A 222,931-nucleotide genomic window follows, 5' to 3' on the forward strand; every position below is an offset into this window, starting at 1 on the left:
CTCATCAGCTCGGAGAGCTCCTTGGTGGTCGGTGTCCGGCCCAGCCGGCTGCGCAGTTCCTCGTTGGCGCGGGCGAGCTGGACGCGGGCTTCCTGGAGCCGGCGCGGGACGTGCACGGCCCAGGAGGTGTCGCGGAAGAACCGCTTGATCTCACCGACGATGTAGGGGACGGCGAAGGAGGTGAACTCGACCTCGCGGGTCAGCTCGAACCGGTCGATGGCCTTGATGAGACCGATCATGCCGACCTGGACGATGTCCTCCATCTGCTCCGGCCCGCGGCTGCGGAAGCGGCCGGCCGCGTAACGGACCAGGGACATGTTCATCTCGATCAGCGTGTTGCGCGCGTACTGGTACTCGGGCGTGCCCTCCTCCACCACCGCCAACTGGTCGAAGAACAGCTTCGACAACTCCCGCGCGTCCTTCGGCGCGACCTTGGAAGGGTCCTCGATCACCGGAACTTCCACCGTCCGCCCAGCGGCCTGCACGGTCGTCGCCATCGTCTGCCCCTCCCAGTCGGCCGGCGTTGTCTTCGCCGGTCCATCGTTCCGCAAGCACGCGCCTACCCCGGTTACCGAACAGCATGCCTGGAACTTTGTCTGCGCCGCTCTGCCGGGGCCGCAACCGTCCCGCACCGGCCGGATCCGTCGCCGGAACCGCACCCGAGCGCGGTCAACGCTCCCTTCCGCGGCCGTGCGGTGCGGAGCGTGCCCGGGCTGCGGCCGTGCGGTGCCGACCGTGGCGGTGCCGCGGCCGTGCGGTACGGACCGAGCAACCCCTCGCAGGCCCCCCTGTGGCACGATTCATCCGCAGCCACACCGTTGGGGGACACCATGCGCACTCGCGCCTCGATCATCACCGTCGCAGCGCTCCTCGCGCTCACCGCCTGTTCCTCCGGCGAGGACGACAGCGCGTCCGCCAGCGACTCCGGTCCGGCCGACGCCGAACAGACCGTCGCCGTGCCCGACGCGCACGAGGGCGACGACCTGGAGGCAGCGGCGGCCGTCTACACCTCGGCCTACTTCGCGGCCGACACCGACACCGCGTACGGCATGCTCTCCGCACGCTGCCGCAAGAAGATCGGTGCGGAGGCCTACGCCGCCGTCGTCCAGCGGGCGAAGGCCGACCACGGGCCGGACCACCCGGCGATCGACGTGCGGGCCGAGGTGTCCGGCAAGCTCGGCCGCGTCAGCTACAAGGTCCAGGGACTGCCCGAGTTCGATCAGCGGGCGCAGCCGTGGACGCTGGAGGGCGGCGGGTGGAAGTACGACGCCTGCTGACTTCCCCGCGGGAGCCCGCTGGAGCATGGCGGGCCGCCCGTCGCTGGACGTCCGGGAACAGCACGGTCGGCCCCTCCCGCCGCGCAGCGCGCGGACCCGTTGCCGTCTTCAGGAGCCGCGGGGGGCTCGTACCGGGTGGCGATGGCCGTGTACCGGGCCCAGGTCACAGCACGGCCTTCGGCGCACGCGCTGAGATGACCGAATCCGGTGGCCTCGCGTGCGAGCGGGCGGTGGCGAGACGGTCGGCACGAGCGGGCGGTGGCGAGACGGTCGGCACGAGCGGGCGTGGCCGCCCGTACCTCCCCGCCACCTGATCGCACCGCCGGATGTCCTGTTCCTGTTCCCGGCCTGTGTCACAGGCCCGCGAGCGGGGACGGGCCGCCGGGCGGGGGCGCAGCCCAATCCGCAACCACTCGCGCGACAGCGTCGCGGTGATCCGACAGGAAGAAGTGGCCGCCGGAGAAGGATTCCCACCGGAACTCCGCCGAGGTGTGCGTCTTCCAGGCCGCGGCCGCCTCCGGTGACACCCGCGGGTCCTGCTCCCCGGTGAGGCACAACAGGGGTGCGTCCAGCACCGCTTCGCCGGTCGGACGGTAGCGTGCGACCGCAGCGTAGTCGTTGCGTAGCGCGGGCAGGAACAGCTCCATGACTTCCGGTTGGCGCACGAACTCAGCCTGGGTGCCACCGAGTCGGAGCAGATCGTCCAAGATCTCCTCGTCCGTGGTGGCCTGCGGGTGGCAGCGGGGCACCGATGGGGCGGCCCGACCGGAGACGACCAGACGGCACGGCGCCACGGGCTCCTCGACCGCCAGCCGCAGCGCCGCCTCGAAGGCCACGCTCGCTCCCATGCTGTGGCCGAACAGCACCAGGGGTACCGGAGTGGCCGCGAACTTCCGCAGGCTGGCCACCAGATGATCGGCGAGGCTCTCGACAGTGGGCACGAGGGGCTCGTCCAGGCGCTCCTGTCGTCCGGGGTACTGGACGGCGGAGAGGTCGAATCCGGCAGGGAAATGCCGGATGAAGGGCGCGAAGAAGGTGGCGGCACCACCGGCATGCGGACAGAACACCACATGAGCGGCGGGCCGTCCGACCCGACGCAATTCCCGAATCCAACGGTCCCGACCCGTCATCCACGCTCCCCCTCGCTCATCGCCGGCCCTCCCCCATACTTCCACCGCCGCTGCGGTCGGTGCGGCGCATCAGCGGGGGCCTCCGCGTGGGCGAGCCGCAGTGGCTTCTTCACCTTCTAGTCGTCGTCTGTGGTGGTGTTCCGGCTCTTCCCGGAGCCGCGCAGCAGTTCCCCCGCGGCAAGCGTCCCGGCCGCCACGACACGGGTCCAGCGGGGGCCGCCGCGCTCCGCCCACACCACGCAGACACACGCGCCGACGACGAGCACCAAGACGCCGAGCAGCAGCACAACAGCCATGTTCCCACCCCTGATTCATCCTACGGACTGGTGATCGTCTCAGGATGAGAAAGGATCTCCCAAGCGGGGACCGGCAAGGGCTCCGCCCCGTCAGCACGCCGACGGTCCGTCGCCTGGCCGAGGCCCGCCCTCGCCGGGCAACGCGGACGCCGTTCGCGGGCCTCGGCCGCCGCCGATGAGCGGGCCCCGGAACCTCACACCGCGGCGTCCAAACGTGCGCGCTGCTCGGCGGTCAGCTCCAGTGACACTCCCGCGACCGCCTCGTCCAGTTGCCGGACGGTGCTGACGCCGACGATCGGTGTGGCGGCCGGGCTCCCTCCGGTCAGCCACGCCAGCACCACCCGGTTGGTGCTGTCCCCGGCACGACGAGCGCGTCTGGTGCGCTGGGCCCGTGAGGTGAACGGATATGTGATGGAGGACGACTACGACGCCGAGTTCCGCTACGACCGTCACCCCGTGGCCGTCATGCAGGGCATGGACCCCAACCGGGTCTTCCTCCTCGGCTCGGTCAGCAAGACGCTGTCGCCCCCCTCGGCCTGGGCTGGCTGGCCGCGCCGACCGCGCTGACCGCGGCGCTGCGGACGGCCAACCTCGTCGCCGCCGCACCGCCGGTGCTGGACCAACTCGCGCTCGCCACCTTCATCGACCGCGGCTGGTACGACGCCCATCTGCGCGCGGCCCGCCGTCGCTTCCGTGCCCGCCGAGACCTCCTGATCCGTACACTCGCCGCCCAGGTGCCGCAGGGCCGTGTCGCCGGGACCGCCGCCGGGCTCCACATCCTGCTGCACCTGCCGGACGGCACCGACACGCACGGGACGGTGCGGGCCGCGGCCACCGCCGGGCTTCGCCTGGCGGACCTCGACGACTACCGCCCGCACCGGTCGGCGGAACGCGCACTCGTCCTCGGATACGGCAACATCGGCGACACGGACATTCCCCCGGCCGTCGCGCTCCTGCGGGACGTCTTGTACGCACCGACGACCTCGCCTCCGACGCCCACGTCGCAACCGATCGCCGACCATCACTGACGTCGGGCCCCACGGGGCCGCAGGCGGGTTCACCGCGTGGACGTACGGCTCGGTGGCGTCGGTGACGCCCACGTCCTAGATCGTCCCGGCCGGGGGGGAGGCGTCGCGGCAGGCGGCGCCGCAGCGCCACCGACGGCACGGGCGCCCTAGTCCCCGTCCGTCCGGGCCGGAGCGTGGTGCGTCCCTGGCCCGGCGAGGTTGTCCGGCCGGATCGCGCGGCGCTGCCGCAGGGCTGCCGCGAGCAGGGTGATCACGATGCCGGCGAGCGCCCAGCCCGACAGCACCAGGAGCGAGGCCGTCATGTCGTTGCTGTCGAAGTAGGCGATCGAGCGGGCCGACCAGGTGCCCGCACCCGGTGGAAGGGCCGGGCCGACGGCATGCCAGAACGGCGGCAGCATCGGCAACGGGAAGGCGCCGCCGGCGCTCGGGTTGCCCAGGATCACGACGAGCAGGATCGCCAGGCCGATGCCCACGACGCCGAAGAGGCCCTGGAGGGCGAGCGTCGCCGCGCCTACCGCGAAGGTGATCAGCGCGCCGAGCCACCACAGCGCCACCACGCCGCCGGGCAGGGCGTCCAGGATCGGCCCGACGATGACCGCGCCGCCGAGCCCGCCGACGATCGAGACCAGCGCCATCGTGCCCAACCGGATCGCCCCGCGGGTCGGATCGGCCGGGCGGGCGCCGGCGCTGATGGCCAGGATGGAGGCGCACAGGTAGCCGCCGACGCACCAGCCGATGACCAGATAGAACGAGGACAGGCCGTTGAAGTCGTGGGAGGAGACCGGGACCACGTCGACCGTGCGCACGGTGCGTCCCCGGGACTTCGCCACGGTGGTGGCGAGCGTGTCCAGTGCACCGGCGAGGGCCCTGCCCCCACCGGAGGCGACCAGCAAGACGTCCCTGGCGCCGGCCGGGTTCTCCACGAGAGCGCCGTCGACGTCCCGGTTCCTGATGGCCTTCCGGGCCGTCGCCTCGTCGGACACCACGCGCGCATCCAGCGGCGAGCCCGGCAGCCTGTCGAGGCGGGCGACCGTCTGCTCGGCCGCCGCGGCCTGCGAGGCCACGACCCCGAAGGGCACGTCCCTGAGCCTGGGGTCGTGCAGCGCCCCCACGTAGGAGGCGATGAACAGCAGTTGGAGGGCGAATACGCCGATCACCAGTAGCGTGGCCCGTGCGGTTACCGCGTCCCTCACCTCGGACAGGGTGCTCTGTGTCATGGGGCCAACGGTCCGTGGCGGCCGGCGTTCACGCAGGCGGGACACGTCCGAACGGCGGCAGTACCGGTGTCCTCCGCTTCGGTCCACGGCGGCACGTGCAGGCCTGGGACGAGGGCTCGCCGGCCGGCGCGGGAGGACGTCATCGACCCGCACGTCCCCGTGCTCCTCCAGCGTCAGCGCCGCGTGCCGCGGTGCGCGTCCATGGTCCGGTGGGGTCCACCGGCACCGCCGCGCCGACGGTCACCTCCGCGCACCGGCCCACGGCTCACACCGCCCCGGTCAGCGGACGACGTCGAAGACGTTCTTCTGCAAACCGTTGGGGTAGGCGTCGTGCTCGACGAGCTTGAGCTTCTGGGTGTCCTTGTCCGTGGCGCTGAACAGGCGCTTGCCCGCGCCGAGGAGGAGCGGGAAGACGAGCAGGTGGTAGCGGTCGATCAGGCCGGCGTCCGAAAGGCTCTGGTTCAGGGTGGCGCTGCCGTGGACGATGATCGGGCCGCCCTCGGTCTCCTTCAGCGCGGCCACGTCGTCGAGGGAGCGCAGGATCGTGGTCTCGCCCCAGTTCGTGACCAGGTCGTCTTCGGTGAGGGTGGTGGAGACGACGTACTTCGGCATCACCTTGTATTCGGCGAAGTCCGCCATGTCCGGCCAGACCGGGCTGAACGCCTCGTAGCTGGTCCGGCCCAACAACATCGCGGTGGCCTCCCTCTGCTCACGACCCTTGATGTCGAAGGCCTCGGGGAGGAACTCCATGTCCTTGAAGGTCCATCCGGAGTTCCGGTAGCCGGGCTCGCCGCCCGGGGCCTCCACCACGCCGTCGAGGGAGATGAAAGCGGTGCTGATCAGGGTACGCATGTCAGGTCCTTGGTATCTCGTGTCCGGTGCTCAGCAGTTGGCGTGGTGAGCTCGTGTTCGCGGCTGTCGCGCACCCACCATGATGTCCGACTGCGGAACACCGGGAAACTCATCGGCCCTCGCCCCTGTTTGATCCAGGGCGGGCGGAAACCGGTTCGGGACCTGCGCCGAGAGGCGGGCGGTCGACCGTGCGAGGCCACAGGCACAGCCACCCCGGTGCCGTATCGGCCGTGGGACGGCGCGGGCGCCGGGGAGTCCTCGTCACCGACCGGGGCATCACGGGGCCGTTGCCGGCGCCTGGGGTGTGGCTGACGGTCGAGTCCGGTGACCGCGTACCCACGTGCTGGAGGAACGGCGCCCCCACGGCCCCCGCTGATCGAGACGACACGGCGGCACCGTCGCCCTTCCTCGACCCGGGGGCGGTGCTCAGCCGCTGCTGCCGTAACCATGCTCGTACATACGTTTGATCACCATCGACGGGGCAACCCGTACCCGTACGAATCCGCCTCGGCGCTGTCGTCCGCACACGCGCCTTCCGGCAGTCAGCGGGAGAGAGGGGGCGGTAGACACGTGTCCGGCGAGGGGATGGGTGATGACGGTAGCGGAGCGGCAAGGTGGCGGCGGAGGTTCCAGTGGGCTCTACGACGTCCTGGAGCTCATCCTCGACCGGGGATTGGTGATCGACGCGTTCGTGCGCGTCTCTCTGGTGGGCATCGAGATACTCAAGATCGATATCCGCATCGTGGTCGCCAGCGTCGACACGTACCTGCGCTTCGCCGAGGCGTGCAACCGCCTCGATCTCGAGGCCGGGCCGCGTAAGCCGGCGGGTCTCCCCGAGCTTCCCGGAAAGATGATGGAGTCCGGTGCCCGGGGCAAGACCAAGGGGGTTCTGTCCGGCGCCGCGGAGACGGTCGCCGAGGCCTTCCAGCAGGCCCGCGGCCAGGGCCGAAGCCAGGGCGGGCGGTCCGGCGTGCGCCGGAGCGCGGACTGAGCGACGAGCGACAGAGCCGAAGCGGGCCTCCTTCGCGCCCGCGGTCCGGTACGCGAGGCGCCGCACGACCGACCCGCCCTCCGCTGCGCCGTCCCGGCGCTGAGACCGCTCACATGGCACTCCCACATGACTCCCGATCCACGCCTGCCGGCGTGGATCCGGCATGTCGCTCACGGTGGGCTCACCAGGCTGCCCGCAAGGCGCCTACGGATCACTCGCGGGGGCGACGCCGCAGATCGGGCAGGGATGTCTCGCCCGGTTGCGGCAAGATGTATGGGCGACCAGTCAGGAGGTTGTCGTGGCCCATGGGTTCGCTTTGGGAGAGGTCCTGGCGGCTGCTGAGGACGCCGCGCCGATGGATTCCGTCGATGTTGTCGCACGCAACGTGCAGAAGCGCTTCGGAGCGGTCTCCGTCTCCTTCCTGTTCCTGGACTTCGTCGGCCAGCAACTCGTGCGGCTCACCGCTGCCGACGACGCCGAAACGGGCGGAACCAGCCCCGTCCGTATCCCTGTGCAGGGCAGCGTCTATCAAATGGTCCTCCACGAGCAGCAACTGCACCAGGAGCGCGACGCCGAGGGCCGCCAGCGGGTCATCGCGCCGGTCACCAACCGCGGCGACTGCATCGGTGTTCTGGAGATGACGCTCCCCCACACCGACGGGGAGGTGCTCCGACACGTCGCGGAGGCGGCCCACGCTCTGGCATACATCATCGTCACCGACCGGCGCTTCACCGACGCCTACCAGTGGGGTCAGCGCACCGCTCCCCTGACACTCGCCGCCGAGATCCAGCATCAGCTGCTTCCGTCCGCGTCCTGCTGCGAAGCACCCCAATTCACCATCGCCTGCGCGCTCGTACCCGCGGACGACATCGGTGGGGACACCTACGACTACAGCCTGGACCGCGACACCCTGCACCTGTCGCTGACCGACGCCATGGGTCACGACGTCGACTCCGCGCTGCTGGCCACCCTCCTGCTCGGCGCCCTGCGCGGCGCCCGCCGGGCGGGGTGCAACGTCGGCGACCAGGCGCGTCAGGCCCACCAGGCAATTCTGTCGCACGGCCGCGGTGCCATGGCGACCGGACAAGTGCTCTGCGTCGACCTCGCGCAAGCGCGCGTCGAACTGATCAACGCCGGTCACCCCTGGCCTCTGCGCCTGCGCGACGGCGCCGTGGAGGAGATCCCCCTGTCCATCAATCTGCCGTTCGGAGTCCCCTCCCCCATCCCCTACCGCGTCCAGGAACTCGACCTGCGCCCCGGCGACCGGCTCGTCCTGCTCACCGACGGCATGCTGGACCGGGAAGCGGCCGCAGTCGACCTGCCCGCGCTGCTTCGCCAGACCCGCCACCTTCATCCCAGACAGACGGTCCAAGTACTGACGGAGGCGGTCAAGGACGCTTGCCACGGCCGTCCTCGGGACGACGCCAGCGTCATCTGCCTGGACTGGTACGGCGAGACCGGCGCTCCCTGACGCCGCACGCGACCGGCGCATCACACCGTGCGCCCCACACGCTTCACCGGCAGGCTGGCCGTATGGACGGCAAACAGCCCATCGTGATCTATCCGCCCGCCGAAGACGGCGGCAGACGTGTCCGGGTCAACGAGCGGTTCGTCGGGCTGGCGTACGGAATGCTGGACGTCATCGAGTTCCTGCGTCTCGCCGGCCTGGAGGACGTGGACGACGTCTGGGTGCGGCGGTCGGAGCTGGTCGAATGGCGCGGTGGCGGCCCTGAGGCATGGGCGCACTGACGGACCGGCAAACCGGTGGGCGCACGGACAGAGCAGCGCGGCGCTGATTCGGGATCTGGTGCCGACCAGTCCTCGAACGGCTCAGGCGGCGCCCGCGCGGTGAGCGCGGGCGCCGCCCGGAGCGACGTCGACGGCGAGGAAAGCGAAAGAACTCGTTTTCGGAGAAGGAATGAGAAGGAAGCCCCTTCATGGCCTCGCCGTGGGCAACGCTAGCACTCAGGCGGGGATCAAGTCGCGCAGGTTTTCGAGCGTGATGATCCGGGAGTCCGGGTGCAGGCCCTCGGGGCGCTCGAGGCCGATGTACATCACGGGCTCGTCCGGGACCGGCCCGCCGTCCCACCGGTCCACGGCCGTGGTGTCGTCGGACATCAGATCGACCAGGTACCGCACCGTCAGCTGCTCACGCTCCACGATGGCGCGTACGACCGTGGACACCGACATCTGGTTCTCCTCGACCCGGTTGGCCGACGACAGGCCCCTCAGGTACAGGTGCAGCCACTTCGCGCGCCACCGGCCGTCGTCCTCGCGCCGGAACACCAGCGGCAGTGCCACCCGGCCCACTCCGCGCAGCTCCGACTTCATCCGCACCGTGCGCGGCTCGAACGGCCTGCCCTTCTGCCCACCGTCGCGCAGCATGAAACCGAAGAACGACTCCTCGACCTCCTCGAAGCCCTCGCCGGCGTAGATGTTGACCTGCGGGACGATGAAGGTGCTGCGTACCAGGTCGAGGGACAGGTCGATGAATTCCGACGCCCCGTCGGGTGCCTCGGTGACATCGCCCGAGTGCGTGCCTCCGACGGCCTTGAGCGATGTGTAGGAGAGCCAGGTGTCGGTGCTGTAGTCGGTGTGGAGCAGCAGCGCGGAGAGGTCGTAGTCGGTCCGCGCCTCGGTCTGCTTCCAGTACACGAAGAACCGCAGCTGGTCGCCGTCGACGTCCGAGACCGAACCTCGCGGCAGCACGCCGAGGCCGGCCGCGGTCGCCCTGCCGCTGAGCGGGAGCGCCACGTCGAGGGCGTCGGGGCCGAGCAGCAGCCGTCCCGGTGTCGGGAGTCTGCGGCGCAGCTCGGCGTCGAGGGCGGTGGTCAGACGAGCGCGGTCGGCGGCGGGAACGGGCGGCCGGACGTCGGGGGTGACCCAGCCGCGGCCCCGGCGGTTGACGAAGATCCGGAGTTCGCCGGTCTCCCGCTCCCGGTTCTGGAAGTGCTCGCGGACCGAGAGCACGACCCGGCCGGCGACCTCGGGAGCGACCCGTACGGCGGCGGCGACCACCGCGTCCCGCTCCTCCTGGTCGGCGGCGATACGCAGCAGGAGGTCCAGGGCACGGAACAGCTTGCCGGGGGCGGACTCCAGCAGCCGCACCGCGCCGAGGACGTCATGCTCGTCGAGCAGCTTCTCGAGGCGGCTGTCGAAGGACCGCGCCTCCTTCTCGCCCCGCGCCACGGCGAACACCTCGGCGGCGTACGGCCAGCGCGGGTACTCGTGCGGGTGGAGACGCTCGCCGAGCCGCTTGAAGGGTTCGCGGTGCGCGTGCACGTCGGCCAGCTTGGCGGGGTTCGCCGCGACCACGGCGTCGAGGCCCGCGAGCAGCGCCCGGCGGGCCGGTCGCGACAGGGCCCGAAACCGGGTGGGCTCCTGGAGCGTCACGTCGCCGCCCGACAGCGCGCAGGCCAGCCGCAGCACATCGGTGACGGTGTCCAGCAGGAGGTCGGCGCCGGTGGCGAGACGGGCCTCGTTGACCACCGCCCGGTTCTCCCGGACCGGGATCGACTCGGGCTGGGGGCCCCGCGCGCACCGCTCGGCGAGGGTCCTGAGGTCACGCAGGTGGTCCTCGCCCAGCGGCGTCGTACTGCCCGCCAACGCCAGGTAGAGGTCCGTCAGCTCCTCGTCCAGGTCCCGCCCGAGGTGCAGGACGGTCACCCTGTCGCCCGCGGCGGCGATCAGTTCGTCCTGCGCCGCGAGCATCTCCTCGTACGTGTGCTGGTAGCGGCCGTACGTGGGGAGGCTGAGCAGGTCCAGCACCCCGTTCGCCAGCTGTGTCAGCACGTTCTCACGCGACGTGTCGTCGTGGAGCGCCTGCTCCACACACCGCATCCAGAACTCCTCGGTGTCCGGCACGTTCGCCGGAAAGTCGATGAAGTACGAGTTGTGCCGGACGTGGTCGCCCACCATCTCGCTCACCGTGCGCAACGTCCGCTTGGCCGTGTGCACGACCGCGGACTCGGACAGCCCCGACAGTCGCTCCAGCAGCTCCGCCGAGAGCTTGAAGCCCACGGATGCCAGCGCCGCGTCGAACTGCCGTGCGGCGGCGGCTCCTTCCCCGGCGGAGCCCTTGGGGGAGGAGACACGGTGGGTGTGCCGGAGGACGAGCGATTCGAGACTGTGCGCCATCCGGGGATGATCGCAGACGTGTACGAGACGACGCACAGGAGTTTTTCGAGGCTCGCGGGCACGAGGCACCCGCGAGTCACGGACGACTCTTTCGCGTCGGCGACGTTGTCCCCGGACGGCTCCGAGGGCTCTCGGTGCCCCCTTTTCGCCGCACCGGGCCGGGTCGCCGCTGGGTCTCGCCCTGCTGGACGAGCCCGCCTCCGGCTACTGCTGCGGCTCCGGGGCGTGTCAGAACTCGCCTTGCCGCGCGAACCGGAGGGAGAGGGTGCGCAGCACGTCAGCGGTCGAGGTGTCGGGGTGCCCCTCGTCGTGCACCTCACCAAGGTGCACGAAGGCGTAGGAGAAACAGTTGGCCAGCGTCACGATGGCCGGTCCGAGCGCTCCCGTGATGATCTCCAGGGCCTGCTGCGGGCCGGCGTCCTCCGGGAGGCTGATCTGCGGCAACGTCTCCGCGAGAAGGGCGGAGATGGCACCGGTGAGGGCGACGTCGGCGTCCGGGTGCTCGCGAACCTGCCGCTTCATCTCCATGGCCTCGGTGAGGATGCCGATGACTCGCTGCATGATCTCGGATTGCTGCATGCAGGGAGCCTACGAGTGGCGGACCCGACGGGTGCGACGAATCGAGAGGTCCTGCCGTTCCGCCGTCCGGGGCGACGGGCGGGAGACGAGTCGCGGGATCGACGGGGGCCGGGCCCGGCGCCGCGCCGCACGCTGCCGATGTCGGTGGCCCGGGACCCGCGCGCGAGCCGGGCGGACGACGAGCCGTCCCGGCCCGGTGTCCCGTTGATCAGCACGCTCGCAGGTCTGCCGTGACGACCCCGTGCGCCTGGGCCGCCCCGAGTGCAGTGCGGCTCCAGTTCGACCCCCGTGGCCCCTCCTCGCCCTCAGCCTCGGACAGCAGAGCTTCGCAGCCGGAGGCGGAGCGCGCGGCGGTTACGGCGTGACCGGGTCGACGAGGTGCGGTCCGTCGTTGCGCACGTCGTTGACGGCCGACGAGACGGGCCGGACGTCGAGGTGTCCGTCCGCGGGCCGCCCGAGCAGGGCGCGCAGGTCGTCGGGGTCCTGGTGGGCGGGGTCGAGCCAGGCGTCGTAGTGGTCCTCGGTGAGGGCGAGCGGCATCCGGGGGTGGACGCGACCGGCCGCGTCCTTGGCGTCGGTGGTGATGACGGTGCAGGTCATCAGCCAGGCGGCGGGGTCGTCGTCCCGCTTCACCTCCGGGTCGCGCCAGTACTCGTACAGGCCTGCGAGGGCCATGACCCGGCCGTCCTCGGGGTGGATGAAGTACGGCTGCTTGCGGGTCCTGCCCGTGTCCTCGGCCTTGATCTGCTGCCACTCGTAGAAGCCGTCCGCGGGGAGCAGGCAGCGGCGCCGGGTGAACGCGCGGCGGAAGGCAGGCTTCTCATGCAGGGTCTCCACCCTGGCATTGATCATCCGGGCGCCGGTCCGCACGTCCTTGGCCCACGACGGCACCAGGCCCCAGCGCAGCGGCCGCAGTTCCCGCCTCGCTTGCTCGGCGTCGTCCTCGCCGCGCGGGGCGCGTTCGAGGACTGCCCACACGTCGTCGGTCGGAGCGACGTTCCAGCTCGGGGCGAGCGGCTCCTCGACACATAGGTCGTCGACGCGGAACTGCCGGACGAGGTCCTCAGGACCGCGGGTGGAAGCGTAGCGACCGCACATGTAGTCCACTGTCCCACCGGGCCGCTTCTTTCGGTTGCCGATGAGGGCGCGTACGGTGCCGGTAGCCGCGCGGCGGCCGGGCGGTCCGTTTTCGGGGACCGCCGCCGGCGGGCTGCCGGGTCCGGGCGGAAGGCGTGGCCGTATGCGTCGGGGACCGGGGCCGGGAACGGCTTCGTCACGGAGACGGCGGCTGAAGGCGCGTCGCTCGAGACCCACCCGCCGGACGGGGGCGTGCGGTGGTCGACCTGGACGGTCGTAGATGCGCGGGCACGCGAAAAGGGCCGGCGCCCGGAGGCACCGGCCCTTCTCTGTCACGTCAGCGACGGCAGGCTCGGCCTGCGTGTGTGCTTACAGGGGGCGGACGCGCGAAGCCTGCGGGCCCTTGGGACCCTGCACGATGTCGAACTCGACCTGCTGGTTCTCCTCCAGGCTACGGAAGCCGGAGCTGTCGATCTCCGAGTAGTGCACGAAGACGTCCGGGCCGCCGTCGGCCTGGGCGATGAAGCCGAAGCCCTTCTCGGCGTTGAACCACTTGACGGTTCCCTGAGTCATTGCTGCTCCTTACAGGGGCTGGGTTGGGCCACTCGCACCGTGCGAGTACCCGGCCGGTTAACGACGCGGCTGCTCCAGCACAACCTGGAAAACAAGCTTCGCGCCCGCAACAACGTTCTCTGCGAGCATGCGACTGGCACAAACACACAAGTAAAACTGCGACCGGCTGCTACAACCAGGCTACCGCCGGAATCATTCCCGCTCTCCCGCACCGCTCCATCGGAGTGATCTTCGGGCGGGCTCGGCGACGGGACTCGGAGGGGGCTCAGACGGTGAGGACGAGCTTGCCGCGAGTGTGCCCCCTCTCCCAGTGCCGGATCGCGTCGGGGGCCTCGGCCAGGGGGTACGTCCGGTCGATCACCGGAGTGACCTGGCCGGCCGCGAGGTAGTCGGCCAGGGGCTGAAGCACGTCGTGCGTGGGCTCCTTGACGAAGGGCGCGCGCAGGTTCTGGCGCACGAACGGGGACAGGGCCAGTGCCCCGAGGGCGCGGTGCAGGCCGCCGAGCCACCGTCCCCCTCCTTCGCCCCCGACGATGACGAGAGTGCCCCGCGGGGTGAGGGCGCGCCGGAGGTGGGACAGGGGCCGGTTGCCGGCGGTGTCCAGGATGAGGTCGTAGCGGCGGCTGTCGGCGGCGAAGTCGCCCTGGGTGTAGTCGATGACGTGGTCCGCCCCGAGCGAGCGCACCAGGTCGACCTTGTCGGTGCCGCAGACGCCGGTGACCCGCGCTTCGAACACCTTGGCCAGCTGTACGGCGTACGTGCCCACGCCTCCGCCCGCCCCTATGACGAGGACCTCCTGCCCCCGCCGGACCCGCCCCTGCTCCCGCAGCGAGTGCAGGGCGGTGAAGGCGGAGATCGGCACGGCGGCGGCCTGCTCGAAGGTGATGTTCGACGGCTTCGCCGCCAGTCTGTCCTCGCGGGTGCACGCGTACTGCGCGAAGGAGCCCTCACAGGTGCCGAAGACCTCGTCGCCGGGGCGGAACCGGGTCACGTTCCGCCCGACCGACTCGACGCTGCCGGCGACGTCCCAGCCGCGCACCCGGAGCTTGGGTCTGCGGAGCCCGAAGCCCATGACACGTATCGGGTACGGCAGACCGGTCATCAGGTGCCACACGCTCGGATCCACCCCTGCCGCACGCACCCGGACGAGCACGTCGTCGTCACCGGCCACCGGCTTGTCGACGTCCCTCAGTTCCAGCACCTCGGCCGGGCCGTACACGTCCTGGACCATCGCCTTCATGTGGTGTCTCCTTCTTCTTCGTCCACGTATTGGAAGACCTTGTCGAGCGAGACGCCGAACACGCGGGCGATCTGGAAGGCCATCTCCAAGGAGGGCGAGTAGCGGCCCTTCTCGATGGCGATGACGGTCTGACGCGTCACGCCGATCCGGTCGGCCAGTTCCGCCTGGGTCATCTCTCCCTGCGCGAACCGCAGGGCCCGGATCGAGTTGGTGACTCTCGTCGGCTCCCTCACCAAGGCTGGAATCCCCAGCGGTAGGCGGCGATCTTCGCCGCGCATCCGAGGATCGCCGACAGGGTGAAGCCGGCGTAGATCACATTGGCGATCCAGAAGTGGTCGACCCCGGCCAGCGCCATGACCAGCGCGGCCACCCCGCCGATGACGACGAACGACTGGCCGATGTACTCACCGAACCGGTGGATCTCCCGGTCGCGCTGGTCCCTCCTGTTCGCACCCTTGGGCGCACCCAGGGAGACGAGAATGCTCAGCACGATCGACGCCCCGACCGAGACGCCCACCGACCACAGCAACGGCGACGCGTACGCCACCTCGGCCACCGGGGTGGCGGCGACCCGTCCCACCACGACGGCGAGGTAGGCCGCGTACGTACCGACAGCGAGGACCCCGATGATCCACGCGCGTTTCTCTTCATGTGTCACCCGAGGAATGTAAAGCAGAGCAGACATGGAGTAAAGGATTTTTGACACATCCGGCCGGGCTGGTCCATCGGGTCGCCTACGGCGCGCTCAAGCACATTGACGAGAGGGCCGGTGACGACCGGAGCGCGAGGAGGGGGCAGGCGGCTCGGATCAGCAATCGGCCCCGGCCGCCGGTGGGCGGACGGGGCGGGGGCACAGGCGGCGGCAGGGCGGAGGCTGCGACCGTCGGGACGTCGCCGAGCAGATGACGACCGACGCGTCCCCTGCGACCTACCGGACGTCGACGACGGTCGCGGATGCCGACGCCCGAGCCGCTCGATCCGTGACGTCAACGCGATCCGTGACGTCGGCCGGCCCCGCGGGCCTGCGCTCCGTAGCAGCTCACTCGGCGTCCACGGCTCGACGCGGTGGCACGGCCTCGCGCGAAGTGGCGTCCGTCGTACTCGGGCACCGCCGAGGAACCCCTGGCTGTCCCGTCACTCCTGCTGTCCCCGCCCGGTGAGCATGTCACGCAGGCGGTCCACCATGCCGGTGCCGGGAGCGAGGAGTCTGTTCGCGGGCGGAGTGTCCGGCGCGGACGGGTGCGGACGGGTGGGAGCGTGCTTCTTCGCCGATCGGACCTTCTCGCCCAGGTCGTCCAGGGCGGAGGCCGAGCAGACCTCGGCCAGCATCGGGAAGAGCCGGTTCTCCTCGCCGCTGACGTGAGCCGTGACGGAGTCCCTCAGCTGTGTGATCAGCGTGTCGAAGCGTTCGTCGCCGGGCCGGCAGCCTTCGAGGTCCTTGAGCATGCGCTCGACCTCGGCGTGCTCGGCGACCTCCTCGTCGGCGAGATCGTCCCCGTCGTCGACGTACCGGCGCACCGTCGGGTACAGGTACTCCTCCTCGGCCACCGAGTGGCGGACCAGTTCCATGGTGAGCCGGTCCGCCAGTTCACGGCGCTGCGGGTCGTCCGCCGGCAGTGCTTCGATCTGCGCGAAGAGGGCGTCCACCTCGCGGTGGTCCGCGGTCAGTTCCTGGATGACGTTTCCGCCGTGTGCCATGGGTTCTCCGCTTCCTTGTCGTGCTGAGCCGGGTGCCGTCCGGCCGTCGTCGGCGCGCGTGCGTCGGCGGGTCGGTCCGCGCCGTCCTGCGGCAACGCGGGAACGGCCGCTCCCTCCCCGAGCGCCGCGGCTGCTCGGCACCCAGGACCTATGCCTCCCCCGCAGGCACCGGCTACCTCACGATGCTCCGCCCCTTCACTCCGGCGGCCGACAGGATCGTTCGCGGCCGCTGGCCGCGGGACTCACGCGGTGGCCTCGGACCGAGCGCGCCGGCGATGCGTCACCTCGGCGCAGCGGCCGCGGGGTGAGTCGGCAGGCTCGGTCGGGGGAAGGATGTCCGGGTGTCCGATCACTCCGCCCGGCCGTTGGCGTGCGACAGCCGGGGCAGTCTGCTGGTCTCCTTCGCGCGGGGGGAGGAGGGGGTGATTCCTGGCGATGCGCCGATGCCCATGGCTCTGACCGCTCTGTGGCACCGGAACCACGTCGTCATGGTCCATGATCGCTACCGGGACAGCTGGGAGTTGCCCGGAGGCATGCTCGAACCGGGTGAGAGCCCTCGGCGGGCGGCCGTCCGGGAACTGTTCGAGGAGAGCGGTCAAGAGGCCGACGGCCCGCTGGTGTTCGTGGGCCGTGCGCGTTTCCTGGTAGCGCCTGACCAGCGTGCCGAATACGGTGCCCTGTTCACCGGCCGCACACGTGAGCGCCGTGGATTCGAGGCCGACCACGAGATCAGCGAGGCTCGCTGGTGGGATCTCGAGACGCCGCTGCCCGGCCGCGTGTCCGGCATCGACGTCTACCTCGCCCGGCTCACCCGCGGCATGGTCCCGGACTGAGCGTCCGCCTCTTCGGTCCGGCTCACGGTGCAGTGCCGCACTTCCACACGGTCAGGTCCTGCGCGAGGCAGATCCTGCGCGAGGACCGCCCACGAGATCCGCTCGCCCCAGGCCGCGACCGCGAGTCGGGAGACTCGGCGGACACCTGGTTTCGTGCGAGGGGCGCGGAACCGCGGCGGAAGGTGCACCGAGGGCTCCGTTCGTACGGGTGTGGACCGGGGACGGCTCGGGTAACCGGGCACCCATGTTCAAGCATCGACGAGTGCGCGTCACCTGTGTCCTGATGGTCAGCTGGGCCGTCCTGGCCGTCGTGGAAAGGCAGTCGGAGCAGAACACGTGGTCGACATCGCTCCTGCACGCGCTTGTCTGGGCGCTCGCCGTGTCCGGTACCTGGTGGTTCGCCGAAATGACGCAGTTGGGGCCGCGGACGTCCGCGGTTCGACCCCCGTCCGTGACGACGGACCCTTCTCCGCAGCCCCCCGTTCCGGAGACGAACCGACGGCCGCTCACGACCGCGCTTGCCCACGGCCCCCGTTCGGAGCGGCCCACCGCGGGAAGGGCAGCGGACGACCGCCCGGCTGCCCGCGAGGCACGCACCACCGGACACCCGACGAAGGACCACGACGCACGGTAGCCGGACCGGCGGGCGGCGCGCCCACGAGTGGGCGCCGCCACTCGGCATGAAAGCGCCCGTTCGGGTCACCCGGTGACGGGGCGACAGATCGCCGCCCACCGCCATCAGGGAGACGCCATGCCGGTCAGGGCCAGCAACGCGCTCACCATCGCCGCAGCGGCACTCGCCGGAAGCGGAGTCACCGTCACCGCCGCCCTCTGGTGGTCACACCGTTCGAAGGCGGGCCGCGACGGGCTCCTCCTCCGGACCCCCGCACCGGGCGATCCCCGCCCCACGTCACCCGAGGACGTGCTGCACCGGCACTGGAGCACTCTGCAACCGCTGGACCTGACCCCTTAGTTGTCCACGGCAGGCGGCGCGACGGTTCCTCCCAGGCCGGCTCCCGTGGCCCACCCCGCCGGGGTGCGCCACGGGCACACGCGGAGCACACACGGCTCGGAGCAGCACGCCCGGAGCCGCGTCCCGCAGGGCACGTTCGGGAAGGGCTTCCCCCGCGGGGAGTGCGGGCGGAAAACGGGCGGCGGGTCGGCCCCGTCACGGACGGCGGTCCTCGGCTCCGGCGTGGCAGCGGCACCCGCTCCCGGCGGCCCGCGGACTCCTTGCGACCGAGTCTCACGACCCTGCCGGGCCGCGCCCTCCGGCACGGCGGACGACGTCGGCCCACCCTCGGGGGTGAATCGGCCCGGAAAGGACGTGGGCGGAGCGTTCCCGGGTATTCGCGCCACGGACCGGGCCGGTCCGGCCGTGCGGTCAGGGCGGTTCAGGCGGTGAGAGCGGTTCTTCGGCCGGCGGGAAGGACGTGTCGTGAGCATGGGCGCACAGGGGACGGGCGGCGGTCAGCGGTTCCACCGCAACTCGGTCCGCATGCCGGCCGAGCGGCGTTCCGTACCCCGGCAGGGTGCGCCCAGCACCGTCCCGGCAGTCCGCCTCCGGCGGCTGCCGCGTTCGTGGGGACCCGCTCTGCGGCGTACACCGGCGTCGATGTGGCGTGACGACGTGTCCGACTACGCGGCCGCACTCACCTACTACTCCATTCTGGCCGTGCTGCCCTCCCTCCTGGTCGCCGTCATCGCCTTCAGCCTGGTCAGTCCCGCCACCGCGGGGGACTTCATCGCCCACGTGACCGCCTACGCTCCGGGGCAGTCCGGAGGGGAACTCGAGGACGTCATGGTCCGGATGGTGCGCCGCAACTCCGCGGCCTGGGTGCTGTTGGGCGCCTGCACGGCGAGCGCCCTGTGGTCCGCCTCCAGCTACCTGGCCGTGTTCCGCCGGGCCCTGCACCGCATGCATCAAGTCGCCGACTGTCGCTCTCCCCTGCGCAAGGCCCCCCGCATCGTGCTCACCGCCCTGGCCCTGCTCGGTCTGCTCCTCGTCAGTTCGCTGCTCCTGCTGGTGACCGGACCGGTCGCCGAGACCGTCGGCGGCCTTCTGGAACTCGGCGACATGGCCGCCTGGGCCTGGACCCTCCTGCGCTGGCCCCTGCTGCTGTGCCTGGTCGCGCTCCTGGTCGTCATCGTCTTTCACACGGGTCCGGCACCGGCGCGTCGGCGCAGGCACAGCTTGCCCGGTGGTGTTCTCGCGGCGGGCCTGTGGCTCACCGTCTCCGCGGGTTTCGCGCTCTACGTCTCGGCTCTGAGCACCTACAGCAGGCTGTACGGCTCCCTCGCCGGCATCGTCGTCTTCCTCATCTGGCTCTGGCTGTCGAACCTCGCCCTGCTCGCCGGGGCCCAGTTCACGGCCGAGCTGAGCAGGGAGTCGTCACCCCGTCGGTGAGGACCGGCGCCGCCACGTTCCCGGGTCCGATGCCGGCGGGCCCGACGCCACCGACAGCGGCCCCGCTCTCGCCATGGTCGCCCGGACGCCACGGTCGAGGGCGTAACGGCCCGGTGAAGTGGACGGGCACGCCCGAGGCGGGGACGCTCATGTCCCGCCGGGGCAGCAGGCCGGCGATCCGGGATCCGGTCAGGCCGATGCCGAATCCTCCGACTGCCCGGGTGAGACGTCCACTCGGCGTGCGCCCCCCCGATCGTCGCCCGACGTGTCGCGGGGTGAGGGACCGCCCGGCACTGCGGCCCGTGGATCGCCCGACCCGGCCGCGCCGCACGCGAGGGGTTCGATGCCGGTCCACGCGCCGCACCACGGTGACACCGGACTTCGGAGTGATCACGGGCGTTCTTCGCCCGGTGCCGCCCACGCGCCTCCCGTCAGTCGCGGTCGGGGTGCAATGCGGTTCGTGCCGGAGCGGCCGATGTCCAGGTCCAGGAACGAGGTCAGGGGGGTGCCGCTGTTCCAGAAGCCGAGCAGATTCACGTCGATGAGGATCAGGTGGTGCCGGGCGGCGAAGTCGCGGGCCGGCCGGGTGAACACGCAGGTGGCGACGAACACGGGGACGTCGGCCCGGTGTTCGGCCCGTGCGGTGCCGTTGAAGGTCTGGAGGTCACGGCTGCCGACCGTGCGGTGCTTGGCATAGCGCTTGCACTGGATGACGATACGGCGGCCGTCGGGCAGTCGGCCCGTCACATCCGCTCCGAGGTCGCCCGCCCCTCCGACGCGTCGGACGTCGGTGCAGCCGTCCCGACGGCACAACTCGGCGACGTACTCCTCGAACCGACGGTCGTCCATCGCCCACACCTCGTCGAGCGACCGGCGGGCCTGCTTCCGGGCCTCCGCGGCGAGCCTGGCCTTCTCCGCCCGTGCCTCGCGCCACCCGGCACGCACCAGGCCCGTGACGACGGCCGCGACCACGATGACGGACAACGCCAACAGCGACACAGCGCCCATACGTCGAGTCCCCTCCCCTGTTCTCCGGCAGAGCCGTCTTGTTGCTGCCCCCGCGGGAGCGGCTCCACCCGGCGTCGGGGGCGTGAGATCAAGCCGACCGGTGTGTCCCGGCGCCGCGTCCGGCACCGGGACGGCCGAACCGCTCGCCTACTGGGCGTAGGTCTCGAACTCCGCGACCTTCGGGGTACCGGTCGAACCGGCGATCTCGAAGGTGATCTTGCTCAGTGAGGTCCGCGGGAAAGTGATGGTGCCCGCGCCGCTGCCGGAGGTCAGGACGGCGCCGGTGTCACCGTTGACCACCCTCCAGGCCCCGATGACAGTCGCCGATCCCGCCGCTTCCCTGATGGTGATCCTGGACACGGACGTGGCGGAGCCCCACTTGATGGAGATGGCACCGGTGGAACCGGCCGGCGACCAGTACGTGCTCATGTCACCGTCTCGTACGTTGCCGTAGCTCGTGCCACTCGCCTTGCCGGAACCGTCCGATCCCGCGCCGATGCTCAGATTGGTACCGCTGGGCTGGGTGGGTCCCGAGGTGGGGGTGGGAGTGGGCGTGGCGGACGTGGGCGGGGTGGTCGGGGTCGACGTGGGTGACTGCACGGCACAGCTGCCGTTCGACACCTGGAGACCCTTGCCGGCCCCGGCCGTGCGGCTCACGACGTCCGGCACGCACGCCGCGGCGTCGAGCGCGTAGACGTAGGGGATGGCGACAGTGGTGTTGGACTGCGGGTTCGGTCCTGCGGGGTGGTTGTCGGTGCCGGGACTCGACCAGGTCACGTTGTCGAAGACGTTCCCGCCCACGTGCCAGTAGCCGGCCTCGTCCGTGTAGAACGTGCCCAGGACGTCCTTGGAGTCCTCGAAGTAGTTGTTGTCCACCTTGGCGCGCGCCCCGGCGCGTGAGTTGATGCCGGACTCGTTCAGGCTCACGTAGTGGTTGTTGTAGATGTGGGCCGTCCCGCCGCGCAGCAGGGGCGTTCGGGAGTCGATGTTCTGGTAGAGGTTGTGGTGGTAGGTGATGTACCCGTTCGAGCGGTCGCTCTCGCTGGAGCCGACCAGACCGCCGCGGCCGGAGTTGCGCAGGATGCTGTACGACAGCGTCACGAACTGGGTGTTGTCCTTCATGTCGAAGAGGCCGTCGTAGCCTTCCGACTCCCCACCCGACGCCTCCAGGGTCGTGTGATCGACCCAGACGTTGCGGACACCGCTCTCCATGCCGATGGCGTCGCCGCCGTTGGAGGTGGGCGAGCCCGACTTCTTCACGTTCTTGATGGTCACGTTCTGGACGATGATGTTGCTGGCCTCACGGATGTGGATGCCCAGCTGGTCGAAGACCGCTCCGCCGCCGACGCCGACGATCGTGACGTTGCTGACCTGCTTCAGCTCGATCACCCCGGCGGCGGTGTTGCAGCTGTTGCCCGACACCTTGGCGGTGTTGGCGTGGTTGATGGTCCCTTCGACCTCGATGGTGATCGGGGTGCTGCTGCTGGCTCTGCCGCACAGCGCCGCGTGGATCGCGGTTCCCGTGGTGGCCCGCACCGTCTGACCGCCGGCTCCGCCGGTCGTACCGCCGTTCTGGGTCGCGTAACCGGTCGCGGAACCGGTCGCCGCGGAGGCCTCGGGCATCGACAGCACGACACCGACCCCGGCCGCGAGGGCCATCGCGGCCGATGCGGCGCAGAGCCGTAGGGCGACTTTTCTTTGCATCGATGTCTCCTGAGTCTTCGGTTCTACCTGTCCTCACATTGCTGTCGCACACGGAAGGTCTTGTCGGTGAACCATCAATTACGAGGGAAAACGCGCGCCCTCCCACCGACGACACGTCAATCTCACGGAGTCGCTCGGTCCGGCTCGCCGACGAGATCGCGCAAGAGGCGGTAGCCACCGCGACAGCCGGCTTCCCAAGGGAATCGACTCCGGGAAAGCGCTTTCCGCCGGCGACGATAGGGGGCCTGTGGCGGCGTGGCAAGGGCCTGGGCAGGCTGGGCCACGGAGAGGGGAACAAGACGCGCGCCCGCGTCACGCCGGCACCCACCGCGCCACGCCGATGACCGGGAATTCCCGGTCGCGCGATGCCACATTGCAGACGCGAACATTCCCCTAGCGCGTCGGACCCTTCCGGCCACAGCGACGCTCTCCAGGGGGCATCGACGCCGACGTCATCCCTCATTCCCCTATGTGAACGACAGTGATGTATGTGATCAACTTGAGGGACCGGTCAGCGCCACGTCCAGGTCGCCGAGGGATTCCCTGACCTCCGACGGCGGGGCCGCCGAAGGTTCGCCGCCACCCTCGCGGCAGGAACGGCCGTGGCCGGCGGTCATGACGGCACCAGGAACGCCGCACCGCCGCTGGTGTCCCCGAACGGCGACAAAAGTGATGTCGAGCGCGGACCTAGAGCGTGTCTCTTTGCTCGGCTGGTCAGTTGATCGGTGTGTCCGTCCGGTTAGTGATCACTGATGCGATGTGGGGCCGGATCGAGCCGCTGATGCCGGCCGATCCGGTCCGCGGACGGCGGTGGGCCGATCACCGCCGCACCTTGGAGGCCATCGCGTGGAAGTACCGCACCTGCTCGCCCTGGCGGGACCTGCCGAAAGAACTCGGCTCATTCCAGACCGCTCACAAACGCCTGATCAGGTGGGCCGTGGACGGCACCTGGGAACGCATCCTTGCCGCGCTCCTGGCAGCGGCCGCCGCTGATGCCGACATCGGCTGGACCGTCTCGGTGGACTCCACTGTCTGCCGGGCCCACCAGCACGCCGCCGGAGCCAGGAAAAAAGGGGCTCCAGGCCAGGCCGAACCCGTTGACCACGCGCTGGGACGCTCGCGCGGCGGCGAGCACGAAGGTCCATCTCGCCAGCGACGGCCATGCGCGGCCCTTGGCCCTTCGCGTCACCGCAGGCCAGGCGGGCGACGCTCCGGCCTTCGAGATGGTCATGGCCGCCATCCGTGTTCCGCGAAGCGGACCCGGACGGCCGAGAACTCGCCCGGACATCGTCCTGGCGGACCGCGCGTACTCATCCCGAGCGATCCGGAGTCACCTCCGCCGACGCGGAATCCGCGCGACGTCATCCCCCAGCCGTCCGACCAGGTCGGCCACCGGCTGCGGCGAGGCAGCGCGGGCGGTCGCCCGCCGACTTTCGACGCGGCGTCGTACAAGCAGCGCAACGCGGTCGAACGATGCATCAACCGCCTCGAGCAGTGGCGCGGCCTGGCCATGCGAACCGACAAACTGGCCGTCGCCTACCAGGCCGCCCTCCACGTCGCCGCCATCCTCATATGGGCACGACGGTGACCAAGGACGGAGGCAGTCTAGGAATTGGGGGGCTTAGGAACGACTTCGCGCAGGCGGTCGAGGAGAACGCGGGCCGCGGGGCTCGAAGGGCCGCCGACCTGCCAGGCGAGCGCGATGCGGGCACGCATCTCGGGCCGGACGATCCGCAGGGTGCGAAGGTGTCCGTCGAGGGGGGACTCGTTCTCACCGGCAGGTAGCACGGCGATGCCGAGGCCCCGCGCGGCAAGCTGCGAGAGCACGTGTGGGGCTGCCGCCTCGAAGGCGACCCGGGGCCGGAATCCTGCCTGTGCACAGCCGCGTTCGAGCGCCGTGCGCACCCCGGTGCCGCGCGGCAGGCAGATCAGCGGCCGATCCCGCAGCTCGGCGAGCGGGACGCTCGTACCGTCGACGCGGTCGAGAACGGGATCGCTTGGCGCGACAGCGGCGACCAGCGGGACATCGATCACCGTCTGGAAGGCCGCTCCGGGCGGGGGCGCCTCCTCTGCCGTTCCGAGGACGGCGATGTCGAGCTCGCCGGCCAGGAGCGCGGCCTGCATCCGCTCCGTGGTGTCCTCGGTGAGAGTCACCTCCACCGAGGGGTGGGCGTCGTGGAAGTCCGCGAGTAGAGCGGCGATGTCGAAGGCGTGGCCAGTGGCGCCGGAGACCAGTCCGAGCGTGACCCGGCCGCGCAGCAGCCCCGTGTACGCGTCGACCGTCTGCCGCACCGACTCCGCCGCGGCCAGTGCGGCCCGGGCGTACGGCAGGACCGCCCGGCCCACCTCGGTCGGTGTCACCGACCGGGCGGAGCGGTCGAGCAGGGGCTGCCCCAGCTCCTTCTCTAGCTGGCGGATCTGGGCGCTGAGGCCGGGCTGGGCCAGATGCAGCCGGGCGGCGGCTCTTGTGAAACCGCCCTCCTCGACGACACAGACGAAGTAGCGCAGCTGGCGGAGTTCCATAAGCAGCGATTCTAGATTGCAGCAGAACTATTTACTGGCGTTATCTATCTGCCGGCCTCAGGCTTGATCACATGGGGAATCCAACAGCCCGCATGGGGAAGAGTGTCGAGGTCAGGGCGGCGATCGCGGCGGAGCGCCGAGAACTGGCCGACCTGTTCGACACATTGAAAACCGATCAGTGGAACGAGCAGAGTCTCTGCGCGGGATGGCGCGTTCGCGAAGTGGCGGCGCACATGTCGATGGGGTTCCGCCTCTCCTTGCCCACGATGCTCGGTGAACTGGTCAAGGCACGCGGGAACCTTCACCGCATGACCGATCAGGTCGCGCGCAGGGATTCGGCCGCCCACTCCACCACCGCGCTCGCCGCCTTCCTGCGGGACAACGCCCACCATCCCTGGACACCACCGGTCGGCGGGCTCACGGCGGCGCTCGGCCACGACGTGGTGCACGGGCTGGACATCACCGTCGCCCTCGGCCTCCACCGGCGCGTCCCCGAGAGCCGGCTGCGCATCCTCCTCGATGACATCCGGCCCAGCGGCCTGAAGTTCTTCGGTGCCGACCTTGACGGAGTGCAACTGTGCGCCGACGACCTCGACTGGTCGTACGGCTCTGGCCCACCCGTCTTCGGCGCCGCCCAGGATCTCCTGCTGTTGGCCTACGGTCGCAGGCTTCCGGACGGCCGGCTACGAGGAGAACCGAGCAATCGTTTCACGCGATCCGCCGAGGAGGCATGACCCAGATGGGCACCCGCTTCCTCCTGGGTCTGTCCCTGTTCTCCACCGGTCTGCTTGCCGGAGCCTTCGGCTACGGCGCCGCCAACCTGGTCCCCACATTCAACTCCGTGCCGATCGACATGAGACTCGACTTCCACACCGAGCTGATGAAGATGAACGGGATCACCGTGCAGGGGGCGATGGCGGTCTCGGCCCTCAGCGCCCTCACCCTGGCCGCCCTGACACGCGGACGAGCCCGAGTCCTCGCAGCCACCGCAGGGCTCCTGACTGTCGCGTCCTTCCTGATCACTCGGTTCGGGAATGTCCCGATCAACGGCCGCATCAAGCAGTGGGCCGCCACCGCGCCGCCAGCCGACCATGCGGAGATCCTGAGCCGCTGGGAACTGTTCAACGATGCCCGTACCTGCACTGCCGCAGCTGCGTTCGCCATCCTGATCTCTGTTGCCCTGCGCCAGGCAGGCGAGCGACCGAGCACCACTGAACCCACCGCCGTCATCTCGACAGGGCGATGCGTCGGCCCTGGCGAACCCGTATGAGGGCCCGATCCGTGCCACACCACATCGGTCACCGATCACCGGGTGCGGCTGATCCACTGGCAATCCGTCAAGGAGACACGGCCTAGGATGGGGCGAACTGATCCGTCCGCCCGTACGTCGAGTCCGCCACCGTCAGCCGTCATCCATCACCCGTCGAACGGCAAGCCGGCTCGGTGTGGAGGCCGCGCCCTCATCCTGGGCCTCGGCAGGCCGCGTACGCGATCGCTCCGCGCCGAACGGTGAGGGCGTGTCCGTCGGGGTCAGCCGTTCGGCGAGTGCCGCCGCGAACCATGCGTGAGGCAGGACGAACTGGCGTCGGCCGCCCGCACGCGCGGCCCGCCGTCGGAGGGCATGCGCCCGATCACGGGAGCCACCGGCCAGCCGTACGACCTGCACGTGCCCGAGGTGTCGTGCTCGGGGCTGATCAGCTCACCGCTCGCCCGTGTGTGCGGACCGGCAGCCGAAGCGGGCGGCCGCGAAGGCTCCCCGAGGGTGCCGTCGCAGGAGGGGCGGAACCGCGCACGACTGCGGGCAGGGCCTCTTGGACGGTCTCGCCCTGCCCGCAGCCTGCACGGCTGGAAGCCGTAGAACTGGTCCGACGCCGGTCAACGCACCAGAGGCACCGTGGTGGGGGGGGCCGACCGACGGCCGGTCACCACTGTTGGCGCACTCCCCATCTCCGCACCGCGCCAGGAGAGTTCGCCCTGCCGTCCTCCCCTGAAACGGACCCGTGCGTCCGTCCCCCGCCCCCCGGCTGAGGACGGAATCACTACGTCGCACCGGTCGCTCCGTTCGAGCGGCGGCAACGCGGTGCGGTTCAAGGTCGCCAGTTCGGAGTTTCCGCTCCGTAGTATCACTACGACAAAGCGCCGTTCATGTCGTGGGTCGGCGGCCCTCGGCCTGTCGGGTCCTATCAAGGAGCGTGAGAGTCATGTCCGAGACGACGACACAGACGAACGGGGTGACCAGCCAGTATCTGGCACAGGTCGCCGGTGACCTTGAGCGCAACCTGAAGGAGCACGACCGCATCGCCGGTGAGATCACCGCGCTCCAGGAGCAGTTGGCAGTCCTGGAGAAGGACCGTGCGGTGCTGCTGAGCGTGCAGCAGGCCCTCGGTGTCGAGTCCGCGCCCGCCGCACCCGCGGTCGGAGACGCCGCGACGGTGCCCGCTCCGCGCAAGAAGTCCTCGGCCGGTGCCTCCCGCCGACCGAAGGCCAAGAAGTCCGAAGCGGTGGCTGCACAGGCGACGACCACGAAGGCCGCCCACAAGAAGACGGCATCCCGCAAGGGTGCCCCGAAGGCGGATCAGCCTTCGCTCGTCTCCCTGGTCCGCGAGCACCTCGCCGGCCAGCGCGAACCGCGCTCCGCGGCCGAGGTCGCCCAGTCACTGGCTCAACAGCACCCCGACCGCGGCATCAAGACGACGGTCGTGCGCACCGCCCTGGAAGGGCTGGTGGCCAAGAACCACGCCCAGCGCACCAAGCAGGGCTCGTCCGTCTTCTACACCTCCCCCGACGCACCCGCCCCCGCCACGGGCGAGGAAGAACCTTCACAGGAGGGTCAGTCCGCGTAACGCGGGACCGACGGCTCCCACACTCGTCCAGTCCACGAGGTCGCCGTGGTCGTCGCGCGGCGACCTCGACCTCCTGTGTCCACGGGGGCGGTTGGACGCCGACGGGCGCGGCGCCGCCCTGATCCACTTCCCCCCTCATCCCGTTCGAGGCGCCCGGCGTTCCCGGCGAGGCGGTCGCCTCGACGGGCCACCTGTCACGTTTCAAGGGCCGCCTACGTGCAAGGCCAGTTGCCAGCCCCTCAGGCCTGATGCGGTGGCGCGGCAGGCCCAAGACGCGCAGAGGGATCCAGGTTCACCCGTTGTCGAACTCGACTGTTCAGCCTCTCGACCCACGCGTGCCGCGACGCGGGTGAAGCCACGTGTGCCCGCTCTCGCGCCGACCGGCGCCGGCACCGCCGGCTCCCGACCGGTCGCGAGTCCGGTGCGCCCCTGAAGGGGCCGGTCCGCGGAGGGGCATTCCCGAGCGGCCGTAGTGGAAGGACCCCACATGGTCGCTGTGCTGTGCGTTGAGCATGTGGATGAGGAGTGCGCCGAGGGCGATCATTCCCAGGATCACGACCAGGGTCACGAACGTTTCCACGGTATTCACCTCCCTGCGGGCTGGAGCGGCGCCGCGACGGGGCCGACCGGGGTGGGCGGACCTGCCGCCGCCATCAGCGCGCTCGCGGTCGAAGCGCGCCGGGGATCGCACGCGGCGGCCATCAGCCACGCGGCCGTGTCGGGATCGGTCCGCGGCGGGATCACCAGCAGGTTCCAGCGGCCCAGACGGTACGAGAGCAACAGCAACTCGTGCGGGTCCTGCTCGGCCCGGAACCAGCCCACGTGCACCATGTGCCCGGCCACGGGGACCTTGCGCGGAAGGACCGGCCAGTGGGTGGGGTTCACCGTGACCCTGGTGATCCGTCCCCACAGCGGATCGAGTACGGCTGTCAGGTCGGGGAGTTCAGCCTCGAGGTCGCGGGAGCGGGGCCACCAGGCGCCGTCCAGCAGCGCGGGCCGCTGACCCGCGGGAACCAGCGACAGCCGCGGAGGCGACGGGGTCCGGTTCTGAGGCTTCGGCGAGAGGGAGATGGTCGCGGTCATGACGCGCACCCTGTCCCCGGGCCGGTGACGACCGGCCCGGCCTGTTCGATCGCCGAAAACGACACGGGCATGGCGGCCGGTGCGCGAAATACCTTCGGTAGCTTCCAGCCTACTCCTCGCGCCGGAGCGTCCGCCCTGTCCGTCCCGCGAGGCAGCTCTCCGGCGGCGTCGAGCCGGGGCCGCGCTCCCGGCCGGATCCACGGACGCCGGGACCCGGCAGGGACGTAAGCTTGTGCTCGGCACGGACACGGTGGGGGCGTACATGCTGGTGGAGAAGGCACGGAGTTGGGGGTCGGCCCTCGATTCGGTCGTGGTGTACGCGCAGGGCGCGGTCTGTCGCCGCCTGGCCCGGGGCAGCGTGCCGCCGGACGGGCGCGTGCGGGTATCGGGGCTGCCCCGCTCGCTGGACCCGGCATCCCTGCGGGCGCGAGTCCTCGGTGCCCCCGGCGTGCGGGTCGTCGAGGCCCGTGTCGAGGTCGACGCCGAACCGCCGGGTGCCGACGTCCCCGACGCCCTGCGGCGTGAGGTGGAGCGGCTGAGCGACGAGTACGCGGCGGCACAGGGGCGCCGGGACCGGCAGCTGGGTCTGATCCGGGAGGTCGCGGCCCTGCACCCGGTACCGCCGGCCCGCAAGCGCGACGACCCGCACCGCCGCACCCCGGTCGACGCCTGGCTGGAACTCGCCGACTTCGTCGAACGGCGGCTGACCCGCCTGCACGACCGCCTCGCCGAACTGGACGAGGCGCTGCGCCTTGTCGCGCACGACCTCGCCGTCGCCACCGACAGACTCGCCCGCGCCTCGACCGATGTGCCCGCGGCGCACGTCGAGACCACGGTCTCCGCCGTCCTCACCCTCGTCGGTGGCACCGGTGACGCGGAGATCGAACTCGAGCTGGAGTACGGGGTACCGGGCGCGGTCTGGGTGCCGGCCTACCGTCTCAGCCACCGTCAGGGCGACGACAGCGGCCGGCTGGTGCTGCGCGCCTCGGTCGCCCAGCGCACCGGCGAGGACTGGACGGGCGTACGCGTCGCCCTGTCCACGGCCGATCTGCGGCGCCGTACCGATCTGCCGAGGCTCCGCTCGATCCGGATCGGACGCCGCCAGCCCGCTCCCGCCCCCTCCGGCTGGCGCGAGCCCCCGGCAGGGCTCGCCGACCTGTTCGCCGGGTACGACGCGCCGGGTCCGCGCCCCGCCGCCACCGAACCCCCGGCTGTCGGGGCCGGCTCCGCCTCCACGCCTCCTCCTTTCACGACTCCCCCGTCTCCCCCGTCTCCCCCGTCCTACGGTGGGCCACCTCCCCTGCCCGCGGCACCCGGCGGTGCGCCCGCCGCGGCTCAGGTGCCCTTCGGTGGCGCGACGCCCCACGTCGCGCAGCCGGCCAGGTCGCGCCCCGGCGGCGCGCCGCGTACCGCCGGCAGAGCCTTCTCGGGCCCCGCGGCCAAGGCACCCGCGGCTGCGGACCAGTCCGCCGCACCACCGCCGCCTCCCACCCCGGCGGTCGGTCCGCCGCAGCCGAGCGGCGCCGAACTCGACTACGCGGCCCTTAGGTTGTGCGGTCCCGACGAGCAGGGCGCGCGCCGCGGCCGGCTGTTCCCCGACTCCTCCTTCGACCCGGTGGCGGCCGAGTACCGGCGCCGCGCCGAGGCGGTGGCCGCGCTGCCGCTCCCCGGACACGCCGTGCGGCCCCGCGAGTCGGCGGGTTCCTTCGACCACCGCTTCGACGCCGCCGCCCGCGCCGACATCCCCTCGGACGGCACCTGGCACACCGTCACCGTCGCCGAGATCCCGGTCGGCCTGCGCACCGAGTACCTCTGCGTGCCGTCCGTGGAGCCGACCGTGTACGCCACGCTGGTGCTCTCCAACGCCACCGACCAGGCGCTGCTGGCCGGCCCGGTGGAGGTCACCGTCGACGACGACTTCCTGCTGACCGCCGCACTGCCCACCCTCGCGCCCGGCGGTGTGCGCCGGGTGGGGCTCGGACCGGCCGAGGGCATCCGGGTGACCCGCCGCACGAACCTGCGCGAGTCGACGTCGGGCCTGCGCAACAACGTCACCGTGCTCGACCACCACGTACATGTCGAGCTGGCCAACCAGCTCGCGAGGCCCGTCACCGTCGAGGTCCGCGAGCCGGTGCCGGTGACCTCCGATCCGGACGTACGGATCGAGGAACGGGCGGACTGGAAGGCACCCGAAGACGGTGCCGGGTCCGATCACCACGCCCCGGGCACCCGTGTCTGGCGGGTGGCCCTGCCCGCGGGCGGCACCACCGCCCTCGACGGCGGCTACGAGATCCGCATCCCGGCCGGCAAGGCCCTGGTCGGCGGCAACCGCAGGAGCTGACACACCCCATGCCCACGGCCCCGAAGCCGATCGCCCTCCCGGTCACCGCCGTCACCTGCCTGGAGGACCGCGCCCACGTCGAACGCGCCGCCGTGCTCGACCTGCAACCCGGCGTCCAGCGGCTGCGGCTCGGTCCGGTCAGTGCGCTGGCCGTCGACCGGACCCTCCATGCCGAGCTGACCGCCGGTCACCCCGCGACCGTGCTCGACGCGCGGATCGTCCGCGAGTGGACGCCGCGCGGGCCGCTGCCGTCCGCCGACGAGGACTCCGCCCTCCGCCGGCAGGTGCACGCCCTCGAAGCCGAACGGCTGGCCGTGGAGCAGCGGCGCGACCGGCTGCGGTCCCGCGTCGACCTGCTCGGCCGCCTCGCGGCCGACCTGCTGCGGGAGATCGGCGAAGGTGCCGGCTCAGGGGAGAGCGAAGGGCCCCGTTGGGCCCGGGAACTCGACCGGGTGGACGTCGAACGCGACGAGCACGGCGAACAACTCCGCGCCGCGGAAGCCCGGCTGACCGCGCTCACCGGCGAACTCGGGGAAGCCAAGCGGGCCATGGACCTCGCGGAGACGGAACCCGCCGAACTGGTCGGGCACATCGAACTGACCGTGCAGGCAGCCGTCGCCGGCCCGGTGGGGCTGCGCCTGAGCCACCTCACTCCGTGCGCGCTGTGGCGGCCCGCCTACCGTGCCGTGCTCGACGGTGACTCCCTGACGCTGGAGACCGACGCCATGGTCTGGCAGCGCACCGGCGAGGACTGGTCCGGCGTACGGCTGACGCTGTCGACGGCCCGGTCCGCGCTGGCCGCCGAACCACCGCGCCTGCGGGAGGACCGGCTGACACTCAAGGACCGCAGCGCGGCGGAGCGCCGCACGGTCGACGTCGAACTACGCGAGCAGGAGATCGGAGACCTCGGCCCGGCCCCCGTGCTCGGCCTGCCGGGGGTCGCCGACGGCGGCGAGACACGGGTGCTCGACGCGCCCGTCCCGGTGTCGGTGCCCGCGGACGGTCACGCCCACCGCGTGCCCCTCTCCGCCTTCAGCACCGCCGCGCGGAGCGAGTACGGCTGCGCACCCGAGCTGTCGCCCCTGGTCACCCGGGTGGCACGGTTCGAGAACCGGTCCGGTCACGCCCTCCTCGCCGGACCCGTCGACCTGGTCCGCGGCAGTGGATTCACCGGCCGCGGCACCCTGGACTTCACCGCCCCCGGCGCCCCCGTCGAGCTGGCCTTCGGCAGCTGCGACGACTACCGGGTGGTGCGGCACGCCGAGGAGTCGCACGCCTCCCCCGGCCTGACCCAGCGGACCGTGACCACCCACACGGTCCGGCTGCACCTCTCCCGGTTCTCCGCCCCCGCGGAACAGGACGTCGAAACGGTCACCGTGCGGGAGCGCATCCCCGTCTCCGAGGTCTCGGCGGTGGAGGTACGCCTGCGCGGGGAAGCCTGTTCCCCGGCGCCCGACTCGGTCGACGCGGAGGGCATCGCCCGCTGGGACGTCGTCCTGCCTCCCGGCGGCCGCCGCACGGTCACCCTGGTCTACGAGGTGTCGGCGAGCGCGAAGGTGGCCGGGCTGTGAGTTGAGGTCGCGCGCATCACGGACCAGCCGGAAGAGGGACGTCCCTCACCTGTGCCCGACCGCCGGCGCCCATTCCTCCGTCCGCGTCCCGACCCTCGGTGGGTCTTCGGTGCACCTCCGTCCCTCGGACCACGCTGTCCGCGTACCGGCGGCCGACGGGTCACTTCTCCTCCCGGGCCGGCGCTGCCTGTGCGGTCGTCCGGGACCCCCGCGCGTCGCGCAGTCGGTCGTCGCACCACCGCCTGGCCGTCTCGGCGACATGTTCCAGGGCACCGGGCTCCTCGAACAGGTGTGTAGCCTCCGGAACGACGTGCAGGGCATGCGGACACCGCATCCGCCGGGCCGCTTCCTGGTTCAGCGCCAGCACGTGGTGGTCCCGCCCGCCGACCAGGAGCAGCACGGGGACCGTCACCTGCTCCAGGACGTCGCCCGCGAGGTCGGGCCGCCCGCCGCGCGACACCACGGTCAGCACGCGGTCCGGCCGTTCGGCGGCGGCCACCAGCGCGGCGGCGGCACCCGTACTGGCGCCGAACAGGGCGATCGGGAGGCCGCGGGTGTCGGGCTGCGTATCCAGCCAGTCGATCGCCGCCAAGAGTCGCCGGCCCAGAAGCGCGATGTCGAAACGGTGCTCGGCGCTCAACGCGTCATGCCGCTCCTCCCGTTCGCCGAGCAGATCCATCAGCAGCGTGCCCATTCCGGCGGTACGCAGTTTGGCGGCCACCATCCGGTTGCGCGTACTGTGCCGGGAACTGCCGCTGCCGTGCGCGAAGACCACCACGGCCCGCGCCGGTGCCGGCACGACCAGGTCACCGGAGAGCGTGACCTCACCGGCGGGCACCAGAACCATGTCGGAGATCATCGGTATCAGCCTCTTCCCCATCGGCCGATCGTGCGGATCGCTACGACCCGGATGTCCCCCACCGCGTACCCACCCTGTCGGCGCGAACCCCCTCGGTGTGTGGCTCGCCCCGGGGCGTTCTCCACATGGCGTCGGCCGCCCGCAGGCGGGCCCGGCGGCGTGCTGCGGTGCGATCGCACGGCGGAGGGTCGCCCCGATACGGGGTGCACCGGGGCCGTCCCGACAACACGGCCGGGGTTGCCCCTCTGAAGGGCGTGACAGGCGTCGCCGGGGGCGGGACCTTCGAGACACAGCCCTAGCGATCGGGGCTGTCCTGGTAGCGGAGCAGGACGCCGACGCCGTCGCTCGAGGGGATCCGGTCCGGCGGCGGCACGACCAGCTCGGCCCCGGTGCGATGGGCGGCGTACAGGACTGCCGCGTCGGCCGGTACCGCGTGGGAAGAGGTCGCACCGAACGCCTCCGGGTCCGCGGCGGACAGCGCGATCCGTGACGGCGCCTCGCCGAGCCAGACACGCTCGGGCAGCCGCGCCCGCCGGGTGAGCAGCAGCGAGCCGGCCTGTCCCCGTCGCAGGGCCGATACGGCCGCGGCGATGCCGTCCGAGGCGTGGGGGTGCCGGGTGCGTTGGGCCAGGAAGTCCTCCAGTTGACCGGGTACGGGTACCCAGCGCGTACGGATCGGCGCCGTTTGGGTGTCGTCCGAGGGGAAACCCCGGACAGGACGGACGACGGCCACGAACAGCCCCGGACGCGCGGAGAGAGCGGTCGGTCGACGCCCGCAGCCGGGTCGGGGCCGTACCGCCGCTCGGACCGGCGCGAGGCCGGGGTGACCGCGGTCGTCCTCGGAGGTCTCGGAGGCGGGCGCCGTCCGCGGCCTCGCCGCCGGCTCGGGTGCCGCCGCCGAGTCCCTTTCCGGCGGCCCCGCCGCCGCGTGCGCCCGAACCCGGAGGTGTGGCGGCTGAGCGTCGGGGAACGGACGCGGACGGACCGGAGCCCCGGAAGGCAGGTGACACGTCATGCGATTCCCGGACCGTCGCCGGGCCGGACAGGAACTCGCCGCCCGGCTGGTCGCGTGGTCGGACGAGGGTGATCTGGTCGATCCCCTCGTTCTGGCTCTCCCTCGCGGAGGCGTCCCGGTGGCCGCCGAGGTCGCCCGAGCCCTGGGGGCACCGCTCGACGTCCTCGTGGCCCGGAAGATAGGTGTCCCCGGGCATCGGGAGACCGGCATCGGCGCGATCGTCGGTGACGATCCGCCCCTGTTCGACCGGCGCGCGATGCGGGTGCTCGGTCTGAGCGAGGACCGGCTCGGCCCGGACGTGGCCCGCGAGCGGACCGAACTGCACCGCCGGGAACGGCAGTACCGCGGAGGCCGGTGCGCGCCGCACATCGAGGGCAGGACCGTGATCGTCGTCGACGACGGGCTCGCCACCGGCGCCACCGCGCGTGCCGCCCTGCGCCACCTACGGCGACGGGGACCCGCGCGGCTGATCCTCGCCGTGCCGGTCGGGGCACCCGAGTCGGCGGCGGAGATGCGCTCCGAGGCCGACGACGTCGTCTGCCTCCGTCAGCCACCGGACTTCCGGGCGGTCGGCCTGTGGTACGTCGACTTCGACCAGGTCGGTGACGAGGAGGTCGTCCGGACCCTGCGCGAGCACAGCGCCGCCGCGGACAGTGGCTGAGGGAGCAAGCCCTGGTGCCGGGGCCCGGAACACGGAACGGACGCGATAAGGAACCGTCGCACCCATGTGAAAGGGGCCCGGCATCGGCCGGGCCCCTTCCTTTTGTAGCGGGGACAGGATTTGAACCTGCGACCTCTGGGTTATGAGCCCAGCGAGCTACCGAGCTGCTCCACCCCGCGTCGGTTCCGCCACTCTACACGGCGATCCGGGCGGGCTGGAAACAGGGGGTCAGCCGCGGACGATGTTCTCCGCCTGGGGGCCCTTCTGTCCCTGGGTCACGTCGAAGGTGACCGCCTCTCCCTCAACCAGCTCACGGTAGCCGTTGCCGGAGATGTTGGAGTAGTGCGCGAAGACATCGGGGCCGCCGCCGTCCTGGGCGATGAATCCGAAGCCCTTTTCGGCGTTGAACCACTTCACGGTGCCGCTGGCCATACTGCTGTGTCCTTCGTTCTCGCCGGCGGGCGCCGGCTGGAATGGGTGCGGGTGCCGTCCATGATCACGGGCGGCGTCCCAGACCCGTTCTACCCCACGAAGGGCCTCGCAATCCGCACTCGGCGCTCAAAAATTTTCCATCGTGACCTGTTCTCCACCGATGGGGGTACGGTCACTTCTCGTGCTCGTCTCACTGCTGTGCGTTTCTGTCAGTCGCCGCCGCCGCCCCCGCAGGACGAACCGCCGCCGCACGACGAGCCTCCCCCGCACGACCAGCCGCCGCCACACGCGTGCCCACCCCCGTCACCGCCCCCGGAGCGGCCCCGCGGCCCGTTGCGCCGCCGGCCACCGCGTGACCCCGCGACGAGAATCACGACGAGCACGATCCCTACGATCACGACATGTCCCACTGCTCTCGACCCCCGTGGTCGTCCGACCGGAACCTGTACGAGGGCCATGCCCCGGAACGGCGGTGGGCCAAGCGTGTCTTGAGGAACTCCAGAGCTTCGGCCGTCCACCACGTCCGGCGACGGATCAGTCCACGGTCAGTACGGCGCCGGACGCCGCCTCCGGGCGGGTGAGCACGGCGCCGAAGTTGCCCTCGACCGCTGCCTTCTCGGCCGCGTTCGGGTACGGGTTCGTGCACGCGACGCCTGCGCTGGAACCCGACATCAGGCTGGTGCAGGGGCCGGGCTTGCGGTCCGGCAGGCCGAGGATGTGGCCGAGTTCGTGCGCCGATATCCGGACCGTGTCATAACCCTGGTCGACGGCCTGCCGTCCGATGCAGACCGTGCCGTTGCCGAGCGAGGTGGTCAGGGCGCGGGGCCAGCCGTTGTCGGCGAGAACGCGGATGTTGGCGCGCTGTCCGGCGGCGGCCGGGCGCAGTTCGACGTTGTCCACGCTCGCGTTCCAGATCGCCGCGCCCCGGTCGACGGCGGCCCTGAACTCCGCTGACGCGCCGGCGTCGTAGGTGACGACGCGGGCCGCGAGCGGTTGACCGGCGGGGGCGCCCGCCTGGGCGTGGGCCGGGCCGCCGAAGACGGTGAGTGCCGCCGTGAGGGCGGCGGCGAAGGCGGGGACGCGGGTGCGTGAGTGCATGATCGACCTCCTGTGGGGGAAGGTAAGCGTGCTCATGTCACGTACTGCTGGAACCTCTGCCCATGTCCCGAGACCGCCAATCCGTCAATCGGTGCCGCGCCGCTTGAACCGTACCGGCCGTACGCGCGTACGGAGGACGGGAGCCTGCTCCCGCGTCATGACACGTCGTCCCGCGGCCGGACCGCACACACTCAAGGAGCACCGATGACCACTCCGCGCCTCAGCGACCGGCTGGCGACGCGTCAGCCCCTCGTACTGGGCCTGTTCCGCATGGTTCTGGGCCTGTTGTTCGCCAGCGAGGGCGCCGCCACGGTCTTCGGGGTGCTGGGACGCAAGGCCAGTCCGGCGGGTGACTGGCCCTTCTGGTACGCCGGAGTGATCGAGCTGACCTGTGGCGTACTCGTCCTCCTCGGAGTTGCGACACGCAGTGCCGCCTTCCTCAGCTCGGGCGTGATGGCGTTCGCCTACTTCACCGAGCACCAGCAGGACGGCCTCTTCCCCATACAGAACGGCGGACTCTCCCCCGCGCTGTTCTGCTGGGGCTTCCTCCTCCTGGTCTTCTCAGGTCCTGGCGCCCTGTCCCTGGCCGGTCTGATCGGAGGGAAGGCTGAGCCGAGGCCCGCTGGTCACGGAGTGACCGAGCCGTCCCGCTGACGCCCGCCCGGCCACGCGAGGCCGCCCCGAAATCGTTTCGTGCCCGGTGAGCGCGCCCCCTATTGTGGCGCGGTGACGACGACTCAGATGATCATTCTCAACGGTGGTTCCAGCTCGGGGAAGTCCGGGATCGTCCGGTGCCTCCAGGCCGTACTGCCTGACCCGTGGCTCACCTTCGGCGTCGATTCCTTCGTCGACGCGCTGCCGGCGAAGCTCCGGGCGTGCGACGGAGGACTCGAGATCGCGGCGGACGGCCGCGTGAGCGTCGGGGCGGGGTTCCTGGCGCTGGAGCAGGCCTGGACCGAGGGCATCGTGGCGATGGCCCGCGCCGGCGCCCGGATCGTCGTCGACGAGGTCTTCCTCGGCGGGGCGGCGTCCCAGCAGCGGTGGCAGAAGGCTCTGGGGGACGTGGCGGTGCTGTGGGTCGGCGTCAGGTGTGAGAGCGCGGTCGCCGCGGGCCGCGAGACGGCGCGTGGGGACCGCGTCCGGGGAATGGCCGCGTCGCAGGCGGACGCGGTCCACCGTGGGGTGACCTACGACCTGGAGGTGGACACCACGCACACCGAGTCCCTCACGTGTGCGCGCGCCATCGCCGCCCACGTCGGCTGACCGACGGAGCGGCCCCGACCCCTGCTCGTCCGGACGGGGAGGCGCAGGGGCCGGGGGCCGGGCGGGGTGGGGCACTGGCCGGGACGTCGGCGCGGTGGCCCGGCGTCACTTGGTGAGGGGCGCCAGCTTCGGGTCGGTGGCGTAGGACTCGGCCGCGTTGTCCTTCGTCACGATGACGGGCGGCAGGAGGTAGGCCGGGACGACCTTGGCGCCGTTGTCGTACGACTTGCTGTCGTTGATCGTCGGCTTGTCGCCCTTCCGCAGGGACTTGACCATGTTGACGGTCTCGGCGACGAGCTTGCGGGTGTCCTTGTTGATGGTGGAGTACTGCTCACCGGCCATGATCGACTTCACGGACTCGACCTCGGAGTCCTGACCGGTGACGACGGGAATCGGCTTGCCCGCCCCCTTGACCGAGGTGAGGATCGCGCGGGCGAGGGTGTCGTTCGGTGACAGGACGCCGTCGAGCTTCTTGCCGCCGCCGTACGTCGAGGTCAGGAGCGAGTCCATGCGCTGTTGGGCGATCTCGGCCTTCCAGCCCTGGATCGCCGTCTGCTTGATGCCCGTCTGCCCGGACCCGACAACGATGTCGCCCTTGTCGATCAGAGGCTTGAGCACATCCATCGCACCGTCGAAGAAGACCTTGGAGTTGTTGTCGTCCGGCGAGCCTGAGAACAACTCGACCGTCCACGGGCCCTTCGGCTTCTTCGCCTTCATGCCGTCGACGAGGGCCTGCCCCTGGAGCCGGCCGACCTTGAAGTTGTCGAACGCGATGTAGTAGTCGACGTCGGGGGTGTTGGTGATGAGGCGGTCGTAGGCGAGGACCGTGGCGCCCGCCTGCTTGGCCTGCGCCACCTGGGTGGCGAGCTGCGAGGCGTCGGTCGCCCCGATGACGATCACCTTCGCGCCCTTGGTGACCATGGAGGAGATCTGTGCCTGCTGGTCGGCGACGGTGGTCGAGGCGCCCGCGTACTGTACGTCGGCCTTGAAGCCCGCCTCCTTCAGACCGCTGGTGAACAGGTCGCCGGCGAGGACCCAGTTCTCCGAGGTCTTGGCGGGCAGGGCGACGCCGACGAGCGCGTCCTGCGCGAAGCCCTTGCCGTCGGCGCTGTCACTGCCGGTGGAACCCTCGCGTTCGTTGGAGCATGCCGTGCCCAGGGTGAGCAGTGCGGCGGCGCCGACCGCGGCGATGCCTCGGGTGATGAGTCTGCGCATGGTGGATCGAACCCTTCGTGCGGTGTCGCGTGTTGCGGGAGAGTGGTGCGCCCGTCCGCTGGAGCGTGGTGGGCCTGTTCGCGGGAGCGCGGTGCGCCTCGTGGCGGCGAAGTGGTGCGCCTCGGCGGTGCGGGCGGCGGTCCGGCCGTGGGACCGCGGGCCGGGCCGTGGGGTCAGCCGGCGACCGACGCCTTGCCCGAGTCGGAGGCCGGTGCCGACGGTTCGACCGGTGTGGCCGGTTCGTCGCGGCGGAACGGGCGCATCAGCCCTCCGATGACCGAGAAGCGCCCCTGGCTCTTGTTGTAGACGTCGAAGGCGACGGCCAGGAGGAGGACCAGCCCCTTGATGATCTGGACCATGTCGGAGCCAACCCCCTCGAGTTGCAGGCCGTTGTTGAGCAGCGCCATGACCAGGCCGCCGACGATGGAGCCGCTGACGGTGCCCAGGCCGCCGGAGACCGCCGCGCCGCCGATGAACACGGCAGCGATGGCGTCCAGTTCCCAGCTCAGGCCGTCCTGGGGCCCGGAGGCGGCGGACCGGGCCACGAAGATCATGCCGGCCAGCGCCGCCAGTACGGACATGTTCAGCATGACCAGGAAGTTGACCCGCTTGAGTTTCACACCGGACAACTCGGCCGCCCGGGCGTTGCCGCCGACGGCGTAGATGTGCCGACCGCCGATGGTGTTGCGGGTGTAGTAGGAGTACGCGAGCACCAGGGCGATCAGGATGATCCCGGAGATCGGCAGACTGGTGCCGATCCGGCCGCCGGCGAAACGCAGCGTCGCGAAGACGATGACACCGATCATCACGGCCAGGCGCACCGCCGTGATCCAGACCGGCGCCAGGTCGGCGTTCATCTCGCGCCGGGTCTGGCGCGCCCTCCACTCGCGCCACACGACACCCGCGCAGGCCGCCGCGCCGAGCAGCAGGGTCAGGTTGTTGTAGCCGGTGTCGGGTCCCACCTCGGGCAGGAAGCCGGCGCCGATCTCGCGGAAGCCCTCGGGCACCGGCACCGTGTCGGCGTTGCCGATGTACTGGTTGCCGCCGCGGAACAGCAGCATGCCGGCGAGGGTCACGATGAACGCCGGTACGCCGATGTAGGCGACCCAGAAGCCCTGCCAGGCGCCGATCGCCACGCCGACGAGCAGGCCGAGCGCGATGCCCAGTGGCCAGGAAAGGGAGTACTCCTGCATCGCCTTGGCGACGACGATGCCGGTGAAGGCCGCGACCGAGCCGACCGACAGGTCGATGTGCCCGGCGACGATCACCATCAGCATGCCGATGGCGAGGATGAGGATGTAGGAGTACTGGCTGACGACCGCGATGAGGTTGCCGGAGGTGAGGGTGAGACCCCCGGTCCAGATCTGGAACAGGGCGATGATGGCCACCAGGGTGGAGATCATGCCGAACTGGCGGGCGTTGGAGGTCGAACCTCCGAAGAGATTCTTCTGTAGGTCTTTTGTGCGGCTCATGAGGTGGCGCTCTTCTTGGTAGCGGTCATCTGCTTCATCAAAAGTTCCGGATCGGCGTCGCGGCGCTGCACCTCGCCGGTGATGGTGCCTTCGAACACGGTGTAGACGCGGTCGCACAGTCCGATGAGTTCGGGCAGTTCGGAGGAGATCACGATGACGCCCTTGCCCTGGGCGACCAGCCGCTGGACGATCCCGTAGATCTCGTACTTGGCACCCACGTCGATGCCACGCGTCGGCTCGTCGAGAATCAGCAGGTCGGGGTCGGTGAACATCCACTTCGCCAGGACGACCTTCTGCTGGTTGCCGCCGGAGAGCTTCACGACGCCCTCGTCCACGCCGGGGGTCTTGATCCTCAGGCTCTGCCGGTACTCCTCGGCGATCCGGTGTTCGCGGACCGGGTCGATGACCGTGCGCCGGGCGATCTTCGACAGCTTGGCGGCGACCATCGACGTCTTGATGTCGTCCAGGAGGTTCAGGCCGATCGACTTGCGGTCCTCACTGACGTAGGCGAGGCCGTGCCGGATGGCGTCCGACACCGACTTCAGCTGGATCTCCCGCCCGTCCTTGAAGACCCTGCCGGACAGGTAGGTGCCGTAGGAGCGGCCGAACAGGCTCATCGCCAGTTCGGTGCGGCCCGCGCCCATGAGCCCGGCGAAGCCGACGATCTCGCCGCGCCGGACGTGGAAGGTCGAGCCCTTGCACACCAGCCGTTCGTCCGAACTGGGGTGCCGTACCGTCCAGTCGCGGACCTCGAAGAAGACCTCGCCGATGTCGGGCGTCCGGTCGGGGAAGCGGCTGTCGAGTTCCCGGCCGACCATGCCGCGCACGATGCGGTCCTCGTCGACGCCGTCGGCCTTGACGTCGAGGCTCTCGATGGTGCGGCCGTCGCGCAGGATGGTGATGGTGTCGGCGACCGCCTCGATCTCGTTCAGCTTGTGCGAGATGATGATCGAGGTGACGCCCCGCTCCCGGAAGCCGCGCAGCAGGTCGAGCAGATGCCGGGAATCGGCCTCGTTGAGGGCCGCGGTCGGCTCGTCGAGGATGAGCAGCTGCACGTCCTTGGCGAACGCCTTGGCGATCTCGACGAGTTGCTGCTTGCCCACGCCGATGTCCTTGATCAGCGTGTCGGGGTCCTCCTGGAGACCGACCCGCGCCATCAGTTCCAGGGCCCGGCGCCGGGCGGCCTTCCAGTCGATGGCGCCGCGCCGACGTGGTTCGTTGCCGAGGAAGATGTTCTCGGTGATCGACATGCCGGGAACCAGGGCCAGTTCCTGGTGAATGATCACGATGCCGGCCCGTTCGCTGGCCCGGATGTCGTGGAAGCGGACCTGATCCCCCCGGTAGACGATCTCACCGGTGTAGCTGCCGTGCGGGTGCACCCCGCTCAGCACCTTCATCAAGGTGGACTTGCCGGCACCGTTCTCGCCGCAGATCGCGTGGATCTCGCCTTCCCGCACGGCCAGAGTGACGTCGGCGAGCGCCTTGACGCCCGGGAAGGTCTTGGTGATGGACCGCATCTCCAGCAAGGTCGGGGCGGCGCTCATGAGCACCGCCCCGCACCGCGGCGGGCGCATCGGCCGCTCGGATCCGCGCCGTCGGGCATGCGGCATTTCGTGGACATCAACTTGCCTCCGATGGCAGCGCGCTGTGCCGTCGTGTCCGGGGTGTCGTCTGCGGCCGGACACTAAATCCATTTGTTTTACTAAGTCAATGGGCCGGTGAGGATATGTTTGTCGGGGGCAATCAGAGAGGACCGCGCGTGCGGCAGGCAGGAACGAACCTTCCCAAGGTCGGGCGATACAACCGGGCCGTGGTCCTGGACCAGATCCAGCTCGCCGACGGCATCAGCCGGGTCGAGATCGCCCAGCACACCGGCCTCACACCGCAGAGCGTCTCCGGCATCGTGCGCCGGCTGCTCGACGAGGGCATCGTGCGGGAGGACGGCGCCAGCCGCGTGTCCAGCGGGGGCAAGCCCCGCACCACCCTGCGCCTCAACGCGGACGCGGGCAGCGCGGTCGGACTCCACTTCGACCCGGTCGAACTCAGCTGCACCGTGGTCGATCTGCTCGGCCGGCCCCTGGTCGTCAGGAAGCGGCCCCTCGACCCGGGCGCCGACCCCGCGGTGGTCGTGCAGGCCATGACCGAACTGGTCGCCGAGGTGCTGGCGGAGGCCGGGGTCGCGCGCGACAAGGTCCTCGGACTGGGCCTCGCCACCCCGGGACCGATGGACCTGAAGCACGGGACGATCGTCGGCGCCCCCCAGCTCGCCCACTGGACGCGGGTGCCGGTGCAAAGGATGCTGAGTGAGGCCACCGGCCTGCCGGTGACCCTCGACAACGACGCCACCGCGGCCGCCGTCGGCGAACGCTGGTCGGGGGCCGGCAAGGGCGTGGCGGACTTCGCCTACTTCTTCTTCGGCACCGGAGTCGGCGGCGGCCTGGTCCTGAACCACCAGGTCTACAGGGGCGGTTCACTGAACGCAGGCGAGTTCGGCCACTCCTCCGTGCTGCCCGACGGACCGGAGTGCTACTGCGGCAACCGGGGCTGTCTGGAGAGACTCGTCAACCCCTCGGCGGTCGTCGCCGAGGTACATCGCCGGCTCGCCGCCCCGGCCGCGGACAGTGTGCTGTCGCAACCGTTCTCGGAGGATCCCGCCTCGGTAGACCACGCCGCGATCCGGATCGCCGCCGCCGCGGGCGACCCGGTCGCCGCCGCGGTCATCGACGAGAGCGCGCACCATGTCGCCTCGGTCGCGGTCGACATCGCGAACTTCATCGACGTCGATCTCATCGTCCTCGGTGGTCACGGCATCCAGCACGTGGAGTCGCGATACGTCGATGTCGTCGCCGCCGTGCTGGCCCGTCGCCCGCTGTCGCGCCACGTCCGGGTCGTCGCGGTCGAGGCATCGCCGCTCGGCACCGACGCCGCGGTGGTGGGCAGCGCCGCGCTCGTTCTGCACGCCACCTACTCACCGCAGTTGTCGGCGCTGCTCGCGGACTGATCGCCGTTCGCCCGGCACGGAAGCGGGGTCCGTGAGGGCAGTTCAGGCGCGGACCAGCTCCAGCGCCTCGCGCAGGTTGTGCTCGGCTATGGCCGCCATGGCCGCCCGGTCGGGGAAGTCGCCGTCCAGCAGGCGTAGCGGACCCGCCGTCAACGAGATTCGCTGGGCGAGTGTGTAGAGCCCGAGCCGGGTCTCGTCCAGGCCCTCCGCCTCCAACGGACGGTAGGCGTCGTGCAGGCGGATCCTCAGGAAGGCGTGCTCCCACTCGACGTCGAAGTACATCGTGCCCTCGATGTCGATCAGCACGGGGTTCCCGTACTCGTCCACGAGCACGTGGTCGGGGCCCAGTTCGCCGTGGACGGCGGCGTGTTCGGCGCGTGGCCGCACCGCTTCCGCCAGGTCCAGCAGACAGCGCGCCAACCGGTCACGGGCAGCCGCGATCCGCGGGTCGCGCGACGCGGCCTCGGCGAGGTCGCGCAGGGCGCGGTCCAGGACGACCGCCTGACAGGACGACCCGCGGGAGGTTCCTCCTCCGTCGACCACGGCCACCTTGCCGTAGGCGGGCGCCCGATGGCGTCGCATCGCCTCCAGCGCCTCCCCCAGCCGCGCCATGACGGGGGCGGCCGCGCGTGGGTCCCGGGCGAGCAGTTCCTCCAGGTTCTCGCCCGGGAGGTCCTCGACGATCGCCAGGTCGGCCGGGCCGTGGGCGCCGTCGCGGTCGACGAGACGGATCGCCGGGACGCGGACGCCGAGAGCGGCCAGCCGCGCGTGCGCCGCCTCGAACAGGTCGAGACCGAGGCCGGGTGAGAACGGGTCGGTGAGGTCGTCGTCGCCCCGGGTCGCCGGCCAGTGGTTCTCAGCGGGGTCCCACAGGTAGGCGATCGCCGTCGTCGCGTCGTCCATCACGAGTCGGTACACGCCCTTCCTGCTGCCGCCCGCGACCCGTACCGCTCGCTCCAGTCGCCGCCCGCCGCCCGCCGCGGCCCGCGCCGCGCTTGCCAACCGCTCACGCGAAGCCGCCCCGGCCACCACGTTCCGCACCGTCCCTCCACCACGCCGACTCGGGAACCCTACGCGGGTGCCGACTCGGGGACGACCGGTTTCTCACCTGCTCAGGACCGCGGTATCCGCCGGTCTCCGTCGTGAAGCACGGCTCGGCGGACGGACGGTTTCCCTGGCCGGATCAGCCGGCCCGGACCGGCCGTGTTGCACGGTCGCAGTGGTGGGGCGACCTCTACACTGCGATCACTTTCGTGCAAAAGATGGCTATTTGTCACCATTCTCGCGGATTCCGGTCTTCCACCGTCTGTCCGCTGCCCGAGGAGGCACCCCGTGACCATCCTGCCCCGACGCGGCGTACTGCGGAGCCTGCCGCTCGCCGCCGGAGCGGTTCTGACCGCTTCCCCGACGAGCGCTCGCGCGGTGTCGCGCCGGGAGGACGAGCACGCCTTTCCCCAACCGGAGACGCGCAGGACCCCCACGTGGACGAACCGCCTGACCACACAGCTGACGGTGGGGTTCGGCGAACAGGTGATCCCCGGGATCGGCACCGTCCTCACCCGCACCTACGAAGGGGCGCTCCCCGGACCCACCTTGCGGGTGCGCCCCGGGGACGACCTCGAGATCACCCACATCAACGCGCTGCCGCCCGACGCCACCGGGCCGCACGGAGACGTCAACGTCCCCCACCGCTTCAACACCTTCAACCTGCACACCCACGGCATGCACGTCGACCCGACGGGCGAGGCGGACAACGTCTTCCGCGCCTTCGAGCCCGCGGAGGTCGCCGGAGGCACCACGAGTCACCGCAGCAGGGTCACCGTCCCGGCCGGGCATCCGGCCGGGACCTTCTGGTACCACCCCCACCATCACGGATCCACCGCCACCCAGGTGCTCAACGGCATGGCCGGCGTGATCGTCGTGGAGGGCGACGTCGACGAGGTCCCGGAGATCGCCGCCGCCCGGGACGTCGTCGTCTGCGTCAACGAACTGCGCCTGGACGGTGGGCGGGTGCCGGATCTGACGTCGGAGGGCGCTTTCGAGGGCCTCGCCCCCACCTTCCTCGTCAACGGCGCGAAGAACCCCGTCCTCACCATCGCTCCGGGAGAGGTCCAGCGGTGGAGGATCGTCCACGCCGGAGCGCTCACCCCGCTCTCGCTGCGGCTGGACGGGCACACGATGCACAGGATCGCCCGGGACGGCATCACCTTCATGGCCCCCGTCGCTTCCTCCACGGTGGCGCTGCCCATGGGCGGGCGGGCGGACGTGCTGGTCCGCGGCGGCGAACCCGGCACGTACGAACTGATCACGGACGGTGTCGACAGGCCTCTGATGACACTGGTCGTCACCGGCCCCGCCCGCGACATGTCACTGCCGGCCGCCCTGCCCGGACGGCCCACCAGCCTGCCCGAGCCCACCCGCACCCGACATGTGGCCTTCCGCAGTCACAGCAACGTGTTCGCCGGCGACTTCCCCAACGCCTACCGCATCCTCGGCGACGGAGAGACACCGCACGCCGACGCTGCGGCGGGGCCACGGGACCCCGCCTGGGGCCGGTTCGCCCCCGGTCACGTCAACCACCGCATCAGGCTGGGCGAAGTGGAGGAATGGACCGTCGCGAACGACTCGCACAGCCATCCCCATCACCCCCTCCACCTGCACACCAACCACTTCCTGGTCACGGCCGTCAACGGTCGAGCCCTCGCGACCCCCGTGTGGCACGACACCGTCGGCATCCCGCCCCGCGGCACGATCACCTTCCGGCTGCGCGCCGAGGACTTCGTGGGCCGCTCGATGCTGCACTGCCACCAGGTCCAGCACGAGGACCAGGGCATGATGCAGATCATCGAGTACGTTCGCTGAGTCCGGCCGTCGGCGGGGCGGTACCTCCTCGTCGCCGTCGACGGTGGTGGAGTCGGCGAGATCCTGTCACCAAGCTGTGAAGAACCCGAGAGACGCTGGAACAGCACTCCGGCACACCGCTTCTCATCGGGGGAACCACACCATGAGCACCGAACGCAGAGCCGCCGTCGTCCTCGCCGCCCTGTCCGCACTGGCACTGACCGCCTGCGGGCCCACCGGGGACGACGCTGCGGGCGACACCGGAACCACGCCGGCCACGAGTCCGTCCGCGAAGCCGTCAGAGGCACCGACGAAGGCACCGACTGGGTCGGCGTCACCCGCCGCAAGCTCGTCCGACGGCAAAGGCGAGCCCTCGGCCGACCACGACGTCTTCCCGTGCAGCACGTACGACGTCACGTTCACCGCGAGTCTCGCCGAACCGACCACCAGCAGCTACCTGCTGAAGGTCACCAACAAGAGCACCAAGGCATGCAGGGCGCTGGGCCACCCGGTCGTGACCTTCGGTGAGCTGGACGGCCAGGCCGCGGAGCGGGGCGAGGCTCCCGGCATCGAGGACGCGCTCAGGCTCGAGCCGGGCGAGTCGGCCTACGCCGGGCTCATGGGTGGCGCCGACGACGGCGAGGGCAGCACGGTCGGTTCGATCGCGATGACCATGAACACCGAGTCCGACCTCGAACAGACCCCCCTCAGCGCCTCGACCCCCGGTCTCCACGTCTCGCCCGACACGAACTCCGTGACGCCGTGGATGAACAACGTGGAGGACGCGCTCAGCCTGTAACCGGGCCACACGCGCCCCGGTCGCGCGGTGGAACCTCGGGCGCGTGACCCTGCTGGGCGACAGCGCCCACGCGATGGTGCCGTTCCAGGCCAGGTGCGGCCCAGGCGATTGCGGACGCGCTCGTGTCCGGCGACGGTCTCGCGGGTGCGACGCGGGCGGACGTGCCCGAGGCGTTCGACCGGTACGTGGCCCGGCGGGGGTCGGGAGCCCCCCGCGCGTGCAGGCCGGTTCCGCACGGGCCGGTGAGGAATACCACCTCCCCGACGGGCCGAGGCCCCGGGGCGCAACGCCCGCCTGGCGTCGTGCGCCGCCGAGAACAGGTTCGGTACGCATGCGGCGGTCCGGGCGGCCGACATCCTCACCGAGGAGGCGCCCCCCATGACTGGTCCCCCGGACGGTGCAACCATTCCGCCCGGTGGACTGTCTCACCTGATAACAGTCACACGCACCTCTAGGGGGACATCATGGTGCGAACCAGAACCATTTGGGTCGTCGCCGCTCTCATGACCGCCACGCTCGGCGCGGCCGCGGTCCCGGCTCAGGCCGCCCCGGTCGCCGCCACGCGCGCGGCCGACGCCTGCCCCACCGGCTGGGGCAGCCTCGACAAGGCGTACAGCGCCGGCACGCAGACGCCGGTGCGCAACGCCCGCACCGGCCAGCACGACTGCTACGACCGGCTCGTCATCGACGTCCCGGGCGCGACCGCCGGTGGCCTCGGCTACTCGGTCCGCTACGTCGACCGGCTGTACCAGGACGGCTCCGGCCGCTACATCCCGGTCGGCGGCGGGGCGATCCTGGAGGTACGGGTGAGCGCGCCCGCCTACGACCCCGACACCGGCGCCCCGACCTATCCCGCGCCCATCGCCCAACCGCTGCCGGGCGTGAACCTCACCGGCTACCGGACCTTCCGCGACACGCGGTACGCCGGCAGTTTCGAGGGCGAGACGCAGGTCGGGCTCGGGGTCCGTGCGCGGCTGCCCTTCCGGGTGCAGCGCCTCGACGGCCACCTCGTGATCGACGTCGCCCACAGCTGGACCGCCGCCCGCTGACGCCGGCCCGCTCCACCGCCCCGGTGCCCAGGCCCACGGGGGCCGACGGCACCGGGGCACGCGCGGTCGGCTCAGACCCGGCGGGCCGGGGCCCCGACCTCCTCGTACAGCCGGTCCGACGTGGCGATCAGTTCCGTGCGCTCCCGCGCCGAACCCACCATCGGCGGGGACCCCTTCAGCGCCACCTGCGCGCTCTCCGGCAGGAACCGGACCGTCAGCAGCCCGACGACGCCCGCCGCGACCAGGTAGTAGGCGGGCATCAGGTCGTTGCCCGTGACCTCGATGAGTGCCTCCGTGACGAGCGGGGTGGTGCCGCCGAACGCGGCGACGGCGAAGTTGAAGCCGATGCCCATGGCGCCGTAGCGCACGGCCGTCGGGAAGAGGGCGGGCAGGGTGGCGGCGCTCGGCGCGGCGAAGCCGGCCAGGAGGGTGGACAGGATCAGCACGCCGAGGACGGGCGGCCAGATCCCGTCCGCCTTGATCAGCAGGAAGGACGGGACGGCCAGCAGGACCATCGCGGCGGCCGCGACGCCGTACACCGGGCGGCGGCCGACGCGGTCGCTGAGCCTGCCGATGAAGGTGATCAGCAGGACGATCCACACCATGCCCACCAGTACCAGGAGGTCCGCCGAGCCGCTCGAACGGTTCAGCGTCTCCGTCTGATAGGTCGGCAGGAATCCCGTGACCATGTAGTTGGTGACGTTGTAGAGGAGCACGAGTCCGGCGCAGATCAGCAGCGCCCGCCAGTGGTCGCCGATGATGGTGCGGAACTCGCCGCCCGCCGACTCCTTGGTCTGCGTGTGCTCGTGTTCCTCGAGTTGCTGCTGGAAGGCCGGCGACTCCTCCAGCTTGAGCCGGATGTAGAGACCGATGACGCCCAGCGGTCCGGCGATCAGGAACGGGACGCGCCAGCCCCAGTCGAGCATCTGGGCGTCGGTCAGGGCGAGATTCAGGCCGGTGACCAGGGCGGATCCGAGGGCGTATCCGACGAAGGTGCCGAAGTCGAGCCAACTGGAGAGGAAGCCGCGGCGCCGGTCGGGTGAGTACTCGGCGACGAAGGTGGTCGCGCCGCCGTACTCTCCGCCGGTGGAGAAGCCCTGCACCATGCGGGCCAGCAGGAGCAGGACCGGGGCGGCCATGCCGATGGTGGCGTAGCTGGGGATGAGGCCGATCGAGAAGGTGCCGACCGCCATCATGATCATGGTGGCGGCGAGGACCTTCTGCCGTCCGATCCGGTCGCCGAGCGGGCCGAAGACCAGTCCGCCGAGCGGGCGCACCACGAAGGCGGCGGCGAACGTCGCGAAGGAGGAGATCAGCTGGGCGCCGGGGGACGCTCCGGGGAAGAACACCTTGCCGAGGGTGGCGGCGAGGTAGCTGTAGACACCGAAGTCGAACCACTCCATGCAGTTGCCGAGCGCGGACGCGCCGACCGCGCGGCGCAGCAACGGGCCTTCCACGACCTGTACGTCGTCCTCGCGGAAGGCCCGCTCGTTGCGCCTGATCCTGCGGACCAGGTCCGTACGGACCTGGACGGGCAGGTCGGCCGCAGTGCCGCGCGGAGCCGGGGAGCCTTGGGACAGTATGTCGGCCACGTAGCCAGGCACCTTTCCTCGATCACACCATCTGCAACATATGCGCTGTCTGCCCCCTACAGACACAGTGGCGCACTATGTGCTGCTGCCCGAGCCCGCGGATGTCACACCCGCGGATCCCCATTGCTGTCTCCGCTCCCGTCCGGACCTCTGGCCGACCGGCCGCGGGCGGGCCGGTCGGGTCCCAGCCGGATCCCCTCGTCGCCCCCTCGCGTGCGGAGGAGTGTTCGCGAAGACATGGGAACACCGCGAAGGGGCATCCGAATCAGCGCGAGACACGCACACCGACAGACCGCGGCCCGTCCCACCCGTTCGGTCCGCTACAACGCCAACCGGGAGTATCCAATGACGAGTTACGGCAGCCCCTCTGCCGCGTCCGCCGGGTCGCGCACCAACGGCCTGGCGATCGCGAGCCTCTGCTGCGGCGTGATCGGCCTGTTCGTCCTGAACATCGTTCTGGGCCCGCTCGCCATCGTCTTCGGCGCCATCGCCCTGCGCCAGGCCGCCGCCAGGAACGGCGCCGGAATGGCCAAGGCCGGTCTCATCCTGGGCATCGTCGACGTGGTGCTCTGGATCGTCCTGCTCGCCGTCGCGGCCAACGGCGGCTTCGGCTGGTACGTCGGCGGCTGACGGGGCCCGCCACGTCCTCGGGGGCGGGTGCGCCGCACCGGCCGGATCACGGCGGCTCGGTCCGGGATCACACAGCCGTGGCGCCCGGCAGCGCGTACTCGTCCCTGCGGCCGCACATCCCGAAGCCCTCGAGCCGGGTCGGCGCGGCCTCGTACGCGGTCGCGCCGCCGAGATACGTCGGCTCTCCCGCCGCCAGCGCATCGAGCTGGACGCCGGTGCGTTCGGCAGCGGCCAGCGCACCCGCCCGCCACAACTCGCGCCACATGGGCACCCTCTCGCGTACCAGAGCGGCGGCGGCCCGCTGGAACGCCAGGAACGGCTCGCCGTCCCCGGCGACGAGAGCATTCCGCAGGCCCAGGTACCCCTCGACCGCGAGATCCCGGCGTCGGCGCGCGGCGGCGGCCACCTCCGGGCCCTGGCCGGGCGGGAGCGCCGCGGCGGCCGCGTACCTCCGCGGGTCGGCCAGCACTTCGGTCGGGAAGGTGAAGACGGCGTCCCCGGCCTCGGGCAGGCCGCTGTTCTGCATCAGCACCGTGACACGCAGACCGCCGCCCTGCACCATCCGGTGCACGGTGCCCGGCGTGAACCAGGCCACCGATCCCGGCCGCAGGGAGATGTTCCGGTGTCCGTCGGGGCTCAGGGTCTGCACCGCTCCCCGGCCAGCGGTCACCACGTACGCCTCCGTGCACACCAGGTGCAGATGGGGACTGCCGCCGCACACGCCGTCGGCCGCCTCCCAGTCGTAGGCCGTCAGGTGGGAGAGACCGACGGCGCCGGGCAGCGGGCCCGGCAGTGCGCAGTCCGACTCGCTCACCATGACCCACCCCTCGCCAGAAAGCGCTTACCCATCAGCCTTGAGCCTAGGTCAGTGGCCAGGCCGGGACAAGGCCGGCCGCCCGTCCGGGACCGAGGCCGGATGCCTCGCGTGCGTCGGCCGGCGAAGACGCGATGCCCTCGCCGGTCGACGGGGAAGGGTCGCTCAACCGGTGGCGCAGGCCGTGCCGTTGAGGGTGAAAGCGGTCGGTGCCGCGTTGGTGGTGCCCTTGGTGCCGATGAAACCGACGGTCACCGTTCCTCCGGCCGGGATCGTCGCGGTGTAGGGCGCAGCGGCCACGCTCACCGCGCTCCCGCTCTGGGTGGGGGTGCCACCCCACATGTGGGACACCGTCTGGCCGTCCGGGAAGGTGAAGGCGAGAGTCCAGCCCTTGACCGGTGCGGAGCCGGTGTTGCGGAGCGTGATCTCGCCCTGGAACCCGCCGGGCCACTGCCCCGCCACGCGGTAGCCGGCCGAGCACGCGGCGCCCGGGGTGCCGCCGTCCTCGTCGGTGGTGACGTCCACCGTGGCCGACCGCGCCGAGCGGTTGCCGGCCGCGTCACGGGCGTAGACCGCGAAGGTGTACGCCGTGTCCGGCGCCAGGTCCGTCAGCGTCGCGGTGTTCGCCGTGGACGCCGCGGCCTTCGTCTCGGTGGCGCCGCTGATCCGCACGACGTCGTATCCGCTCACGCCGACGTTGTCCGTGGCCGCGCCCCAGGTGAGCGTCGCTGAGGTGGCCGAGACGACGGAGGCCACCGGGGTGCCGGGGGTGGTCGGCGCCTGGGTGTCGGCCGGGTTGCCGCCCCCGAACACGGTGGCTTCCCGGGCGGTCTGGGCGATGCCGTCGACGCCGTTGAAGATGCGCTGCCCCCAGGAGCTGAGGCGGGTCGGATCGAAGTCGATCGCGAGGTCGAGCACCGGGTCGGTGTTACCGCTCCAGGACCAGGCCAGATAGCCGAGGTCGAGCCGTTCGGCGGTGGCCATCATGGTGTCCTCGTCTGGGTCGCCCCACTGGTCGGCGGGTCCGCCGAACTCGCCGATGAGGACGGGGAGTTTCGCGCTGACGAAGGCGTTGAGGTAGTCGGTGATCTCCGCCGCGGTGTCGAAGACGCTGTACATGTGGATGGAGAAGATCAGGTTGCCGCTGGGGTCGGCGTCGTAGACGGTCCGGGCGTTGGCGCGCATGACGCCCTGCCAGTCCTGACCCCAGTTGGGGGCGTCGACCATGATCGTGTGCTGGAGACCGGCGTTGCGCAGCTTCTTCACGGCGGCGATCGTCGGCTCCGTCCAGCCCTCCGGCGCGGTGTTGCCCCAGGGCTCGTTGCCGATGTTGACGATGACGTAGTCCTCCTGGCCGGCCAGGACGTCCTTCAGGCCGATCCAGTAGTCCGCGGCGTGGTCGAGAGTGCCGGCGGCCGCCTCCTCGCCGTAGCCGGTGGTGTCGTGCACCTCCAGGACGCAGATGAGGCGGTTGGCCTTGCACCGGTCGATGACGGAGGCCACGTCCGCTGGGGTGTTCCTGGCCCAGCGGTGGCCGTCGGAGAGGACGACGCGGACGGTGTTGGCGCCGAGCGCCTTGACGTCGGCGAGGGACTGCGTCTCGCCGGGGTACCAGGTGTGGGCGTGGTTGACCCCCCGCATGACGAAGTCGTTGCCGTTGCCCTCCAGCAGACGGCCGTCGCTGATGTGCAGGCCGGTGGCGAGGGCACGGGGGGACTCGGCGGCCTCCGCGCCGCCCGGGGCCAGGAAGCCCAGGAGGACCGCGAGTGCGAGCAGAGCGGCCAGGACGGGCAGACGCGTGGGGGCGGGCGAATCGGCGGAGGCGGGCGAACCTGCGGGGGCGGGCAGATACCTCGTTCGGGTCGTACTGCGTGCTCTTCTCACTACGACTCCAGGAGTGAGCGCCAGAAACTCAGGCATCGGGAGGATGGGATGGGAGCGCTCCCATGAAGCCACTGCGACAAGTACACGTCAAGCCATCGCACAGAGACCGGCGGCCGCTCGGCCGCTCCACCGCCTCGACGGGGTGGCCGATGGCCCGGTTCGGCCGCGCGAGGGTCCGTGCACCTCGATCGGCTCGACCGGGGGCCGCCACCGGGTGAAGTGACGGGCCACTTCACCCTGACAGGAGGGGCGACAGCGGCGTGGCCACGGTCGCCGTCGCCGGTCACACCAACCTGATCGACGAGCCAGCCGGAGCGGTGCGCACGGGCCGACGCGAGCTGCCGGCCGGCCTGCGCGGCACCGCACTCGTGGGGCATTCCTCGCCGACCCGCGGCGCTGACACCCTTTCGCCGCGGAAGTCCTGGCTGCCGATGCCGGCTGTCGGGTCGGCTGTCGAGTGTCCTTTCGCCGTCCGGTCCCCGCGGTCAGGGGGTGCGGGCCGCCGGGCGACCAATGACGGATCTCGGAGTACGGTCCGTGCCCGGTGGGCCGGGACGAGGCATACATGCGTGCGGTGGGCCGGGCACGGGGCGCTGCAACGGGAACCTCGCCCGCGAATTCGTTGGACAGCGTGGCGCCGTTCACCTGGAATGAGCGGCATGTCTGCTGTGAAGATGCGCCCCGACGAGGTCGACGTGGACTCGGCGCTGGTACGGCGGCTCGTCGCCGGGCAGTTCCCGCGGTGGGCGGCGCTGCCCGTGGAGCGGCTGGCGTCCTCCGGGACGGAAAATGCGATGTTCCGGCTGGGCGCCGACAAGGTGGTCCGGCTGCCCCGGTATCCGGGGGCGGTGGAGAGTGTGGCGCACGAGCGGCGCTGGCTGGAGCGGTGGGGACCGCTGCTGTCCGTCGCCGCGCCGGTGCCGCTGGAGCAGGGCGCTCCCGGCGAGGGGTTCCCCTGGCCGTGGTCCGTGTACCGGTGGCTGGACGGCCGTAATCCCGTTGCCGGACGTCTGGAGCGGCCCGAGGCACTGGCCGCGGACCTGGGGGCGTTCGTCACCGGGCTGCGCCGCATCGACGCGCGGGGCGGGCCGCAGGGCCACCGAGGTGTGCCGCTGGCGGAGCGGGACGCCCCGACCCGCTCCGCCGTCGCCCAGTTGGGGGGCCGGATCGATACCGCCGCGGTCACCGCTCTGTGGGAGGAGGCGCTGCGGGCGCCGGTCCGTACGGCGCCGCCCGCGTGGGCACACGGCGATCTGTCTCCGGGGAACGTGCTGGTCGCGGACGGCCGGCTGGCGGCGGTGATCGACTTCGGCAGTGTGGGCGTCGGGGACCCCGCCGTCGACCTGATCGTGGCCTGGAACCTGCTGCCCGCGCCGGCCCGCGTCACCCTCCGGGAGACGGTGGGCGCGGACGACGCCGAGTGGGCACGCGGCCGCGGCTGGGCGTTGTCGATCTCACTGATCCAGCTGCCGTACTACTGGGAGACCAATCCGCCGCTGGCGGAGAACTCGCGGCATGTGATCAAGGAGATCCTGGCAGAGGCCGCAGGATGACGGAGGCCGCAGACCGCCGACCGCAAGCCACGGTCGTGCACACGGCAAGGTGGCGGAGGCGGGGGTCACAGACCACGGTCGCCCGGATGGCAGGCCAGGGCGCCGGGACCGCAAACCGCAAGCCGCGGAGACGGCGGCCGACGGACACCAAGACCGCAGGATGACGGCGGCCGGCGCAGCACAGCGCCGGGCGCTGGGGCCGACATCGACTGGCCCCCGGCGCCGGGTTGCGGAGGGCCTCAGCCGCGCCGCACGCGCCTACTCCCCCTCGTAGGCCTTCCGCAGGGCGGCGATGTCGAGCTTGCCCATGGAGAGCATGGCCTTGGTGGCACGGCCGGCCTTCTCCTGGTCCGGGGAGGTGAGCATCTGGATCATCTCGGTGGGCACGACCTGCCACGAGACGCCGTACTTGTCCTTGAGCCACCCGCAGGGACCCGGCCGGCCGCCGCCCTCGAGGAGCTTGTTCCAGTAGTGGTCGACCTCCTCCTGGTCGGCGCAGTCGATCTGGAAGGAGATGGCCTCGTTGAACGTGAACTGCGGGCCGCCGTTGAGGCCGACGAACTTCTGGCCGTTGGCCGTGAACTCCACGGTGATCACGGAGCCGGCGGGGCCCGGCCCGGCCTCGGTGTAGCGGGCGACGGTGCCGACGCTGGAGTTCTTGAAGATCGACGCGTAGTGGTGGGCGGCTTCCTCCGCCTGGCCGTCGAACCAGAGACACGTGGTGAATCCGTCGGTGGTCATGAGTTCCTCCGGGAGCGCGAGAGTACGCGGAACGCGGTCATCAGGGTGGACCGGTCCGGCGCCCGGAACTCATCGCTCGACGGCGTCCGGATTCCGGGTCGGGCAAGACATGGCCGGAGGAGGCCGTGGTCCGGAGCGGCCGGCCCTCTGCTGTCGGCGAATCTGCCCAGGGCAGGGAATTCCGCCGCAGGGGCGGTCGCGGCCCGAGAGTGGGTGGCGCGGCGGACGACACCGCCGTACTCCCCCTCGACAAGGAGCGTCCATGTCCCGATTCGCCGTCGGCCCCGCGCCGGCCCTGCTGCCACGGGCAGAGGAGGGCGACACCCCTCCCAGCCGCTTCGACGACCAGCTCGCGGCCCAACTGCTGAACCAGCGCATCGTGTTGCTCGGCACCCAGGTCGACGAGGTGTCCGCGAACCGGGTCTGCGCGCAGCTGTTGATCCTGTCGGCCGAGGACCCGCGCACCGACATCAGCCTGTACATCAACAGCCCCGGCGGCTCGGTCCACGCGGGCCTGGCCATCTACGACACGATGCGGCTCATCCCGAACGACGTCTCGACGCTGGCGATGGGATTCGCGGCCAGCATGGGGCAGTTCCTGCTGAGCGTCGGTACGGCGGGCAAGCGGTACGCGCTGCCCAACGCACGCGTCATGATGCACCAGCCGTCGGCCGGCATCGGCGGCACCACCGCGGACATCGAGATCCAGGCGGAGAACCTGGAGTTCACCAAGCGGACCATCGAGCGGATCACCGCCGAGCACACCGGTCAGAGCCCGGAGACCATCTCCAGGGACGGTGACCGCGATCGCTGGTTCACGGCCGAGGAGGCCAGGGACTACGGCATCGTCGACCGGGTCGTGGAGTCGCTGGCCGACGTCCGCCCGGTCGCCTCGAAGCGACGGATGGGGCTGTGACATGGGGACGTACACGATTCCGAACGTGGTCGAGCGGACCCCGCAGGGCGAGCGGTCCTACGACGTCTACAGCCGGCTGTTGGCCGAGCGGATCATCTTCCTCGGCACCGAGATCGACGACGACGTCGCCAACGTCGTCATCGCGCAACTCCTCCATCTGGAGTCGTCGGCGCCGGAGAACGAGATCGCGATCTACATCAACTCCCCTGGCGGATCCTTCACTTCGCTGATGGCGATCTACGACACGATGACGTTCGTCCAGGCACCCATCGCGACGTTCTGCGTCGGTCAGGCGGCCTCCACCGCGGCCGTACTGCTGGCGGGCGGAGACCCCGGGCGGCGGTTCGTGCTGGAGCACGCGCGCGTGCTGCTCGGGCAGCCGGCCAGTGGCGGGCGGCAGGGCACGGTGTCGGACCTGGCGCTCCAGGCCAAGGAGATGGTCCGCATCCGCGCCCAGGTCGAGGAGGTGCTGGCCCGGCACACGCACCACGACGTCACGACCCTGCGCGTGGACATGGACCGCGACAAGGTGTTCCCCGCGCACGAAGCGGTGGCGTACGGCCTGGCCGACGAGGTACTGAGCCGGCGCCCCGTTCGGGTGTGAGACGCCGGCCCCGACGTGTCGTCAGGCGGCCAGGCAGAGGCCGTTGCGCGAGGACGTGGTCGCCGTGCGGCTCGGGTGCGAGGTCCGGCTGGTCAGCCGGACCAGCTCGCCCTGGGCGCGGGTCAGCAGGTCGCCGAGGCTCAGGCCGAGCGCGCGGGCGGCGGCCGCGAGGACCTCCGAGGAGGCCTCCTTACGGCCGCGCTCCACCTCCGACAGATACGGCATGGAGATGCGTGCGGCCTCGGCGACGTCCTTCAACGTGCGCTCCTGGGCCTGGCGTTCGCGGCGTAGTACGTCGCCGACCAGGTCGCGCCAGAGCGGCTCTCTGGGGGTGGGCGGCCGGTCGGTGGGGCGGGCGGTTCCCGGGCGCTCCGCCGAGGGGCGCAGCGGGATCACACGGGCGTGGTTCGGCGCTTGGTTGCTCACCTTCCCAGCCTAGGAGCACCGGCCGCCGCGGGACGGGCCCCGGCGTTCCGCCCTCAGGGAAATCGCGGCGGTCCAACGGGGCGCGTACGGAGACGCACGGCCTCGCACCGAGATTCACGGGCCGGCACGGAGAAGAGGAGGACTGCTGCTGGAGGGTGGCTCCCCTGGGCTGTCGCGTCATGGATCGCGCGCGTCATGGATCCGGCGGGCGCGAAGGGACACGGCGGTCACGCGAATCACGGCGCGCCGCACGGCGGGCGTCCGTCGTCCGATGCCCTCCAGCATGCCGCCGAGCCGCCCCGGCACGTCGTCCCGACACCAGCGTCCGCTCCCGCAGTCTCCCGCTCTCCGCCACCCGCCCGTCGACGCCGTGCTCGTCCGCCGCTCCCCCGGGCGCGTGCCGCGAAGGCGGCGCTCGGGGGACCGGCCGGGAGAAACCGTGCACCACCGGCCATGGAGGCGACCGACCGACGCCGCAGGCACGTCCGCCGCCGTCGCGGGACGGTGGGACGGGATTCGTCCCTCCTTCCCCGCCCCTGGCACGGCACGCGGGAGCGCCACCAGCGCCGTCCGCACACACCGACGCGGCCGGATGTGCGAACCGATCACGGCCGAATGCGCGACGGGACGCGCCGGATAGAATTCGCCGGTGCTCGGATGGGCATGTGTTCGCCGACTCGGGGTATCCGCCCCCCGAGTGGGTTCGCCGTACTCGGGGGCCTCACCGACCGGATACAGAGGATGTCGAACCGTGACTTTCGTGGGAGAGGTAATGCACACCGCCGTGATCGGGTCGCAGGCACAGGTCGTCGAGGACACCGCCGGGACCAGCACGGGTGGCACACCGCTGCCAGGAGTCGCGGATCCCCGTCGCGTGGCCCCGCGCGACGCGCGTGAGCTGTCGCGTCAGTTCTTCCGGCGGCTGGCGGAGCTGGAGGAGGGCACGCACGAGTACCAGTACGCGCGCAACACCCTCATCGAGATGAACATGTCGTTGGTGCGGTTCGCAGCCGGACGGTTCCGGGGCCGCGGCGACGACATGGAAGACGTCGTCCAGACGGGGATGATCGGCCTGATCAAGGCCATCGACCGGTTCGAGATCTCGCGCGAGGTCGAGTTCACCTCGTTCGCCCTTCCCTACATCGTGGGCGAGATCAAGCGTTTCTTCCGTGACACCACCTGGGCGGTGCACGTGCCCCGGCGGCTCCAGGAACTGCGGGTGGAGCTGGCCAAGGCGCGTGACGAACTCGCCAGCCGCCTCGACCGGGAGCCGACCGTCGCCGAGCTGGCCACGCTGATGAACCTCTCGGAGCGCGAGGTGGTCGAGGCGCAGATCGCGTCCAACGGCTACAACTCCTCCTCCCTGGACGCCGCCCTCACCGGCGACGGCCCCGAGGGCGGCGAGGCGGTGCTGGCCGACTTCATCGGCGTGGAGGAGGAGGGCCTGCGACTGGTCGAGGACTTCCACTCACTGGCCCCGCTGATGGCGGAGCTGAGTGAGCGCGACCGACAGATCCTGCACATGCGGTTCGTCGAGGAAGCCACCCAGGCGGAGATCGGGGAGCGGCTCGGCTGCTCCCAGATGCATGTCTCACGCCTCATCAAGCGGATCATCGTGCGGTTGCGCGAGGGGATGCTGGGCGAACTCGGCTGCGCCTGAGAGCACCCAGTCGTGGAGCGCGATGCCGTGGGGCCGGCCGGCCCCACGGTTCAGCCGGCGGCGACCGCGAGGACGGCGCGGACGCGCTTGCCGACCGGAATGCGATCAGCTGTGACCTCCGCGGCGACGGCGTGCACGATCTCCAGCCCGTGCCGGCCGATGCGCCGGGGATCCTTGGGGAACCGCCGGGGCAGCGCGTCGCTGCTGTCGTAGACGGCGACCGTCACCGCCGTGTCCGTGCCCTCGAGCTCCAGGATGTACGGGCCGTTGCTGTGCCGGTCGGCATTGGTGACCAGCTCGCTCACGACCAGCATCACGTCGTCGCTGAAGCGGTCGTCCATGCCCGCGCACCACTCGGTCCTCAGTTGCTGGACGAACTGGGCGGCGAAGTCGCGGGCCTCGGCGATGCAGCCGGGTTCACCGGTGTAGTGCGCCGCTCGACGGAGCGGTTCCACGGGGACGTCGAAACCGGTCGGTATCACTGCCCCGTCCAGGTGCTTGATCATGCGGTTCTCTCTCGGAGGCCGGACTGGCCGGACGCTGCTGCACGGGTGCTCGTACCCCGAAGTGCGCCACTCAGTCCCCCGCCTTTCCGCCCGGCCCTCACGGCACGGGTGAACGGCTCGACGACCCCGCGGCGGGCGGAGGCGGCAGGGAATCGGCCGGGGACGTGGTGTCGCCCGCCCCGGAGGACGTGGGGTCGTCCGTCCGCGGTTCGCTCGGCGGTTCCGGCGGCGGCGACTCCTCCGAACCGGGGGGCGGTGAGGGGTTGCTCGATTCCGGCGGACCGGGGCTCCGGGAGTCCGGGGGCGGGGCGGACGGCGAGGTGGGCGTGGTGACGGGGGCGGACGGCTTCGGCGGGTTCACCGGGGGCTTGGCGGGCCGGTCCTCGGCGCCGGTGTCGCCGCGGTGGCGGGCGAACCAGCGGTCGTCGCCGGGGTCGTAGAGGACGAAGACCTCGATCACGGTCGTCGACGGGGTGACCACGACGACGTTCGAGGGGTGGTACGACGGCCAGAAGTCGCCGGTGCGCCTCGGGGTGGTCCGCTGCGGCACGGGCGGGGTGAGCGGGTTGCCGCAGGCGCAGCGCACGCGGGGCACGCCGCGGGCGTCGACGAGGACGGCGGTGCCGGACTGGAGGACGGCCTGGTAGGGGGTGGCGGCGCCGTCACGGTAGCCGTGGTTGGTGACGCGGGTGTCCATGCGCAGCTGCACGGGGGTGAGGGAGCGCAGGTAGGCGGGGACCTCGGCGGGGTCGACGCCGGGGACGGACGCGAAGGCCCGGTTCTTGTCGGGGGCCGCCCCGAGCGCCTCGACCTGCTTCTCCACGTCGCAGGCGGCGACGTCGCGGGTGCCGCCGTACAGTCCGGGAGCGCCGCCGTCGACGCCCCGTACGGCGTTGGCGGGCGCGGAGGTGGTCGCCGGGGCCGTGGTGGTGGGCGGGGGCGAGCTGTTCGTGGCCGTGGATCGGGTGAAGGGGTCCGGGCCTGTCCTGCCCGCGGCCTGGAGGAAGACCTCGCCGTCCCCGCCGGAACCGCCGCCGCCCGAGCCGCCACCGTCGGAGCGCGTCGTCAGGACGATCGCGACGGCGACCGCGACGACGAGGGCAGTGGTGAGCAGCGCGATACGGGGCGCGGATTTCCACCACGGCCGTCCGGGGCCGGGTGCGTCGCCGGACGAGGTCGAGCCGCCCGAGGGTCCACCGGGAGGCGGGGCGGGCGGGCCGGAGGGCGGCTGCGAGGGGCCGGACAGTGGCCCGGAGGGCGGGCCGGCGGGACGGCCGGAGGAGGGCGGTTCGACACTCACGAGCACTCCCGACGTGGGTCTCCGCGGCGCCCCCGCGTACCGGTTCACGCCGCTTGGTCCACAACAACCTCATTGTGCGCTCTTGTCATGGTTCGTCCGCAAGTGGACGCGGACGGACCTCCCGGCAGGCGTACCGGCCGCGCGCTGCCTAGCGTGGCAAGAGTGATCCCGAACCTCCCCCCCGGCCAGGCCTCGCCCCGTCACGGGTGGGTGCAGGCGGTCGCCGCGGCGCTGGCCCCACTGATCACCATGGGGATCGTGGCGGCGCTGGGACTGTGGTGGGCCGGCGCCGCAAGACTGCCCGACGGGGCGTACCCGAGGGTGGTCGCGGCGACCGTCGTCACGGCTGTCGGGGGTTCCGTCGAACTCTCCGGGGACGCCGGGGGGATCGTCGACACACAGGCAGGTCTCACGGTGATTCCGCTTTCCGTGGCGCTCGCCGGTGCCCTGGTGACGGCCGCCCGGTTCCTCCGGCCGCTGCGCCACCGGGCGGTCGCCTCCGCGACCGAACTGCTCGGCTGGGCGGCCCGGATCGCCGTGGTGTGGCTCCTCGCCCTGCTGGCCCTCGCCTTCGCCGCCCGCCAGACGTTCGCGGTGTCTCTGGGCGACGACACGCTGGAGGACCTCGGTGCGGTGTTCGGCGCGACCCCGAAGGCCGGTTTCACCACGGACGTGCCGCTCACGCTGCTTTTCGGACTGCTGTGGCTGGCCGGTGCGCTGGCACTGGCGCTGCTCGTCTCCCGGGGGGCTCCGCTTCCGCCTCGGCTGCTGCGCTTCCAGGAGTCGGTGCGGCCCGCGGCGTACGCGATGGTCGTGCTGCTTCTCGCGTGTGTCGCGCTGGGTGTCGCCGTCGCGCTCGTGACCGCCGCGACGCGCGGCCACGCCGCGGAGACCCTCGCGGTGGTGCTGCTCGGCCTGCCCAATCTGGTGTGGCTCGCGTTCACCGTCGGGTTGGGTGCCACCTGGGAGGGCCGGGTGGAGGGACCGTTCGGGCTGCCGATGCCGCACGTGCTGGACGAGGTGCTGCGCGGCTCGGACACCGCCACGCTGAACCTGCGGACGCTCACCGAGCAGGACGGCCGGGTGTGGTGGCTCGTCGCCGTGGACGTGGTGTTGCTGCTGGCGGCGGCCTTCGTCATGGCGGCCCGCGCCCCGGCCCGGACGCCGGCCTGGCGGCATGCCCTGCACATGGCGGTGGCGCTGATGCTGACAGTGCTGATGATCTGCCTCGTCGGCCGGGTCTCCGCGCACTACGGCCTGACGCTGTTCGGCATCAACGACCTCGGCGGCACGGATCTCGGCGGCGACCTGTTCCTGCGTCCCGAGGTGTGGACGGCCCTGGGTCTCGCCGCGCTGTGGGGACTGGTCACCGGATCGCTGGGTGGCCTGTTGGCACGGCGGACGGCCGGTCGGGGCAGGGTGGGCGCCGGCCGAGGGTAGGCGGCGTCAGGTTCGGCCGCCCGCCGACAGGGATCGGGCTCGCGGACCTCGATGCCACCCCGGACCCGCGCGCCTGTGCGGGCAGCCTCCGGGCGGACCACCCGCATCACGCCCGCCCCCGCCGACCACACCTGAGCAAGAGCCCACGAGGTGCGCGGGCCCACCGGCCGCGGGGCCGCACCGCGCCCCCGACCGGCGCCCCGGCCCCGCGCCGGGCCCGTCGCGGGCGGAATCGCGTCAGGCCCGCCCGCCTCCCGGTTCGACGACCGGCGCCGCCCAGCGGGGCGGCGGTTTCGGCCCGTCGTCCCTCCCCGGCGCCGCCACCCTGCGGTCCACCTCCGTCGGCGGGTGTCGCCGGGGCGGACCGCCCAGCAGTGCCGCCCTCAGGGCGGCGACGAACGTGAGGCAGGTGGCGTGGCGGTCGTCGGGGGCCTTGGCGAGGGCGTGCGCGAAGACCTCGTCTACGGCGGGCGGCAGGTCGGGGCGGGCCGCGGTGAGCGGGGGCGGCTCGTCGTACTGGTGGGCCCACAGCAGGGCCATGTCGTCGTCGCGGCGGAACGGCGGGTGGCCCGCGAGCGTCTCGTGGACGACACAGGCCAGGCCGTACACGTCGCAGCGGCCGTCGACCGGGCGGCCGGAGATCTGCTCGGGGGCGACGTAGTCGAGGGTGCCGACGAACTGGCCGACGGTGGTGAAGCCGGTGAGGGACAGCGACTTCTTCGTCAGGCCGAAGTCGGTGAGGTAGACGTGCTCCGGGTGGTCGCTGTCGGTGCCTCGGTCGACGAGGATGTTGCCGGGCTTGACGTCACGGTGGACCAGGCCGTGCTCGTGGGCTGCGTCGAGGGCGGAGGCGACCTGCGCGGCGATCCGGGCGGCGGTGGCCGCCGGCAGCGGTCCGCGGCGGTCGAGGAGGTGGCGCAGGTCGCTCCCGGCGACGTACCGCATGGCGATGTAGAGGAGGCCGTCGGTCTCGTCGGCCTCGAAGACCGGCACGATGTGCGGGTGGTCGATCGCGGCGGCGACCCTTGACTCGTGGGTGAAACGCTTGCGGAAGGTGTCGTTGCGGGCCAGTTCGGGCGCGAGCAGTTTGAGCGCGACGGTCCGATCCAGGCGCAGGTCGCGGGCGCGGTAGACGACGGCCATGCCGCCGCGCCCGATCTCCCGCTCGATGCGGTAGCCCGCCACCTGCCGGCCGATCAGGTCGGAGGGCCGGCCGGAGAAGAGGCTCGTCTCGCGACTCACCGGGGCTCACCGTCGGGTGTCACGACCCGGGTCGGCGCGTGGCCGGCGTCCGGGCCCTCGTCCTGGGCAGCGGCGGGCGGGTCGTCGGCGGCGTAGGTGCTCAGCCGGGTGCCGTCGCCGTACATCCAGCGGGAGCGGGCGGGGTCGTAGAGCCAGACGGACTCGCCGTCGACCACCACGCCGATCCGCAGGCCCTGGGTACGGCGGCGGAAGGTCTCGCCGTCGAGCCCGCCGGCGGCGAGTTCCTCGACGGCGGCCCGGTAGCGTGCGAGGGCCTGCTCGGTACGGCCGAGCAGCGGACGCGGATCGGCCGTGGCGGTGAGGGGATCGTCGGGCAGGGGAGGGTCCTGGGGCACGGCGACGAGGTAGCGGCCGTCCACCCAGGCCGACCAGCCGTTGGAGCACAACACGTGTCCCCAGTCGCCGCGCCGCTCGACGAGCCGGACGGGCAGCAGCGCGTCGAGGGGGACGGTGGGCCGGGCCGGGTCGGGAGCCTCCCAGGCGGGCATGCCCTGCTGGGGGACGACGTGCGTGGGCCGGAAGCCGGGGGTCGCCATCGCGGGCCTACTTCCGCATCACTACGGGTTCGTGCCGGCGCAGCAGGCGGGCGACGACGAATCCGAAGACGGCCGAGAGCACGACGAGCATGCCCACGTCGAGCAGCCACACGGCCGCCGAGTGCGCGAACAGCGGGTCGCCGGTGAGGTCGCCGGGCACGATCCGGGCCAGGTCGAGGGTGCCGGCCATCGCGCCGAACGCCCAGCGGGAGGGAATCAGCCAGGCGAACTGTTCCAGGCCCGGCACGCCGTCCAGCGACAGCAGGGCGCCGCAGAAGACGACCTGGACGATGGCGAGGAGCACCAGCAGCGGCATCGTCACCTCCTCCTTGCGCACGAGCGCGGAGACCACCAGGCCGAGCATCATCGCGGTGAAGGCGAGCAGGGCGACCGCGAGGGTGATCTCGACCAGCGGGGGCATCAGCACACCCTTGCCGCCGGGGGCGTTCAGATCGACGCCGAGCAGGGCGACGAGCGTCAGGACGACCGCCTGTACGACGGTGATCGCGCCCAGGACCACGACCTTCGACATCAGGTACGCCGATCTGGACAGGCCGACGGCGCGTTCGCGCTGGTATATCACGCGTTCCTTGACGAGTTCGCGTACGGCGTTGGCGGCGCCGGTGAGGACGCCGCCGACGCACAGGATCAGCAGCGCGTTCATCGCCGTGTCCCGGGTGAGCTGACTGCCGGCGAGGGCGCGGGCCATGGCCCCCATCACGAAGGGCAGGGCGATCATGATGATCAGGAAGGTGCGGTCGGCGCTCAGTGCGGCCGTGTAGCGGCGGACCAGGGTGCCCAGCTGGGCACCACGGCTGCGCGGACGCGGCGGCGCCGGTACGACGACCGGGTCGGAGCGGGGCAGCAGGGGCTGGGCACTGGCGTCGGCGACGTAGCGGCGGTGGAGGGGCGAGGCGGCGTACTCACCGGCCCAGTCGCGGTCCCGGTCCCGTTCGAAGGCCTCGAAGGCCTCGGGCCAGTTGGCGAACCCGAAGAAGGCGAGGGCGTCGTCGGGTGGGCCGTAGTACGCGATCCGGCCGCCGGGCGCGAGGACGAGGAGACGGTCGCACACGTCGAGGCTGAGGACGCTGTGGGTGACGACGACGACCGTGCGGCCGTCGTCGGCGAGGCCGCGCAGCATGTGCATGACCGAGCGGTCCATGCCGGGGTCGAGGCCGGAGGTCGGCTCGTCCAGGAAGAGCAGGGACGGCTTGGTCAGCAGCTCCAGGGCGACGCTGACGCGTTTGCGCTGGCCGCCGGAGAGGCTGTGCACGTGCTGGTCGGCGCGCTGTTCGAGGCCCAGCTCGCGGATGACCTCCTCGACGCGCGCCCTGCGTTCGGCCTTGGCGGTGTCCTGCGGGAAGCGCAGTTCGGCCGCGTAGGTGAGCGCGCTGCGGACGGTGAGCTGGGCGTGCAGGATGTCGTCCTGCGGGACCAGGCCGACGCGCTGGCGCAGTTCGGCGTAGTCGCGGTAGAGGTCGCGGCCGTCGTAGACGACGGTGCCGTGGTCGGCGGGGCGCTGTCCGGTGAGGGCGCCGAGGAGGGTGGACTTGCCGGCGCCACTGGGCCCGACGACCGCGAGCAGGCATTTCTCCCCGACCGGAAAGGACACGTGGTCGAGGAGGACCTTGCGGCCGCGGTCGACGGCGACGGTGAGGTCCTGTACGTCGAGGGTGACCTCACCGGTGTCGACGTACTCCTGGAGTTCGTCGCCGACCAGGCAGAACGCCGAGTGGCCGATGCCGACGACGTCGCCGGGGCCGAGGGGGGCGGCCGTGACGGGCAGGCCGTTGAGGTAGGTGCCGTTGTGGCTGCCGAGGTCGGCGATCTCGTAGGTGCCGTCCGGCAGGGCGCGCAGTTCGGCGTGATGACGGGAGACCACGAGGTCGTCGAGGACCAGGTCGTTGTCGGCGGCGCGGCCGATGCGGACGGTACGGGTGGGCAGGGGGCGGACGGTGGTGGGACGCCGGAACGTTCCGGTCAGGCTGGGGTTGGCCACCGCGGAGGGGCCTCGCGGTGCGGGCGGCGGGCGGCCGGTCAGGACGGCGCACGGGCCGTCGTCCGGGCTGCCGAAGCGGATGACGGTGCCGGGGCCGATCCACCGCTCGTGGACGCGGCGGCCGTCGGCGTAGGTGCCGTTGGTGCTGTGCTCGTCGGCGAGGGTCCAGTGGTCGCCCTCGGGCCGCAGTACCGCGTGGTGCCAGGAGACGCGGGCGTCGTCGAGGACGATGTCGCTGAGCGGGTCGCGGCCGACGTGGTAGTCGTGACTCGGGACCATCACCGTGGCGCCCGTCTCGGTCTCGAGCACGAGTTCGGGTGCGGTGGACGTGATCGACGGCTCCGCCATGACCGAATTCTATCGATTCGTACCCTTGTGTGCCGTCCGGGGAATCCGGCAGGGCGCCGGTCGCGCGTCGAGTGCTCCTCCGTGGGGCCCGCCCCCCGGATCACCCGCGTGACGCCCTCGACGGACCACACCGGCACCGCCACGATCAGCCGACCGGCATCACGAGCGGCGGGATGGTCCGCTGCATGCGCAGGGCGTCGACGGACTCGGCGAGCAGCTCGTACTCGGTGGTCTCGTCGCTGACGGCGATCCGCACCAGCCGCCCGCCCGCGAGTTCCTCGGCGACCATTTCCTGCCGGCCGGCGTCGGCACACCAGGACCGCAGCAGACGGGGGACGTCCGGCACCGTGTCGGCGACCGGGACGAGGGCGCTGGGCGGGATGCGCGCGCTCTCCGGCTGCGGGTCGAGCCGCTCGGCGATCCAGGACGCGCGGTCCCTCAGCCACCACAGGGCGAGCGCCAGCGTCGGGGCCCGGTAGGTGCCGAGCGGTACGCCGATGCGGCGGCCGTCGCACACTCCGTACGCGGTGACATGGCACAGGAATTCGTCGTGCACGCCCTTCTCCCCCGTCGCTCGCTGCCGGTGCGGGCCTCGCTTTCCGTGCGGCTCCTGTGGGGTGAACTGCCCCTGACGTTTGAGTATGTTGACTACTGAAACACTGTCACCATGCTTTTTTGGCCAGTCTCTTGGCATATTCCCCGCCGTTCATGGCCGAAATGCGGCGGGCATCGTGGACGACGTCATTACCAGAGGGGTAATCGACCGGCCGACCGGGCGCGGGCAAGGTGGTCACACCGGGTCGGCGACGACCGAATCCGGGTCCTGACCAGGATCGACACCCATGGAGGGCTGATTTCCCATGTCCGCTCGGACCGACCGCTATCAGAACGCCGTCACCCGTTACCTCGAGGCCTGGAACGCCCGCGAGTCCGAGACCCTGGCGAAGGCCGTAGCCGCCGCCTGGGCCCCGGGGGGCACCTACACCGACCCGCTCGCCGACGTCCGCGGGCCCGAGGGCATCACCGCCGTGATCGCGGCCGCGCAGGCGCGGTTTCCCGGCTTCGCCTTCCGGCTCACCGGCACCGTGGACGGGCACCATGCCACGGCTCGCTTCTCCTGGGAACTCGTGAGCGAGTCGGACGGGTCGGCGCCGGTGGCCGGGTCCGACGTGATCACGCTGGACACCGACGACCGCATCGTCTCCGTCCTCGGATTCCTCGACCGGGCTCCCGGCGGGGCGTGACCGATGAATTCCTCCGCTCGCGGCGGTCTGCCCGAAGGAGAGACCGGAAGATCACCGTGAGTGGAGGACACCGTGACCGACGACGGAAAAGTGGAAGCGGAATTCACCGCCGTCCTGCACAAGAGCCCCGCCGAGGGCGGCTGGACCTACGTGATATGGCCGGAGTCCGTCGACTCCTTCGGCACCCGCGGGCTGGTCAAGATCCGCGGAACCGTCGACGGACATCCGTTCCGCAGTTCGTTCATGGCCCTCGGGGACGGCACCCACAAACTCCCCCTGAAGGCCGAGGTGCGCAAGGCCATCGGGAAAGGGGAAGGTGACGTCGTCACCGTCCGCCTGACGGAACGGCTCAGCCGTTGATCACAGCGTCGATGCGGGCCAGCTCGTCCGCTTCGAAGTCCAGGTTGTCCAGGGCGCCGACGCTGTCCTCGATCTGCCGGGCGCTGCTCGCGCCGACCAGGGCCGAGGTGACCCGGCCGCCGCGCAGCACCCAGGCCAGGGCGAGCTGGGCCAGGGACTGACCGCGGGACCTGGCGATGTCGTCGAGGGCACGCAGCCTGCCCACCAGCTCGCCGGTGAGCGCGTCGGAGTTCAGGAAGGGGCTGTCGCTCGCGGCCCGGGAGTCCTCCGGGATGCCGTCGAGGTAGCGGGCGGTGAGCACGCCCTGCTCCAGCGGGGAGAAGACGATGGAGCCGACCTGCAGCTCGTCCAGCGCGTCCAGCAGCCCCTCGCTCTCGGGGCGGCGGTCGAGCATCGAGTAACGCGGCTGGTGGATGAGCAGCGGGGTGCCCAGCTCGCCCAGGATGCGGGCTGCCTCCCGGGTCTGCTCGGCCGAGTAGTTGGAGACGCCGACGTACAGCGCCTTGCCCTGCTGGACAGCGGAGTGCAGGGCGCCCATCGTCTCCTCCAGCGGAGTCTCCGGATCGGGGCGGTGCGAGTAGAAGATGTCGACGTAGTCCAGGCCCGTCCGCCGCAGGCTCTGGTCCAGCGAGGACAGCACGTACTTGCGCGAGCCCCACTCGCCGTACGGGCCCGGCCACATCAGGTAGCCGGCCTTCGTGGAGATCACCAGCTCGTCGCGGTACGGAGCGAAGTCGGCCTTGAGGAACCCGCCCAGCGCGGACTCGGCGGCGCCGGGCGGCGGGCCGTAGTTGTTCGCCAGGTCGAAGTGGGTGATGCCGAGGTCGAAGGCGCGGCGCAGGATGGCCCGCTGGGTCTCCACGGGACGGTCGGGCCCGAAGTTGTGCCACAGTCCGAGCGAGAGCGCGGGGAGCTTGAGGCCGCTGCGTCCGGTGCGCCGGTAGGGCATGTGCGCGTAGCGGTCGGGGTGTGCGGTGTACAACGCGACTCCAGGAGGGGTTGGCTCGGAAGATCGGTCCAGGCGACCGTGGATCGGTTCGCGGGACCGTCATCCACTCTCACCCCACCTGCCGGTAGTGGTCCAACAGAAGAATCCGATGGAATTCAGCGGATAGGCTTCTCAATCATGGAACTGCGCCACCTCCAGCACTTCGTCGCGGTCGCCGAGGACCAGCACTTCACCCGTGCCGCCGAACGCCTGATGGTCTCCCAGTCGGGGCTGTCGGCGTCCATCCGGGCACTCGAGCGGGAGCTGCGGGCGCCGCTGTTCGTGCGCACCACCCGCCGGGTGACGCTGACCGAGGCCGGCCGGGCCCTGCTGGCGGAGGCGGAACGGATCCTTACGCAGGTCCGCGCCGCGCACGAGGCGGTGGCGGCCGTGCAGGGCGTGGTGCGCGGCACGCTCTCGGTGGGCACCGAGCAGTGCATCGCCGGGGTGCGCGTGGCGGGGCTGCTGGCCGCGTTCCGGCGGCGCCACCCGGACGTGGAGATCCGGCTGCGGCAGTCCGGCTCGGGCACGCTCGCCGAGGAGGTGGCCGCCGGACGACTGGACCTGGCCTTCGCCTACCGCACCCAGGCCGACAGCGACCAGCTGCGCTCCGCGTCACTCACCGGCGAGCCGATGTACGTCCTGTGCCATCCCGACCACCGGCTCACCGGCGCCGCCGCCGCGCTCACCCCGGCCGACGTCGCCGACGAGGTGTTCGTCGACTTCCACCCCGACTGGGGCCCGCGCCGCGCGACCGACGCGGCGTTCACGGCGGCCGGGGTCCGCCGTACGGTCGCGCTGGAGGTCAACGACGTGCACAGCCTGCTGGACCTGGTGGACGAGAACCTCGGCATCGCGGTCGTACCGCGCCACTTCCGGCACAAGCGGGAGGCGCTCACCGCGCTGCCGCTCAAGGGGGCGGGTGAGGTGGTGTACGAGACCGTCGCCCTGCTGCCGCCCGCCCGCGCGACCAGCCCCGCGGCACGCGCGCTGATGGCGCTGCTGGAGACGGAGCCTGGCGGGTAGGGGTCCGGCGAAGAGGCGGCGCCGGGGCGGCGGGTGCGCGATGGTGGACGTATGCATGCGAAGGACATTCTCATCGACGGCTTCGGCCGCATCCGGGAAGAGGTCCACGCCGCCGCCGACGGCCTGGATCCCGACGACCTCAACGCGCGGCCGACCGCCGAGACGAACTCGGTCGCCTGGCTGCTCTGGCACCTCACCCGCGTCCAGGACGACCACGTGGCCGACGCCTTCGGGCTCGACCAGGTCTGGCTGTCACAGGACTGGGAGAAACGGTTCGGCCTGGATCTGCCGCGCCGGGACACCGGGTACGGGCACAGCTCCGCCAAGGTGGCCGAGGTGCGGGTCACCGACGGCGACCTGCTGACCGGGTACCACGACGCCGTCCACGCGCAGACCCTCCAGGTGCTGCGCGGGGTGACCGCGGCGGACCTGGACCGCGTCGTGGACGAGCGGTGGGACCCGCCGGTCACGCTCGGTGTACGCCTGGTCAGCGTCCTGTCCGACGATCTCCAGCACGTCGGACAGGCCGCCTATGTGCGCGGGCTGCTTCAGAGCGCGGCCGCGTAGCCCGGCAGGACGACGTCCTCGATGAGGGCGCTGCGCTCGTCGAACGGGATGAACGCGCTCTTGAGGGCGTTGACGGTGACCGTGCGCAGGTCCTCGACCGTCCAGCCCGCCTCCTCGACCAGCAGCGACATCTCGCGGGTCATCGTCGTGCCCGAGACCAGACGGTTGTCGGTGTTGAGGGTGACGCGGAAGCCGAGGTCCTTCAGCGCGGTGATCGGGTGCTCCGCGATGGAGGAGGCGGCGCCGGTCTGGAGGTTGGACGTCGGGCACATCTCCAGCGCGATGCGCCGGTCGCGCACCCAGCCCGCCAGGCGGCCGAGCTTGCCGTCGACGATGTCGTCGGTGATGCGCACACCGTGGCCGATGCGCTGGGCTCCGCAGACCTGGAGTGCCTGGTGGATGCTGGGCAGCCCGTGGGCCTCGCCGGCGTGGATGGTGAAGGGGACGTTCTCGCGGCGCAGGTGCTCGAAGGCGTCCAGGTGGTCCGCGGGCGGGAAGCCGTCCTCGGCGCCGGCGATGTCGAAGCCGACCACGCCGGCGTCCCGGAAGGCGACCGCGAGGTCGGCGGTGGCGCGGGTGCGGTCGAACATGCGCATGCCGCACAGCAGGGTGCCGACGCGTACGGGCGTGCCGGCGGCGGCCGTCCTGGCCATGCCGGCCGCCAGGCCCTCCTGGACGGCCTCGACGACCTCGGGCAGGGTCAGCCCGCCGGCGAGCATCAGCTCGGGCGCGTAGCGCACCTCGGCGTAGACGACGCCGTCCGCGGCCAGGTCGAGGACGTACTCCTCCGCCGTGCGCAGCAGGCCCTCGCGGGTCTGCATGACGGCGAGAGTGTGTTCGAAGGTCGCTATGTAGCGGACCAGGTCGCCGGAGTTGGCGGCCTCGAAGTACCAGGCGCCCAGCTCGTCCGGGTCGGTGGTCGGCAGGGTGTGGCCCACCGCTCCCGCCAGTTCTACGACGGTGGCGGGGCGCAGACCGCCGTCGAGGTGGTCGTGCAGGACGGCCTTGGGGAGCCGACGGAGGGTGGCGGTGTCTACGCGCGTAGCGGTCATGGTGGGTCTTTCCTCGGGCGGGACGGTGGGGCGGCGTGCGGGAGGGCCGGGAACGGCGGGTGGGCCGGGAACGGCGGGAACTCGGCGAGTGGGCCGGCAGGGTCAGACGGCGGGCTGGAGCAGGTCCCAGCGGTTCCCGTACAGGTCCCGGAAGACGGCGACGGAGCCGTACGGCTCGTGGCGGGGCTCCTCCAGGAAGGTCACGCCGGCGGCACTCATCCGGGCGTGGTCGCCCGCGAAGTCGTCGGTGTGCAGGAAGAACCCGACCCGACCGCCGGTCTGGTCGCCGACCCGGGAGCGCTGGGCGTCGTCCTTGGCCCTGGCCAGCAGCAGGCCCGTGCCGTCCTGGTGGTCGCCCGGCCGCACGACGACCCAGCGGGAGCCGTCGGGACGCGCCTCGTCCTCGACGAGACGGAAGCCGACGGCCTCGGTGTAGAAGCGGATCGACTCGTCGTAGTCGTCGACGACGAGGGTCACCAGGGCGATGCGACTCATCGGGACCTTTCGGGAGGGCTGATTAGCGGGAGAGGTTATACGTAAAACCTGGTGGGCGCCAGTCGCTTCCGGAGGGACCCGGTCCGCGGGCGGCGGGCCAGGGGTTCCTGAGGTCTTTTCGTCTGGGCCGGGCCGGGCCGGATCGGGGGGCGGGGCTGGAGCTTGTGTCGGGCGGCGCCTTCCACGCCTCGCGGGCCGTGGGGCGAGCATCCCGAGGCGGGGCAGAAGGCGGGCCAGGAACCCTGGCGACCGGCCACCGCGGTGTCCGGCCTGATCCGAGCGGGAGGCCCGGCCTGGGAACTCGCGCCCGATGTGCGGCCGGGACCATGGACGGGCGCGGATCTCCAGGCGCGCCGTTGGCACCCTCGGCAGGGATGTCACCGAGCCGCTTCGCGGTCGCCGACGACGCGAGCTGGACGTCCTCGACCGGCTGGAAGCTCGAGGTCTGGGTGGCCGCGGCCGGACCGCAGGGGTGCCCCGTGTCGCGTCGCGCTGTGGTTCGTCCCGGCGCGGGGAGGGTCGGTGGCTGCCGACGCGGCTTCCCCGTCCCGTCGGCCGGGACCGCCGCCGCCCGGCCGGCATTCGGGGGCACGGGGGGGACGGGGGCGCCGACCGTCCGGCCGGCGTTCGGTGACACGCGGGACGTCGTGCTGATCGACGGGGACGCGACGACGTACGGGGGAGGTGAGGTGCCGGGCCGGGGCCGCTGAGGCGTTCGCGCACAAGACGGGTGGGATCCCGCCAGGGGTGAACGCGTACGTGTTCTTCCGGGTCCGGTCCGGCCGCGTGCGATACGGGCCTGGCGGGGACGGGAGCGGCGCGAGCGGCAGGTGAGGCGCGAGGGAGCGCGGGCCGCCCGACCGTACCGGCACCTTCCGCCCGGTGTGGCGCCAGCCCGCCTTGCGGTGGGCCGCCCGCCCGCCCGGTGTGGCGTCAGCCCGCCTTGCGGTGGGCGACGTTCAGACGCTCCAGCTCCTGGGCCGTCAGCCGCAGGCTCCCCGCCGCCACGTTCTCCGCGAGGTGCTCGGGGTCACCGGTGCCGGGGATGGCCAGGACGTGCGGCCCCTGGGCCAGCGTCCACGCCAGACGAATCTGCGCCGGGCTCACGTCGTGGGCGCGGGCCGCCGCCAGGACCGCTTCGTCGTGGTCGGTCGTGGCGCCGCGCGGGCCGCTGTCGCCGGCGATCGCGTAGAACGGGACGAAGGCGATGCCCTGTTCACCGCAGAGGCGCAACAGGTCCTCGGCGTCCGGCAGTCGGTCGCCGAGGCCGTAGCGGTTCTGGACGCTGACCACCGGCGCGATGGCCTGCGCCTCGGCGAGGTGGCGGGACTCGACGCCGGAGACGCCGAGGTGGCGGACGAGACCGGCCTGGCGCAGCTCGGCGAGGGCACCGAAGTGCTCGGCGATCGACTCCTGGTTCATCCGCCGCAGGTAGACGAGGTCGAGGTGGTCGCGGCCGAGCTGGCGCAGGTTCTCCTCGACGTGGCCGCGGAGGTCCTCCGGGCGGGCCGAGGTGCCCCACTCCCCCGACCAGTCGCGGAAGGGGCCGACCTTGGTGGCGATGAGCAGGTCGTCCGGGTAGGGGGCGAGCGCGGTGTTGACGAGTTCGTTGGCGCAGCGAAGGGCGGAGAAGTAGAAGGCGGCGGTGTCGATGTGGTTGACGCCGAGGTCGACCGCCTTGCGCAGGACGGCGATCGACCGGTCACGGTCGCTCGGGCTGCCCAGGTGAAAGGCGGCGTCGCCGGTCAGCCGCATCGTGCCGAAGCCGATGCGGCCGACGGTCGTGTCGCCCAGTGTCCAGGTGCCCGCGGCGTCCGCCGTGATCCTTTCCGAGGTCATCGGCGGAGCCTCGCACACGCCGTCCGGGTCAGCAATAGAGATTGCCGCCCGGGGAGACGCCGAGGATCTGCGCGAACTGCTGGTACTTGGTCACCCGGCTCTGCACCTGTGCCGGGTTCTTCCCGTCGCACTCCAGGGATCCGTTGATGGAGCGGATGGTCTGGCCGAAGCCGGCGCCGTTGACCATGGCGTTGTGGGGGGTCATGGTGCCTGGGCCGTTCTGGGTGTTCCAGTACCACAGGGCCGTCTTCCAGGCCACGGCCGCGTCGTTCTGCACCAGCCAGGGGTTGTTGAGGAGGTCGATGCCCAGCGCGTCGCCCGCGGCCTTGTAGTTGAAGTTCCAGCTGAGCTGGATGGGGCCGCGCCCGTAGTAGGCCGCCTGGCCCGCCGGGCAGCCGTACGGCTGGCTCCAGTCGCAGTAGTGCGGATAGTTGGCGGTGTTCTGCTCGACGACGTGCACCAGTCCGCCGGTCTCGTGGCTCACGTTGGCGAGGAACGCGGCCGCCTCCTGCTTCTTGGTGGTGTCGCTGCCGGTGTTGGCGAAGCCGGGGTAGGCACTGAGGGCGGCGGTCAGCCCGCTGTAGCTGTAGAAGGAGTTCCGGCCCGGGAACATCTGGTTGAACTGCGCCTCGGTGACCACGAAGCTGCCGACGGGCGTCCCCGAGCCGGTGTCGCAGGCGTACGGCTCCCAGTACCAGGTGCTGATGACGGGGTCGTAGCCCGGGTTGTCGTGCTCGGCGACATACGCCCTGCCGTCGGTGTAGCGGACGATGTCGCCGGTGCGGTAGGCCTTGCCGGCCACCCAGTCGGGGTAGCTCGAACAGGCGGCGGCGGACGCGCTCGTGGCCGGCAGGAGCACCGGTACGGCGCTGGAGAGGACGAGTGCGGTCACGACCGCGGAGATACGGCGCCTCGACACGGAATCAACTCCTTCGCGAAGCACGGCCGTCCCCGGCACAGGGCAGGGCGGAGCAGGGCCTTGTGCGCGTACCGGTGGGGCCGGTCGCGGATCGGGGGCGGCCGTGGTGGGGGGTGTGGAGGCACACTCAACCGCTTTGGTCTGTACCAGTCAAGGGTGTAGACCAGTCAACCCGACCGGGCGGCGGGCCGGCGGAGCTTCCCGGCCGCCGCCGGCCCTCCCGTGACGAGGAGCACCATCCCGTACCCCGACTCAGCTCAGCGGCTTCTCCAGCACCGCCTTGCGGTGACTGAAGGTCTCCATCGAGTACCGGCCGTGGTAGTTGCCCATGCCGCTCTCCCCCACTCCGCCGAACGGCAGGTCCGAGACGGTGAGATGGGCGAGCGGCAGACCATGGCCGAGGCCGCCGGAGGACGTCTCGGCGGCGATGCGGGCGCGGGTCTCCTCGGACTCGGAGAAGACGTACAGCGCGAGGGGCTTGTCGCGGTCGTTGACGAACGCGATCGCCTCGTCGAGGTCGTCGGCGGTCACGATCGGCAGGATCGGGCCGAAGATCTCCTCCCGCATGACGGGTGAGGCGGGGTCGACGTCGGCGAGGACGGTCGGCGCGATGTACTTGTCCGTGCGGTCGCTCTTGCCTCCGACCACGACGCGGCCGGAACCGAGCAGGCCGGTGAGGCGGTCGAAGTGGCGCTCGTTGATGATCCGGCCGTACTCGACGGAGGTTTGCGGGTCCGTGCCGTGGACCTTCTCGACGGCCCGGGCGAGGAGGGGCTCGAGGGCGGCGGCGGTCACGGGGTCGGTGAGGACGTAGTCGGGGGCGACGCAGGTCTGGCCGGCATTGAGGAACTTGCCGCGGACCAGCCGGTCGGCGACCACCGTGAGGTCGGCGTCGCGGTCGACGAACGCCGGTGACTTGCCGCCGAGTTCCAGGGTGACGGGGGTGAGGTGCTCGGCGGCGGCACGCATCACGATACGGCCGACGGTGCCGTTGCCGGTGTAGAAGATGTGGTCGAAGCGTTCGGCCAGCAGGGCCGTGGTGTGCGGGACGCCGCCCTCGACGACGGCGACCGCGTCGGTGTCGAGATACGCGGGCAGCAGTCGGGCCAGCGCCGCGGAGGTCGCCGGGGCCAGCTCGCTGGGCTTGACGACGACGGCGTTGCCCGCCGCGAGGGCGCCGACGAGCGGGGCGAGCAGCAGTTGGGCCGGGTAGTTCCAGGGGGCGATGACGAGGACGACGCCGAGTGGGTCGTACTGGGTCCAGGCACGGGCATCGGCGCCCAGGTGTGCGGGGACCGGCGCGGGCTCGGGGCGCAGCCAGTCGTCGAGGCGGCCGAGGGTGTGGTCGATCTCGCGGACCGTGAAGTCGATCTCGGCGCGGTAGGACTCCGTGGCGCTCTTGCCCAGGTCGGCGTGGAGGGCGGCGGCCAGGTCGGCGCCGCGTTCCGTGAGCATCTCGCGAAGGCGCCGCAGCTGTCCGGTGCGCCAGGCGGCGGGCTTGGTGCGGCCGGTGCGGAAGGTGGCGCGCAGCCGGGCGACGACGTCGGCGGGCTGCACGGGGGTGGCGGTGGTCACGGTGCCTCGCTGGTGGTGCGCGGGCTTCTCAGCCCTGGTGCGGGGGGCGAGCGGTCAGCTCGGTGTATATACCAACCTTTCAGGTGCCAAAATACATTCCCGGTTCGCTCGGTCCCCTGCCGGGCTGCGCGGCGACCCACGTGTCGACTCGTCCGGCGTCTTGCCGAGACGGGCCACAGGGCCCGCGGCAGTTCCGCGTCGCCGTCGACGAGCCGGGCGTGTGCACGGCCCGCCGACCGCGGGGCGTGTGCAGGGCCCGCCGACCGCGGGGCGTGTGCACGGCCCGCCGACCGCGCCGCCGCCCGTGGTCTCGCCCGCGCGGGGTGAGGTGGGCGAGGATGCGGCACGGGTCGAGAGGGCAGACGCGACGGTGGACGGGTTCTGGTGTCAGGCGGGGCACACCTCGACGCCCTCGTCGTCCAGCGGCATGCGGAGTCAACCGGCGAACGGCACCTGCGCCGGCGTCCTCGTCTCCCCCACCGGATGCGTCCACAGTCCGTCCGCGGCCAGGCGCGGCAGCACCCCCTCCCCGAACCAATAGGCCTCTTCCAGGTGCGGATACCCGGACAGGACGAACTCCTCGATGCCCAGCGCCGCGTACTCCTTGATCCGGTCGGCGACCTCGGCATGGCTTCCCACCAGCGCGGTCCCCGCACCGCCCCGGACCAGCCCGATCCCGGCCCACAGATTGGGGTGGACCTCCAGGCCGTTCCGATCGCCTCCGTGCAGCGCGAGCATCCGCCGCTGCCCCTCGGACTCACTGCGCGCCAGCCCCGCCTGCACGGCCCTCACGGTGGCGGGGTCGAAGCCGGCGAGCAGCCGGTCGGCCTCCGCCCACGCCGCCGCGGAGGCGTCCCGCGTGATCACATGCAGCCGGATGCCGAAGCGCACGGTCCGTCCCTGCCGGGCCGCGAGCCCGCGGATCCAGGCGATCTTCTCCGCGACCCGGGCGGGGGGCTCGCCCCAGGTGAGGTACACGTCGACGTGCCGGGCGGCGATCTCCCCGGCGATCGGGGACGAGCCTCCGAAGTACACCTCCGGGACGGGGTCCGGCACCCGCGCCAGCCGGGCGTCCTCGACGCGGAGATGCCCGCCCTTCAGGTCGACGGCCTTCCCCTCCCACAGCTCCCTGACGATCTGGAGGAATTCGCCGGTACGGCGGTAGCGGTCGTCCTTGTCGAGGAAGTCGCCGTAGGCGCGCTGCTCGTGGCTCTCGCCGCCGGTGACGACGTTCAGCAACAGGCGTCCGCCGGTGTGCCGTTGGAAGGTCGAGGCCATCTGCGCGGCGAGCGTGGGCGAGACGAAGCCGGGCCGGAACGCGACCAGGAACTTCAGCCGCTCGGTGTGCTGGCTGACCATGGCGGTGGTCAGCCACGCGTCCTCGCACCAGGCGCCGGTCGGCGTGAGCGCTCCCTCGAAGCCGAGGTCCTCGGCGGCGCGGGCGATCTGGCTGAGATACCCGACCGTGGGAGGCCGGTCCCGTCCGGAGGCGGTGGCGGGGGTGCCGTGGCCGCCGCCGACGACATGGCGGCTGTCGCCGTTGGTGGGCAGGAACCAGTGGAAGGTGAGGGACACGTGGGGTCTCCGATCAGCGATGTCCGTCGGGAGCGGCTCGGGGTGGTCGTTCGGATCGGGCCGGGTCGGGCGGTCGGCGTGCCGGGGGTGCCTCCGCCTCTCGGGCGGCCGGGAGGGTGCAGGGCGAAGCGGGAAGCAGGGTGTCGCGCCGACGACCGCCGACGACGCGGCGCGGCGGCGGGCCCGCGAGCCCGGCGGGGCCCCGAAGCAGAGTCCCTAGAGAAGGCCGTGGCGGGGTGGGCGGGTGCCGTTGAGCACGTACCGGCCGATGTGCTGGACCTTCCAGCGGACGGGGTCGTGCAGGGTGTGGGTGCGGGCGTCGCGCCAGTGCCGGTGCAGGTTGAGGGCGTTCAGGGCCGAGCGGGTGCCGGACACCTCGAACAGGGCATCCGCCACCTCCACGGCGGTCTGCGCCGCGTGCACCTTCGCCACGGCCACGGCGACGGACGCCTCGGCGGCCGTGTCGTCGGTGAGGCCGGTACCCGCCGTATCGACCGCGCGGGCGGCCTCCCGCAGCAGGGCCTCCGACGCCCTCACTCCTACGGCGAGTTCACCGAAGCGCTGGATCAGCAGCGGATCCTCGGCGGCCGTCCCGACACCGCTCTCGAACCATGGCCGGCTCTTCGTCCGCACGAACTCGGCCGCCTCGGCGAGCGCGCCCGCCGCGATGCCGGCGTCGATCGCGGCGTGCAGCAACTGGGCAATGGCCCCGTGGAGTTGCGGCCCCTCGAAGGTGAGGTGGTGGGGCAGGACGCGGTCGCCCGGCACAGGCACACCGTCGAGACGGACGGTGCCGCTGGCCGTCGTACGCTGGCCCATGCCGTCCCAGTCGTCGACGACGGTGACGCCCGGGGCGCCGGCGGGGACGTACGCGACATACAGCCTGTCGTCGTCCCCGCGGGCCAGGACGGGGATCCAGTCGGCGAAGAGGGCACCCGTGGAGTAGTGCTTCACGCCGGTGAGCGTGTACGAGCCGTCGGGCCGCGGAGTCAGGCGGGTGCGGATGTCCTGGACGTGCCGGGTGCCGGCCTCGGACTGGGCGTTGCCGAAGCGGCGACCGGCGAGCAGTTCGGCGAAGAAGAACTTCCGCTGCTCCTGCGTTCCCTGGCGGCGGATCACGTTGACGTACACGAAGTGGCTCTGCGGGATCTGCGCCAGGCTGCCGTCGGCGCTGCCGAGCAGCCGGAACACCTCCGTGAGGGTCTGTGCGCTCACGTCCGCGCCCCCGTGGTCGGCGGGGACGGTCACGGCCAGCAGACCTGAGGCGGAGAGACGGTCCAACTCGGCCCGAGGGAGGAGCCGTTCGGCGTCCCGCTGGGCCGCTCCGACGCGGAACTCGTCGGCCAGGTCGGCGGCGACGGCGAGCGCCTCGGCGTCGTCGGCGATCACATGGGCGGTCACGGTGACCTCAGCTCGCCGCGGCCAGGTACGGCGTGCGGCCGAGGGCGGCGGAGAACTGGTCGACGACCTGGCCGAGCGCCGCGGCGGCGGCGGGGGCGACGCTCAGCGTGCCGTCCTCGTGGGCGGTGATGTCCTGGTCGAGGGTGAACCATCCCTGCACGATGTGGGTCGCGCCCATGGAGCTCAGCACGGGCCGCAGGGCGTAGTCGATGGCGAGGACGTGCGCGGCGGAGCCGCCGGTGGCCAGGGGCAGCACGGTCTTGCCGGACAGCGCGTACTGCGGCAGCAGGTCGAGGAGCGCCTTGAGGACACCGGAGTACGACGCCTTGTAGACGGGCGTGCCCACGACGACGCCGTCGGCACGCGCGAACAGCTCGGTCGCCTCGACGATCGCGGGGTGGCGGAAGTCGGCGCCGAGGAGGGCCTCGGCCGGGACGGTACGGACGTCGAGCGGGACGACCTCGTGCCCCTGGGCGATCAGGCGCTGGTCGAGGTGGCGCAGCAGCCGGCCGGTGCGGGAGGTGGCGGAGGGGCTGCCGGAGACGGACAGGACGGTGGCCATGGGCCCTCTTTCGGGAGAAGGGCGGGGGCGCCCCGGTGCGGGAGGCGCCCCCGAGCGGTCAGGAGTACCAGGTGGGTTCGGGCAGTTCGCCCTCGAGGACCCAGCGCCCGACCTCACGTCGCTTGTAGGCGACGGGGTCGTGGAGGGTGTGGGTGCGGACGTTGCGCCAGAAGCGGTCGAGGCCTTCGGCGGTGGCGGTGGAGCGGGCTCCCGTCACCTCGAAGATGCGGTTGGTGATCTCCAGGGCGACGTCGGTGGCGCGTGCCTTGACCGCGGCCACCCGTACCTCGAAGTCGCCGCGGGTCCGGGCGGTGACCGCGTCGGGATCGTCGTGCAGTTTCTGTCCCTCGGCGGCGACGGCGTCGGCGAGGGCCTCGACGGCCCAGAGCTTGGCGGTGAGGTCGCCGTAGATGTCGATGACGTAGGGCTCGTCGACCGCCCGCTCGTGGCCGCCGTGCAGCCAGGAGCGGGACTTGGTGCGGGTGTAGGTGGCGGCCGTCTCCAGGGCGCCGCCCGCGATACCGAGGTAGAAGTTGACGAACACCAGTTGGATGGTGGGAACGTTGAGGGTGTTGTAGACGCGCGGCTGGAACACCTTGTCGACGTAGCCGGCGGCCGAGGACCAGGGGGTGCGGACTCCGTCGAGGGTGACGCTGCCGCTCTCGGTGAGGCGCTGGCCGATGTTGTCCCAGTCGTCGTGGAAGGTCAGGCCCTCGCTGTCGGACGGCACGATGGCGAAGACGTGCCGGCCGGTCCCGTCGAGGACTCCCTCCAGGACGGTGACGTCGGAGACCCTGCTGCCGGTGGAGAAGGACTTCCGGCCGGTGAAGACGAGGTCGTCGCCGTCCTCGGTGACGGTCACGTCCTTGTCGCGCGGGTTGACGGCCCCGCCGAAGAACCAGCGGTTGCGGGCGGCCTCGGCCTCCACGTGCTCCCACTGTTCACGGGTGCCGACGAGGCGGGCGGCCCAGTTCCACAGGTAGTGGTAGCCGAGGAGTTGTCCGATGGAGCCGTCGGCCTTGGCGATCTCGCGGACGACGCGGTAGGCGGTGGGCCACCGCTCGCCCCCACCGCCGTGCTCGGCGGGGCCGAGCAGGGTGACAAGGCCGGCGTCCTTGAGGAGTTGGACCTCCGCGTGCGGGGCGGCGCCGGCGCGGTCGCGTTCGGCGGCGTCGGTGGCGAGGACGGCCGCCACCTCGGCGGCGCGGGCGATCCACTCGTCGGCGGTGGCCGGGGCGGGGCGGGTCTGCCAGTCGGTGGGCGTGGCGGTGCTCATGCTCGGTGACCTCTTTCGCGGTGCGGTACGCAGGGACGTGGGCGTGGTCAGGCGTGGGCGGGCGTGGCGGCGTCGTCGGGGAGTTCGGCCTCCAGTTCGCGTACGAGAGGCAGCACGCGCCTGCCGAAGTACTCGACCTCCTCGTGGTAGTGGAGGAAGCCGAGGAGGAGCAGGTCGACGCCGAGCCTGCGGTAGGCGACGATGCGTTCGGCGATCTGCTCGGGTGTGCCGACGAGGCCGGTGCGGAACCCGTCGTTGTACTGGACCAGATCCTCGAAGGCGGAGTCCTGCCACATGCCCTTGCCGTCGGTGGTGGACTGCCCGGCCTGGCGGACGGCGGAGCCGAAGCCCTCGACCGCCTCGATGTCGGCCTTGGCGACGATCTCGCGGAGGGTGTCGCGGGCCTCCGCCTCGGTGTCACGGGCGATGAGGAAGCCGTTGAGACCGAACTTCGGTGCCGTGCGGCCCGCTTCGGCCGCCGACCGACGGACGTCGGCGAGCTGCTCGGTCACCCCTTCGAAGTCCTTGCCGTTGGAGAAGTACCAGTCGGAGACCCGGCCGGCCATGGCGCGGGCGGCGGTGGAGTTGCCGCCCTGGAAGATCTCCGGATGAGGGCGTTCGGGTGTGTTGAGGGGCTTGGGTTTGAGGGAGAAGTCGCGCAACCGGTAGAAGTCACCGGCGAGTTCGGTGTGGTCCTGGGTCCAGATCTGGCGCAGGGCGCGGATGAACTCCTCGGAGCGGCGGTACCGTTCGTCGTGCTCCAGCCAGGGCTCACCCAGGGCGGTGAACTCGCCCTTGAACCAGCCCGAGACGACGTTGACGGCGAAGCGGCCCTTCGAGAGGTGGTCGGCGGTGGCGCCCAACTTGGCCAGGACGCCGGGATGCCACAGGCCCGGGTGGACGGCGGCAATGACCTTCAGGCGCTGGGTGGCGAGCAGCAGGGCGAGGCTGAAGCTGGTCGACTCGTGCTGGTACTCGGCGCCGTAGCTGGCCATGTAGCGGACCTGGCTGAGGGCGTACTCGAAGCCGTTGTTCTCGGCCAGGACGGCGAGTTCACGATTGTAGTCGTATCCCCAGTCGGTGCGTTGTTCGATCGTGCTGGTGACAAGTCCGCCACTGACGTTGGGGACCCAATAGGCGAATTTCACGGGCGCTGCGGGCATGCGGAACTCCTGGTGCGCGGAATCTCTTTCGGGGCGTGCCGAATTCACGCGCCTCGACAAGGCGTGGTGAGTTCAGGCGGTGCTGCGAGGACACGGCGAACACCCGCGGTCAGGGCGGGTGGCGCGGTGGAAGAGAGGTGCGGCGGTTCGGATGATCAGGCCGCGGCGCGACAGGAGGCGCTGGAGACACGCGCGAGGTCGACATGGCGTCGCCGCGTGAGGTCCAGTCGCATCTTCATGCCGTCGATCGTGGCAGTCGCCGGTCTCGGCAGTCAAGGAGAACCCGACCGGTCTCGTATCCCGGACCATTGCATTTCACGAAGGCGTGACAGGGAAACCCTTGAACCGGCCGGCAATACGCCCGCATTCTTCCGGGGTGCGGACAGAACAGCTGGAATACATAGCGGCGGTCACCCGGCTCGGTTCGCTGCGCCGGGCCGCCGAGGAACTGCGCCTGTCCCAGCCCGCCCTGAGCGAGACGGTGCGCAACCTGGAGCGCGAGCTGGGGGTGGAACTGCTGGAGCGCAAACGGTCGGGGGCCACGATGAGTGCCGCGGGGCGTGAGCTGCTGCCCCACATCGTCGAGGTGCTGGACGCCGTGGACCGGCTGCGCGCCGCGGCGGGCGAGCAGCACCGGATCAGCCGCATGGTGCGGGTGGGCACGGTCAACACGGCGACCGTGCCCCTGCTCATCCCCGCCGTGCGCGACTTCCGCGCGGCGCATCCGGTCACCCAGGTGGAGGTGGTGGCCGCCCAGCAGACGGACATCCACCGGACGCTGCTGGAGGGTGGGTTCGATCTGGGGCTGGTCAACCACCTGGACGGCGACGACATGCCCGCCGACTTCGAGTCCACCGAACTCCTGCGCGGGCGGCCGGTGGTGTGTGTCCGACCCGACAGTCCGTTGGCCTCGCTGCCGTCGGTGACGGTCGAGGACCTGCTGGGCGTGCCGCTGATCGGGATGCGCTCCGGCTATGTGATGCACCGCTATGTGCACCGGCTCCTCGACGGGCGCGGCCCCGCCTTCGCGTACTCCACCGACGGCGCGGAGATGGGCAAGCTGATGGTCGCCGAGGGACTCGGGGCCACCGTCCTTCCCGACTTCAGTGTCGCCGGGGACCCGCTGGAGCGGCGCGGCACGATCACGTATCGGCCGATCGGCGGTGAGAGAACGCGGGTGCTGCTGATGCTGCGGCGGCGACGCGCGGACTCCGTGCCCCGGGCGGCGCGGGACCTGCACGAGGCGTTCGTGCGGACCGCGCGGAGGCTGGTCACGGCCGACGCCCGTCCGTAGGGTGCGGTCGGCCCGGCGGTGTCAGTCCTCGTCACCCGCCGGGATGACGACGAGGAAGGCGTCCGACTTCAGGTCCATCACCACGGTCGCGGGCTCCCCCTCGGCCCGCCGCCTGGCCGCGAACTCCTCCGCCGGCCACGATCCACGCGGAGCCCCCGCAGGAAAACGCTCCAACACCTTCGCGCCCATAACGGCAGACACCTCCTGGTTCGACACGAATACGTCCGTGTCCTACGCCTGCCCGCTCCCGACGCAAACATGTTCACGGCGCATCCGACCGGGTGACGCTCCGACGGTCCCGGCCGAGCCGTCCCGGCCACCAGGCGAGCGCGCCCAGGTCCCGAACCAGGGCGGGGACCAGCAGCGAGCGCACCACGAGTGTGTCGAGCAGGACACCGAAAGCGACGATGAAGGCGATCTGCGCCAGGAAGGCCAGCGGGATCACACCGAGCGCGGCGAAGGTGGCGGCCAGCACCACCCCGGCCGAGGTGATGACGCCGCCGGTGCTGACCAGGCCTCGCAGCACCCCCTCACGCACCCCGTGCCGCAGGGACTCCTCGCGCACCCGGGACATGAGGAAGATGTTGTAGTCGACGCCGAGCGCCACCAGGAAGACGAAGCCGTACAGCGGAACGGAGGGATCGGTGCCGGTGAAGCCGAACACATGCCGGAAGGCGAGGCTCGAGACGCCCAGAGTGGCGAGGAAGTTCAGCCCCACCGTGGCCACCAGCAGGACGGGCGTCAGCAGTGAGCGCAGCAGCACCGTCAGGATGAGGAAGATGATGGCGAGGACCACCGGCACGATCAGGGCGCGGTCACGTTCGGCGGTGCGCAGGGTGTCGTACTGCTGGGCCGTGTATCCGCCCACGAGGGCGTTCGCGCCGGGTACGGCGTGGAGCGCGGCCCGCAGTCGCGCCACGGTGTCCTTGGCCGCGTCGCTGTCGGCGGCCGCACGCAGGGTCACGTCCACGCGGGCGCGGCCGTCGACGACGAGTGCGGGGCCGCCGGGCGCTCCGGACGCACTGACCGCGGCGGCCGAGGCCACGCCTTCGGTCCGGCGGGACGTCTCGACCACGTCGGTCAGTCGGCCGGCGGCGGTGATGACCACCACGGGGTTGCCCACGCCGCCGGGGAAGTGCCTGGCGAGCGTCTGCTGGGCGGCCACGGAGGGTGCGTCGTCGACGAAGGTCTCGTCGAGCGGAACCCCCTTGGAGGTGAGGGTGGGCGCGAACGCCGCGCAGACCAGCAGTGCGGCCAGCGACACCGCCCAGACCGTGCGGGGTGTCCGGTCGACCAGGTTCGCGACCCGGTGCCACAGTCGCCCTCCGGCGCCCCGCCCGTCGGAGGGCCGGGGCTTGGCGGGCCAGTACGCCACACGGCCGAGGAGGACCAGGACGGCGGGGAGGAAGGTCAGCGTGCTCACGACGGCGGCGACGATACCGATGGCGCCGACGGGGCCGAGGGCCCGGTTGTTGGTGAGGTCGCTGAGCAACAGGGCGAGCAGTCCCGCGGCGACGGTCGCGGCACTGGCCACCACGGTGCTCCAGGACCGGTGCAGCGCTGCCCGCATGGCCGCGAACCGGTCCGTGCGCAAGGCGAGTTCCTCGCGGTAACGGGCGGTCAGGAGCAGGGCGTAATCGGTGGCGGCGCCGATGACCAGGATGGAGAGGATGCCCTGGACCTGGCCGTCCACACGCACCATGTCGTGATCGGCGAGCACGTACACGACGGCGCAGGCCAGACCGAGGGCGAGCACCGCACCGACGATGATCACCAGGGGGAGCAGCACGCTGCGGTAGACGAGCAGCAGGATCACGAGGACCGCGATCAGCGCCACGGCGAGCAGCAGGCCGTCGATGCCGGCGAAGGCGTCCGAGAGGTCCGCCTGGGTCGCGGCCGGCCCGCCCAGTCGGACGGTGGTGCCGGGAACCCGTTCAGCCGCTTCACGGATCCGCTCCAGGGCCGGGGCCAGGTCCTCGCCGAGGTCCGGGCGCAGCGGCACCACACCCTCCACCGCCCTGCCGTCCTCGGAGAGCAGTGCGGGCGAGACCCGGCCCACGACTCCCGGTGCGTCGGCGAGGGAGGCGAGCGCCCGCCCCGCGGCTTCTCGCCGGTCCGCCATTCCGGCGTCGCGGGTCGACGTCCACACCACGATCGCGGGCAGTGTCTCGTCCTGGCGGAAGGCTCGCTGGGCGGAGACGACCTCGGTCGATTCGGCGCTGCGCGGCAGGAAGGCGGCCTGGTCGTTGGTGGCGACTTCGCCGAGACGCCCGGCGAAGGGGCCGAGGACACCGCCCAGGACGAGCCATACGGCGACGAGCAGGACCGGCACGAGCCGTCGGGCGCGTCGAAAGGTGGTGGACATCGTTCTCCTGCTGCGAAGGCCGGATATCTTGAATGACGACAATCTTGATGATCGAGCGATCGAAGGAGATCCTAGACCGCGTGCGTGCGTTCGTCCGCACCGGTGGGGGCGGCGGATCGCGGGACGGCAACCGGTCTCAGCGGTCGAGGGTGGCGATCTCCGACAGTTCCTCGTTCATCACCGTCAGGAAGCGCTGCACCACAGACAGTTCGTCCTCGGTGAAACGGGACCGGGCGGCCCGCGTGGCATCGGCCAGGGGCCGGAAGTAGGTGCGCGCCGCGGACCGGGCGTCGGACACGTAGTGCAGGTGGACGACCCTGCGATCGGCGCTCTCGCGGACCCGCCGGACATGACCGGCGCGCTCCAGCCGGTCGACGCAGGCGGTGACGGCACCGGAGGTGAGTCCGAGGTGCTCGCGCAACCGCTTCGGAGTCATGGGTTCCTCGGCGTCGAGTATGGCCGCCAGAGCGTGGACGTCCGTGGCATGCAGACCGTGGTCGCCCGCGAACCCGTGCACCAGCCGGTTGATCTCGCCGTTCATCCGCCGCAGCCGGACGGCGAAGGCGTACAGGTCGGTCGCCCGCGCGACCGCGTCGGTGTCGCGCTCGTGCTGCTTCCGGTCGTTCCCCATGGCCACGCGGTCAGCGTAGCCGCTGCTCGCGATCACCCGATCGCGCGGCCACACACCGTCGCCGCATCCGTCGCCCACCGCCGTGGGGAAGCCATAGTCAGGGGACCGTCGACACGGAGGAACCAGAACTCATGACCGCACACAGTCGCGGCCGGGAATCGCTCCGCTGCCTGGTCACCGGCGCCACGGGCTACATCGGCGGCCGACTCGTCCCGGAACTGCTGGCCGCGGGCCACCGGGTGCGCTGCCTGGCCCGCTCCCCCGAACGCCTGCGCGACCACCCGTGGGCCGGGGAGGCGGAGGTGGTGCGCGGGGACGTCATGGACGGCGCGTCGGTCGCCGAGGCGATGCGGGACGTCGACGTCGCCTACTACCTCGTGCACGCGCTGGGCACGGGCCCGGACTTCGAGGAGACCGACCGGCGGGCGGCACGGATCTTCGGCGAGCGGGCCCGCGCCGCCGGGGTGCGCCGCATCGTCTACCTGGGGGGTCTCACCCCGGCCGGTGTCCCCGAGCGGGACCTGTCGCCGCACCTGCGCTCGCGCGCCGAGGTGGGCCACATCCTGCTGGACTCCGGCGTGCCGGCCACGGTGCTGCGGGCGGCCGTGGTCATCGGCTCCGGCTCGGCCTCCTTCGAGATGCTGCGTTACCTCACCGAACGCCTGCCCGTCATGGTCACGCCCAGCTGGGTGCACACCCGGATCCAGCCCGTCGCCGTCCGCGACGTGCTGCGCGCCCTGGTCGGCAGCGCCCGTATGCCCGAGGACGTCAACCGAACCTTCGACATCGGCGGGCCAGAGGTGCTGACGTACCGCGACATGATGATCCGCTACGCCGCGGTGGCGGGTCTGCGCCGCCGGCTCATCATCCCGGTGCCCGTACTCACCCCTGGTCTCTCCAGCCACTGGGTGGGACTCGTGACGCCGGTGCCCGCCTCCATCGCGCGACCGCTCACGGAGTCGCTGCGCCACGAGGTGGTGTGCCGGGAACACGACATCGCCCGGTACGTGCCCGGACATCCGATGGGCTTCGACGAGGCGGTACGGCTGGCGCTGCGGCGTGTCCGGGACGCCGAGGTCGTCACCCGATGGTCCTCCGCCTCCCTGCCCGGCGTTCCCAGCGACCCGCTGCCGACCGATCCCGACTGGGCGGGCGGCAGCCTGTACACCGACTCCAGGGAAGTGACCGTGCACGCCTCCCGAGAAGCCCTGTGGCGGGTGATCGAGGGCGTCGGCGGCGACAACGGCTGGTATTCCTTCCCGCTGGCCTGGGCGGTGCGCGGATGGCTGGACCGGCTGGTCGGCGGGGTGGGACTGCGGCGCGGTCGGCGGGACTCGGCACGTCTGCGGGTCGGCGACTCCCTGGACTTCTGGCGGGTCGAGGAGATCGAACCCGGCCGCCTGCTCCGGCTGCGGGCGGAGATGCGGCTGCCCGGTCGGGCCTGGCTGGAGATGTTCGCGGAGACGGACGAGCAGGGCCGTACCCGCTACCGCCAGCGCGCCGTGTTCCATCCGCACGGGCTGCTCGGCCAGGCCTACTGGTGGGGTGTCTCCCCCTTCCACGCGGTCGTGTTCGGCGGGATGGCCCGCAACATCGCCCGGACCGCGGCGGCCCGGGCGCCGGCGACGACGGCCGGTGTCTGATCCCGCGTCCGTCGGGCCACAGGCCGCAAAGGCACACCCGGCGGCCCTCCTCACCCCTCCGGAGTCACTTGCATGAACGTTTCGGTCGTCCTGTTCACCGCCGATCTGCGGCTGCACGACCATCCGCCGCTGCGGGCGGCGCTGGCCGGCGCCCGCGAGGTGGTCCCGCTGTTCGTACGGGACCGGGCCGTGGACGCCGCCGGGTTCGCGGCGCCGAACCGGCTGGCCTTCCTCTCCGACTGCCTGCGCGACCTGGACGCGGGGCTGCGCGAGCGGGGCGGGCGGCTCGTGGTCCGCTCCGGTGCGGTGGTCGAGGAGGTGTGCCGGGTCGCCGCCGAGGCGGGTGCCCGCGAGGTCCGGGTGGCGGCCGACGTCAGCCGATTCGCGCGGCGTCGCGAGGAGCGGCTGCGGCACGCCCTGGAGGCGCAGGGTGTACGCCTGCACGTGCACGACGCCGTCACGGCCGCCGTCGCGCCCGGCGCGGTGGCCCCGGCCGGATCGGACCACTTCGCCGTCTTCACGCCGTACTTCCGCCGTTGGTCGCGGGAGCGGCTGCGGGAGGTCGTCGACGCACCCGACGTCGTCCGGGTCCCGGAGAGCGTCGGGTCGGAGCGACTGCCGGCGTACACGGGCGTGTCGCAGGGGCTGGCGGCTGGGGGTGAGCGGGAGGGCCGCGCACGGCTCACGGCCTGGCTGCGCCACGGGATCTCGGCCTACGCGGACCGGCACGACGACCTGCCCGGCGACGCCACCTCCCGCCTCTCGCCCCATCTCCACTTCGGCACCCTCTCCCCCGTCGAACTCGTGCACCGCGCCCGTACGGCGGGCGGCGCGGGGGGCGAGGCGTTCGTACGGCAGCTCGCCTGGCGCGAATTCCACCGGCAGGTGCTGGCGGCCCGCCCGGACACGGGGGTCGCCGACTACCGGCCCCGGCACGACCGCTGGCGCACCGAGCGGACCGCCCGCGAGGACATCGAGGCGTGGCGGGAGGGCCGTACCGGCTATCCGATCGTGGACGCGGCGATGCGCCAGCTGCGCCACGAGGGCTGGATGCACAACCGGGGCCGGCTGCTGACCGCGAGTTTCCTCACCAAGACGCTGTACGTCGACTGGCGGATCGGCGCCCGGCACTTCCTGGACCTGCTGGTCGACGGGGACCTGGCCAACAACCAGCTCAACTGGCAGTGGGTCGCGGGCACCGGCACCGACAGCCGCCCCAACCGGGTCCTCAACCCGGTCACGCAGGCGCGGCGGTTCGACCCGGCGGGGGTGTACGTGCGCCGCTGGGTTCCGGAGTTGGCGGGGATCGAGGGGGCGGCGGTGCACCAGCCGTGGAGACTGCGCGGGCCGGGCCGGGCTGGGGTCGGCTATCCGGAGCCGGTGGTCGAACTGTCCGAGGGCCTGGCCCGCTTCCGGCAGGCGCGCGGGCTGGGCTGAGGCGCGGTCAGTTCTGGTGCACCTGCACCAGGGTGGGGCGTTTGGCCGTACGGCCGTCGCCGGAGGAGCGGCCGCGCAGCCGCCGTAGGGCCCCGCCCCGGTGACGCACGACCTGATCCTCGGCAGCTGATCGGCTTGCCGGTGCTCGGGTTCACCGACTCCGCCCGTACGAGCGGTCTGAGCCGGGCCCGGTGCGCGCTCGGCATCCGGCTGGTCGTCGCCCCGCGGGCCGCCGGTGACAGCCGGACGCCGGCGTCACCGTCGACAGCGTCATCGGGGCGCCGGCACCGATCCCCGGACTCGTGTGCGGCGGCACGGCGGCGAAGACCGCGCCCACGGCGTGCCACCGCTGCCCGAGGGTCTGTCCGGACCACTTCCTGCGACCGGTCGGGTCCAGCAGCCGTCGCCGCGTGTCGTCGGCCGGGGCAAAGTCGTCCACCGCGGAGTCGCTCCGTGATCGCACACCCCGCTCGCGCAGTCGCGCACCCGCCCGTCAACGGCGGTCGGGCACCCTCACGGCGAACCTCGGGGGCAACAGGCCCGAGACCACCTCCGGCGGCCAGACACCGTACCCCGGCAGCGGCCGCTCGGGCGCGCCTCCCGGCGGCCCGGTCTCCGTGGGCGTACCGGCGGAGACGGACGGTGGGGTCGGTTCCGGGATCCGCTCGACGAACGGCGGGAGGTCCTGGGCACACCGCGCGCCGCGCGGCGGGAGCACGCCGGTGAGGAAGTAGCGCACCACGTGCCGCCCGACGCAGGCGCTGGGGTTGTCCAGCGCGGTGTGCCCGTACCCGTCGAGCGTCAGCAGGCGCGCACTGCCCAGCTCCGCGGCCATCGCCCGGCCCGCCCGGTACGGCGTCGAGGGGTCGTACGTCGGGTTGACCACCAGTACCGGGTGGGCGGTCGTCCGGTTCCACGGACCGGTGTACGGCCGCGCCGCACGGGCCGGCCACGCGGCGCAGGGTTCGTTGGCCCAGGCCCACCAGCTGCCCATCGCCCCGGCCTCCGCCACCGCCCGCCGTTCCAGCTCGGGATAGCGGTCGGGCGAGCGCGGGTTGGGACTCTCCGCGCACGTGACCGCGATCGACTGCTCGAAGCCCGGATACCGCGCCGGTTCGGTCACCGCGCCGCCGGGATCCACGGGCGCCCGGCCGTCCCACAGCCCCTGGAGCGTGTCCGCGATCCCGGCCCAGCCGGGGTGCACGGTATAGAGGCCGCCACGCACCTCGCTCACCGTCCGCGCGTACGTCCACGCCCCGACCGGCCGCTTCGCCAGGCGCCGCAGCAGCGAGTGGTACTTGTCGCGGGTGGCCGCCGGACTGCCCGCCGAGAAGACGCACCCGGTCACGGGGGCCCTGCCGCAGTGGTCGAGGAACTGCTCCAGCGTCCCGGCCGAGCCCAGGTGGGAGCCGAGCCGCAGGAAGGTGTTCAGTTCGGGCTCACCGGTCGCGCCCCGGTTCACCCACGCCTGCGGGTCCACGTTCCCGTCGGCCACCAGCCGCCCGACCCGCTCGGGGAACAGGTTCGCGTAGGTCGCGCCGAGCAGCGTCCCGTAGGAGATGCCCCAGTAGTCCAGGCGCTCCTCCCCTGTCGCGCGGCGCAGCAGGTCCAGGTCACGAGCGGTGTCGGCGGTGGAGATGTGGCGCAGCAGTTCCGGGTCGCGTCGCTCGCAGCGCTGGGCGAGGTCGGCGTAGGCGGCGGTGAAGGCGCGTTGTTCCCGGTCCCCCACCGGGAACGGCGGCACCTCCTCGTACCAGGCGGCGGCCTCCCCCGCGGTGCCGAAGCAGCGGACGGCCGTGCTCTCGCCGACGCCTCGCGGGTCCCAGCTGACGATGTCGTAGCGGTCGCGCAGTTCGCGGGGGAACTTCTCGTACAGTTCCGGCAGCGCGACGGTGCCGGGGCCTCCCGGACCGCCGGGGTTGAAGAACAGCGTGCCGGCCCGCTCGGCCGGTCCGGCGGCACGGTGCCGGATCACGGCCAGCTCGATGGTGCGGTGTCCGGGGCGGGTGTGGTCGAGCGGCACGTTCGCCACCGCGCACTCGAAGTCGGCCTGCGTCTCGCCCTCGCAGGGCTTCCACCGCAGTACGACGGCGCCGTCCCCACCCGGGCCGCCCGCGGACGCCGGGCCGGCCGCCCCGAGCAGCATGACCAACGCCCCGGCCGCCACGCCGGCGACCCCTCTGAGCGGCATCCGTATGACGATCCGTGGCATGGGTGGGCCCTTCCCTCGCGGCTGACGGGAGCCGGGCCCTGCGACAGCGGCCCCGCAGCCATACCACCGGCGACCGGGCACGCGGGCAACCGACACGCGTCCGAACGGGCGGCACGACACCGCGCCACGGACGTCGCACGCGTGGGCGGGTCAGCGGCAACCGCCCTCGGCGGCGGGTCCCCGTCCGTCTCGGACGGGCCCGCGCGGCAGGTCCTGCCCTGCCGCGCGGCCGGGGAGTGGGCGTCGGCTCGACCACGTCCACCTCCCAGGTTCCTGGCCGGGGTCGTGCACCCGCCGTGCACCCGCCGCCGGGGTCCCTGGCCGGAGCCGTGCGTCCGGGCCTCGCCCTGGTGGGCGTGACAGCAGGTGGCGTCGTCCTCCACGCCGGTCGCCGGCCCTCCTCGCCCGCGCGGACCCGGCGACCGGCGTGGACCGCCTCGGTGCTGATCATGTCGACGCACGAGGGGATTCCTGCGGGGCGACCCGTGCGTCGCGCCCTCGATCAGGACGAGACCCAGCGGGGCTCGGCCACGGCGAGTCGGCAAGGCTGTCGTGGAGTTCGGCGGGGGACGGGAGTCAGGAGCCGCCGGAGGAGATCGGGGCGTTGATGCCGATCCGGAGGGGGGCCGGGGTCGCGCAGCAGCCGTCGCCCTCGGTGCCCGGCACGGTGCCGGGCTCGTCGAACAGGCCCGCGCCGCCGCACACCCCGGTCTCCGGCAGGGTCAGCTCGACCCGCTCGGCGCCCTCCTGGTCACCGGCGAGGGCCGCGGCGATCGAGCGGACCTGCTCGGAGCCGGTCATCGCGAGGAAGGTCGGGGCGCGGCCGTAGGACTTCATGCCGGCCAGGTAGAAGTCCTGCTCCGGGTGGGACAGTTCCTTCACGCCGTGCGGGTGGACGGTGCCGCAGGAGTGGACGTTCGGGTCGATGAGCGGGGCGAGGGCGGTGGGGGCCTGGAGGCGTTCGTCCAGGCCTAGGCGGATCTCGGAGAGGAAGGACAGGTCGGGGCGGAAGCCGGTCAGGACGATCAGCTCGTCGACCGGGTCGAGGCGGCGGCCGTCCTCCGCGACGAGGACGAGCCGGTCGCCGTCCCGCTCGACGGCCCGCGTACGGAAGCCGGTCGCGGCGGAGGCGTGTCCGTCCGCCACGGCCGCTTCGGCGCGCAGGCCGAGAGCGCCGCGCGCCGGGAGCCGGTCCGCCTCGCCGCCGCCGTACGTACCGGCACCGATCCCGCGCCGCAGGATCCACACGGCGTGCGTGCCGGCCTCTTCCTTCGCCAGGCCGGCGAGGTGTGCGAGGGCGGTGAAGGCGGAGGCCCCGGAGCCGACGACCGCCGTGCGCCTGCCGGCGTAACGCGCCCGTACCGCTGCGTCGTGGAGGTCCGGTACGCGGTAGGAGACGCGGTCGCCGGCCGTCTTCTCGCCGAGGGCGGGCAGGCCGTCCGCGCCGAGCGGGCCGGGCGTCGACCAGGTGCCGGAGGCGTCGACCACGGCACGGGCGGTGAGGCGCTCCTCGTGTCCGCCGGTGGTGCGCACGTGCACGGTGAAGGGCTGCTGCTCGCGCTCGGCGTCGACGATGCGGTCCCGTCCGGCGCGGGCGACACCGGTGACCGTGGTGCCGTAGCGGACTCGGTCGGCGAGGACGTCGGCGAGGGGCTGGAGGTAGTGATCGGCCCAGTCTCCGCCCGAGGGGTAGGACGCCCCGTCGGGGCGTACCCACCCGGCCGCGGCGAGCAGCTTCTCGGCGGCCGGGTCGACGACCTCCGCCCACGGCGAGAACAGGCGCACGTGCGCCCACTCCCGCACGGCCGTGCCGGCGGCCGGTCCGGCCTCAAAAACCAGCGGTTCCAGGCCGCGTTCGACCAGATGGGCGGCTGCGGCCAGCCCGATCGGGCCGGCTCCGACGACCACGACGGGCAGCTGGGCGTTGGTGGGCGCGGTCACGGGATTCCCCTTTGTTTCGACAACCGTCGATCTCTTGCACCGCAAGCGTCCCACCTGTTTCGACGCGCGTCAACATAGATGGACATCGAATCAAGCCACGGGATTGCCCCACGCGTCCGACACCCTGGGACCACTGGTTCGACATGTGTCAACATAGACGCATGTCGCATGTCAAGGCGCTGCCGCTCCTGGAGCCCGAACTCCCCGACACCGTCGTGCCCTGCTGCCCGCCGCTCACCGAGCGAGCGCTCACCGCCGACGAGGCCGCGACCACCGCCCGGATGTTCAAGGCGCTCGGCGATCCGGTGCGCCTGCGGCTGTTCTCCCTCGTGGCCTCGCACGAAGGCGGTGAGGCCTGCGTCTGCGACATCTCCGACGTCGGCGTCTCGCAGCCCACCGTGTCCCACCACCTCAAGAAGCTCAAGGAGGCGGGGTTGCTCACCTCCGAGCGCCGGGGGACCTGGGTCTACTACCGGGTGGAGCCCTCGGTGGTCGCGGCCATGGGGCAGATGCTCGGCGCCCTGGGCTGAGGGCACCGAGCGGGGCGGGGTCAGGCACGAAGACGAGCGCGATGCCGCGTCACCTCGCGCCAGGGCCCCGGAGCCGGGCACCCGCCGGCGTCCGGGACGCAGGGAGCACCCGCCGGTGGCATTCAGGACACAGGGCGGGCACCCCCGTCGGACGAAAGACGGGCTACGGCACGAACACGTACGGCGTCGTGGTGGTCAGGGGCGCGAAGCCGAGGCGTTCGAGGATGGGCCGGCTCTGGTCGGAGGCGTCGACCTGGAGATAGGGAAAGCCGCGGTCGGCGGCGATGCGGGCCCGGTGGGCGACGAGGGCCCGGTAGATGCCGCGTCCTCGCCAGGCCTCGGAGGTGCCGCCGCCCCACAGACCGGCGAACCGGGTGCCGGGGATCAGCTCCATGCGCGCCGAACTGACCGGTTCGTCACCCGCGAGGACGACAAGGGCGACGACATGGTCCGGATCGGTGGCGAGACGGTCGCGCATCAGGTCCCGCAGCCAGGCGGCGTCCTTGCCGAACGCCTTCTCGTTCGCCTCGACCATGAGGTCGACGCCCGCCATGTCGGTGACCGGCGATGCGGAGCCCCTCGGGGAGTTCGGCGCCGACGAGCTGCTCGCCGGTCTCGCCGATCATCAGGGTCTCCTCCGGCTCGGGCACGAACCCGGCCCGGACGAGCCGGTGTGCGAGGTCGGCGGGCCGGTCGTGACCGTAGAGCTTCCACTCGAAGTCCAGGCCTGGCCCGCCGAAGTAGGCGATCTGCTCGGCGATCGCCTCGTCGGCGTCCGGGGCGGCGGTCAGGTCGGACCACACGACGCCGTTCCAGCCGCCCGCGGCGCCCACGTGGCGGACCACCCGGCCGACTCGTTCGACGCGTGCGCCGGGACTCTCGGGGAGCGCGCCTTCGCGCATGTCCCGGTCGTACAGGGCGAGTACCGCGGCGTTGTCCATGGGCACACTCCAGCACCGCGCCCCGACAAGATCAACGGAAATACCGGCGGGCGGCGTCGTCACCCGGGCCCGCGGCCGCCGGCCTGGCACTGAGCCGGTCACGGTCGCGGGGCGGGCACTCGACGCGGGACGGCCGCGGTCGATGTGCTCCAGGAGCGGGGCGGCGCTCTCGGGGGTCGGATGCCCGGCGGACAGGCCGATCTGCTCGCGCCCGGCGGTTCCGCGGGGCCGCGCTGAGCCGAAACGGCCGTCGGCCCACTGGATCGGGGACCTGCGGCCGCCGTGCGGCAGCGCCGATCAGCGCTCCGGGCCGGGACCGGCGGTAGCGGTGGAGCGCAGAGTGCCGTCACCGTCCGCCAGGAGAGCCTGCCCCGCGGCGGGCGCACGCGGGTCGGGCGCGGGCGCCGCCCGCGTCCGGAGGCGGGTCCCGCGGAGCCCGCCTATCGTGGGCCGGGGCGCCGGTCCCCGGTCCGCAGCAGGGCGTCCTGGGAGGCATTGATGCTGGCCAAGCTGTCGACGCGACCCACACTGCGACGCGGCGCGCTCGCCGCGGCCGCCGCGCTGACCGTGCTGGGGGCGGGGCTCCCGACGACCGCGGACACGGACACGGACGGTGACCGTCCCCCCGACCTCTCCCGGTTCCACGACCAGAAGATCAAGTGGGGCAGGTGCACGGGCGAGGGCATGCCCGACGACCTCCAGTGCGCCAAGGTGACCGTCCCCGTCGACTACGCCCACCCCGAGGGCGCCACCCTCGAGCTGGCACTCGCCCGCTACCGCGCCACCGGCGACAGGCGCGGCTCCGTGCTGCTCAACTTCGGCGGTCCCGGCGGCCCGGGTGTCCCGGAACTCGCCTATGGCGGCAAGGAGTTCATGGACCTCACCGACGGCTACGACGTGGTGAGCTTCGACCCGCGGGGCGTCGGCCGCTCCTCCCCGGTCAGCTGCGGGGACGCCGAGGACGACGCGTACGCGGCCGTCGACGACGACCCGGACGACCTCGACGACCCGCGGGCGCTGCTGGCCCAGCTGAAGAAGGCCGCCGCCGCGTGCGCCAAGCACTCCGGGCCTGTCCTGCCGCACATCGGGACGGTGGACGCGGCGCGGGACGTGGACGTGATCCGCGCGGCCCTCGGCGACAGGAAGCTCAACTACCTGGGCTTCTCGTACGGCACCCGGCTCGGCGCGGTGTACGCCGCGCAGTTCCCCGGCCGGGTGGGCCGGCTGGTCCTGGACGGCGTGGACACGCTCACCGAGCCGCTCGCCGAGCAGGGCATCGCGGGCGCCCGTGGTCAGCAGGTGGCACTGGACGACTTCGTGGACTGGTGCGTGAAGGACATCGCCTGCCCGTTCGGGCAGGACGCGCGCAAGGCCCGCGAGGACGTGAGGCGGCTCGTGCGTTCCCTGGACGAGGACCCGGTGCCGACGGACTTCGGCGCGGCGTTCACGGGGCAGGACCTGGTCGGGGCCATCGGCCAGGGGCTGTACAGCAAGCAGTTGTGGCCGTCCCTGGAGCGGGCGCTCGCCCAGCTCGTCGAGAACGGGGACACCAGCGGCGTGATGGCGTTCGCCACCGGCGGTCTGTCCCTGCCGATGCGCGATCCGGGGGGCGGTGATCCGAGCGGGGGGCTGGTCGACGAGGAGGAGATCCCGCTGGACAACCTGCCGGCGGCCCTGATGGCGATCAACTGCGCCGACGATCCCGACCGCCCCACCGCGGAGCAGATCACCACCGACCTGAAGCGGCTGCGCTCCGCATACGAGGCGGCGTCGCCGGTCTTCGGGCAGTACCGGCTCACCCAGGTCCTGATGTGCTACGGCCGCCCCAAGGGCACGGACTACATACGCGACGAGGTGAAGGATCTCGACACGCCGAAGATGCTGCTCGTCGGCACCCGCGGGGACCCGGCGACGCCGTACCACTGGACGGTGAAGACGGCGGAACGGCTCGGGTCGTCGGCCGTGGTGCTCGACAACCGCAGCGCGGGCCACACGGGGTACGGCTCGTCGAAGTGCGTGCACCGCAAGGTCGACGACTTCCTTCTGTACGGTTCCCTCCCGCCGAGCGGCAGCTCCTGCGGGGCCGACGAGGACGACTGAGTGGGCCGCCTGCTGCCACTGCTGCTCGTCGCCGTCGGCGCGGCCGGGGCGGCACTCGCCGCGTGCGCCGGTTCGGCGCGGTGGTGGTTCGCGGCCGCGCCGCTGCTGCTGCTCGCCGGCGTGGGTGTCCGCGATCTCGTGCAGCGCCGCGACGCGCTGCTGCGGGCGTATCCCCTCACCGGACGGCTGCCGTACGTGCCCCGGCGCGGCGCCGGCCAGGGGGCGGGCACCGTGCGCGAGTTCCTGGTGTCGTCCCTCGGCCCGGTGGAGCCGGCCGAGGAGGCGCCGGCGGTGCGGGTGGGCGGGCCCGACTGCCGGCTGCCGTACGACATGGCGTTGTTGAACGTGTCCGCGATGAGCTTCGGGGCGCTGTCGCCCCGCGCGGTGCTCGCCCTCGGCCGGGGCGCCGGGCTGGGCGGGTTCGCGCAGGACACCGGCGAGGGCGGGCTGTCCGAGCACCATCTGCGCGGCGGCGGTGACCTGATCTGGGAGATCGGGACGGGCTACTTCGGCTGCCGGACCGACGAGGGTGGTTTCGACGCGCGGGAGTTCGCGGACAAGGCGGCGCTGCCCGAGGTGCGGTGTGTGTCGCTGAAGCTGTCGCAGGGGGCCTCGCCGGGCGGCGGCGCGCTGCTGCCGGGCGGAAAGGTGAGCGCCTCGGTCGCACGGGAGCGGAGGGTGCCGGTGGGTGAGCCGGTGGTGTCGCCGCCGGGGCACCGGGAGTTCGCCACGCCACGGGAACTGGTGCTGTTCCTGGCGCGGCTGCGGGAGCTGGCGGGCGGCAAGCCGACCGGGATCAAGCTGTGCGTGGGCTCACGCCGGGAGTTCCTCGCGGTGTGCCGGGCGATGGTGGCGGAGGGGGTCGCGCCGGACTTCGTGGTGGTGGACGGGGCGGAGGGCGGCTCGGGCGCGGCGCCGCCGTACGCCGGTGAGGTCGGGCTGCCGCTCACCGAGGGGGTGATCACCGTGCACAACGCGCTGGTCGGCGTGGGGCTGCGGGACCGGGTGCGGATCGGGGCGAGCGGCCGGGTGGCCACCGGCGCGGACATCGTCCGGCGGCTCGCCCAGGGCGCCGACTACACCAACGCGGCCCGCGCGATGATGCGTGCCGTGGGCTGTGTGGGGGCCGGCCGCTGCCACACGAACACGTGTCCGGTCGGTGTCGCGACCCAGGACCCGCTGCGGATGCGCGCCCTGGACGTGGGCGACAAGGCCCGGCGGGTGCACCGCTACCAGCGGGAGACGGTTCGCGACGCCGTGCGGATCATGGCCGCGATGGGCGTCCGGGAGCCGGCCGGCCTCACACCCGCGCACCTGGTGCGGCGGACCGGCGCGGGTACGACCCGGTCGTACGCGGAGCTGTACGAGTGGCTGGAGCCGGGCGCGCTGCTGTCCGGGCCGCCCGAGGGCTGGGCGGCGGACTGGAAGGCGGCGGACCCGGACGGTTTCAGCTAGCGGTGTGCGGCTGCGGCGACGGGGCGGTCACGAAGGCGTCGATGGCCGCCGTCAGCTCGGCCGGCTTCTCCACGGGCAGTTCGTGGCCGGCGTCGAGGATGCGGACGGTGGCGTCGGGATAGGCCTTCGCCATGCGCAGCATCTGCTTCACCGGGAGCTGGATGTCGTGGTATCCGTGGACCATCAGGGTCGGCGTGCGGATCTCCCCGACCCGGTCCAGGACGTCGAACGCCCGCATGGCGCCGTACAGCGTCATGACCACCTCGCGCGGGGTCTCAGCGGAGGACCTGACGTAGGCGCGGATCTCCTCGCGCGGGTAGCCGGGCGCGAAGGCGCGCTGGATGTTCGTGGCGACGAACAGCTTGTACGGGACGAGGGTGGAGGCGGCCATCAGCAGGCCTCTGCCCCGGTTGTACGCCATCCGGCCGATGGAGTTCACCAGCACCATGCGCTCGACGCGCTCGGGGTGGGAGAGGGCGATGGTCTGCGAGATCATCCCTCCCATCGAGTGGCCGACCAGCACGAACCGCTCGACCTCCAGGTGGTCGAGGAGGGCGAGGACGTCGTCCGCCAGCGCCTGGACCGTCTTCACCCCCGCCCCGGCGCTGTCGCCGTGCCCGCGCAGGTCCAGCCGGATCACCCGGCGCGTCCTCGAGAAGTGCGCCGCCTGGTGGTCCCAGCGGTGCCGGTTCGCCGTCCAGCCGTGGACGAACACCAGAGGCACCCCGCCGTCGCGCGGCCCCTCGTCGTCGTACGTCAGCGCCGCGCCGGCGACTTCGAGCTGCGGCATGGGTGCCTCCCGTGAACGACTCGTTACTGACGCGTACGGTAACCGGCCGACGGGGTCGGCGTCACCGCCGTCCGCCCAGGAGATCGAAGATGCGGCCGAACTCGTCGAGGGCGGCGGCCGGGTCGAGGAACGTGTCCAGGTGGCCGTAGCCCGGTATCGCGGTGCACCGGGCGTCGAGCAGGGGCTGACGACAGGGGGCGAGGAGCTCGTGGCAGAACTTCTGCGAGTCGAGCCACAGGCCGTTCTCGCTGCCGGCGAGCGGCAGGACGTGAGACGGCTCCGGTGGCCCCGTGGTGCCGACGACCGTGGTGGTGACCGTCGGCGGACCGGGTTCCACGGCCGCTGTGGGCGCGGTCCGCGATCGGCCTGTGCACGCGAACGGCGCCGGAAGGCAGTGACGTGCCGTCGAACGGCTCCCACAGGCAGTCACGCCGTTCGGCGTCGTTCTGCCCCAAATGCCCTCTCTCCGAATCAGCCCTATCGTGCTCGTATGGAGCACGCACTGAGCCCCGCGACCCTCTCCGAGCTGCGCCGCCCGCGCCCCTATCCCGCGGTGTCCGTGCTGACGCCGACGCATCGCCGTCAACCCGACAACAGCCAGGACCGGGTCCGGCTGCGCAACGTCGTGGCCGAGGCCAGGAAGCGACTGGAGGCCGATCCGGCGGTCACCCGGGAGCGGCGCGCGGACGTGACGGAACAGCTCGACCGGGCCCTCGCGGAGGTGGATCTGACGTACACCGAGGACGGCCTGGTGATCTTCGCCGCCCCGGGTGAACACCAGGTGTGGTCGCTGGCCCGCCCGGTCCCGGAGCGCGTCGTCCTCTCGGACACCTTCCTCACCCGCAACCTCGTCTCGGCCCGGGCCGCCGAGCGGCCGTTCTGGGTACTGTCGGTCTCCGCCGACCGGGTTACCCTGTGGAGCGGCGGCGCCGACCGGGTGGCCGAGGAGCACTCCCACGGGTTTCCGCTGATCCGAAGCCGGGAGAACTTCGACGCCGAGCGCATGGAACGCACCGGCGACCTGCCGAGCACGTTCCGCGACGAGGGCACCCGCCGCTTCCTGCGCGACGCCGACACCGCCATGGGCAGGCTGCTGCGCGAGGCCCCGCGGCCGCTGTACGTCACCGGCGAGACGGCGGCGCTCTCCCTCCTGGACGAGATCGCGGGGGTCACCCGGGACGCCGTGCACGTGCCGCACGGCGGCCTCACCCACTCCACCCCGGACACGGTGTGGCAGGCGGTACGCCCGCTGCACGAGGCCGAGGGCCGCCGGGGCACCGCCGCCGTGGCCCGCGAGCTGGACTCGGCCCGAGGCCGGCACGCCTTCGCCGCCGGGGTCGACGAGTTGTGGCAGAACGCCCGCGAGGGCCGTGTCCGCCTCCTCGCCGTGGAGGAGAACTACCGCGTCACGGTCCGCGACGACGGCGCCCACCTGATCCCGGCCGAGAGCACCGACCTCGACTCCCGCGACGACATCGTGGACGAGATCGTCGAACAGTGCCTGGAGACCGGCGCCGAGGTCCGCTTCGTCCCCGACGGCACCCTGACCGACGCCGACGGCATCGCGGGCGTACTGCGCTACTGAACCGCCTCACCCGGTCGGCGTACGCTACGCGTGATCGTCGGCCGGAGGGAGCGAGTCCGTGGGTGAGCCGCTGGGCGTGGCCGTGCTGGGGGCCGGGCACATGGGCGCCGATCACGTACGCCGCCTCGACCGGGTGGTGAGCGGGGCCAGGGTCGCCGCCGTGGCCGATCCGGACGCCGACCGTGCGAAGGAGGCCGTCGCCGGTGTCGAGGGAGCCTCGGCACACACCTCGGTCGAGGCCGCGCTGGACGCGCCCGGCGTGGCGGCCGTCCTGATCGCCTCGCCGGGGCCCGCGCACGAGGAGGCCCTGCTCGCGGCCTTCGCCCGCGGCCTTCCGGTGCTGTGCGAGAAGCCCATGGTGCCGGACTCCGCCGGGGCGCTGCGGGTGCTGGAGGCGGAGGCCCGGCTCGGCCGGCGGTTCGCCCAGATCGGGTTCATGCGGCGCTACGACGCGGAGTACCGCAGGCTCAAGGCTCTGCTGGACGACGGGCGGCTCGGCCGGCCCCTCATGCTGCACTGCACCCACCGCAACGTCTCCTCACCGCCCGGCTTCACCAGCGCCATGCTGATCGACAGCTCGGTGTCGCACGAGATCGACGCGTCCCGCTGGCTGCTCGGCCAGGAGCTGACCGCCGTCACGGTGCTGCGGCCACGCTCCTCGTCCGTCGCCCCGCGGGGCCTGTCCGACCCCCAGTTCGTCCTCTTCGAGACCGACGGTGGCGCCCTGGTCGACGTGGAGGTCTTCGTCAACTGCGGCTTCGGCTACCAGGTGCGCTGCGAGGCGGTGTGCGAGGCGGGCAGCGCGCGCATCGGCGACGACCACGGTCCCCTGGTGAGCGCAGGTGGCTCGGTCGGCACGGAGGTGCCCCAGGACTACCTCGTCCGGTTCGCCGACGCCTACGACCGCCAGGTGCAGGCCTGGGTCGACGCCACTCGGCGGGGCCGGGTCACCGGGCCGACCGCCTGGGACGGCTACGCGGCCTCCGTCGTCGCCGAGGCCGGGGTGCGATCGCTGGAGGGCGGCACGCGCGTGACCGTCGACCTCGCTCCGCGTCCGGCCCTGTACGGCTGATGCCGGGCCGGGCTCACACGTTGCCGAGCAGCGCGTGCAGGCTTTCGTCGACCGCCGTACCGACGTCCTCCTGACCCGCGGCGATCACGGCGTAGCTGCGCAGCAGGAAGCGGCGCAGCGCGGCCGTGTCGAACTGGAGCAGGGCCAGCCCGAACGGCGAGTGGAACTCCACGACGGTACGGGACCGTCCGCACGGCCAGATCTGCACGTCCCCGGTGCCGGCCGGCCCGTCCAGCCCCTCCGCCAGCAGCGCGCGGCCGAACGTCCAGGTGACCGCCTCGCCCTGGAGGGAGACCTCCGGCGGGAAGTCCAGGTGCACGGCGAGGGGGTCGGCGGAGAGGTAGCGGAGCGTCGCGGGGACGGGCAGTTCCCGCTCCTCGGCGGTGATGAGCCGGGCGCGGGCGGGCTGTTCGACGGTGACGCGGGCGAGATCCATGGGTGGTCTCCGCAGCGGTGAGAGGTCGGCCGTTTTCGGTGTGGTGCTTGTAGGACCTCGAAGAGGCCGTTCGCATTACGCGAATGCCCTGCGAATTATTGTGACCTGCGTCACGGAGGGTCGGGCCGATCGCCGATCCTCCACCGCCCACGGAACACACGACCGTCGAACACCTGGTTGATCACCACGATGCACCCTCGCGAGTCCCTCAACCCGCGTACCTCTTCTACGACTTTCCGTCGCGAGGACGTACGCCATCGATACCCCCTGAGCTGCGCGAGAGGACCGTGGCATATGCCGGACGCATCACCGGATCGTGTGTTGCCGAATCACTTACGGCGCCCCGCGGGCTGTGCCACAGTCGTAACGGCCCGTTCCTCAGTCCGGCCGTCCCGTCCCCGCATCGGAGTGCGCCATGCCGTCCCCCCTCTCCGCGGACCGCCCCGCCCGGCCGCCAGGTCACGGCCAGGTCGACGCGCTGATCACGCAGACCCGGCGGCTCAAGGGCGAGGTGGACGCCGTGCGACGGGACGCGCAGGACGACACCACGGACCCGCGGGGGCGCTGGCAGCGCGCACTGTGCGACCTGGCGCTGCACCAACTCGACGACCTCGACGCGCACCTGGCCCAACTGCGGGACGGCCCAGCCCCGCCACCCCCGCAGGCGTCGCTGCTCAGCCGCGTCGGCAGCGCGGAGTGGAACCTGCTGACGGACGAGGCCGTATGGTCCCCGGAGCTGCACGGCATCGTCGGCCGCGACCCGGCCGCTCCGCCGCTCACCCTCGACGAACTCCCGTCCCTCGTCCACGACGAGGACCGCCCGCGCCTCACCGCCATGGTGACCGACTGCCTCGTCGACGCGAAGCCCATCGACGGCGAGTTCCGGATCGTCCGGCCGGACGGTGCGGTCCGAACCGTGCACATGATGGGCGAGCCCGTGCTCGACGCCGGCGGCAGCACCACCTCGATGTGGGCCGTGGTGCGGGACGTCAGCGAACTGCGCCGCAGCCAGCGCGCGGTGCACGCGACCCGTGACTCGCTGCACGTCCGACGGTACCCGGCACAGGCCGGGCACCGGCCGACGGCCGCGCCGCGGGACACCACGCCACCGCCCCGGCACGGCTCACTGCGGCTCCCACGCGCCCCCGGCACACTCGACCTCGCCGCCCGGCACCTGCCCGCCGCCACGAGTTCACCGATCGGCGGCACCTGGTACGACACCTTCGAACTTCCCTGCGAAGACACGCTGTTGAGCGTCGGCGGACTCACCGGACCCGGCTCGGACATCACCTCCACCCTGGCGACGACGCTCGGCGCCCTGCGCGGCATGGCGATGTCCGGTGCCGGCCCGGCCCAACTTCTCACCTGGCTCGACCACTTACTCGGCGCCGACGACGCGCCCCCTCTGTGCTCCACCGTCTGCTGCCGCTACCGGCCCGCCACCCACACCCTGGCGTGGGCGCAGGCCGGACACCCCGCCCCGCTGCTGTTCCGAGGCGGGACGGGGCGTCGGCTGGAGGCACCGGACGGCGTCCTCCTCGGCACCACCCCGGGTACCGCCCATGGGCAGGCCGAGGCGGTGCTGGAGGTGGGCGACCTGCTCCTGCTGCACACCGACGGGCTGGTCCCCGCCGGCGGCGCGGACACCACGGACCGACTCCTGGACCTGGCCCCGCGCCTCGCCGGGCCGGGCACCGCACAGGACTGCGTGCGGCTGATCACGGAGGAGTTCGGCAGCGGCGACCGCGAGGCCGACGCCTGCGTGCTCGTCGCCCGGATCCCCTGACCGACGGACCGATGACCGTGACCTCGTCTAAGCCGGGGCGGTGTTGCCCCTGCCCCCCTTCGGCTTCGGCAGCGCCTGCCGGATCTCCTCACGCAGCTCGCTGATGCGCGGGTAGTCGGCGTACTCCGCGGTGAGCCGGTACATCTCACGCAGCCTGTCCCAGGTGCGGCGGGAGGAGTTCGACCCCATCGACATCAGAGCCAGCCGCGCGTACCGGTCGGCCTGTTCGGGGTCGTCCGCGATGAAGCAGGCCGAGGCCATGGACAGATGGTCGAAGATCTTCGACCGCTCCCGTCCGTCGACCCGCAGGGCGAGGGCCTTCTCCGCGTAGTACTGGGCGTGCACGGCCGCCCCCGGCTCGAACTCGGCGAGCGTGCGATAGGCAAGGGCCTGCATGCCGTACAGGTCCTCGTCCTTGAACGTCTGCATCCAGGACGGCGTCTGCGCGTCGATCCGGCCGGACACGAACAGGTCCTCCGCCTGCCCGAGCGTGCGGCGCATGGCCTGCCCCTTGCCCATCGACGCCTGAGCCCAGGCCTCGATGGTGTGGAACATGGCCCGCGTGCGCGGCAGCACCGCGTCGCCGGAGCCGGACTGGGCGAGCTTCATCAGGTCCAGGGCCTCGTCGGGCCGGCCGAGGTGCACCATCTGGCGGGCCGCCCTGGACAGGGCCTCCCCCGCCCGGGGCCGGTCGCCGCCCTCCCGTGCGGCATGGGCGGCGATCACGAAGTACTTCTGGGCCGTGGGTTCCAGACCGACGTCGTGCGACATCCAGCCCGCGAGGACGGCGAGGTTGGCGGCGACGCCCCACAGGCGCCGCTGGAGGTGGGCCGGGTGTCGGTAGGCGAGCATGCCGCCCACCTCGTTGAGCTGGCCCACCACGGCCTTGCGCTGGAGCCCGCCGCCACGAGCGGCGTCCCAGGCCCGGAACACCTCCACCGAGCGCTCCAGTTCGTCGACCTCCTCCGTGCCGATGGGGGCGGCCTCGTAACGGTCGAACCCGGCGGAGTCGGCGTGCAGGAGAGGATGGTCGACGACCGGAGCGTCGACGGAGAGGGTGGGGTCGGTGTGCAGCCAGTCGTACATGGCACTGCTGAGTGCTGATCCCGCGGCGAGCGCGGCACCCGCGCCCACCAAGCCGCGTCGGTTGAGCATGAGGTCCATTCCCGTGAATTCGGTGAGGACCGCGGCAGTCCGTTCGGGCGCCCACGGCACGCCGTCGGGATGCTGCGCACTCCCGTCGCGTGGCCGTTTCCCCGCACGCCCGTGCCGGACCAGACCGAGGTCCTCAATGGTCACGACACGGCCGAGACGCTCGGTGAACAGAGCCGCCAGCACCCGCGGCACGGGATCGCGCGGGATCTCTCCCATGTCGATCCACCGCCGCACCCGGGAGGTGTCGGTCGACAGCTGGGGGTGGCCCATGGCCGCCGCCTGCCGGTTGACCAGCCTCGCGAGTTCCCCCTTGGACCAGCCGGCCAGGCCGAACAGGTCCGCCAGACGGGTGTTGGGTTGTCCGCTCACGTAAGCCCCCAGGTTCTCGGCTGAGTTGACAGTAGCCCCGTGCAAGTTGCCGGGCGACTATTCGCCAGGGTTCGCCAGGGTGCGCCAGATGGTGTGCCACGGGGCCACGGGTGTCAGGTAGGAATGCGCCACCCCGCCCCGGTCGCCGAGGGACATTCCCCAGGGTGCACCCGGGAGGCCGGGCCGGGCAGCGCATGACGTCGCAGGCACACGAAGGGATCTGTTTCGCCCATGTACGCAGCATCGTCCTCCGTGTCCGCCCCGCCCCGGTCGCTGCACTCCCGCCCGGGCGGCGGCGGCCCCTACCTCGACCCCGCCCGGCCGGCACCCGGCGTGCCCGGCGCGGGCCGCGGCGCCCGGCGCCCCGCCGGGATCGCCACCCAGCCCGTCAGCGGCAGGCTCGACCTGTCCGGCCCTCAGGGCGCCCAACTACGCACGGCGATCGCGTCGGTGCACCGGATCTGCCCGGAGTTCGCCCCGGTGCAGGTACTGCGCCGCAGCGGCCGCTCCGTGCTCCTGGTCGGTACGACGGGACGCAGCACGGCCGTCGCCAAGTGTTTACTGGACCACTCCCCCGCCTGGGCCGAGCGGATCCGGCACGAAATAGCGGCGTACCGCACGTTCGTCCGGCACCGCCCCCCTGTGCGGGCGCCGAGGCTGATCGCGGCGGACCCGGACAACTGCACCCTCGTCATCGAACGGATGCCGGGACGCGCGGCGGCCCTCCAACGGCATCCCACACAGGCTCCGCCCCGCGCCGACATCCGGGCGGCGCTCGGCGCGATCTGCCGGCTCAACACCTGGCGGCCACCGGCCGGCACCTTCGACGCCCCGCTGGACTACGCGGCCCGCATCTCCCGCTACCACGAGCTGGGGCTGCTCACCGACCGGGACCTGGGGGACCTCCAGAAACTGGTGCACGGCATCGCGGCGACCGCGGGCCGACAGGGCATGGGCCAGTTCTGCCACGGCGACGCCCTCCTGTCCAACATGCTCCTGTCCCCGGCCGGTCCCGTGCTGGTGGACTGGGAGCACGCGGGCTGGTACCTGCCGGGCTACGACCTGGCGACGCTGTGGGCGGTCCTGGGTGAGGCCCCCGTGGCGCGCCGTCAGATCAGCCAGATCGCCCAGTCGGGGGGCCCGGCCTCGCGCGACGCCTTCCTGGTCAACCTGATGCTGGTGCTGACCCGGGAGATCCGTACCTACGAGACGGCCGTGCAGCGTTCGATGCACGACACGGCCCCCACGGCCCCGATGGCGGCCCACCCGGGTGCCGCACCGTCCGGCGAGGAGCAGCGCCTGCTGCTGCGGCGACTGCACGACGACTGCCAGATGGCCCGCCGGGCCGTTCGGGCAGCGGTCGGCACTCGCTGATCGGCACTCGCCGAGGAGGGAGGGTCCGTGGTGCGCCAGAGCGGCGGCGCACCGCGGACCTTCGTACGTCCGGGCCGTCACACGGGCGGCAAGCGGGTCATTGGTGTACGCCAGTGACGCCCCGCAGGCGGCGCAGCCATCCGCCACGAAACTCACCCGACCCCTGCTGACGTGGGAAATCCCGTCAGCATGGGCATGATTGACGGATCGTCGGCGAGCCGGTACCACTGAGCCACGTCCGGCCCCGCACGCCCCGCCCGCTCGTCCCAGGAGGCCGCATTGCGAGGATCCGTCACCCGCCCCAGAACCGCGCGCACCCTCGGCGCCGCCCGCACCCGCAGAGCCGCCGGCGCGGTGGCCTCGGCGGCCCTGATGTTCCCGCTGCTCGCCGCGTCCCCGGAGGCGGCGGATCGGTCCACGACCGGGCTACAGCGGGCGTTCGCCGCCGCGGCCGCCGAGTACGACGTGCCACAGAGCGTGCTGCTGGGCGTCTCCTACCTCCAGTCCCGCTGGGACGCGCACGGCGGTGCGCCGAGCGTGGCCGGCGGCTACGGCCCGATGCACCTGACGGACGCCCGCACCGCCCTCGCCACCGCCCCGCACCACAGCGAGGGCACGGAGGATCCGCGCGGCGACGACGCCCGCGCCACTCTGCGTCCCGAGACGCCGCTCCCGGCCGACACCGAGATCCCGGCCCGGCTGAAGACCCTTCCCGAGGCAGCGGAGCTGACCGGCCTGAGCCCCGAGGCGCTGCGCACCGACCCGGCCGCCAACGTGGCCGGCGGTGCCGCCCTGCTGGCCGCCGCGCAGCGCGATCTGGGCGAGCCGCTCACCGCCGATCCGGCGGACTGGTACGGCGCGGTGGCACGCTTCTCCGGCGCAGACGACACCGCTACGGCCGCCGTGTACGCGAACGACGTGTACGACGTGATCCGCACCGGCGAGAAGCGCACCACCGACGCCGGGCAGGTGGTGGCGCTGGCCGCGCGGCCGAGTCTGGCGCCGGACACGGCTCAGCTGCGGCGGGCCGGCCTGCGCACGGCGTCCGCGGCCAGGACCGAGTGTCCGGGGTCCGTCTCCTGCGAGTGGATCCCGGCGCCTTACGAGCAGTTCGGTGACAACGACTACGGCAACCACGACCTGGGCGACCGCCCCGCGTCGCAGTCGATCGAGTACATCGTCGTGCACGACACCGAGGGCGGCTGGGAGGGGGTCCTGGACCTGGTCCAGGACCCCACGTACGTGTCCTGGCAGTATTCGCTGCGTTCCACCGACGGGCACATCGCCCAGCATGTGAAGGCGAGGGACGTGGCCTGGCACGCGGGCAACTGGTACGTCAACGCCAAGTCGATCGGCCTGGAGCACGAGGGCTTCCTCGCCTTCCCGGACTCCTGGTACACGGAGGCCATGTACCGGTCGTCGGCGCGCCTGGTGGGGTACCTGGCGGAGAAGTACGACATCCCGCTGGACCGGCAGCACATCCTGGGGCACGACACGGTGCCCGGCCCGACCACGTCGACCGTGCCGGGCATGCACACCGACCCGGGTCCGTACTGGGACTGGCGGCACTACTTCGAGCTGCTGGGCCGCCCTTTCAAGGCGACGGCCCGCAAGAACTCCGGGCTGGTGACGATCCTGCCGGACTACAACGCCAACCAGCCGCTCTACACGGGCTGCACGGCCAAGGGTGAGCCGTGCGCGGCGCACGGGTCCGGGGCGGTGCGGCTGTACTCCGACCATGACGAGAACTCGGCCCTGATCAAGGACGTCGGCCTGGGCACGATCCCGACGACGGGCGTGAACGACATCTCCTCACGGGTGTCCACCGGCCAGCAGTACGCGGTCGCCGACCGCTTCGGCGACTGGACGGCGATCTGGTACCTGGGCCAGAAGGCCTGGTTCAGGAACCCCGCGGCGCAGCCGACGGCCGTGCCCGCGAACGGGCTGGTGGTGACCCCGAAGGAGGGTGTGGACAGCGCGCCGGTCTACGGACGTGCCTACCCGGAGGCGTCGGCGTACCCGGCGGGCGTGCCCGTCCAGTCGGTGTCGCCGCTGCCGTACCGGCTGCCGGCGGGACAGAAGTACGTGGTCGGTGACAAGGTGCCGGGCGAGTACTACTACGCGGTCACCTTCACCACCGACTCGCACCAGGTGGTCGTCGGCAAGGACCTGTACTACGAGATCCAGTACGGCCACCGGGTGGCGTTCGTCCGGGCCGCGGACGTACGGCTGTCGACGCCTCGGACGCCGGTGCGGTAGGTCCGTTTCAGCCCTGCTGGAAAAGCTCCGCCGGGAGCGGCTTCAGCAGGGCGTACAGGTCGTCGGTGATGGGACGGTCCCAGGCGGCGATGGTCACCAGGACATTGTCGCTGCGGTCGAACTGCACGCAGGAGATGCGGCTCTCGGAGAGCTTGAGACGGCGCACGATCAGGAGGTTGTCGCCCTGCATCACCGGCATGTCCTCGGTCCCGACCACGGTCACCTCCTCGTCGTTCTCCAGCGCGAGCAGCAGCTGGGCCACCTCGAAGGGGACCTCGCCCTCGGCGACCTCGCGGGCCGGCGAGCCTTCGGGGAGGTTGCCGATGATCATCGCGGGGCCGCGGCCGCCGAAGAGGTCGTAGCGCAGGAAGACGCCCTGGCAGGTGCCGTCGGGGGCGGGCAGCAGGCCGGCGCCGAGGTTGCCGGGCCAGTCACCCGGGTCCATGGCCAGGACGTCGAAGTCGGGCCCGGCGGGCGTGGCACTGCGGCGGCGGAGGAACGACATGGGGCCATGGTACGTGTACGGGGGCCGTCGGCGTCGTGCGGGCGGCCGCCTGTTCCGGGTGTTCGCGGGCTTTCGTCAGGGGGACGGCCGGGCCGCCCGGAAGGACACCTGCTCCGGCGGTCCCACGCGGAGCGTCCCCCCTCCACGGCCCTCGGATTCCGTCCCGCCGCGGGGCGTCCCAGGGCTACGAGGCCTGCTTGCGGCGTTCGTGGTGGAGGGTTACTCGGGCACGGTTGCCGCAGGCCGGCCTGCACCACTCCTGGCGCGGGTGGTCCTTGAGGAAGTAGCGGACGCAGCGCGGGGCATGGCAGGCGCGCAGGCGCTGCCGGTCGGGGCCGGTCAGGAAGGCGATCGAAGGCGATCGCGGCCTGTGCGAGCGCCGCGGTGAGGTTGTGGACGGAAGGTGTGCACGCTGCCGCTGATCCGGCGGGTCGCCGTGGTCCGCCGCCGGCCGCAGGCGTACACCGGGATCGGCGCCCTCGGCCCAGTGCAGGACGGGGACGGTGGGCCGACGGGCGGCGGCCTCGTTGAGGCGGTCCAGGGCATCGGGCACGGGCAGCGGCCGAACCGCGTCGGCGGGGCTCGGCGCGCCGAAGCGTACGGCGTGCGCGAACAGGGCGCGGACGGCGGCGCGCAGGTCGCGGACGGCGGCGAGGGCGGTGGCGTCGGCGGCGTAGCCGGGGCTGACCGGAGGGACGTCGGCGTGGGCGCGGAGCCAGGTGGTGAGTGCCGCGGGGTCGGTAAGGTCGTCGGCGACCCCGCCGTGACCGTCGTGCCGGAGGGTCAGTGCGAGGTCGAGGGCGACGCGGGTGTCACCGGCAGACGCCTCCTGCATGCGGCTGATGACAGGGACGACGGCAACCGTCGGCGGGTACGCGGCTCATTCCTCGGCGGCCGCCGGTGGCACCACCGCGACCGGACTCGCCGCGTGCAGCAGCACGGCGTGGGTGACGGAGCCCAGCATGCGGGCGGGGGCCAGCAGACGTCGGCGGTGGCGGCCCACGACGACCAGGTCGGCGTCGCGGGAGGCGGCCACGAGCCGGCCGGCCGCGTCGCCGGGGGCCGGGTACGTCTCCACGCGTACTTCGGGGTGGCGCTCCCGGTGCTGGGCGAGGAAGCCGTCGGCGAGAGTGCGCGTCCCGTGTTCGACGGCGCGCCGGTCGGTGTCCGGCGGAAGGAGTTCGCCGGGGGCGGCGGTCCAGGTCCGCACGGGCCAGGGGTAGGCGGCGACCACCTGGAGGCGGGCGTCGCGCAGGGCTGCCTCGGTGAAGGCGAGGGCGAGCGTGGCGTCGTCGGGGCTGTCCACGTTGAGGCCCACGACGACCCGCGGGCCGGGCTCGGACGGCGGGCCCTCGACCTCGCGGCCGGGCCGGGGGACGATCACGACGGGGCACTCGGCGTCCCGTGCCGCGGTCATGCCGTTGGACCCGAGCAGCAGGCCGGCGAAGCCGCCCCGGCCCCGGGACCCGAGCACCAGCAGTTCGGCCTCGGCCCCCAGTTCGGGCAGTAGCGCGCCCGGCGCCCCGTCGAGGCCGACGTACTCGACGTCCGGGCCGGACGCGGCCCCCTCCAGGCGGGCGCGGGCCTCGGTGAGGACGGGGTCCTCGTCCGGGGGCGGGGGCATGATCATGGGCGCGCCGGGCTGCGTCCACGCGGCGTAGTGGCGTACGTGGCACACACGCAGCGCGGACCCGCGTCCGCGTGCGGCGTCCGCGGCCCAGTCGAGGGCCCGCAGGCTGTCCTCGGAACCGTCGACCGCCACGGCGACCGGCAGCGTGCTCATGGCTCTCACCTCCGGGATACGACCTGCGACCTGCTGGGGCCAGCCTGGCTCAGGCACGGACCCCGGCCGGCCCTCATCGGTCGCGTGTCCGGAAAATGACATCGCCGGTTCGGCCCGCCGCGGCGGCTCGTCACGGCGGTGGGCCGGGCCTGGCGGGGGCCTCAGGTCAGGTCGAACTCCCCCTCACGTGCCCCCGACACGAACTCGCCCCATTCGGCGGGCGTGAAGATCAGGGAAGGACTCTCGGGGCGGCCGCTGTTGCGCATCGCGACGAATCCCTCGACGAAGGCGATCTGGACATCCCCCCGACCCCGGCTGCTGGACCGCCACTCGGCGTTGCTGAGGTCCAGCTCCGGCTTGTCCCAGCTCGTGAGCGGCTGCTGCTGGATGGTGCTCTCGGCCACGTCCGTGCTCCTCCCGGTTCGTCGTCCGCGGCCAGCCTAGCGATCGGTTCCGGGCGCCGACAGGGCACGTGAGGGGGACCTTTCAGGAGTGCGGCGGTGTCGTTCCCACGAGCCACATGGAGAAGAACTGCGAGCCGCCCCCATAGGCGTGTCCGAGGACCCTGCGGGCGCCGTCCACCTGGTGTTCCCCCGCCTGTCCGCGGACCTGGAGGGCCGCCTCCGCGAAGCGGATCATGCCGGAGGCGCCGATGGGATTGGTGGACAGCACGCCGCCCGACATGTTGACGGGCAGGTCCCCGTCCAGTTCGGTGGCTCCCGCCTCGGTGAGCTTCCAGCCCTCGCCCTCGGCGGCGAAGCCGAGGTTCTCCAGCCACATGGGCTCGTACCAGGAGAACGGCACGTACATCTCGACGGCGTCGATGTCCCGGCGCGGGTCGGAGATCCCGGCCTGCCGGTAGACGTCGGCGGCGCAGTCCTTCCCGGCCTGCGGGGAGACGGCGTCCTTCCCGGCGAACAGGGTGGGCTCGCTGCGCATGGCACCGCCGTGCATCCAGGCGGGCGGGCGGGGTGAACGGGCCGCCCCCGCGCGGTCGGTGAGGATCATGGCACAGGCGCCGTCGGAGGACGGGCAGGTCTCGGAGTAGCGGATCGGGTCCCACAGCATGGGCGAGGCCTGGACCTTCTCGAGGGTGATGTCGTGCTCGTGGAGGTGGGCGTAGGGGTTCTTCAGGGCGTTGCGGCGGTCCTTGTACGCGACGAGGGAACCGATGCCGTCGGGCGCGCCGCTGCGGCGGATGTACGCGCGTACGTGCGGCGCGAAGAACCCGCCCGCCCCGGCCAGCAGGGGCTGCTGGAAGGGGATCGGCAGGGACAGGCCCCACATGGCGTTGGACTCGGACTGTTTCTCGAAGGCGAGCGTCAGTACGGTGCCGTGGACGCGCGCCGCCACCAGGTTGGCCGCCACCAGCGCCGTCGATCCGCCGACCGAGCCCGCCGTGTGCACGCGCAGTACGGGCTTGCCGACCGCGCCGAGGGCGTCGGCGAGGTACAGCTCCGGCATCATGACGCCCTCGAAGAAGTCGGGCGCCTTGCCGATGACGACGGCGTCGATGTCGGTCCAGGTCAACTCGGCGTCGTCGAGGGCGCGTCGGGCCGCCTCGCGTACCAGGCCGGCGATCGAGACGTCCCGCCGGGCGGCGACGTGCTTGGTCTGGCCGACTCCGACGACGGCCACGGGTTCCTTGCTCATCGCGGATCCCCTTCGAGTACGGCGACCAGGTTCTGTTGCAGGCACGGGCCGGAGGTGGCGTGGGCGAGGGCGCGGTCGGACTCGCCGCGGTGGACGCGGGCGGCGGCCTCGCCGATGCGGAGGAGTCCGGCGGCCATGACCGGGTTGGCGGCGAGGGCGCCGCCGGAGGGGTTGACGCGCACGTCGTCGCCGAGCTTCAGCGCCTTGCGCAGCACGACCTCCTGGGAGGTGAAGGGGGCGTGCAGCTCGGCGGTGTCGACGGGCCGTTCGAAGGCGCCGGCCCGTTCGGCGGCCAGGCGCGCGGAGGGGGAGTCGGTGAGGTCGCGCACGCCCAGGGAGTGGGCCTCGACGCGGTGGTCGACGCCCCGGATCCAGGCGGGGCGCGCACACAGTTCGCGGGCCCGGTCACCCGCGGCGAGGATCACGGCGGCGGCTCCGTCGCCGACGGGCGGGCAGTCGCCGGTGCGCAGCGGCCGTACGAGGTGGTCGCCGGGCGGTACGGGGCCGCGGAGCTGGGCGTGCGGGTTGGCGGCGGCGTCGGACCGGCTGCGGGCGGCGATGGCGGCGAGACGGGTCTCGTCGGTGTCGCCCGCGTCGATGAGGGCCTGGGCCTGGAGGGCGGCGAGGGCGACGGAGTCCGGCCAGAGGGGAGCCACGTAGTACGGGTCGAGCTGGCGGGTGAGGACGTCGCGGACCGGGCCCGGCGAGGACTTGCCGTAGGCGTAGACGAGCGCGGTGTCCGCGTCGCCGGTGAGCAGTTTGGTCCAGGCCTCGTACAGCGCCCAGGCGCCGTCCATCTCGACGTGGGACTCGGAGATCGGCGGCCAGGCGCCGACGCCGTCCAGGGCGAGGGTGAAGGAGAAGGCACGGCCGGCCAGGTAGTCGCTGGAGCCGGAGCAGGTGAAGCCGATGTCGGCGGTCCTCAGGCCGGTGCGGTCGAGGACCTCGTGCAGGACGGGCATCAGCATCTCGACCTCGGACATGTCGTCGGAGGTGCGACGGTGGTCGGTCTGGGCGAAGGCGACGACGGCGATGTCCCGGAATCCCGCGGATGCGTGGCGCGTCACAGCAGCTCCTTGTAGGTGTCGTAGTCCGCGTCGGGTTCGCCGGTCGGTCGGTAGTGGTCGGGGTAGCGGGCGCCTTCGGTCCAGACGGGCTCGACGCGCAGGCCCATGCGCACCTGGTCGTAGGGGATGCCGCCGATCCGGCCGTGCAGGGCCAGGTCGGCGCCGTCGAGGGCGATGTGGCCGTAGACGTAGGGGACTTCGATGTCGAGGTTCTTCGCCTTGATGTTGACGATGCAGAAGGTGGTGACGGTGCCGCGGGGGCCCACCTCGACCTGCTCGGCGGTGGGGACGCCGCAGGTGGGGCAGGCACCGCGCGGCGGGACGTACACCTTGCGGCAGGACGGACAGCGTTCACCGACCGTGCGCCGGTCGGAGAGCGCGGCGATGTAGGCGGACTGGGCGCGTCCCGGGGAGTAGGTGTAGTCGAGGCGGGCGGGGGCGACGATGCCGGTGACCTGGTCCTCGAACACGCCGGTGTGGCCGTCGGGCCGGACCGGTGGGCCGGCGTGGGGCTCGAAGCAGGCGATGTCGGTGATGGCGCCGGTGCGCTCGGCCGCCCAGCGGACGCGGACACGCAGGCCGGTGTGGACGGCCTCGGGACCGGGGGCGTCCAGGGCGTGCAGGAGGGCGGTGTCGGCGCCGTCGAGGCGGACGAGGACCCAGGCGAAGGGTGACGTGAGGGGCTGGCCGCGGCGGGGGTCGTGGTTCCAGGCCCAGGTGGTGACCGTGCCGGTGGGTGCTACTTCGACGAGGTGGCGGATCTCCTCGGCGGTGACCGGGTCGTACTCGACGGGCGGGACGAGGGTGCGGCCGTCGGTGGTGCGCACGCCGAGGACCACGCGTTCGCGCAGGCCGGTCAGGAAGGCGCTCTGGACAGGGCCGAGGGAGCGGGTGAAGGGGAACTCGACGACGAGGGGGGCTTTGAGGACTTCGGGCATCGGGGCTGCCTCCTTGGGGATTCGGCGTGCGGGGGTCGAGCGACGTCGACACGACGGCGGCCCCGCGAGGGGCGCCTGTGGCGGCGCGACCGGCCCGCGGCGGCCCGCGGTCTCAGGAAGGGCGACCGGCCACCCGCGCGCCCGGCGGAGCGCCAGGGCGTGTTTCGAGAGTGCCGTCCGTCCGGCGGACGGACGACGCCGCTGTCGAAACGCGCCCTGGGGCGTGTCTGACGATGCGCGTCGGATCAGTGCGTGGCGCCCGGTGCCGGTGCGTCGCCAAGGCGCAGGATCGTCCGCGTGGAGGATGTACCCGCGTGATCCGACGACGTGGGGAAGTGCCGTGCCGGGCGTCGTGCACCCGGCGGGATCGTCAGACACGTTCTAGGCGCGTCGGTAGCTCGGCGTGCGCTTCTCGGCGAAGGCGCGGGTCCCCTCCTCGGCGTCGGCGGTGGCGAAGACCGGCCAGCCACGGGCCAGTTCGGCGGCGAGGCCGTCCGGTTCGGTCATCAGGGCCGTCTCGTACACCGACGCCTTCACGGCCTCGACGGCCAACGGGCCACAGGCGTTGACGCGTTCGGCGATCTCCAGGGCCTTGCCCAGGGCCGTGCCGTCGGTGACCACATGGCCGATCAGTCCGATCGCGGCGGCCTCGCGCGCGGTGTAAGGCCGTCCGGTGAGCAGCATCTCCAGGGCGTGCGTGTGCGGGATCTGGCGCGGCAGGCGGACGGTGGAGCCGCCGATCGGGAACAGTCCGCGGCGCACCTCGAAGAGGCCGAAGGTGGCCGACTCGCCCGCGACACGGATGTCGGTGCCCTGGAGCATCTCGGTGCCGCCGGCGACGCAGTACCCCTCGACGGCGGCGATCACGGGTTTTCGGGGTCGGTGGTGGCGCAGCATCGCCTTCCAGTGCAGGTCGGGATCGGCCTTGAGCCGGTCACGGTGCCGCTCGCCCGCCATGCCGTCGCCGGCGAGCGCCTTGAGGTCCATGCCGGAGCAGAAGGAGCCGCCCGTGCCGGTGAACACGATGGAGCGGACCGAGTCGTCCTCGTCGGCCTCGATCCACCCGTCGTAGAGGCCGACGAGCATGGCCGGTGAGAGCGCGTTCTTGGCCTCCGGCCTGTTGAGGGTGAGCACCAGTGTGGCGCCTTCGCGCTGCACGGTGAGGTGTTCCGTACCGCCCACGGCCGTCTCCCGTCTGCCTGACACGTCCAGAACGAGAACAGGTTGCAGGAGTGGTGACGGCACTTCAAGGGTTTTCTGACAGACAGTCAGATTTCTTGGTGGCGGCCCTTCCCACTCGAGGCGGCCTTTGCTCTGATGACCGGCGACCGTCAGCAGAGCCAGGCCCGGTGCGAGGTCAGGAGGAGCGGTGGAGTACAACCTTGCCGACCTGTTCGAGTCGGTCGTCGACGTGGTACCGGACCGTGAGGCCTTGGTGTACGTCGACCGTCCGGGGACGGGCGCGGAACGCCGGCTGACGTACGCCGAGCTGGACGCGGCGGCCAACCGGATCGGCCATCACCTCCTCGACAGCGGCGTCCGTCCCGGCGAGCATCTCGGACTGCACCTCTACAACGGCGTCGAGTACCTCCAGACGGTGCTCGGCTGCCTCAAGGCGCGGATCGTGCCGGTCAACGTCAACTACCGCTACGTCGAGGAGGAGCTGGTCCACCTCTACCGGGACGCGGATCTCGTCGCGCTCGTCTTCGACGCGGAGTTCACGCAGCGGGTGGCTCGGGCTCTGCCGCAGGTGTCCGGGCTGCGGCACGCGATCCGGGTGGGTACCGGCCCGAACGCCTCCCTCCGCGCTGTTCCCTTCGCGGACGCCGAGGCGGGCGGTTCCCCGGAGCGTGGGTTCCCGGCGCGCTCGGGGGACGACCAGTTCATCATCTACACGGGCGGGACCACCGGACTGCCCAAGGGTGTGATGTGGCGGCAGGAGGATCTCTTCTTCGCGGGTCTGGGCGGCGGGGCGCCGACCGGGGAACCGGTGAGGAAGCCGGAGGAACTGGCCGAACGGGTCGCGGCCGGCGGGTCGGGGATCACCTTCTTCCCCACTCCCCCGCTGATGCACGGCACCTCCACGCTGACGGCGTTCGTCGGCTTCCACTTCGGTCAACGCGTGGTGGTCCACCGCAAGTTCGTTCCCGAGGAGGTGCTGCGGACGGTGGCGAGGGAGAGGGTCACGAGTATCTCCCTGGTGGGCGACGCCATGCTCCGGCCGCTCATCGACGCGCTCCGGGGCCCGATGAAGGGCACGGACTGCTCGTCGGTGTTCAGCGTCTCCTCGTCCGGGGCGATCATGTCGGACACGGTCCGCGCGCAGTTCCGGGCGCTCCTGCCGAACGCGGTGCTGCTGAACAACTTCGGCTCCTCGGAGTCCGGGTTCAACGGCACGGCGACGGACGACTCGGGGCTCGAGCGCGGCTTCCGCGTGCGCGTCAACTCCCGTACACGGGTGCTCGATCCGGTCACACGCGAGCCGGTCGCGGCCGGTGAGGTGGGCCGGGTCGCCCAGCGCGGCCATGTCCCCCTCGGCTACTACAACGACCCGGTGAAGACCGCCGAGACCTTCTTCGAGAAGGACGGCGAGCGCTGGGTACTGCTCGGCGACATGGCCACGGTCGACGAGGAGGGGGTGGTGATCGTGCTGGGCCGGGGCTCGCAGTGCATCAACACCGGTGGCGAGAAGGTCTACCCCGAGGAGGTCGAGCAGGCCCTCAAGGCGCATCCGGACGTGTACGACGCCCTGGTGGCGGGCGTGCCGGACGCGACCTGGGGTCACCATGTGGCCGCGGTGGTCCAGTTGCGCACGGGGGCGCCGCGGCCCTCACTGGAGGACATCCAGACCCACTGCCGGACCCGCCTCGCCGGTTACAAGATCCCGCGCCAACTGGTGGTCACCGAGTCCGTCCGCCGTTCGCCGAGCGGCAAGGCGGACTACCGGTGGGCTCGGGAGGTGGCGGTGGCGGCGGACGGCTGAGCCGGACGTGCGGCCCCTACCCGGCCGTCGGCCGGGGGGACCCGGTGCCGGCCAGGAAGGCCTCGGTGCGGGTGGTGAACCACTTCGGGTCGTCCAGCCACGGGTAGTGGGCGGCACCCGGCTGCACGGCGAACTCGGCGTGCGGGAAGGCGTCGGCGACGAGCCGGGCCAGCTCCGGGCGGGGGCCGCCGTCCACTTCGCCGGCGAGCACCAGCACCGGGGCGTCGACGTGGGCGAGGGCGGCCCGCAGGGCGGGCGGGTCGTAGGCGGCGGGGTCGTGGAACCGGCCTGCCGCGTCGTCGTCGGTCTGCTCGTCGGCGGCGGCCGCGTGGGCGCGGGCGGTGTCGTCCCAGCGGCCGTAGAAGAAGGCGTCGACGGCCGTGAGGTCGACGTCGTCCTCGCTCGCGCCGGTCAGCCATGCCTCGAACGCGGGGAAGGCGGACGCGAACCAGGGCTCGCTCTCGCGCGGGCGTGCCGCCGCGAGCCGTTCCTCGGGGGTGGCAGGCCGGCCCAGGGCCCAGGGGATGGCCGTCACGAGGACGAGCCGGGCCACGTGCCGGGGGTGGCGGGCCGCGTAGAGCATGGCGAGACTGCCGCCCGCCGAGTGCGCCAGGAGATCCAGCCGATCGAGGCCCAGGTGGACGCGGAGCGCCTCCACATCCTCGACCTGCCGGTCGCAGCGGTACGTCGCCGGGTCCGCCGGCGCCGAGGAGTCGCCGGTGCCGCGCAGGTCGAGCAGGATCAGGCGGCGGTGGGCGGTGAGGCCACCGAGGTCGCCCAGGTACTCCGAGGCCCGCATCGGCCCCCCGGGCAGGACGACGAGGGGCTCACCCTCGCCCCGGACGTGGTAGGCGAGGGCGGTTCCGTCGGGTGCGGTGAAGATCGGCATGCGCAGATCCTCGTGCCCGGCCGGTCCGGGGCGCAACGCCGTCACAAGGTCGGCCTCACCTCCGCGAGCCAGGTCCGCGATGCGGTCCGGAAAGTGCGACCCGCCCCCTTGCCTCCCCGCCGTACGTCTGGATCAATGATCCGTGGGGAATCGACCGAATGATCGGTCGTCCGGATCGGCGCGGTCGGCGAGGGAGGCGTCCGGGGTGGATGCGAGGGATCTGCGGGACGAGGGCGAACGGCTCGACCCGGACGCGCTGCGAGCGCTGCAACTGGACCGGCTGCGGAGCTCGTTGCGGCACGCTTACGCCCATGTGCCGTACTACCGGGAGTCGTTCGACAAGGCGGGCGTCCATCCCGACGACTGCCGGGACCTCGCCGACCTCTCCCGGTTCCCCTTCACCACCAAGGCGGACCTGCGCGAGAACTACCCCTACGGCATGTTCGCCGTGCCGCGCGATCGGATCCGCCGGATCCACGCGTCCAGCGGCACCACCGGCCGTCCGACCGTCGTCGGGTACACGGAGAACGACCTCTCCCTGTGGGCGGACATGGTGGCCCGCTCCATCCGGGCGGCGGGCGGGCGCCCCGGCGACACGGTCCATGTCGCCTACGGGTACGGCTTGTTCACCGGCGGACTCGGCGCCCATCACGGCGCCGAACGGCTCGGCTGCACGGTCGTCCCCGCATCCGGCGGCATGACCACCCGTCAGGTCCAGCTGATCCAGGACCTCGAGCCGGCCATCATCATGGTGACCCCGTCCTACATGCTCACCCTGCTCGACGAGTTCGAGCGGCAGGGTGTCGATCCGCGCGGCACCTCCCTGCGGGTGGGGATCTTCGGCGCCGAGCCGTGGACGGAGGAGATGCGCCGGGAGATCGAGGAACGGTTCGCCATCGACGCGGTCGACATCTACGGTCTGTCGGAGGTGATCGGCCCCGGAGTGGCCCAGGAGTGCGTGGAGACCAAGGACGGGCTGCACATCTGGGAGGACCACTTCTACCCGGAGATCGTCGACCCGCTCACGGGCGAGGTCCTGGCCGAGGGCGAGGAGGGTGAGCTGGTGTTCACGTCCCTCACCAAGGAGGCGATGCCCGTGATCCGGTACCGGACGCGGGACCTGACCCGGTTGCTGCCGGGCACGGCGCGGGTGTTCCGGCGGATGCGGAAGGTGACCGGGCGCAGCGACGACATGGTCGTCCTGCGCGGGGTGAACCTCTTTCCCACCCAGGTCGAGGAGATCGTGCTGCGCACGCCGGGGGTCGCCCCGCACTTCCAGCTGCGGCTGACCCGCGAGGGTCGTCTCGACGCCCTCACGGTCCGCGCGGAGGCCCGTCCCGACGCCACGCCCGAGGACCGTGACGCGGCCGCGCGCTCGATCGCGGCGGCCGTGAAGGACGGTGTCGGCGTCACGGTCGCCGTCGAGGTCGTGGACCCGGAGTCGCTGGAACGGTCGGTGGGGAAGACCCGCAGGATCGTGGACCTGCGCCCGCGCGGGTAGGGGGAGAGGCCGAGGCCCGGTGACGCGCGCTACCCGCCGGAGAAGCGGTCCCGCAGCTCCCGTTTGAGGATCTTCCCACTGGCGTTGCCGCGGTGACGGCCTCGATCCACTTCTCGTCGGGCAGGCCGATCACGGCGGCCTCGGCGACGGCCTCGTGCGTGTAGAGGGCGTCCTCGATCTGGCGCGAAGCGATCAGCACACCACCGGAGTTGATGACGTCCTTCACCCGGTCGACGATGGTGAAGTAGCCGTGGGCGTCACGCACGGCGAGGTCGCCGGAGTGGAACCACCCCTCGCGGAAGGCCTCGGCGGTCTCCTCGGGCTTGTCCCAGTAGCCCTCGCACAACTGCGGGGAGCGGTAGACGATCTCGCCGGGTGTCCCGTCGGGCACGTCATCGCCGTTCTCGTCGACCACGCGCGCGTCGACGAACAGGACGGGGCGCCCGCAGGAATCCATCCGGCCCTTGTGCTCGTCGGGGGCGAGGACGGTGGCGAGAGGACCGATCTCGCTCTGCCCGAAGCAGTTGTAGAAGGCGAGCTTCGGCAGGCGCTCACGCAGCCTTTCCAGGACGGGGACCGGCATGATCGACGCCCCGTAGTACGCCTTGCGCAGTCCGCCGAGGTCCCGGGTCTCGAAGTCGGGACGGTTGGCCAGGCCGATCCACACGGTGGGCGGGGCGAAGAGGCTGTCGACGCGGTCCGCCTCGATCAGGTCGAACAACCGGTCGCCGTCGGGTGCGTCGAGGATGACGTTGGTGGCGCCCACGGCGAGGTACGGCAGCAGGAACACGTGCATCTGTGCCGAGTGGTAGAGGGGCAGCGCGTGCGCGGGGCGGTCGCCGGCGCTCAGGTCGAGGGCGGTGATCGCGCTGAGGTACTCGTGGACCAGGGCGCGGTGGGTCATCATCGCGCCCTTCGGCAGGGCCGTCGTGCCGGAGGTGTACAGCAGCTGGACCAGGTCCTCGCCGCGCGGTTCGGGGCCGTCGTACGCGGCGGCCGGCAGGGCGAGGAGCGAGTCGTCGGCGTCGCGCAGCGGCAACGTCCGTACGCCGTCGGGGAGCCGGCCCGCGAGGTCGGGGTCGGCGAGGACCAGGGTGCTGCCCGACTGGCCGACGAGGTACGCGAGGTCGTCGCCGGTGAGGTTCTGGTTGACGGGGACGTGCACCAGACCGGCGCGGGCGCAGGCGAGGAACGCGATGAGGTAGGCGTCGGAGTTGTGTCCGTAGGCGCCTACCCGGTCGCCCGCGGCGAGGCCCTGGCCGAGCAGGGCGCTCGCCGCGCGGGAGACGGCCTCGTCGAGTTCCTCGTAGGTCCAGGTGCGGTCGCGGTACTCCACCGCGACGCGTGCCGGGGTGCGTCGGGCACTGCGGCGCAGCACCCCGTCGACGGTGCTGCCGTGTCCGGGCGTCATGGCACATGATCCTGTGCGGGCCGCCGGGGCAGGTCAAGTCGCCGGGCGCCCCGGCCGGGTCGGGCCGGTGCCCCCGCCGGCCCGGAAGCAGCCGCGAAGGGGGAGTCCGGCCTGATCCCGTTCGACCCGCTCGACCTGGTGGACACTCCGCGCAGTCTCGGCACGGAGGCGCCGCCCTTCGCCACCGCCCTCGCGGACGCGGTCGCAAGGCTGTGCGCGCATCCCGCTGGGACCGCCGCTCGGCGAGCACCGGTTCGCCGTCCGGGGCGCCGAACGCATCCCCGTGCCGGGCGGCACCGAGTCCCCCCGCGTCTGGCAAGGTCGAGCCCGTGGGATACCGCGCGGTGATCCTCGTCGCCGGTGTCCTCACACGGGCCGGGTGCGGCCCTCCCAGTGCGGCTCCCGCAGCCGCCGTTTGTACAGCTTGCCGTTGGGGTCGCGGGGCATCTCGGCGATGAAGTCGATGCTCCGGGGGCGTTTGTAGCCGGCCAGGCGGTCGGCGCAGTGGGCGAGGAGGTCGGCGGCGAGTCCGGGGCCGGGCACGTGGCCGGGGGCCGGTTCGACGACGGCCCTGACCTCCTCGCCCCAGTCGTCGTGCGGGATGCCGAAGGCCGCGGCGTCGGCGACGGCGGGGTGCGCGAGCAGAACGGACTCGATCTCGGCGGGGTAGATGTTGACGCCGCCGGCGATGATCAGGTCGATCTTGCGATCGCGCAGGAACAGGTAGCCGTCCTCGTCGAGGCAGCCGAGGTCGCCGACGGTGAAGAAGTCGCCGATGCGGTTCTTGCGGGTCTTCTCCTCGTCCTTGTGGTAGCTGAAGCCGCCGGTGCTCATCTTCATGTAGACGGTGCCGAGTTCACCGGGCGGCAGCCGGTTGCCCTCGTCGTCGAAGACGGCGAGTTCGCTGATGGGCCAGGCCCTGCCGACCGTGCCGGGCTTCTTCAGCCAGTCCTCGGCCGTCGCGAAGGCGCCGCCGCCCTCGCTGGCCGCGTAGTACTCCTCCACGCAGTCGCCCCACCACTCGATCATCGCCCGCTTCACATGGTCCGGGCAGGGCGCGGCGCCGTGGATCGCGTGCCGCATGGAGGAGACGTCGTAGCGCGCCTTCACGTCGTCGGGGAGGGAGAGGAGGCGGTGGAACTGGGTGGGGACCATGTGGGTGTGGGTGCACCGGTGTTCGTCGATGAGCCGGAGCATCTCCCGCGGGGTCCACTTGTCCATCAGGACCAGCCGGTGGCCGATGTGCAGGGACGCGCCCGCGAACTGGAGCACGGCCGTGTGGTACAGCGGCGAGCAGACGAGGTGCACGTTGCCGTCGAAGGGCCTGATCCCGAAGATGCCGAGGAACCCGCCGAGGTACGCCTCCTCGGGCGGCCTGCCGGGCAGCGGACGCCGGATGCCGCGCGGGCGCCCCGTCGTACCGGACGTGTAGTTCATGACCCAGCCGAGGGTGCGGTCGGCGGGTGCCGACCCCGGTTGTCCGTCGAGGAGTTCGGCGTACGGTCGGAATCCGGCGACCTCACCGACGGCGTACCGGTGGGTGGCGGGGAGGGCGGCCTCGTCGGCGGCCCGGCGGGCCTGGTCGGCGAAGCGCTCGTGGGCGAGGAGGACTTTCGCGCCGGAGTCGGAGACGATCCAGGCGATCTCGGGCCCGACGAGGTGGTGGTTGACGGGGACGAGGTAGAACCCGGCCTGGCTGGCGGCCAGGTAGGCGGTGAAGAACTCGGGCGAGTTGGGCAGGACGACGGCGAAGACGTCGCCGCGCTCCATCCCGGCCGCGCGCAGCCCGTGGACGAGGCGGTTGGCGGCGGCGTGCAGGCGTCCCGCGGTCCACTCCTCGCCGTCCGGCGCGACCATCACGGTACGGCCGGGGTCTTCGGTGGCCTGGGCCCAGAAACCGGTGGGCGGTGTGCTCGTCACCGGCCGTTCCTTCCTGCGATGCGGTTGACGCGGTCGACGGTCCGCTCGAAGCCGCGGGTGAGGTCGTCGAAGACGGCCCGGACGCTGCGGACCTCGTTCATCCGGCCGACGATCTGCCCGACGGGCGTGCCGAGCAGCGCGTCGACCTCGTACTTCTGGATCCGTGAGACGGCCTCGGCGACGAGCAGCCCCTGGAGCGGCATCGGGAGCGTGCCGGGACCGTCCGGGGCGTCCCAGGCGTCGGTCCATTCGCTACGGAGTTGCCGCGCGGGTTTTCCGGTCAGGGCGCGGGAGCGGACGGTGTCGCCGGAGCCGGCCGCGAGGAGTTTGCGGGTCAGGGCGGAGGAGTGCAGGTCGGCCTCGGCGGTGGTCAGCCAGAGGGAGCCGAGCCACACGCCCTGGGCGCCGAGGGCGAGCGCGGCGGCTATCTGCCGTCCGCTGCCGATACCGCCGGCCGCCAGCACCGGCATCGGGGCGACGGCGTCCACGACCTCGGGGGTGAGCACCATGGAGGCGATCTCGCCCGTGTGACCGCCGGCCTCGTAGCCCTGGGCGACGACGATGTCGATGCCCGCGTCCCGGTGCTTCAGCGCGTGCCGGGCGCTGCCCGCGAGCGCGGCGACCGGCACCCCCCGTTCATGGGCGCGGGCCACCACGTCGGGGGGCGGGGAGCCGAGGGCGTTGGCCAGCAGCCGGATCGGGTAGTCGAAGGCGACGTCGAGCTGACCGCGGGCGACCTGCTCCATCCAGCCGGTGACGCGCCAGCCCGACGCCTCGCCCTCGGCCAGTTCGGGCACGCCGTGCTTGGCGAGGGTGTCCCGCACGAACCGGCGGTGTCCCTCGGGGATCATCGCCTCGACGTCGGCCTCGCTCAGGGTTCGGCCGTCCGGGGCCTCGGCCTTCTTCGCGGGCATGACGACGTCCAGGCCGTACGGCTTGCCGTCGACGTGCGCCTCGATCCAGTCGAGGTCGCGCCGGAGATCGTCGGGGGCGGTGTAGCGGACCGCGCCGAGCACGCCGAAGCCGCCGGCGCGGCTGATGGCCGCGGCCACCGCGGGGAACGGTGTGAAGCCGAAGACGGCGTGCTCGACTCCCAGTTGGTTGCTCAGCTCCGTCTGCATGGGCGCAGGATGCCGCAGCGGTCCGGCCGACGGAAGACCTTTCCTGATACTCCGTCAGATTCTCTTCCCGCCGCGCCTCGGCGGGCGACGTCCATCCGCCGGTTGCCATGACGGACAGCTGCCGCCGCGTCTCCTCCGACGGCGAGCCGGGGGGCGGCCGCGCAGATGACGACCCGCCGGCCCCGCCCGGTGGTGTCGATCCTGAAGTCGGCGCAGGGGCCTCATCCGGTGAGGTCCTCCAGCACCGCCATCGCCGCGTTGTGCCCCGGCACCCCGCTGACCCCTCCCCCGCGCACCGCGCCGGCGCCGCACAGCAGCACATTGGCGTGCCGGGTCTCGACTCCCCAGCGGCCGACGCCGTCCTGGGCGTAGGGCCAGGCCAGGTCCCGGTGGAAGATGTTGCCGCCCGGCAGTCCGAGGTCGCGCTCCAGATCCAGCGGGGTCCTCGCCTCGATGCAGGGGCGGCCGTCGGCGTCGGTGGCCAGGCAGTCGGCCAGGGGCTCGGCGAGGTGCGCGTCCAGTTGGGCGAGGGTGGCCTTGAGCAGATCCGCGCGCGCGGCGTCGTTGTCCCGTTCGAAGAGCCGGGCGGGGGTGTGCAGGCCGAAGAGGGTGAGTGTCTGGTAGCCCCGCTCGACCAGGTCCGGACCGAGGATCGTCGGGTCGGTCAGGGAGTGGCAGTAGATCTCCGACGGCGGCGCGGTGGGCAGGTCGCCGGCCGCGGCCTCGGCGTGGGCGGTGGCCAGTTGGGCGTAGCCCTCGGCGATGTGGAAGGTGCCGGCGAAGGCCTCACGCGGATCGACGCAGGTGTCGCGCAGCCGGGGGAGCCGTTCGAGCAGCATGTTCACCTTGAGCTGGGCGCCTTCGGCGGGCGCCGGCGGGGTGTCGCCGGTGAGGGCGGCGAGTTGCTGCGGGGAGGCGTTGACGAGGACGTGCCGGGCGGCGGCAGTGCCGTCGTCGTCGGCGGTGCGGTAGACGACCTCGGCCCTGCGGCCGTCGGTGTCGATGCGCACGGCCTCGTGCCCGGTGGCGAGGACGGCGCCCGCACTCCTGGCGGCGTCGGCCAGCGCGTCGGTGAGGGCCCCCATCCCGCCGACGGGCACGTTCCAGGCGCCGGTGCCGCCGCCGATCACGTGGTAGAGGAAGCAGCGGTTCTGCTTGAGGGAGGCGTCGTGGGCGTCGGCGAACGTGCCGATCAGCGCGTCCGTCAGGACGACGCCCCGCACCAGGTCGTCCGCGAAGTGCTCCTCGACGGCGACGCCCAAGGGCTCGTCGAAGAGCATCCGCCAGGTTTCCTCGTCGTCCACCCGGCGGCGCAGCTCCTCGCGGCCGGGCAGCGGTTCGGTGAGCGTCGGGAAGACCCGCTCGGCCAGGCGCCCCGTCATGGCGTAGAAGCGCTGCCAGGCGGCGTACTCCCGCTCACCGCCGGTCAGCCGCGCGAACGCCTCCCGGGTGCGGGCCTCGCCGCCGCCCACGAGCAGCCCGGTCGCCCGCCCGTCGCGCTCCACGGGCGTGTACGAGGAGATGGTGCGCCCCTGGACCCGGAAGTCCAGACCCAGATCACGCACGATCTTCGCCGGCAGCAGGCTGACCAGGTACGAGTAACGCGACAGCCGGGCGTCCACACCGGCGAACGGCCGCGTGGAGACGGCGGCCCCCCCGGTGTGGTCCAGCCGCTCCAGCACGAGCACGGACCGGCCGGCCCGTGCCAGATAGCCGGCGGCGACCAGCCCGTTGTGGCCACCGCCGACGATGACGACGTCGTAGGCACGACGTCCGGGGTCTCCCTCGTGTGCAGGCATGGTTCTTCGTAACACGGGTCGATCAAGGCGGACCAGGGGTGTGCGGCGGATGACGCACGCACCCCCTCCGCGGCGGCACCCGTCGAGCGGACCCGGACGACCCGGCCCCCGGTGAGTCGCCCGTCACGGCGACTCCCGCGGCCGACGGGCCCCGTCGGCCGCGCCCCTCCGGTCCACGGACGGCGGCGCGGACCCGGTCCGAGATGTCGTGGTCGGGCGTCCGCTCCAGGCCCTCGGTCTCCCCCGCCGTGCGGAGCATGGTCGCCGTGCGCCGGAGGGTGTAGACGTCGATGTGGCTGAGGAAGCCGCCGGGGCGCAACCTGTGAAGGCGGCCACGACTCCCCTGCATCCCGCTGCCGAGCATCACGGCGTGCGACAACCGGCGTGGGTGGTCACGGTGGGCTAACGCCGCACTCGGGGCATCCCCAGGCCGATCCAGGAAATGATCTCGCGTTGGATCTCGTTGTTGCCGCCGCCGAAGGTGAAGATCACGGCGGAACGGTAGCCGCGCTCGAGTTCACCGTGCAGGACAGCGCCGGCCGAGCCCTCCTGGAGTGCTCCAGGGGCGGCGACGACCTCCATCAGCCAGGCGTAGGCGTCCCGGCGGGCCTCGGAGCCGTAGACCTTGACGGCGGAGGCGTCCTGGGGCGTCAGCGTGCCGTTCTGAAGTGCGGCCACCATCCGCCAGTTGAGGAGTTTGAGGGCGTCGAGTCTGACGTGGGTGCGGGCGAGGAGGCGGCGGACCCAGGGCAGGTCGACGACGCGGCGACCGTCGGCGAGCTTGGTGCCGGTCGCCCAGCGCTGGACGTCGTGCAGGGCGCGGATGGCCATGGTGCCGTGCGCGGCGAGTGTCACGCGCTCGTGATTGAGCTGGTTGGTGATCAGCCGCCAGCCCTGGTTCTCGGCGCCGACCCGGTGGGAGACGGGGACCCGTACGTTCTCGTAGTAGCTGGCGGTGGTGTCGTGCGAGGCGAGCGTGCGGATCAGCGTGCAGGAGTAGCCGGGGGCGGAGGTCGGCACGAGGAGCATCGTGATGCCCTTGTGGGGCGGGGCGCCGGGGTCGGTGCGCACCGCGAGCCATACCCAGTCGGCGGTGTCGCCGTTGGTCGTCCAGATCTTCTGGCCGTCGACGACGTAGTGGTCCCCGTCCCGCACCGCGCGCGTCTTCAGCGCGGCGAGGTCGGTGCCCGCGTCGGGTTCGCTGTAACCGATGGCGAAGTCGATCTCCCCGGCGAGGATCCTGGGCAGGAAGTACGCCTTCTGCTCGTCCGTGCCGTAGCGCATGATCGTCGGGCCGACGGTGTTGAGCGCCATCAGCGGCAGGGGCACGCCGGCCTGGGCGGCCTCGTCGAAGAAGACGAACTGCTCGGTCGGCGTCAGTCCGCGTCCGCCGTACTCCTCGGGCCAGCCCACGCCCAGCCAGCCGTCCGTGCCCAGCCGGCGGATGGTCTCGCGGTAGAAACGCTTCGCGGCGACCGGGTCGGCGTGCCGGGCGTAGGCGTTGTCCGGTACCAGTTGGGCGAAGTACGCGCGCAGTTCGGCGCGCAGCCGCAGCTGCTCGGGCGTGTGGTCGAGGTGCACGGCGCCTCCTGGCTTCCCAAGGCCGGTCTCCTGACGGCGCACACCGTAGAACGTGTTTCAGAAATTGGGAATGCCGGTCACCGCCTCAGTCCAGTGTCTCCAGGAAGTCGCTACAGGCCTTGGCGCAGGCGCGACAGGTGGCCGCGCTGTCCTCGGCGCCGGGGTGTCGGTCGAAGACGTGCGCGGTCTCCAGGCAGACGGTCCGGCACCACTCGACCTGGACCCGGAGGCCTGCCTCGTCCACCCGGTTGTCCTCGGACAGCACCCGGCAGGTCGCGTCGCAGACCTCCGCGCACATGATCCCTTTGCGTCGTACGGCTTCCTGTTGTCCGGTTCCGTCCGGATCCACGAGGCTCGCGCGCAGCGCGCAGACCCGCGCACACTCGGTGCACGCCTGGGCACATGCGAAGCGGTCCTCCAGGAACCGGAAGAGTTCCTGTTGGGATGTCGTCGAAGTCACACAGCGCGGGTAGCCGCGACGAGCCGCGCCAAACCCCGCGGATGCGCGCATCCGGGCCCCGAAGGGCCCGCGACGGGCGGCGCCCCGGTCCGGCACGCAGAGGTGGGCCGGGACCGCACAAGAGCGCCGAACGGGAGCGCCGAGCGCCGAAGGAGCCGACCGGGCGGGGTGGCACGTGGGCCCGGCACGGAGCGCGGCAGGACACCGGACCGGGCACCGAACGACGAGGTGACGCGAAACGGTTCACCGGCGATATGTGGGGTATTCGGCCGATATGACTAGCGCAGACATGCAGTTGGCCGCCGCGAGCGGCCTGCTCAGCGTGGCCATGTTCGTGGTCGGTGCGGCCCTCGTGGGCATGCTGGCCGGCAGCTTCTGGCTGGGCGCGCGCGTCAAACAGGGCGAGCTGCCCCGGCCACGCCCCGAGGAGCAGCCGCATCTGCCCCCGGAGGGACCGGTGCACGAGCTCCAGCAGATCCGGGAGCCCGACGAGGTGCCACGGACCCCGAAGGGCGGCCGCGCCCTCACGCCGTACGAACTGACCAACATGCGGACCCGGCCGAGTACCTCGAAGTCCCGGCCGCGCTGGAGTTCGGGCAGCAGCGGTTCGTTCGGTGGGGGCGGACTGGGCGGCCACTGAGCCGCGCCCCCACCTCCACGAGCCCTCAACCCGCTCCAGGGCATCGCGACGCGCGAACGGAGTGAGATCCATGGCTGACGAAGGCCGCAGCGCCCTGCCGCTGCCCGACTACGACCACCTGCCCATCGGCGGTCTGGAGAGCCGGGTACGGTCGCTGACCGCCGGGGAGGTCGAGGAGCTGCTCGCCTACGAACGGACGCACGCCGACCGCCTCCCGGTCACCGAGGTCCTGACCTCCCGCCTCCAGCAGCTGGAGGCGGGCGCGGAGCCGACGTCGGGTGACCCCGGTGCGCTGCGCCCGGAGCAGTCCACGGGACGCTCCGGCTCCCCGGTGTCGCCGACGACCTCCCCTCAGCCCTTCGGTCCGCCGCCACACGGCACCCCGGACCAGCGCGGCAAACCGAAGGGCGACCGGGCTTAGGGCGCGTCGTGGGACGTCCCGTCTGTCCCGCGATCCGACCACGCCACGTGCGAGACGCCGCTTCCGGAACAGGTCCCGGAGCCGTCGGTGCCGGTCAGGGTCCGGGCCGACGTTTTCGGGCAGCGGCGTCCCCGACGGCGCCGTCCTCGCGAAGGAGCCGCGTCGCCACGGCGATCGCCTGCTCGGCGTACGTCCGGCCGAACAGCGCCGCGTGGACGAGCAGCGGGAAGAGCTGGTGCAGTCCGACGCGACCCTGCCAGCCGTCGCTGAGGGGCGCCACACGCTGGTAGCCCTCCAACACCTCGTCCAGGTGGGGGCAGCCGAACAGGTCCAGCATCGCCAGGTCGGTCTCGCGGTGCCCGCCGTGGGCGGCCGGGTCGACGAGCCAGACGTGTCCGTCGGGGGCCCACAGCACATTGCCGTTCCACAGGTCGCCGTGGAGCCGGGCGGGCGCTTCGGCGGGGCCGGCCAGGTCGGGCAGCCGGTCGCAGACGCGTTCGACGACGGTCGCCTCGGCGGGGCGCACGGTTGCCTGGTCGACGGCCGTGCGCAGATACGGCAGCAACCGGTGCTCGGCGTACCAGACCGGCCAGTCGTCGCCGGGGACATCGCGCATCGGGGCGAGGCCGATGAACGCCTCCCGCGGGCCGTCCGGCGGCGGCGCGCCGAAGGCGGAGGCGCCGGTGCGGTGGAGGGCGGCCAGCTCGCGACCGAACCGCAGCGCCGCTTCGGGGCTCGACCGTCCCCTCGGCACCCGGTCGGTCACCAGCCACCGCCCGTCGTTGCCGCGCACGGTCGGGACTCGGACCGTGCGGGCGTCGGCCAGCCAGCGCAGCCCGGCCGCCTCGGCCCGCGTCGCCCGGGGTTCGCCCTGCTTGACCATCACCGTCCGTCCGCCGTCGAGGGTGACCTCGGTGAGGTTCCCCGACAGCGGACGCACGCGGACCACGGCCACACCGGTCAGCCGCGCCGCGACGGCACCCGGTTCGTCAGGCAGGTTCACGGCGCCCAGACTACGGCGGCGCCAGTCGTCGGGCGCCCACGTGCCCCGCTCACCGGGTCGTCGGGCACCGAACGCGCGCCCTCAGTGCTCAACGGGTCGTCAGGCGCCGACGTACGCCGCGAGGTGCTCACCCGTGAGGGTGGCACGGGCGGCCACGAGCTGGGCCGGGGTGCCCTCGAAGACGACCCTGCCGCCGTCGTGGCCGGCGCCGGGGCCGAGGTCGATGATCCAGTCGGCGTGCGCCATCACCGCCAGGTGGTGTTCGACGACGATGACCGACTTGCCGGCGTCGACCAGCCGGTCGAGCAGGCCGAGCAGCTGCTCCACGTCGGCGAGGTGCAGTCCGGTGGTCGGCTCGTCGAGGACGTAGACACCGCCCTTGTCGCCCATGTGGGTGGCCAGCTTGAGCCGCTGCCGCTCGCCGCCGGACAGCGTGGTGAGCGGCTGACCGAGGGTGAGATAGCCGAGCCCGACGTCGGCGAGCCGGCCGAGGATGCGCTGAGCGGCCGGGGTGTGCGCCTCCCCCGAGCCGAAGAACTCCTCGGCCTTGGCCACCGGCATCGCGAGCACCTCGCTGATGTCCCGGCCACCGAGGTGGTAGTCGAGCACCGCCGCCTGGAACCGCTTGCCCTCGCAGTCCTCACAGGTGCTGGCCACGCCGGCCATCATGGCCAGGTCGGTGTAGATGACACCCGCGCCGTTGCAGGTGGGGCAGGCGCCTTCCGAATTGGCGCTGAAGAGGGCCGGCTTCACCCCGTTGGCCTTGGCGAACGCCTTGCGGATCGGGTCGAGCAGCCCGGTGTAGGTGGCCGGGTTGCTGCGCCGCGAGCCCCTGATCGGGCTCTGGTCGACCGACACCACGCCCGCGTCGGTGGGGATCGACCCGTGGACGAGCGAACTCTTGCCGGAGCCGGCGACACCCGTGATGACGGCGAGCACGCCGAGCGGGATGTCCACGTCGACGCCCTGGAGGTTGTGTGCCCTCGCGCCGCGGATCTCCAGCGCCCCGGTGGGCTTGCGCACGGACTCCTTCAGGGCGGCCCGGTCGTCGAGGTGGCGGCCGGTGACGGTGTCGCCGGCCCGCAGCCCCTCGACGGTGCCCTCGAAGCAGACGGTGCCGCCCGCCGTGCCCGCGCCGGGGCCGAGGTCGACGACGTGGTCGGCGATCGCGATCGTCTGCGGCTTGTGCTCCACCACGAGGACGGTGTTGCCCTTGTCGCGCAGGCGCAGCAGCAGATCGTTCATCCGCTGGATGTCGTGGGGGTGCAGGCCCGCGGTGGGCTCGTCGAAGACGTAGGTGACGTCCGTGAGCGAGGAGCCGAGGTGGCGGATCATCTTGACGCGCTGCGCCTCACCGCCCGACAGTGTGCCCGCCGGCCGGTCCAGCGAGAGGTAGCCGAGGCCGATCTCCGCGAACGAGTCGAGGGTCTGCTGCAACGATGCGAGCAGCGGTGCCACCGACGGCTCGTCGAGCTTGCGGACCCATTCGGCCAGGTCGGTGATCTGCATCGCGCAGGCGTCGGCGATGCTGACCTTGTCGATCTTCGACGAGCGGGCGCCCTCGCTGAGCCGGGTGCCGTCGCAGTCGGGGCAGATGCTGAACGTCATGGCCCGCTCGACGAAGGCGCGCACATGCGGCTGGAGCGCCTCGATGTCCTTGGCGAGCATCGACTTCTGGATCTTCGGGATCAGGCCCTCGTACGTCAGGTTGATGCCGTCGACCTTGATCTTGGTCGGTTCCCTGTGGAGGAGGTCGTGCAGTTCCTTCTTCGTGTACCTGCGGATCGGCTTGTCCGGGTCGAAGAAGCCGCAGCCGGTGAAGATGCGGCCGTACCAGCCGTCCATGCTGTAGCCGGGGATCGTGAGCGCGCCCTCGTTGAGCGACTTGCTGTCGTCGTAGAGCTGGGTGAGGTCGATGTCGGAGACCGTGCCCCGGCCCTCGCAGCGGACGCACATGCCGCCGGTGCGGTTGTAGGTCGCCTTCACCGTCTTCTTGGCGCCGCGCTCGACGGTGATGCCGCCGCTGGCCCGCACCGAGGCGGTGTTGAAGGAGTAGGCGCTGGGCGGCCCGATGTGGGGTCGGCCGAGCCGGCTGAAGAGGATGCGCAGCATCGCGTTGGCGTCGGTGGCGGTGCCGACCGTGGAACGGGGGTCGGCACCCATCCGCTGCTGGTCGACGATGATCGCGGTCGTCAGCCCGTCCAGCACGTCGACGTCGGGCCTCGCCAGCGTGGGCATGAAGCCCTGCACGAAGGCGCTGTACGTCTCGTTGATCAGTCGCTGCGACTCGGCGGCGATCGTGTTGAAGACCAGAGAGCTCTTGCCCGAGCCGGACACCCCCGTGAACACGGTCAGCCGGCGCTTGGGGATCTCGACGCTGACGTCCTTGAGGTTGTTCACGCGCGCGCTGTGCACGCGGATCACGTCATGGGTGTCGGCAGCGTGCGGCGCGGGCGATCGGGTGTCCGTCCTCTTGGCGGGGCTCATCGACTGTCTCCATCCGTCTTGCCGGGCATCGCTCCCACGCTATGCGCTGCCCGGGGCCCGGCGCTTCTCGATTCGTGATCGGACGGGTCCGTCCTCCTCCGCCGCGGGGTACGGGATCGTGCCGGACCGGGCGGACCGGCGGCGGAGCACGGTCGGAGCGGCCCCTCACACACACCCGGACGCGGATCGGCCGCCTCCGGGCGTGAGCGGTCAGTGAGTGACATCCCTGAACGGGGAGATCGTGAAGGCGCTGGGATGGGCTGGATCATCGCGCAAGGTGAGGTGGAAATGACCGACGTGGTGCAGGCGGAACCGGCGGAACTGCCGTACGGCTGCCGCGCCCCCGTGCGGGAGAGGACCCTGGGCGCGGCGGAGGAGCGGTTCCGGGGGCTGCTGGAGGCGGCGCCGGACGCGAGGTCATCGTCGACGGCCGGGGCACCGTCACGCTCGTCAACGCCCAGACCGAGGCCCTGTTCGGCTACCGCCGTGACGAACTCCTCGGTCGTCCCGTCGAGTTGCTGTTGCAGCAAGGACGTGCGGGCGCTCGACTGCCCGGTCACCATGCCTCTCGGTGTCGGCGGCGTCCCGTTCGAACAGGCCCGCACGCACGTACCTCCGGGAGCCGCCCTCGTGCTGTACACGGACGGCCCGACAGAGACACCGGGCAGCGACGTCGAACTACGACTCGCTGAACTCTCCTCGCTGATAGCGGAGTTGTTCACCGGTGCGCCCTGTGACGGCGGCCGACCAGGTGCTCGCGGGCCTGCTGCCGGACCCGGAGAGCCGCAACGACGACGTGACCCTGCTGCTGGCGCGGCTGCCGTCGGCCCAGGTGTACTGATCACGAGGGTTGTGGACGCCCGTGATCGCGCGCGGGGGTTCGTGCCGGGTCGTGTCGGGCCTGTCGACGGGGACGGCGTACGACTCCGGCGCGGGCAGCGGCCGCTCCCGTACAGACGCCGGGAGCGGCCGTCAGGAAGCTGTGCCGTCGCCGCTCCGGCCGATGCGGTCGACGTGCAGGACGTTGGCCCGGTCCTCGGCGTCCTCGCTGGCCTCGGCGGCGAACCAGGCGTCGAGGATCTCCTTCAGCAGCGGCTCGGAGGTCAGACGCAGGCTGAGGGCGAGGACGTTCGCGTCGTTCCAGCGGCGGGCGCCCTCGGACGTAGCGGCGTCGGTGCACAGGGCCGCGCGGACGCCGGGCACCTTGTTCGCGGCCATGGACGCGCCCGTGCCCGTCCAGCAGCACACGACGGCCTGCTCCGAGGTCCCGTCGGCCACCTCCCGGGCCGCCGCTTCCGAGCACGCCGCCCACTGGGGGTCCGCGCCGGGCCGCAGCGCGCCGTGGGGCAGCACGTCGTGCCCGCGTCCGCGCAGCTCCGCGACGAGCGATCGGGCGACGGGTTCGTCCATGTCGGAGGACACCGAGATCCGCATGCTCCGAAGGGTACTGAGGCGGGGCGGGCTGCGTCGCGCCGGGGACACGAGTCCACGTCAACGCCGCCCACCGGCGGTCGGCACCGACATGACCGCCGCGTGGTCAGACGGGAGCGTTCCCCGGCGCCACCGCCACCTGGTCCCCCTGCCCGTCCCCCTCCCGCTCCGCCGCCGTCGCCGTCGGGTCGGGGAGCCCGACCGGATTGCCGTCCGGCAGCAGGCCCGACTCGCGGACGGTGCGGGCCAGCGGCGCGAGGAGGTCGCCGAGGCGGGCAGTGGCGTCGGGACCCAGGGCCGTCCAGGGGGCGGTCGCGGCGGCGTCCGTCCCGGCCTCGACGGCCGCGCGCACGGCCGTCCCGGCGGGGGTGAGCCGGCCGTCGTCGGCGAGCAAGCCGCGCTCACGCAGAGCGGCCTGTGCCGTCCGCCATGCCGGAAGATCCCATTTGCGCGTCTGCCGGAGCAGTTCCTCGTCCGACTCCCCCGCCGCGCACTTCAGCGCCATGGCCTCGACCGGGCCCAGGCCCTGGCCGACCAGCACGGCGATGTGCCCGTCGCCGCGGTGTTCGCGCAGCGTGGTGACCGCCTGCCAGAGCCTGACGTGCGGCTGCGCCGGACGCGGGAGGGCCTGGTTGGCGGCACCGAGGACCCGTCCGCCCGTGTCCGCGGCCCCCGCCGCGTCCCAGGCGAGGTCGGCCGCTTCGGCCATCGCGGCGGACCCGACCGTGTCCGGCCCGAACACACGGGTCATCGCGGCGTCCATCGCCCGCTCGCGTGCCGCGAGGACGTCGGCCGGATCGGCGTACCGCCATGCGTCGGGGACGGCCCGCGCCACTCGGTCGGGGTGGAAGACGTAGAAGGAACTGGTGACGACGGAGGCCGGAACGGGGCCCAGGGGCGCGGCGCGGAACGCGAAGTAGCCCATCCAGAAACCGCGCATACCGATGTCGTCGGCGGCCCGGTGCGCCTCGGGGGCGAAGTAGACCAGGTCATGCACGAGTTCGAACCGTTCCCACATCGTCCGTACGACGCCGCCGCCCACCCCGTGCCTCCCGGCTCACCGATCCCGTGCCCGCCGGGAGGCAGCATGCGCCATGACGGCCACGGCGGACAAGCCCCGCCGGGACTGGCGGTGGGGGGCGGCGACGAGGTGCCGACGGCTGGCGCGGCGGCGCGCGAGGCCACCCCTCGATACTCAACTGATCCTCCGATCCCAGGCGTTGACCGTGTCAGCACCCCACAGCAGAATGAGCCCGCGCCATTGAGAGCGCTCTCAAGGCCATGCGCTTCACGGCACAGCCCACCCCCCGCGTCCTCGAGGAGATCCATGACCGGCAGTCAAGGCCCGGCGCTCAGTCGCCGTGCGCTCATCGGGACCGGTGTCGCGGTCGGCGCCGCCGCGCTCACCGCGGGTGGGTCCGGCGTGGCCCACGGGGCGCCGTCGGCTTCACCGCGGCGACGGGCTCACGCCTTCCTCGCCGCGGCCATGGACGCCTATCCGCGGCACGGCGCCCTGCGGCTGGCGCAGAGCTACACCGACCAGGCGGGCCTGTTCAGCACCGCCTTCACCTACGACAACGCCCTGGTCGTCCTCGCGGCGCTCGCCTCCCGCGGCACGGACGGCCTGTCCCGTGCCGTGGCTCTCGGCGACGCGCTGCTGTACGCGCAGAGCCACGACCCGGTGTACGACGACGGACGGCTGCGGCAGGCGTACAACGTGGGGCCGTACACGTTCTACGACGGTTCGCCGCAGCCGGACGGATTCGTGCGGGCGGACGGCACGGCCAACGTGGGCACGCAGTTCGGCTTCACGGGGACGGCCGTGGGCGACATGGCCTGGGCCGGTATCGCGCTCGCCGCGCTCGCCGCTCGGACCGGCCGTGCCCGTTTCCTCGCCGGTTCCGTACGGATCGGCGAGTGGATCGAGCGTGTCGCCCGCACCGACCAGCCGCTGGGCGGCTACACGTTCGGCGTCGACGGGGCGGACGAGCGCCTGCCGTTCAGCTCGACCGAGCACAACACCGACCTGGTCTGCCTGTTCGGGCGGCTCGCGCGGCTCACCGGGAACCGGGTGTGGTGGGAGCGGCGGGCTCGGGCCGTGGCCTTCGTCGAGACCATGTGGGAGCCGTCCGGCGGCTTCTTCTACACCGGTACCAACGACGGCGTGACGGTCAACAGGTCCCCGGTCCCGGAGGACACCCAGACCTGGACCCACCTGGCCCTCTCCTCCCGCACCCACAGCCGCTCGCTGGACTGGGCCCGGACCGGACTGGCCGTCCTGGACTCCGCGGACCGCCGCAACAGCACGGTGCCGGCGGGCCAGTCGTACGAGGGCGTCACCTTCAGTTCCGCGAGTCTGCTGGCGAAGGAGGACGCCCCGATCGCCGACGGCCGGCCGAGGCCGGACCGCAACGGGGTGTGGTTCGAGGGCACCGCCCACCTGGCGCTCGCCCTGCGGGACCGGCGCGCCCCGGGCGACGAGGCCCGTGCCCGGCGGCTGCTCGCCTCCGTCGAGCGGGCGCAGGACATGCTCGGCCCCGACCAGACCCTCGGCGGCACGCCGGTCGCCGCCGGCTCCGGTGTCGTCTCGGCGAGCAGCCCTCTCGACACCGGTTTCGGCTTCGGCTACTACCCCTACCGGCACACCGGCGCCACCGCCTGGTACCTGCTGGCGGCGACTCGCGTCAATCCGCTGCGGGCCTGATCGTCCGCAGCCGCCGCTACGACGTACCGGCGGCGCCGGGTCCCGGTCCGATGCCCTGCGACTCCCTGATCGTCCCGCCGAGTCTGCCGCGGAACCTCTCCAGCGTCTCCGGCCGGGCGCTGACGACCCAGCGGGTGCCCACCAGGTATGTGCCGCCGTACACGCTCGCGGAGTCCAGCCAGGTCTCCTTCAGCCTCTCCTCCGGGAACGTGGTGATGAGGTAGCCGCCGTCCTCGGTGGTGCACGCGCCCTGGCGCAGTTCGTCGGCCTCGATGCGGATGTCGGCCTCGCAGCCGGTGAGGCCGGCGATCACCTCGACCTTCGCCGGGGCCACGACCCCGGCCGCGGGGGCGGCGGAGATCCTCGCCGGGTCGCTGTTCACCGTTGTCTCGTCCACGGCCCCGTCCCCACCCGCACCGCAGGCCGTTACGAGGCAGAGCGAGAACAGGCCTCCGACGAGCGCGGCGCCTCGCCGGAGGCGGTCTGCGGTGGTGGGGGTGCGGACCGTGTGTACTCGCCGCTGTTGCTGTGGCACGTGCCTCTCCGTCTTCCGGTCCCGGACTGCGCCCGACCGCGTCGGCGAACGGGCGTACGACTGCCCAGGGGTACGGCCGGTCCGCGGAGGGTGTTCACGACCCGCACTCCGGAAGCCCGGCGGCCCGACCCGGGCGGGTCCACGACGCCGGCGGGCCCGCCGGCGAGGCGCCCGTCCCGGCGGTGGGGGCGGCCGCTCCCCGGCACGGACAGCGCCGGCGCCTCCCCCGGCGCCCGGCGAGCCGCTCGGCGGCCCGACGCCGACGGTCGAGTCGAGGAGGAGGCCCACGCCTTCTCCGCGCGGGCGGCCGACCACGCGAAGGAAGACGGCGGCGGGCTGTCCAGGGGCGCCTCGGCCGATGTCGTCGCCGCGGCGGGCTGTCCACGGGCGCCTGGGCCGGCACCGTCGCCGTCCCCGCCGCGGCATGGGGTTCCCCGTGCGCCATCGGGGCGCCGCCCGGAAGCCGGCGGGCGCACGGCCGGGGGGCATCACGCCCGGCTGGGCGCGAGCCTCGACCTGTCGTTCGCGCGTCGCGTCGCCGTCCGGCACGGCCGCCCGGCGCGTCAGCCGTGCGGCGCCTGCCCGCTCACCCGGTGGTCGGCGTGGCTCAGCGCCTCCAGGACCAGGCGGCGCAGATGGCCGTCGCTGAGCCGGTAGTGGATGTGCCGGCCCTCGCGGCGGGTGTCCACCAGCCCGGCGAGCCGCAACTTCCCGAGGTGCTGGCTGACTGCCGTCCGGGACGCGCCGCAGCGCTCGGTGAGGGAGCCGACGTCCGACTCGCCCTGCGCGAGCAGCCACAGCAGATGCAGCCGGGTGGCGTCGGACAGCATCGCGAACACCCCGGTCGCCTCGGCGAGCCGCGCACTGTCGGGGGGCCGCAGATGCACATCGGCCGCAGGTGAGATGGGGTGGCTGTCGGGCATGGGGCCAGCCTAGGGCCATCCGCGCCGGGTACGGCCGGACGGTGGTGGGCGATCGAGCGCGTGGTCTCCCCCGAGGTCACTTCATCATGTGCACAGATGCGCACATGACAGCTAGACTCGTGGCGACACGGATCGCGCCGCCGAGGGAGCCGCCCGCATGCTCGCCGTCCTGCGCCACCGCACCTACCGCCACCTCTTCGCCGCCCAGGTCGTCGCCCTGGTCGGCACGGGTCTGGCGACCGTCGCCCTCGGGCTGCTGGCGTACGACATCGCTGGCGCCGACGCCGGTTCGGTGCTCGGCACCGCGCTCGCGATCAAGATGGTGGCGTACGTGGCGATCGCCCCGGCCGTGGGCGCGCTGGCCGACGGTCTGCCGCGCCGGGCGCTCATGGTGTCGGCGGACCTCACCCGTGCCGGGGTGGCCCTGCTGCTTCCCTTCGTCGACCAGGTGTGGCAGGTGTACGTCCTGATCCTCCTGCTCCAGTCCGCGTCGGCCGCGTTCACCCCGGCCTTCCAGGCCGTCCTCCCCGACGTGCTGCCGGAGGAGCGTGACTACACGCGGGCGCTGTCGATGTCCCGGCTCGCCTACGACCTGGAGAGCCTGTTCTCACCGGCACTGGCCGCGGCCCTGCTGTCCGTCGTCGCGTACAACTGGCTGTTCACGGGCACCACCGTGGGCTTCCTCGCCTCGGCGGCGCTGGTGGTCTCCGTGTCCCCGCCCCCGGCACGCCCGTCGAAGGCGCACGGCGTGTACGCCAGGGCCACGGCGGGCACCCGGCCGTTCCGCACCGTCCCCGCCCTGCGGGCGCTGCTGGCACTGAACCTCGCGGTGGCCGCGGCGAGCGCCATGGTGACCGTCAACTCCGTCGTCTACGTAAGGGACTTCCTGGACCGGCCGACAGAGGCCGTGCCCCTCGCGCTCGGCGCGTACGGCGCCGGCTCGATGACCGTGGCACTGCTCCTGCCCCGACTGCTGGACCGGGTGCCGGACCGGACGGTGATGCTGCGCGGGGCCGGGCTGCTCGCCGCCGTCTTCGCCGGACTCGGTGCCGTCACGGCGGCGGAGGGCGGCGGCTGGCGGTGGCCGGCCCTGCTCGCCGTGTGGGCGTTCTTCGGCGCCGCCTGCGCGATGGTGCTGACGCCCACCGGGCGGCTCGTCCGCCGTTCGGTACCGGCCGAGGCGCGGACGGCGGCGTTCGCGGCGCAGTTCTCCCTGTCGCACGGCTGCTGGCTGCTGACGTACCCGCTGGCGGGCTGGCTCGGGGCGGCGGCCGGACTGGGGTGGGCGGTGGCCGTCCTGGGCTCGATCGCTCTGGCAGCCTCGCTGTCGGCGGTACGGCTGTGGTCGGCGCCGCCGCCTCATGTGCACGCGGACCTGCCCGCCGGACACCCGCACCTGACGGACGCCCGACGCGTGCGGTCCGGCTGGCGGCACCGTCACGGCAGCGTCGCGGACGGGGCGCACGCCCCGTCGTAGCGGCCGCACGCGGGTCACGGCCGGGATGTTCCGACGCGTTCCGGGTAGGGCTGCCCCAGGCGACCCGGAGGGAGTCCATGTCCCCTGCGACACGACGTGCGGCCCGCTGGGCGGCCACCGCCGCCGCTCTCCTCCTCATCGGCGGCTGTGACGGCGGCGGCACCGGCGACGACTCGGTGCGGACGACGCCGGCACCGCCGCCCACCGGCTCGACGGCGCCGACCACGGCCGGCGGTTCCCCACCGCCCACGGCACACTCTCCCATCCCGACCGGCACCGCCCCGGAGGACCCGGAAGGAGCCGAGCGGGACATCCGGGCCGCGTGGGGGTCCCTCTTCGCCCCGGAATCCTCCGTCGACGACCGCAGCGGGGTGGTCGAGGACGGCTTCCAGAACGCCCTGATGATCGAGAACCTCTTCGCCGACCGCCTGGGCAGCCGCCTGCGCGCCACGGTGACGTCCGTGGCGTACACGACGTCCCAGGACGCCGCTGTCGGCTACACCCTCACCCGTGACGGCCGGCCGCTGGATACCGGCGGGCCGGGGGCGGCGGTCCGGCAGGGCGGCACCTGGAAGGTGGCGCTGCGCACGGTCTGCGCGCTGACCCGGCACGCCGAGGACGCGCCCAGGGCGCCGAGCTGCGAGGACCCCGGGGCACCGTCGGCCACGGCGGGCGCGCGGCTCCAGCGTTCCGGCTTCAGCCCCGGTGGCTCACCGCCGCGTCGAGCAGCGAGCCGAGTTCGCGGGCCACGCTCGTCAGGGCGCGCACGTCCTGCTCGGCGCGGGCGATGAGGATCGCCCCCTCCAGGGCTCCGATCATGAGGGTGGCCAGCGGTGCGGTCCGCTCCCGCGGGACGCCCATCCCGGTGAGCGCGTCGGCCACCGCTTCGTTCCAGGCGGCGAACGCGGCGGAGGCGGCCTCCCGCGTGGACTCGACGGACTCCGCGCAGTCCACCGTGGCCGCGGCGACGGGGCAGCCGCCCGCGAAGCCGGTCGACGCGTACTCGTCGGTCCACTGGCGCACCATCTCGCCGAACAGACCGCTCGGCGTCGGCTCGGGCAGCCCGGCCAGGAAGCGGGCCACCCGGTCGGCCGCGTAACGGCCGGCCCAGCCCACCGCCTCGTTGACCAACTGTTCCTTGCCGCCGGGAAAGTAGTGCTGGAGCGAGCCTCGCGGCGCCCGTGCGTGCGCGGCCACCTCGCGCATGCCGGTGGCGCCGACCCCGTCACGCCGGATGAGCTGGGCCGCGCTGAAGACCATCCGCTCGCGCGGCCCCCGTTCGGACGGCGCCACTGTCGACCTCCACGTTGTCCCGATTGACCGACGGCCACTCTATGACCGTCGTCATAGTTGCGCCTACCATGACGACCGTCATAGTCGTCGGCAGGCGACGCGATGGCTCCGCCTCCGCACGGGGCGGGAACGGTCCCCCGAAAGGCACCACATGACGTACGTCGGTTTCCTCGGCCTCGGGGTCATGGGGCTGCCCATGGCCCTCAACCTCGCCCGCGCCGGGACGCCCCTCACGGCGTGGAACCGCACCCCCGGCCGCTGTGAACCCCTGCGCGCCACCGGGGCCGAGATCGCGGCGAGCCCCGCCGAGGTGTTCGACCGGGCCGGCACGGTGATCCTCATGTTGGCCGACGAGACCGCCGTCGACGCGGTCCTCGGGCGCGGCACTTCGGTTTTCGCCGCGCGCGTCGCCGGACACACCGTCGTCCACATGGGCACGACGTCACCCGAGTACTCCAGCGGCCTGCGGGAGGACATCCGGGCCGCCGGCGGCCGCTACGTCGAGGCGCCGGTGTCCGGCTCCCGAGTGCCGGCGGAGCGGGGAGAGTTGGTGGCCATGCTGGCAGGGGACGACGACGCCGTGGCGGCCGTACGTCCGCTGCTCGCCCCGCTGTGCCGCGAGACCTTCGCGTGCGGCCAGGTCCCGGCCGCACTGCTGATGAAGTTCTCGGTGAACCTGTTCCTCATCACCCTGGTCACCGGCTTGGCCGAGGCCTTCCACTTCGCCGACCGGCACGGGCTCGACCGGCGACTGCTGCGGGACGTCCTGGACGCGGGCCCGATGGCCAGCGCGGTCTCCCGCGGGAAGGCACCCAAACTGCTGGCCCGCGACTTCAGCGTCCAGGCGGCGGCCGCGGACGTCCTGAAGAACAACCGCCTGATCGCCGAGGCGGCCCGCAAGGCCGGCCTCGCCTCCCCGCTCCTCGACGTGTGCCATGCCCTCTACGGCGAGACGGTGGAGCAGGGCCACGGCGACGAGGACATGGCGGCCGTCCTGCACGCGCTGGAGACCCGGACCGACGGCCGCTGAGACGGCACCCACCTCTCCCCCATCGCCCCGGCCGGAAGCCTGCCTCGGTCCGGGGTCCGGGGTCCGGGGTCCGGGGTCGACGACCCTACGGGTCCTCCGCGCCGCACCGGCCCCCGGCTGAGCAGGAGGACACGACGATCGCGCCGATCAGTGGAAGCCTCCGCCCCGCCGCCCTGGGCGAGCCCGCCGAGCGACCGTGCGCGCCGCAGGGCGCCGGCGCGCGTCCGTGGCGTGGCGCGCGGCGGCCGGACCGGGCCTGTCGGCCACCTGGTGACCGAGAAGGTGAGCTTCGCCCCTCGGCGCACCGGACACTCGATTTCGGCCATTGTGCGCCGAGGGGCAACAATGTGTCGCCGGGAGGCGGCGCCGGTGGCGCGCGGTCTGGTCAGCCGCGGTACGACACGAAGGGGGCCATGGTGAACGGGAGGGAACCGGAGTTCGGTACGTTGCTGCGCCGGCTCCGGCTGGATGCGTACATGACCATAAAGGGTCTTTCCGAGGCCTCGGGAGTGAGCGTCAGAGGGATCGGGGATCTGGAACGAGGACGGCGTGCGGCGCCGCAACGGCGGACGGTGGCCGCTCTCGCAGCCGGCCTCCAGTTGGACGAGGGCCGAAGCGATCAGCTCCTCGCGGCCGCTCGGAGAGGCACCGCCGGCACGTACGGATCCGTCGCCGTCCGCACCTTTCCCCGTGGTATCAACGACTTCGTCGGCCGCGGACGGGAGCTGGCCTCGCTGATGGCGCTGGCGTCGGGGCCGACGGAAACCACGGCGGGCCCCGAGGGCCACCGACCGGTGGTGGTGGCCGTGTCGGGTCCGCCGGGCGCGGGAAAGACCACGCTCGCTCTGCACTCGGCGCAGGAGCTGGCGGATCGCTTCCCCGACGGCCGGATGGTGCTGGACCTGCGCGGCATGGACGAGGCTCCGGCCTCGACGGCCGAGCTGATACTGAGCGTCTGCAAGGCCTTCGGCGTGTCGGACGACGAACTCGCGACGGCCGGCCCCCAGGGGCACGCCGCGTCGTACCGGGATCTCCTCTCCAGGAAACGCTGCCTGCTCATCCTCGACAACGCCCGGGACGAGGCCCAGGTGCGGCAACTGCTTCCGGAGCACGGGCGAGCCGTGGTGATGGTGACCAGTCGGCGCATGCTCACGGCGCTGCACGGTGCGCACCGGCTCGTCCTGGGAGAACTTCCGCCGTGCGAGGCGGTCGCTTTCCTCACCGCCATGATCGGGACGCGACGCGCGTCCGTAGAACCGTCCGCGCTCGACGACGTGGCCCGGCAGTGCGGCTATCTCCCCCTCGCCCTGCGCGTGGCGGGAAGCTGGCTGGCGACCCGGACCGGCTGGACGGTGCGCAGACTGGCCGACCGGCTCGCCGTGGCGGAGCGCCGCCTGGACGCCCTGGTCGCCGGCGACAGGCGGGTGTCGGCCGCGTTCGACCTCTCCTACCGCCAGCTCACGCCCGACGCCGCTCGCCTGTTCAGACGACTTGCCCTGGTGCCCGGCCCCGACGCGGGGTCGGCCTGCGCCGCCCGGCTGATCGGGAAGGATCTCGCTTCCGCGGAGGACACGCTGGAGGAACTGGTCGAGACGGGCTTGCTGGGAACGCACGGAAACCGCTTCAAGCTGCACGACCTGCTCCGCCTGTACGCGCACGCCCGTCTCGAGGCCGACGAGGACGTCGGAGCGGCGGAGAAGGTCCGGGCCGATCTGTACCGCTGGCTGCTGGAGACCACCGTCGTCGCCGGCCGCTGGTTCGAACCGGACCACGGGGCGCCGCCCGCGGACTGGCGAGGGCTGGTGGATCTCTCCTCCGCCGACATGGCTCGCGCCTGGCTCCAGGCGCAAGGGGTGAACTGGCTGGCGGCTCTGCGCGCCGCGGCGGAAGCAGGCGATCATGGGCTGGTGGTGGAGGTGGCCGAGTCCCTCCACTGGTTCTCCGATCAGTGGATCTTCTGGGGGCACTGGCCCGAGGTGTTCCGTACGGCCGCGCGCAGCGCCGGAGCACTGGGCGACGCGGTGGTGGAAGCGACTCAGCTCAACTATTACGCGTGGGCCGTTCTCATCTGCGAGAGTCGTCCCGCCGCGAGTCTGCCCCTGTCCGCAAAGGCGTTGGAGATCGCGGTGGACGCCGGTGACGTGTCCCAGCAGGCCTGGGCGCACTACTACCGCGCATGGGCCTACCGCAAGCTGGACCGTCCCGCCGAAGCCGCACGTCACTGCAACCATGCGGCGGACCTTTTCGCGTCCACGGGCGACATCCACGGCAGCCTCCAGGCCCACCACGCCCGGTCCGTGAACCTGCTGGTGGACGGCGACGGCGAGGCGGCTCTCGCCTCGTACCGGCGCACCCGCGCCTTCCTCGACGAGGCCGGCGACCTGGTCGAACCCCACATAGCCACGACGACGCGCATCGGCATCCTCTCCGGGACCGGCAGGAGCCTTGCTCTGCTGGAGCGGTGGGACGACGCCGTCACGAACGTGCGGAGCGCGGTCCGCCTCTGCCGGGAATTCGGCAACCGCTCGGTGCTGAGCATCCAGCTGGTCCACCTGGGGCAGATGCTCGTTGCCGCCGGCCGAACGACCGAAGCGCGGGAGGTGTTCCTCGCCTGCCTCGAACTCGGCTCCGAAGCCGACCCCCGTCGTGTCGAGGAGGCACGCGCGCAGATCGCCCGCCTGACCTCCGCCGAGAGCGGTCCGGTTCTCTGACTCCGGCAGCTTTCCGGCACCGCACGGCACTCCGATGTCGCGCACCACTCGGCAGGACCGAACGGCGGCGACCAGCTCGGGGCAGCGCGGGGTGCGGGCCCACCTGCTGCACGGCTTTCCCCGGACCTGGTACGGCTGGCGCAAGCGGACACGGCATCGCCCCCGTCGTCCGGGGCGTCGCCATCGTCGAATGGGGCACCTCCGCCAGGAGGAGCAGCCCGCGGTGGTCAACGCCGAGCCGCTGACCCTTCCGGAGGGCTGGACCGGCTGAGCGGTCTCCCGGCCCCGGCCGGCCGAGGACGACCTGCGGCGCGCCGACCGGCGTCAACCCGTCGCCACCACGGTCCGGAGAGCGCCGTCCGACGACGGCAGCAGGAGCCTCTTGCGCTGCCGCCACGGCGCCGTTCGGACCAGTGCGCTCGCGGACCCAGGCCGGGCGCAGAGAGTAAACCGCGGCTCACCGACGCCCCCTAGGTTGGGCCCACGTACCCCGGCATACAGCCATATTTTTCGCTACATCACAGAGATGAGCCCCGCCATGTCCCACTCCGCGTCCCCGACCGTCGTGCTCGTCCACGGCGCCTTCGCCGATGCCTCCAGCTACAACAGCGTCATTGTCGAACTGCTCCAGCGCGGCCTGAAGGTCGTCGCTCCGGCGGTGCCCAACCGCAGCCTGATCGGCGACTCCGCCTACGTCGCCTCGGTCATCCGCCAGATCGAGGGCCCGGTCGTCCTCGTCGGCCACTCCTACGGCGGCGCCGTGATCACCGTCGCGGGTGTGGAGGAGAACGTCAGGGCGCTGGTCTACCTGTCCGGCTACGCCCTCGAGGAGGGTGAGAGCCTCGGCGAGTTGCAGGGCCAGTTCCCCGACTCCGACCTCGCCGCCGCCCTCGTGTACACCCCGTTCCCCGTCGAGGGATCCGACACGCCGGGCACCGATGTGTCGGTGGACGTCGAGAAGTTCCCCGCCATCTTCGCCGCCGACGTCGACCCCGAGGTCGCCGCCGTCCTCGCCGTCTCCCAGCGTCCCCTCGCAGCCCAGGCCTTCACCGAAGCCGCTCCGGCCGCCGCCTGGAAGACGAAGCCGTCCTTCGGCCTGGTGTCCTCCTCCGACCACACCATCAACCCCGACGTCGAGCGCTTCGGCTACGAGCGCGCCGGCATGACCACCATCGAGGTGGACTCCTCGCATCTGGTCATGCTGGCCCACCCCAAGAAGGTCGTCGCCTTCATCGAGGAAGCCGTCAAGGCCACCGTCAAGTAGTTCCCCGCCTCGTCCTCACGCCGCTCGCAGGTCCTCGGGGGCGGCTCGCGGCCGTGCCCGTGCAGGCGCCCGCGAGGCTGCGGAGGCGTACCGCGCAGAAAGCCGATCATGAACTCATCGATTTCACGCCGCACTGTGACCGTGTCGATGCTGGCCGGGGCCGCGGCCCTGGGAGCCTCAGGCGTCACCCACTCCGCTTCGGCGGCGGGGAGACCCGCTTCCCACGCCGAGGGTGGGGAAAAGGGTCCGCTGCCCACCATCGTGCTCGTCCACGGCGCCTTCTCCGACGCCTCCCACTGGAGCGGCGTCGTCACGAGGCTCCTCCGTCAGGGGCACCGGGTCGTGGCCCCTCCGGTCCCGCTGCGCGAAGTGGCCACCGACGCCGCCTACGTGCGCAGCGTCCTGGACGGCGTCGAGGGCCCCGTCGTGCTCGTCGGACACTCTTACGGCGGTTCCGTCATCAGCCACGCCGCCGAGGGCGCCTCGCAGGTCAAGGCACTGGTCTACGTGGCCGCGTTCGTCCCGGAGGTGGGCGAGAGCGCGCTGTCGCTGACCGACAGGTACCCGGGCAGCACCCTCGCACGGGCCACGACCACGCAGCACTACCCGCTGCCCGGCGGCGGACAGGGTGAGGAACTCGTCATCCGCCAGGACCTGTTCCGTCAGCAGTTCGCGGCCGGCGTCCCCGTCACCACCGCGCGGACGATGGCGGTGGGACAGCGGCCGATCACCGTGTCCGCGCTCCGGGAACCCGCCACCGCCGCCGCGTGGAAGAAGCTGCCGTCCTGGTACCTGATCGCCACGGAGGACCGGAACATCCCACCGGCGGCGCAGCGTTGGATGGCCGCGCGTGCCAGGGCCCACACGGTCAGCGTCCACGCGCCCCACGCCGTCGCGGTGAGTGACCCGCGCGCGGTGAGCGAGCTGATCCTCAAGGCGGCGCGTGCCGTTCGGTCCGCTCGCTGACCGTCGGGCGGAGACCATCGGGCGGAACGCAACCGGCACGGCGGTACGGCGGTACGGCGGTACGGCGGTACGGCGGTACGGCGACCGTGCGCGCGGTCGGGTGAGCCCGCGGGGCGCGGCGCGCCTGGTCGTGCCGCGCCCGTGAGCCCGTCCCGTGAGCCGGTCCCGCCGCGTTCGCGGGCACGCCGTGACGGGCCGTCCGGCCCGTCACGGCCGGGCGATACCCATGCGGCGCGCAAGCCGAAGCGGATCCTCGTCGCCGGCCCTGCCGACGGCGGAGGTCGGCGCACCGCGCCGAAGGGCACGCGCCCGCCGCACCGGGTCGCCCCGGGGGGGGAGCCCGGCCGGAATCGTTCGGACGGTTGTCGCGGGTCGGGTGGACGACTCCCGTGCCTGCCCTCGACTCCGGCCTGCCGACGGAAGGTGGGGCGGTGCGGGCCGTGAGGACTGCGTCCGCCACAGGAGTCGGCTCTGCGGAACATGCCGTGCGGGCGGAGTGACCTCGTCATCCCGCGCCGCGTTCCCGGGGGCCGCGCCCGAGGCCGGTGTCGCCGCTCAGCCGTGTCACATCCGTGCCGACGGGGTGGGGTGACGCGAGTGACCGGAAGCCGCTCCCGCACACGTGCGGCAAGCGCGGAGGGCCGCTGGCGGCGGCCGGCTATGCGGGCTTGCCGAGGAGTCGAGGAGGGGGCATGACGACAGTACGCGCAGCACGGGGGCCGCTGTCCCCGGCTGTCAGGCGCATGGTGCGCCACTCGCGGGGCGGGAGGCCGTAGGCCCCCCGGAAGACCCGGCTGAAATGGGTGGGGTTGACGAAACCCCAGCGTTGGGCGATGGACGAGACGGTGGGCGCCGTCCGGCCGCTGCGGGCCAGTTCCCGAGCGCACTCCTCGAGCCTGCGCCGCCGGATGAGCCGACTGACGGTGATGCCTTCGCCCTCGAAGAGCCGGTGGAGGTAGCGCACCGAGATGTGGTTCGCCTTGGCGACGGATTCCGGTGACAGGGCGGGATCGGCAAGGTTCTCGTCGATGTGGTCACGGACGCGCCGCACCAGATGATTCCGCGCGTTCCACCCCTCTGTCTCCGCGTCCGCGTTGCGTTCGGCGACCAGGGCGGCGAAGACGTCGGTGATGCCGTTGGCCAGACCGCTCGCGGCAGCCGGAGAGAACGCGTGCGCCGCGGCGGCGACGGTGGCGAGCAACGGCATCAGGACCGCCGCGCATCCCTGGTCCGTGCCGAACACGGCGCCGGTGACGCGGCGGAGATCCTCGTCCGGAAGCCCCAGCAGGTGGCGCGGCATGTGGATGACGCGGGTGGAGAAGCGGTCGGGAAAGTCCAGGGAGTACGGGCGGGTCGTGTCCCACACGAAGAGGTCACCGGGGTTCGCGACGACCTGTCGGCTGTCCTGGGTGAGCACCGTCGTACCCGACATCTGCAAGGCGACGGCCACGAGCGGCTCCGGCGAGCGCGTGATGTGGGCGGCCGTCCGGCTGACGCGGTACGCGTCGGCCTCGACGGCGGTGACCCGCAGGGCTCCCACCCGGTGGGTGACGATGCGCCCTTCGAAGGAGCGGTCGCCGCGCAGGGCGATGGTCACTGGCACCAGCGCCTGTTCCACCGCCCGGCGCCAGTAGGTGAGTCTGTGTTCGTCGGGCACCGAAGCGGTCGTCAGCACCGGGCTCATCCGGCTCTCCTCTCATCCGTGCGATAACGGCGGAGGCCTCGGACACCCGTGCCCGCACGGGCCTGGCGGATGCTCGGCGCCTCGAGAAGGCGACGTTCGTGCCCGGACAAGTGCGGATGTCCCACCGTGGGAAAAGCCTCCCGCGACCGGCCCGGGCGGCGGCGGTGCGGCCCGGTTCTCCGCTGCGACCAGCCAAGCAGCCCGGCCTGCGGCACTCCAGGCAGAAGGTAGGCAGAAATGTGGCACGTGACGGCGGCAGGCAGACCATCCCTCGATGCGGGGCCGACGAGGCGCCTCCCGGAGCGTCCTCCCGCCGGCCGCGCGTGCCGCGCGAAGGCGGACGGCAGGTGGGGGTGAGGACCAGCACGGGCAGGCTGCTCACCGCGCGAGGCAGGCGGGAGGCCCGGCGGGAACGCGTCCCACGCAGTGTGCAGGACTACCGCGATCACGTACACCACCGGGAACGGGAAAAATGGCCCGGCCGTGTCACCGCTGGAGCACCGCCGGTACCGAAGCCGCCACGGACCAGAGGCGGAGCGGGTTCAGGTGGGGCGACCCAGGAAGGATGCCGGTGCGGCGGCCGGCAGCGCGGGTCCGGTGTCGCCGTCGTCGCTGCTGCTGCCGCGCTGGTGCGGCTGGTGTTCACCGCGCCGTTGTCGAAGCCGATGACGGTGATGGCCGAGACGGCAGTCGCACCGGCGACGGTCAGAGGGAACGGGCGGCAGAACGGCCACCGACGATCATCGTCGTTTCTGACGACGAACGAGGAGTCGGTGGCCGCGGGTGCCGTATCGCTTGCCTACATGCTTGGCCGATCGGCGGTGACGACGAGGCGCTTGGTGCCGCCGCCGGTGCTGGCGCCGGGCACGGCCTGGGCATATTCGTAGATGCCGTAGGGGGTGTACTTCACCTGGTCGTTCGGCTGCCAGTAGTCCTGGAAGATCTGGTAGAGGTGGAATTTGTGGGGTCGGCACGGTTCACCAGGCGGGCAGGTGAGGCCATCCTTGTAGACCTTGATGCTCTTCGACATCTCGTCGGAGATGCCGACCCAGGGAACCCGGATCTCGCCGGTCTTCGTGCTGTGGGCGTCGATGGGGCCGAACCACGAGTCGTTCTCGGCGATGTACAGCCACGCCGGATAGTCCATGGCGTTGTGCACTTCGGTGATGACGGTGAGGTTCGCCCTGGCCACGGTCGCGGATCGGGTGCCGTTCAGGGATCCGGGAGTGGCGGCGTCGGCGGACGGGAGGGCGGCGAACGCGCCCCCCAACGTGAGCGCTCCTGCTACGGCGACGGAGAGGGCACGGAAGATGCGCATTGCGATCCTTCACTTTCCAAGGCATGCAAACTCTACGGAGAGTAAGGGAACGGATACAATGAGTCAACTTCGTTCGACCTCAAGGAGATACAGGTCGAACCGAGCGGGCTGTCCGTTCCACGGGCGGCGGGCCGTCGGGGTGATGGCGACGGGGCGGGGGCAGCCGGGCACGACGGCCTCGCCGGGCCGCACGGCCCCCTGGCGTCCCCGGCCGACGTCCGGCTCACGCCCGACCGGCTGATCCGTGTCGCCCAGGACACCGGTCGGCCCGGCGCCTGCGCCCGCTCCCGCATCGGCTCGGTCCACCCGGTGCGGATCACCGCGAAGCCGGGCGCGCTGAGACGTCCCCACCGGCTGTGACCTGCGGACCCACGCTGTCTAGACTTCTGGTGACCGGGCTCGGGGGCAGTGACGGGAGCACGGCGAACGGGGAGCACGGAGTGACTGATGATCACGGAGCGTTCGGAGCCACGCTGCGCGAGCTGCGGATCGCCGCTTCACTGACCCTGGAAGGGCTGGCCGAGGCGTCCGGCGTCAGTGTTCGGGGCATCGGTGACCTTGAGCGTGGGCGGCGGGCCGCGCCGCAGCGGCGGACGGTGGCGGCGCTCGCGGACGGACTGGGGCTGGGCGAGGCCGACCGGGAGCGGCTGCTGGCGACCGCCAGAGCCGGACGCGGCACGGCCTACAGCCCTGCCGGGGTTCGGGCCCTCCCTCGCGGCGTCGTCGACTTCGTGGGCCGCACCCGGGAACTGGCGTCACTCACCGAACTCGCGGACACGGTCGCGGCCCGGCACAGCGGCGAAGGGGACGCGGGTCAGGTGGCCGTGGCGGTCTCCGGGCCGCCCGGGACGGGGAAGACCACCCTCGCGCTGCATGCGGCGCGTGAGCTGGCGGGCCGTTTCCCGGACGGACAGCTGGTGGTCGACCTGCGGGGCACGGACGACGAGCCGCCGGAGCCGCCCGAGCTGATGCTCACGGTGCTCAAGGCTCTTCAGGTGGCGGACCGAGACCTGGCGAAGGCGGGGCCGCAGGGGCATCCCGGTCTGTACCGCCAGCTGCTGGCCGAACGGCGCTGCCTGCTCGTCCTGGACAACGCGCGCGACGAGGGCCAGGTCCGCCCGCTGCTGCCGGGAGCCGGTGCGGGCATGGTGGTGGTGACCAGTCGGCGCATGCTCACGGGCCTGGAGAGCGTGTATCGGCTCCCGTTGGGCGAGCTGACGCCGACGGAGGCCGCGGCCTTCCTCACTCGCGTGGTCGGAGCGGAACGGGCGGCGGCGGACCCCGCGTCGCTCGCGGAGGTGGCCCAGCTCTGCGGACACCTGCCGCTGGCCCTGCGGGTGGCGGGCAACTGGCTGGCCACCCGCACGGGCTGGCCGGTGCGCAGGCTCGCCGACCGCCTGGCGCTGGAGGACCGGCGGCTGGACACGCTGTCCGCCGGCGACACGGGGGTCTCCGCCGCCTTTGACCTCTCCTACCGCCAGCTCACCCCCACAGCCGCCCGGATGTTCCGGCGGCTCGCGCTGGTCGCGGGCCCGGACACCGGGGCCGCCGCTGCCGCCCGGCTGACCGGACAGGAACTGTTCGACGCCGAGGACACACTGGAAGAGCTGGTCGAAGCGGGGCTGCTGGCCGCCGACGGGGAACGCTACCGGCTGCACGACCTGCTGTGCCTGTTCGCGCGCACCCGTCTGATGTCCGACGAGAGTGCCGAGGCCGCCCGCCTGGCGGCGGCAGCTCTCGACGACTGGCTGCTGAAGACCACGATCATGGCCGGCCGCTGGTTCGAGCCCGACCACGGGGCTCCCCCGGCGGACTGGGCCGGAACGGTCGACCTCTCCTCGGCCGACCTCGCCCGCCGGTGGCTGAAGGCGGAGGGTGCCAACTGGCTCGCGGCGCTGCGCAGGGCCGCCACCGCCGGTGAACACTCGACGGTGGTGGAGGTCGCCGAGGCGCTGCACTGGTTCTCCGACCAGTGGATCTCCTGGGTGCACTGGCCGGAGGTCTTCGGCACCGCCTCCGAGTCCGCGCACGCGCTGGGAGATCCCCTGCTCGAAGCGACCCAGCTCAACTACCACGCGTGGGCGCTTCTCGTGTGCGAGGGGCGGTTCGAGGACAGCGTCGCCCAGGCCGATCGGGCCCTCGCCGCGGCGCGGCGCGCGGGCGACCCGCTCCAGGAGGCCTGGGCGTACCAGTACCGCGCCTGGGCGCTCCGCAAGATCGGTGACCATGTGACGTCCGGTGCGGACATCGTCAGGGCCGCCGAGCTCTTCGACGCCGCGGGTGATGTGCACGGCAGTCTCCAGTGCATGCATGGCCAGGCCCTCAGCCTGATGGCACAGGGGCGGTCCGAGGAGGCCCTGGTGTCCTACCGGCGCACGTACGCCTTCCTGGAGGAGGCGGGCGAGCGCGTCGACCCGCACATCGCCGACATCACCCGCCTCGAACTGCACAGCAACATGGGGGTGACATATGCCCGGTTGAAGCAGTGGGACGAAGCCCTCGCCCATTCGTGGACGGCGGTCCGCATGTGTCGCGCCACAGGCAACACCTCGCTGGAGAGCCGTCGGCTGATCGACCTGGGCGGCGTGCTGCTCGAGGCCGGACGACCGGCGGAGGCCCGCGACGTCTTCTCCCGCGTACTGGCCCTGGGCTCCGACGCGGACCCGCGGGCCGTCACGGAGGCACGCGAACGGCTCGGCGGACTCCCCGGCCCCTGAACGTTCGCTCACCCTTCACGCCCTCCCCGTTCCGAGGGGGAGCCGCGCGACGATGCGGGGCGGTCGGCGCCGTTGTCCACGACAGCCGTGTCGGTGCGTCCGGTTCCGTTCTCCCCGTGCGCGCGGGCCGTTCCCCTCACGGCGGCCGCGAACCTCGTGCGTGTTCGACCCGCCGTCCGTCGAGGCCCGTGAGCCGGGGGACGAGGTGCGGTCCGTGGAACCGGCAAGCCCGCGGCGGACCTGGGGTGGACCAACCACCGTCTCCCCGCCGCCCCATGGGAGCGTCCGCGTGCGCCCCCCTGCAATCGTGGCCCGCCGCACGGCGCGGGCCCGCGCACCGTCCCACCTCTCGGGCGCGCGTGAGCCCCCGGACGTGACCTTCGCTCCCGCAAGGTCGATACTTCGAACAGTGGGCCTTGAGCCCGCCCCGACCCGCCTACCCACGAGACCCGAGAGCCGTCTCCGAAGTCGAGATCCAGTCGAGTCAGTACCGTCGAACCCGCTCCCGACCGCCAGGCACCGCCCAGATCGCACACTGTTCATACCCTCCCTGACCAGCAAGAGCACAGACCAGAGACCGTCTGTCAAGACTTCCAGGAGGTACCCATGAAGATGCTGATCAACGTCCCGGAGACCGTGGTCGCCGACGCGCTGCGCGGGATGGCCGCCGCGCATCCGGAACTGACCGTGGACGTCGAGAACCGGGTGATCGTGCGGCGGGACGCTCCGGTGGCCGGGAAAGTAGGGCTGGTCTCCGGGGGCGGGTCCGGGCACGAGCCGTTGCACGGCGGGTTCGTCGGGCCGGGGATGCTGTCGGCCGCCTGTCCGGGCGAGGTGTTCACCTCTCCGGTGCCCGACCAGATGGTGCGTGCCGCCGCGGCCGTGGACAGCGGGGCGGGAGTGCTGTTCATCGTGAAGAACTACACGGGTGACGTGCTGAACTTCGACATGGCCGCCGAACTCGCCGAGGACGAGGGCATCCAGGTCGCGAAGGTGCTCGTCGACGATGACGTCGCGGTGACCGACAGCCTGTACACGGCGGGGCGGCGCGGCACCGGCGCGACACTGTTCGTGGAGAAGATCGCGGGCGCCGCCGCCGACGAGGGCCGGCCGCTGGAGCAGGTCCAGGCGATCGCCCGGCAGGTCAACGAGAACTCGCGGAGCTTCGGCGTCGCGCTCAGCGCCGTCACGACGCCGGCCAAGGGCAGCCCCACCTTCGACCTGCCGGTCGGCGAGCTGGAGCTGGGCATCGGCATCCACGGCGAGCCGGGCCGGGAGCGGCGGGCCATGATGACCTCCGGCGAGATCGCCGACTTCGCGGTCCACGCCGTGCTGGAGGACCTCCCGCCGCGCAACCCGGTGCTCGTCCTGGTCAACGGCATGGGCGCGACGCCCCTGCTGGAGCTGTACGGATTCAACGCCGAGGTCCAGCGGGTGCTGGGCGATCGCGGGGTCGCCGTCGCCCGTACGCTCGTCGGCAACTACGTGACCTCCCTCGACATGGCCGGCGCCTCGGTGACCGTGTGCCAGGCCGACGAGGAGCTGCTGCGGCTGTGGGACGCGCCCGTGCGGACGCCGGGGCTGCGCTGGGGCATGTGAGCAGGCGGAGGCAAGCGATCAACGTACCGACCACGCAAGGAGACCCCGTGCTCGACGCCGACTTCTTCCGCCGTTGGATGACGGCGACCGCCGTGTCCGTCGACCGAGAGGCGGAACGGCTCACCGCCCTCGACTCGCCGATCGGCGACGCCGACCACGGCAGCAACCTCCAGCGGGGGTTCGCCGCCGTCACCGCCGTCCTGGAGAAGGAGGCCCCCGCGACCCCGGGAGCCGTCCTCGTCCTCGCCGGACGCCGGCTCATCTCGACCGTCGGCGGGGCGTCCGGACCGCTGTACGGCACTCTGCTGCGGAGCACCGGCAAGGCGCTGGGGGACGCGACGGAGGTGAGCGAGGAGGATTTCGCGCAGGCGTTCCGCGCCGGCGTCGACGGGGTCATGCAACTCGGCGGGGCCGCGCCCGGCGACAAGACGATGATCGACGCGCTGGTGCCCGCCGTGGACGCACTCGGCGACGGCTTCGGGGCGGCCCGGGCCGCGGCCGAGCAGGGTGCCCTCGCCACCACCCCGCTCCAGGCCCGCAAGGGCCGGGCGAGCTATGTGGGCGAGCGCAGCATCGGACACCAGGACCCGGGCGCCACCTCGGCGGCGCTGCTGGTCGCGGGTCTCGCGGAAGCGAACGGGGAGTGAGCGGAGCCATGGCCGACGACCGGCTGGTGGGAATCGTGCTCGTGTCGCACAGCGCGCAGGTGGCGGCCTCGGTCGCCGAGCTGGCTCGGGGTCTCGCGGGCGGCGGCACCTCCGTGCCCGTCGCCCCGGCGGGCGGCACGGAGGGGGGCGAGCTGGGGACGAGCGCGGAACTGATCGCCGCCGCTGCCTCCTCGGTCGACCGCGGCGCCGGGATCGCCGTCCTCACCGACCTCGGCAGCGCCGTCCTCACCGTGAAGGCGCTGCTCGCCGAGGGCGGCGAACTCCCCGACGGCACGCGCCTCGTGGACGCGCCCTTCGTGGAGGGCGCGGTGGCCGCGGTCGTCACGGCGTCCACCGGAGCCGACCTCGACGCGGTGGAGGCGGCCGCCGCGGAGGCGTACACCTACCGGAAGGTCTGACCGCGGTCCGGCGGTGGGCGCACGACGGACCAGGCGCGCCCACCGCCCGACACGCACCGTCACCCGTCCGTGCCCCCGTTCCGGCCGGTCCTCGGCGCGGCGGCCGGAACGGCCACGAACGTCCGCGCCAGCCGCTCGCCGACCTCGGCCGCCGACGCACGGCTCTCGATGGGTGTCGCCCGTGAGTCCTCGAAGACGATGTACGTGACGCCGGACGCCACGCCCCCGTCCTGCGGGTCGGGGCGGATGCCCAGCGCCTCGGCGGCGGCGTACGAGGCCTCGCCGATGATCTCGCGCGGCCCCACGTCACCGACGACCGCGTAGCGGACGCGGTTCCGGTACACGACGGCCGCGACGCTCCCGCCGCGCACTCCGTGGTCGCGGTGGTTCCAGACGGCGCTCACGCCCGGTACGACGATGAACGGCAGGCTCTCCGCGCTCAGGTAGCGGCCGTCGGACTGCTGGAAGGCGGTGGCGGGCCAGAACAGGGGGTCGGTGGTGCTGTTGCAGCGCGGGCCCGGCCGGCCGTCGCAGTCGATGTCCATGTCGGCCGTCCAGAAGACCGCGCCGTCGGTCCCGCACACCGGGATCGTCGCCGGGGCGTCGGCATCCGTGCGGTAGAGGCCGCGGGAGACGGGGGCACAGTCCCGCACCCGGGCCAGCAGCGCGGCGGCGCTCACGGACTCCTGCTGCCGTGCCGTCGGTCTCCGGGGCACCTCCGAGCCTCGGGACGCGGCGGCGGGCGGTGGGACCGGGGCCAGCAGGGCGAGACCGGCCACGGCCAGCGTCAGCGACTGGACACGCACGTTGAGGGGCCTCTCGTCGGGGACAGGGACGGACACCCGGCCAAATCTGAGGCCGGATCGTCTCCGGGGTCCAGCCCGAGAGGGCCGTACGGAGCAGCAGTATGACGATATGTGCGCCAAGCCGTAGTTCCACCGATACGACAGGGGACGGGGACCGGCGCCTTTCCAGCGCCGGCCGCCCGGCCGCCCGGCCGACGCGGGATCAGCGACGACAGCGGCCCGCGCCACCGACGTGAACTGCCCGCACCAGAGGGCGAGTTCGGTCGTGATGGCTTCAGCATACGCAACTCCCCGTGCCGCCCACCAACCCCACACCCCGCACCCTCCACCCCGCACCCTCTTGATGTGCTCACGTCGGCGCGCCATATTGGTCCGGACCATTGCCGCCGTACCGGGCCGGGAGGCGAAGCCGTGCGACGCGTTGTGCTGTGCGGATGGATGCTCGCCCTGTGCTGCGGCTGCGCCGCGCCGGGCGGCGGTGACGTGGGACGGGCACCGAGCGTGCCGACGGGCGTCACCGCCGAGGCGGGCAGCGCGACCAGCGTGCACGTGATGTGGAACGCGCTGCCCGGTGTCAGCGCCTACGCGGTGTACCGGGGCGCCACCAAAGCCGGGGACGTGCCCGGTTCCGAGCACATGCTCGACGTCACCCGTCTCACTCCCGCCACCGCGTATGTCTTCACCGTCCGGGCCCGTGACGACACGGGCCGGCTCGGGCCGCACAGTCGCGAGGTGCGGGCCACGACTCCGGCGGCGGTCGCGGCGGACCGCTCGGCCCCGACCCGGCCCGGCGGCGCCACGGGCCGGGTCGCCGGGAGCCGGGCCGTGCACCTGTCCTGGACGGCGGCCACGGACGACCGGAAGGTGGTGTCGTACGACGTGTTCCAGGGCGGCACCAAGATCCACAGTGTCGGCGGCGGGCAGACGGCGACCGTCGTCACGGGACTGCGGCCAGGCACCCGGTACTCGTTCACGGTCCGGGCGCGGGACGCGGCCGACAACCTCTCGCCCGCCAGCGCGGCCGTGCGCCTGAGCACAGGGCCGGGCGCCGACGAGGGAGAGGACACCGCGCCCGCGGACTTCCGGGCGACGACCCACCACGCCGACGGGGCTCACTACATCGACCTGGCGTGGGTGCCGCCGCGGGTGGACGGGGTGGTCACGGAGTACCAGATCCAGCTCGACGGGCAGCCGGCCACCTCGCTGGTCTGGGGTGGGACCCCGCCGCGGGACAAGGCAGTCCACAGCTTCTACGTGGGGCGCGAGGCCGGTGCCGAGTACCGGGTACGGCTGCGCGCACGGCTGCCGGACGGGACCTGGGGCGCGTTCACGACGGAGCGGGCGGTGACGACGGGCAGCCGACCGTGACGAAGCGAGCGGCGACGCGGGTCCGTCGGCAGCACACGCGCGGCGACGAGGGTCCGCCGCCAGGACACGCGCGGCGACGCAGGTCGGTCGCCTGGACACGAGCGAGCGGCGACGACCCGCTCCAGCCGCACGCGCACAGCCGACCGGCGACGAAGAACCGCCACCAGCAGCACACGCACACGCACTCCGCCACAACCGCTCCAGCCGCACGCACAGCCGACCGCGACCGGCGACCGGCGACCGGAAGGCGGCTCAGCACGCGCACCAGCGGTCATGACCGGCACGCGGTCACCAGGACCCGGCGAGCGGCGACGGCCGGGAGGGCCCATGAGGGCGCGGACGACCCGTGACGACGAGGGGTTCGGCCATCGGGGCGCAAGTGGGCGGGGCGTCGTCGTGGGCCGTCCGGAGGAACCCGTCACCTGCCCGGCCGCGGCCGGGGTGCGGGCCGGGCCGGGGGGAAGTTGGCTGCCCCTGAAGGCAGCACGGGCGTACCCGACCCTCGGCGGCGCAAGGTCGCCAACCGTGCAGCCGGAGGACATCCGATGCGCACTTCCCCTCTTCTCGCCCGCTGCGGACTGACCTTGGCGGCCGCCGCCGCACTGCCCCTCGCCGTGTCCGCCGAGCCCGCCGCCGCGCGGGCCTCGGGCATCTCCGTCAGCACGTCCGGCTCCACGGTGTCCGTGGTGACCAGCGCGTGCGCCCAGATCAACGGCAGCTGGGGCACGGCGGCACTGCTCGACAGCAGCCAGGCGAACTTCGCCCAGGGGCGCCAGGTGGCCCTGTCGGGCACCAGCGTCAGCCAGTCCGCGGCCTGGTCCAACGTCCCCCAGGGCACCCACACGGTCGTGGTGATGTGCTCCAGCGGCAGCACCGCCGGCACCCAGTCGGTGATCGTGTCCCCCGCTTCCCGGCCGACGATCTCCGCGACGGCCTCGCCGACCCGCGGGGTGATGGGCGGCATGGGCGGCGCGACGCGCGACTACGGCACCGTCACCCTCGTGGCGGGTGGCGCCCTGGTGGGCACCGGTGTCATCGCGACGGCCTGGTTCCTTCGCCGACGCACGAAGCCCTACCGCCTGTAGGGCCCCGGTCGCAACAGCGATCCGGCGCGGGTCTGGACAGCGAAGACGCGCCGGCCACCAGGCCCGCGCGGTGATCCCGGCCCAGGTGCCGTAGCGCACGGGGCGAGCGAGGGGCTACGGCGCCGGTTCGACGGGGTCGGGCAGTTCTTCCAACGCCTCCGTCAGCCACTGCGTCCAGAAGGTCTCCAACTCGATACCCGCGCGCAGCACCAGGTGCTGGAGCCGGACCTGCGCGCTGTCGGCGCCGGGCGGGAAGTCCCGCTCCTCGATCTCCTCGTACTCCGCCAACTGCCGTCGGTGCAGGTCGAGATGGCGGCGCAGGTCGGCTTCGAGCCCCGCGGTGCCGACGACGGCGGCGGCGCGCAGCCGCAGCAGCAGCGCGTCGCGGTGCGGCTTGGGGTCCTGCGCCGCGGCCGTCCACCGCTGGAGTTCGGCGCGGCCCGCGGGCAGGACCTCGTAGCTCTTGCGCTGCCCGCGGGCCGGCTGTTCGGCGGGCTGGGCCCGGATGAGTCCCTCGGTCTCCAGCTTTCCCAGCTCGCGATAGATCTGCTGGTGCGTGGCCGACCAGAAGTAGCCGATCGACTTGTCGAACCGGCGGGTCAGATCCAGCCCCGACGACGGCTTCTCGAGGAGGGCGGTGAGGATCGCGTGCGGGAGTGACATGGGCTCATCCTAGGGACGGCGGGCCGCCCCTACAGGGCCGCGGCCAGCTCCGTGCCCTGCTTGATGGCACGCTTGGCGTCCAGTTCGGCGGCCACGTCGGCGCCGCCGATGAGGTGCGCGCTCGCCCCGGCGGCGACCAGCTCCTCGTACAGGTCGCGGCGCGGGTCCTGACCCGTGCACAGCACGATGGTGTCGACCTCCAGGACCGTGCTCCGCCCGCCGACGGTGACGTGCAGTCCGGCGTCGTCGATGCGGTCGTAGCGCACGCCCGGGACCATGCGCACGCCGCGGTGCTTGAGTTCGGTGCGGTGGATCCAGCCGGTGGTCTTGCCCAGACCCGCGCCGACCTTGCCGGTCTTGCGCTGGAGCAGGTGGACGGTGCGCGGCGGGGCGCTCCGCTCCGGCGCGGCGAGACCGCCGGGTGCCCGGTAGTCCATGTCGACGCCCCACTGCCGGAAGTACGCCGCCGGGTCCTCGCTCGCCTTGTCGCCGCCGTCGGTGAGGAACTCGGCGACGTCGAAGCCGATGCCACCGGCGCCGAGGATCGCGACGCGGTCGCCGACGGGGGCGCCGTCGCGCAGGACGTCGAGGTAGCCGACCACGCTCGGGTGGTCGACACCGGGGATGTCGGGGACGCGCGGGCTCACCCCGGTCGCGACGACGACCTCGTCGTGGTCCGCCAAGTCGCCCGCGGAAACACGGGTGTCGAGGCGGACGTCCACGCCGTGGGCGTCGAGCTGGTGGCGGAAGTAGCGCAGCGTCTCGTCGAACTCCTGCTTGCCGGGGACCTTGCGGGCCACGTTGAGCTGCCCGCCGATCTCCGCCGCCGCGTCGAACAGCGTGACGGTGTGGCCGCGTTCGGCCGCCGAGACCGCGCAGGCCAGCCCGGCGGGTCCGGCGCCGACGACCGCGACGCGCTTGCGTCGGCGGGTCGGGGTGAGCACCAACTCGGTCTCGTGGCAGGCGCGCGGGTTGACCAGGCAGGAGGTGATCTTGCCGCTGAAGGTGTGGTCGAGACAGGCCTGGTTGCAGCCGATGCACGTGTTGATGGCCTCGGGCGTGCCGGCCGCGGCCTTGCCGACGAAGTCGGGGTCGGCGAGCATCGGGCGGGCCATCGACACCATGTCCGCGCAGCCGTCGGCGAGCAACTGCTCGGCGAGTTCGGGGGTGTTGATGCGGTTGGTGGTGACGAGCGGGACCGAGACCTCGCCCATGAGCTTCTTGGTCACCCAGGTGTAGGCGCCGCGGGGCACGGAGGTGGCGATGGTGGGGATGCGGGCCTCGTGCCAGCCGATGCCGGTGTTGATGAGGGTGGCGCCGGCCGCCTCGACGGCCTTGGCGAGGGTGACGACCTCGTCCAGCGTCGAACCGCCGGGGACCAGGTCGAGCATCGACAGCCGGTAGATGACGATGAAGTCCTCGCCGACCGCCTCCCGCACCCGCCGCACGATCTCGACGGGGAAGCGGGTCCGGTTCTCGTAGGAACCGCCCCAGCGGTCGGTGCGGTGGTTGGTCTGGAGGGCGATGAACTCGTTGATGAGGTAACCCTCGGAGCCCATGATCTCGACGCCGTCGTAGCCGGCCTGCCGGGCGAGGCGGGCGGCGCGGACGTAGTCGTCGATGGTCCGCTCGACCTCGGCGTCGGTGAGTTCGCGGGGCACGTGCGGGCTGATCGGGGCCTGCACCGCGCTCGGCGCCACCAGGTCCTCGTGGTAGGCGTAACGGCCGAAGTGCAGGATCTGGAGGGCGATGCGCCCGCCCTCGCGGTGCACGGCCTCGGTGATCGTGCGGTGCTCTTCGGCCTCCGCGTCGGTGGTGAGCTTGGCGCCGCCCTCGTACGGGCGGCCCTCGTCGTTGGGGGCGATGCCGCCGGTGACGATCAGACCCACTCCCCCGCGGGCGCGGGCGGCGTAGAACTCCGCCATGCGCGCGAAGCCGTGCTCGGCCTCCTCCAGGCCTACGTGCATCGAGCCCATGAGGACGCGATTGGGCAGGGTGGTGAAGCCCAGGTCGAGCGGGCTCAGCAGGTGCGGGTATCGGCTCATCGGGGCCCCTCCGTGCGCGGTGTCGTGCCCCTGTAGTTGTAGAGGACCGCGTACGGGTTATGCAACTAGTTGCACAATGGGTCCGACGTCGCCTTTCTCACGTCGCCGACTTCTCGCACCGTGCCGGCTTCTCACCTGGTCTCGCGTCACCGGCTTTCGAGCAGCAGGTGCAGCTCCGTCTCCTGGTCGCCGGAGGCGGAGGAGAGGTCCTTCACCCGGAACATGGAGTCCAGCGTCGTACGGAACCGCTCGATCGCCCAGTAGCCGCCCTGGACGTCGGCCGTGACGGACGACGACAGCCGGGCGGGGCGGGCGCAGTCGCGCACGTCGCTGACCTCGAAGGTGCCGAGCCACACCATCGGACGGGTCTCGTCGACCTGTTCGGGCACGTCGTCGGCACAGCGGTCGGACGCGAAGCAGGCGCACAGCGTGTCGAACACGATCCGGGCGTCCTCCTTGCTGCAATCGCTGATCTCCAGGGTGACGGACTCCTGATGGGGTCGCTCGCGGTCCATCGTGATCGCTCCTCTCGTGACGGTGGGGCGATGTCGCGGGTTCCCCGCGAACCGCGCCACATCCCAAGAAAAGCACCACTTTCCCGGGCGGGCACCACCTGGACGCCCCACCCGGGAGGCGCAGGTCACCGCGTCAGGCGGTACGTCTTGCTGTCCGTCAGCACACAGAAGCCGGGTGATACGACGATCACCCGCAGGGTGCCGGTGCGGCGGTCGTAGTCGATGCCCTCGGTCTCGAAGGAGCCCGAGCAGGAGCTGCGCAGGGGCAGCTGACGCAGGGCGGTGACGTGGCCGTTCACGTCGCCGGAGTCGCCCGGCTCGGCCGACAGGTCGATCCGGAGCAGCGGCTTGGTGATGCCGAAGAGGGTGCCCGCCGGGTCGTCGGAGGAGCACAGGAGGGTGGTCGGGCCGGTGAAGTCGCAGCCTTGGACGTCGCGCACCGGGTGGTCGAGGCGGACGGTGGAGGCCAGCGGGAGGTCGGCCGTGGGCGAGGTGCTGGGGTTGACGCCGGGGGTGGGAAGGACGAGCAGCCGGGTCATGGTGCCCCACTCGCCCGTGAGCATCCAGCGGCCGCCGGGTGCGATGGCCACCCAGGAGTTGTTCAGGGCCTCGCCGGGGCTGAGCGCGTGCACGTACTCCGACCAGGCGCCGCCCGGCGCCTGCACGCGGTACATCTTCGCGGTGCCCGAGTCCCGCTGGTAGGGCTCGACGTAGTGACCGTCGTAGGAGGCGTCGGGGTCGCCGACGTGGTTCCAGCCGCGGATGCTCACCCCGACGGGGATCGTCCCGATACCCGTGTAGCGGTTGGCGCTGTTCGCCGGGACCTCGATCGAGGCCAGGCCCTGGCTCTCGGTCAGCGGGTCGGCGCGGTCGGAGCCGACCTCGGTCCAGGTGTCGGCGGCCGCGGCGGGCGGGGCGGCGCAGAGGGCCGCGGCGGTGGCCGTGGCCAGGGCGATCAGGGCGGTGCGCAGGGTGCGACGGCGTCCGTGGCCGGGGCGCAGGGGCATGGGTCTCCTCTGTTGGAGGGTGGGGGTGCGCGCTCGGCGGACAGTGTGGCCAACTTCCATGGTCATGTACAGACCAATCGAATGGACTGGCGTGGACCATGAGGAGAACGGCGCGCGCCGCCGTACTGGAGGAGCATGGAAGAGCGCCCCAGGCGTGGGATAAAGCGGTTGAGCGCGGTACAACTGGTGGAGTCGGCACGGGGGACGGCGTGCCGCGTCGACGTACGGAGGCGGTGCGTGGCATGAGTGCAGCCGGATCGACCGCGGCCGAGGCAGGCGGCCCGACAGGGCCCAGCGGTCTGCTGGACGTGCTCAACGTGGCCTCGGTCGTCCTGGACACCGAGGGCCGCATCGTGCTGTGGAGTCCGCAGGCCGAGGAGTTGTTCGGTTACCCGGCCGGGGAGGCGCTGGGGCGGTACGCGGCGCACGTGATGGTCCACGAACAGCACGTCGAGCTGGTCGTGAAGCTGTTCTCCGACGTCATGGCGACCGGCCGCACCTGGGAGGGCGCCTTCCCCATCCGGCGCAAGGACGGCAGCACCCGCCTGGTGGAGTTCCGCAACATGCGGCTCATCGACGACCAGGGACAGGTCTACGCCCTCGGCCTCGCCGCCGACCAGTCCACGGTGCGCCGCCTGGAACGGGACGTGGCCCTCTCGGCGCGCATGGTCACCCAGTCCCCCATCGGCTTCGCCGTGCTGGACACCGGGCTGCGGTACGTGTCGGTCAACCCGGCACTGGAGCGCATCAACGGCGTCCCCGCCGGGGAGCACCTGGGCCGGACCATGCGCGAGGTGCTCCCGCTGCTGGACACCGAGGCCCTGGAGTCGGCGGTCGGCGAGGTGCTGCGCACCGGGGTGCCGCTGGTCGACAGGTCCACGATCGGCCGTACGCCGGCGGACCCGGACCAGGACCACGCCTGGTCCATCTCGCTGTACCGGCTGGAGGACGCCCGAGGCACCGTGCTGGGCGTCGCGATCTCCGTCGTCGACGTCACCGACCAGTACCGGGCGGGCATCGAGGCCGAGACCGCGCGACGCCGCCTCGCCCTGATCGCCGACGCCTCCGCCCGCATCGGCACCACCCTCGACCTGGAACGCACCGCCGACGAGCTGGCCGACGTGGCCGTGCCGGAGTTGGCCGACATCGCCGCCGTGGACCTGCTCGACGCGGTCGTGGCGGGCAGGCGCACCAGCCTGAGGCCGTCGGAACCCGCCGTGATCCGCGCCCTGGCCGTCCGCGCCGCCGACGCCCCGGAAGCCCTGAGCGCGGCCGATCCGCCCGGCCAGATCGCCCGCTACGCACCCGACCGGCTGGTCACCGAGTGCGTGCGCACCGGTCGGCCCATCCTGGTGGCCCAGGTCAAGGACGAGGACCTGGCGCGGATCGCCCGCTCCCCGGAGGCCGCGGGCCTGTTGGCGCGGGCGGGCGTCCACTCCTATCTGGCGGTGCCGCTCATCGCGCGCGGTGAGGTGCTGGGCTCCCTGGATCTGAAACGGACCCGCAATCCCCTGCCGTTCGGCCGCGACGATCTTCTGCTCGCCCGGGAGCTGGCGGCCCGCGCGGCCGTGCAGATCGACAACGCGCGCTGGTACCAGAACGTCCGCAGCACCGCGCTGACCCTCCAGCGCAGCCTGCTGCCGAGCCACCCGCCGGTCACCGGCGGCCTGGAGGTGGCCTCGCGCTACCAGCCGGCCGGGGCGACCACGGAGGTGGGCGGCGACTGGTTCGACGTCATCCCGCTGGAGGACGGCAAGACCGCCCTCGTCGTCGGCGACGTCATGGGCAGCGGCATCGACGCCGCCGCCACGATGGGCCGGCTGCGCACCGCCACGACCACGCTGGCCTCGCTCGACCTCGATCCGGCGGTGCTCCTGGAACACCTCGACCGGATCACCCTGGGCCTGGACCACTTCATAGCGACCTGCGTGTACGTCGTCCACGACCCGCGCCTCGGCCGGTGCCGGATAGCCAACGCCGGGCACCTGCCGCCCGCGCGCGTACGGCCCGGACACCCGCCGGAGCTGCTCGACCTGCCCACCGGGGCTCCGCTCGGAGTGGGCGGCGTGGCCTTCTCCTCGACCGACGTCGACTTCGCCCCCGGCGACCAGCTCGTGCTGTACACCGACGGGCTGGTGGAGACGCGCAGCCACTCCCTCGACGAGCGCCTGGACGCGCTGCTGGCGCTCCTCGACGACCCGGCACGTCCGCTGGAGGAGCTGTGCGACCTGCTGCTGCGGGCGCTGCACCACCCGGACAACCACGACGACGTGGCCCTGCTCGTGGCACGCGCACGGCCACTGTGACGGCGCCCCGCACGTGACCGCGGCGCACCGCCCGACAACCCGGGGGCAGCGGCGCCGCGGCCTGAACCGCTACTCCTTCGTCCCGATCACCACGTGGGCGTACAGCTCCTCGTCGACGGCCGGACGCGCCCTGAGGCCGCCCCGCCGGAACGCCTCGACGGCGTCCGCCGCCTGGAGTTCGCTCGTCTCGACGAGGACGCAGCCGCCGGGCGCGAGCCAGCCGGCCGCCTCGGCGGCGACCCGGCGCAGCACGTCGAGCCCGTCGGCGCCGCCGTCGAGGGCGGTGAGGGGCTCGTGCTCGCGGGCCTCCGCGGGCAGCAGGGGAACCTCCCGGGTGGGGACGTACGGCACGTTCGCCGCCAGGATGTCGACACGGCCGCGCAGTTGACCGGGGAGCGCGTCGAACAGGTCACCGGTGTGGACGTGTCCGCCGAGGGCGGCGACATTGCGGCGGGCGCAGCGCACGGCGGCCGGGTCGATGTCGGCCGCGTGCAGTTCCACCCCGCCGAGCGCCGAGGCGAGGGCGGCGCCGACCGCGCCCGAGCCACAGCACAGGTCCACGACGACGGACGCGTGCGGCGCCCCGGCCAGTGCCTGGCCGACGAGGAACTCGGTACGGCGACGGGGCACGAAGACGCCCGGTTCGACGACGACACGCCGGCCGGCGAACTCGGCCCAGCCGAGGACGAGTTCGAGGGGCAGACCGGCCACACGGCGCTCCACCGCCGCGGTGAGTTCGTCGGGTGCGCGGGCGGCGGCGAGGATCAGCTCCGCCTCGTCCTCGGCGAAGACGCATCCGGCGGCGCGCAGCGCCGCGACGACGGCCTCACGGGACGGGTACGGCGAGGGGGACGAGGGAGCGGAAGGAGAGGAAAGAGGGGGCATGGAAGCCGAGAGCCTTTCGGAGACCGAAGGGGGCGCTCTCGCGGTCGCCTACCGGCGGTCCGCGCCGTTCCGAGGAGAGAGCACCCGACCTGACACTGCGGTAATGGGTCCCACCTCCTCGGTCGCTCATGGCCGGGGTCGTCCGCAGCCGACGGCCACCCTATCCCAACTGCCGCCCGCCGAAACCCCGCTCGGCCGGCCGCGCCCGCGGACGCCGACGGCGACGGCGAGTCGTACCGTGCAGACGAAACGCGATGGGTCAGGGAGACGTGAGGGAGACCGGGTGGAGGCGGGCGAGGCGGTGGAGACCGTCCAGCGCGAGACTTCGGTCTTCGCCCGGCGCGCCCCTGCCTCGGCCGGCGACTGCATCCCGAGCTGTCGCTGGTGTCGTACACCCTGCTCTGCCACCTGGAGGACAGCGGCGGCTGCCGGGCCACCGACCTGGCCGCGCACCACGCCCTGGACAGGTCCACCGTCAGCCGCCAGGTCTCCGCGCCGGAACGGTCCGGGCTGATCGAGCGGCGCCAGGACCCCACCGACCACCGCGTGCACGTTCTGCACCTCACCGACGCGGGCCGCAACATCCTCGGCCAGGTCACCGAGAGCCGCCGCGCGGCCTTCCGCGAGCGGCTCGCCGGGTTGGCCGCAGGGAGATCTTGAGCGGTTCGCGGACTGTCTCGTGCGGTACAACGCGTGGGGCGGGAGCGGGGCGCCGGACGAAGGCTGACCCCGTGCCGGCGCCGCGCCCCGGCGCGGTCACGCCGCCGGCACCGCCTCCCGCTCGGGTGCCCGAGCCGCCAGGAACGCCGTCCTGCGGCGCAGCCGGAACCCGAGGGACTCGTAGAGACGGATGGCACCGGTGTTGGCGGCGCTGGTGTGGAGGAAGGGGGTCTCGCCGCGTTCACGGATGCCGTGGGCGACGGCCAGGATCAGCCGGGTGGCGAGGCCCTGGCCCCGGACGACGGGATCGGTGCAGACCGCGCTGATCTCGGTCCAGCCGGGCGGACGCAGGCGCTCGCCCGCCATGGCGACGAGGGCGCCCTCGCGGCGGACGCCGAGATACGTGCCGAGTTCGATGGTGCGGCGCTCGAAGGGGCCGGGCCGGGTGCGGGCGACGAGGTCGAGCATGTCGGGGACGTCGGCGGGGCCGAGGCGGATCGCCTCCGCGTCCGGCGCGGCGGCCAGCCCGTCGTCGACGAACTGCACACCCTCGATGCGCTGGGTGATCTCCCAGCCGGCCGGCACCTCGCCGCGGAACCCCGGCAGCGGTACCTCCCCGCCGGGGCCGGCGAGCGCGGCGAGGTCCGCCCAGTCGTCGGCGTGCGGGTCGTCGGGCAGGGCGAGCCAGGGCGACATGTCGACGGGGTAGCGCAGGACCCGGCCGCGGTGTTCGGCGAAGCGGGCGTGCGGGCCGGTGAGGGAGGCGAGGGCGGGATTGTCCAGGACATGTCGGACCTGGGCCTGGCTCATATCGCGGCTCCGATCTCGCTCGCGACCTTGGCGCGGGCGTGGCCGTCCTGCGCCCGGTACGCCGTGCGCTGCGTGCGGCCGACGGGGTCGACGCCCGTCGGCCGCACCGCGACGAGCACCTGACCGGGGCCCGGACGGGGCCGGCCCGCGGCGACGGTCCCCGGGCCGCCGTACCGCGTGAAGACGTACGCCTTCGGCATTGCTCCCACTCTCCTTCGCTGCCGCCGGACCGCTGGATCCGGAACGGAACGACACGTGCAAGGGGGAACGCGGGACGGCTATTCCCCGGCCGCCGAAGTGTTCACACGCGCTTCATGACCGGCGGCCGGACGGGGGCCCGCGCCCGGCTGACTCGCCCGTACGGTTGAATGCGTAAGCAATCGCCGCCCTCACGCTGGAACTCCATGAACGTCACCAGAGGCTTCACCGGACGCCCGCGCGTCGACAACCCGGGCCTGCCCCCGGGCCAGTACGACGCGGGCGACGACTGGCCCGTACTGTCCGCCGAGGTCACGCCCAGCCTCACGCCCGCCGACTGGAGCTTCCGGGTCGACGGGCTGGTGGGCGCACCCCGCACCTGGACCTGGGAGCAGGCCCACGCCCTGCCCGCCTCCGGGTACGAGGGCGACATCCACTGCGTGACCGGCTGGTCGAAGTTCGGGGCGCGGTTCGGGGGCGTGTCGCTCGACACGTTCCTGGAGGCGGTTCGGCCGCAGGCGTCCGCGACCCACGCCGTCGCGTACTCGCACACCGGGTACACCACCAGCCTGCCCCTCGCCGACCTCACCGGCGGCCGGGCCTGGGTCGCCTTCGAGTACGGCGGCGAGCCGCTCTCCCCCGAGCACGGCGGCCCCGCGCGGCTGCTGGTGCCGCACCTGTACTTCTGGAAGAGCGCCAAGTGGATCGCCGGCCTGCGGCTCCTCGACCACGACGAGCCGGGTTTCTGGGAGCAGAACGGCTACCACGCGCGGGGCAACCCCTGGGAGGAGCAGAGGTACTCCGGTGACAGTGACTGAGTCGTTCACTCCCCCGACCCGGTTCGCGGTGCCCGGCCGCATCGCCGTCAGCAGCCGGGCGGCGTCGCTGTGGCAGACGGCCACGATCACCGAGATCCGCCGCGAGACGCCGTACGCGGCCACCTTCCGTCTCGCCGTGCCCGAGTGGGAGGGACACCTGCCGGGGCAGCACCTGATGCTGCGGCTCCGGGCGCAGGACGGCTATCTCGCCCAGCGGCACTACTCGATCGCGTCGGCGCCCCACGACGCGGGGCACATCGAGCTGACCTTGGACCGTGTCGAGGGCGGCGAGGTGTCGGGCTGGTTCCACACCGTGGCCGTGCCCGGGGACGAGATCGAGGTCCGCGGGCCGCTGAGCGGCTTCTTCGCCTGGCCCGGAGACCGCCCCGCGCTGCTGGTCGGCGCCGGCTCCGGAGTGGTACCGCTGATGTCGATGGTGCGCCACCATCGGGCCCGGCGCCTCACGGTCCCGCTGCGGCTGCTGGTGTCCGCGCGCGGCCCCGGGGAACTGATCTACGCGCGCGAGTACGGCGCGGAGACGACGCCCGTGTTCACGCGGACCGCGCCGGAGGGCACGCCCGTGGGCCGGCTCACGGGCGCCCATCTGGCACCACTGCTCGCGGAGCGGCCGGAGGGCGGCTGGGAGGCGTACGTGTGCGGGTCGAACGGGTTCGCCGAGCATGCCTCACGGCTGCTGGTGGAGGCGGGGCAGCCGGTGGACCGGATCCGGATCGAGCGATTCGGCTGACGCTCCCTTCGACAGGCGCCCGGTCCCGGGCGCCGCTGCCGGCATCTCCCGCACCGCCGGCATGTCCGGCTCGCCCGAAGGGGTGGGACGACTCCCTCGTACGGGGTACCCCTTCCTTGTGGGCACTCGTCCGCCTGACGGCGAGGAGGTCGACATGCGAAGCGGGCTGCGCGGCTGGCGCTGGCGGCAGAATCCGCTGCGGCGTCGGTCGGATGTCGTGGAGGCGTGGACGGTGCTGGTGGTCACGGTGCTCGTCCTGCTCGGCGCGCCGCTGGCGGGGGCGTTCGCCGGCCGGTGGGCCCATGAGGACGCGGTGAGCGTGGCGGCCGAGCAGCGGGCCGAGCGCCGTCATGTGCGGGCGGAGGTCGTGGGCCGACCGCCCGACGCGCTGCCGACGGCGGACGGCACCCGGGGCCGGCACCACCGGGTCGCCGTGCGCTGGACGGAACCCGGCGAGGCCCCGCACCGGACCATCGCGCTCGTGCCCGCCGGCACCCACCGGGGAGATCTGGTCGATGTGTGGTTCGACGCGCGGGGCCGGAGCGTCCCGCCGCCGCCCGACGGCACGGTGGTGTGGCAGCACACGCTGACGCTCGGCGTGGCCACGACGGGCGGCACGGCGGCAGCGGTGCTCCTGGGGCACGTGGCCCTGCGCAGGGTGGCCCTGCGGCACCGGCTGGCGGAGTGGGACCGGGAGTGGGCGCGCACCGGGCCCGAGTGGAGTCGGCGCAGCGCCTGACGGAGGTGTCCCGGACGGCATCGGGCCTGGTCCCGGGGTCTGGTAAGCGCTCCCAGCGTCCACGTACGGTGTGATCATCCGTACGGCCACTCATCACAAGGCGGTTGCTCATGGCCCTGTTCGACCTGTCCCTGGAGGAGCTCCACGAGTACCGCAGTGGATCCGCCGAGCCTGAGGATTTCGACGCGTTCTGGTCCAAGACCCTGCAACAGGCCCGCGAGCACGATTTGGACGTCCGCTTCGAGCCGGTCGACACGGGGCTGGCCACGGTGCGCGTGTTCGACGTGACGTTCGCCGGATACGGCGGCCATCCGGTCAAGGCCTGGCTGACCTTGCCCACGACGGCGACGGAACCGGTGCCGCTGGTCGTGGAGTTCGTCGGCTACGGCGGGGGCCGCGGGTTGCCGCACGAGCACCTGCTGTGGGCGTCGACGGGCCGCGCGCACTTCATCATGGACACCCGCGGCCAGGGCAGCGCCTGGGGCGGCGGTGGCGGCACCGCCGACCCGGTGGGCGCGGGACCGGCGTTCCCCGGCTTCATGACGCGGGGCATCGACGCCCCAGAGAACTACTACTACCGCCGGGTGTTCACCGACGCGGTGCGTGCCGTCGAGGCGGCCCGTTCGCACCCGCTGACGGACTCGGCGCGCACCGTGGCGCTCGGCGCGAGCCAGGGCGGCGGCATCACGATCGCCGTGGGCGGCCTGGTGCCGGACCTGGTGGCGGTCGCGCCGGACGTCCCGTTCCTGTGCGACTTCCCCCGCGCGGCGACGCTGACGGATCGTCACCCCTACCGGGAGATCGGCCTGTTCCTCAAGACGCACCGCGGTCGCACGCAGGACGCGCTGCGCACCCTGTCCTACTTCGACGGCGTGCACTTCGCGTCCCGCGGCTCGGCGCCCGCCCTGTTCTCGGTGGCCCTGGAGGACCAGACGTGCCCGCCGTCGACGGTGTTCGCGGCCTTCAACGCGTGGGCGCACGACGACCGGACGATCGAGGTGTACGACTTCAACGACCACGAGGGCGGCGGCCCTTACCACGAAGCGGCCAAGGTGCGCTGGCTGCGGTCCTACGCGTGAGCCCCTGATCGCGCCTCCCCCCTGCTCCGACCGGTCGGTGTGTTCGGTGGACCCCGGACCGCGCGGTCGCGGTCCGGGGTCCCGGCGGATCACGGAGGGCCCAGGTCCGATCACCTGCCGCGGGTTCACGGCCACTGCGACGGGCGCTTCGCGGTGGTGCGCCGCGTACGAGGAGAAGGTCCGAGAGCGGGGCGAACCGCCCGCCGGGGTGACCGTCACGGTCGACGGTGCGATCGTGGCCGACCCGTGGGGCGGCTGGGCCGGCGTGGCACGCACGCGCGCCGGGAGCGGGGCACGCAGGTCGACGCGTGGTCGCCCTCGAAGGGGCCGACGGCGCGGTCGGCCAACGGCCACGACACGGCGCGGGCGGTCGCCGCCCCGTACGGCGTCCTCGCGAACCACGGTCCCCGCGGCGGCCGGCGCGTCCTGTGCCCCGAGGCCGCCCGAGCGGGTCCGCGAGGGGCAGGGGGCCGCCGGGATCTGGCGCCGGGCGCTGGCCTCCCGCACCACTCGGAGATCGGGCTCGATCCGGGACGGAGCGGTCCGAACGGCTCCTACGGAACCAACCCGCGCGCTTTCGGACACGACGGCTTCGGCGGCTCGTGCGGTCTCGCCGACCCCGAGGCCGGGCTGCCCCTGGGGTGCGTGAAGAACCGCATGGGGCCTCGGATCGCGGATGTGCCGCGGAAGACGGCGCTGGTGAAGGCCGCGTAAAGCGCTCTGTGCGGGGGCGGCGGGCGGTCCGGTTTCGGCCGTTCGGCCCGTCCACCCTTCCCTAGTGGTTTAGACCAATGCTAGATCTGGTGGTGCACAAGCCCGCACGGCACGTCACCACAGGAGGCGCGCGGCATGGCCCGCCCCATCCCCCATCTTCAGCCCCTCTACCGGCGCATAGCGAGCGAGTTGGTCGGCGAACTGCGCGACGGCACCATCCCACCCGGCGAACGCCTGCCCGCGGAGCGGCACCTGGCCGAGCACTTCGGGGTCAGCCGGGTGACCGTCCGGCAGGCGCTGGAGGTGCTGCGCCGTGACGGACTGGTCGCCACCGACCGGCGCGGCAGCCACGCCGTCCTGCCGGGGCCGCCGGTAGCCGACCCGGCCTGGCTCGCCTTCCCGGTCGGTTCGCGTGGCGCGGACGACCCCCGCGCGGGGGACCGCACCGCGCTGAGCTGGGAGCCGCCCCCGCCCGAGCACGCCACCGCGCTCGACCTCGCCCCGCACCGGCCGACGCTGGTCCACCGCTACGAGTCGACGGGCGCGGACGGCCGTACCCTGCGGACGGCCGTGACGTCCTTCTCCGCGGTGGCCCTGGCCGAGGTCGAGGAACTCGCCCGCTACCGCGACCGCGCCGACACCGCCGGCTCCCCGCAGCTGCGGCGCGTCTACGACTGGATGCGCCGGGCCGGGCTGACCCTTCACCACCGGGACGCCATCACCCGGCCGGACGGCGCCCCGTCGATGCGGGTGACCCGGCACGTGCACGACCAGTACGCGCGACCGCTGGAGATCACCGACCTCGTGGTGGAGACCCGTCAGGAGGCGCTGGTGTACACGTTCACCCTGCCCGCCGCCGACTGACCCGGACCGCGTCCGCCCGCCTCAGCCCGTCCGGCGCGCCTCGACCATCCGCACCCGCGGACTTCCGTCGCCCCGCGTCCCGAACTCGGGCAGGGCGTGCAGGTCCACCCGGAAGCCGGCGCGCTCCAGCTCCCGGCGGACCTCACCCAGCCGGAAGGCCCGGTAGTACATGACGAACGGGGGGCGCCACACGGCGTTGCGGACCCGCATCACCGCGTCGAAGGCGAGGAGCGTCCAGAACGCGCGGGAGGACGGCCGGGGCGGCGCGAGCACCGGGAACGCGAACCGGCCGCCCGGCCGCAGCGCGCCGTGCACCTGGGCGAAGAGGCCGGGCAGTTCCGTCGGCAGGAAGTGCCCGAACGCGCCGAAGCTGACGACGAGGTCGAAGGCGTTCGTGAACGGCAGGGCGCGCGCGTCCGCCCGCACCCAGGACACCCGCGGCTCCGGCGGGCGGGCGCGCCCGCGGGCGATGTCGAGCATCCCGGCGCTGAAATCGACTCCGGTGACGCTGCCGCGGCAGAGCGTGGACAGCGCGTCGACGCCGGCACCGGTGCCGCAGCACAGGTCGAGGCCGTCGTCGTAGGGGCCGGTCCGGCGCAGGGCCGACATGACCGCGTCGAGGACGGGCACGGGGGTGCGGAACGGCGTGTGGTCGAACTTCGGCGCGAGGAGGTCGTAGCCGTGCTCGACGGACGACAGGGCCTGGACGGCGAGTTCGCGCAGCGTGGGGCCTTCGGGGCTGAACATCGGCGTCAGCCTACGGCGGTCCGCCGCCGCAGGTGCACCAGTACCCGCTCGCACCAGCGCAGGTTCTCCTCCTCGAAGCCGATGCCGGCCATCAGTGTCAGGTAGGGGCCGATCCGGTCGGCCTCGCGCAGGAACTCCTCCTCCGTGCGGCCGGCGAGGAGCCGTTCACGCACCCTCCTGTAGCGGTCGAGCTTGCCGCGCGCCCAGCTCATCCGCTCCTCGATCAGCGCGCGGGCCGTCCCGGGATCGACGCCGACGCCGTCCATCGCCTGGATCTTGATGAGGAGTTCGTCGCGGATGGCGGTGGGCCGGCGCGGGGGTACGGCGGCGAACGCGCGCAGGTTTTCGCGGCCGGCCTCGGTGAGGGTGAACATCCGCTTGTCGGGCCGGCGCTCCTGCCGCACGACCCGTGCCTCGATCATGCCGTCCTGCGCGAGACGCTCCAGCTCTCGGTAGAGCTGCTGCGGGGTCGCGGGCCAGAAGTTCGCCAGGGAGACGTCGAAGATCTTGGACAGTTCGTAGCCCGACGCCTCGCCTTCCAGGAGGGCGGCCAGGACGGCGTACTTCAGCGACATGTGGACACGGTAACAGCAGGTGATTACTGTCATCCGCACATAGTCAACTAAGTGAGTAAGGGGTGGCCGTATGCGCGCGTTCCGAGAGGCGGTCGAGGCCGGCGACCTCGATGCGGTGGAGGCCCTGCTCGCCGACGACGTGGTGTTCACCAGCCCGGTCGTCTTCAAGCCCTACCCCGGCAAGGCCATCACCGCGGCCATCCTGCGCGCGGTGGCGCGGGTCTTCGAGGACTTCCGGTACGAGCGGGAACTCGCCGGGGCCGACGGCCGCGACCACGCGCTGGTGTTCAGCGCGCGGGTCGGCGAGCGCGAGCTGAGCGGCTGCGACTTCATCCATGTCGACGAGGACGGCCTCATCGACCGCCTGACGGTGATGGTGCGGCCCATGTCGGGCGCGCGGGCGCTGGCCGAGGCGATGGGGGCAAGGTTCGACGAGATCGCGCGGGAGGCCGAGGCGCGCGCCCGCTGAACACGCCGGTGGCCGGCACGCGGGGCGAACCCCGCGGGCCGGCCGCCATGTGTCGCGCGAGCGTCAGTCCTTGAGCTGGCCCAGCGTGGCCTTGGAGTCCGCCTTGAGCCAGTCCTTCACATCGTCGAGCGACGGCGGAGCCTTGTCGTCGTCGTAGGAGGACAGGTAGGTGCTGTAGCTCATCGTGTACGTCGTCCAGCCGTCCCGCACGGCGAGCGTCGCGTAGAGCGAGCCGCTGGTGGAACCACTGGTGGTGTCCTCGCTGACCAGGTAGGCCTCTTCACCGATGTCATCGACGGTCTCCACGTCGTAACCGGGGTATCTCTCCTCGTAGTGCTTCCACAGGGCCGTGAACTCCGGGCCGGGGTCGGACTCTTTGTGCAGGTCCACCTGGGTGGAGAGGTAGGCGTCGGCGTAGCTCGACCCGGTCTTCTTCAGGTTGATGCTGCAGTGACTCTCGTCGAGAGCGGCGTCCTTGAGGGCGTGGTGCGTCGGGGAGCCGTCGTCGTCCGGGTACTCCGTCTCGAAGGAGGAGTAGTCCGTGCTGGAGCAGAGGTTGGCCGGCGCCGTGTAGCCGCGCAGGTCCGCGTCGGCACTCTCCCCACCGATCAGGAGGACACCCGCCGCCCAGGCCGCCGAGGCGACGACGGCACCCACGGCCACCCACAGCACCGCCCGTCCCGCACCCCCGCCGGACGGCGGCGGAGGAACGGCCGGATACGGGCCCGGCGGGCCGTACGGATGGGCGGCCGCCGGCTGCCCCGGCCCGCCGGCCTGGCTCGGCTGACCGACCAGGGTCGGGGTGGCGTAGAAGTTCGGCTGGGCCGGCACGGGCGCGGGCGGCGGGAAGCCACCCGCCGCCTCCGGAACCGGCGACTGCGGATGCGGATACGGATACACACTCGGGGGAGCCGGCGCCCCGGACGGCTGCTCGGGCTCCTGCGGAGGCTTGGGCGGCGTGGACATGGCGTGAAGATAGTGCAGCGTAGGAGGTCAAGTCCCCTGTCGTCCCGGATCGTTATGGTCTGGGGACATCTGGTGCCGACCGATGACACTGCGGTCCGAACCAAGGGAGAAGCCCCGGAACAGCCGGGACCGCTCTCGGTCGAGGAGAGGGACTCAGAGCCTGCCTCGCCATGGCGCCGACACAGGTGGTAGGCTCTACCGAGCACTTGTGTACGCCCCATTCGGGGCGCCGGTGCGGTCCCTCTCTCAGTTCGCTGTTGCGCCCGCCGATCCCGGTCGGTGCGCCGGCTTCTTCCGCAGAAACCTCGTGAGCAGCGGTTCCGTCGTGTCCGAGGTTCTGCTTCCCCCCGCCGCAGGTGCGCGTACACCGCCCTGCCCCTCGCGGATCCACCCCCTTCCTTCGCACGCCTCATGCCTTCCGTCCTCGAAAGGACCGACCACCGTGACCACCACACTCGAACAACCCTCTGTCCGGCATCAGCCCCCGGCTCAGCTCGTCACCGGTGTCCTCGACACCGACGGCAACGGAATGGGGCGGCTGCGCGCGGCGAACTGCCTGCCCACCGCCGACGACGTCCAGGTCACGCCCGCGTCGATCCGCCGGCTCGGCCTGCGCAAGGGCGACTTCGTCGAAGGACCGTGCGACGACCGGCGCACTCTGACCGACGTGGCGCGGGTCAACGGACGCACGCCCGACGCCCTGCGCGGCCGCCGTCACTTCCGTGACCTGACGCCCCTGCACCCGCACGAGCGGCTCCGTCTCGAACATCCGGCGGCCGGGCTCGCCGGACGGGTCGTCGACCTGCTCGCGCCCGTCGGCAAGGGTCAGCGCGGACTGATCGTGGCACCGCCCAAGACCGGCAAGACCGTCCTCATCCAGCAGCTCGCCGCCGCCGTCGCCGGGAACCACCCGCGGGTCCGGCTGATGGTGCTGCTGCTCGACGAACGCCCCGAGGAAGTCACCGACATGCGGCGCTCGGTGCGCGGCGAGGTCTACGCCTCCACGTTCGACCAGGCGCCCAGGCAGCACATCGCCCTCGCCGATCTGGTCGTCGAACGCGCCAAGCGGCTCGTGGAGGCGGGCGAGGACGTCGTGATCCTGCTGGACTCCCTGACGCGGCTGTGCCGGGCCCACAACAACGCGGCCGCCGCCGGTGGCCGCACCCTCAGCGGTGGCGTCGACGCCACCGCGCTCATCGGCCCCAAGCGGTTCTTCGGCGCCGCGCGAACCGCCGAGGAGGGTGGCTCGCTCACCATCCTCGCCAGCGCGCTGGTGGAGACCGGCTCCCGTGCCGACGACTTCTACTTCGAGGAGCTGAAGGGCACCGGCAACATGGAGCTGCGCCTCGACCGCGAATCAGCCTCGCGCCGCGTCCACCCGGCCGTCGACATCAACACCTCCGGCACCCGCCGCGAGGAACTCCTCCTCTCCCCCGCCGAGTTGACCGCCGCCCGCGGCCTGCGCCGCGCCCTCCACACCCGCGACGGCCAGGCGAACCTGGAAACCCTCCTGGAGCGGATGCGCGCGACCCCGGACAACGCGACCTTCATCCGCCGTATCCAGCCGACCCTCCCGGCCGCCTGATCTCCTCGGCCGTGCGAGGTCCCGCCCAGGGGGTGCCGCGGTGGAGCGGGACCGGTACGACGCCAGCGGCCGCGGCGAGGCGGTCCGGCGCGCGAAGCGGGCCGGGCGGTGGGGTTGGAATGCCACGGGGAGCGTCACCGACCGCACGGTGGCGCACCGGTCACCGAAGTGGCCTTCTGGTCGCCGTCACCTTCGCGACGGCCCACGTCGTCGTCTCCAGGGGCCGCGGCGTGCGGCATCCGGGTGCACGCGCCCCGGTGTGCGGCACGGGCAGCGCGGGGAAGGCCCGGTTCATTCTTACGTTGATCATATGACAATCGGATTCTCTCCTCGGGTCGCCGCGTCGGCCTGCGCGCTGTGCGTGGCGGCCGTCGTGGTCCTCGGGCCCGCGGCACCCGCCGCCCCCGCCGGGGCGGACACCGCTGCGGCGGGCGGAGGGCGCGCGGCGGCACCGGGGCCCGCCCTGCTGTACCGCTCCGGTACGCACATCCGGCCACGCCCCGGAGCACCCGAGGTCCCGCCCGTCTCCGCACTGTCGTGGCTGGTCGCCGACGCGGACACCGGCGAGGTGCTCGCCGCGTCGAACGCGCACCGCAGGCTGCCCCCCGCCAGCACCCTGAAGACCCTGTTCGCCCTCACGGTGCTGCCCGTCCTGCCCGGCGGCATCCGGCACCGGGTCACCGAGGAGGAACTGTCCGGGATCGGAGCCGGCAGCAGTCTCGTGGGAGTCGCCGAGGGACGGTCGTACCGGGTCTCCGACCTGTGGCGCGGAGTGTTCCTCAATTCGGGCAACGACGCCGTGCGCGTACTGGCCGCGCTCAGCGGCGGCTGGCGCAGCACGGCCGCCCGGATGCAGGCCAAGGCCCGCTCCCTGGGCGCCCTGGACACCCACGTGCTGTCCCCGGACGGGTACGACGCCCCTGGCCAGGTGTCCTCCGCGTACGACCTCGCGGTGTTCGGGCGGGCGGGACTGCGCAACCCGGACTTCGCCCGGTACTGCGCCACCGTCGAGGCCCGGTTCCCGGCGCGTGACGGGGGCACGTACGGCATCGTCAACACCAACCGCCTGCTCAGCGGGACGAACGGGGTCGAGCCGTATCCGGGGCTGATCGGCGTCAAGAACGGCTACACCAGCAACGCGGGCAACACCCTCGTGGCCGCCGCCCGGCGCGGGGAGCGCACCCTCCTCGTGACGGTGCTCAACCCCCAGGCCGGCGGCGGCCTCGCCGTCTACGAGGAGGCGCGCGAGCTGCTGGACTGGGGGTTCGGGGCCGCCGGGCGGGTCGACCCCGTGGGCTCGCTGGACGCGCTGCGGGCGCGGCCGAGGCCCGGAGTGGGGCCGGGGCCGGGGCCGGAGGCGACGCCCGTGGCCGTCGCCGCGCTCGCCGTGGACGACGACGGGCCCGGCTGGTCGGAGGCGGCCGTCATCGCCGGCGCCGCTGTGCTGGGCGGTGTCGGCGTCGCCCTCGTGCTGAGGCTCATGGACCGCCGCGGCTGGAGGAGTTGACCGACCGGCAGCCGTAGCAGCAGACCGGTTGCCACGGCTCGTGGAGAAGGCCGCTCGGACGACCGGCTCGTGGCACGGCCACTCAGAACACCGACAGGCCCGTCAACGTCGTGAAGCGGTCCAGGGCGGCCACGCCCGCCACCGAGTTCCCGCGCTCGTCCAGGCCCGGACTCCACACGCACAGTGTGCAGCGGCCCGGTACGACCGCGATGATGCCGCCGCCGACACCGCTCTTGCCGGGCAGACCCACGCGGTAGGCGAAGTCACCCGCCGCGTCGTAGGTGCCGCAGGTCAGCATGACGGCGTTGACCTGCTTGGCCTGGCTTCGGCTGAGCAGCCGGGTGCCGTCGGCACGGACGCCGTGCCGGGCGAGGAAGCCGGTGGCCAGGGCGAGGTCGGCGCAGGAGGCGGTGATCGAGCACTGACGGAAGTACTGGTCCAGGAGGGCCGGCACCGGGTTGTCGATGTTGCCGTAGGACGCCATGAAGTGGGCGAGGGCGGCGTTGCGGTCGCCGTGCGTGGACTCGGAGGCGGCGACCTCCAGGTCGAAGTCGAGCGCCTCGCTGCCGCTCTCGGCCCGCAGGAACTCGCGCAGTTCGCCCGCCGCGTCGCCGGTACGGGTCTGGAGGCGGTCGGTGACGACGAGCGCGCCCGCGTTGATGAACGGGTTGCGGGGGATGCCGTTCTCGTACTCCAACTGGACCAGCGAGTTGAAGGGGTTGCCGGAGGGTTCGCGGCCGACGTGCTCCCAGAGTTCGTCGCCCTCGCGGGCGAGGCCGAGGGCGAGGGTGAAGACCTTGGTGATGGACTGCGCCGAGAAGGGCTCACGCCACTCGCCCACCCCGTACACCGTGCCGTCCAGCTCGGCCACGGCCATGCCGAAGCTCCGGGCGTCACGGGCGGCGAGCGCCGGGATGTAGTCGGCGGGCCGGCCGCGGCCGGGAGTGCGGGCCATCTCCTCGGCGATGCGCTCCAGGACCGGCTGGAAGGTGAGGGACGACGTCGTTGCCATGATCACCATTGTCCTCCGGACCGGTCCTGGCGCGTCGGGGCAGGACGGGGAAGGACAGGGTGCGGCGGTGACGGACGAGGGGCCGCCGGACGGCCGCGCGGACCGGCGGGCCGGTCGTCGTCGGCCCGCGACGGGGGTTTCGCTCCGGCCGGGCGGGGTGGGCCGTCGGCGGACGGAACCGATGGGCGGCCGCGGGCGGGCCCTCGACGGCCGACCCGCCCCGGCCGTCCGAGCCGGTCGGCACGGGACGGACTGTCGTACAGCCGTGGCGCGAACGGGGACGCGGACGGGGAACGGGGCGGCCGACCCGGCGAGCGGCATGCGGACATCCCGCCCGCACGACCCCGGCGTAGGGGCAGAACCGGTACCCGGCCTCGACGGCCGCCGCACCCCGGGTCCCCGCATCGCGTGTCAGGCGCGGGCCGGCTGGGTGACCGGGTCCAGGGCGCCCACCGTGCGGACACTGCCGACGGGTTCGCCACCGCCGAGGAGGAGTTCGCCCCCGAAGGGCGTCAGGCGGGCGGGGTCCACGCCGGCGCGGACGAGGGCGGCCGCGGTGACGGGTACGCGGGCCCGGTTCGCACCGTCGGAGATCTTGACGGCCACGGCACGGCCGTCGGGGAGTGCGGCGACCTCGACGCCCTCGAAGCCGTCCTTGGCGAGCAGACCGGGGACGGCCCGCATCAGGGCGGCGACGTCCCTGCCGGAGCCGGAGGCCATCTCGGCGTGCTCGCGCATGGCGTCCGCGACCCTGGCCTCCGGGGTGCCGGGCGCGGCGGTGGTGATGCGCGCGGCGGCACGCGCCAGACCGTTGAGGGAGACGGAGAACAGCGGCGCGCCGCACCCGTCGACGGTGACCCGGGCGATCCGCTGCCCGGTGAGGTCCTCGACGATCTCGGCGATCGCCTGCTGGAGCGGGTGCCCGGGGTCGAGGTAGTCGTCGAGGGACCAGCCGTTGAGCTTGCAGGTGTACAGCATGGCCGCGTGCTTGCCGGAACAGTTCTGGGCGAGGCGGGAGGGCAGGCGGCCCTCGCGTATCCAGGTGTCGCGGACGACCGGGTCGTACGGCAGGTCCGTGACGTTGCGCAGGTCGTCCTCGGTGACGCCGGCCAGTTCGAGGATCCGCCGGGTCCCTGCGAGGTGACGCTCCTCGCCGGAGTGGCTGGCGGCGGCGAGCGAGAGCAGCTCGCCGTCGAGCGGGAGCCCGGCGCGCACCATGGCGACGGCCTGCACGGGCTTGAGCGCGGAGCGCGGGTGGAAGGCGACCTCGATGTCGCCGAGCTGGAGGTCGATCTCGGCGTCCGGGCCGAGGACGACGACGGAGCCGTAGTGGACGCCCTCGGTCACCCCGCCTCGAACGAGGTGGGCGACGGGGACGTGGAGGGGTTCGCGGATCGCGGGGGCGTCGGCGAGGACACTGCTGTACATCACTGCCTGATCACTGGTGAGGGGGTGGGGACCGACGGCGGGTTCACGCGTCGGCGTCGGGCGAGGTGCGCGCACGACGGACGCCGATGGCGTGCCCGTGCCTGCGCTTCGGAGACCTGTTGCAGCCCGTGTCCGGGGCGTCGACGTGACGGGCGGGGGGACGCGTCTCGTCCTCGAGGTGCCGTTCGCTCACCGCTCGGGTCCGCCTTCCGCACTGGGGTCCGTGCGCGGGGGGCGCACGATGTCGGTGAGGGTCGTCTCGACCCGGTCGAGGTGGTGGCTCATGGCCGCCACCGCGTCGGACTCGGAACCCTCGACCAGCGCCTCGACGATGGCCCGGTGTTCGCGGTTGGACTGCTCGCGCCGTCCGCCCAGTTCGTTGAGGAACGCCGACTGACGCGCCAGTGCGTCGCGGATCTCCTCGATGACCCGGCGGAAGACCGGGTTCTGGGCGGCCTCGGCGACGGCGAGGTGGAAGAGGGTGTCCATCGCGACCCAGGCGGTGGTGTCGGTCTCCCGTTCCATCCGGTCCAGGAGGTGGGCCAGGTGGTCCAGGTTCTCCGGGGTACGACGCGTCGCCGCGTACCCGGCGACGGGGATCTCGATGTGGCGGCGCACCTCGAGCAGATCGCTGGCCGCGTAGTCGCCGAAGGTGGGGTCCTCGACGGTGTTGGCGACGACGAAGGTGCCCTTGCCGGTGCGGGAGACCGTCAGGCCCATGGTCTGGAGGGCGCGCAGCGCCTCCCGCAGGACAGGCCGGGAGACCTCCAGGGTGCGGCACAGTTCGGCCTCGGAGGGGAGCTTGTCCCCGATGGCGTACTGACCGCGCTCGATGGCGTCGCGGAGGTGGGCGAGCACCGCTTCCATCGCGCTGATGCGACGGGGCGCCCGGCCACCTGTCTGGCTGTCTGACAGGTTCACGGGAGTGATACTCCGGGTGGCTCGAGGCCCCTGTCAAGGCGGGTGAAAGGAGGGATTCAGCGAGCACTCGTCGTGAAAGGCGGATTCCGGCCTCCGCCGAGCGCCGGTCGCCTCCCGGGCGGCAGCGGTGGAGGACTCCCGCCGCCCTCGGGTCAGCTGTCCAGGACGCCCGCCGCCAGCAGGCCGAACAGCAGCACGCCCACGACGATCCGGTAGATGACGAACGCGTTGAAGGAGTGCCTGGCGACGAACTTCAGCAGCCAGGCGATGGAGGCGTAGGCGACCGCGAAGGACACTGCCGTGCCGACGACCAGCGGCGCCGCCCCGGACCCGGCGCCCAGGGCGTCCTTCAGCTCGTACAGGCCGGCGCCGGTGAGGGCCGGGATGCCGAGGAAGAAGGACAGGCGGGTGGCGGCGACCCGGTCCAGGTCGAGCATCAGCGCGGTCGACATGGTTGCGCCGGAACGGGAGAAGCCGGGGAAGATCAGCGCGAGGATCTGGGAGCTGCCGACCAGCATGGCGTCCTTGAACGAGGTGTCGTCCTCGCCCCGCTTGTGGCGGCCCGTCCGGTCGGCCGCCCACATCACACCGCTGCCGGCGATGAGCGAACCCGCGACCACCCAGAGCGAGGCCAGTGGGCCTTCGATGAGCGGTTTGGCGGCCAGCCCGACGACGACGATCGGGATCGTCGCGCAGATCACCCACCACGCGAACCGGTAGTCGTGGTGGTGGCGTTCGCCCTTGTCGCCGAGACCGCGGAACCAGGCGGAGACGATCCGCACGATGTCCTTGCGGAAGTACACGAGTACCGCGGCGATCGCGCCGACCTGGATGACGGCGGAGAACCCGACGACCGCGTCGTCGTCGACCGGGATGCCCATCAGGCCCTCGGTGATCTTCAGATGTCCGGTGGAGGAGACAGGGAGGAACTCGGTCACTCCCTCGACGGCTCCGAGGACGACGGCCTGGCCGACGGAGATGGCGCTCATGGGATCCAGTTCTGCGGGTGGGTCGACGGTGCGGTGCCCAGTCCTACCAGCCGGAGGTGTGTCCCCCGGTCATGACCACACCACCTGCGCGATCCACACCCCCGCGAAGGCGGCCCCGACGCCCGCCGCGACGCCGGCGACCACATTCGCCACGGCGTGCGGTCCCGCTCCGGTCTCCGTCAGGCGCAGGGTCTCGTACGAGAAGGTGGAGTAGGTGGTCAGGGCCCCGCAGAAGCCGGTGCCGAGGAGAAGCCGCAGGTGGGGGTCGGCGACTCCGGCGGTGGCCGCGCCGGTCACCAGGCCGAGGACCGCGCAGCCGACGACGTTGACGACGAAGGTGCCCCAGGGGAAGACGGAGGCGTGCCGGGCCTGCACCGCGCGGTCGGTCAGATACCGCAGGGGCGCGCCGACCATGCCGCCGGCGACGACCAGCAGCCAGTTCACAACGACCTCTTACCCTTCGTGTCCGGTTCGCCCCGGCTCCCGTCGCGACCGACGTACCTGATGACCTCGCACGGATCGAGGATGACGAGCCCCTCGGTGACCAGCTCGTCGAGCTGCGGCAGGAAGGCCCGCACGCGTTCCTCCGTGTCGACGATCACGACGGCGACCGGGAGGTCCTCGCTCAGGGAGAGCAGCCGCGAGGTGTGGATCAGCGAGGAGGCGCCGAAACCCTCGACGCCGCGGAAGACACTGGCCCCCGCCAGGCCCGCCCTATGGGCGCGGTGCACTATCTCGGTGTACAGGGGCTTGTGGTGCCAGGTGTCGTTCTCGCCGACGAGGACGGTCACGCGCAGGGCACTGCCGGTGAGCCTCGTCATCGCTGCCTCCGGGTCAGGACGCGACGGGTCGCGGTGGCCGCGACCCACACCGCCGCGAGCGCCGCGAGCGGGGTCGCGGCCAGGTAGGCCGACGCGGTACGGAGATGCCCGGCGTCGAACAGGCGCTGAAGGTCGACGGCGTAGGTCGAGAAGGTGGTGAAGCCGCCGAGCACGCCGGTGCCGAAGAAGGGGCGCACGAGCCGGTGCACGGTCAGCGCCTCGGTGATCAGCACCAGGAACACACCGATCACGGCGCAGCCGACGACGTTGACGCAGAACGTCGTCCAGGGGAACCCGTCGGCCGCCGAGGGCCACCACAGCGAGGCCCCGTAGCGGGCGGCGGCGCCCAGCCCGCCGCCGACGGCGACCACGGCGACCACCGGCAGCTGCCCCGCCGCTGCGGACCCGCGCCGGGTTCTGCCGCCGAGGCTGTCGGTCTGCGGGGCTGTCATCGTCGTACGTCTCCTGCCTCGCCCCCTGATCGCCCCGGCTCTCGCGGTGATCACGGCTGGTGAACAGGGTAACTCCGGATCATTCGGCGCCGGGGGCGGAACGCCGGGCGGTGGGCCGTCCGCGCGCCGTCCTCACCATCCCTTCTCGAACATGCGGGCCACCTCGGCGATGCGCATCTCGTCGCGCCGATAGTAGGTGCGGAGCCGGATCCGCTTGGCGCGCAGGAGGCCCAGGTCGGCCAGGAGGGCCAGGTGGGCGCCCGCCACCCTGCGGTGCACGCCCAGCTTCGCCGCAACGCTGTCCGCGGTGACGCCGTCCTCGACGAGGTCCGTACGCCGCTGCGGCGGGAAGTGCCGCGCCGGTTCCTTCAGCCACTCCATGATGTGCAGACGCCGTTCGTTCACGGGAGTCCTCAGCATGCTCGTCCCCTCCGTCCCTCGGTCGAGGCCCCTCGTACCGCGTCCTCCCACTGTTTCGCAGCCGAGGCCGCCGTGTCCCTCACTCCCCGACCCTTGGCCGGGATGCAACCGCCTTACCGAGTACGGAAGTTGATGCGAGAACGAGCGGGACCGAGCGAGGCCCGGCCGCCGGGTCGCGGCCGGGACCCCACTGTCACGAGGTCAGGTGAACACGAGTCAGCGGTGGCTGAACCACGCCATCGAGGACAGCGCCCGGTCGTCGTAGCCGAACAGGGCCTGGTTCTCCCAGCCGTTGCCGGAGCCGGCGTCGGTCGGGTCCCAGCCGTTGCCGTTCACGGCGGTCCAGGTCGCCTCCCAGTAGAAGACGCCGAGACCGCGGCCGTTCGGGACGGCCTCCACGATGTTGGCCACCGCGTTCATCCACGCCAGCTGTCCGGCCGCGGTCGCCGGGTAACCGGCAACCAGTTCGCTCGGCACATCGATGATGTTCTCGAACGAGTCGTCGCTGTCGAGGCGGAACGGGTAGGCCGTCTCGGCGACGAAGACCGGCTTGCCGTAGCGGGAGGCCGCGTCGTCCAGTGTGGTCTGGAAGTCGGCGAGGGTGCCGTGCCAGTAGCCGTAGAAGGACAGGCCGATGGCGTCGAACTTCACGCCGCCCGCGACCGCGCTGTCGAACCACCAGCGGGTGCCGGTCAGGTCACCGCCCTTGGCGAGGTGCAGGGCGACCGGGGTGGACGAGTTGACCGCCTTGACGGCGTCGTAGCCGGAGTTGAGCAGGCCGGCGAGCCGGCCCCAGTTGTCGGTGGAACCCTCGCTCCACAGCATGCCGCCGTTGATCTCGTTGCCCACCTGGACCATGTCGGCGGTGGTGCCCTGGGCCTTGAGGGCGTTCAGCACGTCGTACGTGTGGTTGTACACGTCCGTCTGGAGCCGGCTGTACGAGTGGCCCGCCCAGGCGCTCGGCTTGGTCTGGGCGCCCGGGTCGGCCCAGGTGTCCGAGTAGTGGAAGTCGACCAGGAGCTTCTGGCCGGCGGCCTTGACCCGCTTGGCGGTGGCCAGCACACGCGCCTTGTTGTTGTAGCCGTCGGCGGGGTCGACCCACACCTTCAGGCGCGCGTAGTTCATGCCGGCGTTCTTCAGGATGGTCACGGGGTCGCCGGTGGTGCCCGAAGCGGTCTTGTAGACACCGCCCTTGGCCTCGCTCTTGGCGAGGGACGAGATGTCGGCACCCTTGATCGACAGTCCGCTCGTGCCGGACGTGAAGGTCAGGTCGTCGACGTTGATCCAGTTGCCCGCGTTCGCGTCACTGTTGACGCTGACGGTGCACTGGTTGTTCGTCACGTCGACCGGGACGACGACACGGAGCCATCCGCTCGCCGAGACGGGCAGGTCGGTGCGCTGTTCGGCGCCGCCGCAGTTCTTCAGCGCCAGGTAGGCCGACTTCTGACCGCCGCCGGAGCGCACCCGTGCGGTGAGCCTGTAGCTGCCGTTGGTCAGCCCCGACAGGTACTGGTACGTCTCCACCTTGTAGGCGGTGGACGCCCAGTGGGACAGGCGGTGACTGCCGCCGTGCCCGCCGGACTCGGTGAACGAGGCGCCCGTGTCGCCGTACTCGGACCAGCCGCTGGGGACGGCCGCCCCGGCGCCGTCGGCCTCGAAGCCGGCGTTGGTGAGCGTGGCGGCCGCCTGTGCGGTCTGCGCGGGCAGGGCGGTGAGCGCGAGCCCCGCGGTGAGCGGCAGCAGCAGGGCTCTGAGAGTGCGTCTGGGATGGAACATCTTCGTCCGTCGTCCCTTCGACGTGATGGGGGTGGGTCTCCCTCGGAATGGGGAACCCCCTCCGCCCGCGGCTCGCGGCTCCGCGGGCGGAGGAGGAGATCGGCTCAGCCGTCGAGTCGTACGACCCGCACGGCTCCCGCCGGGACCACGAGGCGGCCGGCGGCGCGTTCGCCCGTCAGCAGCTCGGCGCCGGACACCTCCAGCGGCACCTTGGCGTCGGCGGCGGTGTGGTTGATGGCGAACAGGTAGCTGCCCGTCTCGCCGGAGCGGCGCACGACCTCGACGTCGCGGGGCAGGTCGGCACGCGGGGCGACGCGCGCGTCGGCGGCCGCCCGGCCCAGCAGGGCGTCCAGGCCCTCGGCGCCGAGCCGGGTGGAGACGTACCAGGCGGTGCCCTCCCCGAGGCGGTGCCGGGTGACGGCCGGGCGGCCGGCGGTGAGGCCGTCGGCGTACGTCCAGACGGTCTCGGCGCCGCGTGGCTCGACGAACTCGGTCCACACGTCGCCGCTCAGCTCCGAGCCGTCCGGACCGGCGATCCGCACGTGCTCGCCCTGGAGCAGCGGCGAGAACTCCTCGACGCTGAGGCCGAGGACGTCTCGCAGCGCGCCCGGATAGGCACCGTCGTGGACGGCGTCGTGCGCGTCGACGATGCCGGAGAAGTACGACACGACGAGCGTGCCGCCGTTCTCGACGTACTCCCTCAGGTTGTTCCCCGCCGCCTCCGTCATGAGGTACAGCGCGGGCACCACGACCAGCGGGTACGCCGCGAGGTCGGCCTCGGGGTGGGCGAAGTCGACGGTGAGGTGGCGGTCGTAGAGGGCCTCGTAGAAGGCGTCGGCGCGCTCGCGCGGGTCGTGGTCCTCACTGGGGCGCCAGGCGAGGGTCTGCGCCCACCAGGAGTGCCAGTCCCACAGGACGGCGACGTCGGCCTCCGTGCGGGTGCCCCGGATCGGGTTCAGGGAGTCGAGGGAGGCGCCGAGTTCGACGACCTCCCGCCACACGCGTGTGCCGGTGCCCCCGTGCGGGACCATCGCGGAGTGGAACTTCTCGGCGCCGCGCCGGGACTGCCGCCACTGGAAGAACATGGCCCCCTCGGAGCCGCGGGCCACGTGTCCGAGGGAGTTGCGGGCCATCTGGCCGGGGGCCTTGGCCGGGTTGCGCGGCTGCCAGTTGACGCCGGAGGTGGAGTGTTCCAGGAGGATCCAGGGGGCGCCGCCGGCGACGGAGCGGGTGAGGTCGGCGGCCATCGCCAGGTTGACGTGGGTGCGGCGGCCGTCGGTGATCAGGTAGTGGTCGTTGGTGACGATGTCGACCTCGCGGCCCCAGGCCCAGTAGTCGACCGAGTCGCACTGGCTGAGCGCGGTCATGAAGTTCGTGGTGACCGGGACGCCGGGCGCCAGACGGTGCAGGATGTCGCGCTCCATGCGGAAGTTCTCGCGCATGGTGGCGTCGGCGAAGCGCCGGTAGTCGAGTGCCTGGCCGGGGTTGCCGACGGTCGGGGTGGTGCGCGGCGGGTTGATGTCGCCGAAGGCCCCGTAGCGCTGACCCCAGAAGGCCGTGCCCCAGGCCTCGTTCACCGCGTCGACCGTGCCGTACGTCGTCTCCAGCCAGCGGCGGAAGTGGGTGGCGCAGGACTCGCAGTAGCAGGCCGAGACGGGGACGCCGTACTCGTTGTGCACGTGCCACATCGCGAGCGCCGGGTGATCGCCGTACCGCTCGGCGAGCCGCGTGACGATGTCCGCCGCGGCCGCGCGGTAGTGGGCGTTGCTGTGGCAGATCGCCGCGCGGGAGCCGAACTCGTACCGGACGCCGTCCGCCGTGACGGGCAGGGCCTCGGGGTGTTCGCGGTAGAACCAGGCGGGCGGGGCCGCGGTGGGCGTGGCCAGGTCGACGCGGATGCCGTTCTCGTGCAGCAGGCCGATGATCCGGTCCAGCCAGCCGAAGTCGTGGACGCCGGGGGCTGGTTCCAGGAGTGCCCAGGAGAAGATCCCGACACTCACCATGGTGACGCCGGCCTCGCGCATCAGCCGGACGTCCTCCTGCCAGACGCTTTCCGGCCACTGCTCGGGGTTGTAGTCCCCACCGAAGGCGAGCCCGGTGAGGCCCTTGGGGGTGGTCTCCGGCATGGATCTTCTCCCGTTTTATCGATCATTTGGGAACGTGCACACACGTTCTCGGTGGTCCGAGGCCAACATAACCGCACAGCAACAACCATTGACAAGTGTCCGGGATGTTTCTCTACTGTGAACGCTCACAGAAGCATGGCAGGGTCTCGCGACGGGCGAGGACACCGGTTCATGTGATGCATGGCAGGTTCTCGCAGCAGGCGAGAACCCAGGTCAGGGGAGAAACCCATGCCCAACACCCAGCGCCGGCGGCTGTTCAAGGTCGCGGCCTCCGCCGTCGCCGTCTCGCTCGGCGCCACCGCCCTCGCCGCATGCGGTTCGTCCGACGACGACAGCGAGGCCCAGTCGGGGCCGGTCTCGCTCACGTACTGGACGTGGACGCCCGGCATGGACAAGGTCGTGGACCTGTGGAACAAGGGGCCGGGCAAGAAGGACCGGATCACGGTCACGGTGAAGAAGCAGGCGTCCGGCGACACCCTGGTCACCAAGATCCTTACCGCGCACAAGGCGGGCAAGGCCCCCGACCTGGTCCAGGCCGAGTACCAGGCGCTGCCGACGCTCGTCAGCAATGACGCGCTGGCGGACATATCGAAGAACGTCGGCGACGCGAAGAGCAAGTTCGCCGACGGCGTCTGGCAGCAGACGACGCTGGGCACGGACGCGGTCTACGCGGTGCCGCAGGACATCGGCCCGATGATGTTCTACTACCGCGAGGACCTGTTCGAGAAGTACGGCCTGACCGTCCCCACCACCTGGGAGCAGTTCGCGGAGACCGCCCGCGCGCTGAAGAAGAAGTCCCCCGAGACGGACCTGACCACCTTCTCGGCCAACGACTCCGGTCTCTTCGCGGGCCTCGCCCAGCAGGCCGGCGCCAAGTGGTGGACCACCTCGGGCGACAAGTGGCGGGTCGGCATCGACGACGAGGCGACCAAGAAGGTCGCCGACTTCTGGGGCGGCCTCGTCGAGGAGGGCGCCGTCGACAACCAGCCGATGTACACCCCGGCCTGGAACAAGGCGCTCAACACCGGCAAGCAGATCGCCTGGGTCAGCGCCGTGTGGGCGCCGGGCACCCTGACCACCGCCGCCCCGGACACCAAGGGCAAGTGGGCCATGGCCCCGCTCCCCCAGTGGTCGCAGACCGACGACGTCACGGGCAGCTGGGGCGGGTCCTCCACCGCCGTGACGACGGACTCCAGGAACAAGGACGCCGCCGCGAAGTTCGCCGCCTGGCTGAACACCGACGGTGACGCGCTCAACGCGCTGGCCAAGGAGAGCGGCGTCTACCCGGCCTCCACCTCCGCCCAGCTCAGCGGTGCCTTCATCAACCCGCCGGAGTACTTCTCGAACCAGGCGGACTTCTACACCACCGCCGCCAAGATCGCGAAGACCACGGCGCCCTCGGCCTGGGGCCCCAACGTGAACGTCGCCTACACGACCTTCAAGGACGCCTTCGGCGCCGCCGCGAAGAACAAGTCGGACTTCTCCGCCGCCCTGGACAAGATGCAGGCGGACACGGTCGCCGACATGAAGAAGCAGGGCTTCGAGGTCTCCGAGTGACCAGCACGCTCCGGAAGCCGTACGGGGTCAAGGGGGCCCCGCACGCCCACCAGTCCCCCATCACCACCGTCGAACGAGCGCGAAGCGCCCCCTACTTCTTCCTCCTTCCCGCCACGGTCCTCTTCGCCCTGTTCTTCGCGCTGCCCATCGGCTACGCGCTCTGGCTGAGCTTCCGCAAGGTGAAGGTGTCCGGCCTCGGCCTGGGCTCCGGCGCCCGCCAGGAGGTCTGGGCCGGCCTGGAGAACTACACCGCCGCCTTCACCGACAGCGAGCTGCTCGACGGCACCCTGCGCGTCCTCGGCTACGGCTGCATCGTCGTCCCGGTGATGCTCGGCCTCGCCCTGGTGTTCGCGCTGATGCTCGACTCCGACAAGGTGCGGCTCGCCCCGTTGACCCGCCTCGCGATCTTCCTGCCGTACGCCATCCCCGGTGTCGTGGCGGCGCTGCTGTGGGGTTTCCTGTACCTGCCGGACGTCAGCCCCTTCTACTTCGTGCTCGACCGGCTGGGCCTGCCGCAGCCGGACCTGCTGGACGGCGGCCCGCTCTACCTCGCCCTGTCGAACATCGCGGTGTGGGGCGGCACCGGCTTCAACATGATCGTCATCTATACCTCGCTCCAGGCCATCCCTGCCGAGGTGTACGAGGCGGCCAGGCTGGACGGCGCCACCCCGCTGCAGATCGCGGTCAGGATCAAGATCCCCATGGTGGCGCCCTCACTGGTGCTGACCTTCTTCTTCTCGATCATCGCGACGCTCCAGGTGTTCAACGAGCCGACCACCCTCAAACCGCTCACCAACTCCGTGTCCACGACGTGGAGTCCGCTGATGAAGGTGTACCGGGACGCGTTCGGCACCGGTGACATCCACTCGGCGGCCGCCCAGGCCGTGATCATCGCCATCGCCACGCTGCTGCTGTCCTTCGGCTTCCTGCGGGCCGCGAACCGTCGTCACAAGCAGGGGGCAGCCCAGTGAGTTCTCTCGCCGTCCGCAAGGCCACGCCGGCGGCCGGCGCCACGGGTGCCGGCCACACCCGTCCGCCGCTGCGCCGCCGCATCGCCCTGGTCCCGACGATCACGCTGCTGCTGGGGGCGCTGTACTGCCTGCTGCCGGTGGCGTGGGTGGTGATCGCGTCCACCAAGTCGGGCAGCGAACTGTTCTCCACCTTCACGTTCCTGCCCGGCAGCGGCCTGGCGGACAACCTCAAGGACCTGAACGCCTACCGCGACGGCGTCTACTGGAAGTGGATGGGCAACTCCGCCCTCTACGCCGGCCTCGGCGCCCTGCTGTCGACGTGCGTGTCCGCGTTCAGCGGCTACGCGCTCGCGACGTACCGCTTCCGCGGCCGCGAGACGATCTTCAACGTGTTGCTGGCGGGCGTGCTGATGCCGCCGATCATCCTGGCCGTCCCCCAGTACCTGCTGCTGGCCGAGGCCGATCTCACGGACTCCTACTGGTCCGTGCTGCTGCCGCAGATCCTCTCCCCCTACGGCGTCTACCTCTCGCGCGTCTACGCGGCCGCCGCCGTGCCGGGCGACGTGGTGGAGGCCGGCCGCATGGACGGGGCCGGCGAGTGGCGGATCTTCACCCGGATCGCGTTGCCGATGATGATCCCCGGCATGGTGACGGTGTTCCTGTTCCAGTTCGTCGCCGTGTGGAACAACTTCCTGCTGCCGTACATCATGCTCAGCGACGACGAGAAGTTCCCGATCACGCTCGGTCTGTTCACGCTGCTGGAGCAGGGCGCCAACACCCCGGCGCTGTACACGCTGGTGATCACCGGCGCGTTCCTCGCCGTGCTCCCGCTGGTGGCCCTGTTCCTGGTCATTCAGCGGTTCTGGAGCCTCGACCTGCTGTCCGGAGCCGTAAAGTCATGACCATGAGCAACACCGGGGGCAGGCGCAAGCCGCCGACGATCCACGACGTGGCGCGTGAGGCGGGAGTCTCACGGGGGACCGTCTCGCGCGTGCTCAACGGCGGCCACTACGTCAGCCCGGCCGCCCAGGAGGCGGTCGACGCCGCCATCCGCAGGACGGGTTACGTCGTGAACCGGCACGCCCGCTCCCTGATCACGGGCCGTTCCGACTCCGTCGGCTTCCTGCTGACGGAGCCTCAGGAGCGGTTCTTCGAGGACCCCAACTTCAACGTGCTGCTGCGGGGTTGCACGCAGGCGCTGGCCGCGCACGACGTGCCGCTGCTGCTGATGCTGGCCGGTACCGAGGACGAACGGCGGCGCATCACGCGGTACATCACCGCCGGCCACGTCGACGGGGTGCTGCTGGTGTCCAGCCACTCGGGAGACCCGATCGCGACCGAGCTGCGCGAGGCCGGCGTGCCGCTCGTCGCCTGCGGCAAACCGATCGGGATCGGTTCGAAGGTGAGCTACGTCGCCGCCGACGACCGGGACGGCGCGCGGGACATGGTGCGCCATCTGCTCGCCCAGGGCCGCCGCCGGGTCGGCGTGGTCACCGGCCCGCTGGACACCCCCGGTGGCGTGGAGCGGCTCGCCGGTTACAAGGAGGTGCTCGCCGAGGCGGGCATCGAGGCGGACGAGCGGCTGATCGTGTCCGGGGACTACAGCCGGGCCAGCGGTGAGGCGGGCGCCGAGCGGCTGCTGGCGCGGGTCCCCGACCTGGACGCGGTGTTCGTCGCCTCCGACCTGATGGCACAGGGCGTGCTCACCGCCCTGCGGCAGGCGGGCCGCCGGGTGCCGGAGGACGTCGCCGTCGGCGGCTTCGACGACTCCCCCGCGGCCACGTCCGCCAGTCCGGCGCTCACCACGATCCGCCAGCCGTGGGACCGGATCAGCAGCGAGATGGTCCGCGTCCTCCTGGCCCAGATCGGCGGCGATGAACCGGCCGCGGTGATCCTTCCGACGGAACTGGTCAAACGCGAGTCGACGTGACGACCGGGCGGGGCGGGGGCAGGGGCGAGGACCGGTGCAGACCGGCGGGGCGGAGGCTCGCGGGGTCCTGAGCGCGGGAGCCCGCGGGGTCCCGTGCGGCGAGGGGGCGGTCTCGACGTCACCCGTCCGGAGCCACCGGCTCGTCACGGCGCGGTGGGCGGTACTGCTTCAGGCAGCGAAGGCACTGCCGCGCGGAGCGGTGCCCGGCGGTCCGGCCGTCGGCGCGCTCACGTGGTGCGCGCACCTCGCCGGACCCGGCCGGGTGGGCCCACCGCGGGCGGGCGTGAGGACGTCCGGGGTGCCCGCGCCGGTGATCGCGCGTCGCCGAACGGTCAGGATCGGAGAAGCGCCCGGCCCGGCCCGCGCCTAGCGTGGACCCTCCGACGGCATCCGTCGGTCCCCCTGTCAGCGAGGAGTGCGTCATGACCGCCGGTCTCCAGACCATCATCTACCCCGTCAAGGACCTCGACCGGGCGAAGGCCCTGTTCCGGGCGCTGCTCGAGGTCGAGCCGTACGCCGACGAGAGCTACTACGTCGGCTTCAAGGCCGCCGGGCAGGACGTCGGGCTCGACCCGAACGGGCACGCGAGGGGCATGACCGGCCCGGTGCCGTACTGGCACGTCAGTGACATCCGGGCCCGGCTGGCGGCTCTGGTGGAGGCGGGGGCCGACGTGCTCCAGGACGTGCAGGACGTCGGCGGCGGCAAGCTGATCGCCTTCGTGAAGGACGCCGACGGAAACCTCGTCGGCCTGACTCAGGACCCGGCCGGCTCCTGAGCCCCCGTCCGCCTGCCGTTCCGGCCAGGGGCTTCCGTTGCACCCGCACTAGTTGCACGGTAAATAAAAGGGAAATCGGTGTTACCGTGCAGGTATGGCAGCGAAGACGGCCGGAACGGACCTCGAGGACCGGTGGCGGGGCATTCTCTCGGTGCACGCGCGCACCACGTGCGAGATCGACCGCGTGCTGCATCCGCACGGCCTCGGCGCGAGCGACTTCGAGGTACTCGACATCCTCGCCACCGAGGCACCCCGGCCGGGTGACCAGTGCCGGGTCCAGAACCTCGTCGGGCGCGTCCACCTCAGTCAGAGCGCTCTCTCCCGCCTCATAGCGCGGCTGGAGAAGGACGGTCTCGTGGAGCGTTCCGTCTGCGCGGAGGACCGGCGCGGAGTATGGGTCGCCCTCACCCGAAAGGGCCGCGACCTGCACCAGGAGGTGCTGCCGCTCCAGCGCGAGGTGCTGGCCCGGACACTGAGCGACGCGCCGCTCTAGACCACCTCGCACTGGCCGGTCTCACCTCTTGTTGCCCACTTCCACGCCCGCTCCGTCGCGGCGCGCAGGGCGGCACCGGTGTCCGCTCGGGCGAGGATCCTGAAGATGGCCACGCGGTCGCCCTCGGCCCGCGCGAGCCGGAGTCCGGTCTCCAGGAACCGGGCCGTGCCCACGGCCACGACGAATGCGGTGCGGGTAGGTCTCATGGCCCCCCATGACCGAAGACCACGCTCGTTCCTCGAGCGCGGGGAGATCGCGTCGCAGCGGCCGCGGGTGCGGCACAGTGGCCCGACCGGCAGCGGGTGGGCCTGTCGGTTGCCGCGGAACGGAAGCGGGTGCCCGATGACTACCGGGCCAGCAGCGTGCGCACCCCCTCCGAGGTGAGTGTCAGCGGGTGGTCGCCGGCGGCGTCGATGGAGAGCGAGAGGTCGCCCTCCGGCCACTGGTGGGCGAGTGCTCCGAGGGGTACGACGCGGTAACGGTCGACCCCGGGAAGCAGATCGACCATCTCGGGTTCGGAGGTGAACACGGGGACGACGGGCACTGTTCCCGGCTGCTCCAGGACGGGCAGCGCCAGCATGCTGGGGTTGGTCACGTCCTCGTCGGTGGCGTCCTCGGGCACGGGCACCAGGACCTCGCAGTGCGCGAGGGTGTCCAGTGCGGCCGTGTCCCCGGTGTCCCTGGCCAGCGCGTCCAGCGCCCTCGTGGCGGCGGTGGGGTCGTGGGCGGGCGTCTCCATGGCAGCTCCCCAGGGTTGTGGTGGTTGACGGGTTCGGCCTCGCGTACCCGCTCCGAAGACGGACAATCGGGTTTTCGGCCACCCGCCCCTCGTCGTCCGCCGTCCGCACACGCCCCGGACCTACGCCGCTACGGCGCGTGGCGCCGGGCCGACTCGTTCTCCTGGGCCATGCGGCGCAGGGCCATCAGAGCGGGCTCCAGGAGGACGGTCAGCAGCAGGGCTCGCTCGGCCGCCTCCCACGGGTCGGTGAGGCCGTCCAGTTGATCGAGGTCCAAGGCGGCGATCCGTTCGGCGAGGAGGGCGTAGGGCAGCAGTGTCCGCCGGTCCACGGGGACACCGAGCGAATGCAGCGAGGTCAGGGCCTCGGCGAGGGTGGCGCGAGCGGGCGCCGACTCGTGCACGCGCCAGCCCAGCTCGTCGACGAGCGCGTCCACCTCACCGGCCGCCGGGTCCGGTTCGGAGGAGGGGCCGGGCAGGGAGACGGAGCCCAGGGTGAGGCCGAGCAGGCAGTGGATGTCGTCGGTGCGCGCCGCCAGGGCGTCCAGCACCTCACGGGTGGTGGTGACGGACAGCCCTCGTACGCCGGTCAGCGCGCGGATCAGGCGCAGTCGGCGCAGGTGCCGGTCGTCGTACTCGGCCTGGGTCGCCGACGTCTGCCGGCCGGGGCCCAGGAGACCCTCGCGGAGGTAGTACTTGATCGTCGTCACGGAGACGCCACTGCGGCGGCTCAGCTCGGAAATGCGCATCGGGACGGCTCCGCTCTGGAAATTGGATACCTTCACTGTCTAACATGGATAGTGAAGGTATCCAATCGATCTGCCGTGGATCCCTCTCCTTCGTCCTGCCTCTCTCACAGAAGGGCACAGCCATGCCCACCCTGCCCTGGACGACGGTCGACGAGCCCGCCCCGGACGCCGAGGCCTTCGTCATGGTCTCCCGCTTCGAGGTCCGCTCCCTCAAGGACGTGCCGCGCTTCTTCCTCAAGTCCCTCAGCGCCTGGAAACAGGTCACCCGAGCGCCGGGCGCGTACGGCGCCTCGCTCGTCGCCCAGCCCCTCGAGCGCACCTTCTGGACCCTGTCGGCCTGGGAGAGCGAGGAGGCCTTGTACCGGTACGCGAGGACCGAACCGCACCGGTCGATCATGACCGGGCTGCGCTCCACGACCAAGAGCTCGGCGTTCACGTTCTGGCAGGTCCCGGCCGCCGGGCTGCCCCTCGACTGGGCCGATGCCCGCCGCCGGCTCGCCGAGCAGGAACGCGCAGGCGCCTGAGAACCCGTCCCGACCTCCCGAGGAGAGAGCCCGACCATGCCCGTCCCCCAGCCCGTCCTCGACGGACCCCCCGTCGCCGCCCCCGCCGGAGAGCGACGGCGCGTGCCGCTGTGGCTCACCGTCGTCGCCGCCAGCGTGCCCATGTTCATGGTCGCGCTCGACAACCTCGTCGTGTCCACGGCGCTGCACACCCTGGCCGTCGACCTGCGGGCCGACACCCAGGAACTCCAGTGGTTCGTCAACGCCTACGTCCTCAGCTTCGCCTGCCTGCTCATGACGGGCGCCGCGCTCGGTGACCGGTTCGGGCGGCGCATGGTCTTCGTGGTCGGCATCGCCCTGTTCACCCTCGCCTCCGTCGGCTGCGGCCTGGCCGACACCAGCGCCCAGCTGATCGCCTTCCGCGCGGTCCAGGGTCTCGGCGCGGCGGCTGTGATGCCGCTGTCGCTGACCCTGCTGTCCCAGGCGGTGCCCGAGCGGCTGCGGGGCATGGCTCTGGGGGTGTGGTCCGGCGTGAGCGGACTCGCCGTCGCGATGGGCCCGGTGGTGGGTGGCGCGGTGGTCGAGGGACTGGACTGGCGGTGGATCTTCTGGATCAACGTGCCGGTGTGCCTGATCGCGATTCCGCTCGTGCTGTTCGCCCTGCGGGAGAGTTCCCTGCCCGCCGCCCGCCTCGACCTGGTCGGCATGGTCCTCGCGGCGGCCGGGCTGTGCGCCGTGGTGTGGGCGATCGTGCACGGCGAGCCGGACGGCTGGACCTCGGCCACGGTGCTGGGCGCGTTCGCGGCCGGCCTGGCGCTGTTGGCCGCCTTCGTGGCCTGGGAGGCCCGCGTTCCGCAGCCGATGCTGCCGCTGTCCTTCTACCGGGTGCGCGCGTTCACCCTCACCAACCTCGTCTCGGCGGCGATGTACTTCGGCGTCTTCGGCTCTCTGTTCCTGCTGGCCCAGTACCTCCAGATCGTGCCGCCGCGCACCCCGCTGGAGGCCGGGGTGCGCACCCTGCCCTGGACCCTCATGCCGATGTTCGTCGCCCCCGTGGCCGGGCTGCTCATCGACAAGGTCGGCGGCGGCCGGCTGATGGCCCTCGGACTGTTCCTCCAAGGCGTCGGTCTGGGCTGGAGCAACCTCCTGACCGGCATCGACACCGCCTACTCCGCCCTGGTCGCGCCGATGGTCGTGGCCGGCGTCGGCATGGGCTTCGTGTTCGCGCCCACGGCCGCGGTCGTCCTCGGATCGGTCCCGGCGGAGCACGCGGGCAAGGCGTCCGGAGCCAACACCACGGTCCGCGAGATCGGCGGCGCGCTCGGCATCGCCGTACTGAGCACGGTGTTCGTGGCGCAAGGCGGCATGCGGGAGCCGCAGGAGTTCGTCGACGGGCTGCGCCCGGCGGTGTGGGTCGGTGTCGCCGTGGTGTTCCTGGGGGCGCTGTGCGCCCTGGGGATCCCGCGTCGGCCGCGCGCCGAGGCCAGGGCCGGAGCCGCCGAAGAGGCGTGAGGGCGCGTCAGGCTCGACCGCCGGCTCGCCGTACGCCCAGCCCCTGGACTTCGCCGCCCGCATCCGCCTCGGCCCCCGTCGCCGTCCGTAGCGGCCGACCCTCGAAGACCCCGCAGGGGCGGGCGACGGAACGCGGGGAGCAGGTCCCCGGGAGGGGGCCACGCCGTGGATGCCGGCGCCCGCGTTCCCGCGCGTCGGCCTTCTCGGTCCCCCCAGGCAGGCGCAGGTCCCGGGGCGCGTGCGGCCCGCGGGGCGACGGCCGCACAGGCCCGGCGCCGACGGTGGCGACCGCCCGGCCGGTCACGGCGACCTCGCCGGACCGGGCGCGGGAAGGCGGGGCGCCGGCCGGCTCGGGAGCGTCGCACTCACCTGAGCCGGGGGCCGCTTGAATGATCGACACAGGAGGTGGTTAGCATATGAGCGCCACCTAGCTCGAAAGAGAATCCTGTGACTGTCAACGACGACTCGTTCACCAACTGGAAGAACCGCGAGGAGATCGCGGAGTCGATGATCCCGATGATCGGGAAGCTCCACCGGGAGCGGGACGTCACCGTCCTGCTGCACAGCCGCTCCCTGGTGAACAAGTCGGTGGTGAGCATCCTCAAGACCCACCGCTTCGCCCGGCAGATAGCCGGTGAGGAACTCTCGGTCACCGAGACCCTGCCGTTCCTCCAGGCCCTCACCGCGCTCGACCTCGGCCCGTCCCAGATCGACATCGGCCTGCTCGCGGAGCACTACCGGTCGGACGACCACGGCCTGTCGGTGCCCGAGTTCACCGCCGAGGCCGTCGCCGGCGCCACCGGCGCCCACAAGATCGAACGCAGCGAGCCGCGCGACGTCGTGCTGTACGGCTTCGGCCGCATCGGCCGTCTCGTCGCCCGCCTGCTCATCGAGAAGTCCGGGTCCGGCAACGGCCTGCGGCTGCGCGCCGTCGTCGTGCGCGGGGGCGGCGAGCAGGACCTCGTCAAGCGGGCGTCACTGCTGCGCCGCGACTCCGTCCACGGTCAGTTCCAGGGCACGATCACCGTCGACGAGGCCAACAGCACGATCGTCGCCAACGGCAACGAGATCAAGGTGATCTACGCCGACGACCCGAGCGAGGTCGACTACACGGCGTACGGCATCACCGACGCGATCCTCATCGACAACACCGGCAAGTGGCGCGACCGCGAAGGGCTCTCGAAACACCTGCGTCCGGGCATCGACAAGGTCGTGCTGACCGCGCCCGGCAAGGGAGACGTCCCCAACATCGTGCACGGCGTCAACCACGACACGATCAAGCCGGACGAGCGGATCCTGTCCTGCGCGTCCTGCACCACCAACGCGATCGTCCCGCCGCTGAAGGCGATGGCCGACGAGTACGGCGTGCTGCGTGGCCATGTGGAGACGGTCCACTCGTTCACCAACGACCAGAACCTGCTGGACAACTACCACAAGTCCGACCGCCGGGGCCGTTCCGCGCCGCTCAACATGGTGATCACCGAGACGGGCGCCGCCTCCGCCGTCGCCAAGGCACTGCCCGACCTCGAGGCGCGGATCACCGGCAGCTCGATCCGGGTGCCGGTACCGGACGTGTCGATCGCGATCCTCAACCTCCAGTTGGCCCGTGAGGCCGACCGCGAGGAGGTCCTCGACTACCTGCGCGACGTGTCGCTCACCTCGCCGCTGAAGCGTCAGATCGACTTCATCAGCGCCCCCGACGCGGTCTCCAGCGACTTCATCGGCTCACGCCACGCCTCGATCGTCGACGCCGGTGCCCTGAAGGTGGAGGGCGACAACGCGATCCTCTACCTCTGGTACGACAACGAGTTCGGCTACTCCTGCCAGGTCGTCCGCGTCGTCCAGCACGTGTCGGGCGTCGAGTACCCGACGTTCCCGGCACCGCGCGCCTGAGCCGCGGTCCGGCCCGGTCCCGCCGGGCCGGACGCGGCGGTGCGCCCCGAGCTTTCAGGCCGAGGCCGACGACGGGCGGCCCGGCCCAGTGGGTGGGGAAGACGCCGGGGCGGTCGGTGCGGCGGCAGCTGTGCGCGCCGGAGCAGCCGCGCCGGCCCTGGAGCAGGGCGGCGGGCGGTGCGGCCGGCGCGCGGGGTGTCGTAGGGCGTCTGGGCCGCGGAGAACGCGGGGACCGCGATGCCCCGGCGGGCCGCGGAGGTCACGTGTCCCGCCAGGGCACCTGGGCGTCGGTGCCCTGGCGCGCACGGCCCCTCGTGCCCCCAGATGCGGCTGGGCGGCCCGATCCTCTCGATGGCTGGCGGGGCCGGCCGGCGCCGAGGCGGAGCGCCCGGAGCCGACGGGCGCGGGAGCGAGCGGGCATGACGGCGGAGAGCGCGGAGCGAGCGGGCATGACGGCGGAGGGCCCTGGCCGACCCGAGCCCGTTGCCGGCAACCCCGAAGCCGGCGGGCGCGTTGTCGCGAGCCCGGAGCCGGTCCGAGCCGGGAGCCGGCGAGCGCCGGCCGCTCTCCCGGAGCGGTCCGGGAGAGCGGCCGTTCGCGCTGTCAGTTCATCGCGTCCGCGATGCGGTCGATCTGGTCCGGGTCCGAGGTCCAGCAGTAGAACATCAGCTCGTCGGTGCCGATGTCGGCGAAGGCGGCCGCCGTCTCCCGGACGGCGTGGACGGTGGTGAGCATGCCGTCGACCATGTAGTCGGCGCGTCCGGTGAAGGCGTAGTAATCGCGCATCTGACGGCGGGCCCGGTCCACCGTGTCGTCCGGGCCGAGGGCGATGTTCACCTGGGCGAGCAGGCGGGGGCTGCCGGAGCGGTCCCACTTCTTCCACGCGGCTTCGACGGCCCGGAACATGCCGGTCATGTGGTGCGGCGGCAGCGCGGCACCGAGGAAGCCGTCACCGAACCTGCCGACGCGGTCGAGCGCGGCCGGGGCGAAGCCGCCGAACAGCACCTCCGGCCCGCCGGGGCGGGCGGGCAGCGGACCGATGGGGCCGACGCCGTCGCCGTACGGCTCGCCGGACCAGGTGCGGCGCAGCAGGGTCATCTGTTCGTCGAGGCGGCGGCCCCGGCGGTGGAGGTCGACGCCGGCGGCCCGGCAGTCGTCCTCACGGCCGCCGACGCCGATGCCGAGCGTGAAGCGGCCGCCCGACAGACGGTCGAGGGTCGCCGTCTGCTTGGCGAGCAGGGCCGTGCCGTGCAGAGGCGCGAGCAGCACCTCGGTCTGGACGCGGACGCGGGACGTGGCGCCGGCGAGCAGGGCGAGGGTCACGAGGGGCTCGGGGTTGTCGTAGGCGAGCCGGTCGAGCAGGCCGATGGTGCTGAACGGGCCCGCGTCGGCGCGCCGCGCCCAGTGCGTGAGCCGGGCGGGGTCGTCGATGGGCAGGCCGAGGCCGAACTTCATGGGAACGCTCCTCAGGAGGGCAGGCCGAATACCGGTGCCGCCCCTCCGTGGCTCCGCGCGGCGACGCGCGGGCTCGCTCCCGTTCTGCGGCGTGATTCGAGAGAGCGTCGTTCTGTTCGAAGTGGGCCGAAGGTAGCGCGGCGGTTCGCGTCCGGGCAACGCCTTTCCCCTCAGCCGCGACGGCCACCGTCTGCCCGGGCGACACAATTCACCGGGCGAGGTGGACGTCCCGGGTTGCTGACCAGCTGGTGAACGCCCCGGGCGAGCGGTTCACCGGTGGCTTGCCCTGGGCATGTTCGTCTGCGGGGCGGCCGTCGCCGTGCGGTTGCCGCCCGCTCGGGGCGGGCGACGCACAAGGGGGAGATGCGTGAGTTGGACGACTGAGGAGTTCGGGGAGTCCCACGAGGGCATCGCGGGCGCGGTCCTGGCCGACGGCAGCGAACCCAAACCGGTGTATCTGGACTTCGGCAGCAGCGCCGACGGCGTGGTGGAGACCAGCGAGTGGTGGGCCTACGACGGGAGGCTGCGCCGCCCGAGAGCGGCCGGCTTCCGCGCGGCCTGCGCGTGCGGGTGGCGGGGCGAGACCCACCCGATCGTCGGGGTGTGGGTGCCGGACGGCCGACTGTACGACCTGGACGTGTCCGGCGCGCGCAGCGACTGGCGGGTGCACATCCGTGCCGTCGAACGCCGGACCGTGCCGCTTCCCGAGCAGCTCACGTACCTGATCCACCAACTGGAGGAACAGCTGACCTCGCTGAGCGAGCGGGCCCCGGTGGCGGCCCTCAAGGCCGTGACCACGCTGGAACGGCTGCTTCCCGACATCGGGCAGGAGGCGGCTCAGGCGGTGCGCGACGACGACCTGTCCTGGGAGTCCGTCGGCACGGCGCTGGGCGTCAGCCCGGACCGGGCCCGTTCCCTGCTCACCCGCTACCTGCTGCGCCACTGACCACGAGGTCGAGTGCTCACTGTGGCAGAAGCCACGCCGTCCCGGGGGGCCCGGCCATGTCCTGGCGAGGGGGACGCGGGCTACGGTTTCCCCGGTCCCTTCCCTCGTACGCAGCTCGGACGGCCATCAGTGCGCGCAGACCTCTCCCCTCTCATAGCGGCGACCGCCCAGTGGCTGACGCGGGCCTACCCGGCCTGCGGCGGCGCGCTCGCGTCCGCCCTGTGCGAGGTGCAGGCCCGCCAGGCGGTGACCGTCGCGGCATGGCTGCGCTATCCGACGGTGATGGACGCCGCGCTGGTCGGCATGGCGGGGCCGGGCGGCTCGGCGAGGCTGGACTGGATCAGCGGCACGGAGGCGGGCGGTACGGGCCCGGACAGTACGGGGGCCGACGGCGGTACGGATGCCTGGCGCAGCTGGGTGGACGAGGTGGTGGCGAGCTGGGCGGCCTGCCTGCTCGCCGACCCGGAGCTGGCCTCGCTGGCGGTCGTCGGCCTGGACGGCGGGGATCACACGACGGGCGTACCGCTGGAGTTCCGCCGCCTGCTCGCTCCGGACGCCCACGACCGCGAGGCGGCGGCCCTCCTGCGCCACCCCGATCTCCTCGCCCCCCTGACCGACCTGCACGGCACGCAACTGATGGAGCTGCTGGGACCTGGGCGGGCGCTGATCGCCTGAGAGCGGTCGGCGCCCCGGCCGACGCCCCGGCACGGTCCGCCCTGGGGCGTCCCCTCAGGCAGCCGTCCCCAGTGCCTCGCGGCCCGGGATCTCCTCCCCCGGCCTCGTCGGGAGCCGCACCGGTCGTGGCGTGCGGCGGGTGCGGCGGGTGCGCAGGGCGTGGCCGGCCGTGATGCCGGCCGCGACGATGATGCCGCCGGTCACCAGGGCGCCGCGGGGGCCCGCGAGTTCCATCAGCAGGCCCAGGGCCGGCGGTCCGCCGAGGCTCCACACGGTGCCGATGCTGCTCCACACGCCCAGTACGCGTCCCCGCAGGTGAGAGGGCGGGTCGGTCTGGAGAACCGCGGTTCCGGCCGTGTCGGAGACGGACTCGACGACGGCCATGGGGAGCACGAGCACCAGCAGGACGGCCAGCGAGGGTGACAGCCCGGCCACCACCTGGAGCAGCGCGCCCGCCGCCGCGAGGGTGCCCACGACGCGGACCGAGGGCCGGCGCAGCCGGGCGCCCAGCACGGCCCCCAGGATGCCGCCGACGGCGAGGACGGTCGAGACCGTGCCGAAGGCGCCCGGCCCTCCGGCCAGCGGGCCGGTGACGAGCACCGCGAGGGTGAGTCCGTAGTTCCGGCCGAAGACGGCGCTGAGGCCGGTGATTGCGGCGAGGGCGACCAGGCGGGGTCGGCGGGCGAAGAAGGCCAGTCCTTCGCGGATGGTCATGTCGTCGCTTCTCCCGCCGCGGGGACCGGCGGCGCGTGCGGCGGCGCCGGCCGCCGGGCGCAGGAACGGGACGACCGCGGTGACGAAGAGGAAGGACAGCCCGTTGGCCGCGTAGGCGGCGGCAGTGCCGAGGAAGCCCACCGTGACACCGGCCAGCGCCGCACCCGCGAGCCGGCCGGCGTTGTGGACCAGCGCGCCCACGCCGATCGCGGAGGGCACGTCCTCCTCCGGCACGAGGTCGTTGCCGAGCAGGGCACAGGCAGGGCCGTCGACGGTGGCGACGGTGCCGGTCACGGCGGCCAGCACCATCAGGGAGGTCATGTCGAGCATGTCCAGGGCGACGAGTACGGCCGTGGTGAAGGCGACCGTACCCAGCAGTGCCTGGCTGACGGCGGCCGTCACCCTGCGCGGCCAGCGGTCGACGGCGGCGCCGCCCAGGAGGCTCATGAACAGCGCGGGGGCGGCCTGCACGGACATGGACAGACCGGTGGCGGCGGCGGACCCGGTGATCTGAAGGACGAGCAGGTTCTGGACGGTGAGCTGCATCCAGGTGCCGGCGTTGGAAACGAAGTTCGCGACGGACCACCAGCGCATGCCGCGGTGCCTCAGGGACCGCCACGGCGAACGTGAGGCGCTCCGGCAGGGGGCGCCGGGGACAGGGGTGGGCGCGGAGACGGACGGGGAGGACACAGTGCGGTACCCGATGGTGCGAGGGGGAGGTCACGGAGCGGCGGAACCGGGGAACACCGGCTGCGCTGCGCGGCCACTCCACCTGATCGGTTACGGCGCGGACCATCGTGGCAGACGGGACGGGCGCGTCGACGCGGGACCGCCGCGCCGTGGTGCCTTCGGGAGGCCAAACAGGCCTGCCTGTCCGATACTTGACGCGCCAAGTGTGGTTGCTCACAGGCGTCGGTGAACATGCCGCCGGGTCCGTCGCCGTCGGCGACGGACCCGGCACCGCGTGCTCGGGCGTCCGGGGCGTCAGCCCTTCTTGCCCCGCCCGCTCAGCGCGTCACGCACCCGGTCGACCAGGCCTGCTCCCGGTGCCAGGATCTTGTTGGCGGGCGGCTTGTCCGGGGCCGACGGATGGGGACGCGTCGGGGCGGTCTTCTTCGCCATGCGGACCTTGTCGCCCAGGTCGTCGAGGGCGTCCGAGGGACAGGCCGCGCGCAGCCGCGGGAAGAGGTTGCCTTCTTCGTCGGCGACGTGCTCCCGGATCTCACGCATCAGCATGCCGACGAGCCGGTCGAACTCCGGGTCGTCCGCCTCGCAGCCCTCCAGGTCCTTCATGATCTGTTCGGCCTCGGCGTGGTCCCGCAGTTCCTTGTCGGCCAGCGTGTCCCCACCCGTCACGTGCTCGCGCACCGCCGGGTAGAGGTAGGCCTCCTCGGCCACCGAGTGCCTGACCAGCTCCATCGTGACCTGGTCGGCGTACATCTTGCGGTCCTTGTTGCCGGACGGCAGCGCCTCGATCCTGCCGAACAGCTCCTCGACCTCACGATGATCGGTCATCAGCTCGTCGATGACGTTCCCACCATGACCCATGTCCTTCGCCTCCAGCCTCGGCACAGCGGCCCCTGGACGGGGACCCGCCTCGGCCCGAGTGCCCCGCGCCTCTGGGCCGACACGGGTCCGATCGGGTGACGCCGGGGGCAGGCGTGACGTCGCCCGAGGCAAGGTGGGTGGTGCCGCCGGGACAGGCGATGCGGCTGGTGCCGCCGCGCCGCAGTCGCGGGACAGTCGGTCCCTCCGCACAATAGGGATCAACGTCTGAAAGCTACTGGCACGAGAACTCCGAGCCAGTGCCGTCGGGAAAACGGCGGCCGACCAGGGCGGCACCGCTGCGCGGCGCTCCGCGCGTCCTGCTCCTTCACCCCTCCCCACACTCCCGTGCCGCACCGGATCAGTGCGCCGACCTCGGTCTGGCGCTTCCGGACGCGACTGAAGGACGTCCCATGAATGATGCGACCCCCAGCCCGCCCTGGCGCCGTGCCGTGGTGACCGGCGGCGCCGGCTTCCTCGGCAGTCACCTCTGCGAGCGGCTGTTGGCTTCAGGTACCGAAGTCGACTGCGCGGACAACCTGGTGTCCGGTTCACGGGCGAACATCGTCCATCTCGAGGGGCACCCCGGCTTCCGGTTCGTCGAGTGCGACGTGTCCGCGCCGGACTGTCCGGAGCGCCTGGAAGGGCCGTACGACCTGGTCCTGCACTTCGCGTGTCCGGCCTCACCGGCCGACTATCTGCGGCTGCCGCTGGAGACTCTCGACGTGGGCAGTCTGGGCACCCGCAACATGCTGGCCGTCACGGAACGTGACCGGGCCAGGTTCCTGCTCGCCTCGACGTCCGAGGTGTACGGCGATCCCCTGGAGCACCCGCAGCGCGAGGACTACTGGGGCAACGTCAATCCCGTCGGGCCGCGGAGCGTGTACGACGAGGCCAAGCGCTTCTCGGAGGCGCTGGTCACGGCCCATGTCCGGGCCCGGAACACCGACGCCGGCATCGTCCGGCTGTTCAACACCTACGGGCCGCGGATGCGGGCCCACGACGGGCGTGCGGTCCCCACCTTCGTGTGTCAGGCGCTGGCCGGTGAGCCGCTGACGGTGGCGGGCGACGGCGCTCAGACGCGGTCGCTGTGCTACGTCGACGACACGGTCGACGGGGTCCTGCTGGTGGCCGCGAGCCACTCGGTGCGACCGGTCAACATCGGCGGAACCGACGAGGTCGCGGTGCGGGACATCGCGCGCCGGGTGGTGGAGCTGACGGGATCGGGCTCGCGGATCGAGTTCGTCGACCGTCCCGTCGACGATCCCCAGCGGCGTCGCCCGGACACGACGCTGGCCCGGGAGCTGCTGGGCTGGGCCCCGAGGATGCCCTGGGAGGAGGGCATCAAGCACACGATCGCCTACTTCGCCGCGACCCAGCCGACGCGGGAGCCGCAGCTCTGAGACTCGTCCCCCACCCCCGCCACGGAGGCATCGCATGCGCGTACTGGGAATCAACGCCCTCTTCCACGATCCCGCCGCCGCGCTCGTCATGGACGGCCGGATCGTGGCGGCGACGGAGGAGGAGCGCTTCAGCCGGCGCAAGCACGGCAAGCGCCCCCTTCCCTTCTCCGCCTGGGAACTTCCCGAACTGTCCGCCCGCTGGTGCCTGGAGCAGGCCGGGCTCGACCCGGCCGAGCTGGACGCGGTCGCCTATTCCTACGATCCCGACCTCGCACGCCCCGCGGACCAACTCGGCCTGAACGACCCGTGGGACCACCTGCGGCAGGAGTACGCGCGCCGCGCTCCCGAGTTCCTGGCGGAGGCGCTGCCCGGCCTCGACCCGGCCAAGGTCCGCTTCGTGCCCCACCACGTCGCCCACGCCGCCTCGGCCGGGCAGGCGTCCCCGTACCCCGACTGCGCCGTCCTCGTGCTCGACGGCCGCGGCGAGTGCGGCTCCCACCTCGCGGGCCGCTACGCCAACCGTGAACTCACCGTGCTGGGCTTGCAGTCGCTGCCCGACTCGGTGGGCCTGTTCTACGAGGACCTCACCCAGCACCTCGGATTCCTGCGCAGCAGCGACGAGTTCAAGGTGATGGCGCTGGCCTCGTACGGCACCCCGCGCTTCCTCGACCGGTTGCGCGAGTACGTCCGCGCGGACGACGAGGGCGGTTTCCGGGCCCGCCCCGTGCCGTGGGCGTCGCTGGTCGCGCCGCGTGCCGCGGGCGCTGCCTGGACACAGGACCACGCAGACGTCGCGGCGAGCGCGCAGGCCTGCCTGGAGGAGGTGCTGCTCGCACTGGTCCGGTGGCTGCACCGGCGCACCGGTGAGGACGTGCTGACACTGGCGGGCGGGGTGGCGCTGAACTGCGTGGCCAACACCCGGCTGCACCGGGAGGGACCGTTCGAGCGGGTCTGGGTGCAGCCCGCGGCCGGTGACGCCGGAACGGCGCTCGGTGCCGCGCTGCACGTCGCCCACCAGAAGGAGACCGTGGAGGCCATGCCGACGGCCGCCCTGGGCCGCGGCTGGAGCGACGCCGAGCTGCGCGACTGGCTGGAGCGGGCGGCCGTACCGTACGAGGAGCCCGCCGACATCGCCGAGACCGTCGCCGAGGAACTGGCGCGGGACGGTGTCGTGGCCTGGTTCCAGGGCCGCAGCGAGTACGGGCCGCGGGCGCTCGGCCATCGCTCGCTGCTGGCCCATCCGGGGCGGGCGGAGAACCTGGAGCGGCTCAACGCGGTCAAGGGGCGGGAGGAGTTCCGTCCGGTCGCCCCGATGGTGCTGGCCGAGCGCGCGCCGGACCTGTTCGACGGGCCGCTGCCCAGCCCGTACATGCTGTTCGTGCACGAGGTCGCCGCCGCATGGCGGGACCGGATCCCGGCCGTCGTCCACGTGGACGGCACGGCCCGCATCCAGACCGTGGACCGGACGGCGGAACCGCTGGTGGCGCGGATGATCGATGGCTTCGAGCGGCGGACCGGGCTGCCCGTCGTGGTCAACACCAGCCTGAACACGGCGGGACGGCCGATGGTCGACGACCCTCGCGACGCCCTGGAGTGCTTCGGGTCCGCGCCTGTGGACCTGCTCGCCCTCGGCCCCTTCGCGGTCCGGCGGAAGAAGGTGTTCGCATGACGGGCGTGCCCGCCTACTCCGTGGTGATCCCCACGATCGGGCGGCCCTGCCTCGCCGCCTGTCTGCGCGCCCTCGCCGCAGCGGCCGGGGACCACCCGCCCGAGGAGGTCGTCATGGTCGACGACCGGCCCGGGCCCGCCGGGGAGCTGCCGCTGGAGGCGGCCGGCGTGCTGCGCGGGCGGGTGCGCACCCTGCGCAGCGGCGGGCGCGGACCCGCCGCCGCCCGCAACGCCGGCTGGCGCACGGTCGGCACGCCCTGGACGGTGTTCCTCGACGACGACGTGCAGGTGCTGCCGAAGTGGTCCCGGCTCCTCGCGGACGATCTCGACGCGGCCGGCCCGGACACGGGCGGCGTCCAGGGACGGCTGACCGTCCCGCTCCCCGAGGACCGCAGGCCCACCGACTGGGAACGCGGCACCGCCGGGCTGGAGCAGGCGGCCTGGGCGACCGCCGACATGGCCTACCGGACAGCCGCGCTGGCCGGCGTGGGCGGCTTCGACGAGCGGTTCCGCCGGGCGTTCCGGGAGGACGCCGACCTGGCGCTGCGCGTGCTGGAGGCCGGCTGGACGCTGCGGCGCGGCCTGCGGACGACCCGGCACCCGGTACGGCCGGCCGACCGCTGGGGGTCGGTGCGGGCCCAGCGGGGCAACGCCGACGACGTCCTGATGAACCGGCTGCACGGCCGCGACTGGTGGACCCGCGCCGAGGCGCCCCGCGGACGGCTCCCCCGGCACGTCCTGGTGACGTCCGCCGCGCTCACCGCGTCTGTGTGCGCACTGGGCGGTCGGCGCCGTGCCGCCGCGGCCGCCGGTGCCCTGTGGCTGCTGGGCACCGCCGAGTTCGCCGCGGCCCGGATCGGGCCCGGCCCGCGGACCGCGGACGAGGTCGCCACGATGGCGGTGACCAGCGTGCTCATCCCACCGCTCGCGGTGCGCCACTGGCTGGACGGCCTGGTACGTCATCGCCGGGCGCTGCCGATGGGAGGCCGGCCGTGAGCCGCCGGACCGCGGACCGCGTGCGGGTCGCCGCTGTCCTCTTCGACCGCGACGGCACCCTCGTCGAGGACGTCCCCTACAACGGCGACCCCGACCGGGTACGCCTGCTGCCCGGCGCGAGGCGGGCACTGGACCTGCTGCGGGCCGGGGGCATCGCGACCGGTGTGATCAGCAATCAGTCCGGCATCGGCCGCGGCCTGCTCACACACGCCGACGTGCGCCGGGTCAACGACCGGGTGGACACCCTGCTCGGCGGTCTGGGCACGTGGGTGTACTGCCCGCACGCGCCCGACGACGGCTGCCCCTGCCGCAAGCCCCGTCCCGGCCTGGTGATCGAGGCGGCCCGCCGGCTGGACGTGGCGCCCGAGGACTGTGTGGTGATCGGCGACATCGGGGCCGACGTGCTGGCCGCCCGCGCGGCGGGCGCCCGGGGCGTGCTGATCCCGACGGCGGTGACCCTGCCCGAGGAGGTCGAGTCGGCGCCCACCACCGCCCCCGACCTGCTCACGGCGGTCAACCGGCTGCTGGCGCGGCCACCGGGAGGACGGCTGTGAGGGCACTGGTCGTACGGCTCGACAGCTTCGGCGACGTGCTGCTCGCCGGGCCCGCCGTCCGCGCGGTCGCCGCCCGCAGCGCGCACGTGACGATGCTGTGCGGGCCGCGCGGCGAACCGGCCGCCCGGCTGCTGCCCGGTGTCGATGAGGTTCTTGTCTGGTCGGCGCCGTGGGAGGGCGTGGACCCGCCCCCGGTGCGGGCTGCGGACCTCTACGGGCTGGTACGGCGGCTGCGCGAGGCCGCGTTCGACGTCGCCCTCGTCCTGACCTCGTTCCACCAGAGTCCCCTGCCCACCGCCCTGGTGCTGCGGCTGGCCGGGATCGGCCGGATCGGCGCCGACAGCGTCGACCATCCCGGCAGCCTCCTCGACGTACGGCACCGCCGGCTGCCCGGCCGGCACGAGGCCGAGGCGGCGCTCGACACCGCCGCCGCGCTGGGTTTCCCCGCGCCCCCCGGCGACGACGGGCGGCTGCGCGTCCTGCCGCCGCCGGACACGGTCGCGCTGACCGGCAACGGCCCGTACGTCGTCGTCCACCCCGGTGCCAGCGCGCCCGCCCGCGCCTGGAGTCCGGGACGCTGCGCCGAGGCGGTGGCGCTGCTCACCGACGCGGGTCACCGGGTGATCGTCACCGGCGGGCCCGACGAGACGGACCTCACCCGGCGGGTCAGCGGGGGGACGGCGGTGGACCTCGGCGGGCGGACCGAGCCGCGCACCCTGGCGGGCGTGCTGCGCACCGCCGAGGTCGTGGTCTGCGGCAACACCGGCCCGGCGCACCTGGCGGCGGCGGTCGGCACCCCGGTCGTTTCCCTGTTCGCGCCCGTCGTACCGGCGGAGCGGTGGGGGCCGTACGGGGTGCCGTGTGTGCTGCTCGGGGACCAGAAGGCGCCGTGCGCGGACAGCAGGGCCCGGCACTGTCCCGTCGCGGGCCATCCCTGTCTGGACGAGGTCACCGGCCAGGACGTGGTGCAGGCGGTGCGGAAACTGCTCAAGGAGCACGCATGAACATTCTTGTCTGGCATGTGCACGGATCGTGGCTGACGTCGTTCGTCCAGGGCCCGTACACCTTCCTCGTCCCGGTCACCCCGGACCGCGGGCCGGACGGCCTGGGCCGGGCCCTGACGTGGGACTGGCCTCCCACGGTCCGTGAGGTGCGGCCCGACGCGCTGCACGACGCCGGCATCGACCTGATGGTGCTGCAACGCCCGCACGAGCTGGAACTGGCCCACGCGTGGACGGGCCGCCGCCCCGGAATCGACGTCCCGGCCGTGTACGTCGAGCACAACAGTCCGCACGAGTCGGCCGTCGGCACCCGCCACCCCCTCGCCGACCGGACCGACATACCGGTCGTGCACGTCACCCACTTCAACCGTCTGATGTGGGACAACGGTCGGGCGCCGACGACGGTGGTCGAGCACGGCATCATCGACCCGGGCGCACTGTGGACCGGCGAGGAGGAACGCGCCGCGGTCGTGGTCAACGAGCCCGTGCGGCGGGGCCGTACCACCGGAACGGATCTGCTGCCCCGGTTCGCCCGATGGGCGCCGCTGGACGTCTTCGGCATGCGCACCGAGGGACTCGCCGAGCACCTCGGGCTGCCGCCCGACCGCTGCCGCGGCCGGGACCTGCCGCAGGGCGAACTGCACCCGGCGATGGCCCGCTGCCGCCTCTACCTGCACCCGGTCCGCTGGACGTCACTCGGGCTGTCCCTGCTGGAGGCCATGTTCCTGGGGATGCCCGTGGTGGCGCTGGACACCACCGAGGTCCGCGAGGCCGTGCCCGAGGGGGCGGGGGTGGTCTCCAACCGGTTCGACGTGCTGGAGGACGCGGTCCGCCGCCTGGCCGCGGACCCCGCGTACGCCCGCGCGACAGGGGAGGCCGGCCGGGCCGCGGTTCAGGCCCGCTACGGAGAGCGGCGTTTCCGCGACGACTGGGAACGCCTGATCAAGGAGGTCACCCGATGAGCGCCAGTCACCCGACCGCCGGACGCGTCGCCATGGTCTCCGAGCACGCCAGCCCCCTGGCTCCACTCGGCGGCCCGGACGCGGGCGGACAGAACGTGTACGTGGCCCAGCTCGCCGGACAGCTGGCCCGCCGGGGCCACGAGGTCGTCGTGTACACGCGCCGAGACGACCCCGCTCTGCCCGAGCGCGTCACCACATCGGACGGGGTGACCGTGGTTCATGTGCCCGCCGGACCTGCGGCGCCCATACCCAAGGATCACCTCCTGCCGTACATGCCGGAGTTCGGCGCGTGGCTGGCTCAGGAGTGGGCGGCCGGACCCCCCGACGTGGTGCACGCGCACTTCTGGATGTCCGGCATGGCGGCGGTGGCCGGGGCCCGCGCCCTGGGGGTGCCGGTGGTGCAGACCTACCACGCGCTGGGCACCGTGAAGAAGCGTCACCAGGGCGCCGCGGACACCAGCCCGCCGCAGCGCGTCGCGATCGAGTCGGCGGTCGGACGGGAGTGCGGCGGCATCATCGCCACCTGTGAGGACGAGGTGGCGGAGCTGATCGCCATGGGGCTGCCGCGCGAGCGCATCTCCGTCGTCCCCTGCGGCGTCGACCCGGTACGGTTCGCGCCCGTCGCCGGGGCCCGGCGCTCCCCGGCCGCGCCCCGCCGGCTGCTCTCGGTCGGCCGGCTCGTCCCCCGCAAGGGGTTCGACCGGGCGATCCGCGCCCTGGCCGGCGTCCCCGACGCCGAACTCCTCATCGCCGGCGGACCCGAGCCCGCCCTGCTCGGTGCCGAACCCGAGGCGGAGCGGCTGCGAACGCTCGCCGAGGACTGCGGAGTGGGCGACCGGGTGACCCTCCTCGGCGGAGTCGGCCCGGACCGGATGCCCCAGCTGATGTCCGGCGCCGACCTGGTGCTGTCGCTGCCGCGCTACGAGCCGTTCGGCATCGTGCCCGTCGAGGCCATGGCCTGCTGCGCACCCGTCGTCGCCACCGCCGTCGGCGGCCAGCTCGACACGGTCGTCGACGACGTCACGGGCGTCCTCGTGCCTCCCGACGAGGACCACGACCTCAGCGCGACGATCCGCGACCTGCTCGACGACCCGGCCCGGCTCGCCCGGTACGGTGCCGCGGGCCGACGCCGCGTCCTCGCCCGCTACACCTGGGACCGCGTCGCCGACGGGGTGATCCAGGTCTACGGCGCCGTCTCCTCCGTCCCCTCGCTCTCGGGAGTCGTCCGATGAAAAGCGCCGCCGACGTCGCTCACTGCGACGACCTGATGAAGGCCCTCGGAGGGTTTCGCGAGTACGCCGCACCCGTGGTCGAGCGGTGGGGCGCCACCCTCGCCGACCGGCTCGCGTCGGGTTCCCGGCTGCTGGTCGCGGGCAACGGCGGCAGCGCCGCACAGGCCCAGCACCTGACCGCCGAACTGGTCGGCCGCTACCGCGACGACCGCCCACCGTTCTCGGCGCTCGCCCTGCATGCCGACACGTCCTCCACCACGGCGATCGCCAACGACTACGGCGTGCAGGAGATCTTCGCCCGGCAGGTCGCCGCCCACGGCCGGGACGCGGACGTGCTGATGCTGCTGTCCACCAGCGGCGCCAGCGAGAACCTGCTCGTCGCGGCGAAGGAGGCGGCCCGCATCGGCATGACGGTCTGGGCGCTGACCGGCCCGGCGCCCAACCCCCTGGAAGGCGCGGCCGACGCCGCCCTCTGCGTGGAGGCGGCGACGTCCGCCACGGTGCAGGAACTGCACCTGGTGGCCGTGCACATGCTCTGCGAGTCCTTCGACCGGACCGTGGCACGGCGCCTGGCCGTCGAACGGAGGCGATCGCGCGCGGGCCGCGGGGCGGACGCGGCGAGGGGGGACGGGGTATGAGCGCCCCGGCCCCGTTGCTCGTCGTCGGGGACGCGCTCCTCGACCACGACCTGTGCGGACGGGCCGAGCGGCTGGCGCCGGACGCACCCGTGCCGGTGGTCAGCGCGGCCCGGCGCGTCACCCGGCCGGGCGGTGCGGCCCTCGCGGCCTGGCTCGCCGCGGGCGACGGCAGGCCCGTCACCCTGGTGACCGCGCTCGGCGACGACGAGTCCAGCGCCTGTCTGGTGCGGGCGCTGGGCGACCGGGTGCGCCTGGTGCGGCTGCCGCTGACCGGCGACCTGTCCAGCAAGACGCGGGTCCTCGCCGAGGGCACACCGCTGCTGCGGCTGGACGACGGCGACGGCCGGGCCCGCGAGGCGACCGACGAGGCGCGCCGGGCGGTCGCCGAGGCCGGCGCGATCCTCGTCGCCGACTACGGCCGCGGCACCGCCGAGGTGCTGCGGGAGGAGCTGACGGCGGCGGCCGCGCGGGTACCGGTCGTCTGGGACCCGCATCCGCGCGGCGAGCGACCGGTGCCCGGCGTACGGCTGGTCACCCCGTCGGCGAGCGAGGCGCGCGGCTTCACCGGCGACGAACGGCCCGAGGGCGCGGGCGCCCTCCAGACGGCGGCCCGCGACGCGGACACTCTCGTCCGCGCCTGGCGGGCCGCCTCGGTGGCCGTGACCCTGGGCGGCCGTGGCGCGCTGCTGTCGCACGGCGACACGCCGCTGCTGGTGCCATCGCCGGTGACGGCCGACGGTGACGCCTGCGGTGCCGGGGACCGGTTCGCCGCGACCGCGGCCGGACTGCTCGCCGACGGCGAACTCACCGAGTCCGCGGTGCGGGGAGCCGTGCACGCCGCGACCCGGTACGTCGCCGAGGGCGGCGCCCGCGCGGTGTCCGCGCCGCCGGTGCCCGCACCGCCGGCGGTGGACGCCGAGCCGACGGACGACGCCCTGCGCACGGCCGCCCGGGTGCGGGCCGCGGGCGGCACCGTCGTGGCCGCCGGCGGCTGCTTCGACCTGCTGCACGCCGGCCATGTCGCTCTGCTCCAGGCGGCCCGCCGTACCGGGGACTGCCTGGTGGTGTGCGTGAACTCGGACGCGTCGGTGCGCCGCCGCAAGGGCGATGGACGACCGCTGGTGCCGGTCGCGGACCGGATCAGGGTGCTGCGCGCGCTGGAGTGCGTGGACGCGGTCGCCGTGTTCGACGAGGACACCCCGGAGCGGCTGCTCGCCGAACTGCGCCCGCACATCTGGGCCAAGGGCGGCGACTACGCCCTGGAGCGGCTGCCGGAGGCGCCGCTGGTGGAGAGCTGGGGCGGGCAGGTCGTCCTCTTCCCCTATCTGGACGGCCGCTCCACGACCGGCATCGCCGAGAAGGCGGCGCTGTCCCCGCGGCCGGTGGGGCTGGCGCACGGACGGGGGAACCGGTGACACCTCGGGTTCTGGTGCTGCGGGCGCTGGGTCTGGGCGATCTGCTCGCCGGGGTGCCCGCGCTGCGCGGTGTCCGCCGGGCCTTCCCCGGGCACGAGGTGGTGCTGGCGGTGCCGCCGGCGCTGCGCGAGGCCGCGCTGTCCACCGGGACGGTGGACAGCGTCCTGCCGGCGCAGGCGCCGCGGCGGGGCGTGCCGTCCCTGACGCACTGGACGGGACCGCCGCCGCAGATCGCCGTCGACCTGCACGGCAGGGGCCCGGAGAGCCGTGACGCGCTGGCCGCCCTCTCCCCCGGCCGGCTGCTGGCCTTCGCCCAGCCCGATCCGCCACCGCCCGAGTGGCGGCCGGACGAGCACGAACGCGACCGCTGGTGCCGCTTCCTGGCGGCCTACGGCATCCCCGCCGACCCCGCCGACGTACGGCTGCCGCCGCCGGCCGGGGACTCGCCCGCGCCGGGGGCCGTCGTCGTGCATCCCGGAGCGGAGTCCGCGGCCCGCCGCTGGCCCGCCGAGCGCTACGCCGCCCTCGCGCGGGCGCTGCGCGCGGAGGGCCACCGGGTCGTCGTCACCGGGGGCCCGGCGGAGGACGCGCTGGTTCTGGACGTCGCCGGCCGGGCGGGCCTGCCGGAGCGGGACGTGTTGCGCGGCGGCCTGCCGTTCGGCGAACTGTCGGCGCTCGTCGCCGGGGCCGCGCTCCTCGTCAGCGGTGACACGGGGCTGGCGCATCTCGCCGTGGCGCACGCGACGCCGTCCGTCACGCTCTGCGGGCCGGTGGCGCCGCATCTGTGGGGACCGCCGCGTTCGCCGCGCCATCTCGCCCTGTGGAAGCCGGGGCCGCCGGGCGACCCGCACGCCGACGTGCCCGACGCCCGGCTCCTGCGCATCGAGGTCCACGAGACCGCCACCGCGGCGCGAACGCTCCTGGAGCGTGGCCGCACCGCAGCGGGGCGGGGAGCGGAGAGCGTCGCCTCGGCCCGCCCGTGACGGCCGGATGACGGTGACGGCGCGTGCGGGCCCGCGGGCGCTGACACGGCGCCGGCGGTCGTTGCATCCGGCCGCCGGCGGCGGGCATGGTGGACGTCCTCGGTCAGGGCGCGGCCGGCTGGTGATCCATCCGTATCGGGAGGCACCGCTCCTCATGATGTCCGATCAGCCCCGCCGGGCCGGCGAACCGCCCGCCCCGCTGATGATGAAGGCCTCGCCGCTGGACGGCGAGAGCCTGGGGCAGGTCACGTTCCTGCACGTACGCGGCACCCTGGACGCCTCCAACGCCGACGACTTCTCCCATGCGCTCGCCTCGCATCTGGCGCGCGCGGAGGTCACGCGCACGCACGCCGTCCTCGACATGACGGACGTCCATCTGTCGAGCGCGGCCGCCGTGCGCGCCCTCGACCAGGTCACCCGGCCACTGGCGGCGGCGGGCCGGCCGCTGCCGATCGTGCAGCCGCGACCGCATGTGCGGGAGGCGCTGCGGCTGGCGGGGCTGCCCGGCATCCGGCCGCACGCCACGGTGGAGTCGGCGCTCCAGGGCCTCAGGGCCGCTCCGGACACGGGCGGTCCGACGGCCCCGGCCGATCCCGCGCTCCCCCCGGCGGGCGGGGACCCGCACGCGGAACTGCGCGGGCTGCGGGCCAAGCTGCGCAGCTCCGCGCTGATCGGAGTGGCTCAGGGAATCCTCGTGGAGCGCTACGGGCTGCCGACGGCGTCCGTCGCCTTCGACCTGCTGAGCAGCGCCTCCCAGCACCGCAATGTGCCGGTCCGGGTGCTCGCCTCGGCGGTGGTGACCACCCCAGCGCCGGGCCGGGCGCCCGTCCGGTCGGACCTCCCTCCCGTGCCCACCGCGCCGTTCCTCGCACGCGCCGACGTGTCACCCGTGGAACGGCGCCGGGTGCTGGACGCCGCGGCCCGCGAGGCGCTGGCGGTGACCGGCGCGCGCGCCGTGGACCTGCTGTGCGTGGAGACCGCCCGGGAGACGCTGGTGCTGGAGGCCCGGTGCAACCTGGGCGAGGCGTTCGCCGACGAGTTCGCCGAGGTGTCCCTCGTCCGGGCGCCGTGCACGGTCGCCCACACGACGCTGCGCCGCGTGGTGGTGGAGAGCGTGGCGACCGATCCGGCCCTCGACGGCGCGCGGATGCGGGAGGTGCTGCTGGCCGAGGGGACGAGGGCCCTGTACTGCGCGCCGCTGATCGGTGCGACGGGCGCCAGTGTCGGGGTGGTCTCCGCGCACTGGCCGGCGGCCGGGCGATGGCTGTCCGGCCCTCAGGAGCGGGCCCTGGAGGCGCTGGCCCGCGATGTGGCGACCTGGCACGAGTGGTACCGGCGGAGCGTCGTGGCCGACGCCCTCGACCATCTGCACCGCAGCGCCCGTCCCTCTCACGGGTGATGCTCCGTCACGGCGCGCGCACCAGGCCCGCGACGTGGGCGGTGACGGTGTCGAGGATGTCGTTCCAGACGGCTTCGTCGCCGAGCACCAGGTAGTTGAGGGTCAGCCCGTCGGTCATGGCGGCCAGATAGCGGGCCAGGACGGGGACGGGTACGGCCAGCCGCAGGTCCATGCTCGCGCGCAGTTGCTCGATGAGGTCGGCGTAGGTGTCGGCGTACAGCTCGTACTGGCGTCGCGCGAGATGCTCGAATCCCGGGCGGCGCAGGGCGTACTGGGTCAGTTCGTACGTGAGCGTGTGTTCGTCGGGGTGGGCCCGGACGTGGTCCCAGTACGCCTGGAAGCCGGCCCGGACGGTCTCCTCCAGCGTCCCGCACGGCCGGACGGCCTCCCGGACGACCGTGACGTAGTGGTCGGTGATCGCCGTGATGACGGACTCGACGAGGGCCTGCTTGGAGTCGAAGCAGTAGTGGAAGACGCTCAGGGACACGCCGGCCTCGGCGGCGATGGACCGGGTCGTCGTCCTGGCGACACCGTCGCGGGCCATCGCGCGGATCGCCGCCTCCGTCAACTGCCGGCGCCGTTCGGCCGACGGCATCCGTGCCATGTGCGTGTCCTCGGTGCTCGTGGCGGCCCGCCCGCGCACGGGCGGGCCGGCGGGAGGAGGTCAGCGGCTGTGCACGCCGACCTCGTGCAGTGAGTACCCCCACTCCGTGCCGCGCTCCACACCCTGGACGCGGACGTAGCGGGCGGGGGCGCCGGTGAAGCGGGCCGTGTCCAGGCCGCCGTCACCGGATGTCGTGGACCAGGCCGTCCGCCAGTGCTCACCGTCGGCGGAGAGCTGGATCCGGTACGACTTGCCGTACGCGCGTTCCCAGTCGAGGGTGACGCGTCCGACCAAATTCGTGGCGCCCAGGTCGATCCGCAGCCACTGGTCGTCGTTCCAGTCGCCGGCCCATCGGGTGCCGGGGTCGCCGTCCACGGCGCGGCCCGCCGCGTAGCTCGTGAAGAGGCTCCACTCCTGCGAACTGGCTGTCGCCGCGGCACCCTTGGCGAGGTTGACGCCCGCCTGGTGGCCCTCGGTGCCGCCCCAGGTGTCGAGGTAGGATTCGGCGCCCCGGAAGAGGTCGTCGACCACGTCCTGTCCGCCGACCAGCCGGATGTCCTCGATCCAGTCGGGGACCATGCCGTAGTGGGCGGCTCCGTCGGTGTTGAGGTCCCAGGTGCGGTCGCCGGTGGTCTGCCTGTCGATGACGGACCCGCCGTCGACACTGCGGAAGGGGTAGGTGACCGGGTCGGCGGCGCCCGCGCCGCGCGGGGCCGGCCAGCCGCCGACGCCGTTCATGTCGGTGCCGTAGCCGTAGCCCACGCCGTACTTGTCGCGCAGGGCGTCCGTGCGCTTCGCCTCCGCACTGAACCCTTCGGAGCCGTGCATGTACTGGGCGACGAAACCGCCGAGGCCGTAGACCCGCTCGGTCCAGTCGAGGTCCATCCAGCTGTGCGAGGAGAGCACGCCGGGGTAGGAGGCGGAGTCGAAGATGTCGAGGACGCGGCCGGTGGCCTTGACGCTCATGTGGTCGATCTCGAGCATCATCTTGCGTTTCATCATGCCGCGCACGGCGTACTCGCCGAGGGCGCTGAGCCCGCGGACGTTGCACCGGGCGTTCTGGTCGTAGGCGGGGACCTCGACGCCCGCCGGCAGGTCGTCCTCGGCCGCGGAGGCAGCGGTGCCGATGGGGTTGTCGTGCTGCGGGCCGGTGCACTTCTCCGTCTTCCAGAAGGTGCCCGTGGACAGGAACTGGCCGACGTTGATGGCCGTTCCGAGGCCGCCCTCGTCGAAGCGGACGCCGCACAGCGCGTTGTCGAACTTGTGGCACAGGAACATGCTGCGCACGCCGAGCGCGTACAGCTCGTCCAGGCCCTTGTCGATGTCCTCCTTGTCGCACTGCGCGATGTCGAGGACCTGCTTGCAGCCGAACGGCTCCGAGGTCTCGACGCCGAGGACGACCGCGAGTTTGCCCTGCGCGATCACCTGGCGGGCCTGGGCGCTGTCGGTGACGATCCGGAACCAGCCCTTGCCGGTGCCGCCGTACATCCTGTCGACGTAGGCCTGGAGGTCGTACGTCAGCTTCGCCTGGAGGCGGATCGACGTCATCTCGTCGCAGCCGCGGTCCTTGAAGAAGTACACCGAGCAGATCACGCCGTTGGTGACGAGGTCGTTGACGAGCACCCGCTGCCCGCCGCGCCAGGCGCGCTCCACCCAGGCGTAGTAGTTCTGCTGGTGGGTCAGCGAGTCGTGCGCGGGCCAGTCCTTGAAGGTCGGCCAGCCGACCGGGTCGTGCTTGCCGTCGCCGCCCCTGGTGATGTAGTCGAAGACGGCGAGGGAGCCGTCGGGGTAGTGCTCGGGACAGTCCTTGAGCGCGTCGGCGACGCCCGCCTCGGAGAAGACCTTGCCGCAGATGAGCCGGCCGCCGAAGGCCTCGTTGGCGAACAGATGGTCGTGCGCGTCGACGAAGCCGCGCACCTGCCCCTGGGCGTCGGTGCCGGTGAACGGCTCGCCGGTGACATTGATCCGGGAGTCGGGCGTGGGCCGGGCGGTCGGGTTCCACCAGTCGGCGCCGGCTGCCGAACTCGGCGTCGGTCCGAAGGTCATGGAGAGCACGAGAAGGAGCAACGACGCGACGGTGATCTGCCGTCGTCTGCGGTACGGGCGTCCAGTGTCGGTCACTGCCCACGTCCCTCGGTCGGGGGAGCGCGCGGTCGACGAGCCGGGACGCCAGGGTGTCCGGGGACGCCCGCGACCCGCACGGGATTGTCATGACCGCGCAAGATATGCGACGAGGATCGCTACTGGCGGGTTACCAGTCAAGGGTCCGGGACGACCGACCTGATGGGGCAGGACGGGCGGGGCTGACCCGTGTGCACGGGGGTCGGCTAGCACGGCCTCGCGGCCCCGCACGGAGCCCGGCAGGCCGGCGCGCGGCACGGCCGGGGCCGCGGGCCCCGCCCGGCCGTCGACTGCGCCCCGTCGCCCGACGACGCGACCCGCGCCACCGGACCGAGGTCGATCCCGACCACCCGCGCCTCCCCGCGAGCAGTCCAGCGCGGCCGCTCCCGGTCCGGCGACCCTGACCGCGACCTGACCGCACGGCACGCGCGCCGCGCACGAAACAGGGGCTCTCACGTGACCGGGTCGTTCGAAGAGGTGAACTGGCGTGCAAGGCGAGGTCGTTGAGACGTACGTTGTGCGGTGGAACCTGCACGCCTCGGCTGAAAGACGGACGCCACCCATGAGCGACTCAGCGACGACGCCCGGATCGTCGGTGCACCAGAAGATCGACACCTCGGTGCCGCACTCGGCCCGGATCTGGAACTACTGGCTCGGCGGGAAGGACAACTACCCCGTCGACGAGGAGGCCGGTGACGCCTACACCGCCGTCTTCCCCGGCATCGTCACCATCGCCCGCAGCAGCCGGGCCTTCCTGCGCCGCAACATCACCTACCTGGTGTCCGAGGCGGGCATCCGGCAGTTCCTGGACATCGGCACCGGCCTGCCGACGGCCGAGAACACCCACGAGGTCGCCCAGCGGATCGCACCGGAGGCCCGGATCGTCTACGTCGACAACGACCCGATGGTCCTGGCGCACGCCCGCGCCCTGCTCTACTCCACCGTCGAGGGCGCCACCGCCTACATCGACGCCGACGTCCTCGACCCGGACCGCATCCTGGCGGCGGCGGCCGAGACGCTGGACCTCAGCCGACCCACCGCCCTCATCCTGAGCAACATCCTCGGCCACGTCGCCGACCCCGACCGGTGCCGCGACCTGGTGACCCGGCTCATGGGGGCCCTGCCGTCGGGCAGTTACCTCTCGATCAACGACGGCTCCCGAGGCGTCGACCCCGTCTTCGAGGCGGCCCAGGACGCCTACAACACCAGTGGCGCGGTCCCGTACAACCTGCGGACCGTCGAAGAGATCACCTCGTTCTTCGACGGACTGGAGCTGATCGAGCCCGGCGTCGTCTCGGTGCCCCTGTGGCGTCCGGACCCCTCCACGCCCCACCCGGAGGTCATCGCCGAGCACGGAGGCCTCGCGCGCAAACCGTGACCGCTACGGTGCCGACGGCGGGGAACCGGGACGGCAGCGCGAGCGTCTTCCGGGAGCGGGCGGGACCCTCCCCGCCCGCCGGCGACGGGGAACGAACACGCATCCCGAACGGGGAAGCTTCATGAGCGACAAGGCACGCAAGCTGTTCGAGGCACTGGACCTCGACGCCGACGGGACGCTGACCCGCGAAGAGGTGATCACCGCGCTGCGGACCAAGGGGCCGACCCTGGCCGCGCGCGGGGACCTGCCGTCCTGGGCGCTGGGGGACGCCGACGCCTCCTCCGCCCTCTTCGACGCCGCCGACCAGAACGGGGACGCGGTGCTCACCCTGGAGGAGTTCACGGCGGTCGTGGACCGCCGCTTCGGGTGGGGCTGACACCGGGTCCCACCCCACTC

Annotated in this window: 203 protein-coding genes, 1 tRNA gene and 7 pseudogenes; 98 read left to right on the forward strand and 113 right to left on the reverse strand. The window is 72.5% G+C overall.

Annotated elements, in window-relative coordinates:
- Positions 1-497 (reverse strand): sigma-70 family RNA polymerase sigma factor (locus tag ACZ5Y0_RS09405; protein ID WP_469128046.1); only part of this gene is annotated, 497 nt, incomplete at its 3' end.
- A gap of 333 nt (positions 498-830) precedes the next feature.
- On the opposite strand from ACZ5Y0_RS09405, the gene ACZ5Y0_RS09410 reads away from it, so the two are divergent.
- Entirely contained in the window at positions 831-1,277 is a 447-nt protein-coding gene (locus ACZ5Y0_RS09410) for a hypothetical protein (protein WP_469128047.1), read from the forward strand.
- A 353-nt stretch (positions 1,278-1,630) separates the two neighbouring features.
- On the opposite strand, the gene ACZ5Y0_RS09415 is transcribed toward ACZ5Y0_RS09410, so the two are convergent.
- The 3 genes from ACZ5Y0_RS09415 to ACZ5Y0_RS09425 all read right to left on the reverse strand — a co-directional run bounded on the left by ACZ5Y0_RS09415 (position 1,631) and on the right by ACZ5Y0_RS09425 (position 3,044).
- Positions 1,631-2,344 (reverse strand): thioesterase II family protein, encoded by a 714-nt coding sequence (locus ACZ5Y0_RS09415; protein WP_469128048.1) that lies wholly within the window; start codon positions 2,342-2,344, stop codon positions 1,631-1,633.
- Between the two features lie 179 nt (positions 2,345-2,523).
- Positions 2,524-2,703, reverse strand: coding sequence for a hypothetical protein (locus tag ACZ5Y0_RS09420; protein ID WP_469128049.1), 180 nt, complete (start codon positions 2,701-2,703; stop codon positions 2,524-2,526).
- A 194-nt stretch (positions 2,704-2,897) separates the two neighbouring features.
- Positions 2,898-3,044 (reverse strand): hypothetical protein, encoded by a 147-nt coding sequence (locus tag ACZ5Y0_RS09425; protein ID WP_469128050.1) that lies wholly within the window; start codon positions 3,042-3,044, stop codon positions 2,898-2,900.
- Between ACZ5Y0_RS09425 and ACZ5Y0_RS09430 the strand changes: the two genes are divergently transcribed.
- Together ACZ5Y0_RS09430 and ACZ5Y0_RS09435 are read left to right on the forward strand one after the other, a co-directional pair.
- Positions 2,983-3,270, forward strand: coding sequence for a hypothetical protein (locus ACZ5Y0_RS09430; RefSeq protein WP_469128484.1), 288 nt, complete (start codon positions 2,983-2,985; stop codon positions 3,268-3,270). The two genes, ACZ5Y0_RS09425 and ACZ5Y0_RS09430, sit on opposite strands and share 62 nt — an antisense overlap.
- Positions 3,271-3,314: 44 nt before the next feature.
- Positions 3,315-3,731 carry a hypothetical protein gene (locus ACZ5Y0_RS09435; protein WP_469128051.1) on the forward strand — a complete coding sequence of 139 codons (417 nt, stop codon included), beginning with the start codon at positions 3,315-3,317 and terminating at the stop codon, positions 3,729-3,731.
- 146 nt (positions 3,732-3,877) lie between these two features.
- On the opposite strand, the gene ACZ5Y0_RS09440 is transcribed toward ACZ5Y0_RS09435, so the two are convergent.
- A complete protein-coding gene (locus ACZ5Y0_RS09440; protein ID WP_469128052.1) occupies positions 3,878-4,948 on the reverse strand; it encodes a DUF3533 domain-containing protein in 1,071 nt (356 codons plus the stop codon).
- A 279-nt stretch (positions 4,949-5,227) separates the two neighbouring features.
- Positions 5,228-5,800 (reverse strand): dihydrofolate reductase family protein, encoded by a 573-nt coding sequence (locus ACZ5Y0_RS09445; protein WP_469128053.1) that lies wholly within the window; start codon positions 5,798-5,800, stop codon positions 5,228-5,230.
- Between the two features lie 592 nt (positions 5,801-6,392).
- Here ACZ5Y0_RS09445 and ACZ5Y0_RS09450 point away from each other — a divergent pair.
- The 3 genes from ACZ5Y0_RS09450 (at position 6,393) to ACZ5Y0_RS09460 (ending at position 8,540) form a co-directional block, all read left to right on the forward strand.
- Entirely contained in the window at positions 6,393-6,791 is a 399-nt protein-coding gene (locus ACZ5Y0_RS09450; RefSeq protein WP_469128054.1) for a gas vesicle structural protein GvpA, read from the forward strand.
- Positions 6,792-7,146: 355 nt separating this feature from the next.
- Positions 7,147-8,262: a PP2C family protein-serine/threonine phosphatase gene (locus ACZ5Y0_RS09455; protein WP_469128461.1), complete on the forward strand. Its 1,116-nt coding sequence runs from the start codon at positions 7,147-7,149 to the stop codon at positions 8,260-8,262.
- A 62-nt stretch (positions 8,263-8,324) separates the two neighbouring features.
- On the forward strand, positions 8,325-8,540 hold the full coding sequence (locus ACZ5Y0_RS09460) for a hypothetical protein (protein WP_469128055.1): 216 nt from the start codon (positions 8,325-8,327) through the stop codon (positions 8,538-8,540).
- Positions 8,541-8,756: 216 nt separating this feature from the next.
- On the opposite strand, the gene ACZ5Y0_RS09465 is transcribed toward ACZ5Y0_RS09460, so the two are convergent.
- From ACZ5Y0_RS09465 to ACZ5Y0_RS09500, 8 genes are all read right to left on the reverse strand, one after another.
- Positions 8,757-10,928, reverse strand: coding sequence for a TerD family protein (locus ACZ5Y0_RS09465; RefSeq protein WP_469128056.1), 2,172 nt, complete (start codon positions 10,926-10,928; stop codon positions 8,757-8,759).
- Between the two features lie 228 nt (positions 10,929-11,156).
- Complete coding sequence (locus ACZ5Y0_RS09470) at positions 11,157-11,507, reverse strand: hypothetical protein (RefSeq protein WP_469128057.1); 351 nt, start codon at positions 11,505-11,507, stop codon at positions 11,157-11,159.
- A gap of 354 nt (positions 11,508-11,861) precedes the next feature.
- A complete protein-coding gene (locus ACZ5Y0_RS09475) occupies positions 11,862-12,605 on the reverse strand; it encodes an SOS response-associated peptidase (protein WP_469128058.1) in 744 nt (247 codons plus the stop codon).
- Positions 12,606-12,953: 348 nt separating this feature from the next.
- Entirely contained in the window at positions 12,954-13,157 is a 204-nt protein-coding gene (locus ACZ5Y0_RS09480; protein WP_073491490.1) for a cold-shock protein, read from the reverse strand.
- A gap of 265 nt (positions 13,158-13,422) precedes the next feature.
- A complete protein-coding gene (locus ACZ5Y0_RS09485) occupies positions 13,423-14,397 on the reverse strand; it encodes an NAD(P)-dependent alcohol dehydrogenase (RefSeq protein WP_469128059.1) in 975 nt (324 codons plus the stop codon).
- Positions 14,394-14,630 (reverse strand): helix-turn-helix transcriptional regulator, encoded by a 237-nt coding sequence (locus ACZ5Y0_RS09490; protein WP_365276766.1) that lies wholly within the window; start codon positions 14,628-14,630, stop codon positions 14,394-14,396. Before ACZ5Y0_RS09490 ends, ACZ5Y0_RS09485 begins: the two co-directional genes overlap by 4 nt.
- The gene (locus tag ACZ5Y0_RS09495; RefSeq protein WP_469128060.1) at positions 14,627-15,055 is read right to left on the reverse strand and encodes a hypothetical protein; all 429 of its coding nucleotides are present in this window, start codon (positions 15,053-15,055) and stop codon (positions 14,627-14,629) included. The genes ACZ5Y0_RS09490 and ACZ5Y0_RS09495 overlap by 4 nt, the downstream gene beginning before the upstream one ends.
- Positions 15,056-15,531: 476 nt before the next feature.
- Positions 15,532-16,095: a hemerythrin domain-containing protein gene (locus tag ACZ5Y0_RS09500; protein WP_469128061.1), complete on the reverse strand. Its 564-nt coding sequence runs from the start codon at positions 16,093-16,095 to the stop codon at positions 15,532-15,534.
- Between the two features lie 341 nt (positions 16,096-16,436).
- Here ACZ5Y0_RS09500 and ACZ5Y0_RS09505 point away from each other — a divergent pair, with 341 nt between their 5' ends.
- The 3 genes from ACZ5Y0_RS09505 (at position 16,437) to ACZ5Y0_RS09515 (ending at position 19,335) form a co-directional block, all read left to right on the forward strand.
- The gene (locus ACZ5Y0_RS09505) at positions 16,437-16,928 is read left to right on the forward strand and encodes an NUDIX hydrolase (RefSeq protein WP_469128062.1); all 492 of its coding nucleotides are present in this window, start codon (positions 16,437-16,439) and stop codon (positions 16,926-16,928) included.
- A gap of 751 nt (positions 16,929-17,679) precedes the next feature.
- Positions 17,680-17,901 (forward strand): hypothetical protein, encoded by a 222-nt coding sequence (locus ACZ5Y0_RS09510; RefSeq protein WP_469128063.1) that lies wholly within the window; start codon positions 17,680-17,682, stop codon positions 17,899-17,901.
- Between the two features lie 642 nt (positions 17,902-18,543).
- Positions 18,544-19,335 carry a YihY/virulence factor BrkB family protein gene (locus ACZ5Y0_RS09515; RefSeq protein WP_469128462.1) on the forward strand — a complete coding sequence of 264 codons (792 nt, stop codon included), beginning with the start codon at positions 18,544-18,546 and terminating at the stop codon, positions 19,333-19,335.
- Positions 19,336-19,725: 390 nt separating this feature from the next.
- Here ACZ5Y0_RS09515 and ACZ5Y0_RS09520 read toward each other — a convergent pair whose 3' ends face one another.
- Entirely contained in the window at positions 19,726-20,343 is a 618-nt protein-coding gene (locus ACZ5Y0_RS09520) for a restriction endonuclease (protein WP_469128064.1), read from the reverse strand.
- 147 nt (positions 20,344-20,490) lie between these two features.
- A complete protein-coding gene (locus tag ACZ5Y0_RS09525) occupies positions 20,491-22,047 on the reverse strand; it encodes a pectate lyase family protein (protein WP_469128065.1) in 1,557 nt (518 codons plus the stop codon).
- Positions 22,048-22,828: 781 nt separating this feature from the next.
- Here ACZ5Y0_RS09525 and ACZ5Y0_RS09530 point away from each other — a divergent pair.
- Positions 22,829-23,116 (forward strand): annotated as a pseudogene (locus ACZ5Y0_RS09530) (transposase); the annotation flags it as partial.
- On the forward strand, positions 23,040-23,672 hold the full coding sequence (locus ACZ5Y0_RS09535; RefSeq protein WP_469128463.1) for a transposase: 633 nt from the start codon (positions 23,040-23,042) through the stop codon (positions 23,670-23,672). The pseudogene ACZ5Y0_RS09530 and the gene ACZ5Y0_RS09535, both read left to right, overlap by 77 nt.
- On the opposite strand, the gene ACZ5Y0_RS09540 is transcribed toward ACZ5Y0_RS09535, so the two are convergent.
- Entirely contained in the window at positions 23,653-24,570 is a 918-nt protein-coding gene (locus ACZ5Y0_RS09540; RefSeq protein WP_469128066.1) for a LysR family transcriptional regulator, read from the reverse strand. The two genes, ACZ5Y0_RS09535 and ACZ5Y0_RS09540, sit on opposite strands and share 20 nt — an antisense overlap.
- A gap of 71 nt (positions 24,571-24,641) precedes the next feature.
- Between ACZ5Y0_RS09540 and ACZ5Y0_RS09545 the strand changes: the two genes are divergently transcribed.
- The 3 genes from ACZ5Y0_RS09545 to ACZ5Y0_RS09555 all read left to right on the forward strand — a co-directional run bounded on the left by ACZ5Y0_RS09545 (position 24,642) and on the right by ACZ5Y0_RS09555 (position 27,413).
- Positions 24,642-25,304 carry a maleylpyruvate isomerase family mycothiol-dependent enzyme gene (locus ACZ5Y0_RS09545; RefSeq protein WP_469128067.1) on the forward strand — a complete coding sequence of 221 codons (663 nt, stop codon included), beginning with the start codon at positions 24,642-24,644 and terminating at the stop codon, positions 25,302-25,304.
- Entirely contained in the window at positions 25,301-25,840 is a 540-nt protein-coding gene (locus ACZ5Y0_RS09550) for an anthrone oxygenase family protein (RefSeq protein WP_469128068.1), read from the forward strand. The genes ACZ5Y0_RS09545 and ACZ5Y0_RS09550 overlap by 4 nt, the downstream gene beginning before the upstream one ends.
- A gap of 931 nt (positions 25,841-26,771) precedes the next feature.
- Entirely contained in the window at positions 26,772-27,413 is a 642-nt protein-coding gene (locus tag ACZ5Y0_RS09555) for a hypothetical protein (protein WP_469128069.1), read from the forward strand.
- 585 nt (positions 27,414-27,998) lie between these two features.
- On the opposite strand, the gene ACZ5Y0_RS09560 is transcribed toward ACZ5Y0_RS09555, so the two are convergent.
- Positions 27,999-28,496 carry a DUF5994 family protein gene (locus ACZ5Y0_RS09560; RefSeq protein WP_469128070.1) on the reverse strand — a complete coding sequence of 166 codons (498 nt, stop codon included), beginning with the start codon at positions 28,494-28,496 and terminating at the stop codon, positions 27,999-28,001.
- 262 nt (positions 28,497-28,758) lie between these two features.
- Between ACZ5Y0_RS09560 and ACZ5Y0_RS09565 the strand changes: the two genes are divergently transcribed.
- Positions 28,759-30,837, forward strand: a complete 2,079-nt coding sequence (locus ACZ5Y0_RS09565; RefSeq protein ID WP_469128464.1) for a DUF4139 domain-containing protein — start codon at positions 28,759-28,761, stop codon at positions 30,835-30,837.
- An 8-nt stretch (positions 30,838-30,845) separates the two neighbouring features.
- The gene (locus ACZ5Y0_RS09570; RefSeq protein WP_469128071.1) at positions 30,846-32,408 is read left to right on the forward strand and encodes a DUF4139 domain-containing protein; all 1,563 of its coding nucleotides are present in this window, start codon (positions 30,846-30,848) and stop codon (positions 32,406-32,408) included.
- Positions 32,409-32,568: 160 nt separating this feature from the next.
- On the opposite strand, the gene ACZ5Y0_RS09575 is transcribed toward ACZ5Y0_RS09570, so the two are convergent.
- On the reverse strand, positions 32,569-33,267 hold the full coding sequence (locus tag ACZ5Y0_RS09575; RefSeq protein ID WP_469128465.1) for a dienelactone hydrolase family protein: 699 nt from the start codon (positions 33,265-33,267) through the stop codon (positions 32,569-32,571).
- A 295-nt stretch (positions 33,268-33,562) separates the two neighbouring features.
- A complete protein-coding gene (locus ACZ5Y0_RS09580; protein WP_469128072.1) occupies positions 33,563-34,000 on the reverse strand; it encodes a hypothetical protein in 438 nt (145 codons plus the stop codon).
- A 280-nt stretch (positions 34,001-34,280) separates the two neighbouring features.
- Between ACZ5Y0_RS09580 and ACZ5Y0_RS09585 the strand changes: the two genes are divergently transcribed.
- On the forward strand, positions 34,281-34,943 hold the full coding sequence (locus ACZ5Y0_RS09585; protein WP_469128073.1) for a phosphoribosyltransferase: 663 nt from the start codon (positions 34,281-34,283) through the stop codon (positions 34,941-34,943).
- Between the two features lie 105 nt (positions 34,944-35,048).
- Here ACZ5Y0_RS09585 and ACZ5Y0_RS09590 read toward each other — a convergent pair.
- The 3 genes from ACZ5Y0_RS09590 to ACZ5Y0_RS09600 form a co-directional block, all read right to left on the reverse strand.
- Positions 35,049-35,122: transfer RNA gene (locus ACZ5Y0_RS09590), tRNA-Met, on the reverse strand.
- 49 nt (positions 35,123-35,171) lie between these two features.
- Entirely contained in the window at positions 35,172-35,375 is a 204-nt protein-coding gene (locus ACZ5Y0_RS09595) for a cold-shock protein (RefSeq protein WP_073499692.1), read from the reverse strand.
- A gap of 534 nt (positions 35,376-35,909) precedes the next feature.
- Complete coding sequence (locus tag ACZ5Y0_RS09600; protein WP_469128074.1) at positions 35,910-36,473, reverse strand: snapalysin family zinc-dependent metalloprotease; 564 nt, start codon at positions 36,471-36,473, stop codon at positions 35,910-35,912.
- 204 nt (positions 36,474-36,677) lie between these two features.
- Between ACZ5Y0_RS09600 and ACZ5Y0_RS09605 the strand changes: the two genes are divergently transcribed.
- Positions 36,678-37,127, forward strand: a complete 450-nt coding sequence (locus ACZ5Y0_RS09605; RefSeq protein ID WP_469128075.1) for a DoxX family protein — start codon at positions 36,678-36,680, stop codon at positions 37,125-37,127.
- 87 nt (positions 37,128-37,214) lie between these two features.
- A complete protein-coding gene (gene cpt / locus ACZ5Y0_RS09610) occupies positions 37,215-37,736 on the forward strand; it encodes a chloramphenicol phosphotransferase CPT (RefSeq protein ID WP_469128466.1) in 522 nt (173 codons plus the stop codon).
- Positions 37,737-37,841: 105 nt separating this feature from the next.
- Here cpt and ACZ5Y0_RS09615 read toward each other — a convergent pair whose 3' ends face one another.
- From ACZ5Y0_RS09615 to mmsA, 3 genes are all read right to left on the reverse strand, one after another.
- Entirely contained in the window at positions 37,842-38,951 is a 1,110-nt protein-coding gene (locus ACZ5Y0_RS09615) for a substrate-binding domain-containing protein (RefSeq protein ID WP_469128076.1), read from the reverse strand.
- A 173-nt stretch (positions 38,952-39,124) separates the two neighbouring features.
- On the reverse strand, positions 39,125-40,423 hold the full coding sequence (gene mmsB / locus ACZ5Y0_RS09620; RefSeq protein ID WP_469128077.1) for a multiple monosaccharide ABC transporter permease: 1,299 nt from the start codon (positions 40,421-40,423) through the stop codon (positions 39,125-39,127).
- A complete protein-coding gene (gene mmsA / locus ACZ5Y0_RS09625) occupies positions 40,420-41,967 on the reverse strand; it encodes a multiple monosaccharide ABC transporter ATP-binding protein (protein ID WP_469128078.1) in 1,548 nt (515 codons plus the stop codon). Before mmsA ends, mmsB begins: the two co-directional genes overlap by 4 nt.
- Before the next feature lie 215 nt (positions 41,968-42,182).
- Here mmsA and ACZ5Y0_RS09630 point away from each other — a divergent pair, with 215 nt between their 5' ends.
- Positions 42,183-43,424 (forward strand): ROK family transcriptional regulator, encoded by a 1,242-nt coding sequence (locus tag ACZ5Y0_RS09630; RefSeq protein WP_469128079.1) that lies wholly within the window; start codon positions 42,183-42,185, stop codon positions 43,422-43,424.
- Between the two features lie 42 nt (positions 43,425-43,466).
- Here ACZ5Y0_RS09630 and ACZ5Y0_RS09635 read toward each other — a convergent pair whose 3' ends face one another.
- Positions 43,467-44,342 carry a phosphotransferase family protein gene (locus tag ACZ5Y0_RS09635; RefSeq protein ID WP_469128467.1) on the reverse strand — a complete coding sequence of 292 codons (876 nt, stop codon included), beginning with the start codon at positions 44,340-44,342 and terminating at the stop codon, positions 43,467-43,469.
- Between the two features lie 414 nt (positions 44,343-44,756).
- Here ACZ5Y0_RS09635 and ACZ5Y0_RS09640 point away from each other — a divergent pair, with 414 nt between their 5' ends.
- From ACZ5Y0_RS09640 to ACZ5Y0_RS09650, 3 genes are all read left to right on the forward strand, one after another.
- Complete coding sequence (locus tag ACZ5Y0_RS09640) at positions 44,757-46,286, forward strand: multicopper oxidase family protein (RefSeq protein WP_469128080.1); 1,530 nt, start codon at positions 44,757-44,759, stop codon at positions 46,284-46,286.
- A gap of 142 nt (positions 46,287-46,428) precedes the next feature.
- On the forward strand, positions 46,429-47,064 hold the full coding sequence (locus ACZ5Y0_RS09645) for a DUF4232 domain-containing protein (RefSeq protein WP_469128081.1): 636 nt from the start codon (positions 46,429-46,431) through the stop codon (positions 47,062-47,064).
- Between the two features lie 464 nt (positions 47,065-47,528).
- The gene (locus ACZ5Y0_RS09650) at positions 47,529-48,113 is read left to right on the forward strand and encodes an AMIN-like domain-containing (lipo)protein (protein ID WP_469128082.1); all 585 of its coding nucleotides are present in this window, start codon (positions 47,529-47,531) and stop codon (positions 48,111-48,113) included.
- Between the two features lie 71 nt (positions 48,114-48,184).
- On the opposite strand, the gene ACZ5Y0_RS09655 is transcribed toward ACZ5Y0_RS09650, so the two are convergent.
- A complete protein-coding gene (locus ACZ5Y0_RS09655) occupies positions 48,185-49,705 on the reverse strand; it encodes an MFS transporter (protein WP_469128083.1) in 1,521 nt (506 codons plus the stop codon).
- A gap of 345 nt (positions 49,706-50,050) precedes the next feature.
- Between ACZ5Y0_RS09655 and ACZ5Y0_RS09660 the strand changes: the two genes are divergently transcribed.
- Positions 50,051-50,335: a DUF4190 domain-containing protein gene (locus ACZ5Y0_RS09660; RefSeq protein ID WP_469128084.1), complete on the forward strand. Its 285-nt coding sequence runs from the start codon at positions 50,051-50,053 to the stop codon at positions 50,333-50,335.
- 67 nt (positions 50,336-50,402) lie between these two features.
- Here ACZ5Y0_RS09660 and ACZ5Y0_RS09665 read toward each other — a convergent pair whose 3' ends face one another.
- Positions 50,403-51,152 carry a cupin domain-containing protein gene (locus tag ACZ5Y0_RS09665; protein WP_469128085.1) on the reverse strand — a complete coding sequence of 250 codons (750 nt, stop codon included), beginning with the start codon at positions 51,150-51,152 and terminating at the stop codon, positions 50,403-50,405.
- A gap of 162 nt (positions 51,153-51,314) precedes the next feature.
- Positions 51,315-53,069: a cellulase family glycosylhydrolase gene (locus ACZ5Y0_RS09670; protein WP_469128086.1), complete on the reverse strand. Its 1,755-nt coding sequence runs from the start codon at positions 53,067-53,069 to the stop codon at positions 51,315-51,317.
- A 623-nt stretch (positions 53,070-53,692) separates the two neighbouring features.
- Between ACZ5Y0_RS09670 and ACZ5Y0_RS09675 the strand changes: the two genes are divergently transcribed.
- Positions 53,693-54,586 (forward strand): aminoglycoside phosphotransferase family protein, encoded by an 894-nt coding sequence (locus ACZ5Y0_RS09675; protein ID WP_469128087.1) that lies wholly within the window; start codon positions 53,693-53,695, stop codon positions 54,584-54,586.
- Between the two features lie 258 nt (positions 54,587-54,844).
- Here ACZ5Y0_RS09675 and ACZ5Y0_RS09680 read toward each other — a convergent pair whose 3' ends face one another.
- Positions 54,845-55,327, reverse strand: a complete 483-nt coding sequence (locus ACZ5Y0_RS09680; protein WP_469128088.1) for a VOC family protein — start codon at positions 55,325-55,327, stop codon at positions 54,845-54,847.
- A gap of 262 nt (positions 55,328-55,589) precedes the next feature.
- On the opposite strand from ACZ5Y0_RS09680, the gene ACZ5Y0_RS09685 reads away from it, so the two are divergent.
- Both ACZ5Y0_RS09685 and ACZ5Y0_RS09690 read left to right on the forward strand, forming a co-directional pair.
- Entirely contained in the window at positions 55,590-56,243 is a 654-nt protein-coding gene (locus tag ACZ5Y0_RS09685; protein WP_469128089.1) for an ATP-dependent Clp protease proteolytic subunit, read from the forward strand.
- A gap of 1 nt (position 56,244) precedes the next feature.
- Positions 56,245-56,847: a ClpP family protease gene (locus tag ACZ5Y0_RS09690; protein ID WP_469128090.1), complete on the forward strand. Its 603-nt coding sequence runs from the start codon at positions 56,245-56,247 to the stop codon at positions 56,845-56,847.
- A 21-nt stretch (positions 56,848-56,868) separates the two neighbouring features.
- Here ACZ5Y0_RS09690 and ACZ5Y0_RS09695 read toward each other — a convergent pair whose 3' ends face one another.
- On the reverse strand, positions 56,869-57,273 hold the full coding sequence (locus ACZ5Y0_RS09695; RefSeq protein ID WP_469128091.1) for a helix-turn-helix domain-containing protein: 405 nt from the start codon (positions 57,271-57,273) through the stop codon (positions 56,869-56,871).
- 772 nt (positions 57,274-58,045) lie between these two features.
- Here ACZ5Y0_RS09695 and ACZ5Y0_RS09700 point away from each other — a divergent pair.
- A complete protein-coding gene (locus tag ACZ5Y0_RS09700) occupies positions 58,046-58,933 on the forward strand; it encodes an RNA polymerase sigma factor SigF (RefSeq protein WP_469128468.1) in 888 nt (295 codons plus the stop codon).
- 50 nt (positions 58,934-58,983) lie between these two features.
- Here ACZ5Y0_RS09700 and ACZ5Y0_RS09705 read toward each other — a convergent pair whose 3' ends face one another.
- Positions 58,984-59,439: an ATP-binding protein gene (locus tag ACZ5Y0_RS09705; protein ID WP_469128092.1), complete on the reverse strand. Its 456-nt coding sequence runs from the start codon at positions 59,437-59,439 to the stop codon at positions 58,984-58,986.
- 97 nt (positions 59,440-59,536) lie between these two features.
- Positions 59,537-60,739 carry a DUF6777 domain-containing protein gene (locus tag ACZ5Y0_RS09710; protein ID WP_469128093.1) on the reverse strand — a complete coding sequence of 401 codons (1,203 nt, stop codon included), beginning with the start codon at positions 60,737-60,739 and terminating at the stop codon, positions 59,537-59,539.
- 162 nt (positions 60,740-60,901) lie between these two features.
- On the opposite strand from ACZ5Y0_RS09710, the gene ACZ5Y0_RS09715 reads away from it, so the two are divergent.
- Positions 60,902-62,179, forward strand: a complete 1,278-nt coding sequence (locus tag ACZ5Y0_RS09715; protein ID WP_469128094.1) for a streptophobe family protein — start codon at positions 60,902-60,904, stop codon at positions 62,177-62,179.
- A 237-nt stretch (positions 62,180-62,416) separates the two neighbouring features.
- Here ACZ5Y0_RS09715 and ACZ5Y0_RS09720 read toward each other — a convergent pair whose 3' ends face one another.
- From ACZ5Y0_RS09720 to ACZ5Y0_RS09735, 4 genes are all read right to left on the reverse strand, one after another.
- Positions 62,417-63,421 carry a serine/threonine-protein kinase gene (locus ACZ5Y0_RS09720; RefSeq protein ID WP_469128095.1) on the reverse strand — a complete coding sequence of 335 codons (1,005 nt, stop codon included), beginning with the start codon at positions 63,419-63,421 and terminating at the stop codon, positions 62,417-62,419.
- Complete coding sequence (locus ACZ5Y0_RS09725) at positions 63,418-63,978, reverse strand: hypothetical protein (RefSeq protein ID WP_469128096.1); 561 nt, start codon at positions 63,976-63,978, stop codon at positions 63,418-63,420. The genes ACZ5Y0_RS09720 and ACZ5Y0_RS09725 overlap by 4 nt, the downstream gene beginning before the upstream one ends.
- A gap of 7 nt (positions 63,979-63,985) precedes the next feature.
- Positions 63,986-66,325 carry an ABC transporter ATP-binding protein/permease gene (locus ACZ5Y0_RS09730; protein ID WP_469128097.1) on the reverse strand — a complete coding sequence of 780 codons (2,340 nt, stop codon included), beginning with the start codon at positions 66,323-66,325 and terminating at the stop codon, positions 63,986-63,988.
- Positions 66,326-66,470: 145 nt separating this feature from the next.
- Entirely contained in the window at positions 66,471-66,881 is a 411-nt protein-coding gene (locus ACZ5Y0_RS09735) for a hypothetical protein (RefSeq protein WP_469128098.1), read from the reverse strand.
- A 304-nt stretch (positions 66,882-67,185) separates the two neighbouring features.
- On the opposite strand from ACZ5Y0_RS09735, the gene ACZ5Y0_RS09740 reads away from it, so the two are divergent.
- Both ACZ5Y0_RS09740 and ACZ5Y0_RS09745 read left to right on the forward strand, forming a co-directional pair.
- Complete coding sequence (locus tag ACZ5Y0_RS09740) at positions 67,186-67,569, forward strand: nuclear transport factor 2 family protein (RefSeq protein ID WP_469128099.1); 384 nt, start codon at positions 67,186-67,188, stop codon at positions 67,567-67,569.
- A 72-nt stretch (positions 67,570-67,641) separates the two neighbouring features.
- The gene (locus tag ACZ5Y0_RS09745) at positions 67,642-67,929 is read left to right on the forward strand and encodes a DUF1905 domain-containing protein (RefSeq protein ID WP_469128100.1); all 288 of its coding nucleotides are present in this window, start codon (positions 67,642-67,644) and stop codon (positions 67,927-67,929) included.
- On the opposite strand, the gene mgrA is transcribed toward ACZ5Y0_RS09745, so the two are convergent.
- Positions 67,919-68,911 (reverse strand): L-glyceraldehyde 3-phosphate reductase, encoded by a 993-nt coding sequence (gene mgrA / locus ACZ5Y0_RS09750; RefSeq protein WP_469128101.1) that lies wholly within the window; start codon positions 68,909-68,911, stop codon positions 67,919-67,921. The genes ACZ5Y0_RS09745 and mgrA overlap by 11 nt on opposite strands.
- Positions 68,912-69,055: 144 nt before the next feature.
- Between mgrA and ACZ5Y0_RS09755 the strand changes: the two genes are divergently transcribed.
- Together ACZ5Y0_RS09755 and ACZ5Y0_RS09760 are read left to right on the forward strand one after the other, a co-directional pair.
- Positions 69,056-69,943: a LysR family transcriptional regulator gene (locus ACZ5Y0_RS09755; protein ID WP_469128102.1), complete on the forward strand. Its 888-nt coding sequence runs from the start codon at positions 69,056-69,058 to the stop codon at positions 69,941-69,943.
- A 51-nt stretch (positions 69,944-69,994) separates the two neighbouring features.
- Entirely contained in the window at positions 69,995-70,510 is a 516-nt protein-coding gene (locus tag ACZ5Y0_RS09760; RefSeq protein WP_469128103.1) for a mycothiol transferase, read from the forward strand.
- On the opposite strand, the gene ACZ5Y0_RS09765 is transcribed toward ACZ5Y0_RS09760, so the two are convergent.
- The 11 genes and pseudogenes from ACZ5Y0_RS09765 to ACZ5Y0_RS09815 all read right to left on the reverse strand — a co-directional run bounded on the left by ACZ5Y0_RS09765 (position 70,492) and on the right by ACZ5Y0_RS09815 (position 82,606).
- Positions 70,492-71,562: an adenosine deaminase gene (locus tag ACZ5Y0_RS09765; RefSeq protein WP_469128104.1), complete on the reverse strand. Its 1,071-nt coding sequence runs from the start codon at positions 71,560-71,562 to the stop codon at positions 70,492-70,494. The two genes, ACZ5Y0_RS09760 and ACZ5Y0_RS09765, sit on opposite strands and share 19 nt — an antisense overlap.
- Before the next feature lie 102 nt (positions 71,563-71,664).
- Positions 71,665-72,057, reverse strand: a complete 393-nt coding sequence (locus ACZ5Y0_RS09770; protein WP_469128105.1) for a VOC family protein — start codon at positions 72,055-72,057, stop codon at positions 71,665-71,667.
- A 933-nt stretch (positions 72,058-72,990) separates the two neighbouring features.
- The gene (locus ACZ5Y0_RS09775) at positions 72,991-73,896 is read right to left on the reverse strand and encodes an aldo/keto reductase (RefSeq protein ID WP_469128106.1); all 906 of its coding nucleotides are present in this window, start codon (positions 73,894-73,896) and stop codon (positions 72,991-72,993) included.
- Between the two features lie 28 nt (positions 73,897-73,924).
- The gene (locus ACZ5Y0_RS09780) at positions 73,925-74,815 is read right to left on the reverse strand and encodes a glycoside hydrolase family 19 protein (RefSeq protein WP_469128107.1); all 891 of its coding nucleotides are present in this window, start codon (positions 74,813-74,815) and stop codon (positions 73,925-73,927) included.
- A gap of 252 nt (positions 74,816-75,067) precedes the next feature.
- Positions 75,068-76,393 (reverse strand): annotated as a pseudogene (locus tag ACZ5Y0_RS09785) (aldehyde dehydrogenase family protein); the annotation flags it as partial.
- Positions 76,394-76,825: 432 nt separating this feature from the next.
- Positions 76,826-77,965, reverse strand: a complete 1,140-nt coding sequence (locus ACZ5Y0_RS09790; protein ID WP_469128108.1) for an LLM class flavin-dependent oxidoreductase — start codon at positions 77,963-77,965, stop codon at positions 76,826-76,828.
- A 216-nt stretch (positions 77,966-78,181) separates the two neighbouring features.
- The gene (locus tag ACZ5Y0_RS09795; RefSeq protein ID WP_469128109.1) at positions 78,182-79,366 is read right to left on the reverse strand and encodes an SfnB family sulfur acquisition oxidoreductase; all 1,185 of its coding nucleotides are present in this window, start codon (positions 79,364-79,366) and stop codon (positions 78,182-78,184) included.
- A 7-nt stretch (positions 79,367-79,373) separates the two neighbouring features.
- Positions 79,374-79,928: an NADPH-dependent FMN reductase gene (gene ssuE / locus ACZ5Y0_RS09800; protein WP_469128110.1), complete on the reverse strand. Its 555-nt coding sequence runs from the start codon at positions 79,926-79,928 to the stop codon at positions 79,374-79,376.
- 58 nt (positions 79,929-79,986) lie between these two features.
- Positions 79,987-81,204: an acyl-CoA dehydrogenase family protein gene (locus ACZ5Y0_RS09805; protein WP_469128111.1), complete on the reverse strand. Its 1,218-nt coding sequence runs from the start codon at positions 81,202-81,204 to the stop codon at positions 79,987-79,989.
- Between the two features lie 47 nt (positions 81,205-81,251).
- Positions 81,252-82,367, reverse strand: a complete 1,116-nt coding sequence (gene sfnG / locus ACZ5Y0_RS09810) for a dimethylsulfone monooxygenase SfnG (RefSeq protein WP_469128112.1) — start codon at positions 82,365-82,367, stop codon at positions 81,252-81,254.
- Between the two features lie 155 nt (positions 82,368-82,522).
- On the reverse strand, positions 82,523-82,606 hold the full coding sequence (locus ACZ5Y0_RS09815) for a putative leader peptide (RefSeq protein ID WP_350284076.1): 84 nt from the start codon (positions 82,604-82,606) through the stop codon (positions 82,523-82,525).
- Between the two features lie 137 nt (positions 82,607-82,743).
- Between ACZ5Y0_RS09815 and ACZ5Y0_RS09820 the strand changes: the two genes are divergently transcribed.
- Positions 82,744-83,661, forward strand: coding sequence for a LysR family transcriptional regulator (locus ACZ5Y0_RS09820; protein ID WP_469128113.1), 918 nt, complete (start codon positions 82,744-82,746; stop codon positions 83,659-83,661).
- 21 nt (positions 83,662-83,682) lie between these two features.
- On the opposite strand, the gene ACZ5Y0_RS09825 is transcribed toward ACZ5Y0_RS09820, so the two are convergent.
- The 3 genes from ACZ5Y0_RS09825 to ACZ5Y0_RS09835 all read right to left on the reverse strand — a co-directional run bounded on the left by ACZ5Y0_RS09825 (position 83,683) and on the right by ACZ5Y0_RS09835 (position 86,657).
- Positions 83,683-83,850 carry a hypothetical protein gene (locus ACZ5Y0_RS09825; RefSeq protein ID WP_469128114.1) on the reverse strand — a complete coding sequence of 56 codons (168 nt, stop codon included), beginning with the start codon at positions 83,848-83,850 and terminating at the stop codon, positions 83,683-83,685.
- Positions 83,851-83,923: 73 nt separating this feature from the next.
- Entirely contained in the window at positions 83,924-86,026 is a 2,103-nt protein-coding gene (locus ACZ5Y0_RS09830; RefSeq protein ID WP_469128115.1) for an MMPL family transporter, read from the reverse strand.
- A gap of 136 nt (positions 86,027-86,162) precedes the next feature.
- Positions 86,163-86,657 (reverse strand): MarR family winged helix-turn-helix transcriptional regulator, encoded by a 495-nt coding sequence (locus ACZ5Y0_RS09835; RefSeq protein ID WP_469128469.1) that lies wholly within the window; start codon positions 86,655-86,657, stop codon positions 86,163-86,165.
- A gap of 131 nt (positions 86,658-86,788) precedes the next feature.
- Here ACZ5Y0_RS09835 and ACZ5Y0_RS09840 point away from each other — a divergent pair, with 131 nt between their 5' ends.
- Both ACZ5Y0_RS09840 and ACZ5Y0_RS09845 read left to right on the forward strand, forming a co-directional pair.
- Complete coding sequence (locus tag ACZ5Y0_RS09840; protein WP_469128116.1) at positions 86,789-88,300, forward strand: SDR family oxidoreductase; 1,512 nt, start codon at positions 86,789-86,791, stop codon at positions 88,298-88,300.
- 72 nt (positions 88,301-88,372) lie between these two features.
- A complete protein-coding gene (locus tag ACZ5Y0_RS09845) occupies positions 88,373-89,737 on the forward strand; it encodes a cryptochrome/photolyase family protein (protein WP_469128117.1) in 1,365 nt (454 codons plus the stop codon).
- Positions 89,738-90,230: 493 nt separating this feature from the next.
- On the opposite strand, the gene ACZ5Y0_RS09850 is transcribed toward ACZ5Y0_RS09845, so the two are convergent.
- Entirely contained in the window at positions 90,231-91,928 is a 1,698-nt protein-coding gene (locus ACZ5Y0_RS09850) for an alpha/beta hydrolase (protein ID WP_469128118.1), read from the reverse strand.
- A gap of 597 nt (positions 91,929-92,525) precedes the next feature.
- A complete protein-coding gene (locus tag ACZ5Y0_RS09855; protein WP_469128119.1) occupies positions 92,526-93,890 on the reverse strand; it encodes an FAD-dependent oxidoreductase in 1,365 nt (454 codons plus the stop codon).
- Between the two features lie 161 nt (positions 93,891-94,051).
- Here ACZ5Y0_RS09855 and ACZ5Y0_RS09860 point away from each other — a divergent pair, with 161 nt between their 5' ends.
- Complete coding sequence (locus ACZ5Y0_RS09860; protein ID WP_469128120.1) at positions 94,052-94,420, forward strand: ArsR/SmtB family transcription factor; 369 nt, start codon at positions 94,052-94,054, stop codon at positions 94,418-94,420.
- 163 nt (positions 94,421-94,583) lie between these two features.
- Here ACZ5Y0_RS09860 and ACZ5Y0_RS09865 read toward each other — a convergent pair.
- Positions 94,584-95,361 (reverse strand): annotated as a pseudogene (locus ACZ5Y0_RS09865) (GNAT family N-acetyltransferase).
- 498 nt (positions 95,362-95,859) lie between these two features.
- On the opposite strand from ACZ5Y0_RS09865, the gene ACZ5Y0_RS09870 reads away from it, so the two are divergent.
- The gene (locus ACZ5Y0_RS09870; RefSeq protein ID WP_469128121.1) at positions 95,860-97,461 is read left to right on the forward strand and encodes an alpha/beta hydrolase; all 1,602 of its coding nucleotides are present in this window, start codon (positions 95,860-95,862) and stop codon (positions 97,459-97,461) included.
- A complete protein-coding gene (locus ACZ5Y0_RS09875; RefSeq protein ID WP_469128122.1) occupies positions 97,462-98,916 on the forward strand; it encodes a glutamate synthase-related protein in 1,455 nt (484 codons plus the stop codon).
- Here the strand turns inward: ACZ5Y0_RS09875 and ACZ5Y0_RS09880 are convergent.
- Entirely contained in the window at positions 98,909-99,706 is a 798-nt protein-coding gene (locus ACZ5Y0_RS09880; protein WP_469128123.1) for an alpha/beta fold hydrolase, read from the reverse strand. The two genes, ACZ5Y0_RS09875 and ACZ5Y0_RS09880, sit on opposite strands and share 8 nt — an antisense overlap.
- 61 nt (positions 99,707-99,767) lie before the next feature.
- Positions 99,768-100,043 (reverse strand): hypothetical protein, encoded by a 276-nt coding sequence (locus tag ACZ5Y0_RS09885; RefSeq protein WP_469128124.1) that lies wholly within the window; start codon positions 100,041-100,043, stop codon positions 99,768-99,770.
- Positions 100,044-100,196: 153 nt separating this feature from the next.
- Here ACZ5Y0_RS09885 and ACZ5Y0_RS09890 point away from each other — a divergent pair, with 153 nt between their 5' ends.
- Entirely contained in the window at positions 100,197-101,291 is a 1,095-nt protein-coding gene (locus ACZ5Y0_RS09890) for a baeRF3 domain-containing protein (protein WP_469128125.1), read from the forward strand.
- Positions 101,292-101,349: 58 nt separating this feature from the next.
- Positions 101,350-102,363 (forward strand): Gfo/Idh/MocA family protein, encoded by a 1,014-nt coding sequence (locus ACZ5Y0_RS09895; protein WP_469128126.1) that lies wholly within the window; start codon positions 101,350-101,352, stop codon positions 102,361-102,363.
- Between the two features lie 13 nt (positions 102,364-102,376).
- On the opposite strand, the gene ACZ5Y0_RS09900 is transcribed toward ACZ5Y0_RS09895, so the two are convergent.
- Entirely contained in the window at positions 102,377-102,799 is a 423-nt protein-coding gene (locus tag ACZ5Y0_RS09900) for an SsgA family sporulation/cell division regulator (protein WP_469128127.1), read from the reverse strand.
- 415 nt (positions 102,800-103,214) lie between these two features.
- Between ACZ5Y0_RS09900 and ACZ5Y0_RS09905 the strand changes: the two genes are divergently transcribed.
- Complete coding sequence (locus tag ACZ5Y0_RS09905; RefSeq protein WP_469128128.1) at positions 103,215-104,585, forward strand: PP2C family protein-serine/threonine phosphatase; 1,371 nt, start codon at positions 103,215-103,217, stop codon at positions 104,583-104,585.
- A 27-nt stretch (positions 104,586-104,612) separates the two neighbouring features.
- On the opposite strand, the gene ACZ5Y0_RS09910 is transcribed toward ACZ5Y0_RS09905, so the two are convergent.
- The gene (locus ACZ5Y0_RS09910; RefSeq protein WP_469128129.1) at positions 104,613-106,109 is read right to left on the reverse strand and encodes a DNA-binding protein NsdB; all 1,497 of its coding nucleotides are present in this window, start codon (positions 106,107-106,109) and stop codon (positions 104,613-104,615) included.
- A gap of 231 nt (positions 106,110-106,340) precedes the next feature.
- Here ACZ5Y0_RS09910 and ACZ5Y0_RS09915 point away from each other — a divergent pair, with 231 nt between their 5' ends.
- Together ACZ5Y0_RS09915 and ACZ5Y0_RS09920 are read left to right on the forward strand one after the other, a co-directional pair.
- The gene (locus ACZ5Y0_RS09915; RefSeq protein WP_469128130.1) at positions 106,341-107,483 is read left to right on the forward strand and encodes an aminoglycoside phosphotransferase family protein; all 1,143 of its coding nucleotides are present in this window, start codon (positions 106,341-106,343) and stop codon (positions 107,481-107,483) included.
- Between the two features lie 279 nt (positions 107,484-107,762).
- On the forward strand, positions 107,763-109,742 hold the full coding sequence (locus tag ACZ5Y0_RS09920; RefSeq protein ID WP_469128131.1) for an N-acetylmuramoyl-L-alanine amidase: 1,980 nt from the start codon (positions 107,763-107,765) through the stop codon (positions 109,740-109,742).
- A gap of 7 nt (positions 109,743-109,749) precedes the next feature.
- Here ACZ5Y0_RS09920 and ACZ5Y0_RS09925 read toward each other — a convergent pair whose 3' ends face one another.
- From ACZ5Y0_RS09925 to ACZ5Y0_RS09960, 8 genes are all read right to left on the reverse strand, one after another.
- Positions 109,750-110,247 carry a hypothetical protein gene (locus ACZ5Y0_RS09925; protein WP_468290518.1) on the reverse strand — a complete coding sequence of 166 codons (498 nt, stop codon included), beginning with the start codon at positions 110,245-110,247 and terminating at the stop codon, positions 109,750-109,752.
- A gap of 184 nt (positions 110,248-110,431) precedes the next feature.
- A complete protein-coding gene (locus ACZ5Y0_RS09930) occupies positions 110,432-111,082 on the reverse strand; it encodes a CGNR zinc finger domain-containing protein (RefSeq protein WP_469128132.1) in 651 nt (216 codons plus the stop codon).
- Between the two features lie 45 nt (positions 111,083-111,127).
- Positions 111,128-112,030 carry a universal stress protein gene (locus tag ACZ5Y0_RS09935; RefSeq protein ID WP_469128133.1) on the reverse strand — a complete coding sequence of 301 codons (903 nt, stop codon included), beginning with the start codon at positions 112,028-112,030 and terminating at the stop codon, positions 111,128-111,130.
- A 161-nt stretch (positions 112,031-112,191) separates the two neighbouring features.
- Positions 112,192-112,434, reverse strand: coding sequence for a DUF397 domain-containing protein (locus ACZ5Y0_RS09940; protein WP_469128134.1), 243 nt, complete (start codon positions 112,432-112,434; stop codon positions 112,192-112,194).
- Between the two features lie 82 nt (positions 112,435-112,516).
- Entirely contained in the window at positions 112,517-113,683 is a 1,167-nt protein-coding gene (locus ACZ5Y0_RS09945; RefSeq protein WP_469128135.1) for a thiolase domain-containing protein, read from the reverse strand.
- Positions 113,680-114,750: a thiolase domain-containing protein gene (locus tag ACZ5Y0_RS09950; protein WP_469128136.1), complete on the reverse strand. Its 1,071-nt coding sequence runs from the start codon at positions 114,748-114,750 to the stop codon at positions 113,680-113,682. The genes ACZ5Y0_RS09945 and ACZ5Y0_RS09950 overlap by 4 nt, the downstream gene beginning before the upstream one ends.
- Positions 114,747-115,688 carry a Zn-ribbon domain-containing OB-fold protein gene (locus ACZ5Y0_RS09955; protein ID WP_469128137.1) on the reverse strand — a complete coding sequence of 314 codons (942 nt, stop codon included), beginning with the start codon at positions 115,686-115,688 and terminating at the stop codon, positions 114,747-114,749. Before ACZ5Y0_RS09955 ends, ACZ5Y0_RS09950 begins: the two co-directional genes overlap by 4 nt.
- Positions 115,689-116,069: 381 nt before the next feature.
- Positions 116,070-116,870 carry a crotonase/enoyl-CoA hydratase family protein gene (locus ACZ5Y0_RS09960; RefSeq protein ID WP_469128470.1) on the reverse strand — a complete coding sequence of 267 codons (801 nt, stop codon included), beginning with the start codon at positions 116,868-116,870 and terminating at the stop codon, positions 116,070-116,072.
- Between the two features lie 187 nt (positions 116,871-117,057).
- Here ACZ5Y0_RS09960 and ACZ5Y0_RS09965 point away from each other — a divergent pair, with 187 nt between their 5' ends.
- Entirely contained in the window at positions 117,058-118,671 is a 1,614-nt protein-coding gene (locus ACZ5Y0_RS09965) for an acyl-CoA synthetase (protein WP_469128138.1), read from the forward strand.
- A 16-nt stretch (positions 118,672-118,687) separates the two neighbouring features.
- Here ACZ5Y0_RS09965 and ACZ5Y0_RS09970 read toward each other — a convergent pair whose 3' ends face one another.
- A complete protein-coding gene (locus tag ACZ5Y0_RS09970) occupies positions 118,688-119,560 on the reverse strand; it encodes an alpha/beta fold hydrolase (RefSeq protein WP_469128139.1) in 873 nt (290 codons plus the stop codon).
- A 205-nt stretch (positions 119,561-119,765) separates the two neighbouring features.
- Between ACZ5Y0_RS09970 and paaK the strand changes: the two genes are divergently transcribed.
- Positions 119,766-121,061 carry a phenylacetate--CoA ligase PaaK gene (gene paaK / locus ACZ5Y0_RS09975; RefSeq protein WP_469128140.1) on the forward strand — a complete coding sequence of 432 codons (1,296 nt, stop codon included), beginning with the start codon at positions 119,766-119,768 and terminating at the stop codon, positions 121,059-121,061.
- Between the two features lie 29 nt (positions 121,062-121,090).
- On the opposite strand, the pseudogene ACZ5Y0_RS09980 reads toward paaK, so the two are convergent.
- The 6 genes and pseudogenes from ACZ5Y0_RS09980 to ACZ5Y0_RS10005 form a co-directional block, all read right to left on the reverse strand.
- Positions 121,091-122,472, reverse strand: a pseudogene (locus ACZ5Y0_RS09980) (fatty acyl-CoA synthetase).
- A 366-nt stretch (positions 122,473-122,838) separates the two neighbouring features.
- Positions 122,839-124,392, reverse strand: a complete 1,554-nt coding sequence (locus ACZ5Y0_RS09985) for an acyl-CoA synthetase (protein WP_469128141.1) — start codon at positions 124,390-124,392, stop codon at positions 122,839-122,841.
- The gene (locus ACZ5Y0_RS09990; RefSeq protein ID WP_469128142.1) at positions 124,389-125,513 is read right to left on the reverse strand and encodes a nitronate monooxygenase; all 1,125 of its coding nucleotides are present in this window, start codon (positions 125,511-125,513) and stop codon (positions 124,389-124,391) included. Before ACZ5Y0_RS09990 ends, ACZ5Y0_RS09985 begins: the two co-directional genes overlap by 4 nt.
- 221 nt (positions 125,514-125,734) lie before the next feature.
- Positions 125,735-127,312, reverse strand: a complete 1,578-nt coding sequence (locus ACZ5Y0_RS09995) for a phytoene desaturase family protein (RefSeq protein ID WP_469128143.1) — start codon at positions 127,310-127,312, stop codon at positions 125,735-125,737.
- Positions 127,313-127,714: 402 nt separating this feature from the next.
- Positions 127,715-128,893 (reverse strand): acyl-CoA dehydrogenase family protein, encoded by a 1,179-nt coding sequence (locus ACZ5Y0_RS10000; protein ID WP_469128144.1) that lies wholly within the window; start codon positions 128,891-128,893, stop codon positions 127,715-127,717.
- A gap of 85 nt (positions 128,894-128,978) precedes the next feature.
- Positions 128,979-129,353 (reverse strand): four-helix bundle copper-binding protein, encoded by a 375-nt coding sequence (locus ACZ5Y0_RS10005; protein WP_469128145.1) that lies wholly within the window; start codon positions 129,351-129,353, stop codon positions 128,979-128,981.
- Between the two features lie 274 nt (positions 129,354-129,627).
- Between ACZ5Y0_RS10005 and ACZ5Y0_RS10010 the strand changes: the two genes are divergently transcribed.
- Together ACZ5Y0_RS10010 and ACZ5Y0_RS10015 are read left to right on the forward strand one after the other, a co-directional pair.
- Complete coding sequence (locus ACZ5Y0_RS10010; RefSeq protein ID WP_469128146.1) at positions 129,628-129,993, forward strand: DUF6479 family protein; 366 nt, start codon at positions 129,628-129,630, stop codon at positions 129,991-129,993.
- Positions 129,994-130,063: 70 nt separating this feature from the next.
- Positions 130,064-130,414 carry a DUF8129 domain-containing protein gene (locus ACZ5Y0_RS10015; protein WP_469128147.1) on the forward strand — a complete coding sequence of 117 codons (351 nt, stop codon included), beginning with the start codon at positions 130,064-130,066 and terminating at the stop codon, positions 130,412-130,414.
- A 94-nt stretch (positions 130,415-130,508) separates the two neighbouring features.
- Here the strand turns inward: ACZ5Y0_RS10015 and ACZ5Y0_RS10020 are convergent, their stop codons facing one another.
- A complete protein-coding gene (locus ACZ5Y0_RS10020) occupies positions 130,509-131,417 on the reverse strand; it encodes a fructosamine kinase family protein (RefSeq protein WP_469128148.1) in 909 nt (302 codons plus the stop codon).
- 99 nt (positions 131,418-131,516) lie between these two features.
- Positions 131,517-133,904 carry an ATP-binding cassette domain-containing protein gene (locus tag ACZ5Y0_RS10025; protein WP_469128149.1) on the reverse strand — a complete coding sequence of 796 codons (2,388 nt, stop codon included), beginning with the start codon at positions 133,902-133,904 and terminating at the stop codon, positions 131,517-131,519.
- Positions 133,905-134,465: 561 nt separating this feature from the next.
- Between ACZ5Y0_RS10025 and ACZ5Y0_RS10030 the strand changes: the two are divergent.
- A pseudogene (locus ACZ5Y0_RS10030) lies at positions 134,466-134,558 on the forward strand (SpoIIE family protein phosphatase); the annotation flags it as partial.
- Positions 134,559-134,876: 318 nt separating this feature from the next.
- Here the strand turns inward: ACZ5Y0_RS10030 and ACZ5Y0_RS10035 are convergent.
- Positions 134,877-135,338, reverse strand: coding sequence for an RpiB/LacA/LacB family sugar-phosphate isomerase (locus ACZ5Y0_RS10035; protein ID WP_469128150.1), 462 nt, complete (start codon positions 135,336-135,338; stop codon positions 134,877-134,879).
- 103 nt (positions 135,339-135,441) lie between these two features.
- Positions 135,442-136,377, reverse strand: coding sequence for an SCO6745 family protein (locus ACZ5Y0_RS10040; RefSeq protein WP_469128151.1), 936 nt, complete (start codon positions 136,375-136,377; stop codon positions 135,442-135,444).
- Positions 136,378-136,662: 285 nt separating this feature from the next.
- On the opposite strand from ACZ5Y0_RS10040, the gene ACZ5Y0_RS10045 reads away from it, so the two are divergent.
- Positions 136,663-138,039 carry a Tat pathway signal sequence domain protein gene (locus ACZ5Y0_RS10045; RefSeq protein WP_469128152.1) on the forward strand — a complete coding sequence of 459 codons (1,377 nt, stop codon included), beginning with the start codon at positions 136,663-136,665 and terminating at the stop codon, positions 138,037-138,039.
- Positions 138,040-138,055: 16 nt separating this feature from the next.
- Here the strand turns inward: ACZ5Y0_RS10045 and ACZ5Y0_RS10050 are convergent, their stop codons facing one another.
- Both ACZ5Y0_RS10050 and ACZ5Y0_RS10055 read right to left on the reverse strand, forming a co-directional pair.
- Positions 138,056-138,436, reverse strand: coding sequence for a hypothetical protein (locus ACZ5Y0_RS10050; RefSeq protein ID WP_469128153.1), 381 nt, complete (start codon positions 138,434-138,436; stop codon positions 138,056-138,058).
- 701 nt (positions 138,437-139,137) lie between these two features.
- A complete protein-coding gene (locus tag ACZ5Y0_RS10055; protein ID WP_469128154.1) occupies positions 139,138-139,497 on the reverse strand; it encodes an ArsR/SmtB family transcription factor in 360 nt (119 codons plus the stop codon).
- Positions 139,498-139,654: 157 nt separating this feature from the next.
- On the opposite strand from ACZ5Y0_RS10055, the gene ACZ5Y0_RS10060 reads away from it, so the two are divergent.
- Both ACZ5Y0_RS10060 and ACZ5Y0_RS10065 read left to right on the forward strand, forming a co-directional pair.
- Complete coding sequence (locus ACZ5Y0_RS10060; protein ID WP_469128155.1) at positions 139,655-140,974, forward strand: MFS transporter; 1,320 nt, start codon at positions 139,655-139,657, stop codon at positions 140,972-140,974.
- Positions 140,975-141,051: 77 nt separating this feature from the next.
- Complete coding sequence (locus ACZ5Y0_RS10065; protein WP_469128156.1) at positions 141,052-141,765, forward strand: MTB12 C-terminal domain-containing protein; 714 nt, start codon at positions 141,052-141,054, stop codon at positions 141,763-141,765.
- Here the strand turns inward: ACZ5Y0_RS10065 and ACZ5Y0_RS10070 are convergent.
- On the reverse strand, positions 141,671-142,267 hold the full coding sequence (locus ACZ5Y0_RS10070; protein ID WP_469128157.1) for a TetR/AcrR family transcriptional regulator: 597 nt from the start codon (positions 142,265-142,267) through the stop codon (positions 141,671-141,673). The genes ACZ5Y0_RS10065 and ACZ5Y0_RS10070 overlap by 95 nt on opposite strands.
- Positions 142,268-142,418: 151 nt before the next feature.
- Here ACZ5Y0_RS10070 and ACZ5Y0_RS10075 point away from each other — a divergent pair, with 151 nt between their 5' ends.
- The 5 genes from ACZ5Y0_RS10075 (at position 142,419) to ACZ5Y0_RS10095 (ending at position 148,238) form a co-directional block, all read left to right on the forward strand.
- Positions 142,419-143,297: an NAD(P)-dependent oxidoreductase gene (locus ACZ5Y0_RS10075; protein WP_469128158.1), complete on the forward strand. Its 879-nt coding sequence runs from the start codon at positions 142,419-142,421 to the stop codon at positions 143,295-143,297.
- Between the two features lie 413 nt (positions 143,298-143,710).
- Complete coding sequence (locus tag ACZ5Y0_RS10080) at positions 143,711-146,008, forward strand: ATP-binding protein (RefSeq protein WP_469128159.1); 2,298 nt, start codon at positions 143,711-143,713, stop codon at positions 146,006-146,008.
- A 34-nt stretch (positions 146,009-146,042) separates the two neighbouring features.
- Entirely contained in the window at positions 146,043-146,279 is a 237-nt protein-coding gene (locus ACZ5Y0_RS10085; RefSeq protein ID WP_469128160.1) for a hypothetical protein, read from the forward strand.
- Positions 146,280-146,546: 267 nt separating this feature from the next.
- Entirely contained in the window at positions 146,547-147,272 is a 726-nt protein-coding gene (locus ACZ5Y0_RS10090; RefSeq protein WP_469128161.1) for an alpha/beta fold hydrolase, read from the forward strand.
- Between the two features lie 108 nt (positions 147,273-147,380).
- Positions 147,381-148,238: an alpha/beta fold hydrolase gene (locus tag ACZ5Y0_RS10095; protein ID WP_469128162.1), complete on the forward strand. Its 858-nt coding sequence runs from the start codon at positions 147,381-147,383 to the stop codon at positions 148,236-148,238.
- Between the two features lie 658 nt (positions 148,239-148,896).
- Here the strand turns inward: ACZ5Y0_RS10095 and ACZ5Y0_RS10100 are convergent.
- Together ACZ5Y0_RS10100 and ACZ5Y0_RS10105 are read right to left on the reverse strand one after the other, a co-directional pair.
- Positions 148,897-149,922 carry an AraC-like ligand-binding domain-containing protein gene (locus ACZ5Y0_RS10100; protein ID WP_469128163.1) on the reverse strand — a complete coding sequence of 342 codons (1,026 nt, stop codon included), beginning with the start codon at positions 149,920-149,922 and terminating at the stop codon, positions 148,897-148,899.
- 799 nt (positions 149,923-150,721) lie between these two features.
- Positions 150,722-151,240, reverse strand: coding sequence for a hypothetical protein (locus ACZ5Y0_RS10105; protein ID WP_469128164.1), 519 nt, complete (start codon positions 151,238-151,240; stop codon positions 150,722-150,724).
- Between the two features lie 440 nt (positions 151,241-151,680).
- On the opposite strand from ACZ5Y0_RS10105, the gene ACZ5Y0_RS10110 reads away from it, so the two are divergent.
- From ACZ5Y0_RS10110 to ACZ5Y0_RS10125, 4 genes are all read left to right on the forward strand, one after another.
- On the forward strand, positions 151,681-153,957 hold the full coding sequence (locus ACZ5Y0_RS10110; RefSeq protein ID WP_469128165.1) for an ATP-binding protein: 2,277 nt from the start codon (positions 151,681-151,683) through the stop codon (positions 153,955-153,957).
- A gap of 606 nt (positions 153,958-154,563) precedes the next feature.
- Complete coding sequence (dhaK, locus tag ACZ5Y0_RS10115) at positions 154,564-155,556, forward strand: dihydroxyacetone kinase subunit DhaK (RefSeq protein WP_469128166.1); 993 nt, start codon at positions 154,564-154,566, stop codon at positions 155,554-155,556.
- Positions 155,557-155,603: 47 nt separating this feature from the next.
- Positions 155,604-156,203 carry a dihydroxyacetone kinase subunit DhaL gene (gene dhaL, locus ACZ5Y0_RS10120; protein WP_469128167.1) on the forward strand — a complete coding sequence of 200 codons (600 nt, stop codon included), beginning with the start codon at positions 155,604-155,606 and terminating at the stop codon, positions 156,201-156,203.
- 8 nt (positions 156,204-156,211) lie between these two features.
- Positions 156,212-156,622, forward strand: a complete 411-nt coding sequence (locus tag ACZ5Y0_RS10125) for a PTS-dependent dihydroxyacetone kinase phosphotransferase subunit DhaM (RefSeq protein ID WP_469128168.1) — start codon at positions 156,212-156,214, stop codon at positions 156,620-156,622.
- Between the two features lie 59 nt (positions 156,623-156,681).
- Here ACZ5Y0_RS10125 and ACZ5Y0_RS10130 read toward each other — a convergent pair whose 3' ends face one another.
- Positions 156,682-157,428 carry a glycoside hydrolase family 75 protein gene (locus tag ACZ5Y0_RS10130; protein WP_469128471.1) on the reverse strand — a complete coding sequence of 249 codons (747 nt, stop codon included), beginning with the start codon at positions 157,426-157,428 and terminating at the stop codon, positions 156,682-156,684.
- A gap of 438 nt (positions 157,429-157,866) precedes the next feature.
- Here ACZ5Y0_RS10130 and ACZ5Y0_RS10135 point away from each other — a divergent pair, with 438 nt between their 5' ends.
- On the forward strand, positions 157,867-158,796 hold the full coding sequence (locus tag ACZ5Y0_RS10135) for a fibronectin type III domain-containing protein (RefSeq protein WP_469128472.1): 930 nt from the start codon (positions 157,867-157,869) through the stop codon (positions 158,794-158,796).
- A 545-nt stretch (positions 158,797-159,341) separates the two neighbouring features.
- On the forward strand, positions 159,342-159,881 hold the full coding sequence (locus ACZ5Y0_RS10140) for a hypothetical protein (RefSeq protein ID WP_469128169.1): 540 nt from the start codon (positions 159,342-159,344) through the stop codon (positions 159,879-159,881).
- 114 nt (positions 159,882-159,995) lie between these two features.
- Here the strand turns inward: ACZ5Y0_RS10140 and ACZ5Y0_RS10145 are convergent, their stop codons facing one another.
- The 4 genes from ACZ5Y0_RS10145 to ACZ5Y0_RS10160 form a co-directional block, all read right to left on the reverse strand.
- Positions 159,996-160,544, reverse strand: a complete 549-nt coding sequence (locus ACZ5Y0_RS10145; protein ID WP_469128170.1) for a PadR family transcriptional regulator — start codon at positions 160,542-160,544, stop codon at positions 159,996-159,998.
- Between the two features lie 29 nt (positions 160,545-160,573).
- A complete protein-coding gene (locus tag ACZ5Y0_RS10150; protein ID WP_469128171.1) occupies positions 160,574-162,589 on the reverse strand; it encodes an FAD-dependent oxidoreductase in 2,016 nt (671 codons plus the stop codon).
- Positions 162,590-162,735: 146 nt separating this feature from the next.
- Positions 162,736-163,104, reverse strand: a complete 369-nt coding sequence (locus tag ACZ5Y0_RS10155) for a hypothetical protein (RefSeq protein WP_469128172.1) — start codon at positions 163,102-163,104, stop codon at positions 162,736-162,738.
- A 125-nt stretch (positions 163,105-163,229) separates the two neighbouring features.
- Positions 163,230-164,111 (reverse strand): hypothetical protein, encoded by an 882-nt coding sequence (locus ACZ5Y0_RS10160; protein ID WP_469128173.1) that lies wholly within the window; start codon positions 164,109-164,111, stop codon positions 163,230-163,232.
- Positions 164,112-164,353: 242 nt separating this feature from the next.
- Between ACZ5Y0_RS10160 and ACZ5Y0_RS10165 the strand changes: the two genes are divergently transcribed.
- On the forward strand, positions 164,354-166,417 hold the full coding sequence (locus tag ACZ5Y0_RS10165; RefSeq protein ID WP_469128174.1) for a SpoIIE family protein phosphatase: 2,064 nt from the start codon (positions 164,354-164,356) through the stop codon (positions 166,415-166,417).
- Positions 166,418-166,486: 69 nt separating this feature from the next.
- Here ACZ5Y0_RS10165 and ACZ5Y0_RS10170 read toward each other — a convergent pair whose 3' ends face one another.
- Positions 166,487-167,302 carry a putative protein N(5)-glutamine methyltransferase gene (locus tag ACZ5Y0_RS10170; RefSeq protein WP_469128175.1) on the reverse strand — a complete coding sequence of 272 codons (816 nt, stop codon included), beginning with the start codon at positions 167,300-167,302 and terminating at the stop codon, positions 166,487-166,489.
- A gap of 283 nt (positions 167,303-167,585) precedes the next feature.
- On the opposite strand from ACZ5Y0_RS10170, the pseudogene ACZ5Y0_RS10175 reads away from it, so the two are divergent.
- Positions 167,586-168,029, forward strand: a pseudogene (locus tag ACZ5Y0_RS10175) (MarR family winged helix-turn-helix transcriptional regulator).
- 29 nt (positions 168,030-168,058) lie between these two features.
- Here the strand turns inward: ACZ5Y0_RS10175 and ACZ5Y0_RS10180 are convergent.
- Together ACZ5Y0_RS10180 and ACZ5Y0_RS10185 are read right to left on the reverse strand one after the other, a co-directional pair.
- A complete protein-coding gene (locus tag ACZ5Y0_RS10180; RefSeq protein ID WP_469128176.1) occupies positions 168,059-168,772 on the reverse strand; it encodes a GNAT family N-acetyltransferase in 714 nt (237 codons plus the stop codon).
- Positions 168,769-168,972 (reverse strand): hypothetical protein, encoded by a 204-nt coding sequence (locus ACZ5Y0_RS10185; RefSeq protein WP_469128177.1) that lies wholly within the window; start codon positions 168,970-168,972, stop codon positions 168,769-168,771. Before ACZ5Y0_RS10185 ends, ACZ5Y0_RS10180 begins: the two co-directional genes overlap by 4 nt.
- 204 nt (positions 168,973-169,176) lie before the next feature.
- Between ACZ5Y0_RS10185 and ACZ5Y0_RS10190 the strand changes: the two genes are divergently transcribed.
- From ACZ5Y0_RS10190 to ACZ5Y0_RS10215, 6 genes and pseudogenes are all read left to right on the forward strand, one after another.
- Positions 169,177-169,788 carry a sulfite oxidase-like oxidoreductase gene (locus ACZ5Y0_RS10190; protein ID WP_469128178.1) on the forward strand — a complete coding sequence of 204 codons (612 nt, stop codon included), beginning with the start codon at positions 169,177-169,179 and terminating at the stop codon, positions 169,786-169,788.
- The gene (locus ACZ5Y0_RS10195; protein ID WP_469128473.1) at positions 169,781-170,536 is read left to right on the forward strand and encodes a ferredoxin reductase; all 756 of its coding nucleotides are present in this window, start codon (positions 169,781-169,783) and stop codon (positions 170,534-170,536) included. Before ACZ5Y0_RS10190 ends, ACZ5Y0_RS10195 begins: the two co-directional genes overlap by 8 nt.
- A 154-nt stretch (positions 170,537-170,690) precedes the next feature.
- The gene (locus ACZ5Y0_RS10200) at positions 170,691-171,275 is read left to right on the forward strand and encodes an Rv1733c family protein (RefSeq protein WP_469128179.1); all 585 of its coding nucleotides are present in this window, start codon (positions 170,691-170,693) and stop codon (positions 171,273-171,275) included.
- 110 nt (positions 171,276-171,385) lie between these two features.
- Positions 171,386-172,354, forward strand: coding sequence for an acetylxylan esterase (locus ACZ5Y0_RS10205; RefSeq protein WP_469128180.1), 969 nt, complete (start codon positions 171,386-171,388; stop codon positions 172,352-172,354).
- Between the two features lie 339 nt (positions 172,355-172,693).
- Positions 172,694-173,068: pseudogene (locus ACZ5Y0_RS10210) on the forward strand (EstA family serine hydrolase); the annotation flags it as partial.
- 135 nt (positions 173,069-173,203) lie between these two features.
- Positions 173,204-173,932 carry a GntR family transcriptional regulator gene (locus ACZ5Y0_RS10215; protein WP_469128181.1) on the forward strand — a complete coding sequence of 243 codons (729 nt, stop codon included), beginning with the start codon at positions 173,204-173,206 and terminating at the stop codon, positions 173,930-173,932.
- Positions 173,933-173,953: 21 nt separating this feature from the next.
- Here the strand turns inward: ACZ5Y0_RS10215 and ACZ5Y0_RS10220 are convergent, their stop codons facing one another.
- On the reverse strand, positions 173,954-174,679 hold the full coding sequence (locus tag ACZ5Y0_RS10220; RefSeq protein ID WP_469128182.1) for a class I SAM-dependent methyltransferase: 726 nt from the start codon (positions 174,677-174,679) through the stop codon (positions 173,954-173,956).
- 5 nt (positions 174,680-174,684) lie between these two features.
- Positions 174,685-175,254: a PadR family transcriptional regulator gene (locus ACZ5Y0_RS10225; protein WP_469128183.1), complete on the reverse strand. Its 570-nt coding sequence runs from the start codon at positions 175,252-175,254 to the stop codon at positions 174,685-174,687.
- Positions 175,255-175,324: 70 nt separating this feature from the next.
- Between ACZ5Y0_RS10225 and ACZ5Y0_RS10230 the strand changes: the two genes are divergently transcribed.
- Positions 175,325-175,723: a nuclear transport factor 2 family protein gene (locus tag ACZ5Y0_RS10230; protein ID WP_469128184.1), complete on the forward strand. Its 399-nt coding sequence runs from the start codon at positions 175,325-175,327 to the stop codon at positions 175,721-175,723.
- 63 nt (positions 175,724-175,786) lie between these two features.
- On the opposite strand, the gene ACZ5Y0_RS10235 is transcribed toward ACZ5Y0_RS10230, so the two are convergent.
- On the reverse strand, positions 175,787-176,689 hold the full coding sequence (locus tag ACZ5Y0_RS10235; protein ID WP_469128185.1) for a hypothetical protein: 903 nt from the start codon (positions 176,687-176,689) through the stop codon (positions 175,787-175,789).
- A gap of 442 nt (positions 176,690-177,131) precedes the next feature.
- Between ACZ5Y0_RS10235 and rho the strand changes: the two genes are divergently transcribed.
- Positions 177,132-178,274, forward strand: a complete 1,143-nt coding sequence (gene rho / locus ACZ5Y0_RS10240) for a transcription termination factor Rho (RefSeq protein WP_469128186.1) — start codon at positions 177,132-177,134, stop codon at positions 178,272-178,274.
- Between the two features lie 310 nt (positions 178,275-178,584).
- On the forward strand, positions 178,585-179,781 hold the full coding sequence (locus ACZ5Y0_RS10245) for a D-alanyl-D-alanine carboxypeptidase family protein (RefSeq protein WP_469128187.1): 1,197 nt from the start codon (positions 178,585-178,587) through the stop codon (positions 179,779-179,781).
- An 82-nt stretch (positions 179,782-179,863) separates the two neighbouring features.
- On the opposite strand, the gene ACZ5Y0_RS10250 is transcribed toward ACZ5Y0_RS10245, so the two are convergent.
- The 10 genes from ACZ5Y0_RS10250 to ACZ5Y0_RS10295 all read right to left on the reverse strand — a co-directional run bounded on the left by ACZ5Y0_RS10250 (position 179,864) and on the right by ACZ5Y0_RS10295 (position 189,726).
- Entirely contained in the window at positions 179,864-180,802 is a 939-nt protein-coding gene (locus ACZ5Y0_RS10250; RefSeq protein WP_469128188.1) for a glutaminase, read from the reverse strand.
- A gap of 402 nt (positions 180,803-181,204) precedes the next feature.
- Positions 181,205-182,221 (reverse strand): asparaginase, encoded by a 1,017-nt coding sequence (locus ACZ5Y0_RS10255; RefSeq protein ID WP_469128189.1) that lies wholly within the window; start codon positions 182,219-182,221, stop codon positions 181,205-181,207.
- Positions 182,222-182,410: 189 nt separating this feature from the next.
- Positions 182,411-183,142 carry a FadR/GntR family transcriptional regulator gene (locus ACZ5Y0_RS10260; protein ID WP_469128190.1) on the reverse strand — a complete coding sequence of 244 codons (732 nt, stop codon included), beginning with the start codon at positions 183,140-183,142 and terminating at the stop codon, positions 182,411-182,413.
- A gap of 152 nt (positions 183,143-183,294) precedes the next feature.
- Complete coding sequence (locus ACZ5Y0_RS10265) at positions 183,295-184,131, reverse strand: undecaprenyl-diphosphate phosphatase (protein ID WP_469128191.1); 837 nt, start codon at positions 184,129-184,131, stop codon at positions 183,295-183,297.
- A 69-nt stretch (positions 184,132-184,200) separates the two neighbouring features.
- Complete coding sequence (gene crcB, locus ACZ5Y0_RS10270) at positions 184,201-184,575, reverse strand: fluoride efflux transporter CrcB (RefSeq protein WP_469128192.1); 375 nt, start codon at positions 184,573-184,575, stop codon at positions 184,201-184,203.
- Positions 184,572-184,952, reverse strand: a complete 381-nt coding sequence (locus ACZ5Y0_RS10275) for a DUF190 domain-containing protein (RefSeq protein ID WP_469128193.1) — start codon at positions 184,950-184,952, stop codon at positions 184,572-184,574. The genes crcB (ACZ5Y0_RS10270) and ACZ5Y0_RS10275 overlap by 4 nt, the downstream gene beginning before the upstream one ends.
- Positions 184,949-185,404 carry a fluoride efflux transporter CrcB gene (crcB, locus tag ACZ5Y0_RS10280; protein WP_469128194.1) on the reverse strand — a complete coding sequence of 152 codons (456 nt, stop codon included), beginning with the start codon at positions 185,402-185,404 and terminating at the stop codon, positions 184,949-184,951. Before crcB (ACZ5Y0_RS10280) ends, ACZ5Y0_RS10275 begins: the two co-directional genes overlap by 4 nt.
- A 132-nt stretch (positions 185,405-185,536) precedes the next feature.
- Positions 185,537-185,824, reverse strand: a complete 288-nt coding sequence (locus ACZ5Y0_RS10285; RefSeq protein ID WP_469128195.1) for an ArsR family transcriptional regulator — start codon at positions 185,822-185,824, stop codon at positions 185,537-185,539.
- A 216-nt stretch (positions 185,825-186,040) separates the two neighbouring features.
- Positions 186,041-187,600: a glycoside hydrolase family 53 protein gene (locus ACZ5Y0_RS10290; RefSeq protein ID WP_469128196.1), complete on the reverse strand. Its 1,560-nt coding sequence runs from the start codon at positions 187,598-187,600 to the stop codon at positions 186,041-186,043.
- A gap of 104 nt (positions 187,601-187,704) precedes the next feature.
- Positions 187,705-189,726 carry a beta-galactosidase gene (locus ACZ5Y0_RS10295; protein ID WP_469128197.1) on the reverse strand — a complete coding sequence of 674 codons (2,022 nt, stop codon included), beginning with the start codon at positions 189,724-189,726 and terminating at the stop codon, positions 187,705-187,707.
- Positions 189,727-189,954: 228 nt separating this feature from the next.
- Between ACZ5Y0_RS10295 and ACZ5Y0_RS10300 the strand changes: the two genes are divergently transcribed.
- The 6 genes from ACZ5Y0_RS10300 to ACZ5Y0_RS10325 all read left to right on the forward strand — a co-directional run bounded on the left by ACZ5Y0_RS10300 (position 189,955) and on the right by ACZ5Y0_RS10325 (position 195,453).
- Entirely contained in the window at positions 189,955-191,283 is a 1,329-nt protein-coding gene (locus ACZ5Y0_RS10300; RefSeq protein WP_469128198.1) for an ABC transporter substrate-binding protein, read from the forward strand.
- Positions 191,280-192,254 carry a carbohydrate ABC transporter permease gene (locus ACZ5Y0_RS10305; RefSeq protein ID WP_469128199.1) on the forward strand — a complete coding sequence of 325 codons (975 nt, stop codon included), beginning with the start codon at positions 191,280-191,282 and terminating at the stop codon, positions 192,252-192,254. Before ACZ5Y0_RS10300 ends, ACZ5Y0_RS10305 begins: the two co-directional genes overlap by 4 nt.
- Positions 192,251-193,156: a carbohydrate ABC transporter permease gene (locus tag ACZ5Y0_RS10310; RefSeq protein WP_469128200.1), complete on the forward strand. Its 906-nt coding sequence runs from the start codon at positions 192,251-192,253 to the stop codon at positions 193,154-193,156. Before ACZ5Y0_RS10305 ends, ACZ5Y0_RS10310 begins: the two co-directional genes overlap by 4 nt.
- Positions 193,153-194,184, forward strand: a complete 1,032-nt coding sequence (locus tag ACZ5Y0_RS10315) for a LacI family DNA-binding transcriptional regulator (RefSeq protein ID WP_469128201.1) — start codon at positions 193,153-193,155, stop codon at positions 194,182-194,184. Before ACZ5Y0_RS10310 ends, ACZ5Y0_RS10315 begins: the two co-directional genes overlap by 4 nt.
- Positions 194,185-194,606: 422 nt before the next feature.
- Positions 194,607-194,960, forward strand: a complete 354-nt coding sequence (locus ACZ5Y0_RS10320) for a VOC family protein (RefSeq protein ID WP_469128202.1) — start codon at positions 194,607-194,609, stop codon at positions 194,958-194,960.
- 94 nt (positions 194,961-195,054) lie between these two features.
- On the forward strand, positions 195,055-195,453 hold the full coding sequence (locus tag ACZ5Y0_RS10325; protein ID WP_469128203.1) for a MarR family winged helix-turn-helix transcriptional regulator: 399 nt from the start codon (positions 195,055-195,057) through the stop codon (positions 195,451-195,453).
- Here ACZ5Y0_RS10325 and ACZ5Y0_RS10330 read toward each other — a convergent pair.
- The 3 genes from ACZ5Y0_RS10330 to ACZ5Y0_RS10340 form a co-directional block, all read right to left on the reverse strand.
- Positions 195,450-195,659, reverse strand: coding sequence for a hypothetical protein (locus tag ACZ5Y0_RS10330; protein WP_469128204.1), 210 nt, complete (start codon positions 195,657-195,659; stop codon positions 195,450-195,452). The genes ACZ5Y0_RS10325 and ACZ5Y0_RS10330 overlap by 4 nt on opposite strands.
- A gap of 140 nt (positions 195,660-195,799) precedes the next feature.
- Positions 195,800-196,192 carry an SseB family protein gene (locus ACZ5Y0_RS10335; RefSeq protein ID WP_469128205.1) on the reverse strand — a complete coding sequence of 131 codons (393 nt, stop codon included), beginning with the start codon at positions 196,190-196,192 and terminating at the stop codon, positions 195,800-195,802.
- Positions 196,193-196,320: 128 nt separating this feature from the next.
- The gene (locus ACZ5Y0_RS10340; RefSeq protein ID WP_469128206.1) at positions 196,321-196,938 is read right to left on the reverse strand and encodes a MerR family transcriptional regulator; all 618 of its coding nucleotides are present in this window, start codon (positions 196,936-196,938) and stop codon (positions 196,321-196,323) included.
- A gap of 122 nt (positions 196,939-197,060) precedes the next feature.
- Here ACZ5Y0_RS10340 and ACZ5Y0_RS10345 point away from each other — a divergent pair, with 122 nt between their 5' ends.
- The 3 genes from ACZ5Y0_RS10345 (at position 197,061) to ACZ5Y0_RS10355 (ending at position 200,846) form a co-directional block, all read left to right on the forward strand.
- Positions 197,061-197,462 carry a DUF3291 domain-containing protein gene (locus ACZ5Y0_RS10345; protein WP_469128207.1) on the forward strand — a complete coding sequence of 134 codons (402 nt, stop codon included), beginning with the start codon at positions 197,061-197,063 and terminating at the stop codon, positions 197,460-197,462.
- 36 nt (positions 197,463-197,498) lie between these two features.
- Positions 197,499-198,953, forward strand: a complete 1,455-nt coding sequence (locus tag ACZ5Y0_RS10350; RefSeq protein WP_469128208.1) for an MFS transporter — start codon at positions 197,499-197,501, stop codon at positions 198,951-198,953.
- A 447-nt stretch (positions 198,954-199,400) separates the two neighbouring features.
- A complete protein-coding gene (locus tag ACZ5Y0_RS10355; RefSeq protein ID WP_469128209.1) occupies positions 199,401-200,846 on the forward strand; it encodes a glyceraldehyde-3-phosphate dehydrogenase in 1,446 nt (481 codons plus the stop codon).
- Positions 200,847-201,449: 603 nt separating this feature from the next.
- Here ACZ5Y0_RS10355 and ACZ5Y0_RS10360 read toward each other — a convergent pair.
- Entirely contained in the window at positions 201,450-202,301 is an 852-nt protein-coding gene (locus tag ACZ5Y0_RS10360) for an LLM class flavin-dependent oxidoreductase (protein ID WP_469128210.1), read from the reverse strand.
- 367 nt (positions 202,302-202,668) lie between these two features.
- Between ACZ5Y0_RS10360 and ACZ5Y0_RS10365 the strand changes: the two genes are divergently transcribed.
- Both ACZ5Y0_RS10365 and ACZ5Y0_RS10370 read left to right on the forward strand, forming a co-directional pair.
- Positions 202,669-203,247 carry a hypothetical protein gene (locus tag ACZ5Y0_RS10365; RefSeq protein ID WP_469128211.1) on the forward strand — a complete coding sequence of 193 codons (579 nt, stop codon included), beginning with the start codon at positions 202,669-202,671 and terminating at the stop codon, positions 203,245-203,247.
- Positions 203,248-203,376: 129 nt separating this feature from the next.
- Positions 203,377-203,922 carry a hypothetical protein gene (locus tag ACZ5Y0_RS10370; RefSeq protein ID WP_469128212.1) on the forward strand — a complete coding sequence of 182 codons (546 nt, stop codon included), beginning with the start codon at positions 203,377-203,379 and terminating at the stop codon, positions 203,920-203,922.
- 54 nt (positions 203,923-203,976) lie between these two features.
- On the opposite strand, the gene ACZ5Y0_RS10375 is transcribed toward ACZ5Y0_RS10370, so the two are convergent.
- Positions 203,977-205,230: an MFS transporter gene (locus ACZ5Y0_RS10375; protein WP_469128213.1), complete on the reverse strand. Its 1,254-nt coding sequence runs from the start codon at positions 205,228-205,230 to the stop codon at positions 203,977-203,979.
- Between the two features lie 390 nt (positions 205,231-205,620).
- Entirely contained in the window at positions 205,621-206,184 is a 564-nt protein-coding gene (locus ACZ5Y0_RS10380) for a hemerythrin domain-containing protein (protein ID WP_469128214.1), read from the reverse strand.
- 410 nt (positions 206,185-206,594) lie between these two features.
- Here ACZ5Y0_RS10380 and ACZ5Y0_RS10385 point away from each other — a divergent pair, with 410 nt between their 5' ends.
- The 11 genes from ACZ5Y0_RS10385 (at position 206,595) to ACZ5Y0_RS10435 (ending at position 218,432) form a co-directional block, all read left to right on the forward strand.
- Positions 206,595-207,584 carry an NAD-dependent epimerase/dehydratase family protein gene (locus ACZ5Y0_RS10385; protein WP_469128215.1) on the forward strand — a complete coding sequence of 330 codons (990 nt, stop codon included), beginning with the start codon at positions 206,595-206,597 and terminating at the stop codon, positions 207,582-207,584.
- Positions 207,585-207,618: 34 nt separating this feature from the next.
- A complete protein-coding gene (locus tag ACZ5Y0_RS10390) occupies positions 207,619-209,253 on the forward strand; it encodes a carbamoyltransferase family protein (protein ID WP_469128216.1) in 1,635 nt (544 codons plus the stop codon).
- Positions 209,250-210,248: a glycosyltransferase gene (locus tag ACZ5Y0_RS10395; protein ID WP_469128217.1), complete on the forward strand. Its 999-nt coding sequence runs from the start codon at positions 209,250-209,252 to the stop codon at positions 210,246-210,248. Before ACZ5Y0_RS10390 ends, ACZ5Y0_RS10395 begins: the two co-directional genes overlap by 4 nt.
- Positions 210,245-210,802: a D-glycero-alpha-D-manno-heptose-1,7-bisphosphate 7-phosphatase gene (locus ACZ5Y0_RS10400; RefSeq protein ID WP_469128218.1), complete on the forward strand. Its 558-nt coding sequence runs from the start codon at positions 210,245-210,247 to the stop codon at positions 210,800-210,802. Before ACZ5Y0_RS10395 ends, ACZ5Y0_RS10400 begins: the two co-directional genes overlap by 4 nt.
- Positions 210,799-211,806 carry a glycosyltransferase family 9 protein gene (locus ACZ5Y0_RS10405; protein WP_469128219.1) on the forward strand — a complete coding sequence of 336 codons (1,008 nt, stop codon included), beginning with the start codon at positions 210,799-210,801 and terminating at the stop codon, positions 211,804-211,806. The genes ACZ5Y0_RS10400 and ACZ5Y0_RS10405 overlap by 4 nt, the downstream gene beginning before the upstream one ends.
- Complete coding sequence (locus ACZ5Y0_RS10410) at positions 211,803-212,765, forward strand: glycosyltransferase (RefSeq protein ID WP_469128220.1); 963 nt, start codon at positions 211,803-211,805, stop codon at positions 212,763-212,765. The genes ACZ5Y0_RS10405 and ACZ5Y0_RS10410 overlap by 4 nt, the downstream gene beginning before the upstream one ends.
- Positions 212,762-213,997: a glycosyltransferase gene (locus ACZ5Y0_RS10415; RefSeq protein ID WP_469128221.1), complete on the forward strand. Its 1,236-nt coding sequence runs from the start codon at positions 212,762-212,764 to the stop codon at positions 213,995-213,997. Before ACZ5Y0_RS10410 ends, ACZ5Y0_RS10415 begins: the two co-directional genes overlap by 4 nt.
- Positions 213,994-214,635 carry a D-sedoheptulose-7-phosphate isomerase gene (locus ACZ5Y0_RS10420; protein ID WP_469128222.1) on the forward strand — a complete coding sequence of 214 codons (642 nt, stop codon included), beginning with the start codon at positions 213,994-213,996 and terminating at the stop codon, positions 214,633-214,635. The genes ACZ5Y0_RS10415 and ACZ5Y0_RS10420 overlap by 4 nt, the downstream gene beginning before the upstream one ends.
- Entirely contained in the window at positions 214,632-216,050 is a 1,419-nt protein-coding gene (rfaE2, locus tag ACZ5Y0_RS10425) for a D-glycero-beta-D-manno-heptose 1-phosphate adenylyltransferase (protein ID WP_469128223.1), read from the forward strand. The genes ACZ5Y0_RS10420 and rfaE2 overlap by 4 nt, the downstream gene beginning before the upstream one ends.
- Positions 216,047-217,033: a glycosyltransferase family 9 protein gene (locus ACZ5Y0_RS10430; protein WP_469128224.1), complete on the forward strand. Its 987-nt coding sequence runs from the start codon at positions 216,047-216,049 to the stop codon at positions 217,031-217,033. The genes rfaE2 and ACZ5Y0_RS10430 overlap by 4 nt, the downstream gene beginning before the upstream one ends.
- 154 nt (positions 217,034-217,187) lie before the next feature.
- Positions 217,188-218,432 carry an ANTAR domain-containing protein gene (locus ACZ5Y0_RS10435; RefSeq protein WP_469128225.1) on the forward strand — a complete coding sequence of 415 codons (1,245 nt, stop codon included), beginning with the start codon at positions 217,188-217,190 and terminating at the stop codon, positions 218,430-218,432.
- 7 nt (positions 218,433-218,439) lie between these two features.
- Here ACZ5Y0_RS10435 and ACZ5Y0_RS10440 read toward each other — a convergent pair whose 3' ends face one another.
- Together ACZ5Y0_RS10440 and ACZ5Y0_RS10445 are read right to left on the reverse strand one after the other, a co-directional pair.
- On the reverse strand, positions 218,440-219,036 hold the full coding sequence (locus ACZ5Y0_RS10440; protein WP_469128226.1) for a TetR/AcrR family transcriptional regulator: 597 nt from the start codon (positions 219,034-219,036) through the stop codon (positions 218,440-218,442).
- Between the two features lie 60 nt (positions 219,037-219,096).
- Positions 219,097-221,157 carry a galactose-binding domain-containing protein gene (locus ACZ5Y0_RS10445; RefSeq protein ID WP_469128227.1) on the reverse strand — a complete coding sequence of 687 codons (2,061 nt, stop codon included), beginning with the start codon at positions 221,155-221,157 and terminating at the stop codon, positions 219,097-219,099.
- A gap of 562 nt (positions 221,158-221,719) precedes the next feature.
- On the opposite strand from ACZ5Y0_RS10445, the gene ACZ5Y0_RS10450 reads away from it, so the two are divergent.
- Together ACZ5Y0_RS10450 and ACZ5Y0_RS10455 are read left to right on the forward strand one after the other, a co-directional pair.
- On the forward strand, positions 221,720-222,535 hold the full coding sequence (locus ACZ5Y0_RS10450; protein ID WP_469128228.1) for an SAM-dependent methyltransferase: 816 nt from the start codon (positions 221,720-221,722) through the stop codon (positions 222,533-222,535).
- A 121-nt stretch (positions 222,536-222,656) separates the two neighbouring features.
- Positions 222,657-222,911 (forward strand): EF-hand domain-containing protein, encoded by a 255-nt coding sequence (locus ACZ5Y0_RS10455; protein WP_469128229.1) that lies wholly within the window; start codon positions 222,657-222,659, stop codon positions 222,909-222,911.
- Positions 222,912-222,931 lie beyond the last annotated feature (20 nt).

The sequence above is a fragment of the Streptomyces sp. NPDC033216 genome, assembly GCF_055577115.1.

Excerpts from the sequence above, each read along its gene's own strand:
- ACZ5Y0_RS09410 (WP_469128047.1), top strand. The coding sequence starts at position 831 with ATGCGCACTCGCGCCTCGATCATCACCGTCGCAGCGCTCCTCGCGCTC.
- ACZ5Y0_RS09420 (WP_469128049.1), bottom strand. The coding sequence starts at position 2,703 with ATGGCTGTTGTGCTGCTGCTCGGCGTCTTGGTGCTCGTCGTCGGCGCG.
- ACZ5Y0_RS09440 (WP_469128052.1), bottom strand. The coding sequence starts at position 4,948 with ATGACACAGAGCACCCTGTCCGAGGTGAGGGACGCGGTAACCGCACGG.
- ACZ5Y0_RS09445 (WP_469128053.1), bottom strand. The coding sequence starts at position 5,800 with ATGCGTACCCTGATCAGCACCGCTTTCATCTCCCTCGACGGCGTGGTG.
- ACZ5Y0_RS09450 (WP_469128054.1), top strand. The coding sequence starts at position 6,393 with ATGACGGTAGCGGAGCGGCAAGGTGGCGGCGGAGGTTCCAGTGGGCTC.
- ACZ5Y0_RS09455 (WP_469128461.1), top strand. The coding sequence starts at position 7,147 with ATGGATTCCGTCGATGTTGTCGCACGCAACGTGCAGAAGCGCTTCGGA.
- ACZ5Y0_RS09460 (WP_469128055.1), top strand. The coding sequence starts at position 8,325 with ATGGACGGCAAACAGCCCATCGTGATCTATCCGCCCGCCGAAGACGGC.
- ACZ5Y0_RS09465 (WP_469128056.1), bottom strand. The coding sequence starts at position 10,928 with ATGGCGCACAGTCTCGAATCGCTCGTCCTCCGGCACACCCACCGTGTC.
- ACZ5Y0_RS09470 (WP_469128057.1), bottom strand. The coding sequence starts at position 11,507 with ATGCAGCAATCCGAGATCATGCAGCGAGTCATCGGCATCCTCACCGAG.
- ACZ5Y0_RS09475 (WP_469128058.1), bottom strand. The coding sequence starts at position 12,605 with ATGTGCGGTCGCTACGCTTCCACCCGCGGTCCTGAGGACCTCGTCCGG.
- ACZ5Y0_RS09480 (WP_073491490.1), bottom strand. The coding sequence starts at position 13,157 with ATGACTCAGGGAACCGTCAAGTGGTTCAACGCCGAGAAGGGCTTCGGC.
- ACZ5Y0_RS09485 (WP_469128059.1), bottom strand. The coding sequence starts at position 14,397 with ATGAAGGCGATGGTCCAGGACGTGTACGGCCCGGCCGAGGTGCTGGAA.
- ACZ5Y0_RS09500 (WP_469128061.1), bottom strand. The coding sequence starts at position 16,095 with ATGGCACACGGCGGAAACGTCATCCAGGAACTGACCGCGGACCACCGC.
- ACZ5Y0_RS09510 (WP_469128063.1), top strand. The coding sequence starts at position 17,680 with ATGCCGGTCAGGGCCAGCAACGCGCTCACCATCGCCGCAGCGGCACTC.
- ACZ5Y0_RS09515 (WP_469128462.1), top strand. The coding sequence starts at position 18,544 with ATGTGGCGTGACGACGTGTCCGACTACGCGGCCGCACTCACCTACTAC.
- ACZ5Y0_RS09520 (WP_469128064.1), bottom strand. The coding sequence starts at position 20,343 with ATGGGCGCTGTGTCGCTGTTGGCGTTGTCCGTCATCGTGGTCGCGGCC.
- ACZ5Y0_RS09525 (WP_469128065.1), bottom strand. The coding sequence starts at position 22,047 with ATGCAAAGAAAAGTCGCCCTACGGCTCTGCGCCGCATCGGCCGCGATG.
- ACZ5Y0_RS09535 (WP_469128463.1), top strand. The coding sequence starts at position 23,040 with ATGCCGACATCGGCTGGACCGTCTCGGTGGACTCCACTGTCTGCCGGG.
- ACZ5Y0_RS09540 (WP_469128066.1), bottom strand. The coding sequence starts at position 24,570 with ATGGAACTCCGCCAGCTGCGCTACTTCGTCTGTGTCGTCGAGGAGGGC.
- ACZ5Y0_RS09545 (WP_469128067.1), top strand. The coding sequence starts at position 24,642 with ATGGGGAATCCAACAGCCCGCATGGGGAAGAGTGTCGAGGTCAGGGCG.
- ACZ5Y0_RS09550 (WP_469128068.1), top strand. The coding sequence starts at position 25,301 with ATGACCCAGATGGGCACCCGCTTCCTCCTGGGTCTGTCCCTGTTCTCC.
- ACZ5Y0_RS09555 (WP_469128069.1), top strand. The coding sequence starts at position 26,772 with ATGTCCGAGACGACGACACAGACGAACGGGGTGACCAGCCAGTATCTG.
- ACZ5Y0_RS09560 (WP_469128070.1), bottom strand. The coding sequence starts at position 28,496 with ATGACCGCGACCATCTCCCTCTCGCCGAAGCCTCAGAACCGGACCCCG.
- ACZ5Y0_RS09565 (WP_469128464.1), top strand. The coding sequence starts at position 28,759 with ATGCTGGTGGAGAAGGCACGGAGTTGGGGGTCGGCCCTCGATTCGGTC.
- ACZ5Y0_RS09570 (WP_469128071.1), top strand. The coding sequence starts at position 30,846 with ATGCCCACGGCCCCGAAGCCGATCGCCCTCCCGGTCACCGCCGTCACC.
- ACZ5Y0_RS09575 (WP_469128465.1), bottom strand. The coding sequence starts at position 33,267 with ATGATCTCCGACATGGTTCTGGTGCCCGCCGGTGAGGTCACGCTCTCC.
- ACZ5Y0_RS09585 (WP_469128073.1), top strand. The coding sequence starts at position 34,281 with ATGCGATTCCCGGACCGTCGCCGGGCCGGACAGGAACTCGCCGCCCGG.
- ACZ5Y0_RS09595 (WP_073499692.1), bottom strand. The coding sequence starts at position 35,375 with ATGGCCAGCGGCACCGTGAAGTGGTTCAACGCCGAAAAGGGCTTCGGA.
- ACZ5Y0_RS09600 (WP_469128074.1), bottom strand. The coding sequence starts at position 36,473 with ATGCACTCACGCACCCGCGTCCCCGCCTTCGCCGCCGCCCTCACGGCG.
- ACZ5Y0_RS09605 (WP_469128075.1), top strand. The coding sequence starts at position 36,678 with ATGACCACTCCGCGCCTCAGCGACCGGCTGGCGACGCGTCAGCCCCTC.
- cpt (WP_469128466.1), top strand. The coding sequence starts at position 37,215 with ATGATCATTCTCAACGGTGGTTCCAGCTCGGGGAAGTCCGGGATCGTC.
- ACZ5Y0_RS09615 (WP_469128076.1), bottom strand. The coding sequence starts at position 38,951 with ATGCGCAGACTCATCACCCGAGGCATCGCCGCGGTCGGCGCCGCCGCA.
- mmsB (WP_469128077.1), bottom strand. The coding sequence starts at position 40,423 with ATGAGCCGCACAAAAGACCTACAGAAGAATCTCTTCGGAGGTTCGACC.
- mmsA (WP_469128078.1), bottom strand. The coding sequence starts at position 41,967 with ATGAGCGCCGCCCCGACCTTGCTGGAGATGCGGTCCATCACCAAGACC.
- ACZ5Y0_RS09645 (WP_469128081.1), top strand. The coding sequence starts at position 46,429 with ATGAGCACCGAACGCAGAGCCGCCGTCGTCCTCGCCGCCCTGTCCGCA.
- ACZ5Y0_RS09650 (WP_469128082.1), top strand. The coding sequence starts at position 47,529 with ATGGTGCGAACCAGAACCATTTGGGTCGTCGCCGCTCTCATGACCGCC.
- ACZ5Y0_RS09660 (WP_469128084.1), top strand. The coding sequence starts at position 50,051 with ATGACGAGTTACGGCAGCCCCTCTGCCGCGTCCGCCGGGTCGCGCACC.
- ACZ5Y0_RS09665 (WP_469128085.1), bottom strand. The coding sequence starts at position 51,152 with ATGGTGAGCGAGTCGGACTGCGCACTGCCGGGCCCGCTGCCCGGCGCC.
- ACZ5Y0_RS09670 (WP_469128086.1), bottom strand. The coding sequence starts at position 53,069 with ATGCCTGAGTTTCTGGCGCTCACTCCTGGAGTCGTAGTGAGAAGAGCA.
- ACZ5Y0_RS09675 (WP_469128087.1), top strand. The coding sequence starts at position 53,693 with ATGTCTGCTGTGAAGATGCGCCCCGACGAGGTCGACGTGGACTCGGCG.
- ACZ5Y0_RS09680 (WP_469128088.1), bottom strand. The coding sequence starts at position 55,327 with ATGACCACCGACGGATTCACCACGTGTCTCTGGTTCGACGGCCAGGCG.
- ACZ5Y0_RS09685 (WP_469128089.1), top strand. The coding sequence starts at position 55,590 with ATGTCCCGATTCGCCGTCGGCCCCGCGCCGGCCCTGCTGCCACGGGCA.
- ACZ5Y0_RS09690 (WP_469128090.1), top strand. The coding sequence starts at position 56,245 with ATGGGGACGTACACGATTCCGAACGTGGTCGAGCGGACCCCGCAGGGC.
- ACZ5Y0_RS09700 (WP_469128468.1), top strand. The coding sequence starts at position 58,046 with ATGCACACCGCCGTGATCGGGTCGCAGGCACAGGTCGTCGAGGACACC.
- ACZ5Y0_RS09705 (WP_469128092.1), bottom strand. The coding sequence starts at position 59,439 with ATGATCAAGCACCTGGACGGGGCAGTGATACCGACCGGTTTCGACGTC.
- ACZ5Y0_RS09725 (WP_469128096.1), bottom strand. The coding sequence starts at position 63,978 with ATGGCGACCCCCGGCTTCCGGCCCACGCACGTCGTCCCCCAGCAGGGC.
- ACZ5Y0_RS09730 (WP_469128097.1), bottom strand. The coding sequence starts at position 66,325 with ATGGCGGAGCCGTCGATCACGTCCACCGCACCCGAACTCGTGCTCGAG.
- ACZ5Y0_RS09740 (WP_469128099.1), top strand. The coding sequence starts at position 67,186 with ATGTCCGCTCGGACCGACCGCTATCAGAACGCCGTCACCCGTTACCTC.
- ACZ5Y0_RS09755 (WP_469128102.1), top strand. The coding sequence starts at position 69,056 with ATGGAACTGCGCCACCTCCAGCACTTCGTCGCGGTCGCCGAGGACCAG.
- ACZ5Y0_RS09760 (WP_469128103.1), top strand. The coding sequence starts at position 69,995 with ATGCATGCGAAGGACATTCTCATCGACGGCTTCGGCCGCATCCGGGAA.
- ACZ5Y0_RS09765 (WP_469128104.1), bottom strand. The coding sequence starts at position 71,562 with ATGACCGCTACGCGCGTAGACACCGCCACCCTCCGTCGGCTCCCCAAG.
- ACZ5Y0_RS09770 (WP_469128105.1), bottom strand. The coding sequence starts at position 72,057 with ATGAGTCGCATCGCCCTGGTGACCCTCGTCGTCGACGACTACGACGAG.
- ACZ5Y0_RS09775 (WP_469128106.1), bottom strand. The coding sequence starts at position 73,896 with ATGACCTCGGAAAGGATCACGGCGGACGCCGCGGGCACCTGGACACTG.
- ssuE (WP_469128110.1), bottom strand. The coding sequence starts at position 79,928 with ATGGCCACCGTCCTGTCCGTCTCCGGCAGCCCCTCCGCCACCTCCCGC.
- ACZ5Y0_RS09805 (WP_469128111.1), bottom strand. The coding sequence starts at position 81,204 with ATGAGCACCGCCACGCCCACCGACTGGCAGACCCGCCCCGCCCCGGCC.
- sfnG (WP_469128112.1), bottom strand. The coding sequence starts at position 82,367 with ATGCCCGCAGCGCCCGTGAAATTCGCCTATTGGGTCCCCAACGTCAGT.
- ACZ5Y0_RS09815 (WP_350284076.1), bottom strand. The coding sequence starts at position 82,606 with ATGAAGATGCGACTGGACCTCACGCGGCGACGCCATGTCGACCTCGCG.
- ACZ5Y0_RS09825 (WP_469128114.1), bottom strand. The coding sequence starts at position 83,850 with ATGGGCGCGAAGGTGTTGGAGCGTTTTCCTGCGGGGGCTCCGCGTGGA.
- ACZ5Y0_RS09830 (WP_469128115.1), bottom strand. The coding sequence starts at position 86,026 with ATGTCCACCACCTTTCGACGCGCCCGACGGCTCGTGCCGGTCCTGCTC.
- ACZ5Y0_RS09835 (WP_469128469.1), bottom strand. The coding sequence starts at position 86,657 with ATGGGGAACGACCGGAAGCAGCACGAGCGCGACACCGACGCGGTCGCG.
- ACZ5Y0_RS09840 (WP_469128116.1), top strand. The coding sequence starts at position 86,789 with ATGACCGCACACAGTCGCGGCCGGGAATCGCTCCGCTGCCTGGTCACC.
- ACZ5Y0_RS09845 (WP_469128117.1), top strand. The coding sequence starts at position 88,373 with ATGAACGTTTCGGTCGTCCTGTTCACCGCCGATCTGCGGCTGCACGAC.
- ACZ5Y0_RS09850 (WP_469128118.1), bottom strand. The coding sequence starts at position 91,928 with ATGCCGCTCAGAGGGGTCGCCGGCGTGGCGGCCGGGGCGTTGGTCATG.
- ACZ5Y0_RS09860 (WP_469128120.1), top strand. The coding sequence starts at position 94,052 with ATGTCGCATGTCAAGGCGCTGCCGCTCCTGGAGCCCGAACTCCCCGAC.
- ACZ5Y0_RS09870 (WP_469128121.1), top strand. The coding sequence starts at position 95,860 with ATGCTGGCCAAGCTGTCGACGCGACCCACACTGCGACGCGGCGCGCTC.
- ACZ5Y0_RS09880 (WP_469128123.1), bottom strand. The coding sequence starts at position 99,706 with ATGCCGCAGCTCGAAGTCGCCGGCGCGGCGCTGACGTACGACGACGAG.
- ACZ5Y0_RS09890 (WP_469128125.1), top strand. The coding sequence starts at position 100,197 with ATGGAGCACGCACTGAGCCCCGCGACCCTCTCCGAGCTGCGCCGCCCG.
- ACZ5Y0_RS09900 (WP_469128127.1), bottom strand. The coding sequence starts at position 102,799 with ATGGATCTCGCCCGCGTCACCGTCGAACAGCCCGCCCGCGCCCGGCTC.
- ACZ5Y0_RS09905 (WP_469128128.1), top strand. The coding sequence starts at position 103,215 with ATGCCGTCCCCCCTCTCCGCGGACCGCCCCGCCCGGCCGCCAGGTCAC.
- ACZ5Y0_RS09915 (WP_469128130.1), top strand. The coding sequence starts at position 106,341 with ATGTACGCAGCATCGTCCTCCGTGTCCGCCCCGCCCCGGTCGCTGCAC.
- ACZ5Y0_RS09925 (WP_468290518.1), bottom strand. The coding sequence starts at position 110,247 with ATGTCGTTCCTCCGCCGCCGCAGTGCCACGCCCGCCGGGCCCGACTTC.
- ACZ5Y0_RS09930 (WP_469128132.1), bottom strand. The coding sequence starts at position 111,082 with ATGCAGGAGGCGTCTGCCGGTGACACCCGCGTCGCCCTCGACCTCGCA.
- ACZ5Y0_RS09935 (WP_469128133.1), bottom strand. The coding sequence starts at position 112,030 with ATGAGCACGCTGCCGGTCGCCGTGGCGGTCGACGGTTCCGAGGACAGC.
- ACZ5Y0_RS09945 (WP_469128135.1), bottom strand. The coding sequence starts at position 113,683 with ATGAGCAAGGAACCCGTGGCCGTCGTCGGAGTCGGCCAGACCAAGCAC.
- ACZ5Y0_RS09955 (WP_469128137.1), bottom strand. The coding sequence starts at position 115,688 with ATGCCCGAAGTCCTCAAAGCCCCCCTCGTCGTCGAGTTCCCCTTCACC.
- ACZ5Y0_RS09970 (WP_469128139.1), bottom strand. The coding sequence starts at position 119,560 with ATGCCGATCTTCACCGCACCCGACGGAACCGCCCTCGCCTACCACGTC.
- ACZ5Y0_RS09990 (WP_469128142.1), bottom strand. The coding sequence starts at position 125,513 with ATGCAGACGGAGCTGAGCAACCAACTGGGAGTCGAGCACGCCGTCTTC.
- ACZ5Y0_RS09995 (WP_469128143.1), bottom strand. The coding sequence starts at position 127,312 with ATGCCTGCACACGAGGGAGACCCCGGACGTCGTGCCTACGACGTCGTC.
- ACZ5Y0_RS10010 (WP_469128146.1), top strand. The coding sequence starts at position 129,628 with ATGACTAGCGCAGACATGCAGTTGGCCGCCGCGAGCGGCCTGCTCAGC.
- ACZ5Y0_RS10015 (WP_469128147.1), top strand. The coding sequence starts at position 130,064 with ATGGCTGACGAAGGCCGCAGCGCCCTGCCGCTGCCCGACTACGACCAC.
- ACZ5Y0_RS10025 (WP_469128149.1), bottom strand. The coding sequence starts at position 133,904 with ATGAGCCCCGCCAAGAGGACGGACACCCGATCGCCCGCGCCGCACGCT.
- ACZ5Y0_RS10035 (WP_469128150.1), bottom strand. The coding sequence starts at position 135,338 with ATGCGGATCTCGGTGTCCTCCGACATGGACGAACCCGTCGCCCGATCG.
- ACZ5Y0_RS10045 (WP_469128152.1), top strand. The coding sequence starts at position 136,663 with ATGACCGGCAGTCAAGGCCCGGCGCTCAGTCGCCGTGCGCTCATCGGG.
- ACZ5Y0_RS10055 (WP_469128154.1), bottom strand. The coding sequence starts at position 139,497 with ATGCCCGACAGCCACCCCATCTCACCTGCGGCCGATGTGCATCTGCGG.
- ACZ5Y0_RS10060 (WP_469128155.1), top strand. The coding sequence starts at position 139,655 with ATGCTCGCCGTCCTGCGCCACCGCACCTACCGCCACCTCTTCGCCGCC.
- ACZ5Y0_RS10065 (WP_469128156.1), top strand. The coding sequence starts at position 141,052 with ATGTCCCCTGCGACACGACGTGCGGCCCGCTGGGCGGCCACCGCCGCC.
- ACZ5Y0_RS10075 (WP_469128158.1), top strand. The coding sequence starts at position 142,419 with ATGACGTACGTCGGTTTCCTCGGCCTCGGGGTCATGGGGCTGCCCATG.
- ACZ5Y0_RS10080 (WP_469128159.1), top strand. The coding sequence starts at position 143,711 with ATGGTGAACGGGAGGGAACCGGAGTTCGGTACGTTGCTGCGCCGGCTC.
- ACZ5Y0_RS10085 (WP_469128160.1), top strand. The coding sequence starts at position 146,043 with ATGTCGCGCACCACTCGGCAGGACCGAACGGCGGCGACCAGCTCGGGG.
- ACZ5Y0_RS10090 (WP_469128161.1), top strand. The coding sequence starts at position 146,547 with ATGTCCCACTCCGCGTCCCCGACCGTCGTGCTCGTCCACGGCGCCTTC.
- ACZ5Y0_RS10095 (WP_469128162.1), top strand. The coding sequence starts at position 147,381 with ATGAACTCATCGATTTCACGCCGCACTGTGACCGTGTCGATGCTGGCC.
- ACZ5Y0_RS10100 (WP_469128163.1), bottom strand. The coding sequence starts at position 149,922 with ATGAGCCCGGTGCTGACGACCGCTTCGGTGCCCGACGAACACAGACTC.
- ACZ5Y0_RS10105 (WP_469128164.1), bottom strand. The coding sequence starts at position 151,240 with ATGCGCATCTTCCGTGCCCTCTCCGTCGCCGTAGCAGGAGCGCTCACG.
- dhaK (WP_469128166.1), top strand. The coding sequence starts at position 154,564 with ATGAAGATGCTGATCAACGTCCCGGAGACCGTGGTCGCCGACGCGCTG.
- ACZ5Y0_RS10125 (WP_469128168.1), top strand. The coding sequence starts at position 156,212 with ATGGCCGACGACCGGCTGGTGGGAATCGTGCTCGTGTCGCACAGCGCG.
- ACZ5Y0_RS10135 (WP_469128472.1), top strand. The coding sequence starts at position 157,867 with ATGCTCGCCCTGTGCTGCGGCTGCGCCGCGCCGGGCGGCGGTGACGTG.
- ACZ5Y0_RS10140 (WP_469128169.1), top strand. The coding sequence starts at position 159,342 with ATGCGCACTTCCCCTCTTCTCGCCCGCTGCGGACTGACCTTGGCGGCC.
- ACZ5Y0_RS10145 (WP_469128170.1), bottom strand. The coding sequence starts at position 160,544 with ATGTCACTCCCGCACGCGATCCTCACCGCCCTCCTCGAGAAGCCGTCG.
- ACZ5Y0_RS10150 (WP_469128171.1), bottom strand. The coding sequence starts at position 162,589 with ATGAGCCGATACCCGCACCTGCTGAGCCCGCTCGACCTGGGCTTCACC.
- ACZ5Y0_RS10155 (WP_469128172.1), bottom strand. The coding sequence starts at position 163,104 with ATGGACCGCGAGCGACCCCATCAGGAGTCCGTCACCCTGGAGATCAGC.
- ACZ5Y0_RS10160 (WP_469128173.1), bottom strand. The coding sequence starts at position 164,111 with ATGCCCCTGCGCCCCGGCCACGGACGCCGTCGCACCCTGCGCACCGCC.
- ACZ5Y0_RS10165 (WP_469128174.1), top strand. The coding sequence starts at position 164,354 with ATGAGTGCAGCCGGATCGACCGCGGCCGAGGCAGGCGGCCCGACAGGG.
- ACZ5Y0_RS10170 (WP_469128175.1), bottom strand. The coding sequence starts at position 167,302 with ATGCCCCCTCTTTCCTCTCCTTCCGCTCCCTCGTCCCCCTCGCCGTAC.
- ACZ5Y0_RS10180 (WP_469128176.1), bottom strand. The coding sequence starts at position 168,772 with ATGAGCCAGGCCCAGGTCCGACATGTCCTGGACAATCCCGCCCTCGCC.
- ACZ5Y0_RS10185 (WP_469128177.1), bottom strand. The coding sequence starts at position 168,972 with ATGCCGAAGGCGTACGTCTTCACGCGGTACGGCGGCCCGGGGACCGTC.
- ACZ5Y0_RS10190 (WP_469128178.1), top strand. The coding sequence starts at position 169,177 with ATGAACGTCACCAGAGGCTTCACCGGACGCCCGCGCGTCGACAACCCG.
- ACZ5Y0_RS10200 (WP_469128179.1), top strand. The coding sequence starts at position 170,691 with ATGCGAAGCGGGCTGCGCGGCTGGCGCTGGCGGCAGAATCCGCTGCGG.
- ACZ5Y0_RS10205 (WP_469128180.1), top strand. The coding sequence starts at position 171,386 with ATGGCCCTGTTCGACCTGTCCCTGGAGGAGCTCCACGAGTACCGCAGT.
- ACZ5Y0_RS10215 (WP_469128181.1), top strand. The coding sequence starts at position 173,204 with ATGGCCCGCCCCATCCCCCATCTTCAGCCCCTCTACCGGCGCATAGCG.
- ACZ5Y0_RS10220 (WP_469128182.1), bottom strand. The coding sequence starts at position 174,679 with ATGTTCAGCCCCGAAGGCCCCACGCTGCGCGAACTCGCCGTCCAGGCC.
- ACZ5Y0_RS10225 (WP_469128183.1), bottom strand. The coding sequence starts at position 175,254 with ATGTCGCTGAAGTACGCCGTCCTGGCCGCCCTCCTGGAAGGCGAGGCG.
- ACZ5Y0_RS10230 (WP_469128184.1), top strand. The coding sequence starts at position 175,325 with ATGCGCGCGTTCCGAGAGGCGGTCGAGGCCGGCGACCTCGATGCGGTG.
- ACZ5Y0_RS10235 (WP_469128185.1), bottom strand. The coding sequence starts at position 176,689 with ATGTCCACGCCGCCCAAGCCTCCGCAGGAGCCCGAGCAGCCGTCCGGG.
- ACZ5Y0_RS10245 (WP_469128187.1), top strand. The coding sequence starts at position 178,585 with ATGACAATCGGATTCTCTCCTCGGGTCGCCGCGTCGGCCTGCGCGCTG.
- ACZ5Y0_RS10250 (WP_469128188.1), bottom strand. The coding sequence starts at position 180,802 with ATGGTGATCATGGCAACGACGTCGTCCCTCACCTTCCAGCCGGTCCTG.
- ACZ5Y0_RS10255 (WP_469128189.1), bottom strand. The coding sequence starts at position 182,221 with ATGTACAGCAGTGTCCTCGCCGACGCCCCCGCGATCCGCGAACCCCTC.
- ACZ5Y0_RS10265 (WP_469128191.1), bottom strand. The coding sequence starts at position 184,131 with ATGAGCGCCATCTCCGTCGGCCAGGCCGTCGTCCTCGGAGCCGTCGAG.
- ACZ5Y0_RS10275 (WP_469128193.1), bottom strand. The coding sequence starts at position 184,952 with ATGACGAGGCTCACCGGCAGTGCCCTGCGCGTGACCGTCCTCGTCGGC.
- crcB (WP_469128194.1), bottom strand. The coding sequence starts at position 185,404 with ATGACAGCCCCGCAGACCGACAGCCTCGGCGGCAGAACCCGGCGCGGG.
- ACZ5Y0_RS10285 (WP_469128195.1), bottom strand. The coding sequence starts at position 185,824 with ATGCTGAGGACTCCCGTGAACGAACGGCGTCTGCACATCATGGAGTGG.
- ACZ5Y0_RS10290 (WP_469128196.1), bottom strand. The coding sequence starts at position 187,600 with ATGTTCCATCCCAGACGCACTCTCAGAGCCCTGCTGCTGCCGCTCACC.
- ACZ5Y0_RS10295 (WP_469128197.1), bottom strand. The coding sequence starts at position 189,726 with ATGCCGGAGACCACCCCCAAGGGCCTCACCGGGCTCGCCTTCGGTGGG.
- ACZ5Y0_RS10300 (WP_469128198.1), top strand. The coding sequence starts at position 189,955 with ATGCCCAACACCCAGCGCCGGCGGCTGTTCAAGGTCGCGGCCTCCGCC.
- ACZ5Y0_RS10315 (WP_469128201.1), top strand. The coding sequence starts at position 193,153 with ATGACCATGAGCAACACCGGGGGCAGGCGCAAGCCGCCGACGATCCAC.
- ACZ5Y0_RS10320 (WP_469128202.1), top strand. The coding sequence starts at position 194,607 with ATGACCGCCGGTCTCCAGACCATCATCTACCCCGTCAAGGACCTCGAC.
- ACZ5Y0_RS10325 (WP_469128203.1), top strand. The coding sequence starts at position 195,055 with ATGGCAGCGAAGACGGCCGGAACGGACCTCGAGGACCGGTGGCGGGGC.
- ACZ5Y0_RS10330 (WP_469128204.1), bottom strand. The coding sequence starts at position 195,659 with ATGAGACCTACCCGCACCGCATTCGTCGTGGCCGTGGGCACGGCCCGG.
- ACZ5Y0_RS10335 (WP_469128205.1), bottom strand. The coding sequence starts at position 196,192 with ATGGAGACGCCCGCCCACGACCCCACCGCCGCCACGAGGGCGCTGGAC.
- ACZ5Y0_RS10340 (WP_469128206.1), bottom strand. The coding sequence starts at position 196,938 with ATGCGCATTTCCGAGCTGAGCCGCCGCAGTGGCGTCTCCGTGACGACG.
- ACZ5Y0_RS10345 (WP_469128207.1), top strand. The coding sequence starts at position 197,061 with ATGCCCACCCTGCCCTGGACGACGGTCGACGAGCCCGCCCCGGACGCC.
- ACZ5Y0_RS10350 (WP_469128208.1), top strand. The coding sequence starts at position 197,499 with ATGCCCGTCCCCCAGCCCGTCCTCGACGGACCCCCCGTCGCCGCCCCC.
- ACZ5Y0_RS10360 (WP_469128210.1), bottom strand. The coding sequence starts at position 202,301 with ATGAAGTTCGGCCTCGGCCTGCCCATCGACGACCCCGCCCGGCTCACG.
- ACZ5Y0_RS10375 (WP_469128213.1), bottom strand. The coding sequence starts at position 205,230 with ATGCGCTGGTGGTCCGTCGCGAACTTCGTTTCCAACGCCGGCACCTGG.
- ACZ5Y0_RS10380 (WP_469128214.1), bottom strand. The coding sequence starts at position 206,184 with ATGGGTCATGGTGGGAACGTCATCGACGAGCTGATGACCGATCATCGT.
- ACZ5Y0_RS10385 (WP_469128215.1), top strand. The coding sequence starts at position 206,595 with ATGAATGATGCGACCCCCAGCCCGCCCTGGCGCCGTGCCGTGGTGACC.
- ACZ5Y0_RS10390 (WP_469128216.1), top strand. The coding sequence starts at position 207,619 with ATGCGCGTACTGGGAATCAACGCCCTCTTCCACGATCCCGCCGCCGCG.
- ACZ5Y0_RS10395 (WP_469128217.1), top strand. The coding sequence starts at position 209,250 with ATGACGGGCGTGCCCGCCTACTCCGTGGTGATCCCCACGATCGGGCGG.
- ACZ5Y0_RS10410 (WP_469128220.1), top strand. The coding sequence starts at position 211,803 with ATGAACATTCTTGTCTGGCATGTGCACGGATCGTGGCTGACGTCGTTC.
- ACZ5Y0_RS10415 (WP_469128221.1), top strand. The coding sequence starts at position 212,762 with ATGAGCGCCAGTCACCCGACCGCCGGACGCGTCGCCATGGTCTCCGAG.
- ACZ5Y0_RS10420 (WP_469128222.1), top strand. The coding sequence starts at position 213,994 with ATGAAAAGCGCCGCCGACGTCGCTCACTGCGACGACCTGATGAAGGCC.
- rfaE2 (WP_469128223.1), top strand. The coding sequence starts at position 214,632 with ATGAGCGCCCCGGCCCCGTTGCTCGTCGTCGGGGACGCGCTCCTCGAC.
- ACZ5Y0_RS10435 (WP_469128225.1), top strand. The coding sequence starts at position 217,188 with ATGATGTCCGATCAGCCCCGCCGGGCCGGCGAACCGCCCGCCCCGCTG.
- ACZ5Y0_RS10440 (WP_469128226.1), bottom strand. The coding sequence starts at position 219,036 with ATGGCACGGATGCCGTCGGCCGAACGGCGCCGGCAGTTGACGGAGGCG.
- ACZ5Y0_RS10450 (WP_469128228.1), top strand. The coding sequence starts at position 221,720 with ATGAGCGACTCAGCGACGACGCCCGGATCGTCGGTGCACCAGAAGATC.
- ACZ5Y0_RS10455 (WP_469128229.1), top strand. The coding sequence starts at position 222,657 with ATGAGCGACAAGGCACGCAAGCTGTTCGAGGCACTGGACCTCGACGCC.